This window comes from Sorangium aterium (assembly GCF_028368935.1).
GTDB classification, from domain to species: Bacteria; Myxococcota_A; Polyangia; order Polyangiales; family Polyangiaceae; genus Sorangium; species Sorangium atrum.
The window spans coordinates 2,590,532-2,821,217 of record NZ_JAQNDK010000001.1; the positions used below are offsets into that span (position 1 = coordinate 2,590,532).

The 230,686-nt window shown below is 72.4% G+C and carries 172 protein-coding genes, 1 other RNA gene and 1 riboswitch (2 of these 174 cut by a window edge); of the genes, 72 read left to right on the forward strand and 101 right to left on the reverse strand.

Going from position 1 to position 230,686, the window contains the following annotated elements; genetic code table 11:
- The 5 genes from POL72_RS09440 to glmM form a co-directional block, all read left to right on the forward strand.
- A protein-coding gene (locus POL72_RS09440) for a CoA transferase subunit B (RefSeq protein WP_272094708.1) crosses the window boundary here: on the forward strand, nucleotides 1-346 show its 3' portion. 320 nt of this gene lie to the left of the window's left edge; the window shows 346 of its 666 coding nt (coding positions 321-666); its start codon lies off the left edge, out of view; it ends in the stop codon at nucleotides 344-346.
- Between the two features lie 10 nt (nucleotides 347-356).
- Complete coding sequence (gene accD / locus POL72_RS09445; RefSeq protein ID WP_272094709.1) at nucleotides 357-1,214, forward strand: acetyl-CoA carboxylase, carboxyltransferase subunit beta; 858 nt, start codon at nucleotides 357-359, stop codon at nucleotides 1,212-1,214.
- The gene (locus POL72_RS09450) at nucleotides 1,211-2,524 is read left to right on the forward strand and encodes a bifunctional folylpolyglutamate synthase/dihydrofolate synthase (RefSeq protein ID WP_272094710.1); all 1,314 of its coding nucleotides are present in this window, start codon (nucleotides 1,211-1,213) and stop codon (nucleotides 2,522-2,524) included. The genes accD and POL72_RS09450 overlap by 4 nt, the downstream gene beginning before the upstream one ends.
- Before the next feature lie 21 nt (nucleotides 2,525-2,545).
- Nucleotides 2,546-3,661: an SDR family NAD(P)-dependent oxidoreductase gene (locus POL72_RS09455; RefSeq protein ID WP_272094711.1), complete on the forward strand. Its 1,116-nt coding sequence runs from the start codon at nucleotides 2,546-2,548 to the stop codon at nucleotides 3,659-3,661.
- Between the two features lie 334 nt (nucleotides 3,662-3,995).
- A complete protein-coding gene (glmM, locus tag POL72_RS09460; RefSeq protein ID WP_272094712.1) occupies nucleotides 3,996-5,438 on the forward strand; it encodes a phosphoglucosamine mutase in 1,443 nt (480 codons plus the stop codon).
- 207 nt (nucleotides 5,439-5,645) lie between these two features.
- On the opposite strand, the gene POL72_RS09465 is transcribed toward glmM, so the two are convergent.
- Both POL72_RS09465 and POL72_RS09470 read right to left on the reverse strand, forming a co-directional pair.
- Nucleotides 5,646-6,653, reverse strand: coding sequence for an ABC transporter ATP-binding protein (locus POL72_RS09465; protein WP_272094713.1), 1,008 nt, complete (start codon nucleotides 6,651-6,653; stop codon nucleotides 5,646-5,648).
- Complete coding sequence (locus POL72_RS09470; RefSeq protein WP_272094714.1) at nucleotides 6,650-8,077, reverse strand: sigma-54-dependent transcriptional regulator; 1,428 nt, start codon at nucleotides 8,075-8,077, stop codon at nucleotides 6,650-6,652. The genes POL72_RS09465 and POL72_RS09470 overlap by 4 nt, the downstream gene beginning before the upstream one ends.
- Nucleotides 8,078-8,419: 342 nt before the next feature.
- Between POL72_RS09470 and POL72_RS09475 the strand changes: the two genes are divergently transcribed.
- The 4 genes from POL72_RS09475 to aat all read left to right on the forward strand — a co-directional run bounded on the left by POL72_RS09475 (nucleotide 8,420) and on the right by aat (nucleotide 13,972).
- Complete coding sequence (locus POL72_RS09475) at nucleotides 8,420-11,287, forward strand: carboxypeptidase regulatory-like domain-containing protein (RefSeq protein WP_272094715.1); 2,868 nt, start codon at nucleotides 8,420-8,422, stop codon at nucleotides 11,285-11,287.
- An 86-nt stretch (nucleotides 11,288-11,373) separates the two neighbouring features.
- Entirely contained in the window at nucleotides 11,374-12,132 is a 759-nt protein-coding gene (locus tag POL72_RS09480) for a hypothetical protein (RefSeq protein WP_272094716.1), read from the forward strand.
- A gap of 54 nt (nucleotides 12,133-12,186) precedes the next feature.
- Nucleotides 12,187-13,188: a glycosyltransferase gene (locus POL72_RS09485; protein WP_272094718.1), complete on the forward strand. Its 1,002-nt coding sequence runs from the start codon at nucleotides 12,187-12,189 to the stop codon at nucleotides 13,186-13,188.
- 61 nt (nucleotides 13,189-13,249) lie between these two features.
- On the forward strand, nucleotides 13,250-13,972 hold the full coding sequence (gene aat / locus POL72_RS09490) for a leucyl/phenylalanyl-tRNA--protein transferase (RefSeq protein WP_272094720.1): 723 nt from the start codon (nucleotides 13,250-13,252) through the stop codon (nucleotides 13,970-13,972).
- 39 nt (nucleotides 13,973-14,011) lie between these two features.
- Here aat and rbfA read toward each other — a convergent pair whose 3' ends face one another.
- The 7 genes from rbfA to POL72_RS09525 all read right to left on the reverse strand — a co-directional run bounded on the left by rbfA (nucleotide 14,012) and on the right by POL72_RS09525 (nucleotide 22,974).
- A complete protein-coding gene (rbfA, locus tag POL72_RS09495; RefSeq protein WP_272094721.1) occupies nucleotides 14,012-14,383 on the reverse strand; it encodes a 30S ribosome-binding factor RbfA in 372 nt (123 codons plus the stop codon).
- On the reverse strand, nucleotides 14,380-14,775 hold the full coding sequence (locus tag POL72_RS09500) for a DUF503 domain-containing protein (protein ID WP_272094722.1): 396 nt from the start codon (nucleotides 14,773-14,775) through the stop codon (nucleotides 14,380-14,382). The genes rbfA and POL72_RS09500 overlap by 4 nt, the downstream gene beginning before the upstream one ends.
- Nucleotides 14,776-14,785: 10 nt before the next feature.
- A complete protein-coding gene (gene infB / locus POL72_RS09505; RefSeq protein ID WP_272094723.1) occupies nucleotides 14,786-17,917 on the reverse strand; it encodes a translation initiation factor IF-2 in 3,132 nt (1,043 codons plus the stop codon).
- 15 nt (nucleotides 17,918-17,932) lie between these two features.
- Nucleotides 17,933-19,075 (reverse strand): YlxR family protein, encoded by a 1,143-nt coding sequence (locus tag POL72_RS09510; RefSeq protein WP_272094724.1) that lies wholly within the window; start codon nucleotides 19,073-19,075, stop codon nucleotides 17,933-17,935.
- Between the two features lie 38 nt (nucleotides 19,076-19,113).
- Complete coding sequence (gene nusA, locus POL72_RS09515) at nucleotides 19,114-20,757, reverse strand: transcription termination factor NusA (RefSeq protein ID WP_272094725.1); 1,644 nt, start codon at nucleotides 20,755-20,757, stop codon at nucleotides 19,114-19,116.
- Between the two features lie 30 nt (nucleotides 20,758-20,787).
- On the reverse strand, nucleotides 20,788-21,426 hold the full coding sequence (rimP, locus tag POL72_RS09520) for a ribosome maturation factor RimP (protein WP_272094727.1): 639 nt from the start codon (nucleotides 21,424-21,426) through the stop codon (nucleotides 20,788-20,790).
- Nucleotides 21,427-21,789: 363 nt separating this feature from the next.
- Nucleotides 21,790-22,974, reverse strand: coding sequence for a phosphoglycerate dehydrogenase (locus POL72_RS09525; protein WP_373372165.1), 1,185 nt, complete (start codon nucleotides 22,972-22,974; stop codon nucleotides 21,790-21,792).
- Nucleotides 22,975-23,035: 61 nt separating this feature from the next.
- Here POL72_RS09525 and POL72_RS09530 point away from each other — a divergent pair, with 61 nt between their 5' ends.
- Nucleotides 23,036-24,076, forward strand: coding sequence for an FG-GAP repeat domain-containing protein (locus POL72_RS09530; RefSeq protein ID WP_272094729.1), 1,041 nt, complete (start codon nucleotides 23,036-23,038; stop codon nucleotides 24,074-24,076).
- On the opposite strand, the gene POL72_RS09535 is transcribed toward POL72_RS09530, so the two are convergent.
- The 3 genes from POL72_RS09535 to POL72_RS09545 are packed head-to-tail and all read right to left on the reverse strand — an operon-like array spanning nucleotide 24,033 to nucleotide 28,238.
- Nucleotides 24,033-25,880, reverse strand: a complete 1,848-nt coding sequence (locus tag POL72_RS09535) for a BamA/TamA family outer membrane protein (RefSeq protein WP_272094731.1) — start codon at nucleotides 25,878-25,880, stop codon at nucleotides 24,033-24,035. The two genes, POL72_RS09530 and POL72_RS09535, sit on opposite strands and share 44 nt — an antisense overlap.
- A gap of 12 nt (nucleotides 25,881-25,892) precedes the next feature.
- Entirely contained in the window at nucleotides 25,893-26,537 is a 645-nt protein-coding gene (locus tag POL72_RS09540; RefSeq protein WP_272094732.1) for a hypothetical protein, read from the reverse strand.
- Between the two features lie 15 nt (nucleotides 26,538-26,552).
- Nucleotides 26,553-28,238 (reverse strand): FHA domain-containing serine/threonine-protein kinase, encoded by a 1,686-nt coding sequence (locus tag POL72_RS09545; RefSeq protein WP_012238434.1) that lies wholly within the window; start codon nucleotides 28,236-28,238, stop codon nucleotides 26,553-26,555.
- Nucleotides 28,239-29,221: 983 nt separating this feature from the next.
- On the opposite strand from POL72_RS09545, the gene POL72_RS09550 reads away from it, so the two are divergent.
- The 6 genes from POL72_RS09550 (at nucleotide 29,222) to POL72_RS51630 (ending at nucleotide 40,818) form a co-directional block, all read left to right on the forward strand.
- On the forward strand, nucleotides 29,222-31,057 hold the full coding sequence (locus POL72_RS09550) for a serine/threonine protein kinase (protein ID WP_272094733.1): 1,836 nt from the start codon (nucleotides 29,222-29,224) through the stop codon (nucleotides 31,055-31,057).
- 236 nt (nucleotides 31,058-31,293) lie between these two features.
- Nucleotides 31,294-33,954, forward strand: coding sequence for a TonB-dependent receptor domain-containing protein (locus POL72_RS09555; protein ID WP_272094734.1), 2,661 nt, complete (start codon nucleotides 31,294-31,296; stop codon nucleotides 33,952-33,954).
- A 20-nt stretch (nucleotides 33,955-33,974) separates the two neighbouring features.
- Complete coding sequence (locus POL72_RS09560; RefSeq protein ID WP_272094735.1) at nucleotides 33,975-35,507, forward strand: hypothetical protein; 1,533 nt, start codon at nucleotides 33,975-33,977, stop codon at nucleotides 35,505-35,507.
- 132 nt (nucleotides 35,508-35,639) lie between these two features.
- A complete protein-coding gene (locus tag POL72_RS09565; RefSeq protein WP_272094736.1) occupies nucleotides 35,640-37,697 on the forward strand; it encodes a S8 family serine peptidase in 2,058 nt (685 codons plus the stop codon).
- Nucleotides 37,687-39,276: an FG-GAP-like repeat-containing protein gene (locus tag POL72_RS09570; RefSeq protein ID WP_272094738.1), complete on the forward strand. Its 1,590-nt coding sequence runs from the start codon at nucleotides 37,687-37,689 to the stop codon at nucleotides 39,274-39,276. The genes POL72_RS09565 and POL72_RS09570 overlap by 11 nt, the downstream gene beginning before the upstream one ends.
- Before the next feature lie 1,227 nt (nucleotides 39,277-40,503).
- A complete protein-coding gene (locus POL72_RS51630; protein WP_373372166.1) occupies nucleotides 40,504-40,818 on the forward strand; it encodes a DUF6968 family protein in 315 nt (104 codons plus the stop codon).
- Nucleotides 40,819-41,424: 606 nt separating this feature from the next.
- Here POL72_RS51630 and POL72_RS09575 read toward each other — a convergent pair.
- Nucleotides 41,425-41,556: a hypothetical protein gene (locus POL72_RS09575; RefSeq protein WP_272094739.1), complete on the reverse strand. Its 132-nt coding sequence runs from the start codon at nucleotides 41,554-41,556 to the stop codon at nucleotides 41,425-41,427.
- An 846-nt stretch (nucleotides 41,557-42,402) separates the two neighbouring features.
- Here POL72_RS09575 and POL72_RS09580 point away from each other — a divergent pair.
- Nucleotides 42,403-43,269, forward strand: a complete 867-nt coding sequence (locus tag POL72_RS09580) for a hypothetical protein (RefSeq protein WP_272094740.1) — start codon at nucleotides 42,403-42,405, stop codon at nucleotides 43,267-43,269.
- 234 nt (nucleotides 43,270-43,503) lie between these two features.
- Here the strand turns inward: POL72_RS09580 and POL72_RS09585 are convergent, their stop codons facing one another.
- Nucleotides 43,504-45,915, reverse strand: a complete 2,412-nt coding sequence (locus POL72_RS09585) for a protein kinase domain-containing protein (protein ID WP_272094741.1) — start codon at nucleotides 45,913-45,915, stop codon at nucleotides 43,504-43,506.
- Nucleotides 45,916-46,142: 227 nt separating this feature from the next.
- Here POL72_RS09585 and POL72_RS09590 point away from each other — a divergent pair, with 227 nt between their 5' ends.
- The 3 genes from POL72_RS09590 to POL72_RS09600 all read left to right on the forward strand — a co-directional run bounded on the left by POL72_RS09590 (nucleotide 46,143) and on the right by POL72_RS09600 (nucleotide 50,178).
- Entirely contained in the window at nucleotides 46,143-48,869 is a 2,727-nt protein-coding gene (locus POL72_RS09590) for a vWA domain-containing protein (RefSeq protein ID WP_272094742.1), read from the forward strand.
- A 154-nt stretch (nucleotides 48,870-49,023) separates the two neighbouring features.
- On the forward strand, nucleotides 49,024-49,266 hold the full coding sequence (locus POL72_RS09595; protein WP_272094743.1) for a hypothetical protein: 243 nt from the start codon (nucleotides 49,024-49,026) through the stop codon (nucleotides 49,264-49,266).
- A gap of 159 nt (nucleotides 49,267-49,425) precedes the next feature.
- Entirely contained in the window at nucleotides 49,426-50,178 is a 753-nt protein-coding gene (locus POL72_RS09600; RefSeq protein WP_272094744.1) for a sulfite exporter TauE/SafE family protein, read from the forward strand.
- A 46-nt stretch (nucleotides 50,179-50,224) separates the two neighbouring features.
- Here the strand turns inward: POL72_RS09600 and POL72_RS09605 are convergent, their stop codons facing one another.
- Genes POL72_RS09605 through POL72_RS09625 form a run of 5 tightly spaced genes read right to left on the reverse strand, consistent with a single transcriptional unit; the run spans nucleotide 50,225 to nucleotide 55,072 of the window.
- A complete protein-coding gene (locus tag POL72_RS09605; RefSeq protein ID WP_272094745.1) occupies nucleotides 50,225-50,983 on the reverse strand; it encodes a response regulator in 759 nt (252 codons plus the stop codon).
- A gap of 4 nt (nucleotides 50,984-50,987) precedes the next feature.
- Complete coding sequence (locus POL72_RS09610; RefSeq protein ID WP_272094746.1) at nucleotides 50,988-52,130, reverse strand: sensor histidine kinase; 1,143 nt, start codon at nucleotides 52,128-52,130, stop codon at nucleotides 50,988-50,990.
- Nucleotides 52,130-52,651 carry a Rab family GTPase gene (locus POL72_RS09615; protein ID WP_272094747.1) on the reverse strand — a complete coding sequence of 174 codons (522 nt, stop codon included), beginning with the start codon at nucleotides 52,649-52,651 and terminating at the stop codon, nucleotides 52,130-52,132. Before POL72_RS09615 ends, POL72_RS09610 begins: the two co-directional genes overlap by 1 nt.
- Nucleotides 52,652-52,654: 3 nt before the next feature.
- The gene (locus POL72_RS09620; protein ID WP_272094748.1) at nucleotides 52,655-54,433 is read right to left on the reverse strand and encodes an OmpA family protein; all 1,779 of its coding nucleotides are present in this window, start codon (nucleotides 54,431-54,433) and stop codon (nucleotides 52,655-52,657) included.
- Between the two features lie 54 nt (nucleotides 54,434-54,487).
- The gene (locus POL72_RS09625) at nucleotides 54,488-55,072 is read right to left on the reverse strand and encodes a hypothetical protein (protein WP_272094749.1); all 585 of its coding nucleotides are present in this window, start codon (nucleotides 55,070-55,072) and stop codon (nucleotides 54,488-54,490) included.
- A gap of 312 nt (nucleotides 55,073-55,384) precedes the next feature.
- Between POL72_RS09625 and POL72_RS09630 the strand changes: the two genes are divergently transcribed.
- Complete coding sequence (locus POL72_RS09630; RefSeq protein ID WP_272094750.1) at nucleotides 55,385-56,401, forward strand: hypothetical protein; 1,017 nt, start codon at nucleotides 55,385-55,387, stop codon at nucleotides 56,399-56,401.
- Nucleotides 56,402-56,443: 42 nt separating this feature from the next.
- Here the strand turns inward: POL72_RS09630 and POL72_RS09635 are convergent, their stop codons facing one another.
- From POL72_RS09635 to POL72_RS09645, 3 genes are read right to left on the reverse strand one after another with little or no spacing between them, the layout of a single operon-like run.
- Nucleotides 56,444-57,139, reverse strand: coding sequence for a hypothetical protein (locus POL72_RS09635; RefSeq protein ID WP_272094751.1), 696 nt, complete (start codon nucleotides 57,137-57,139; stop codon nucleotides 56,444-56,446).
- Nucleotides 57,136-58,407: a methanobactin export MATE transporter MbnM gene (locus POL72_RS09640; RefSeq protein WP_272094752.1), complete on the reverse strand. Its 1,272-nt coding sequence runs from the start codon at nucleotides 58,405-58,407 to the stop codon at nucleotides 57,136-57,138. The genes POL72_RS09635 and POL72_RS09640 overlap by 4 nt, the downstream gene beginning before the upstream one ends.
- A 5-nt stretch (nucleotides 58,408-58,412) precedes the next feature.
- A complete protein-coding gene (locus POL72_RS09645) occupies nucleotides 58,413-59,390 on the reverse strand; it encodes an MbnP family copper-binding protein (protein WP_272094754.1) in 978 nt (325 codons plus the stop codon).
- Between the two features lie 300 nt (nucleotides 59,391-59,690).
- Here POL72_RS09645 and POL72_RS09650 point away from each other — a divergent pair, with 300 nt between their 5' ends.
- From POL72_RS09650 to POL72_RS09660, 3 genes are read left to right on the forward strand one after another with little or no spacing between them, the layout of a single operon-like run.
- Entirely contained in the window at nucleotides 59,691-61,940 is a 2,250-nt protein-coding gene (locus POL72_RS09650) for a TonB-dependent receptor (protein ID WP_272094755.1), read from the forward strand.
- A gap of 8 nt (nucleotides 61,941-61,948) precedes the next feature.
- Nucleotides 61,949-62,833, forward strand: a complete 885-nt coding sequence (locus POL72_RS09655; protein ID WP_272094756.1) for a hypothetical protein — start codon at nucleotides 61,949-61,951, stop codon at nucleotides 62,831-62,833.
- Between the two features lie 2 nt (nucleotides 62,834-62,835).
- Complete coding sequence (locus tag POL72_RS09660; protein ID WP_272094757.1) at nucleotides 62,836-63,699, forward strand: hypothetical protein; 864 nt, start codon at nucleotides 62,836-62,838, stop codon at nucleotides 63,697-63,699.
- 30 nt (nucleotides 63,700-63,729) lie between these two features.
- On the opposite strand, the gene POL72_RS09665 is transcribed toward POL72_RS09660, so the two are convergent.
- From POL72_RS09665 to POL72_RS09700, 8 genes are all read right to left on the reverse strand, one after another.
- Nucleotides 63,730-65,400, reverse strand: coding sequence for a serine/threonine-protein kinase (locus POL72_RS09665; RefSeq protein ID WP_272094758.1), 1,671 nt, complete (start codon nucleotides 65,398-65,400; stop codon nucleotides 63,730-63,732).
- Nucleotides 65,401-65,497: 97 nt separating this feature from the next.
- Entirely contained in the window at nucleotides 65,498-66,748 is a 1,251-nt protein-coding gene (locus POL72_RS09670; protein WP_272094759.1) for an NAD(P)/FAD-dependent oxidoreductase, read from the reverse strand.
- 47 nt (nucleotides 66,749-66,795) lie between these two features.
- Nucleotides 66,796-67,560 (reverse strand): class I SAM-dependent methyltransferase, encoded by a 765-nt coding sequence (locus POL72_RS09675; RefSeq protein WP_272094760.1) that lies wholly within the window; start codon nucleotides 67,558-67,560, stop codon nucleotides 66,796-66,798.
- 80 nt (nucleotides 67,561-67,640) lie between these two features.
- Nucleotides 67,641-68,666 carry a dipeptidase gene (locus tag POL72_RS09680; protein WP_272094761.1) on the reverse strand — a complete coding sequence of 342 codons (1,026 nt, stop codon included), beginning with the start codon at nucleotides 68,664-68,666 and terminating at the stop codon, nucleotides 67,641-67,643.
- A 54-nt stretch (nucleotides 68,667-68,720) separates the two neighbouring features.
- Complete coding sequence (sugE, locus tag POL72_RS09685) at nucleotides 68,721-69,038, reverse strand: quaternary ammonium compound efflux SMR transporter SugE (protein WP_272094762.1); 318 nt, start codon at nucleotides 69,036-69,038, stop codon at nucleotides 68,721-68,723.
- Between the two features lie 21 nt (nucleotides 69,039-69,059).
- Nucleotides 69,060-69,125: riboswitch (guanidine-III (ykkC-III) riboswitch) on the reverse strand.
- A 160-nt stretch (nucleotides 69,126-69,285) separates the two neighbouring features.
- Nucleotides 69,286-70,629, reverse strand: a complete 1,344-nt coding sequence (locus POL72_RS09690) for a pectate lyase family protein (RefSeq protein ID WP_272094763.1) — start codon at nucleotides 70,627-70,629, stop codon at nucleotides 69,286-69,288.
- A gap of 753 nt (nucleotides 70,630-71,382) precedes the next feature.
- On the reverse strand, nucleotides 71,383-72,120 hold the full coding sequence (locus tag POL72_RS09695; RefSeq protein ID WP_272094764.1) for a pyridoxine 5'-phosphate synthase: 738 nt from the start codon (nucleotides 72,118-72,120) through the stop codon (nucleotides 71,383-71,385).
- 152 nt (nucleotides 72,121-72,272) lie between these two features.
- Entirely contained in the window at nucleotides 72,273-72,602 is a 330-nt protein-coding gene (locus POL72_RS09700) for an SPW repeat domain-containing protein (RefSeq protein WP_272094765.1), read from the reverse strand.
- Nucleotides 72,603-72,922: 320 nt separating this feature from the next.
- On the opposite strand from POL72_RS09700, the gene POL72_RS09705 reads away from it, so the two are divergent.
- A complete protein-coding gene (locus tag POL72_RS09705; protein ID WP_272094766.1) occupies nucleotides 72,923-74,032 on the forward strand; it encodes a THUMP domain-containing class I SAM-dependent RNA methyltransferase in 1,110 nt (369 codons plus the stop codon).
- A 79-nt stretch (nucleotides 74,033-74,111) separates the two neighbouring features.
- Here POL72_RS09705 and POL72_RS09710 read toward each other — a convergent pair whose 3' ends face one another.
- Nucleotides 74,112-76,178: a serine/threonine-protein kinase gene (locus POL72_RS09710; RefSeq protein ID WP_272094767.1), complete on the reverse strand. Its 2,067-nt coding sequence runs from the start codon at nucleotides 76,176-76,178 to the stop codon at nucleotides 74,112-74,114.
- Between the two features lie 531 nt (nucleotides 76,179-76,709).
- Between POL72_RS09710 and POL72_RS09715 the strand changes: the two genes are divergently transcribed.
- Nucleotides 76,710-81,704 (forward strand): zinc-dependent metalloprotease, encoded by a 4,995-nt coding sequence (locus tag POL72_RS09715; RefSeq protein ID WP_272094768.1) that lies wholly within the window; start codon nucleotides 76,710-76,712, stop codon nucleotides 81,702-81,704.
- A 144-nt stretch (nucleotides 81,705-81,848) separates the two neighbouring features.
- Here POL72_RS09715 and POL72_RS09720 read toward each other — a convergent pair whose 3' ends face one another.
- The gene (locus POL72_RS09720) at nucleotides 81,849-81,974 is read right to left on the reverse strand and encodes a hypothetical protein (RefSeq protein ID WP_272094769.1); all 126 of its coding nucleotides are present in this window, start codon (nucleotides 81,972-81,974) and stop codon (nucleotides 81,849-81,851) included.
- 141 nt (nucleotides 81,975-82,115) lie between these two features.
- On the opposite strand from POL72_RS09720, the gene POL72_RS09725 reads away from it, so the two are divergent.
- Both POL72_RS09725 and POL72_RS09730 read left to right on the forward strand, forming a co-directional pair.
- Entirely contained in the window at nucleotides 82,116-82,706 is a 591-nt protein-coding gene (locus POL72_RS09725) for a GNAT family N-acetyltransferase (RefSeq protein ID WP_272094770.1), read from the forward strand.
- Nucleotides 82,707-82,908: 202 nt separating this feature from the next.
- A complete protein-coding gene (locus POL72_RS09730; protein ID WP_272094772.1) occupies nucleotides 82,909-84,108 on the forward strand; it encodes an MFS transporter in 1,200 nt (399 codons plus the stop codon).
- Between the two features lie 10 nt (nucleotides 84,109-84,118).
- On the opposite strand, the gene POL72_RS09735 is transcribed toward POL72_RS09730, so the two are convergent.
- Nucleotides 84,119-85,369, reverse strand: coding sequence for a M14 family metallopeptidase (locus POL72_RS09735; protein ID WP_272094773.1), 1,251 nt, complete (start codon nucleotides 85,367-85,369; stop codon nucleotides 84,119-84,121).
- Nucleotides 85,370-85,459: 90 nt separating this feature from the next.
- On the opposite strand from POL72_RS09735, the gene POL72_RS09740 reads away from it, so the two are divergent.
- Nucleotides 85,460-86,029: a hypothetical protein gene (locus POL72_RS09740; RefSeq protein ID WP_272094774.1), complete on the forward strand. Its 570-nt coding sequence runs from the start codon at nucleotides 85,460-85,462 to the stop codon at nucleotides 86,027-86,029.
- Nucleotides 86,030-86,100: 71 nt separating this feature from the next.
- On the opposite strand, the gene POL72_RS09745 is transcribed toward POL72_RS09740, so the two are convergent.
- Genes POL72_RS09745 through POL72_RS09755 form a run of 3 tightly spaced genes read right to left on the reverse strand, consistent with a single transcriptional unit; the run spans nucleotide 86,101 to nucleotide 89,704 of the window.
- Complete coding sequence (locus POL72_RS09745; protein ID WP_272094776.1) at nucleotides 86,101-86,982, reverse strand: ABC transporter permease; 882 nt, start codon at nucleotides 86,980-86,982, stop codon at nucleotides 86,101-86,103.
- Nucleotides 86,979-88,061 (reverse strand): ABC transporter permease, encoded by a 1,083-nt coding sequence (locus tag POL72_RS09750; RefSeq protein ID WP_272094777.1) that lies wholly within the window; start codon nucleotides 88,059-88,061, stop codon nucleotides 86,979-86,981. Before POL72_RS09750 ends, POL72_RS09745 begins: the two co-directional genes overlap by 4 nt.
- Entirely contained in the window at nucleotides 88,058-89,704 is a 1,647-nt protein-coding gene (locus POL72_RS09755; protein WP_272094778.1) for an ABC transporter ATP-binding protein, read from the reverse strand. The genes POL72_RS09750 and POL72_RS09755 overlap by 4 nt, the downstream gene beginning before the upstream one ends.
- Before the next feature lie 247 nt (nucleotides 89,705-89,951).
- Between POL72_RS09755 and POL72_RS09760 the strand changes: the two genes are divergently transcribed.
- Nucleotides 89,952-92,369: a fused MFS/spermidine synthase gene (locus POL72_RS09760; protein ID WP_272094779.1), complete on the forward strand. Its 2,418-nt coding sequence runs from the start codon at nucleotides 89,952-89,954 to the stop codon at nucleotides 92,367-92,369.
- A gap of 74 nt (nucleotides 92,370-92,443) precedes the next feature.
- On the opposite strand, the gene POL72_RS09765 is transcribed toward POL72_RS09760, so the two are convergent.
- Complete coding sequence (locus tag POL72_RS09765) at nucleotides 92,444-93,262, reverse strand: OmpA family protein (RefSeq protein ID WP_272094780.1); 819 nt, start codon at nucleotides 93,260-93,262, stop codon at nucleotides 92,444-92,446.
- Between the two features lie 103 nt (nucleotides 93,263-93,365).
- Between POL72_RS09765 and larE the strand changes: the two genes are divergently transcribed.
- Nucleotides 93,366-94,226: an ATP-dependent sacrificial sulfur transferase LarE gene (gene larE, locus POL72_RS09770; RefSeq protein WP_272094781.1), complete on the forward strand. Its 861-nt coding sequence runs from the start codon at nucleotides 93,366-93,368 to the stop codon at nucleotides 94,224-94,226.
- Nucleotides 94,227-94,691: 465 nt separating this feature from the next.
- Here the strand turns inward: larE and POL72_RS09775 are convergent, their stop codons facing one another.
- From POL72_RS09775 to POL72_RS09785, 3 genes are all read right to left on the reverse strand, one after another.
- A complete protein-coding gene (locus POL72_RS09775; RefSeq protein ID WP_272094782.1) occupies nucleotides 94,692-95,537 on the reverse strand; it encodes a pyruvate, water dikinase regulatory protein in 846 nt (281 codons plus the stop codon).
- 101 nt (nucleotides 95,538-95,638) lie between these two features.
- Nucleotides 95,639-96,739: a molecular chaperone DnaJ gene (dnaJ, locus tag POL72_RS09780; RefSeq protein WP_272094783.1), complete on the reverse strand. Its 1,101-nt coding sequence runs from the start codon at nucleotides 96,737-96,739 to the stop codon at nucleotides 95,639-95,641.
- Nucleotides 96,740-96,791: 52 nt separating this feature from the next.
- Complete coding sequence (locus tag POL72_RS09785; RefSeq protein WP_272094784.1) at nucleotides 96,792-98,549, reverse strand: class I adenylate-forming enzyme family protein; 1,758 nt, start codon at nucleotides 98,547-98,549, stop codon at nucleotides 96,792-96,794.
- A gap of 49 nt (nucleotides 98,550-98,598) precedes the next feature.
- On the opposite strand from POL72_RS09785, the gene POL72_RS09790 reads away from it, so the two are divergent.
- The 3 genes from POL72_RS09790 to POL72_RS09800 all read left to right on the forward strand — a co-directional run bounded on the left by POL72_RS09790 (nucleotide 98,599) and on the right by POL72_RS09800 (nucleotide 102,083).
- Nucleotides 98,599-99,003, forward strand: a complete 405-nt coding sequence (locus POL72_RS09790) for a PilZ domain-containing protein (protein WP_272094785.1) — start codon at nucleotides 98,599-98,601, stop codon at nucleotides 99,001-99,003.
- Between the two features lie 64 nt (nucleotides 99,004-99,067).
- On the forward strand, nucleotides 99,068-101,311 hold the full coding sequence (locus tag POL72_RS09795) for a hypothetical protein (RefSeq protein ID WP_272094786.1): 2,244 nt from the start codon (nucleotides 99,068-99,070) through the stop codon (nucleotides 101,309-101,311).
- Between the two features lie 208 nt (nucleotides 101,312-101,519).
- Entirely contained in the window at nucleotides 101,520-102,083 is a 564-nt protein-coding gene (locus POL72_RS09800; RefSeq protein ID WP_272094787.1) for a hemerythrin domain-containing protein, read from the forward strand.
- A gap of 62 nt (nucleotides 102,084-102,145) precedes the next feature.
- On the opposite strand, the gene POL72_RS09805 is transcribed toward POL72_RS09800, so the two are convergent.
- Nucleotides 102,146-103,312: a hypothetical protein gene (locus POL72_RS09805; RefSeq protein ID WP_272094788.1), complete on the reverse strand. Its 1,167-nt coding sequence runs from the start codon at nucleotides 103,310-103,312 to the stop codon at nucleotides 102,146-102,148.
- Between the two features lie 73 nt (nucleotides 103,313-103,385).
- On the opposite strand from POL72_RS09805, the gene POL72_RS09810 reads away from it, so the two are divergent.
- Nucleotides 103,386-103,691, forward strand: coding sequence for a PilZ domain-containing protein (locus tag POL72_RS09810; RefSeq protein WP_272094789.1), 306 nt, complete (start codon nucleotides 103,386-103,388; stop codon nucleotides 103,689-103,691).
- Nucleotides 103,692-103,843: 152 nt separating this feature from the next.
- On the opposite strand, the gene POL72_RS09815 is transcribed toward POL72_RS09810, so the two are convergent.
- The 3 genes from POL72_RS09815 to POL72_RS09825 all read right to left on the reverse strand — a co-directional run bounded on the left by POL72_RS09815 (nucleotide 103,844) and on the right by POL72_RS09825 (nucleotide 106,772).
- On the reverse strand, nucleotides 103,844-105,118 hold the full coding sequence (locus POL72_RS09815; RefSeq protein WP_272094790.1) for a FecR domain-containing protein: 1,275 nt from the start codon (nucleotides 105,116-105,118) through the stop codon (nucleotides 103,844-103,846).
- Nucleotides 105,115-106,056 carry an RNA polymerase sigma factor gene (locus tag POL72_RS09820; RefSeq protein ID WP_272094791.1) on the reverse strand — a complete coding sequence of 314 codons (942 nt, stop codon included), beginning with the start codon at nucleotides 106,054-106,056 and terminating at the stop codon, nucleotides 105,115-105,117. Before POL72_RS09820 ends, POL72_RS09815 begins: the two co-directional genes overlap by 4 nt.
- 335 nt (nucleotides 106,057-106,391) lie before the next feature.
- Nucleotides 106,392-106,772: a hypothetical protein gene (locus POL72_RS09825; protein ID WP_272094792.1), complete on the reverse strand. Its 381-nt coding sequence runs from the start codon at nucleotides 106,770-106,772 to the stop codon at nucleotides 106,392-106,394.
- Nucleotides 106,773-106,944: 172 nt separating this feature from the next.
- Here POL72_RS09825 and POL72_RS09830 point away from each other — a divergent pair, with 172 nt between their 5' ends.
- Together POL72_RS09830 and POL72_RS09835 are read left to right on the forward strand one after the other, a co-directional pair.
- Complete coding sequence (locus tag POL72_RS09830; RefSeq protein ID WP_272094793.1) at nucleotides 106,945-107,739, forward strand: purine-nucleoside phosphorylase; 795 nt, start codon at nucleotides 106,945-106,947, stop codon at nucleotides 107,737-107,739.
- The gene (locus tag POL72_RS09835; protein ID WP_272094794.1) at nucleotides 107,736-108,212 is read left to right on the forward strand and encodes a cytidine deaminase; all 477 of its coding nucleotides are present in this window, start codon (nucleotides 107,736-107,738) and stop codon (nucleotides 108,210-108,212) included. The genes POL72_RS09830 and POL72_RS09835 overlap by 4 nt, the downstream gene beginning before the upstream one ends.
- A 34-nt stretch (nucleotides 108,213-108,246) precedes the next feature.
- Here POL72_RS09835 and POL72_RS09840 read toward each other — a convergent pair whose 3' ends face one another.
- Both POL72_RS09840 and POL72_RS09845 read right to left on the reverse strand, forming a co-directional pair.
- The gene (locus POL72_RS09840; RefSeq protein WP_272094795.1) at nucleotides 108,247-111,516 is read right to left on the reverse strand and encodes a response regulator; all 3,270 of its coding nucleotides are present in this window, start codon (nucleotides 111,514-111,516) and stop codon (nucleotides 108,247-108,249) included.
- 229 nt (nucleotides 111,517-111,745) lie between these two features.
- On the reverse strand, nucleotides 111,746-112,870 hold the full coding sequence (locus tag POL72_RS09845) for a 6-phosphofructokinase (RefSeq protein ID WP_272094796.1): 1,125 nt from the start codon (nucleotides 112,868-112,870) through the stop codon (nucleotides 111,746-111,748).
- 329 nt (nucleotides 112,871-113,199) lie between these two features.
- Here POL72_RS09845 and POL72_RS09850 point away from each other — a divergent pair, with 329 nt between their 5' ends.
- On the forward strand, nucleotides 113,200-114,429 hold the full coding sequence (locus tag POL72_RS09850) for a lysylphosphatidylglycerol synthase transmembrane domain-containing protein (RefSeq protein WP_272094797.1): 1,230 nt from the start codon (nucleotides 113,200-113,202) through the stop codon (nucleotides 114,427-114,429).
- A 72-nt stretch (nucleotides 114,430-114,501) separates the two neighbouring features.
- Here POL72_RS09850 and POL72_RS09855 read toward each other — a convergent pair whose 3' ends face one another.
- A complete protein-coding gene (locus POL72_RS09855) occupies nucleotides 114,502-115,995 on the reverse strand; it encodes a Do family serine endopeptidase (protein ID WP_272094798.1) in 1,494 nt (497 codons plus the stop codon).
- Between the two features lie 252 nt (nucleotides 115,996-116,247).
- On the opposite strand from POL72_RS09855, the gene proC reads away from it, so the two are divergent.
- Both proC and rnpB read left to right on the forward strand, forming a co-directional pair.
- Nucleotides 116,248-117,105 (forward strand): pyrroline-5-carboxylate reductase, encoded by an 858-nt coding sequence (gene proC / locus POL72_RS09860; RefSeq protein ID WP_272094800.1) that lies wholly within the window; start codon nucleotides 116,248-116,250, stop codon nucleotides 117,103-117,105.
- A 588-nt stretch (nucleotides 117,106-117,693) separates the two neighbouring features.
- An RNA gene (gene rnpB, locus POL72_RS09865) (RNase P RNA component class A) lies at nucleotides 117,694-118,159 on the forward strand.
- 66 nt (nucleotides 118,160-118,225) lie between these two features.
- Here the strand turns inward: rnpB and POL72_RS09870 are convergent.
- Nucleotides 118,226-119,077: a sigma-70 family RNA polymerase sigma factor gene (locus POL72_RS09870; RefSeq protein ID WP_012238497.1), complete on the reverse strand. Its 852-nt coding sequence runs from the start codon at nucleotides 119,075-119,077 to the stop codon at nucleotides 118,226-118,228.
- Between the two features lie 446 nt (nucleotides 119,078-119,523).
- The gene (gene erpA / locus POL72_RS09875; protein ID WP_272094801.1) at nucleotides 119,524-119,847 is read right to left on the reverse strand and encodes an iron-sulfur cluster insertion protein ErpA; all 324 of its coding nucleotides are present in this window, start codon (nucleotides 119,845-119,847) and stop codon (nucleotides 119,524-119,526) included.
- A gap of 591 nt (nucleotides 119,848-120,438) precedes the next feature.
- On the opposite strand from erpA, the gene metH reads away from it, so the two are divergent.
- Nucleotides 120,439-124,209 (forward strand): methionine synthase, encoded by a 3,771-nt coding sequence (metH, locus tag POL72_RS09880; protein ID WP_272094802.1) that lies wholly within the window; start codon nucleotides 120,439-120,441, stop codon nucleotides 124,207-124,209.
- Between the two features lie 128 nt (nucleotides 124,210-124,337).
- Nucleotides 124,338-125,144, forward strand: a complete 807-nt coding sequence (locus tag POL72_RS09885; RefSeq protein ID WP_272094803.1) for a class I SAM-dependent methyltransferase — start codon at nucleotides 124,338-124,340, stop codon at nucleotides 125,142-125,144.
- Nucleotides 125,145-125,354: 210 nt separating this feature from the next.
- Here POL72_RS09885 and POL72_RS09890 read toward each other — a convergent pair whose 3' ends face one another.
- Nucleotides 125,355-126,176 carry a DUF3025 domain-containing protein gene (locus tag POL72_RS09890; protein ID WP_272094804.1) on the reverse strand — a complete coding sequence of 274 codons (822 nt, stop codon included), beginning with the start codon at nucleotides 126,174-126,176 and terminating at the stop codon, nucleotides 125,355-125,357.
- 344 nt (nucleotides 126,177-126,520) lie between these two features.
- On the opposite strand from POL72_RS09890, the gene POL72_RS09895 reads away from it, so the two are divergent.
- From POL72_RS09895 to POL72_RS09905, 3 genes are all read left to right on the forward strand, one after another.
- Nucleotides 126,521-127,402 carry an MBL fold metallo-hydrolase gene (locus POL72_RS09895; RefSeq protein ID WP_272094805.1) on the forward strand — a complete coding sequence of 294 codons (882 nt, stop codon included), beginning with the start codon at nucleotides 126,521-126,523 and terminating at the stop codon, nucleotides 127,400-127,402.
- A 74-nt stretch (nucleotides 127,403-127,476) separates the two neighbouring features.
- Nucleotides 127,477-128,832, forward strand: a complete 1,356-nt coding sequence (gene allB, locus POL72_RS09900; protein WP_272094806.1) for an allantoinase AllB — start codon at nucleotides 127,477-127,479, stop codon at nucleotides 128,830-128,832.
- Nucleotides 128,811-130,364 carry an allantoicase gene (locus POL72_RS09905; protein ID WP_272094807.1) on the forward strand — a complete coding sequence of 518 codons (1,554 nt, stop codon included), beginning with the start codon at nucleotides 128,811-128,813 and terminating at the stop codon, nucleotides 130,362-130,364. The genes allB and POL72_RS09905 overlap by 22 nt, the downstream gene beginning before the upstream one ends.
- A 97-nt stretch (nucleotides 130,365-130,461) precedes the next feature.
- On the opposite strand, the gene POL72_RS09910 is transcribed toward POL72_RS09905, so the two are convergent.
- The 4 genes from POL72_RS09910 to POL72_RS09925 form a co-directional block, all read right to left on the reverse strand.
- The gene (locus POL72_RS09910; protein WP_272094808.1) at nucleotides 130,462-130,899 is read right to left on the reverse strand and encodes a CHRD domain-containing protein; all 438 of its coding nucleotides are present in this window, start codon (nucleotides 130,897-130,899) and stop codon (nucleotides 130,462-130,464) included.
- Between the two features lie 605 nt (nucleotides 130,900-131,504).
- Nucleotides 131,505-132,719, reverse strand: coding sequence for a formylglycine-generating enzyme family protein (locus tag POL72_RS09915; RefSeq protein ID WP_272095928.1), 1,215 nt, complete (start codon nucleotides 132,717-132,719; stop codon nucleotides 131,505-131,507).
- A gap of 240 nt (nucleotides 132,720-132,959) precedes the next feature.
- Nucleotides 132,960-133,301: a hydroxyisourate hydrolase gene (uraH, locus tag POL72_RS09920; RefSeq protein ID WP_272094809.1), complete on the reverse strand. Its 342-nt coding sequence runs from the start codon at nucleotides 133,299-133,301 to the stop codon at nucleotides 132,960-132,962.
- Nucleotides 133,302-133,357: 56 nt separating this feature from the next.
- Nucleotides 133,358-134,791 (reverse strand): DUF6986 family protein, encoded by a 1,434-nt coding sequence (locus POL72_RS09925; protein WP_272094810.1) that lies wholly within the window; start codon nucleotides 134,789-134,791, stop codon nucleotides 133,358-133,360.
- 236 nt (nucleotides 134,792-135,027) lie between these two features.
- Between POL72_RS09925 and POL72_RS09930 the strand changes: the two genes are divergently transcribed.
- A complete protein-coding gene (locus tag POL72_RS09930) occupies nucleotides 135,028-137,271 on the forward strand; it encodes an alkaline phosphatase D family protein (RefSeq protein WP_272094811.1) in 2,244 nt (747 codons plus the stop codon).
- 91 nt (nucleotides 137,272-137,362) lie between these two features.
- On the opposite strand, the gene POL72_RS09935 is transcribed toward POL72_RS09930, so the two are convergent.
- Entirely contained in the window at nucleotides 137,363-138,628 is a 1,266-nt protein-coding gene (locus POL72_RS09935; RefSeq protein ID WP_272094812.1) for a hypothetical protein, read from the reverse strand.
- Nucleotides 138,625-140,694 carry a zinc ribbon domain-containing protein gene (locus tag POL72_RS09940; protein WP_272094814.1) on the reverse strand — a complete coding sequence of 690 codons (2,070 nt, stop codon included), beginning with the start codon at nucleotides 140,692-140,694 and terminating at the stop codon, nucleotides 138,625-138,627. The genes POL72_RS09935 and POL72_RS09940 overlap by 4 nt, the downstream gene beginning before the upstream one ends.
- Before the next feature lie 181 nt (nucleotides 140,695-140,875).
- Here POL72_RS09940 and hisF point away from each other — a divergent pair, with 181 nt between their 5' ends.
- From hisF to POL72_RS09960, 4 genes are all read left to right on the forward strand, one after another.
- Nucleotides 140,876-141,688, forward strand: a complete 813-nt coding sequence (hisF, locus tag POL72_RS09945) for an imidazole glycerol phosphate synthase subunit HisF (protein ID WP_272094815.1) — start codon at nucleotides 140,876-140,878, stop codon at nucleotides 141,686-141,688.
- Nucleotides 141,685-144,309 (forward strand): hypothetical protein, encoded by a 2,625-nt coding sequence (locus tag POL72_RS09950; RefSeq protein WP_272094816.1) that lies wholly within the window; start codon nucleotides 141,685-141,687, stop codon nucleotides 144,307-144,309. The genes hisF and POL72_RS09950 overlap by 4 nt, the downstream gene beginning before the upstream one ends.
- Before the next feature lie 170 nt (nucleotides 144,310-144,479).
- Nucleotides 144,480-144,863, forward strand: coding sequence for a DUF533 domain-containing protein (locus POL72_RS09955; protein WP_272094818.1), 384 nt, complete (start codon nucleotides 144,480-144,482; stop codon nucleotides 144,861-144,863).
- Nucleotides 144,864-145,096: 233 nt separating this feature from the next.
- On the forward strand, nucleotides 145,097-145,300 hold the full coding sequence (locus tag POL72_RS09960; RefSeq protein WP_272094819.1) for a hypothetical protein: 204 nt from the start codon (nucleotides 145,097-145,099) through the stop codon (nucleotides 145,298-145,300).
- Here POL72_RS09960 and POL72_RS09965 read toward each other — a convergent pair whose 3' ends face one another.
- The 5 genes from POL72_RS09965 to POL72_RS09985 all read right to left on the reverse strand — a co-directional run bounded on the left by POL72_RS09965 (nucleotide 145,301) and on the right by POL72_RS09985 (nucleotide 150,702).
- Entirely contained in the window at nucleotides 145,301-146,209 is a 909-nt protein-coding gene (locus tag POL72_RS09965) for an FAD binding domain-containing protein (protein WP_272094820.1), read from the reverse strand.
- On the reverse strand, nucleotides 146,206-146,688 hold the full coding sequence (locus tag POL72_RS09970; RefSeq protein WP_272094821.1) for a (2Fe-2S)-binding protein: 483 nt from the start codon (nucleotides 146,686-146,688) through the stop codon (nucleotides 146,206-146,208). Before POL72_RS09970 ends, POL72_RS09965 begins: the two co-directional genes overlap by 4 nt.
- A complete protein-coding gene (locus POL72_RS09975) occupies nucleotides 146,685-149,015 on the reverse strand; it encodes a xanthine dehydrogenase family protein molybdopterin-binding subunit (RefSeq protein WP_272094822.1) in 2,331 nt (776 codons plus the stop codon). Before POL72_RS09975 ends, POL72_RS09970 begins: the two co-directional genes overlap by 4 nt.
- 104 nt (nucleotides 149,016-149,119) lie before the next feature.
- Entirely contained in the window at nucleotides 149,120-149,758 is a 639-nt protein-coding gene (locus POL72_RS09980) for a nucleotidyltransferase family protein (protein WP_272094823.1), read from the reverse strand.
- Complete coding sequence (locus tag POL72_RS09985; protein WP_272094824.1) at nucleotides 149,755-150,702, reverse strand: XdhC family protein; 948 nt, start codon at nucleotides 150,700-150,702, stop codon at nucleotides 149,755-149,757. Before POL72_RS09985 ends, POL72_RS09980 begins: the two co-directional genes overlap by 4 nt.
- 187 nt (nucleotides 150,703-150,889) lie before the next feature.
- Here POL72_RS09985 and POL72_RS09990 point away from each other — a divergent pair, with 187 nt between their 5' ends.
- On the forward strand, nucleotides 150,890-152,806 hold the full coding sequence (locus POL72_RS09990) for a HEAT repeat domain-containing protein (protein WP_272094826.1): 1,917 nt from the start codon (nucleotides 150,890-150,892) through the stop codon (nucleotides 152,804-152,806).
- On the opposite strand, the gene POL72_RS09995 is transcribed toward POL72_RS09990, so the two are convergent.
- The 12 genes from POL72_RS09995 to POL72_RS10050 all read right to left on the reverse strand — a co-directional run bounded on the left by POL72_RS09995 (nucleotide 152,755) and on the right by POL72_RS10050 (nucleotide 169,806).
- A complete protein-coding gene (locus POL72_RS09995) occupies nucleotides 152,755-154,338 on the reverse strand; it encodes a protein kinase family protein (protein ID WP_272094827.1) in 1,584 nt (527 codons plus the stop codon). The genes POL72_RS09990 and POL72_RS09995 overlap by 52 nt on opposite strands.
- Before the next feature lie 194 nt (nucleotides 154,339-154,532).
- Complete coding sequence (locus tag POL72_RS10000) at nucleotides 154,533-155,846, reverse strand: hemolysin family protein (protein ID WP_272094828.1); 1,314 nt, start codon at nucleotides 155,844-155,846, stop codon at nucleotides 154,533-154,535.
- Between the two features lie 63 nt (nucleotides 155,847-155,909).
- Nucleotides 155,910-157,241: a glutamate--cysteine ligase gene (locus POL72_RS10005; RefSeq protein ID WP_272094829.1), complete on the reverse strand. Its 1,332-nt coding sequence runs from the start codon at nucleotides 157,239-157,241 to the stop codon at nucleotides 155,910-155,912.
- A gap of 73 nt (nucleotides 157,242-157,314) precedes the next feature.
- Nucleotides 157,315-158,256, reverse strand: coding sequence for a homocysteine S-methyltransferase family protein (locus POL72_RS10010; protein WP_272094830.1), 942 nt, complete (start codon nucleotides 158,254-158,256; stop codon nucleotides 157,315-157,317).
- Nucleotides 158,257-158,481: 225 nt separating this feature from the next.
- The gene (locus POL72_RS10015; RefSeq protein ID WP_272094832.1) at nucleotides 158,482-161,304 is read right to left on the reverse strand and encodes a VWA domain-containing protein; all 2,823 of its coding nucleotides are present in this window, start codon (nucleotides 161,302-161,304) and stop codon (nucleotides 158,482-158,484) included.
- Nucleotides 161,301-163,208, reverse strand: a complete 1,908-nt coding sequence (locus tag POL72_RS10020) for a VWA domain-containing protein (RefSeq protein ID WP_272094833.1) — start codon at nucleotides 163,206-163,208, stop codon at nucleotides 161,301-161,303. Before POL72_RS10020 ends, POL72_RS10015 begins: the two co-directional genes overlap by 4 nt.
- A gap of 2 nt (nucleotides 163,209-163,210) precedes the next feature.
- The gene (locus tag POL72_RS10025; RefSeq protein WP_272094834.1) at nucleotides 163,211-164,164 is read right to left on the reverse strand and encodes a DUF58 domain-containing protein; all 954 of its coding nucleotides are present in this window, start codon (nucleotides 164,162-164,164) and stop codon (nucleotides 163,211-163,213) included.
- A gap of 18 nt (nucleotides 164,165-164,182) precedes the next feature.
- Nucleotides 164,183-165,187, reverse strand: a complete 1,005-nt coding sequence (locus tag POL72_RS10030) for an AAA family ATPase (protein WP_012238534.1) — start codon at nucleotides 165,185-165,187, stop codon at nucleotides 164,183-164,185.
- Nucleotides 165,188-165,259: 72 nt separating this feature from the next.
- Entirely contained in the window at nucleotides 165,260-167,200 is a 1,941-nt protein-coding gene (locus POL72_RS10035; RefSeq protein ID WP_272094835.1) for a DUF8809 domain-containing protein, read from the reverse strand.
- 361 nt (nucleotides 167,201-167,561) lie between these two features.
- Nucleotides 167,562-168,386, reverse strand: coding sequence for a response regulator transcription factor (locus POL72_RS10040; RefSeq protein WP_272094836.1), 825 nt, complete (start codon nucleotides 168,384-168,386; stop codon nucleotides 167,562-167,564).
- A 140-nt stretch (nucleotides 168,387-168,526) separates the two neighbouring features.
- Entirely contained in the window at nucleotides 168,527-169,201 is a 675-nt protein-coding gene (locus tag POL72_RS10045; protein ID WP_272094837.1) for a hypothetical protein, read from the reverse strand.
- Entirely contained in the window at nucleotides 169,201-169,806 is a 606-nt protein-coding gene (locus POL72_RS10050) for a hypothetical protein (RefSeq protein ID WP_272094838.1), read from the reverse strand. Before POL72_RS10050 ends, POL72_RS10045 begins: the two co-directional genes overlap by 1 nt.
- A 452-nt stretch (nucleotides 169,807-170,258) precedes the next feature.
- Between POL72_RS10050 and groES the strand changes: the two genes are divergently transcribed.
- The 3 genes from groES (at nucleotide 170,259) to POL72_RS10065 (ending at nucleotide 172,873) form a co-directional block, all read left to right on the forward strand.
- Entirely contained in the window at nucleotides 170,259-170,549 is a 291-nt protein-coding gene (gene groES / locus POL72_RS10055; RefSeq protein WP_012238539.1) for a co-chaperone GroES, read from the forward strand.
- A gap of 33 nt (nucleotides 170,550-170,582) precedes the next feature.
- Nucleotides 170,583-172,211 carry a chaperonin GroEL gene (gene groL / locus POL72_RS10060; RefSeq protein WP_012238540.1) on the forward strand — a complete coding sequence of 543 codons (1,629 nt, stop codon included), beginning with the start codon at nucleotides 170,583-170,585 and terminating at the stop codon, nucleotides 172,209-172,211.
- A 128-nt stretch (nucleotides 172,212-172,339) separates the two neighbouring features.
- Nucleotides 172,340-172,873, forward strand: a complete 534-nt coding sequence (locus tag POL72_RS10065; RefSeq protein ID WP_272094839.1) for a GNAT family N-acetyltransferase — start codon at nucleotides 172,340-172,342, stop codon at nucleotides 172,871-172,873.
- A gap of 40 nt (nucleotides 172,874-172,913) precedes the next feature.
- On the opposite strand, the gene POL72_RS10070 is transcribed toward POL72_RS10065, so the two are convergent.
- Nucleotides 172,914-173,441: a TrmH family RNA methyltransferase gene (locus POL72_RS10070; protein WP_272094841.1), complete on the reverse strand. Its 528-nt coding sequence runs from the start codon at nucleotides 173,439-173,441 to the stop codon at nucleotides 172,914-172,916.
- 15 nt (nucleotides 173,442-173,456) lie between these two features.
- On the reverse strand, nucleotides 173,457-174,296 hold the full coding sequence (locus POL72_RS10075) for a C2 domain-containing protein (RefSeq protein WP_272094842.1): 840 nt from the start codon (nucleotides 174,294-174,296) through the stop codon (nucleotides 173,457-173,459).
- A 64-nt stretch (nucleotides 174,297-174,360) separates the two neighbouring features.
- Here POL72_RS10075 and asnS point away from each other — a divergent pair, with 64 nt between their 5' ends.
- The 4 genes from asnS (at nucleotide 174,361) to POL72_RS10095 (ending at nucleotide 178,694) form a co-directional block, all read left to right on the forward strand.
- Complete coding sequence (gene asnS, locus POL72_RS10080; RefSeq protein ID WP_272094843.1) at nucleotides 174,361-175,701, forward strand: asparagine--tRNA ligase; 1,341 nt, start codon at nucleotides 174,361-174,363, stop codon at nucleotides 175,699-175,701.
- 572 nt (nucleotides 175,702-176,273) lie between these two features.
- Nucleotides 176,274-177,011 (forward strand): class II glutamine amidotransferase, encoded by a 738-nt coding sequence (locus POL72_RS10085; protein ID WP_272094844.1) that lies wholly within the window; start codon nucleotides 176,274-176,276, stop codon nucleotides 177,009-177,011.
- 28 nt (nucleotides 177,012-177,039) lie between these two features.
- The gene (locus POL72_RS10090; protein ID WP_272094845.1) at nucleotides 177,040-177,738 is read left to right on the forward strand and encodes a hypothetical protein; all 699 of its coding nucleotides are present in this window, start codon (nucleotides 177,040-177,042) and stop codon (nucleotides 177,736-177,738) included.
- 41 nt (nucleotides 177,739-177,779) lie between these two features.
- Nucleotides 177,780-178,694 (forward strand): patatin-like phospholipase family protein, encoded by a 915-nt coding sequence (locus tag POL72_RS10095; RefSeq protein WP_272094847.1) that lies wholly within the window; start codon nucleotides 177,780-177,782, stop codon nucleotides 178,692-178,694.
- A 175-nt stretch (nucleotides 178,695-178,869) separates the two neighbouring features.
- Here POL72_RS10095 and POL72_RS10100 read toward each other — a convergent pair whose 3' ends face one another.
- The 5 genes from POL72_RS10100 to POL72_RS10120 all read right to left on the reverse strand — a co-directional run bounded on the left by POL72_RS10100 (nucleotide 178,870) and on the right by POL72_RS10120 (nucleotide 184,921).
- Nucleotides 178,870-179,355, reverse strand: a complete 486-nt coding sequence (locus tag POL72_RS10100; RefSeq protein WP_272094848.1) for a hypothetical protein — start codon at nucleotides 179,353-179,355, stop codon at nucleotides 178,870-178,872.
- Nucleotides 179,356-179,477: 122 nt separating this feature from the next.
- A complete protein-coding gene (locus POL72_RS10105; protein WP_272094849.1) occupies nucleotides 179,478-181,388 on the reverse strand; it encodes a beta-ketoacyl synthase N-terminal-like domain-containing protein in 1,911 nt (636 codons plus the stop codon).
- A complete protein-coding gene (locus POL72_RS10110; protein ID WP_272094850.1) occupies nucleotides 181,385-182,296 on the reverse strand; it encodes a hypothetical protein in 912 nt (303 codons plus the stop codon). Before POL72_RS10110 ends, POL72_RS10105 begins: the two co-directional genes overlap by 4 nt.
- Entirely contained in the window at nucleotides 182,293-184,605 is a 2,313-nt protein-coding gene (locus POL72_RS51175) for a beta-ketoacyl-[acyl-carrier-protein] synthase family protein (RefSeq protein WP_272094851.1), read from the reverse strand. The genes POL72_RS10110 and POL72_RS51175 overlap by 4 nt, the downstream gene beginning before the upstream one ends.
- Before the next feature lie 25 nt (nucleotides 184,606-184,630).
- Nucleotides 184,631-184,921 carry a phosphopantetheine-binding protein gene (locus POL72_RS10120; protein WP_272094852.1) on the reverse strand — a complete coding sequence of 97 codons (291 nt, stop codon included), beginning with the start codon at nucleotides 184,919-184,921 and terminating at the stop codon, nucleotides 184,631-184,633.
- A gap of 60 nt (nucleotides 184,922-184,981) precedes the next feature.
- On the opposite strand from POL72_RS10120, the gene POL72_RS10125 reads away from it, so the two are divergent.
- Both POL72_RS10125 and POL72_RS10130 read left to right on the forward strand, forming a co-directional pair.
- Entirely contained in the window at nucleotides 184,982-185,773 is a 792-nt protein-coding gene (locus tag POL72_RS10125; RefSeq protein ID WP_272094854.1) for an enoyl-CoA hydratase/isomerase family protein, read from the forward strand.
- A gap of 168 nt (nucleotides 185,774-185,941) precedes the next feature.
- Nucleotides 185,942-186,790, forward strand: coding sequence for an RNA polymerase sigma factor (locus tag POL72_RS10130; protein WP_272094855.1), 849 nt, complete (start codon nucleotides 185,942-185,944; stop codon nucleotides 186,788-186,790).
- Between the two features lie 59 nt (nucleotides 186,791-186,849).
- Here the strand turns inward: POL72_RS10130 and POL72_RS10135 are convergent, their stop codons facing one another.
- Nucleotides 186,850-188,385 (reverse strand): peptidase MATCAP family protein, encoded by a 1,536-nt coding sequence (locus POL72_RS10135; RefSeq protein ID WP_272094856.1) that lies wholly within the window; start codon nucleotides 188,383-188,385, stop codon nucleotides 186,850-186,852.
- Between the two features lie 130 nt (nucleotides 188,386-188,515).
- Here POL72_RS10135 and POL72_RS10140 point away from each other — a divergent pair, with 130 nt between their 5' ends.
- Entirely contained in the window at nucleotides 188,516-189,550 is a 1,035-nt protein-coding gene (locus POL72_RS10140) for an AAA family ATPase (protein ID WP_272094857.1), read from the forward strand.
- Between the two features lie 34 nt (nucleotides 189,551-189,584).
- On the opposite strand, the gene sixA is transcribed toward POL72_RS10140, so the two are convergent.
- Both sixA and POL72_RS10150 read right to left on the reverse strand, forming a co-directional pair.
- A complete protein-coding gene (gene sixA, locus POL72_RS10145) occupies nucleotides 189,585-190,112 on the reverse strand; it encodes a phosphohistidine phosphatase SixA (protein ID WP_272094858.1) in 528 nt (175 codons plus the stop codon).
- A gap of 80 nt (nucleotides 190,113-190,192) precedes the next feature.
- Nucleotides 190,193-192,088, reverse strand: coding sequence for a MopE-related protein (locus tag POL72_RS10150; protein ID WP_272094860.1), 1,896 nt, complete (start codon nucleotides 192,086-192,088; stop codon nucleotides 190,193-190,195).
- Nucleotides 192,089-192,870: 782 nt separating this feature from the next.
- Between POL72_RS10150 and POL72_RS10155 the strand changes: the two genes are divergently transcribed.
- Both POL72_RS10155 and POL72_RS10160 read left to right on the forward strand, forming a co-directional pair.
- Nucleotides 192,871-193,431, forward strand: coding sequence for an SMI1/KNR4 family protein (locus POL72_RS10155; protein ID WP_272094861.1), 561 nt, complete (start codon nucleotides 192,871-192,873; stop codon nucleotides 193,429-193,431).
- A gap of 53 nt (nucleotides 193,432-193,484) precedes the next feature.
- Nucleotides 193,485-194,555: an RluA family pseudouridine synthase gene (locus POL72_RS10160; protein ID WP_272094862.1), complete on the forward strand. Its 1,071-nt coding sequence runs from the start codon at nucleotides 193,485-193,487 to the stop codon at nucleotides 194,553-194,555.
- On the opposite strand, the gene POL72_RS10165 is transcribed toward POL72_RS10160, so the two are convergent.
- From POL72_RS10165 to POL72_RS10175, 3 genes are all read right to left on the reverse strand, one after another.
- Nucleotides 194,536-194,799, reverse strand: coding sequence for a hypothetical protein (locus tag POL72_RS10165; RefSeq protein WP_012238561.1), 264 nt, complete (start codon nucleotides 194,797-194,799; stop codon nucleotides 194,536-194,538). The two genes, POL72_RS10160 and POL72_RS10165, sit on opposite strands and share 20 nt — an antisense overlap.
- Before the next feature lie 84 nt (nucleotides 194,800-194,883).
- Entirely contained in the window at nucleotides 194,884-196,425 is a 1,542-nt protein-coding gene (locus tag POL72_RS10170; protein WP_272094865.1) for a hypothetical protein, read from the reverse strand.
- Nucleotides 196,422-197,081, reverse strand: coding sequence for a Maf family protein (locus POL72_RS10175; protein WP_272094866.1), 660 nt, complete (start codon nucleotides 197,079-197,081; stop codon nucleotides 196,422-196,424). Before POL72_RS10175 ends, POL72_RS10170 begins: the two co-directional genes overlap by 4 nt.
- 175 nt (nucleotides 197,082-197,256) lie before the next feature.
- On the opposite strand from POL72_RS10175, the gene POL72_RS10180 reads away from it, so the two are divergent.
- Nucleotides 197,257-199,281, forward strand: a complete 2,025-nt coding sequence (locus tag POL72_RS10180; RefSeq protein ID WP_272094867.1) for an OmpA family protein — start codon at nucleotides 197,257-197,259, stop codon at nucleotides 199,279-199,281.
- The gene (locus POL72_RS10185; RefSeq protein WP_272094868.1) at nucleotides 199,278-200,180 is read left to right on the forward strand and encodes a PPC domain-containing DNA-binding protein; all 903 of its coding nucleotides are present in this window, start codon (nucleotides 199,278-199,280) and stop codon (nucleotides 200,178-200,180) included. Before POL72_RS10180 ends, POL72_RS10185 begins: the two co-directional genes overlap by 4 nt.
- Nucleotides 200,181-200,235: 55 nt before the next feature.
- Here the strand turns inward: POL72_RS10185 and POL72_RS10190 are convergent, their stop codons facing one another.
- From POL72_RS10190 to POL72_RS10235, 10 genes are all read right to left on the reverse strand, one after another.
- Nucleotides 200,236-200,751, reverse strand: a complete 516-nt coding sequence (locus POL72_RS10190) for a polysaccharide biosynthesis/export family protein (protein ID WP_272094869.1) — start codon at nucleotides 200,749-200,751, stop codon at nucleotides 200,236-200,238.
- 77 nt (nucleotides 200,752-200,828) lie between these two features.
- Entirely contained in the window at nucleotides 200,829-202,157 is a 1,329-nt protein-coding gene (locus POL72_RS10195) for a hypothetical protein (protein ID WP_272094870.1), read from the reverse strand.
- Nucleotides 202,158-202,252: 95 nt separating this feature from the next.
- Nucleotides 202,253-202,828, reverse strand: a complete 576-nt coding sequence (locus POL72_RS10200; protein ID WP_272094871.1) for a hypothetical protein — start codon at nucleotides 202,826-202,828, stop codon at nucleotides 202,253-202,255.
- 209 nt (nucleotides 202,829-203,037) lie between these two features.
- A complete protein-coding gene (locus tag POL72_RS10205) occupies nucleotides 203,038-204,486 on the reverse strand; it encodes an AgmX/PglI C-terminal domain-containing protein (protein WP_272094872.1) in 1,449 nt (482 codons plus the stop codon).
- Between the two features lie 190 nt (nucleotides 204,487-204,676).
- Nucleotides 204,677-205,297 (reverse strand): hypothetical protein, encoded by a 621-nt coding sequence (locus POL72_RS10210; protein WP_272094873.1) that lies wholly within the window; start codon nucleotides 205,295-205,297, stop codon nucleotides 204,677-204,679.
- Nucleotides 205,298-205,306: 9 nt separating this feature from the next.
- The gene (locus tag POL72_RS10215; protein WP_012238571.1) at nucleotides 205,307-205,555 is read right to left on the reverse strand and encodes a hypothetical protein; all 249 of its coding nucleotides are present in this window, start codon (nucleotides 205,553-205,555) and stop codon (nucleotides 205,307-205,309) included.
- Between the two features lie 14 nt (nucleotides 205,556-205,569).
- The gene (locus POL72_RS10220) at nucleotides 205,570-206,922 is read right to left on the reverse strand and encodes a tetratricopeptide repeat protein (RefSeq protein WP_272094874.1); all 1,353 of its coding nucleotides are present in this window, start codon (nucleotides 206,920-206,922) and stop codon (nucleotides 205,570-205,572) included.
- Nucleotides 206,919-211,343 carry a tetratricopeptide repeat protein gene (locus tag POL72_RS10225; RefSeq protein WP_272094875.1) on the reverse strand — a complete coding sequence of 1,475 codons (4,425 nt, stop codon included), beginning with the start codon at nucleotides 211,341-211,343 and terminating at the stop codon, nucleotides 206,919-206,921. The genes POL72_RS10220 and POL72_RS10225 overlap by 4 nt, the downstream gene beginning before the upstream one ends.
- A complete protein-coding gene (locus POL72_RS10230) occupies nucleotides 211,340-213,748 on the reverse strand; it encodes a tetratricopeptide repeat protein (RefSeq protein WP_272094877.1) in 2,409 nt (802 codons plus the stop codon). The genes POL72_RS10225 and POL72_RS10230 overlap by 4 nt, the downstream gene beginning before the upstream one ends.
- 26 nt (nucleotides 213,749-213,774) lie before the next feature.
- Entirely contained in the window at nucleotides 213,775-214,341 is a 567-nt protein-coding gene (locus POL72_RS10235; RefSeq protein WP_272094878.1) for a hypothetical protein, read from the reverse strand.
- 888 nt (nucleotides 214,342-215,229) lie between these two features.
- Between POL72_RS10235 and POL72_RS10240 the strand changes: the two genes are divergently transcribed.
- Both POL72_RS10240 and POL72_RS10245 read left to right on the forward strand, forming a co-directional pair.
- Nucleotides 215,230-215,850, forward strand: a complete 621-nt coding sequence (locus tag POL72_RS10240) for an RNA polymerase sigma factor (protein WP_012238576.1) — start codon at nucleotides 215,230-215,232, stop codon at nucleotides 215,848-215,850.
- 19 nt (nucleotides 215,851-215,869) lie between these two features.
- Complete coding sequence (locus tag POL72_RS10245; RefSeq protein ID WP_272094879.1) at nucleotides 215,870-216,853, forward strand: zf-HC2 domain-containing protein; 984 nt, start codon at nucleotides 215,870-215,872, stop codon at nucleotides 216,851-216,853.
- 95 nt (nucleotides 216,854-216,948) lie between these two features.
- On the opposite strand, the gene POL72_RS10250 is transcribed toward POL72_RS10245, so the two are convergent.
- Complete coding sequence (locus tag POL72_RS10250) at nucleotides 216,949-217,449, reverse strand: TIGR02266 family protein (RefSeq protein ID WP_272094881.1); 501 nt, start codon at nucleotides 217,447-217,449, stop codon at nucleotides 216,949-216,951.
- A 129-nt stretch (nucleotides 217,450-217,578) separates the two neighbouring features.
- A complete protein-coding gene (locus POL72_RS10255; protein WP_272094883.1) occupies nucleotides 217,579-220,161 on the reverse strand; it encodes a glycosyltransferase family 39 protein in 2,583 nt (860 codons plus the stop codon).
- Between the two features lie 231 nt (nucleotides 220,162-220,392).
- Here POL72_RS10255 and era point away from each other — a divergent pair, with 231 nt between their 5' ends.
- Nucleotides 220,393-221,904: a GTPase Era gene (gene era / locus POL72_RS51180; protein ID WP_272094884.1), complete on the forward strand. Its 1,512-nt coding sequence runs from the start codon at nucleotides 220,393-220,395 to the stop codon at nucleotides 221,902-221,904.
- Nucleotides 221,901-223,715, forward strand: coding sequence for a ribosome biogenesis GTPase Der (der, locus tag POL72_RS10265; protein WP_272094885.1), 1,815 nt, complete (start codon nucleotides 221,901-221,903; stop codon nucleotides 223,713-223,715). Before era ends, der begins: the two co-directional genes overlap by 4 nt.
- 81 nt (nucleotides 223,716-223,796) lie before the next feature.
- On the opposite strand, the gene POL72_RS10270 is transcribed toward der, so the two are convergent.
- Nucleotides 223,797-225,023, reverse strand: coding sequence for an ArsA family ATPase (locus POL72_RS10270; protein ID WP_272094886.1), 1,227 nt, complete (start codon nucleotides 225,021-225,023; stop codon nucleotides 223,797-223,799).
- A 148-nt stretch (nucleotides 225,024-225,171) separates the two neighbouring features.
- Nucleotides 225,172-225,714 carry a hypothetical protein gene (locus POL72_RS10275; RefSeq protein ID WP_272094887.1) on the reverse strand — a complete coding sequence of 181 codons (543 nt, stop codon included), beginning with the start codon at nucleotides 225,712-225,714 and terminating at the stop codon, nucleotides 225,172-225,174.
- A 71-nt stretch (nucleotides 225,715-225,785) separates the two neighbouring features.
- Between POL72_RS10275 and POL72_RS10280 the strand changes: the two genes are divergently transcribed.
- From POL72_RS10280 to POL72_RS10290, 3 genes are all read left to right on the forward strand, one after another.
- Nucleotides 225,786-226,520 carry a tyrosine-protein phosphatase gene (locus tag POL72_RS10280; RefSeq protein ID WP_272094888.1) on the forward strand — a complete coding sequence of 245 codons (735 nt, stop codon included), beginning with the start codon at nucleotides 225,786-225,788 and terminating at the stop codon, nucleotides 226,518-226,520.
- A gap of 73 nt (nucleotides 226,521-226,593) precedes the next feature.
- Nucleotides 226,594-227,208: a TetR/AcrR family transcriptional regulator gene (locus tag POL72_RS10285; RefSeq protein ID WP_272094889.1), complete on the forward strand. Its 615-nt coding sequence runs from the start codon at nucleotides 226,594-226,596 to the stop codon at nucleotides 227,206-227,208.
- Between the two features lie 90 nt (nucleotides 227,209-227,298).
- Nucleotides 227,299-229,419, forward strand: a complete 2,121-nt coding sequence (locus POL72_RS10290; protein WP_272094890.1) for an ATP-binding domain-containing protein — start codon at nucleotides 227,299-227,301, stop codon at nucleotides 229,417-229,419.
- On the opposite strand, the gene POL72_RS10295 is transcribed toward POL72_RS10290, so the two are convergent.
- On the reverse strand, nucleotides 229,367-230,686 hold the 3' portion of the coding sequence (locus POL72_RS10295) for a serine/threonine-protein kinase (protein ID WP_272094891.1). Its footprint extends 63 nt past the window's final position; 1,320 of the gene's 1,383 nt are visible here — the last part of the coding sequence; its start codon lies beyond the right edge, outside the window — the gene reads right to left on this strand; the stop codon is at nucleotides 229,367-229,369. The genes POL72_RS10290 and POL72_RS10295 overlap by 53 nt on opposite strands.

The following is a 230,686-nucleotide window of genomic DNA, read 5'->3' on the forward strand; positions in this document are numbered from 1 at the left end:
CTCCGAGAAGGGCGATCTCGCCAACTGGATGATCCCTGGCAAGATGGTGAAGGGGATGGGCGGGGCGATGGATCTCGTGGTGAGCGCGAAGCGCGTCGTCGTGATCATGGATCACGCGGCGAAGAACGGCGCGCCGAAGATCCTGGACGAGTGCTCGCTGCCCCTCACCGGGCGGGGCGTCGTCCACCGGATCATCACCGATCTCGCCGTGCTCGATGTGACGCCCGAGGGGCTCGTGCTGCGCGAGCTCGCGCCCGGCGTGAGCGCCCGAGAGGTGCAGGAGAAGACACAACCAACGCTCCGGGTCCCCTCCGACGTGAAGGAGATGGACCTGCGGAGCGCCTGAGGGCTCGCCGATGACCTGGCCTGAAAAGACCCTGCCGACGACCGACGCGAGCGAGAAGCGCTCGCTGGGAGCGGGCGTGTTCCGTCGCTGCGACGGCTGCTCGCACACGCACGACGCCGCCGAGCTCGCGCGCACCTTCGAGGTGTGCTCGCAGTGCGGCCACCACCACAAGCTCGACGCCGACGGCTGGCGGAGGCTGCTGCTCGACGACGGCGAGCTCGCCGCGTGGGACGAGCACCTCGTCCCGAACGACCCGCTCCGGTTCAGCGACGGCAAGAGCTACAGGGACCGCGTCGCGGCGCTCCACAAGAAGGGCCGCGCGAAGGAGGCGATCGAGATCGGCCGCGGCAGGCTGGGCGGCCGCGACATCGCCTACGGCGCGTTCGTCTTCGCCTTCATGGGCGGGAGCATGGGCTCGGTCGTCGGCGAGAAGATCACCCGCCTGTTCGAGCGCGCGACGCGCGAGGAGCTCCCCGTGGTGCTCCTCCAGGCGTCGGGCGGCGCGCGGATGCAGGAGGGCATCCTCTCGCTGATGCAGATGGCGAAGAGCGTGGCCGCGCTCGAGCGGTACCGAAAGGCGCGGCTGCCGTTCCTGTCGGTGCTGCTCCACCCGACGACGGGCGGCGTCGCGGCGAGCTTCGCCTTCCTGGGTGACGCGAACATCGCCGAGCCCAAGGCGCTCATCGGCTTCGCCGGCCCGCGGGTCATCGAGAACACGATCCGGCAGACGCTGCCGGCGGGCTTCCAGCGATCCGAGTTCCTGCTCGACCACGGGATGGTCGACGCCATCGTCCCGCGCCCCGAGATGAAGGCGTACATCGGGACGCTGCTCCAGCACCTCACGTCCAACCGCCGGGCGCGGCGATGACCTCGGCGGCGCCGCGGCTGCCCGCGCTGCTCGAGGCGCTCGGGCAGCGGGCGCCGCGGGGGATGGAGCTCGGGCTCGGCCGGGTCCGCGAGGCGCTCTCCGCGCTCGGCGATCCCCACGAAGGCCTCCCCGCGGTGCACGTCGCCGGCACGAACGGCAAGGGCAGCGTGTGCGCGATGGTCGAGTCGATCGCGCGCGCGGCCGGGCTGCGGACCGGCCTCTACACGTCGCCGCACCTGTCACGCTTCGCCGAGCGCATCCGCGTCGGGGGAGAGACGATCGGCGACGCGGCGCTCGCGCGCGCGCTCGCCGCCGCGCTCGAGCGTGTCCCCTCGCCGCTCACGTTCTTCGAGGCGCTGACGGTGGCCGCGTTCGTGGCCTTCCGCGAGGCGGACGTCGACCTCGCGATCCTCGAGGTGGGCCTCGGCGGGCGGCTCGACGCGACGAACGTGATCTCGGCGCCGCTCTGCACGGCGATCACGTCGATCGCGCTCGACCACCAGGCCGTGCTCGGCCCGACGCTGGCGGACATCGCCCGGGAGAAGGCGGGCATCCTCAAGCCGGGCGCGCCCGCGGTGCTCGGCCCGCTCGATCCGGAGGCCGACGCCGCGATCGAGGCGGCGGCGCAGGCGATCGGCGCCGGGCCTCGCCTCCGCGTCGCGCGGGCGGAGCGCGCCGGGAGCGCGGGCGAGATCGCGGTGGGGCGCGGCGGTCGCGGGGCGCGCGTCGCCGGGCCGGGGCGCCGCGAGATCGAGGTGGAGCTCGGCCTCCGCGGCGCGCACCAGGCCGAGAACGCGGGCGTGGCGTGCGGCATCGCGTGGCAGCTCGCCGGGCGGTGGCCCGAGGTCGAGCGGGCGCTCGCGGGTGGACTCGCCGCGGCCCGCTGGCCCGGTCGCCTGGAGCGGATCGACGCGGGCGGCGCCCGTGTCCTGCTCGACTGTGCGCACAACCCGCACGGCGCGCAGGCGCTCGCGGCGTGGCTCGACGAGGAGGGTCCGGGGGCAGCGCTCACCACGCTCGTGTTCGGCGCGATGGCCGACAAGGGGTGGGGCGAAATGCTACAGATGCTCGCACCACGAGCGCACCGTCGGCTCTATGTGACGCCGAAGGGCCGCGCGGCCGCCCCGCTCGATGCGCTGCGCGAGGTCGCGCCGGGCGAGGCGATCGGCGATCCGCGCGCCGCGGTAGCGCGCGCGATCGAGACCGCCGGGCCGGGCGGGCTCGTCGTCGTGGCCGGCTCGATCTACCTGGTCGGCGAGGTGCGCTCGGCGCTGCTCGGCATCGCGGCGGATCCGGTCGTCACGCTCTGAAGCGGGCTCGAGCAGCGCGATGTGCAGGCGCGTCGCTGCCGCCGGCGCGCGCAGCGTGGCACGGGCGATGCCGTCCTCCGCGGCATGGCGTTCAGGAAGCGGCGTTCTCCGGTGCTCTTCTCTGCGGCGGCCCTCGTGGCGGCCGCGCTCGCGCGGACGGCGTTCCGCGCCCTGCGGCAGCTCGATCTGCGCGGCCGGGTCGTGGTCATCACGGGCGGCTCTCGGGGCCTGGGGCTGCTGCTGGCCGAGGAGTTCGGCCGGCACGGCGCCCGGGTGGCGATCGCCGGCCGCGACGCGGAGGCGCTCTACCGGGCGGAGCAGCGGCTGCAGGCGCTCGGCGTCGAGGTGCACGCGGCGGCGTGTGATCTCGGCGACCGCTCCGCGGCCGAGGCGTTCATCGACGGCGTGGCGAGGGCGTTCGGCCGGATCGACGTGCTCGTCAACAACGCCGGCGTGATCCAGGTCGCGCCGATGCAGGACCTCCGGGTGGAGGAGCTCGACGAGGCGATGCGCTCGAACTTCTGGAGCGCGGTCCACGCGACGCTGCGCGCGCTGCCGCACCTGAGGCGGCAGGGGCGCGCGGCGCGCATCGTGAACGTGGTGTCCATCGGCGGGCGCGTCGCCGTGCCGCACCTGCTCGGGTACAACGCGTCGAAGTTCGCGATGATGGGCTTCTCGGAGAGCGTGCAGGCGGAGCTCACGCACGGCGGCGCGAGGGGCCCGCGCGTCACGACGGTGATCCCGGGGCCGATGCGCACGGGGTCGATCTACAACGCCACGTTCGGCGGCAGCCCGCAGCACGAGTTCGGCTGGTTCGGCCTGGCCTCGTCCCTGCCGATCGCGACGATCGACGCGCGGCGCGCGGCGCGGCGGGTTGTGGCGGCGGCGCGCGAGGGGCGCGCCGAGGTGAAGCTCGGGCTGTCGTCGCACCTGCTGAGCTGGGCGCACGGCATCGCGCCACAGGCGACGGTGAGGCTGATGGGCCTCATCAACGCGCTCCTTCCGCCGCCCGGCGGCGGCGAGGGCACGACGAGGGGCCGAGACCTGCGCACGCCGGCGCAGGGGTCGGTCTTGCTGCGCCTGAGCAACGAGGCCGCTCGGCGCAACAACGAGGCGCCGCCGGAAGCGGCGCGATAGCGACCGCGCTGTAACAGCGGCGCGATAGCGACCGCGCTGTAACAGCGGCGCGATAGCGACCGCGCTGTAACAGCGGCGCGATAGCGACCGCGCTGTAACAGCGGCGCGATAGCGACCGCGCTGTAACAGCAGTGCGATAGCGACCGCGCTGTAACAGCGGCGCGATAGCGACCGCCGCGCAAAAGCGGCGCAGACGCGGCACGATAGCGGCCACGCCACAAAAGACGCGCGATGGAGGCTGCGTCACCGTCGCCGCGGCGGCGATTGGCCGTAGGCTGTCTTGGCAAAGGTTGCTAAGGGTGGTCTCCTCAGCCCCACACCACAGAGAGGGACCGTGCCGAAGCACACCAAGAAGGATCCTAGGGAGGGCGCTCCGTCGGCGACGGGCGAACCGCAGAAGCAGGCCGCAGGCCGCAAGCTCTTCGGCACCGACGGGGTGCGCGGCGTGGCGAACCAGCCGCCGATGACGCCCGAGATGGCGCTGCGGCTCGGGCGCGCGATCGCGTTCGTCGCGAGCCACGGGAAGTCGCGGCAGGTGCGGGTCGTGATCGGGAAGGACACGCGCCTGTCCGGCTACATGCTCGAGACCGCGATCGCGTCCGGCGTGTGCGCCATGGGCGGGCGCGTGATGCTGAGCGGGCCGATCCCGACGCCGGCGGTCGCGCAGCTCACGCAGAGCATGCGGGCAGACGCCGGGGTCGTGATCAGCGCGAGCCATAACCCGTATCAGGACAACGGCATCAAGATCTTCGGCCCCGACGGCTACAAGCTGCCCGACACCGCGGAGGAGGAGATCGAGCGGCTCATGGAGAGCCACGAGCTCGACGAGGCCCGGGTGGTCGGGGCGGCGATCGGCAGCGCGGTGAAGCTCGACGACGCGCGCGGTCGGTACGTCGTGTTCTGCAAGAGCACGTTCCCCACGGCGCTCTCGCTCGACGGCGTGAAGGTCGTCGTCGACGCGGCGCACGGGGCGGCGTACCGCGTGGCGCCCTCGGTGTTCACCGAGCTCGGCGCGAACGTGACGGCGCTCGGCGTGAAGCCGAACGGCCGCAACATCAACCGCGAGACCGGCGCCCTGCACCCGGAGCACGTGAAGGCCGAGGTGCTGAAGCGCGGCGCGGCCATCGGCATCGCGCTCGACGGCGACGCGGACCGGGTGATCATGGTCGACGAGCGCGGCGAGGTCGTGGACGGCGACGCGATCATGGCGCTCTGCGCGCTCCGGATGCTGCGCACCGGCAAGCTGCCGCGGAACACGATCGTGACGACGGTGATGTCGAACCTCGGGCTCGAGCGGGCGCTCAAGGCCCATAGCGGGCACGTCGTCCGCACGGCGGTCGGGGATCGCTACGTCGTCGAGGCGATGCGGAACGGCGGCTACTCGTTCGGCGGCGAGCAGTCGGGGCACCTCATCTTCCTGGATCACGCGACGACGGGCGACGGCATCGTGGCGGCGCTGCAGGTGCTCGCCATCATGATGGAGGAGGACAAGCCGCTGAGCGAGCTCGCCTCGAAGGCGATGCAGCGGGTGCCTCAGGTCCTGGAGAACGCGACGTTCGCGACGCGGCTTCCGCTCGACAGCATGCAGCGGACGCGGGTCACCGTGGATCGCATCGAGAAGACGCTGGGCGACAAGGGGCGCATCCTCGTGCGCTGGAGCGGGACGGAGCCGAAGCTCCGCGTCATGGTCGAGGGCGAGGACGCTTCGACCATCGGGGCGTACGCGCTCGAGATCATCGAGGCCGCGAAGCAGGACGTCGCTGGGGCATCGGCGTAGCCAGGGGCGTGGCTGGGGCTGACCGGCCCCCGGAGAGGGTGTCCTCTGCGCGGGGTGGGGGCCCCGCCGAACTCGGCGCACGGATGGATCATCCGGCGTTGCCGGATGATCCATCCGTGCACCTCAAACATCGGCCCATCCCCCACCCCGCGCAGAGGACACCCTCTCCGGGGGCCTACGGCTGTCTGAGGGAGGCCCCGGCGCTGGTTACAGCGCGCGGCGCATGAAGAGGTCTTCCAGCGTCTCGCGGCGCGGCGCCACCTCGACGACCTGCGCGCCCGCCGCGAGCGACGCCCGCAGCACGTCGCGCACGCGCGCCTCGCCCTCCACATCGACGACCACGACGTCGCCCCGGCGCGTGGTCGCGAAGCCCTTCGCGCCGAGATCGGCCAGGAGGCCTTCGCTCGCGCCCGCCAGCGTGACCTCGGTGCGCAGCACGTCGCCCCGCAGCAGCTGGCGGATCGCGCCGCTCACCACCACCTGGCCCTCGCGCAGGATCGCCACGCGATCGCACATCGCCTCGACGTCGCTCAGGATGTGCGTCGAGAAGAAGATCGTCCGGCCCTGATCGCGCTCGGCGAAGATGAGATCGCGCACCTCCTTGCGGCCGACCGGATCGAGGCCGCTCATGGGCTCGTCCAGGATCAGCATCTCCGGATCGGCGACCAGCGCGGCCGCCAGCCCCGTGCGCTGCAGCATCCCCTTCGACAGCCGGCGCACCTGACGATCCGCGGCGTACCCGATCTTCACCTGATCGAGCACCTCCATCGCCCGCCTGCGCAGCGCCGCGCCGCGCATCCCGGAGAGGCGGCCGCAGAGCTCCACGAACTCGCGCGGGGTGAGGTAGGGGTAGACGTACGGGTTCTCCGGAAGAAAGCCGATCTTCCGGCGCGCCTCGGGCGACGGCACGCGCGCGCCGAACAGGTACGCCTCGCCGCCGGTCGGGGCGATGAGGCCCGTCAGCATCTTGATCGTCGTCGTCTTGCCGGCCCCGTTCGGCCCTAGGAAGCCGAAGATCTCGCCGCGCCGTACGCCGAAGCTCACCCCCTTGACGGCCTCGACCGCCTTCCGGCGCAGGAACCCCACCTGGAACGTCTTCAGGAGGCCGCGGACGTCGATCAGCAGCTCGCCGTCCGGCGCCCCTTCCCCGACGGAGCTGGCCGGCGCGGCACCCGGGTCGCGCGGCTCGACGATGCGCTCGGCTGCGTTGCTCATGCGCCCTCCTCCCCCTCGGGGATCTCGCCGGGCGCGCCGTCCCCCGGCCGCGCCCGGCCACGCGCGTTCGCCGCGCTGTACTCGTGCAGCTTGTACTGGATCTTGCGCGGGCTGATCCCGAGGATCGTCGCCGCCTTCGAGGTCGAGCCCTTGCACGCCTCGAGCGTGCGCAGGATCGCGTAGCGCTCCAGGTCGTAGATGGTGCTCCCGGGGACGCGCGGCATCGCGTCGACGGACTCGGTCGGCTCGGACGACATCTGCGCCGGCAGGTGCCGGAGCTCGATTCGCGCGCCGTCGCAGAGCACCGCCGCCCGCTCGATCGCGTTCTCCAGCTCGCGGACGTTGCCGGGGAACGAGTAGGACGTCAGCGCCGACAGCGCCTCGTCGGTGAAGCCCTCGATCCGCTTGCCGTTCTCCTGCGCATAGCGGCCGAGGAAGAACGTCGCGAGCTCGGGGATGTCGCTCCGGCGCTCGCGGAGCGGCGGGATCTCCAGGGTGACGACGTTGAGCCGGTAATAGAGGTCCTCGCGGAACAGACCCTCGGCGATGCGCTGGCGCAGATCGCGGTTCGACGCGGCGAGGATCCGCACGTCGACCTTGAGCGTCTCGTTGCCGCCCACCCGCTCGAGCGTCCGCTCCTGCAGGAAGCGCAGGAGCTTCACCTGCGTGGCGAGCGGGATCTCGCTCACCTCGTCCAGGAACAGGGTGCCGCCGCTCGCCTGCTCGAAGCGGCCCTCGCGGCGGCCGACGGCGCCCGTGAAGGCCCCGCGCTCGTGGCCGAACAGCTCGCTCTCGAGGAGCGACTCGCTCAGCGCGGCGCAGTTCAGCCGGACGAGCGGCGCCTTCGCCCGCGGGCTGGCGCGGTGGATCATCTCGGCGATGAGCTCCTTGCCCGTGCCCGTCTCGCCCACGATCAGCACGCTCGCGCGGCTCGGGGCCACCTGCTCGACCAGCCGGAGGACCTTCGCCATGCTCGGGTGGCTCGCGATCACGTGCCCGAACGCGTTGCGCTCGCGCAGCCGCTCGCGCAGCCGCGAGTTCTCCTGGAGCAGCCGCGCCCGCTCCACCGCGCGCTCGACCACGACCGCGAGCACCGAGAAATCGAGCGGCTTCGTCAGGTAGTTGTACGCGCCCTTCTTCACCGCCTCGACCGCGCTCGAGATGGTGCCGAACGCCGTCATCACGACGAAGGTCGCGTCCGGCAGCGCGAGCTGCGCCTTCTCCATCATCCGGATGCCGTCGAGCCCGGGCATCTTCAGATCGGTCAGGACCACGTCGGGCGCGAACTCCTCGAGCTTGCCGAGCGCCTTGAAGCCGTCGGCCGCGGTCTCGGTCGTGTACCCCTCCTCGCGGAGGATCTCGGAGAGCGCCGCGCGCGCGTTGGCCTCGTCGTCGACGATCAGGATGCGCCCCCGGGATGCCATGGTGATGGCTTTCCTAGCATGCGCGCCTGCCGGATTGGACGGCTGCTCGGCGCCGGCCGAGCGGCGGCGGGGCGCCGGGGCGCTCTGGTCGAGCACGTTTGCGACCGGGGTGCCCGCGCGGCGGCGCAGCGCCGTGACCCGCGCAGAGGAGGCCGAAAGGCGCGGCATCACCGCGCGGTGATGCCGTACTTACCGAGCCGCGCGGCGCGCCTGTCGCGGAGCTGCTGCCAGCGAAAACCGCTGTTTCACGCGCCGCCCGGAGTGATACAACGGGCCGCGCGCGAGGTCTCCACCGTCCCGATTGGCGGGCGTTTCCTTGTTCGACCTCGCGGGTGAGGCTCGATGCATACGCTTCGAAAGGTGTTTGCCGACAGGCCCCGGCGCGCTGCGCTCACGGCGCTGCCGCTCGTCGGCTCGCTCACGCTCGCGGGCGCTGCCGAGGCGCAGCAGCCGCAGCCGCCCTTCGGACCGCAGCCGATGCCGGGCCAGCCCGCGCAGCCGCCCGGCGCTTTCGGGCCCGAGCAGCCTCCCGCCCAGCCCGGTCCCTTCGGGCCGCAGCCCGCCCAGCCCGGCCCCTTCGGGCCGCAGCCCGCCCAGCCCGGCCCCTTCGGGCCACAGCCGGGCTTTCCGGGCGACGCTCCGCCGCAGTTCGGCCCGCAGCAGCCTGGCCAGCCGCCGCCGGACGCGAACTTCTCGTTCGGCGCGCAGGCGTCGGTCGGTGATCAGGGCCTCCAGGCCAGCGCGGCGGCGCCGAGGTCCACCGCGTGGGACGAGGAGGAGCGCGCGCTCTCCCTCACCGCACAGCCGAACCTGTGGGGCTCGACCGGCCTCCTCAGGACGTCGTACGCGGGCTCGGGCGCGCCGGGCACCTTCCGGGTGTCGTTCCTGCTCGACTGGTTCTCCACGAGCGGCTTCCTCTGCGATCCGGCGGAGTCGACGCTCGCCGGTTACCCGATCACGTGCGGTCCTGACGCGAAGGAGGACTCGGCGAGCCACGTCGGAGCGTTCTTCGCGCTGAACGCGACTCCCCTGCCCTTCCTCGAGGGGTACGCGTCGATCCGCACGTTCGCGAACGCGAACGATCAGGGTCGTCCGCGGCTGCTGCAGGTGCTCGGCGACACGACGTTCGGCGTGAAGGCGTTCACCCCGACGAAGATCGGCAAGCCGTTCTCCTTCGGCGGCGAGGCGCAGCTGCTCCTGCTCAACGGGACCGGCGAGGTCGGCCTCGCCGGCGGCGGCACGAGCGCGGTCTTCCGCGGGCTCGCGTCGCTCGATCTGCGCAAGCCGCAGGGCAAGGGGTTCCCGCTGCGGGTGAACGTGAACCTCGGCTACAAGCTCGACAACTCCGGCGTCCTCGTGGAGGAGGTCGAGAAGGCGCGCGCGAAGGCGTTCACGGACGGGCGCGAGCGGCAGCCGATCTCGCGGATTGAGCGGTTCGGGCTCGGCATCAACCGCGTCGACTTCTTCCAGACCCACCTCGGCGTCGAGGTGCCGCTGCCGAAGGTGCAGCCTTACCTCGAGTACACCCTCGACATCCCGGTGAACCGGCAGGGTTACGAGTGCCACACGAAGACCGTGTCGCGCGGCGACGTCTGCCTCGGGCTCGACGACTTCGCGTCTCCTGACCCGCAGAACCAGGGCGGACCGGGCTATGCCGCGGCGCCGTCGCGGCTGTCGCTCGGCGTGCGGGTGACGCCGTTCGAGAAGGCGTTCCGCGGGCTCTCCGGACACGCAGCGTTGGATCTCGGCCTGTCGGCGACCTCCGTGTTCATCGAGGAGGTCGCGCCGCAGGCGCCGTGGACGCTCTATCTCGGGATTGGCTATGCGTACGATACGAAGCAGAAGGAGCCGCCGCCGGCCCCTGCGCCGCAGATCGCCAAGGAGCCGCCGCAGCTCGTGCCGGCGCCGCAGAGCTTCGCGCGCGGCTTCGTGCACGAGCAGAACAAGCCCGACGCGGCCGTGGCAGACGCCATCGTGACGATCGAGGGCGCGGCTCAGCCGCCGTACGCGACAGGGCCGGACGGCCGCTTCCTCACGAGGCACCTCGAGCCGGGGACGTACACCTTCAACATCCGGGCGAACGGGTACAAGCCCGGCACCTGCCAGGCGACGATCCTCCCTGGCGGGGCGGCGCCGGGGCAACCCGGGGCGTTCGGTCCGCAGCCCGGCGCCTTCGGTCCGCAGCCCGGGCAGCCGGGCGCCTTCGGTCCGCAACCCGGACAGCCTGGGCCTTTCGGCCCGCAGCCCGGCGCCTTCGGCCCGCAACCTGGCCCCTTCGGTCCGCAACCCGGGCAGCCCGGCGCCTTCGGTCCGCAACCCGGTCAGCCCGGCGCCTTCGGCCCGCAACCCGGGCAGCCCGGCGCCTTCGGTCCGCAACCTGGCCCCTTCGGTCCGCAGCCGGGACAGCCCGGCGCCTTCGGTCCGCAGCCGGGGCAGCCTGGGCCTTTCGGCCCGCAGCCCGGGCAGCCGGGTCCCTTCGGTCCGCAGCCGGGAGGGCCCGGCGCTGCGCCGAGCCCGACACAGCCGCAGGGGCCGACGTTCGTGGACGTCGACTGCTCCCTCGAGGCGCTGCCCAAGACGGGCAACATCGTCGGAACGGTGAAGGACGCGGAGAGCGGGGACGCGGTCGCCGGCGCGACGATCCGGCTCGTCGACGCAGCGGGCCGCGAGCAGACGGCGACGGCCGACGGAAGCGGATCCTTCCGTTTCCCCGACCTGCCGGCCGGCGCCGTGACGCTCAAGGTCGAGGCGCAGGGCTACATGAACCACGTCAACGAGGCCGACGTCCGGACGAGCGAGGACACGCGCGCCACCCTCACGGTGAACAAGCGGCCGAAGATCTCGCTCGTGAAGGTGCTGGGCAACGAGATCAAGATCTCGCGGCAGATCCACTTCGAGACCGACTCGGCGAAGATCCTCGGCGACTCGAACTCGCTGATGGAGGAGATCGCGGACGTGCTCCAGCGGAATCCGAACATCCGCAAGGTCGAGATCCAGGGGCACACCGACAACACCGGCGGGCGTGAGCACAACCAGACGCTCAGCGAGGCCCGGGCGAACGCGGTGCGCGCCTGGCTGATCCGGGCCGGCGTGGACGGGTCGCGGCTGCTCGCGAAGGGCTATGGACAGGACCGCCCCGTCGCGCCGAACGTCACGCCCGCCAACAAGGCCAAGAACAGGCGCGTTCAGTTCATCATCGTGGAGAAGTGAGCCAGGTCCGCCGCCGGGCGGGCCCCGCATCCGGCCGCGCCTCGGCGTCGCTTGTCGGCGCCGGGGCGCTGCGATAGGGCACGCGCATGATCAAGCAGGTCGTCGCGACCGCGCTGGCGGTGGTCGTGGGTTGCGCGGCGCCCACCCCGGCGCCCGATGCCCGGCCAGCCGAGAGCGCCCGGCCCTCCTCGGTCGGCGCCGCGCCCACGGCGGCAGCAGCGACGCCAGGCGCCAGCGCGGCCGAGGCGGCGTCAGCGCCTCGGCCCGAGGACGCAGGCGCGCCGGAGCCGCCGCAGGACGGGGGCGGTCGCGCGGCCGAGGCGCCCGCGGCCGACGCGTCGCCCGGCCCAGGAGCGGAGGCGAGCGCCGGCGCCGACCCCAGCGCCGCGACATCCGCCCGCGCGGACAACAAGATCCTGCCGGCGCTCGAGAGCGAGGAGCTCACGGCGCGAGCCAGGGCGTTGTTCGACGCCATCGTGAAGAAGGAACCGGCGCTGGCCGACCCCTTCTGGTTCCCCAAGGAGCCGTTCATCCCGCTCAAGGACGTGAAGGACCCCGGCAAGTACTGGGACAACCTCCACGCCGCTTACGCGAACGACGTGAAGTCGATGCATCGGAAGCGCAAGAGCTGGGAGGGGGCGCGGTTCGTCGGCTTCGTGGTGGGGTCCAAGCCGAAGTGGGTGCCTCCTGGGGACGAGGTCAACAAGATCGGCTATTACCGGTCCTTTCACGGCAAGCTGAAGTACGAGATCGACGGGAAGCCGGCGGGCCTGGACGTCCACACGATCATCTCGTGGCAGGGCCGCTGGTACATCACGCACCTCGGCGACTTCAAGAAGCACTAGGCGTCCGCGCCCGTTCTTGTGGACGCTGCGCGGGCGCGCCGCCATGGTCTCCGCGTGGCGCCGCTCGTCTCCGTCTTGCTCCCGTACCGGCAGGCGGAAGCGACGATCGAGGAGGCGCTGGAGAGCGTGCTCGCCGAGCGCGCCGTCGACCTGGAGGTGGTCGCCGTGGACGACGGCTCGACGGACGGCGGCCCAGCGAGGGTCGCGCGCGTCGCGCAGCGCGATCGCCGCGTCCTCCAGATCGCGACGGGCGGCGTGGGGATCGCGCGGGCGCTCTCGCGCGCGGCGGAGGCGGCGCGCGGCGAGCTCCTCGCCCGCATGGACGGAGACGACATCTCGGTCGGCGAGCGGCTCGCGCGGCAAGCGGAGACGCTCCTCCGGGATCCGCGGCTCGGCGTCGTCGGGGCCCGCGTCGAGGCGTTCGCTGCCGGGCCGATCGGCGAGGGCATGCTGCGCTACGTCGACTGGCTGAACTCGATCGTCACCCCGGAGGACCACGCGCGGGAGATGTTCGTGGAGTCGCCGCTGTGCCACCCGTCGGTGACGCTCCGGCGGAGCGCGCTGGAGCAGGTGGGCGGGTTCCGGGAGGTCCCGTGGGCGGAGGACTACGATCTGTGGCTGCGCCTCGACGCGGCGGGCGCGCGGATGGCGAAGCTCCCGGAGCTCGGCCTGCGCTGGCGGCACCGCGAGGGGCGCGCAACGTTCGCCGATCCGCGGTACGCGATCGCGAGGTTCCTCGAGGCAAAGGCGCACTACCTCGCGAGGAAGCTGGGCCCGGCGCGCCCGGTGGCCGTGTGGGGCGCGGGAAAGACAGGCCGGCGGCTGGCGAGGGCGCTCGCCCGGAACGGCGTGACGCCCGCGCGGTTCGTGGACATCGACCCGCGCAAGATCGGCCGGATCGCGCAGGGCGCGCCGATCGTCGACCCGTCGCGGCTGGAGCGCGGCGCAGAGACCCTCGTCGTCGCCGTGGGCGCGCGAGGGGCGCGCGCGCTCATCCGCGGCCACCTCGCGGCGCGCGGCTTCGTCGAGGGCTCCGACTACGTGTGCGCCTCCTGAGCGAGCGCCGGGCGACCCTTTGCAACCGCGCGCTCTTTTGGGAGGATTCGATCCCACAGCGATGCGGGTCCCGGTGCTCACGAGCAAGCTCGACTTCCCTCCGCCAGAACGCGCGACCCCGGAGGGGATCGTGGCCGTGGGCGGCGAGGCCTCGCCGGAGCGGCTGCTGGCCGGCTACCGCCGGGGCATCTTCCCCTGGCCTCACGAGGGGCTGCCGCTCCTCTGGTTCTCCCCGGATCCGCGCTTCGTCCTGCCGCCGCGCGAGGCGCACGTCCCGCACTCGCTGCGCAAGCGGGTGCGCCGGGGCGAGATCGAGGTGCGGACCGATACGGCGTTCGAGCGGGTCATGCGGGCCTGCAGCGCCGCGCCGCGCCCTGGGCAGGACGGCACGTGGATCACCGAGGAGCTCGTCGCCGGCTACACGGCGCTGCACGCCGCCGGGGTCGCGCACAGCATCGAGGCGTGGTCGAGCGGCGAGCTCGTCGGCGGCCTCTACGGCGTGTCGCTGGGGCGGATGTTCTTCGGCGAGTCGATGTTCGCGCGCGCGCCCGACGCCTCGAAGATCGCGTTCGCGACGCTCCTCGGGAACCTCGTCGCCTGGGACTTCGCGCTGGTGGACTGCCAGGTGTACACGGACCACCTCGAGCGATTCGGCGCCGTCGAGTGGCCGCGCCGCGAGTTCCTCGGCGCGCTGAAGGTGGCCCTCGACGCCCCGACGAAGATGGGACCGTGGCGCTTCGACCTCGATCCCGCGCAGTCGATCGAGCGCCTCGTCTCGCGGTGATCGCGGCCGCGCTTCGGCCGCGCGCCGCTCGACCCCGCGCTAGGAGCGCTCGCCCGAGCCGTCCTTGATCTCTCGGAGCAGCTCCTCGATCCGCCGCTCGGCGTCGGGCCCCTCGTCGTAAAAGAAGCGCAGCGTCGGCACCACGCGCAGCCCCATCGTGCGGGCGACGTCCCTGCGCAGCCGGCCCGAGGCCGCCTCCAGCCCCTTGAGCAGGGCGCGGCGCGCCGCGGCGTCCTCCGCCCCGAACTCGTGGCGCACGTGGACCTTCGCGCTCTGCAGGTCGTCGGTGATCTCCACGCGCGACACGAGAACGCCGGCGATCCGCGGGTCACGCAGATCCCGGAGCAGGTTGGACAGGTCCTCACGGAGCCGCTCGGCGACCCGCGTCGCCCGCTTCACCACGCCGCTCATTCGTCGTCCTCTGCGTCCTCGAGCATGTCCGAGGGCGCTCCCAGATCTCCATCGTCACGGCCGAGCGCCTGCTCGATGCCGCCCTGCACCCCAGCGCCGCCATCGCCGAACGGCACGATCTCTGTCGCCCGATCCGTGAGGACGGCGTGCGGCAGCGACCCCGCCATCGCGGCCACGTCCGCGAGGACCTTGTCGCACATGACCGCCGAGTTCGAGACGACCGCGACGCCGAGCGTCGCCCGCCTCGGATCGTCGAGCACGCCGACCTCGGCGATCGACACGCGCATCCGGCTCTGCGCCCGCTCCTTCAAGGAGCGCACCACGCTGCGCTTGTCCTTGAGGGAGCGGGCCCCGACGATATCGAGACGGAGACGGAGGACGCCCACGAACATCGGATGAGGCTCAGAGCTTCGTCTTGACCTCTTCGATCTCGAAGCTCTCGATGATGTCGCGCTCCTTGATGTCCGAGTAGCCCTCGAGCGAGATACCGCACTCGAACCCCTCGACCACCTCTTTCACGTCATCCTTGAACCGGCGCAACCCGGACAGGCGACCCGTCCAGACCACGGCGTTGTCCCGGATGAGGCGCGCCTCGCCGGTGCGCTTGACCGAGCCGCTGATGGCCATGCAGCCGGCGACCGTGCCCGCCTTCGTGATCTTGAAGACCTGGCGGACCTCGGCGCGGCCGAGGACCTTCTCCACCTTCGTCGCGGGGAGGAGTCCCTCCATCGCGCTCCGGATGTCGTCGACGGCGTTGTAGATGATGTTGTAGAGCCGGATCTCGACGCCCTCGTTCTCGGCCAGAGCGCCCGCCTTGCCGGCCGGCCGGACGTTGAAGCCGACGATGATCGCCTTCGACGCGACCGCCAGGTTGACGTCGCCCTCGGTGATGCCGCCGACGGCGCCGTTCACGATCGTGACCTTCACCTTCTGGGTCGAGAGCTTCGCCAGCGCGTGGATGATCGCCTCGACCGAGCCCTGCACGTCGCCCTTGATGATCAGCTTGAGCTCGAGCTGATCGGCCTCCTGCAGGTTCTTCGTGATGGACTCGAGCGAGACGCGCGAGTCCTGCGGGATCAGCGTCTTCGACGCCTTCTTGCGCCGGGTCTCCGCGATCTCCTCCGCGGTCTTCCCGTCCTTGACGGCGTGGACGGGATCACCCGCGCTCGGCACCTCGTTGAGGCCAAGGACCTCGACGGGCGTCGCGGGGCCGGCCTCGGCGACGGAGCGCCCGAGCTCGTCGGTCATCGCCCGGACCTTGCCCCACGCGGCGCCGGCCAGGAGGATGTCGCCCGTGCGGAGCGTGCCGTCCTGGACCATGACGCGCGCGACCGGGCCGCGGCCACGATCGAGCAGCGCCTCGATGACGGTGCCGCTGGCGCGCTTCTTCGGGTTGGCGCGGAGGTCCTGGACCTCGGCGAGGAGCAGGACCGACTCGAGGAGCTGCTCGATGCCCTGCCCCATCTTCGCCGACACGCTGCAGAACATCGTCTCGCCGCCCCACTCCTCGGGCTGCAACCCGAGCGCGGCGAGGTCGCGCTTGATCTTGTCGGCGTCGGCGCCCGGCTTGTCGATCTTGTTCACCGCGACGATGATCGGCACCTTCGCGGCCTGTGCGTGCGAGATCGCCTCCTTGGTCTGAGGCATCACGCCGTCGTCGGCCGCGACCACCAGGATCACGATGTCGGTGAGCGAGGCGCCGCGGGCGCGCATCGCCGTGAACGCCTCGTGGCCCGGCGTGTCGAGGAACGCGATCGTTCCGCGCGGCGTCTCGACGCGGTAAGCGCCGATGTGCTGGGTGATCCCGCCGGCCTCTCCCTCGGCGACCGTGGCCTTCCTGATCCTGTCGAGGAGCGAGGTCTTGCCGTGGTCGACGTGGCCCATGACGGTGACGATGGGCGGCCGGATCTCGACCTCCTCGTCGGTTTCGGCCCCGGCCTGCATGGCCGCGGTCAACGTGTCCTGCTCGCTGACGGCCACGTCCTCTACGCTCCAGCCGAACTCGCTGGCGAGGATCTTCGCGGTCTCGGCGTCGAGCGTGCTGTTGATGTTCACGCCCGTCATGCCCATCGACAGGAGCCGCATGAGCACGTCCGTCGCCTTCAGGCTCATCTTCGCGGCGAGCTGCTGAAGCGTGACCTGCTCCTCGATCTTGATGACCTTCTTGTGCGAGGCCATCTCCTGCGTGGAGACCTGGACCGGCTTGCGCGGGAGCCCGCCTCCCGGGCGCGGCCGCCCGAACATCCCCGGGCGAGTGTTCCGACCGCCCATGGGCCGGCCGCCCGGACCGAAGCTGGGACCACCAGGGCGCGCTTGCTGGGCGTTGGCGCGCGGATCGTAGGTCGTGCGCCGCGCCGGCGGTGTGCCGGTGCGGGCAGCCGGCATCGTGACGCCGGGGCGCCCCTGCCATACCTCGATGCCGGTCTTCGGCGGCGAGGACGGGCGGCGCGGCGCCTGTCCCGGCGTGCCGGCCGGCTCTTCCGGCTTGGCCGCGGGGGTCGACACGGGCGGCGTGGTGGGCCGAGTGCCCGGGCGGGCCGCGGCCGGAGCCCCGGACCGCTGCGGCGCGGGCGGCGGCGACGTCGGCCGCGACGCCCCCTGCGCCGGAGCGGGCGCCGAGGGCGCGGCTTGCGGCCGGGCCGGCGCCTGCGCCGCGGCTGCTGCGGGAGCAGCGGCTGCTGCGGCAGGCGCGGTTGCTGCGGGCGCTGCGGCAGGCGCAGGCGCTGCGGCAGGCGCTGCTGCGGGCGCCGCTGCTGCGGGCGCTGCGGCAGGCGCAGGGGTCGGCGCGGGCGCGGCCGCCTGCGCGGGGGCGGCTGCAGGCGCCTCGGGCGCGGCCGCCACGGGGGCGGGCGCCGGTGCGGCGGCGGTGGCAGGCGGCGCCGCGACAGGCGGCGCAGGCTTCGGCTCGGGCGAGGTCACCTTCGTCTCCTCCGCGGCCGCGGACGCCGCGGCAGGCGCGGTTGCTGCGGGAGCGGGAGCCGCCGGGGGCGGCGGCGCTGGGGGCGCAGCCGCAACAGGCGGCATCGCCGGGGCAGGCGCAGTGGGCGCGGGTGCGGGAGCAGGCTCGCGCAGGCTCGCGGCGACGACCGGCTCGTGGGCCGGCGCCGAGGGCGCTGCGACGGGAACGGCGGGCGGCGGCGGAGCGGGGCGACGGGGCGGCGCTTCTTCCTGAACGGCGCGCTCGCGCGGCGGCGAAGCCGGAACGGACACAGCCGCAGGCCGAGAGGGCGCAGGCTCCGGAGCAGCGCGAACGGGCGCCTCCGACAGGTCAGGCCCGCGGCCCGGCGAGGACGGCTCGGGCTCGGCCCCAGGCCGGGCGCGGCGCTTCACGACCGTGGGGCGGATCCTCTCCTCCACCACCTCGGGCGACTTCTGCCGCTCGAGGTGTCGCTTCACCCGCTCGACGACGTCGGACTCGACGGCGCTCATGTGATTGCGCACGTCGCCTATACCCATGGACTGGAAGAGCGCGACCAGCGTCTTCTGGTCCATGTTCAGCTGCTTGGCGACCTCGTAGACCCGGACTTTGCTCATGCACCTCGCTCCACGTTAACCAATCCGCCTCACCCATCCGCGCGGGCGACGATTTGCGGCCACTCTGTCCACCGTCGAGGCGCGTCCGGTAGGACCGGACATCGCCGCCCTGCCCCCGACCGCGCCGCCTCCCCCCATGCCCGGCGCAGTAGCAAGAAGCCGACCGGACTCACTCTCCGGCCCCCGCCGCTCTTCGCGGCTGGTAAGCGCGCCCTGCGGGCTGCCGGGTATTCCCCCGACCTCCTCGGACGCCGCGAGAACCCCGACCCCGGGGCTTTCGCGCTCCACGCCCGACGTCCCCGGCTCGCGGCGACGCCGGAGGCCAGCATGGCCAGGCGGCGCCTTCCGTTGCTCGGGGCTCCCGCCTTCCTCTGATCGGGCGGCTGCATTGCGCGAAGGCCGCCCCCTGCGACCGGCGCCGCGGCGCGCATCGTCCGCGGCGTCCTCGCCTCGCTCGACGCGCGCGCACGTGTCCACGACGTGCGCTGCGTTCGCGACGGCAGCGGCGATCGGCGCCGCTGAGATCGCCATCACGGCAACGCCGCGCTCGCGCGGGCCGCCCACCAGGGCGCCGAGCCCCAGCTTGCTGCCCCACGCGACGGCGCGCCCTTCGGCGACGGCGCGCCGGACCTCCGGCAGATCCGCGCCTGCCGCCGCGTCGCACGCGACCAGGACGAGCGCGGCTTCACCCCGCACGCACGACCCCACGACCGCATCGGCGCCGATCGCCGCGCTCTGGGAGCGGACGGCGGCGCGGATGAGCCCCTGGAGCCGGCGCTCGGTCGCCTCTCGGATCGCCCGCGCCAGCGAGACGGTCGTGAGCGGCTCGACGCCCTGCGTGGCCTGATCGCCGGCGCCCTCGGCGCCTCCTCCAGCGGCCCCCACGATCGCGTGGACACGTCCCTTCGCGGCGCGGGCGAGCCCCCGGGCGACCGCCGCCGAGAGGCAGTCCTTCCGCGGGTGCACGTGTGCGCCCCGCCCAAACCCGCCGTCGCCGGGATCGACCGCGATCACGCCGCCAGGACCAAGGATGAGCCGGACGAGCGGACGAGCGCCGCGGACGTCGTCGACGCCGACGCGCTCCCCGCAGCCGACGCACGTGCGCACTCGCCCCTTCTCGAAGGGCTCGCGCTCACCCGCGTCGCTCTGTCTGCTCACCGCCGATTCCATCCTCGATCCTCTTCCTCCCCGACAGCCTATGCGTGCCTCGCCTCTACAGCGCGACGAACGTCCGCCCGCGCCGCATCGAGCACCTTCTGCTCGCTTTCAACGAAATCCCGCGCCCCCTGCTTGATGGCGCGCGCCTTCTTGATGCCGAGGCCGGTGCGGATCGCCAGCCGATCCTCGTCCTCCCGCAGCACGTCCTCGACGCTGCGGTACCCGGCCTCCTCCAGCAACACCACCGTCCGATCGCCGACGCCGCGGATGAACATCAGCCGCTCGCGGTCGGTGAGCGGCTCGGTGCGTGAGCTCGCCGAGCGGATGCGCTCCTGCCGCAGCCGCTCCATCGTCGTGTCCGCCTGCGACTTGATGCGCTCGGCGGCCTCGGCGCCGCCGAGGCCCGGGATGGCCGCGAGCTCCTCGACCGAGGCCTCGCTGACCTCCTCGAGCGCGCGGAAGCCGAGCCGATACATGGACTTGGCGATCTGCTCCGTCACCACGTCCATCTGCTGCAAGGCGGAGATCGCCTCTTCTTCCATCTGCTTGAACTTGGTCTCGCTGATGATGTCGAGCTTCCAGTTCGTGAGCTGCGCGGCGAGCCGCACGTTCTGGCCCTTGCGCCCGATCGCGAGCGACAGCTTCTCGTCCGGGACCACGAGCTCCATGCGCCCGTCGGCCTCGTCGACGATCACCTTGTGCACCTCGGCCGGCTGGATCGCGGCGATGACGTAGCGCGCCGGATCCCGATCGAACGGCACGATGTCGATCTTCTCGCCGCGGAGCTCCTGGACGACCGCCTGCACGCGCGAGCCCTTCATGCCCACGCACGCGCCCACCGGGTCGACGTCCGCGTCGCGGCTGGTCACCGCGATCTTCGAGCGGGCGCCCGGCTCGCGTGCGACCGACACGATCCGCACGATGCCCTCGTAGATCTCGGGGACCTCGGCCTCGAAGAGCTTCTCGACGAGCCGGGGATCGGAGCGAGAGAGGATGACCTGCGGGCCGCGGGCCTCGCGATCGATGTCCTTCACGTACGCCACGATGCGGTCCCCGGGCCGGTACGTCTCGCGCGGCGTCTGCTCGCGGAACGTGAGCACGCCCTCGGTGCGGCCGATGTCGACGATGATGTTGTTGCCCTTCTCGAACCGCCGCACGATGCCGCGGATGAGCTCGCCCTTGCGATCCTTGTACTCGTTGAAGATGAGATCGCGCTCGGCGTCGCGCACGCGCTGCAGCAGGACCTGCTTCGCCGTCTGCGCGGCGATGCGCCCGAAGGTCGTGCGGCCGTGCTTGAGCTTCAGGATGTCGCCGTATTCCTTGTCCTGATCGCGCGCCTTCTCCGCGTCCTCGGGCCGCCAGAAGACCTGGAAGCCGAGCTCCTCGCCCAGGGTCGCGTCCAGCTTCAGCTTGTCCACGTCAGTGATGGAGATCTCGCGCTCCGGCTCCGTCACGGCCTCGACCACGGTCATGTACTGGAAGAGGTCGATCTGCCCGGTGTCCTCGTTGAAGCGCGCCTCGAGCTCGCGGGTGGGGCCGAAGACGCTCTGCGCGGCCTTCAAGATCGCGGCCTCGATCGTCTCGACGAGGATCTTCTTGTCGATCCCCTTCTCCTTCGCGACCTGATCGAGGATGCTGCCGAGGCTCGTCTCCGAGGTCGGCATCGCTGCCATCGTTGCCATGACGTCCCTGTCTCCTGATCTTTCTTCTCTCTACTTGCGCTTCTCGGAGCCGCGCTCGCTCCGCTTTGAGCCCGACCGCGGAGCCGCCTCCGCGAGCTGCCTGATCTGCCCCGACTCCTTAGCGGGCTCCTTGCCCTGCCGCTGCCCCTTCTTGGCTTTGGGCTGTGACGGGAGCTCGAAGACGAGGCGCGCCTCCACGACATCCGCGAACGGGACCGCGATCCGCTTGCCATCGACCAGCACCGCGACCTGCCCCTCCGGAGCCTCGAGGAGCTCGCCCCGGAGCAGCCGCTGGCCGTCCGGCGCGGGGCGCGACAGCTTCACCTTCGCCGTCCTGCCGAGGAAACGAGCGAACTCGGCCGCTGTACGCAGCCGCCGATCGAGGCCAGGAGAGCTGACCTCGAGGTTGTAATGGTTGGGTATGAGATCCTCGACGTCGAGGACCGATGAGACGTCGCGCGACACGTCCGCGCAGTCCTCGAGCGTGACCCCGCCGCCCGCGTCCTCCACGCCCTCGCGTTCGATCGTGAGCCGCAGCGTCCAGCCCGCCCGCTCCCGCTCCGTGGTCCACTCCAGATCGACGAGCGTGACCCCGTGCGACGCGAGCACCGGCGCGACGGCGTCGCGGACGCGCCCGAGATCGAACACGGCTCTGGTCGAAGGCTCCATGGGTTGCTGCATGTGAGAGACGTCACCCTCGGCGGATCCGGGTCCTCCTAGCGCGATCGGCCCCGAGCGAGGGTGCCCGGTACCACTGCGCCAAAAAAAAAGAGCCGATTCCCCGAACTGGGAACCCGGCTCGCGGATCCGCCTAGTTGTCGGCGGACAACCTAGTCGAATGCGGGCCTTCATGCAAGGGGGGATACGGGCAAACCGCCCCTGCGCGGCCGGGGATCTCCCGCCGGTTCATCTTCGCGTTTTTCGCGTCTTCGCGGCGTCTTCGCGGCGGCCTGCGGCGCGTCAGCGCCGGAGCGCTCCCCCGCCGCGCGGCAGTCGCGACAGCCTCGCGTCGCGCCCGCCGGGTCCCTCGAGTTACGCCAGATTCGGCAGCGCGACGATATCCACGTGCAGGACCTCCTCGAACGCCGCGATTTCCTTCAGACAGGCCTCGCTCGGCCGGCCGGAGACGCGCATCTTCGTGCAGGTCGCGGTGGCCCCCTCGAAGACGGTGTTTGAAATCTCCTCGATGTTGATCCCGTGGCGCTTCATGACGCTGAGCGTGTTCGCGAGGACGCCGACCTTGTCCATCATCCGGACGACGACCGCGTAGCGGGCGGGCGACGTAGCGCAGATGTTGACCACGTTGGGCAGCTCCTCCTCCGTCATGAAGGCACGGATGATCCGGGCCGTCTCGAGGGCCACCGCGCGCTGGGCCTGCTCCGTCTGCGCGCCGACGTGCGGGGTGCCGTAGACGAGCCCTCGCCCGAGGAGGTGCGACTCGAACGGCGCCGAGCTCTTGTCAGGCTCGGTGGCGAACACGTCAAGGCCGACCCGCAGCCCCTTGCGCGGAATGAGCTCCTCGAGCGCGGCGTAATCCATCACCTCGGGGCGCGCGGCGTTCACGACGATGGCGCCGTCGGGGAGCGCCTCGAGGACGCTCCGGCTGACGATGCCGCGCGTCTGCGGGGTGGCCGTCAGATGGACCGTGAAGATGTCAGAGCGGGCAGCCAGATCTTCCAAGGTCCGGGCATAGCTGACGTCCAGCTTGGCAGCGCGGCCCGGCGTCAACGAGCGCGACCAAGCGTGCGGCTCGAGGCCGAACGCGCGGGCGCGCAGGAGCACCTCACGGCCGATCGCGCCGAGCCCCGCGATCCCGATCCGCCGACCGAACAGGCCCCGGGCCACCGAGTACTTCGCCTTCTCCCAGCGGCCGGCCCTGAGCTCCGACGTCGCATCGACCAGGCGGCGGTCCAGCGCGAGGATGAAGGCCATCGTCAGCTCTGCCACCGCGGTCGCGTTCTTGCCGGGACAGTTCGCCACGTAGATGCCGCGCGCGCTCGCGGCCGCGACGTCGATCGTCCCCACGCCGACCCCTGCCCTCACGATCAGGTTGAGCTGCCGCCCGGACGCGATCGCCTTCGCCGTGACCTCCGTGGAACGAACGACGAGAATGCCGATCCCGTCGAGGGCCGCCGGCAGCGAGTCTCTGGTGAGCTCCGGCCGGGACTCGATCTCGATCCCGAGCACCTTGAGCTCTTCCAGAGCCGAGAGGTCCATCTTATCGGCTACTAGCAGGCGCATGCGGACGGGAACCGTAACAGAAAAGCTCTCGCCGACGATGGGCGTTCTGCTCCTCGTCTGCGGCGTCTGCGTCAGTTGCGCCAGCTCCTGCGCCAGCGATCATCAGGTCTCTCCCTGGGGTGCAGCGGGCAGACCGACGCTCGGCGCGTTCATCGCGCCTCCGGACCTCGACGCTCGGCTGCACGCCATCGACGTGGAGGCCGCCGAGCTCGGGCTGACGCTCGAGGTCGAGCTCCGAGGCGCGCTACGGCGCGGCGGCGCGGTGGTCGTGCGCGGCTACAGCGGGACCGACGCGCTCGGGCGCCGCACCTCGGCGGTCCGCGTGGCGACGCCGCGCGGCGTGGTCCTCGCCGCGGGGCCCCTCGACGCCAGGCGCGTGGACCATAGCCAGGCGACCCAGCTGATACCGTCGCTGCTCCCGGGCTCCGAGCCGGAGGCGACGGAGCAGCTCGGGGTGTTCCGCTCCGGGACCGATCTCAACCGAGACGGCGCTCCGGACGTCGTGCTCCGAAATGAGAATGGCGAGCTGGAGATCTGGGCCGTGCAGCCGCTCGGCGCGGCCCGGTACGCCGTCGAGCTCGCGGCGCCGCCGCGGTTCGCGCTCGACGTCGATCGAGACGGCACCCTGGAGCTCGCCGGCCGGATCCCGCTGGACGAGGGGGATCCCATCGCGCCGGATCTCCTCGACGTCGCGGGGTTCGAGGGAGATCGCTACACGCACCGCGGCAGCGTCGCGCGGGCGTTCCATGCAGCGCGCGTCGAAGGCCCCGGCGCGGAGACGGCCGGCCAGGGCAAGCGGCAGGAGCCGCCAAAGGACGACGCCGCGCGCCTGCGGGGAGCGCTCGAGCGGGCCTGGCACGCGGTGCTCGCCGGCAGGCCGGCGGCCGAGGCGCTCGCGGCGCTCGACCGAGAGCCGGTGCCGCCAGCGCTCCGGGGCGCGTTCTCCGCGCACCGCGCGCGCGTTGCGGGCGCCATGGCGGCGGCCGCGAGCGGTCCACCGGCCAGGGGGGCGCCACCCGGCGAAGGCGGCGCCCCTACTCGTCCGCAGGGAGCATCGGAAACGCCTGCTCGAAGGTGACGAGGATGTCGCCGGGGAGCGCGTCAGGCTCCTTGTAGCCGCGCGTCAGCGGCACCCCCCAGTCGGCGCGCATGACGACGCGGTTGAGCTGCGGGAAGAGGGCCCGCACCCCGAAGCCAGCCGACTGCTTGAGGCGCAGATCATCGAAGCCGTCGAAGGCGTCGCCCGCGTCGAAGAAGGCCGCGCCCGCGACCTGGCACGACCAGACCTCGACGGGCCGCGTGCGGAGCTCCAGGTTCGCGGAGAGCACGTCCTCGCCGATGAACGCCGCCGTCGGGTACCCGCGGAGCCGCGTGTCGCCACCGAGCACCGACCTCCTGTTCAGGTAGTTCCTGTATCGGTCGAGCAGGCGCACGTCGAACACGAGCCGCCCGACGCCGAAGCTCGGCGTATGAACCCGCGCGCGCGCCTCGATGGAGGCGTCGAAGATCTGCGAGCCGTCGAGCTCGGTGACGCTCTCGACCACGGCGCGCGCGAGGCCGTCGCCGAGCGCGACGGTGTACGCCGCGGCGGCGGAGATCCCGAGGAAGTTCCGGCTGGAGTTGAGCGCTGTCGTGACCGGATAGATCAGGATCGCGAGCTCGTGCCCCAGCCGGTAGTCCTCCTGCAGCGCGAGCGTGTTGAAGTCGAGGACGCGCAAGAAGCGGGTCGAGTACGTCGCGTACTTAAACGTCGGCGCGACGCGGGTGTCGCTCACCGGCATCACGCGCCTCTCGAACTCGGCGATCGCGGCCGGGGCGAGGCCCTCCGGCGCGTCGAAGCGATAGACCTTGCGGCTCGCCTCGATGCCCACCGAGACGTCGTGCTTCACGGTCGAGGACCTCGCCGCGCCGCCGCCGAAGCTGCGCGTGACGGCGTAGCTGCCCACCAGGAGGTCGCTCCGGTAGCGGTACGGGACGCGATCGTCCCCCGGCGTGGCCGCCGCGTCGAAGGTGGCGAGCTTCGTGCCGACGAAGCGGCGGGTCACCTCGTCGCGCCAGGAGATCTCGGCTCCCCAGGCCCACTCCGCCTGCGTCGCGTAGAGCGGCTGCCCGTAGATGAACTCGCCGCTCGTGCCCTCGAAGTCGCCGGTCTCCCGGTCGATGATCGCGTTCGCCTGGGTCCGCAGCCGCACGTGGCTGCCCCCGATGCGCGGCATCGCGTAGGTGGCGCCGAGCGAGAGCGCGCCGGGATCGAGCGCGAGCTGCGCCGCCACGGCGTGGTGGATCCCGAGCAGGTTCTGCTCGCTGGGCTGCAGGAACAGGTACTCGAGCTGCCCGCCGGCGATGCGGTAGTCCGAGTTGAGGCGCAGGCTCCAGACGTCCTTGGTGACGACGGCGACCCGCACCCGATCCGGAGCGCCGCCCCGCACGGCGAAGACGAGGACGAGCGACAGCTGGCTCAGCTCGCGCAGGTTGCGCGCCGACTCGTCGGCGAGCGCCTGCTCGTAAGGAAGCCCGACCGCGAGCAGCACCTCGCGCCGGATGACGTACGGCCGCGAGAGCGCGTGGAACCAGTTCAGGAAGGCCGGCGCAGGATCGCGGTCCTCGATCACCTCGAGCGGGACCACGTCGATCCCCTCGACGATCTTCCCTTCGGGGGCAGGATCGAGGGGCGCCCGGAGGCGCGACAGGACGCGCTCGATGGTGGCGCTCTCGTAGCTCGAATAGCCCTCGCGCCGAGCCGGCGCGGCGAGCGCCGCCGTCCCGCCCTGCTTCGCGGCGGGCGCCGCCGTCCCGCCCTGCTGGGCCTGCGCCTCGATCGAGAGGAGCGCCCCGAGGGCCGGGATCGCGAAGCGCACCAGCACGATCGATGCGCTACGCACGAGCCGCTCGCCTCAGAAGGACTCGTTGGCAGGGTACGTCGCCATGACGTTGATCTTGTACTTCACGTACTGGTGCGGGATCGTCCCCCAGTCGGGCGTCGGCATGGCCCGCTTCACGCAGCGGAGCAGCTCCTTCGTCTTCGCGCGGCTCACCGTCGTCGACTTGCCCACGTAGAGGTTGGTCCGCTTCCGCCGGAAGTCCATCTCGAGGACGAAGCTCACCGTGACGCCCGTCTTGTCGGAAGGGGCGCACTGGACGTTGTCGCGGATCGCGCGCGACAGGCCGTCCTCGAAGAAGGTGACGTGATCGCAGCGCTCGGGCGGGGTGGTCCCCGGGCCGGGGTTCTCGCACTTGATCGTGGTGAACGGCGAGAGCGTGACGCCCTCCGCCAGCGCGGCGCCCGCGTCGGAGAGCGCGCCGGCGTCCCAGGCGTAGGCGCCGGCGTCAGCCGTCGCGGCGTCCGCGGAGGGGATCGACTCGGGCTTCGGGCGCCGCCACAGGTAGAGCGGCACCGCCACCACGATGAGGCCCGCGACGAGCGCGATGATGATCTGGAGCCGCACGGGGCGCTCGCTGCCGCCGCGACCGAGGTAGCGGTACGGCGAGGGTTGAGACGGCGGACTGGAGGTGGAAGGGAACGGAGGCCTGCTGTTCATCGGACACGCTCAGGCTCAATCGATGAGCGTCCGCGCAGGGCGCCCGGGCTCGCCCTTCACCAGCGTCGCGCCGAGCTCCAGCGTCTCGGGGAGCATCCCCTGAACCTGCGCGACCACCTGCTCGACCACGTGACGGGCCTCGTCGATGCTCGGCCCCACGATCGAGACCACGAACTTGAGCGGCCCCGTCCGGCCCGCGACGGCCGGCGTGAGGCTGAGCAGGAGCATCTCGGTCAGATCGATCACCCGCTGCGCCGCCTTCCGCAGGGCGAGCATCTCCAGGATGGTCGGGCGCTCGCTGACCTGGCGGTTCGGCCCGCGCAGCTCGTACCGCGCGACCTGCATCGGCACCTCGGCCCAGTCGGCGAACAGGCCGTCCTCGTCGATCGCCTTCATCAGGTGCTCGCGCACGAGCAGACCCGTGAGGCCGTCGCGCTTCGCGAGGTACTGCTTCGCGCGCCGGTGCTGCGGCGAGTCCGGGCCGAACGTCACGAGCTTCATCCGGCACTCGCCGACCTGCACCTCGCCGCCGTGCAGCAGCGAGACCTGCGACTTGCGCTCGTAGTTGAAGTCCGCGTAGCTGCCGTTCGTGCTGCCCTGGTCCTCGATGAACCACGAGCCCGTCTGCCACTTCAGGATCGCGTGCGCCCCCGAGACGGTCGCCTCGGGCACGCACAGGCTCTGATCGCTGCGGCGGCCGAGCGCGAGCTTCGTGTCGTGCAGCGGCAGCAGAGAGCCCACGATCTCGGGCGCGTTCGTCGCGTACGTCACGAGCAGCGACTGCGCCCCGGGGGTGAAGTTCAGCTTGAGCGCGCCGCCCGGCGGCGGGCCCGGATCGAGGCGCTCGCGCGGCAGCTGGATCGGGCTCGTCGTGAGCTGCGACGGGTTGAAGAAGCGCATGTGCCGCGCCTGCGGCCGCATCGACGGGTCCTCGTTGAGGCCGCGGAAGATCTGCCGCACCTCGTCGATCGACAGGCCCGCCGGGACGTCGAACATGATCTGCTGCTTCATCGTCTTGACCCGCGGCTTGTAGCCGGGCTCCGGGACGCGGCAGGTCCACATCTCCCAGAGGGTCAAGGCCATGGCGTACACGTCGTCCTCGGGGCTCGCGCCGCCATTGCGCAGCCGCTCGGGAGACATGTAGTTCGGCGTGCCGCCGTCGGGCGGGGCGCCTGGACGGCGCGCCGAGGCGCGCGCGCGCTCCTGGGCGAAGCCGAAGTCGAGGATCACCGCGCGGCCCTCGGAGACCATCACGTTGCCGGGCTTCAGGTCGCCGTGGACGAGGCCCTGCGCGTGGATGGCCGCGAGCCCGTTGCAGACCTCGCTCGCGATCTTGCGGAACTCGTCCGCCGAGTAGCCGCCCTGGGCCTTGCGCTTGCGGATGTGCGTGTGGAGCGTCTGCCCGGGGATCTGCTCCATCACGAGGATGGGGCCCCACGGGCTCGGCGCGAGGTCGTGCACGCGACAGACGTTCGGATGGCCCACCGAGCGCGCGAGGAGGAGCTCCTGGCGGAGCGCCTCGTCGTCGCCTGGCATGCGCGACTCTTCGCGGACCACCTTGAGGGCCACGGTCTGCTGCGTCGAGCGATCGAAGGCTAGGAAGACCTCGCCCATGCCGCCCTTACCGAGGCTCTGACGGATGTCGTAACGGTCATTGATGACCGTTCCGGCAGTGATGGGAGGAGGGGGTGTCTTGGTCACGGCCCGCGGTGGATAAAAGGAGCGCGAACCGGAGCGTGCCCGACACCGGCTGCGGCGCACAGCGTCGTCCATCTGAACGTAGAGCGCAACGGTCGTTCGGAGGGAGAGGCCGGACACCGCGCGGAGGTGGCCGCTTCCCCGCTGATTTGGGCCAAGATCGCCCTTCCGAATGTCCCGGCCGCCGGGATCCCTTGACGATGACGGCTGATTTGTTTACGCGCCTCGGCCAGTCCGGCGCGACCGCCCCGCGCACGCCGGCGAGCGCGCGCTGTACGCCGGGCCAGCGAGCCGTTGAAGCCACGTCCATCCACCGGACGGGCGAGAAGGTCGGCCTCTCCGCGATGGCCTGAGAACGGCCCAGCGGACCGATGTTCGTCCGGGACGACACAGCGGGCGCGACGCGCTCGCGCCGATCGCCGTCGCCTTGCTCGCGCCGGTCGCCGTCGCCTTCAGCGACGACGGTGCTCGCGTGCGCAACGCGTGCGCGCCGACGGCTCCCTGGCTCCGCTCATGCGCTTCGCGATCGCAGGCACGTCGCTCGCCCTCTCTCTTCGCCGACGACGCGAACCGCCGGTGGATGGGCGGCCTCGCGCTGAACGCGGCTCCCTGTCCGTGGTCGCGTCCGCCGCAGATCGACCCCCTTCCGACCTCGCGCCGCGCAGCGCTCCACGACGGAGCGATCCGCCCGCGAACCGCGCAGACCGAGGCGATGCGCAGGCCGTGCAGACGTCCCGCTGCTGCGCGCGATCCGTCTACGTTCTTCGCGCCACAGCGACCCGCCAAGGTCACCGACGTTCAGCCTCGTGCGGCCCGCCACGCATCACTGACCGTACGGACGGCAGCGCACCATTCGCCGTGCATTTCCTGCTTGTATCGTGGCACTGCAGATTGACACCTCAGAGTCGCCTCAGTCACACTGCTCCCGAGGCGGCTGCTGTGTGTCCAATCTTCACCTCCTCCCGCTGCCCGAGGAGAGGCGCGACATGCCTGATAGCGGACAGCGAGAGGTAACCGGCAGCTCGAAGGTCTCGAGGGCTGCCGCGACAGACCCGCTGCTGGGGCGTGTCATCAACGGCCGCTTCAAGATCGTCAGCGTCATCGCCCGCGGCGGCATGGGGAAGGTGTACAGGGCCGAGCAGGCGCCGCTCGGCCGCATCTGCGCGCTCAAGGTGCTGAGCCCCAAGTACGAGGGCGACCACGATCCCGAGTTCCACAGGCGCTTCTTCCTCGAAGCGTCGATCGCGGCGAAGCTCACGCACCCGAACACGGTCACCGTGTTCGACTACGGCCAGAGCGACGACGATATCTACTACATCGCGATGGAGTACATCGAGGGGAAGACCCTGCACCGCGTGCTCCGCGAGGAAGGGCCGTTCTCCGAGGCGCGCGCGGCCCACATCGCGCGCCAGATCTGCCGGTCGCTCCGCGAGGCGCACGGGCTCGGCGTCGTGCACCGCGATCTCAAGCCGGGCAACGTGCTGCTCGTCGATCACGAGGACGAGCACGACCACGTGAAGGTGCTCGATTTCGGGCTCGTCAAGGACACCCAGAGCGGCGAGGACCTGACCCAACAGGGCCTGTTCATGGGCTCGCCCAAGTACATGGCGCCCGAGCAGATCACCGGCGACGACGTCTCGGCGCGCACCGATATCTACGCGCTCGGCGTGATGATGTACGAGATGCTGTCGGGCCAGGTGCCCTTCGACAAGGGCGCGAGCGTCGGGACGCTCATGTCGCACGTCCACGACCAGCTCCCGCCGATGCAGGCCCACAACCCGCAGCTCTCCATCTCGCAGACGATGGAGGGGATCGTCTATCGCTGCCTGGAGAAGGACCCGGCGCATCGCTTCTCCTCGATGAACGAGCTCGTCACCGCGCTCAAGTTCGCCGCGGGCGGCATCTCCACGCGAGACACGGGCGAGAACCCGCCCATGCCGTCCAGCACGACGGGCTACCGCGCGTCGTTGCCCTCGTATCCGTCGGCGCCCTCGCGTCCGTCGGCCACGCCGTACCCGTCGGCGCCTTCGTATCCGTCGGCCGCTTCGTACCCGTCGACGCTCTCGCGTCCGCCGGCCACGCCGTACCCATCGGCGCCTCCGCATCCGCCGGCCACGCCGTACCCATCGGCCCCTCCTCTCTCGACGACGAGCGATTTTCCGGGCCTCTCCACGCCGAACTCGTCGCCCCCCACGAGCTCGCCCGCCACCTATACAGGCCCCCTCGCCACGGACAGCGCCCTCAAGCAGCCGGCGGCGCCCGTCTTCGTCCCCCCGTCGATCACCGACGCGATGGGATCGCGCCCAGCGCCGCCCGCGGAGGGGCTCTCCTCCACCCAGACCGGCGCGGGCCCAGGTCGAAAGGTCATCCCCTGGGCGCTCGCCGCGACCCTCGGTGTCGGCGTCGGCGTCACCGCCGTCCTGCTGGCGCGCGCGCCGGCCGCCCAGACGGGCGCGGCGGCGCGCGAGCAGGGCGCGGTGAGCCCGCCTCCACCCGCAGCGCCGGCTCCGGCAGCGCCGGCGGCGCGGGGGCTGCAGATCGAGAGCACGCCGCCCGGCGCGGCCGTCAGGGAAGGCAACAAGGAGCTCTGCGCCGAGACGCCGTGCGAGATCGTCTGGCGAGGGGCCGCGGCCGCGCTCGCGCTGGAGCACGAGCTCGTGTTCGAGAAGCCGGGCTACAAGCCCGCCACGGTGCGCGTCTCCGGCGCCGAGGAGAAGGTGCGCGCGAAGCTCGACCCGGCCGCGATCGCGGCGCCGGCGGCCCTGAGCAAGCCCAGGGCGAACATCCAGAAGCCCGAGCCGTACAAGAGCAACCCCTACTGACGAGGGCGCGGACGCGCCCCGGCCGCTCTTCTGGTAGAGTCGCGGCGCTCTCGCGGCTGCGACCCCTTACCATGGCCGCAGTGGCTTCACGTTCGCGCGAGGAGCTCACCGGACGCTCCTCGCGTCGACCCGTCATGAAGTGTTCGGTGTGATGTGGGGAGCAGCGCCGTCAGCGCTCCCGAGCTCTCGCCGGGATCGCCGTCGCTCCCCGGCCCCGCTGAGGACAGGGCGAACTCATGTCGTCTTCCGATTCCTGCTCGCACCGCCGCCGCGACGCCGTCCCGGCGCTCGACCCGACCCACGACGCCCGCGCAGCGCGGCCGCGCCGCGCGACGGCGCTCCAGCGGAAGCTCCTCGCCTGCGCCGTCGCCTTCGGCGCGATGACCGCCGCGCGCGGCGCGCTCGCCGACGCCCGCACCGAGGCGCGCCTCCACTTCCGGGCAGGCATGGATCTCATCGCCCAGAAGCAGTTCGACGAGGGCATCCGGCAGCTCCAGAAGGCCAACGAGATCCTCCCCCACCCGAACGTCACCTTCAACATCGCGCGCGCGCACGCCGAGGCCGGCCACATCGAGCAGGCGCTCGCCGCCTACCGCGAGTACATCGCCAGCGATCCCCCGGACCGTGAGCAGGTGACGCGGATCGTGGAGCAGCTGGAGCAGCGCCTCGCCGCGCAGCGCACCGCGGCGATCCCCGAGCCGAAGCAGCCGCCGACGCCCGCGCCGCAGCAGCCGGCGCCGCAGCAGCCCGCCCCCGGCGAGGCCCCCGCGCCGCCCGCCTCGCCGGCCCCCGCCGGGGAGCCGGCCGCACAGGGCGCGCCCGCGGCGGCCGCGACGAAGGCGGCAGCGCCGGCGCCAGGGCCAGGATCGAAGGCGGCCCCCGGCGACGCCGCGGGGATCGTCGGCGCGGCCCGGACCGAGGACGTCTACCAGGAGACGGTCGTCACCGCCTCGCGCGGCGCCCAGAGCCCGCTCGACTCGCCGAACTCGACGACCATCGTGACCCGGCAGGACATCCGGCTCTCCGGGATCACGCGCATCCCCGAGCTGCTACGGCGCGTCGCCGGCATGGACGTCATGCAAATCACGGGCGGCGACGAGAACGTGTCGATGCGCGGCTTCAACAGCCGCCTCGCCAACAAGATCCTCGTCCTCGTGAACGGGCGCACGGTCAAGAACGACGTGCTCGGCTCGACCTTCTGGGAGGCGCTCTCGATCGACGTGGATCAGATCGAGCGCATCGAGGTCGTGCGCGGCCCGGGCTCCGCGCTCTACGGCGCCGACGCGTTCGCCGGCATCGTCAACATCATCACGATCGAGCCCGGCGTCGGGAAGAGCGGCTTCCGCGCGGGCTACGGGGATCACCGGCAGGGCTACGCCTCGGTGTGGGCCTCCGCGCGCGAGGGCGATTTCGCGTACCGCCTCTCCGCGGGCTACACCCGCTACCCCCGGTGGTCGCGCGAGGTCGCGGACGACCGCATCGACCTCGAGACGAGCGGCCAGAGCCAGGATCTCGGCGCGCAGAACGTCCGCATCGACCTCCGGACGTCGCAGCGGCTCGGGCCGCAGCGCGAGCTCACGGTGGGCGCCGGCTACTCCCGGAGCGAGCTCGACATCTACGGCATCGGCCCGTTCAACGACTACAACCTGGAGGTCGCCAACGCCGACGTCGCGGTCGCGTACCGCAGCGAGAACGTCAACGCGCGGACGTACTACTCGAACCTCGACGGGTACTCGCTGCTCAACGCCGCGTACCTCGGGCACACCCTGTTCGCGGGGCGGCCGCAGCAGCACGTCGTGAACGCAGAGCTCGAGTTCGTGAAGACGCTCCGCGCGCCCAGCCCCGTCGTGCACGACTTCCACATCGGCCTCGGCTACCGGCTCAAGGCGACGTCGTGGAGCTACCTCGAGGACGACATGCCGCTCGAGCACCAGGGCTCGGTGTTCCTCCAGGACTCGATGAAGCTCGGCGAGCGCGTCACGGTGGTCGCGTCCGGGAGGCTCGACTACGTGCCCTACCTGGAGCGGCTCATCCCGTCGCCGCGCGGCTCCGTCATCTTCAAGCCGACCGAGCGCCAGGCGATCCGCGTCTCCGGCTCGACGGCGTTCCGCTCGCCCACGTCGCTCGAGGCCTACGTCGACCTGCCCATCCAGCTCGCGCTGCCCGGCCTCGAGCTCCTCTCGACCTCGAGGACGCCGGACAGCTCCGAGCGCCCCATCGACCCCGAGCAGATCATCACCGCCGAGGCGAGCTACCTGAACCAGCAGAGCGATTACTTCGAGTTCGAGATCACCGCGTACTACAACCGCGTGAGCGATCTCATCGTGCTCGCCGAGCCTCAGCGCACGACCCTCTCGCAGCGCGCCCACGGGTCCGGGGGGCTGAACCCGGAGACGGGGAGATACACCTCGGGCTTCGGCGGCTTCGAGAACCAGAGCGACGTCTACCACGTCTTCGGGGGCGAGCTCGGCGGCCGCGTCTACCCCATCGAGGGGCTCGACATCTTCGCCAACTACGCGCTCAACCGCTCGGTGCACCGGCGCCCTGACGGGCGCGACACGCTCGAGGACGCCCGCACCAGCCGGCACAAGGTGAACGCAGGGGTCCAGGTCCGCACGCCGATCGGCGTCGACGGCGAGGTCACGCTCCACTACCAGTCCTCGCAGGTGTGGGCCGAGCAGGTCCCGACGGGGACGGTCATCGCCACGAAGCAGTACGAGCTGCCCGCGTACACGCTGCTCAACGCGCGCGTCGGCTACCGCTTCCTGGACCGCGCCGAGATCTCCGCGACCGTGTTCAACGCGCTCGACGGGCTCGGCGACAACGCGCTGCAGATGCACCCGTTCGGCAACCGCATCGGCCGGCGCTTCATGGGATTCTTCAGCTACTCGCTCTAGTGCTCGCTCTAGCCACCGCCATGCTCCGACCCAGCCCCCGCACCGGTCTCCTCCTGCTCGGCGCACTCCTCGCGGCCCTCCCGGGCTGCGACGACGTGGAGGTCTTCGTCCCGCTGCCGGACCAGAGCGGCCCCGCCGGGGTGCTCGACGGCACGGTGACGTACGCCGGACCCAGGCCCTGCACGAAGGACGGCCACGTCGTCGGCGCGGCGATCGTGCTCGGCTTCGACGCGCGCCTGCTGCCGCCGCCCGAGGGGCTCGGCACCTCGGCCGCGAGCATCGACGTGATCCCCGGCGACGAGCTCTTCGGAGGCCTCGGCGACGAGCTCGATCGCACCGAGGACGGCGCGCTCCACTGCCCCGAGCCGGACGCGCCGCCCGTCACCGTGAGCGCTACCTGGAGGCTCTCGCCCCTGGCCGCAGGCACCTACCAGATCCGCGGATTTTACGATCACGACGGCAACTTCGACCCCACCTTCGGCATCGCCAACCTGCCGACCCGGGGCGACGTGGCGGGCGGCGCGATCGAGAACGCGACCGAGGTGCTCGCTGGCGCCGCGCCGCGGTACCGCGCGATCACCATCGCCGCCCCCATCCCCGAGACGGGCACGCGCGTCAGCGGCATCGCCGTCACCCTCGGGCTCCCGCTCCCGCTGGAGCGGCCGATCTTCCACGTCGCCGAGGTGCTCGCGCCGGCGTCCGGCGTCACGCAGAGCCCGAGCGAGGTGGTCATGGCCTCCGACTTCCAGCTGGAGACGTTCAGCCAGGCCGATCCCGCCGGCACCGAGGCGTCGCTCCTGCGCCTGCGGCTCGCCGCGGGGGTGCCGGACGGCGAGGTCGCGCGCGCGGCGAAGCCCCCGCTCTCGCTGCCGGTGGGCGGCGAGGCCGCGCCGACCCTCACCTACGCGCGGCAGGACGTGAACGGCGACGGGGCGATCGACAGCGACGACCATGTCCCCGACTCGGCCCTGATCCCGGCGCTCTTCCCGATCTCGGTGTTCGCCAAGCAGGACGACGAGGAGCCGCTGATCAGCCAGGCCGCGCCCGCGGTGCTCCTCCAGGGGCTCACGATCTACGACGATCTCGTGACCACGGCCACGCTCGGCCCGGAGCCGCTGAACGAGCCGCGAGACAGCGCGCTCATCGGCGTCCGGCCCGCGGCGCTGTGCATGCACCCGACCGAGCCGCAGCAGGGGGGCGTGCTCGTGCTCAGCCACAAGACCGACAAGGAAGGCCACGACATCATCGCGGAGCGGGACGTGGCCCAGGTCGAAGAGGCGCTGAGCCGGCAGTTCGGGCGAGAGATCAAGGTCGCGTTCGGGTGCCTGCCCGAGGGGCGCTACGCGCTCAGCCTCATCTACGGCACCGGCCAGGCCTGGACCGTGCCCAACGAGGCCGGCGTGTGCGCGCCGTCGGAGGCCGAGACCGGCGACGGCGAGATCTGCGGCGCGCGGCCGCGCCTCGCGTCGCAGCGCGTCGCGCTGGTCATCGGCCCGCCGGACGACGAGGCGTACTGCGCCGAGCACCCGACGCCGGCGGCCTGCGCGCGCTGAGCGCGGCGGCGGCGTCCGGTCCCGAGCGGCGCGGAGGCCGCCGCGATCCGCGCTCGGGCGCGGCGAAAGCGCCGGTTTCCTGCTGGAGGCGGCGGTTGCCTCGCGCGCGCGGACCGATGGTAGGGTCTCGGCATGCGCTGCACTTGCTTTCCCTCGCTTGCTCTTCTGGGGGCGCTCGGCGGCGCCGCGGCGGGCGTGCTCGTTCCATCCGACGCGTCCGGCGGCTGGCCGCCGCCCACGTCGGCCAGCGCAGAGGACATGGCTGAGCCCGAGCACTGGCCGAACGACCCCGACTACGGCACGTCGGTCACGCAGAGCGGACAGTGGAGCTTCTACTCGTTCATCCCGGCCTCGAGCGGGTACGTCCGGCAAGAGGAGTCCGCCGCCGGCATGGCGATCGATCTCGCCTGGCGCTTCACCCAGGGGGATCCGCGCGTCAGGATCGCCGTCGCCGACTCCGGGATCCTCTGGGGAGAGGGGGATCTCCTGGAGAAGGTGTCGCTCAACCAGGGCGAGCTCGCGGCCCACAAGCCGCTGCACGCGGACGGCGCGGCGTGCGGCGGCGACGGCGCGCTCGAGGGCTTCGACTGCAACGGGGATGGGGTCCTCTCCGTCGCGGACTACAGGGACACGCCGGAGCTCACGCCCGCGGCGTCGGAGGGGCGGCCGCAGGGCGATCGGAACGGGAACGGCCAGCTCGACGCCGGCGACCTCATCCTCCACTTCTCCGACGGGATCGACGACGATCAGAACGGCTACGTCGACGACATCGCGGGCTGGGACTTCTTCAAGAACGACAACGATCCGTTCGACGACGCCCGCGACGGCCACGGCACCGAGGGCGCAAAGACGTCGGCCGCGCAGACGAACAACCAGCTGGGCGGCGCGGGCGTCTGCCCGCAGTGTCGGGTCATCCCGCTGCGCGTCGGCGAGAGCCACGTCGCCGACGCGCAGGACCTCGCGAAGGCGCTCCTCTACGCGGCCGACGGCCGGGCCAACGTCGTGCAGTGCCCTGTGACCGCTGTCGACAACACCGGCTTCGTCCAGGCGGCGCTCGACTACGCCCACGCCCAGGGGACGCTCGTCGTCGCGTCGATGGGCAACGAGGGCTCGCGCCACCACGGCGTGCCCGCGACGAGCAACCACGCGCTGCCCGTGAGCGCCGTCCGCTACGACGGCCAGAGCGTCGCGACGTCGACCACGTTCGTCGACGCGTCCCCGTGCTCGAGCTTCGGCGGCAACAACGTCCTGGCCGTGTCGAGCCCCGGCTGCGCCAGCGACGCGACCGCCGAGCTCGCCGGCGTCGCGGGGCTGCTCTACTCCGTCGCCCTCGACCGCGGCGTGTCGCTGTCCCCGGGGGAGGTGCAGAGCTTGCTCATCGCGACCGCCGACGACATCGTGGTGCCGGAGTCGCAGGAGCCCGGGTCGCTGTACCGCTTCTCGCAGGCGGGGTTCGAGCAGCGGTTCGGCCACGGCCGCGTCAACGCGAACCGCGCCGTGGAGGCGCTCAGCGAGGGGCGCGTGCCGCCCGCCGTCGACATCACGTCGCCGCGGTGGTTCGAGGTCGTCTACAAGGATCAGGTCCAGGGCCCGGTGCCGATCGAGGGCACCATCTCGGCGAAGCGGGCGATGGCCTACGACTACTGGGTCGAGTGGGCTGCAGGCGCGCAGCCGCTCGAGGCGGATTTCAAGGTGATCCACAAGGAGGCGAACCTGGCGCCGACGGTCGTCGCCGGCACCGAGGGCCCGATCGCCTCCCTCGACGTGCGCACGATCGACACGTCCCACCTCCGCGACCCCGACAGCCCCCACGGCGAGGACGATCGCGCGATCACGGTGCGCGTCCGCGCGAGGGCCCACTACGCCGCCGGCAACGTGGAGAGCGAGGCGCGGCGCACGGTCCACGTCGACAGCGATCCGACGCTGGTCCAGGGCTTCCCCGTCCGCGTCGGCGACAGCGGCGAGGGCAGCCCGAAGATGGCCGACATCGACGGCGACGGCGTCCGCGAGCTCGTCTATCCGACGGCCGGCGGCGCGCTGCACGTGCTGAAGGTGACGCCCAAGGGGCCGCAGCCGCTGCCGGGGTTCCCGTTCATGACCCGCGCCACCGACGGCCTGCTCGCTCCGCCGCCGTCCCCGGCCACGCCCGATTACCTCGGCGCCCCCCGCGTACAGCAAGGTGAACGGTGAGCTCGGCCGCGAGCCGATCCTGAGCGCGCCCGCCATCGCGGACCTCGACGGCGACGGCAGGCAGGAGATCGCGATCTCCACCTGGCCGGGCACGATCTACGTCGTCGGCGCGGACGGCAGCGACCGGTACGGGTGGCCGATACGCCTCCCCGAGATCCCCTCTTGCCCCCTCGATCCCGGGGCTCCGGCGAGCGCGCCGTGCATGTCCGCGGCCGCGCGGATCGCGCGCGGGGCCTTCGCCTCGCCGGTCCTCGCGGATCTCGACGGCGACGGGCGGCTCGACGTGATCCAGGCGGCGTTCGACGGCACGGTCCACGCGTTCGACAGGGATGGCCGCGCGCTGCGCGGCTTCCCCGTCGAGGTGCACTACGCGGGTCCGCTCGCCGAGGAGCCGGCGCGGAGCCGCCTCCTCGCGACGCCCGCCGTGGCCGACTTCAACGGCGACGGGCTGCCGGATCTGCTGGTCGCGTCGAGCGAGCGGCTCGGCGAGGACGGCGAGGCCGGGGCGGTCTACGTGATCGATGGGCGGGGCACGACCGCGCCCTCCGGGCCCGTGCTCGCGGGGTGGCCCGTCACGGTGCCGTCGCTCTCGCTCGACCCGCTCGCCGCGGAGGGGATCACGGCCTCGGGCGTCGTCGGGCGGTTCGACGGCGCGCTGGCGGGCGTCGTCCAGGGCAACGGCGCGCCGCCGCTCGTCCTCCCGGCCTCGCCCGGCGAGCAGCTCGAGCTCCTGGCGACGCCGGCGGGCGCGCTGCCGCGGGCGAGCGACGGCTCACAGGCCGGGCTCGACCCGACGTTCGGGCCCCTGTCGCCCGCCGCCGGCGCCCGGACGATGATCCCGCTGCTGTCGCAGCCTGCGCTCGGCGACATCGATCAGGACGGCACCCCCGACGTCATCGCCGCGGGCGCGTCGAACGCGGCCGCGCTCGCCCTCACGGGCGCGCAGGGGGCGGCGCAGCCGGGGCCTCACCTGCTCGCCATCTGGAGCGGCAGGTCGGGCGCGATGCTGCCTCGCGCCCCGTTCGTGCTCGAGGACTACGCGATCTCGGGCAGCCAGGCGGTCGTCGATCTGAACGGCGACGGCTACCCCGAGGTGCTGAGCGGATCGAGCGGCTACTTCCTTCACGCCTTCGACGGGTGCGGCCGGGAGCCGCGCGGGTTCCCGAAGTTCACCGGCCAGTCGATCACCACGACGCCCGCCGTGGGCGACCTCGACGGCGACGGCACGCTCGAGATCGCGGTGGGCACGCGCGACGGCTGGCTCTTCGCCTGGCACACCGAGGCGACGACAGGCGCGCTCATCGCCTGGGAGAGCCTCCATCACGACAACCAGAACACGGGCAACCTCGACACGCCGCTCAAGCAAGGGAGCGCGCGGAGGGCGCCGCGACCGCTCACGGTGGACCTGTGCGAAGGCGCGCAGCAGGCGCCGCTCATCCTCCAGCTGGGCGGAGGCTGCGGGTGCGAGGCCGCGGGCGCCGAGCCGCGGCGCGGGTCCGGCGCTCGCGGCGCGGGCGCGGCGCTGGGGGCGGCGCTGGTCGGGGCGATGGCGCTGAGGGGGAGGCGGCGGAGGGCGTAACGAGATCGGTTCCCAAGCTCGCCCCCAGCAGTCCAGTCCCCAACGTGGTCGTGGCCGTGGTCGTGGTCGTGAACGTGGTCGTGGTCGTGGTCGTGGTCGTGGTCGTGGTCGTCAACGGCTCGATCGTGAACGTGAACGTCTCGCTCCGGCGTTCCGCTGCCCTCCGCGATGTTGAGCCGAACGGAACGCGCGGAACCCAACGGAGGCGGCGACGATCGCCGACCAAGGGACCGGCAGAACGTTCACGTCCACGCTCGTGTCGTCGACGACCACGACCACGACCACGACCACGACCACGACCACGGTGGGCAGCGGCGCGGCGGCGGGGTTGTTCACCGCGAGGTGACCTCGACGCCGCAGCCGCCTTACCGGCACGGGCGCCATGCACGCCGCGCAGACGCCAGCGCTAAGCGGGCCGACTTCCGGCCGCCGGCGACGGACCCGGCACACGCCTCGACGCCAGCGACGGACCCGAGCTCGCCGACGCACCTCTCGACGCCTCGGCCGCGGAACTGCTCCAGATCGGCCCACAGCTCCCTCCCGGACATTGCACGTCGTCGCCTACACAGAGGAGCAGAAAGAGGAAGGGCGGTCGGCGTGGAAAGAGGCTGGTGGGAGCCGCGGTGAGAACCAAGAGGACGGTTCCCGACGTGACCTGTTCATGCCCCAAAGCCTTTGGTTTCTAGTTCGGAAGAGGTGCGACACGCGTCAGGGAAGCACACATGAGCCCGGCACGCCGATCGCAATAGGCGCGACATGCGAACATTCAACACCATCACCGCGGCTCTCATCTGCTGCTCCGTCCCTTCGTGCACCATTGATCCGACACCAGAGTCAGAAACCGTATTGGACGAGGAGACCCTAGAGTCGGGCGAGTTGCTCACAGGAGCAGAAGAGAGGTGCCAAGACGCAGTAGACGTGGGGGTCGACATCTGGCGTCTCATGTGCGGAGCAGCGATGGATATATTCTTGACACGTTCGGAAGTAGCTCACTGTATGTCGGAGGGCAACGAAGGGCGAGTCGCGGGCTACAAGAAGTGCCGTTCCAGTTGCCCTACTGCATGCTTCGCGCTGTCGACGCGATGGGAGCTTTACTGTGAAGAGCGCGCGCCCGTGCTCCTGAAGAGCTACTGTGAACAGGCGCGACAAAATGGGCAGAGTAAGTGCCTCAGCTCCTGTTGAGCTAGGGCGCTTGACATCGCCGACGAGCGCGCTAGCTGGTGGGGCATGGCGGACGTGATCGCGCAACGTACCATCGAGCTGACACTTCCGAGCGGGACGCAAGGAAGCATCCGAGTACGAGTGTGGGCACCCGAGTACAGGCCAAGGCCATCCGCTCCGTTCTGGGAAGCTGACGTGGAAGTCGCTGGAGCGGGGAAGACCCATAAGACCAACGGCGTCGGCATCGATGCTTTCCAGGCGTTGTACTGCGCGCTTCAATTGATCCCATCGATGCTCCTCATGTATGAGGACTTGGGCCGGCTCTCGTGGCTCGATGGGGAGTGGCTCGGGTTCCCAGAGTTCAAACTCACTGCGCCGTGACTCCGGCGCGCTGACGCGCGAACGCGCGGCCGGACCAAGGGCGAGCCGCTGACCACAAACTAGCCAGTTGAACATAGACGGCGGCCTCGCGCTGGCGTCCACCTCGATGGCGGCGAGCTCGCCGGTGAGGGAAACGACGGCACGCGCGGCGCGCCCGCGCCGTCGACGCCGGCCGCTCCGCCCTCGGGGGCGAGCCCGACCATGTGAACGGTGCCCGCGCCGAGATCGCCGACGCCCACCTCGACTTCCGCGCCCGCGCTGCCGCGGAGAAGGCGCCGCCCAGCTCGCCTCGATCCCTTGCCGGCAGCGCGCGGAGCTCGGGCCAGGGGCACGCGTCGTCACCCCTGACCTGGACGCCGCACGGCACCGTCGCTAGCTGGGGGTCATGCCGGACCCGATCGCTGAACGCACCCTCACGCTGACACTACCGAACGGGAGCCAAGAAAACATCCAGGTGCGACTCTGGGCGCCCGAATACAGGCCAGCAGCCCTGTGCTGGGAAGCTGACGTTGAAGTCGCTGGGGCGGGAGACAGACATAAGTCCATGGAGCCGGCGTCGATGCATTTCAGGCGCTGTATGGCGCGCTCTACTTGCTCCCGACGATGCTATCCAAAGTTGAAGCAGTTGGCCGGCTCTCGCGGCTCGAAATGGATTGTGTCGGGTTCCCAGAGATCGATATTTCGCTGTCGTGAGCCCATCGCGTCGTCGATCTCGCCGACGCGCACCTCGACCTCCATGCCCGCTGTTCCGCGGCCGCGCTATCCGCTCGACGCCATTCAGGGCTCCTGCCGGGGGGCGCCGCGGGAGCGGCGGCTCCGCCGCGGCGGGCGATGGGCACTCGAGCAGCAGCACAAGCGCGAGGATCGGGTTGTAGAGCAGGCGTCGCATGATCTCACTCCGGGGGCTCAGGGGTGGGAATCGCCCCGCAGGTCGGGGCGTCGTCTTCGCTACCTCCATCCGGGCCGTCGGCGATGCGCGTTCTACCCTGTCCGCGCCGCGTCGCCCGGCGCCGCGCCGGCACCTCCGGCGGCTCCGCCAGCAACCCCGGGACGCGTGCCAGCACTCGCTGGTACGGCTCCTCGGACCTGCTGGTACGCTTCCTCGGACCTGCTGGTACCGCGCCCTGGAGCTGCTGGCACGCTTCTCGGAGCTGCTGGTTCACCTTCTCGGAGCTGCTGGTTCACCTTCTCGGAGCTGCTGGTTCACCTTCTCGGAGCTGCTGGTTCACCTTCTCGGAGCTGTTGGTATGGCTCCCCGGACCTGCTGGTACGCTTTCTCGGACCTGCTGGTACGCTTTCTCGGACCTGCTGGTACGCCTCCCCGGACCGGCCGACACGATTCCTGGCCGTCTCGGCGGCGCTGGCCGCACTCCTGGCCCGCTGGCCGCACTCCAGGTCTGCTGGCCGCGCTCCACGGTCTGCTGGATTCGCGCCCCGGCCTGCTGGGACGCGCCCCGGGCGCGCCGGCGCAGCCCCCCCCGGCGTCGACATCGTGCTCTCCGGACGACCCAGCCCGTCCGTGTCATGACGAGTTCTACCGCGGTGTTACGCTCGCCAGCTCGCCACCCCCACTGGAGGTAGGTTATGGGAATCGAACTCTCACAAGAACAACACGCTGTCCTGAAGGAGACCCGCGCGGTCGCGACCCCCGCGGAGTTCCAGGCCCTCCTCGATACCGCGCGGTCCGAGATGGACCGCATCGTCCGCGAGGTGATGGAGCCGAGCCAACCCGTCTCGACCACCCTCACGGAGCTCCGGGACCTCTATCTGGCCGTCGTCCAGCACGAGGCGCAGCTCGCGAGCAAGGCCTATGGCCCCGAGCGTCGCGCGCTGCTCCGCGGCGCCATCCAGCTCCTCGACACGGCGAACCTCTGGTTCGGCGAGGGCAAGCGCACCGGCGCCTATCAGGTGCGGCCCATCGACCAGGTGATCAAGGCGAGCCGGCCCTGGCGCGCGCGCCTCAAGGCGTTCGCCGACCAGGCGTTCGCGTTCGAGCCGGACGTCGCCGAGCAGTTCGCCGACGTGAACACGAGCGGCACGCTCACCGAGGAGACCAGCGATCTCGCCATGCTGCTCCGGCTCGCCCAGCAGCACCAGGCCCGCCTTGCGCCCGTCGGCCTGACCGAGGACTTCCTGCGCGAAGGCAGCGCCCTGCTCGACGAGGTGAGCGGCCGTGACCTGCTCGGCATCCTCGGGTTGCGCAACCGGGAAGAGGCGATGGTGCTCCGCAACTCCATTGTGACCTACGCCACGCTGCTCGGGAACGAGGCGCGTGCCGCCGGCGTCAACGCTTGCTGGGACATGCCCGAGGTCAAGCGCCGCTTCGGCGCCACCTCGTTCCGCAACGCCCTGCGGCGGCTCCGCCCGAAGCGCCGCGGCAGCGCCGCTGCGCCGGACGAGCCCGCGCCGCCCGAGCCCGCGCCGGTCGAGCCGACAGGCGCGCCGGTCTGAAGCCGCGCCGGATCGAGGACGCGGCGGGCCAGCGCTGCGGAGCCGCCGCAATCTCTCCGTCATTCCGGCAGGAGCGCCTGGCTCAACCGGTCGCGCTCCGCCAAGGCCGAGCTCTCCTCCGGGAAGACCAGGTTGACCTGCCGCTGACCGGAGAGCGCATTCGAGTAGGCCATCGCAGGGGCGGTGATCCCGCCTCATCCAACCTCCTCGCCGCTGCTCTTCGATCCGCGCCGCTCAGCGCCACCCGACCTGCAGCACGCACGCCCCCGAGCTGCCGGCCCCGCAGCGCAGCTCGAGGAGGCGCGCGGTGGACCCTGACGTGGACGTGGCGAGCAGCGCCCGCAGGAAGCCGCTCACGTAGCGGCACATCACCGGCGCGAGCCCGTCGGGCAACCAGAGATCGACCTTCGCGCTGTGGGTCGACGTGCGCTCGACCTGGACGCGCCCCCACGCGTGGAACCGGCGGAGCAGCGGCCCCGCCACCTCCAGCAGCGCCTCCGGCGTCCGCGCGACCTGGAGCCTGCGCAGCATCTCGGGGAGCGCCGCGCTCGCGAGCGCGCCGCCGGCAGCCTCCACGGTCCCGGGGGCCTCGTCGCCGAGCGCGCGCAGGTAGGCCACGAGGGGCGCCACCGGGTAGAGCGCGGCGTCGTCGGTCGCCGCGGCGATGGCGTCGCGATCCGCCGGATCGAGGCCGCTCCACACGCGCGCCTCGCCCCCTTCGCCGAGCCGCCGCGCCGCCTCGGCCCTGCAGAGCCGGAAGGCCAGGCCGCGGCTCAGCGGCGCACCGTCGTGCGGCGCCGGGATCGGGGCCTGCGTGCGCTCACCTGGGCCCGAGAGGAGCGGGCTCGAGAGGAGCGCGGCGGCGAGCGCGTCGGAGAAGGCGACAGGCGAAGCGATGCGCCGGGACGGCTCCGGCTCGAGCGCCCGCGCGAAGAGGGCGTCCACGCTCGGGGAGAGCCCCGGCCGTGCGCGCGAGAGGGCCGTGATCTCCCCGCGCTGCTGCATCGCGACGATGCCGTAGGTGCCCGCCGCCTCGAACGGGGCCCTGCCCGTCAGCATGGCGTAGGTGACCGCCGCGAGGGCGTACGTGTCGAGCGCCGGCTGCGGGTCGGCTGCCCCGGGGATCAGCTGCTCCGGCGCCGCGAAGCCGCGCGTCCCGCCGACGAGATGAGGCCGCTCGCTGCCCAGCCGGGCCCCGAGCCCGAAGTCGATGAGCACCGCCCGCTCGATCCGCGTGTCGAGGAGGATGTTGCCCGGCTTGACGTCCGCGTGCACGTAGCCCTCGGCGTGCATGCTCGCGAGCGCGCCCGCGATCTGGCGGACGACGCAGAGGACCTGGTGGAGGGGCATGAACCCGCCCTGCGGCGCGCGGTCGACGATGTGGCGGTGGATCGTCTCTCCCTCGACGTACTCGAGGAGGAGGTACATGCGCGCGCCGTCGAGCCGCCCCCAGCCGTACAGCTGGACGATGCTCGGGTGCCTCAGCCGCACGAGCGCCTCGGCCTCGCGGAGCAGCGCGCTGTCGTCCGGCTCCGTGACCACCTTGAGCGCGACGAGCTGGCCGAGGAGCTTCTCGCGCGCGAGGTAGACCTGCGACTGGCCGCCCTCGCCCAGGATCGCGGTGATCCAGTACTTGTCGTCCACGAGATCGCCGGGGGCGAGCCGCACGGGCAGCTCGCTCGCGTCGCCCCGGGCGGGCGGCGCGGGTGCGCCGGCGCTCTCCGGCGCAGGCTGCGACGTGGGCCGCTCGTTCGACTCGGTCACGTTCGGCGAGAGGCCGGAGCGCCGCGCGAGCTGCTCGCTCACCAGCCTGGCCGCGAGCTGGAGGGTCGCGATGCTCCCCGCGTCGAACTGCCGGGGCTCGCTGGACACCGCGCACACGCTCCCGACAGCCCCGACCCCCTCGAGGACGACGGGGAACCCGGCGTACGCGCGGACCAGGTTCATGGCCACGAGCGGGTTCTCGGACAGCACGGGGTGCGCCTGGGCGTCCTCGACGATGAGCGGGGCGTTGTCGCGCGCGACGTGCTGGCAGAACGACCACGAGCGCAGCGTCCCGCCGGCGATCGACAGGTCGCGCGGGAGGCCGGTCGCGCCGATGAAGATCTGCCTCGACGAGTCGATGATCGTGACGACGCTGGCCGACGTGCCCACGCCCCGCGCGACGAGCTCGGCGACGACGACGAGCTCGGGGTCGGGCGTCGTGCTGCGCAGGCCTCGCCGCTCGAGCTCGGCGTCGCGCGCGGGGTCGTCGAGGGGGTCGGCGGCGCCGGCCGCCGGCCCGTGGCTCAGGGTAGGACCGTCGCCCGGCGACGGGAGCAGCGCCCCGAGGAGCGCCTCCGCAGTGACCGGCTTGTGGACGACCGCCGCGATCTGCTCGTATCCGCGGATCCGCTCCAGGAAGCCGCGGAACCGCGACGTGACGATGAGCCGCGCGGGCGGCGGCGTCCGATCGGCCGCGCGGACCCAGCCCTCGACCGCGGCGCGGTCCAGATCGGCGACGATGACATCGGCGGCCGCGCAGTCCTCGGGCGTGGGCCGCGCGCTGGGAGGCGTGCAGACGGACCATCCGGCTCCCCGCAGCACCTCGGCCATGTAGTCGCGCTCCGTGGCGATGGGCTCCAGCAGCAGGACGTTGCGCGTCATCGAGCGGCGAGAGTACCTCGCCGGGGAGGGGAGGAGCACAGGCGCTGCCGCGGCGCGTGAGGTTCGAGCCCCGGAACCTCCCGGCGCCGCCGCTGTCATTCCGCAGGCACGACGGACAGCCGGCCAGCGCGGCCGAGCGCCCGCCTGAAGGACGCGGATCCGCGCGTCCTCCGCGCGGTTCCCGAGGACGTGAGCGCGCCGCTCCGCGCGGCGCACAGGGGAGATCTATGCCCAGCGCGAACACGACGGACGCCGGGGATGGCGGCGCCGCAACCGATCCGAACCTCACCGCCGCGAGGCAGCCCGACGCGGCGAGCGCCGGCGAGGCCGAAGGCCCGGTGCGCTCCGTGGAGATCGTCATCTCCTGGGGCGCGACCGTGCTCTTCGTCCGGCACCTGACGCCGCCGCGCGCGTTCGACGTCGGCGAGGGGCGCAGCGACGGGCGCCCGTGCGACTGCTTCCTCCCCGAGCGCGTGCTCGGCGCGCGCCGCGCGCCGCTCCTCGAGGTCGACGGCGCCGGGCGCGTCGGCTTCGTCCTGCCGAGCGCCGCGACGGGGACGCTCACGCTCACCCCCGGCGGCGCGCCGCTGTCCGCGGCCGCGGCGCGGGAGCTGCATGTCGGCGTGGAGCGCGCGGCGCGCGCGGCGATCCCCGGGGCCACGCTCGTGCCCCTCCCCGCGCAAGGCCGCGTGGACGTCGAGATCGCGGGCGTGCGGATCCAGATCCGCGCCGATGCCGCGGCGGGTGAGCGCGTGGGCCGCTCGCTCGTGAGCCGGAAGAGCCTCGCCCTCCACGCCGCCTCGGCGGCCCTGCACCTCGGGCTCCTCGGCGCCCTCGCGCGCTGGGCGCCGCCCCTCGTCGACCCATCCACCGGCATGAGCGCGGATCGGATCGCGCTCGTGCAGCAGTACCTCGCGTCCGCGGACGAGCGCGAGATGCTCGAGCGCGAGGGCGAGCGCGCCGCGGAGCCCTCCGCCGACGCGAAGGAGGGCGGCACAGGGACGAGGGCGAGAGGCGAGGAAGGGTCGATGGGCCACCCATCGTCGTCCACGCCGCGCGCGGGAGCGACGGGGAACAGGTGGGGGGTCCAGGGCCCGAGCGACAGCCCCGATCCGCACGTGGCGCAGCAGCAGGCGCTGCGCGACGCGGCCGAGTTCGGGATGATCGGGCTGCTCAACGCCGGGGGCGGCGGCGATCCGAGCGCGCCCACGGCGGCGTGGGGGCTCGACGGCGCCGCGTCTTCCGCAGGCGGCGCGGGCCTCCCCCTCTTCGGCTACGGAGGTCCCGCCGGCGACGGCGCGGCGCTCGGGGGCGGCTCCATCGGGACGATCGGGCACGGCGCGGGCGCCGGGACGGGCCAGGGGTTCGGGAGCGGCCACGGGCGCGCCGGCGCCTCCTCGCCGCCGGTCTCGGCGCGGAGCGCGGCCGCCTACGCGCCGGAGCCCGAGGTCGCCCTCGATCCGAACGGCCGCTTCGCCACCACGTACCGGCCCGGGGGCGGTCACCTGGCCGCGTTCGAGGCCGCCCTCGCGCGCGGCGTCGTGCCCGCGGCGGAGCGCGAGCTCGTCGGCGACGTCGCCGCCCGCTACGCCCCGGAGGTCCCGCTCGCCCCCGACAAGGCGCTCGGCCTGCGCACCGACCTGGAGCGCGCCGCGCTCGGCCCGGGCGGCGGCGCCTTCCACCTGCGCCTCGCGCTCCGCTCCGCGGCGGCGGCGGCGCCCGCGCGGCCGCACCTCTCGGTGCACCTCGTCCTCGACACGAGCGGCTCGATGGCCGGCGCGCCGATCGACAGCGCCCGCCGCGCGGCGCAGGCGCTCGTCGATCGGCTCGCGCCGACCGACGACTTCTCGCTCACCACCTTCTCGAGCGACGCCGAGGAGGTGATCGAGGACGGCCCTGTCGGCCCGCGCCGCGCGGCGATCCGCCGCGCCATCGAGGGGCTCCGCGAGGGCGGCGGCACCAACATCGGCGCGGGGCTCTCGCTGGGCTACGCGCAGGCGAGCCGGCCGGGCATCCCCGAGGACGCCGTGCGCGTGGTGCTGCTCGTCTCCGACGGCCGGGCGACGAGCGGCCTCACCCACGGCGAGCGCCTGGCGCGGCTCGCCCTCGACGCCTTCCAGCGCGGCATCCAGACGAGCGCGCTCGGGCTCGGCGACGACTTCGATGGCCAGCTCATGAGCTCGATCGCGAGCGACGGGGCCGGCGGCTACTACTACCTGCGACACCCGGAGCAGATCGCGCCCGCGCTGTCGACAGAGCTCGACAAGCGCCTCGACCCGGTCGCGACAGCGGTCGAGGTGCGCGTGCGCCTGAAGGCGGGCGTCGATCTGCTCCGCGTCTACGGCTCGCGCCGGCTGGACGAAGCCGAGGCCTCCCGCGTCCGCGCCCAGGAGATCGCGGCTGACGTCGCCGCCCTGTCGCGGGACCGGATCGCGGCCGACCGACGCGACGACGCCGAGGGCGGCATGCGCTTCTTCATGCCTGTGTTCGCCCGCGATGATCGGCACGCGCTGCTGTTCAAGCTGAGCGCCGGCCCCGGCGCGGGGAAGCGAGCCGTCGCGACCGTCGAGCTCAAGTACAAAGATCGGCTCTCCAGAAAGAACGTGATCGAGGAGATCCCCATCGAGGTGCGCTATGCGGACAGCGACGCCGCCAGCGCGGCGTCCGTCGACCCGTCGATGGCGCGCACGCTCCAGGGCTTCGCCGCGGGCGAGTCGCTCGCGGACGCCGCTGCCCGCGTGGCGCGCGGCGATCGCGCCGGCGCCGCAGCGCTCCTCTCCGAGCGCGAGGGCATCCTGCGCGAGGCTGCGACCCGGCTGAACGAGCCGCTGTTCCTGGAGGACGCGGCGCGCCTGTCGCGCCTCCGCGCGCACATGGGCGCAGAGCAAGGCCTCGGCGATCCGCTCGTGCTCGCGATGTTGCTGGAGACGGCGGGGCGATCCCGCCTGCGTTGACGCGCAATCGCAGCGCGCTCACGGGCGGAGGTGTCGCCCAGGTGGTAGGCTGAGCGCGGCCATGACAGACAGAGTCTCATCGACCGGACGCGCTGCGCTGCGAGAGTCGCTGCTCCAGTTCTCCGCTTTCGCCGACGCGCTCGAGTCCCGATCCATGCGCGAGGCCATCGATGCCTGCATCACCGTCCTGGACGCACCAGGGCCGCTCGACAAGCGCGACCTTGCCCCATGGCTCAAGGTCGTCCACGAGCGCGCGGCCGATGTCTTTCGACGGGGTATCCGTCAGACCACGGGGGTGCTGCGCCAGCAGATGATGCATGGCCTGAAGCAAGCGGAAGAAGACGCGGTCTGGATGCAGCAGGCCATCGACGCGCGCAGTCGAGACCGCGCGAACTGACATGCTGGACTGAAACAGCGCTCGTCGCCCCGTGGACTGGTGGGCGTCTCCAGACGGCCAGGAGAGCACGAGCCACGCTAGCGAGCCGGCCGGGAGACGGGAGCAGGCGGCCGTGCACGGCGTGGCACGACGCTCGCCGTCCGTGCTACGAGACGGGGCATGTTCGCCTCGGCGTTTCCGCTGCTGCTCCTCGGCTTCTCTCTGGGAATGCGCCACGCGACCGACGCGGACCATGTGATCGCGGTGGCGACCGTCGTGAGTCGGGTGCGGAGCCTCGGGACGGCGCTGATGATCGGCGCGATGTGGGGCGTCGGCCACACACTCACGCTGATGGTGATCGGCGGCGCCATCCTGCTCTTCGGGCTCGTGGTGCCGCCGCACGTCGGCCTGGCCATGGAGCTCACCGTCGCCCTGATGCTGATCGGCCTCGGGGTGTTCCACCTGGCGCGGCTCTACCGGGCGGTCCGCCGGGGCGAGCCGCCGGCCCACGACGTTGCTCCGGTGAAGCATGTCGCTCACCACGACGGCCACCGGCACGACCTCGGCTGGGCGGATCGCGTGTTCGGCGGCTCGCGCGTCTATGCGAGCCTGCGGCCGCTGCTCATCGGCGTGGTCCACGGCCTCGCGGGCTCGGCCGCGGTGGCGCTCCTCGTGCTCACCACGGTGCGCGACCCGCGGTGGGGCATCGGCTACATCGCGCTGTTCGGCGTGGGCACGATCGCCGGAATGACGCTCATCACCGGGGTGCTCGCGCTGCCGTTCGCCTATGCGCGCGCTCGCACCAGCGGGATTCACAACGCCTTCGGCGCCGCCGCCAGCCTCCTCAGCGTGGGCTTCGGCCTGTTCCTGGCCTACGACATCAGCTTCGGGTCCGGGCTGTTCACTGCCCACCCGCAGTGGACGCCAGGCTGACGGCGCCCGGGCGGGCCGCGCTCTCCGCCGGAGCGACGCCCGGCGCTCACCGGCTCGCGGTCGACCAGGCGCGCTCGGCCTCGCGCTGCGGCGCCGGCGCGAGGTGCGCGTCGATCTGGGTCATGAGCCAGTCGAGGAACTCGTCCTTCAGGATCGTTTGCGCCACGTGCAGATCGGTCCAGACGGGCGCGCGCGCGGCCGCGCGGTCGCTCGTCTGCACCACGACCGGGATCGTGCAGAACCTCGCGTCGTCGCGCATCGCGCGGATGAACTCCACCCCGTTCATGACGGGCATGTGGACGTCCACGATGGCCAGCGCCACGGGCTCGCGCGCGAGCAGCTCGAGGGCGTCGCGCCCGTTCTCGGCCTCGAGCACGCTGAAGCGCGGCTCGAGGATCAGCCGGTAACACTCCCGGATGTCCGCGTCGTCGTCCACGACGAGGATGGCGACCCCCTCGACGGCGCCGAGCACGCGCTCGACGGCGGCGCGGAGCTCCCCCGCGGTGACGGGCTTGCGCACGTAGCCGGCGACCCCTCGCAGGATCGCCTCTGCCGGCTTGTTCACGACGGAGACGAGCATCACGGGCACCCGCTCGCGCGACTGCACGAGCCGGTTGAAGGCGAAGCCATCCATCTCGGGCATCAGGAAGTCGGCCAGGATGAGGTCCGGCGTCCACGTCCGGAGCAGCTCCAGCGCCGCGCTCCCGCCACGCACGGTCCGGACGTCGTACGCCGCGCCTTGCAGCGCCTCGGCCATCCACGCGAGCGTCCCCGAGTCATCGTCGACCAGCATGAGCTTGGCCATGGCATCACTCCCCTTGCGCCCCGCCGCCGCCCGCCTCGCCCGCGGCGCCGACGCGCCGCAACCGGAGCCAGAACCTCGCCCCTCCCTCCGGCCGCGCCTCGTACCCGATCGCCCCGCCCCACCGCTCCACCGCGATCCGGGCGCCGTAGAGCCCGAGGCCGCTGCCCGCGCCGGGGTCGCCGCCGTGCGCGAACTTCTGGAACAGGCGCGGCGCGATGGCAGGCGAGACGCCAGGCCCGTCGTCCTCCACCGTCACGCGAGCCCAGCTGGCATCGTCGTGCACGGCGACCCGCACCGACGCGCGCGCGGGCGTGAAGCGGAGCGCGTTCTCGACGAGGTTGGAGACCACGCGCGCGAGCCTGCGCTCCTCACCGACGACGGCGCACGGCTGCGCGCGGCCGATCTCCGGCGGCGCGTCCAGGCGCACCCCCCGGCTGCGCGCCATGGGCAGGAGCGCCTCGACGACCCGGGCCACGGTGCCGCGCACGTCGACCACCGCGGCGAGGTCGCCGCTGGAGGCGTCGGACGCCATGCCCTCGGCGGTGAACACGTCGAGGATCTCCCGGATCAGCTCGCGCTGGCGCAGGGCGGCCTTCAACGCGACCGCGGCGAGCGCGCCGCTCTTCTCCGGGAGCGGCTGCTCTCCCAGCAGGGACAGCGCGCCGAGGAGGCTGTTCAGCGGGCCGGAGAGGTCGTGAACGATGCAGTGGACGAGGACGTCCTTGCGCTCGACCTCGCGCGACAGCGCCTCGTGGACGAGGCGAAGCTCGCGCGCCCGCTGGAGGACGCGGCGGCGCTCCTGGAACAGCGCGTCGTTCCGGGTGATCACGAGCAGCCGCGACGCGCCCACGCGGAGCGCCGTCGCCTCGAGGTGGAGCGCCTCGTCGTCGCCGATCATCTGCGTCCAGAAGTCGGACTGCACGCTCGGCGCTCCTTCCACGGACCAGGCCCGCTCCGCCTCGGCGAGGAACACCTCCAGAAAGGGCAGCGCGCGATCGATCGAGAGCGGCGAGTCGCGCCACGGCGGCGCGAACCCGAGCCGGCGGAACCACGGCGGCGGCTCGCCGCGGATGACGAAGGTCCCGTCGTGCAAACGCTCGAGGACGAGCTTGTCCAGCGCCGCGAGGAGCCACGTGTCCACGTCCATCAACCCCGCAACGAAGGCGCTTCGCTCGCCAGCATGGCGCGCGTCAGCGCGTTGAACGCGCCCTCGACCCCGGCGCCGGTCTTGGCGCTCGCCCTCGTGATCCAGAGGCCCGCCCTCCTCAGCCTGGCCTCGATGGCGTCGTCGATCTCCCACGCCGCGGTGAGATCGGCCTTGTTCAGGACGACGACGGCCGGGACCTCTCCGACGATCGTCCGCGCAGCGGTGTAGAGGCGGAGCCCGGTCTCCGCCGTGAGGCGCCGCGTGCCGTCGATGACGAGGAGCCAGCCCGCGGAGCCGCGCAGGTACGACGTCTGGACGGCCTGGAACTCGTCCTCTCCGCTCAGATCCCAGAGGATGAGGTCGAGCTCGCCTTCATCGCATTTCACGCGCCGTGCCTCGATCGTCACGCCGATGGTCGTCCGGTAAGAGTCGGAGAAGATGCTGCGCACGAAGCGGGCGACGAGGCTTGTCTTGCCGACCCCCGTCGCGCCCAGCACGCAGACCTTGCGTCTCTCCGCCATGACTCAGTCCTTGCTCTCGGCGCGCAGGTCCACAAGGAAGATCACGCTGCGCGCGCGGCGCTCGTCCGCGCCGGCGAGGCACCTGGCCCCGGCCGCGCCCCCGGAGCAGGACGGGGGCAGGAGCTCACGCCGCAGTCCACCGCCGCTCGCTCGCAGGCGATCCGCCGGGATCCCCCGCGCAGCGAGCTCGGCCGCGACGTGCTCCGCGCGGGCCTGGCTGAGCGCTCGATTCGACGCCTCCGATCCGGCGGAGTCCGCGTAGCCGATCTCGCGGATGTCGGCGGTCATGCCGGCCTCGCGCGCGCGCGCGATCAGCCGCAGAGCCGCGGCCGCGACGGCGTCGATGCGCGCGGCCTGCTCGCCGGAGAGCCGCGCGGCGCCGCGGCGGAAGAGGAGCTCCATCGCCTCGAGGGCCCGCGCCGCCGCGCGCGCGCGGTCGATCGACTCCTGGGCCGTCAGGCGCTCGCCGTCGAACCCCGAGACGCCCGGGAGCACCGCCGCCGACCAGCGCGCGCGCTCGATCCAGCGCTCGGGCGCGACCCCGCTGGCCACGACGACGCCGCCGCGCAGCGCCAGGGCGACCCCGGGCGGCGGCTCCAGCATGCGCGCCACCCTGCGCTCGACGATCTGCGGGTGGAGCGAATAGAAGGGCTCGAAGCGCAGGGCGACCCCCGGGGGCACAGGGCCGCCGCGCTCGAGCACGACCCTCGGGTCCGCGGCGAGCGGATCGCGGAGCCCCGTGAAGGCGACCTGGCCGGCGCGCCGCTCCGCCGCGGTGACCAGCAGGCCGGGCTCGCGCTGCAGCGCCTCGTCCCAGCCCTCGAAGCGGCGCTGATCCTCCTGCGAGGCGCGCACCCGGAAGACGAGCGCGGTCGCGACGACCCCGGCCAGCACCGCGGCCGCCGCGAGCAAGGCCCGAGCTCGGCGCGGGACCGGCTGGCGTTGCTGCTGGAGGCAGCGCGAGAGCAGCTCGCGGGCGCCCGAGAACGGCGTCCGATCGCCGCGGAAGCCGGCGAGCTCACCGCCGTACGCGAGGTGGACGCGCTCCAGTGTCTCGCACAGGACGAGCCCGTACGCGGGCGGCGCCACGCCGCGCACGATGGACACGAGGAGCGCCGACGGGCCGTGCTCGACCCACCCTGTCAGATCGCCGACGCGGAAGCGCTCCAGCTGCGCGTCGGTCCGGAACGCGTCGTGGGCGAACGCGTCGATGGCGGTGAGCATCGCCGTGACCTGATCGGGATCCCTGTAGGGGATCTCGTCGGCGCTGAGGTGCTCGAGGACGAGCCCCGTCCCGCGGTGGACAAGGAAGAGCTGCTCGGTCCGGTAGACCATCGAGCGGAGGAGCACCACCTCCGCGAAGGGGCGCCCCGTTCGGCGCGCCTCGACGCGCCAGCGCACGCTCCGCCAGGACAGGCCGAGGGCGGCCGCCTCGTTGAGGCGCTGGATCATCGCCCGGAGAGCGCAGCGCACGGCCTTGCGGATGGCCGGCCCCATGGCGGGGGAGATCGCGTCCGCGAACGATCCCGGGTCCCGGCGCACGCGCTCCTCGATCGCGCCGGTGAGGAGCGGCTCCAGCGCCCACGAGAGCGCCTCGCCCTTCTTGCGGCTCTCGATCACCGCCTCGGGCAGCGCCCCCGCGACCATCTCGACCATCGACTGGTCGAGCCGCTCCTCGATCCGCTGGATCCGGTGCTGCTCGGGGCCCACGAGCAGGGGGCGGAGGTCTTCGAGCGTCTGTTTCGGCGGAGGCGCCCCGCGTCGCGCTCTCGGCTCTCGCATCGTTCTTCTCCAGACCGCCGCGCTCGCTCCGCCGGCCGGAGCGGCGCGGCCGCCTCACGCGGCCTCGTCCGAGCGGCGCTCCGCCTTCTGGTACCGCTCCGATTCCGCCGCCGCCTCGCGCGGCGCCGCCGCGATCGCGTCGGCGCCGTCGGCCCACACGGCGGCCAGCTCGCGCTCGAGCATCGCGCTGAGCTCGCTCCGCGTGCGCCGCGTCTCGTCGAGGAACGATTTGGACTGATCCAGCAGCTGTTGCCGGAGCTCGCGCTGCGTGCGCGCCACGAGCTCCTCCAGCCGTTGGACCCGCTGCGCGATCAGCTCGAGCGCCTCCCGCGACTCGCGCGCGACGCTGCCGAGCGCGCCGTCGGCGGCCACGCGCTGGGCCTCGATCGACGCGTTGAGCGCCTCGACCTCGCTGCGCATGTGCGCCTCCAGCATGTCCAGACGCCGCCGCGCTTCGCTCCGCAGCTCCTCCGCCTGGGCGGCGACCTGAGCGTCGGTGTGCGAGAGCCGGCGAGCGAACTCGCGGAACTGGGCGCCGCACAGGATGTCGCGCACCTGCTCCAGGCTGTTGGTGATCGCGGACTCTGCGTGTCCTGCGGCGGCTTCGTGCTCCGCCCGCCCGCTCGTCCTCATGGTCATGATGAAGCCCCCCTCTCCCTGCGTTCCGCGCGTGTCGCGTTCTGCAAGCCGAGCTCGCTCCTCATCGCGCTCTCGCATCGCTTCGTCGCGCTCGCGACGCCTCACTGAGCGCGCTCCCCCAGGTTTTCTCTTCCGTCTGGACACGATGCCCCTCGCTCATCACGTCACGCGCTGCGCAACATGGGTCAGCACCCCGGCTGCGGGTAGCCCTTGCGAGAGCCTCCGGGCGGCCGCGACTCGGCCGGGGAGCCGCTCGGCTGCTCCGAGGCGCCGCGCCGAACAGGAGCTCTCGGAGCCCGGTAAGATGCCTCCATGCGAACTCCGCGAACCTCGCTGGTAGCCGCGGCCTTCCTCGCCGCCTGCGGCGCTCCTTCCGCGAGCGCTCCGGCCGGCGGCGCTCCTTCCGCGAGCGCGCCAGCCGGCGGCGCTCCTTCCGCGAGCGCGCCAGCCGGCGGCGCTCCTTCTGCGAGCGCCGCCGCCTCGGGTTCCAGCTCGCCCCCGGCCTCCCCGCCGCCGCCCGTCGCGCAGACCGCCGCCCCCGCGGCCGCGGCCTCCCCTGCGCCGGCGCCCTGCGGCGCGCTGGGCTGCCTCGCCTTCGATACGCCGGCCCAGGCGTTCGCCCACGTCCTCGAGAGCGGCCCGCGCGTGCTCGCGGTGGGCGAGGCGCACGCACAGCGAGGCTCGGAGGGCATCCCCTCGACGACCCGGCGCTTCACGGAGCTCTTCCTGCCGGCGCTCGCCGGCCGCGCATCCGACCTGATCGTCGAGCTCTGGGCCGTGGATCCGCGCTGCAGGAAGGAGCAGGTGGCGCGGGTCGAGGCGGAGCAGCGGGCGGTCACGCAGGGCCAGGCGGCGCAGAACCAGGACGAGTTCCTCGCGCTCGGCCACGCTGCGAAGCGGCTCGGCATCCGGCCCCACCAGCTCACGCCCTCCTGCCAGGAGGTCGACGCCATCGTGCGCGCGGGGCCGGACGCGGTGACGGCCATGCTCGAGATGATCGCGCGCCTGACGGCCGCCGAGGCGAAGGCGCTGCTCGGCCGCGAGGACGCCGCGGGAAAGATGGTGATCGCCTACGGCGGGGCGCTGCACAACGACGTCGCCCCGCGCCCTGGGCGCGAGCGCTGGAGCTTCGGACCGGAGCTCTCCGCGATCACCGGCGGCAAGTACGTGGAGCTCGATCTCATCGTCCGCGAGTTCATCAAGGAGTCGGAGTCCTGGCGAGCGCTGCCGTGGTATCCCCACTTCGACAGGGAGAAGCACCCGGACAAGGCGGTGCTCTTCAACCCCGCGCCGGGCTCGTACACGCTCATCTTCCCCCGCTCGTCCTGAGCCGGCACCGCCGCGCCGCGCGCCGAGCGCCGCGCGACGGCCTCAGGGCAGGACGGTGAAGGTGACCGGCTCGCCCATGAAGGGACCGCCGCCCTGCGCGATGCGGTTGTTCTCGAACAGCGCGCTGATCACGCTGACCGTGATCGGTACGCCGGCAGCGCGGAGCTTGTCCCAGGCCGCCGCGTCCGGCGTATAGCTCAGCTTGGTCGTGAACACCCGGAGCAGCAGCTCGCGCTCCGCCGTGGTGAAGACCAGGAAGTAAGCGCGCCCGTTGATGGGTGTCCCGTGAGCCCAGGCGGCGCGCGCCGGCCCAAGGAGCGCCCCGAGCTCCGCGGCGATCGACGCCCTCGTTGCGGCGAGCTCCCGCGCCCCCGGCGCGGCGGCCGCCGCGAGCTGCAGATCCGGCGCGGCCCGAGGCGTCGTCCGCTGCGCCGCGCCCGCCACATGGAAGGTCAGCTCCGGCGCGGCGTCGCCAGGGAGCATCGCCCCGTCCTCGGGCGCGTCGAACACCGTGCCCTGCGAGGGCTCGTCCTTCGGGTCCACCGCGAGCAGCTCCTCGAGGGCCTCGTCGGTCGCGCCGCCCTCGAAGATGACGTCATCCAGGCTCGAGTCGGACGATGTCCCGCTCGACGTGTGGTCGTGGCTGTGGCCGCACGCCCCGGTGTACATCGCGGCCGATACGAGCGCCGCCAGCGCGGGCACGAGGAGCGCCCGGCTCAGGAAGGGCCTTCGGCTCACGGCGCCTCCGTCCAGGGATCCGCGAAGCGCGGGTCCTTCAGAAACTCGTCGTCCGTCAGGGTTTGCAAGAAGGCGATCACGTCCGCTCTCTCCTCTTCTGTGAGATCGAACCCGCTGATGAGCTCGCTCTTGAACTTGTTCTCGCTGCCCACACCGGCGTTGGGGAGGCCAGCCTCGATCGTGCGCCCTCCGGCGGCGTAATGGTCGAGCACCCCCTCGAGCGTCTCGATGCTGCCGTCGTGCATGTACGGCGCCGTGAGGGCGATGTTCCGCAGCGTGGGCGCGCGGAACCGGCCCATGTCCGCCTCTTTGTGGGAGATCTCGTAGACTCCCCCGTTGCCCTCCGGGTAAGCGCCGTTGCCGTCGATGTTGTAGAGCCCCGTGTTGTGGAACATCACCTCCGTGAAGGTGGTGCCGTCGTGCTCCACCGAGTCCGACAGGTTGAAGCCGCCGTGGCAATGGAAGCACTCCAGCTTCTCGGAGAAGAAGAGATCCATCCCGCGCAGCGCCGCGTCGGACATCCCGGACGGGTCGCCGCCGTACCGGTAACGGTCGTAAGGCGCGCGGTACGAGAGCAGCGATCGCTCGAACGCCGCGATCGCCTTCGTGATGTTCGCGAGGCGGAGGGGCTCGTCGTCGCCGGGGAAGGCCTCGGGAAAGAGATCCTGGTAGACCGGCTCGCCCTGTAGCCGCTCCAGCAGCTCGTCCTCCATGCCGGCGAGCCCGAGCTCGACAGGCGTCTCGCCGAACATCGGGAGGAGCGCCTGCTCCTCGAGCGCGTCGACGAGCGGATTCGCCCAGGTCAGCGTCGTGAGGTAAGCGACGTTGGCCAGGCTCATCGAGCTGCGCGAGTGCAGCTGGCCGGTCGAACCCTTGGCGTTCGCAAGGCCGTCGGTGAACGCGAGCTCCTGGCGATGGCACGAGCTGCACGAGTACGTGTCGTTGCCGGACAGGCGCACGTCGTAGAACAGCCGCCTGCCGAGCTCGACCTTCACCGACGACATCGGGTTGTCCTCGGGGACCTTGGGCACCGGAAAGCCCGTCGGCAGCCCCCACGCGTAGGCGCTCGCGCCGCCTCCCCCATGGCCACCGCCGCCCTGGCCGCCGGCGCCCTCCCCCGTCGACCCACCGGCGCCCTCTCCTGTCGACCCGCCGACGCCTTGCGGCCGATCGCCGTCGCCGCAGGCACAGCAGAGGGCCGCGAGCGCAGCGAGGGCAGAGGAGATCGCAGAACGGCGGAGAGCGGTCATCGTAGCGAACATCGCCATGGCGCCTATTCTATCCTGAAGAACGACTGCTGGTCGGGCCGCGGCGAGCCGTCGGTGCTGTCGATGCCGAGATGGGTGAAGAGCGGTAGACACTCGGAATCCGACGGATCCGACATGCAGCCGGGGATGTCGTCGGCGCTCGCCGACAGGTCGCTGTCCGAGACGAGCGCCGCATAGTCGACGAGCACCTTCGTCGTGAGCGGGTCGATGTCCTGGAAGGCGATCTCGGCGATGTTGGGGTGATCGCACGCGGTCACCTTGCCGCCCGCGTCGGCGACGCAGCCAGTGCTCCCGATGTGCACGAGGAACGGTTTGTCGTCTGCCGTGGAGACGCTGTCGAGGCGCAGGAACTTGTACCCGTCGTTCCAGCTCCAGAACAGCCCCGTCAGGTTGAGCGGCGACGGCGCGACCGACGCGTCGCCGTGGTTCAGGTCGAACGGGACGCCCAGCTTGAACGACAGCCCGTCGTAGTCCCCGACCGGGACCGTCCCGCGCACCACGCCGTTCGTCTCCTCCGTCCCGTTGGCGCAGGTGCCCGATCGGTCCTCGAAATCAAGCAGCGCGACGTCCTGGACCTGCCACAGCCCGTCCTGATCGAGCGAGAGCGGCACCTCCTCGCCGTCCGCGCGGCGCAGGCGCACGTCGTGGATGTAGAGGCGGAAATCGTTCAGCCCCACCTCCGTCGAGGCGCTGCCGACAGCGTACGTCTCGCTGCAGGAGAACACCTCGTCGCGGACGCGGCCTTCGAACTGCAGCTCGACAGCGATCGTCTCGGCGTCGCCGCTCCCCCCGCCGCCGTCAGCCCCGCCGCTGCCACCGCCAGCCCCGCCGTCACCGCCGCTTCCCGCGCCGCCACCGACGCCCGTCGAGGTCGACGCCCCGTCGAGAGGGTTCACCACATCATCGTCGCCGCACGCCATGAGCGCGAGCACCGCCCCGACCAGCGGGAACCAGAGCCGTGATGCACGAAGACCGGATTCCATGAGCGTCCTCCCGAGGAACGATGCGCGCCACGATAGGCCACGTCGCCCCTCGCCTGAATGCGACATGTTGTCGCTATCGCGATCCGGCCGAGAGCGCGAGTCGATCCGGCGTCGGAAGAGGGCTCGCGGACGGCCCCAGAGCAACCTTCGGCAGCCAGCGGACAGCGACGCGATCGACAACCGCACGACCGCGTTCGCCGCCTGCGACGTCGGCCAAACCGCCGGCACGCCCGCCGGGCGAGCGTGCGCATCCGCACGATAACACGAACTGAGAAAATCGTGCTACTGACCGGCCCACCTGTGGTCCGTTCCCTGAGCACGGCGTTCCCGCTGCTTCTTCTCATCGCGTCCGCCGCGCCTGCGCGCGCCGGCGACAGCGCCGCGCCTGCGCGCGCAGGCGACAGCGCCGCGCCTGCGCGCGCCGGCGACAGCGCCGCGCCTGCACGCGCCGGCGCAGCGGCACCGCCCGCGGCCGAAGCGGCAACGTCGGTGGGCGGCGATGCCTCCGGCGGCGCCGGCGCAGCGGCGCCCGTCTCCGGCGCAACGGGCGGAGCGGCGCCCGTGCCCGACGCCGCGCCCATCACGGTCGTGGTGCAGGGCGCCGCGCCGCCGCGCAGCGCCTCGGAGTCGGTGCGCGGGCAGGCGGAGATCCGGGCCGCGCCCCACCGGACGGCGAGCGACGTGCTGCAGCTCGTGCCGGGCGTGTTCACCTCCCAGCACAGCGGCGAGTGCAAGGCGCACCAGATCTTCTTCCGCGGCTTCGACGCGGTCCACGGGCAGGACCTCGAGGTCTGGGTCGCGGGCGCGCCGGTCAACGAGGTCTCGAACGTCCACGGCCAGGGCTACACCGATCTCCATTTCGTGATGCCGGAGGTGATCGGCGAGCTCCGCGCGCAGCCGGGGTCGTACGACCCGCGCCAGGGCGACTTCGCGGTCGCCGGGACGATGCGCTTCGATCTCGCCTACGGCGAGCCCGGGATCACCGCCACCGCCTCCGCGGGCTCCTTCGGCGCGCGCCGGCTCTTCCTCGCCTACCACCCCGAGGACGCGGACGACGCCACGTTCGCGGCCTTCGAGGCGTACGGGACCGACGGCTTCGGGCCCGCCCGCGCCGCCGGCCGGGCGTCGCTCGTCGCGCAGGCCGTCTACCGGCCGCTCGCCGGCGTCTCCGCGCGGGTGATGGCGTCGGCGTTCGCCTCCCGCTGCGGCTCCGCCGGCGTCCTGCGCCTCTGCGACATCGAGTCGGGCAAGGTCGACCGCTTCGCCTCGTACGATCCCGATCAGGGCGGCGACTCGTCGCGGGCGCAGCTCGTCGTCGATCTGCGCGGCTCGGGCGACGGCGCCGCCCGCGGGGAGGGCCTCTCGCTCACGCCGTTCGTCGTGCTGCGCTCGCTCCGGCTGCGCTCGAACTTCACCGGGTACCTCGCGGATCCCACGAACGGCGACGCCACCCAGCAGCTCAACGAGGCGATCACGGCTGGCGCCACCGCGTCGTACCGGCTCACCTTCCCGCTGCTCTCCGACCGCGACACGTTCGAGGCGGGCGTCGTCGCGCGCACCGACTGGATCGAGCAGTCGCAGCGGCGCCTCGCGGCCGTCGACGACAGGCCGACCGCCACGCTCGTCGACGCGGAGGTCCGCGCGACCGACATCGCCGGCTACCTCGACGCGTCGATCCGGCCGGCGCGGCGGATCACGCTGCGCGGCGGGCTGCGCGCCGACGGCCTCGCGTACCAGGTCGTCGACGACATCGGCCAGGGCGCGCAGGCGCGCAGCGCGATGGGCGTCCACGTGGGCGGCAAGGGCACGGTGGACGTGGCGCTGCTCCCCGGGCTCCGCGCGCTCGCCAGCGTGGGCCAGGGGTTCCGCTCGCCCCAGGCGCGCAGCCTCGGCGACGGCGAGCGCACCCCCTTCACGCGGGTGCTCTCCGCCGAGGCCGGGCTCCGCTACGCCGACGAGCGCGTGCGGGCGTCGGCGGCGCTGTTCCACACGCGCCTCAGCGACGATCTCGTCTTCGACGAGGCGACCGCCCGCAACGAGCCCGTGCCCGCCACGGCCCGCACCGGGGTGGCCATCGACGCGGTGGCGCACCCGGCGCCGTGGCTCGTGTCGAGCGTCGGCCTGACGTACACCCGGGCGGCCTTCACCGCGTCCGGCGGGCGCTACGCCGCGGGGGATCTCCTCCCCTTCGTGCCCCAGGTCGTCGCCCGCGCCGATCTCGCGGTGACGCCGCGCCTCGGCGCCCTCTTCGGCCGGCGCCTCGAGGCCCGCGCCGGCGCCGGCGTGACGCTGCTCCACGGCCGCCCCCTGCCGTTCGGAGAGGTCGGCCACGACGCGCTCGTCACCGACGTGACGGCGCACGTCCGCTACCACCGCGTCGAGCTCGGGCTCGACGTCTACAACCTCCTCGACGCGTCGTGGTTCGACGGCGAGTTCGTCTACCCCTCGAACTTCACCCGCGGCGCGGCGCCCGACCTCCTCCCCGCGCGGCACGTGACGGTCGGCGCCCCGCGCAGCTTCCTCGCTTCGCTCTCCCTCTACATCGGCTGAGGTCCTCGATGACATCCACCACAGCACAGACCCGATCCCGCCGGCGCGCCGCCCTCGCCGCGGCGGGGCGCCTCGCCGCGGCGCTCGCGGCGGGCGCGCTCGCCGCCGGCTGCGGCGCCGGAGGCGACGGCGCGACCTCCGGCAAGCGCCTGACCCTCGCGACGCGGATCGCGCCCGACGCGGCGTCGGCCGCGCCGTTCACGAACGCGCTCGGCTGGACCATCACGCTGTCGAAGGCGCACCTGGCGATCGGGTCGCTCCACTACTTCGAGGGCGCCCCGTTCACGGCGCGGCGGCCTTCGCCGCGCGGCGGCCCCTCGCTGCTCGAGCGGCTCGCCCGGTGGGCCGTGCCCGAGGCGCACGCGCACCCGGGCCACTACCAGGCCGGCGAGGCGAGAGGCCAGATGACGCAGCCGACGTCGGTCGACCTGCTGCAGGGGACGACGGCGCTCGCGGACGCGGACGCCGTGAGCGGCGTCGCGCGATCCGCGCGCTTCACGTTCGGCGCGCCGCCCTCGGGCCCGCTCGCCGCGGCGCTCGACGGGCACGTCGTCGCCGTGGAGGGACGCGCCGAGAAGGGCGAGCTCGCGCGGGTGTTCCGCGCGCGCGCGCTGGCCGCCGACGTCCTCGACGACGCGACCGTCGAGCCGTCGGTGGAGGGGTGCGTGTTCGAGGAGGTCTTCCTCGACGGGCCCGGCGTCGTCACGCTCGTCGTGAAGCCGACGGTCTGGCTCGATCAGGTCGACTTCGAGGCCGTCGCCGCGAGCGATGACGGCGCGCCGGTCGACCTGGAGCCCGAGAGCGAGGCCCAGCGCGGCTTCACGCGCGGCCTCAAGAAGGGGACGGCCTACGCGCTCTCGTTCGCGCCCGGCTCCCCGGAGGAGAAAGAATGAGGATGAGGACCACGAGACGGATGTGGGTGGCGGCGGCGCTCGCCGCGGCGGCGCTCGCCGGCTGCGGCGAAGGCGAGCCTGGGGCCGGGAGCGTGTCTTTCTCGACGTGGGGAGAGGACTACATCGAGCAGGAGATCCCGGCCGCCGATCTCGCGGACGGCTGGAGCATCCAGTACGAGAAGTTCCTGTTCGTCGTCCGGAACGTCACCGTCGCCGATCGCGAGGGGAACGTCGGAGGGCGCATGCAGGGCTCGATCCTGTTCGACCACACGAAGGCCGGCGCGAAGCCCGTGGTGACCTTCGACGGCCTCGAGGCGAAGCCCTGGGAGGCCGTCTCCTACGAGATCGGCCCGGTGGACGCGGACACCGCGCTCGAGGGCGCGACGGCGGAGGACAAGGCGCTCATGCTCGCGGCGGGGGCGTCCGTGCACATCGAGGCGATCGCGCGGAAGAGCGGTGACGGCGGCGAGGTCGAGAAGCGCCTCGACTGGACCTTCTCGCTCGCGACGCGCTACGCCGACTGCAAGGGCGACAAGGCCGGCAAGGAGACCGAGGGCGTCCTCGTCACGAACGGCGGCACCGACGACGTGGAGCTCACCATCCACGGCGACCACTTCTTCTACGACGACCTGCAGGCCGCGACCGCCGCGCGCCGGTTCGCGCCCATCGCCGCCGCGGACGCCGACGACGACGGGGCCGTCACCCTGGAGGAGCTCGCCGCGGTGCGCCTCGTCGCGATCGAGGAGGGCACCTACGGGACGGGCAGCGCCGGAGACATCAATGATCTCGGGGCGTTCGTCGCGGCGCTCTCGCGCACGATCGGGCACTACCGCGGCGAGGGCGAGTGCGTCTCTGTCGACCCCTGACGGGGCCGGCCGCGCGCTCGCCCGCGGCGATCACTCGATCCCGACCGTCGTCGTGACGTCCTGGAGCTCGCTCCCGTCGAACGCCGGCACCCGCGCGGAGCCGAGCAGCATCTGCACGCAGCCCCCGGCCGGGGTCATCGCGACCTGCGGCTCGATCGAGATGCGCTGCACTGCGCCCGCGGGGTTGAAGAACACCCGCGCCGTCACCGCCTTCGGCCCCGCCTTGCCCTTGCAGTGGATCCGCGCGGTGTCGGCCTTCGCTTGCAGCGCCGCGTGGGCCGCGCCGCGATCGAACGGCCTCGCCGCGATCGCCGTCGCCGCCGGCGTGGTGCCGCCTTCGCGCATGGGGCGCGGAGACCTCGGCGCGGGCGCCGGCACCGGAGCGTCGCGAGAGCCCGGCGACGGCTGCCGCTCGCTCGCGTCGCCCGCCAGCGCCGGTGAGCGCGCGTCGCCGCGGCCCGGGTTGACCACCGTCGGGTGCGCCGGCACCGGCAGGCGCTGCACCAGCCGGACGTCGCTCTGCGCGCGGCCGGCGTAAAAGGCGATCACCGCCATCGCGAAGGCGCCGGCCAGGCCGCACGCGAGGAGCATCGGCCCCCGCCGCGCAGGCCTGGCAGGGGCCTCCGCCGGCCCGCTGCTCGCCAGGACGGGCGCGGGCGTCGACGGCGCGCGCCGCGCGTCCGAGGCCACCTCGGTCGGTCCGGTCATCGACAGGCGCGAGGCAGACCCCGCCGAGGTGATCGCCGCCGCGGCGCCGAGCGGCACCACCGAGATCGCGGCGCCGGCGGGCCGCGCGCTGCGCGGGTCGACGAAGAGCGCCGGGCCGAGCGCGTCGAAGGCCTCCTGCGCCGTCTGGAAGCGCTGCGACGGCTCCCGGGCGACGCAGCGCGCGAACCAGGCGTCGAACGGGTGCACGATACAGCCGGCGCGCCCGAGCGCGGTCGCGCGCACCGACGCCGGGTCGATCGGCTCGAAGAGGATCTCGCGGAGCAGCACCGGCATCGCCGTGCCCATCGGGTCGTTCGCGGCGCGCCAGTACATGCGCCCGGTGAGCAGGGCGAACGCGATCAGCCCGAGCGCCCACACGTCGGTCGCCGGCGAGATCTGCCCGCGCGCGTCGGTCTGCTCGGGCGCCATCCAGAGGGGCGTGCCGAGCGACGCGGTCGCCATCGTGCTCGCCTCCGCGGCGATCTTCGCGATGCCGAAGTCGAGGACCTTGACCGACCAGCGCGCGGTCGCGCTCTGCGTCTTCGCGAGGAACACGTTCTGCGGCTTCATGTCCCGGTGGACCACGCCCGCCCGGTGGGCGGCGCCGAGCGCGTGGCAGAGCTGCCGGAAGATCTCGTGCACGTCCTGCGCAGGGAGCAGCCCGCTGCGCCTCATGCGCTGCGAGAGGTCCTCCCCCTCGAGCAGCTCCATCGCGAGCCAGGGCACGCCGCTGGCCGCGTCCACGCCGGCGCCGATCACCTGCACGACGTGATCGCTCTCCACCAGCGCGCCGACGCGCGCCTCCTGCTCGAAGCGCTCGCGCAGCCGGGCGTCCGCGCAGAGCTGCGGGTGCATGAGCTTGAGGGCCCGCAGCTTGCCAGTGCTCGCCTGCTCGGCGATGTACACGGCCCCCATGCCCCCGGCGCTGAGGGGCCGAACGATCCGGAACTCTCCGAAGAGCATCCCGACCGCCGGCTGGAACGGCGCGACCATGGAGGGCGATGCTAGCATGGTGGCCGTCGCGGGGGTGTCGGGGCTCACGGGCGCGGCGCGCGGCGCGCACGGCCCGCCTCGCTGTCCCGCTGCCTCGTCAGGCGTGCGCGCCGTCGCCGCTGCCGGCGCTGCGCGCGCGCGGCGGGAGCGACGCGACGAGGCGCTCGATCCCGATCCGGCCCGCGACAAGCGCGCCCGTCGCCGCGGCGCGGAGCGCGTCGCGGGCCGGCTGGGCTCTGCCGGCGAAGTGCCGGACGCCGAAGCGCAGGAACGACGGCTCGCCGAGGAGGTAACGCTCGACGCGCTCCCGCGGCGCGCCGTAGAAGGCGCGCATCACCCGGCGCCGGAAGCGCAGATCGAGGCCCAGCAGCGATCGCTCGACGCGCCGGCCCCAGTCGTGGAACCCGAGATCGCGGGCCTCGAGCTTCTCGGCGAGGTACTCGCCCGCGAGGGCCCCGTACGCGATCGCCTGGGCGATCCCCTCTCCCAGCATCGGATCGATGCCCGCGGCCTCGCCGACGAGCAGGGCGGCGGGCCGCGCGATCACGGCCCGCCGGTCGAGGCCTCGCTCGGCGAAGCGCTTTCGCCGGTAGCGGTCCGGGTCGAGGCCGAGCGCCTCGAGCCTGCTCCGGAGCACGCGCTCGGCGTCGGGCGCGGGGCGCGCCATGTCGAGCGCGCCCTCGTGCAGCACGTAGGCCCCCCGGCAGACGAGCTCGCGCCCGTCGACGATCGTGGGGAAGTCCCACAGGTAGCCGGCGAACGAGCGATCCCGCATCTCGAAGTGCAGGAGGTCGCGCGCCCGGTCCCCCGCGACGGGCTCGGTGTCGACCTCGACGGCCTGCGCGCGCAGCCTGCCGAACGGCAGCCCCATCGCGCGGCGGACGACGCTGCCGACGCCGTCCGCGCCGACGACGACGCGGCCGTCGAAGACCCCGGCCGAGCTCTCGACGCGGGCGCCTCGCTCGCTCAGCGTGGCGCCCGTCACCCGCGCCCCCTCCACGATCCGGACGCCCCGCGCCCGCGCGGCGAGCGCGAGCGCGCGATCGAACTCGACGCGCCGGACGACGCGGCCGATGTTCCCCTCGCGGAGCGCGACCTCGCCGGCCTGGAAGGCCGCGCTGATGCCGTGCACCACCACCGAGGGCACGTCGATCGTCACCCCGATCGCCGACAGCGCCCTGTCCGCTCGCTCGCCGAGGCCGCCCGCGCAGGACTTGTCCCGCGGGTAGCGCTCCTTTTCGAGCACCACGATCCTGTCGGCGAGGGCCGGGCGATGGTGGGCGAGGAAGAGCGCCGTGCTCACGCCCGCCGGCCCGCCTCCGACGATCACGACTTCATGCGCCGCCATGCGGGGGCCGCTCTAGCACGGCGCCCCCGTCGGCGGGCTGCGGACGCTCAGCGCCGCTCGTACAGGGGCACCAGCGTCCGGTAGGGGAAGAGATACACGCTCTTCCCCGCGAGGTCCGGGTGGTTCGCGGCCAGCTCACGGATCTCGTTCAGGACCGCATACCGCTCCTGCAGGGGGAGCGCCGAGATGTAGCTGATCGACGCGACGCGCTCGAGCAGCCCGTCGAGGTCGAGCTCCTGCGTATGGGTGAACTCGTGCTCTCCGAGCGGCGCGAAGAGGCGAGAGTCGGAGAACGTCCGGCGCCAGGCGCCGAACCTGTGTATCGGGGCATCCCGGCCGTGGCGGTCGAGGATGTGGGAGATGCGGGCGACCCAGTCGACGCGCTCGTCGCGCAGGTTGAAGAGCAGGGAGAGGCGCCCTCTCGGCCGGAGCACGCGGTGGATCTCGGCGAGCGCGAGATCGCCGTGAAACCAGTGGAACGACTGCGCGGCGACCGCGGCGTCGACCGATGTCTCGGGCAAGGGGATGGCCTCGGCGACCCCATCGAGCGCGATGGCGGACGGGACCATCTGACCCAGCTTGCGGCGCATCCCCTCGACCGGCTCGAGCGCGAGCAGCCGCGCGCCCGTGGGCACCAGGAGGCGCGTGAGCTTGCCGGTGCCGGCGCCGAGATCGAGCACCGTGCTCGTCGCGTCGATGCGGAGCGTGTCGCGCAGGAGCTCGATCGCGCCGCGCGGGTAGTCCGGGCGCCCCTTCTCATATGCATCCGCTGCAGTCGCGTAGCCCTGTGCAGCGAGGCGATGGAGAGTCATGGCCTGCATCCGCTCCGCGTTAAGGAGGATCTCACGCAGCGCCGGAGGGACCACCCACCCCGACGGCCCGTCGAGAGAGGCTACGCAACCGGGAGCCGTGTTGGAAGCGGGTTGTCGCTCAAAATGCGCATCACGTTCTCTCGAAGCACCTTGGCGATCACACGCTCGCTCAAGCCAGCTCGCAGCAGCGCATCCGTCAAGAGCGGAAGATGGGCCGCATCACGCAGCTCACGTGTGGGAATGATGAAACCGTCCCAATCGGATCCGAGCGCGGGCGTGTCCTCGCCGGCAACGTTGATGATGTGCACGAGGTGCTTGACGACGGGCGCGAGCCCGTTTCCGCCGAGATAGAGCGGACAAAAGATGATCCCGGCGCACCCGCCGCGGTCGGCGAGGGCGCGGAGCTGGTCGTCATCGATGTTGCGCCAGTGCTCGAACGCGCCGGCGATACCCGTGTGGCTGACCATGGGTGGCCGGCGAGCGAGCGCGCATGCGTCGAGGAAGCCAGCCCGGTTGATGTGCGCGAGATCGACGATGACGCCGAGGTCCTCGGCGAGGCGCACGACATCGCGGCCGAAGGCGGTGAGGCCTTCACCATCCCTCCGGCCGCTGCCGTAGGCGGGATAACACGCTTCGTTGGCGCTGAAGTGGCAGAGCCCGAGGTAGCGCACGCCGCGCCGCGCGAAGCGAGCGAGGGTGTCGAGGTCGCCTTCGAGCGCGTGCGCCCCCTCGACGCCGAGCAGCGCCGCGACGGCGCCGCCGGCCCTCGCCGCCTCGATGTCCTCGGCCGTGAGCGCCTTCACGAGGCGGCCGGGCCGCGCGCGGACGGCCTGCTCCAGGAGATCGATCTGCTCCTCGACGACGGCGGCGAGCCCGCGCCGCTGTCCGATGGGCAGCGAGACCAGCCCGAAGAACTGCGCGCCGACGCCGCCCTCGCGGAGCCGCGGGACGTCGACGTGCCCGCCGAGGGCCGCGAGCGGCAGCGGCGGCTCGTGCCGCTCCTGCAGATCGTAACCGACCCAGCGCGCCCACATGAGGCTGTCGGCGTGGAGATCGATGGCGGGGTACTGCGCGTGCAGGGCGCGGGCTTCCGGGGTTCCGTGCATGGAGGGAAGGCTAGTCGACCCGAGGCGTCCGGTCGCGCGCCGGGTGACGAGGGCTCAGGGGCTCGCCAGCTTGAGGCCGAGGATGGACACGACGAGCAGCGCGAGGAAACCGAGCCTCGCGGCCGTTGCGGGCTCACCGAACAGGAGGATGCCCGCGATCGCCGCCCCGAACGCGCCGATGCCGACCCAGACGGCGTACGCCGTGCCGATGGGCAAGGTCCGCGAGGCGGTCTCGAGGAGCGCGATGCTCGTGATGATCGCGCCGACCGTGAGCGCCGTCGGCAACGGGCGCGTGAAGCCGTGTGTGTATTTGAGACCGATAGCCCAGCAGACCTCGAGCAGGCCTGCCAGGAGCAACGCCAGCCAGGACATGACGACTCTCCTCGTGATGCGGCTGCGTCGTCTTATCCTGACCGGGTACGGCGCGTCTCGTCCGGGACGCTCTGTCTGAACGAGCGCCGCGGGGAACCTAGCAGGGGCGACGGCCCACGCAACAGGCGGGCCGGCGCCGCGCCACGTCGCGAGGCCGCACCGCCGCCGCCGCCCCGCTTCGCTGGGCGGAGCGGCGCGGTACGCTGGACCGAGCCGTGGCCTCTCGATCGCGCTCTCTTGGAGCTCGCTATTCGATCTGCTCCTCGATTTCGCCCTCGACCGGGAGCATCGCGGAGCTGCCCGATGCCTTGTTGATCAGCGCGGCGGCGAGCTCGTTGATGTACTCCTCGATCGCTGTGTACCCGGACGGCATCACCTTGGTGTGGTCGTTCGCGTTCGACGAGCTGAGGCCGTGCGCCCGCTCCCACGCGTCCGCCATCCCGTCGCGATCGGCGTCTGCGGGGGCCGTCCCCGGGCTGAGCCCGTCCATCAGGTTGTTCACGTAGCGGGCGCCCCACGAGCCGTCGCGGCGCTCCATGTTCTTGAAGACGCCCTTCGTCACCACGTCACGCGGCAGCGCGCCCGCCTGCGCGACGACGAGCCGATACGCGTCCTGCGCGCGCTGCGTCGTCACCGGGATGTACCCCGGGACCTCCCGCGTGAAATTGAACTGCGTCGCCGAGCGGTACGACTCGGGCTTGTTGAGCTTGCTGAAGCTCGGGTGGAGGTACGGCTGCTTCCAGGGGTTCTCGACGGTGCCCGTGAACTTCCCGGGATCATCGATGTAGTTGTCGCCGAGGAAGTACTTGAGCCCCGCGCCGGCGCTGTCGTCGAAGTAGAACGGGATCAGCTGATCGCTCGGCCCCTTGATGTACGTGTTGCCCACGATGTTGAAGTGGCCGGTCGCCGGGTTGTGGTGCACGAACCCGTGCCTCACGTTGTAGGCCACGTTGTTGAGGATGTCGGCCGGGCCGTTCGCGACCGCGGGGCAACGCGCCTTGTGGTGGGCGAACAGGTTGTGGTGGAGCGTGATCCGGTGGCCATCAGGGCCGTTGATGAGACCGTAATTATGCATCCCCTCTGGATGCCCCGTGGTCGACGACGACTCGATGGTGGACCACTGGACCGTCACGTCATCTGCCTCATAGAGGTCCAGGTTCTCGTCGACGCCCCAGGAGATCGACATGTGATCGAGCATCACCTTCGAGTTCCGCGAGATCTGCACTCCGTCGAACTGCTCTCCGGCCGAGCCGTTGTACACGGGCCGGACACGCAAGAACCGTGCGACGATGTTGTTGACCGCGGTGGAGTACTTCGCGGTCAAACGACCGTGGATGGTGACGCCCGCGCCTGGCGCCGTCTGGCCCGCGATCGTCACATCGCCGTTCCGGATGAGGACATCCCCTTCGATCACGCCGCTCACGTCGAAGACGATGATGCGAGGCCCGCTCGCGTCGAGGGCCGCCTGGAGGCTCCCCGACCCGCTCGTGCGCAGGTTGGTGACCTTGATGACGCGCCCGCCGCGCCCGCCGGTCGCGACGGCGCCAAAGCCCTCTGCCCCCGGAAACGACGGGAGCGCGCTGGCTGGCATCGATATCGCAGTGAACGCAGAAAACGCAGAAACCGCGGCGATCGCGCAGCCGAAGCGGCGAATCCCCTGTGCGCCGATGGAAGAGCAAGTGGGAAGGTATGCCATGTGTCTCGTTCCCCTTTCGTACGTATCAGGCGCCGAACAAGACCGGATCGAACAAGGAAGCCCAGGGTGGGCGCGGCGCTGGGCGCGACGATGTGCCCTGATGAAGCAGGGCGACGCGGAGCAGCGACGCGATGGCCCGCCCTCGGCTGCCTGGCGCAGGAGGTCTCGACCGGCGCTCTCAACCGCAAGCCGTACTGTGATGACCCTACAGGACTCGATTCATCGATGGCAATCGCCAATTGCCAATCTGTGCGACAGGGCACATCAAAATCGACATGGAAATTCCATGTCGCCAGACGAATCGAGTTTGGTTATCCTGCACGAGCAGCGCCCGAGCGGGCTCATGACGTCCCGAAACGCCCTCACCCGCCGGGCGCCCCGAGAAGCCGAGAAGCCGAGAAGCCGAGAAGAAGAATCGATGGACGCTCGCCCTCGATGCGCCTCGGCGGCTGGTGGCGCCGTCGCCCGAGTGGACGCGGGCCGCGTAAACGCGGCTGCCGCCCGGGCCCCGCGAACGTCAGGTGGATCGGGGCGCCCTGCCGGACGCGGTGGATCTCGAGGTGGTTGTCGGGTGTGTTCACGGCGAAGAGCCGTGTACCGTCCGGGGAGAGCGCGAGCGGCCGGACCTGCCCGCTCTCGAAGAGAGCGCTACTGCGCGGGCGCGGGGCGCCCCTCGACGGCCGCGAGGTAGTCGCGCACGGACTGCTTCATCCCGACCTCGAGCGCATGCGCGACGAGGTGGTGACCGATCGACACCTCTTGAATCTGCGGCGCCTCGCGGACGAGCGGCGCGAGGTTCTCCACGGTGAGGTCGTGCCCCGCGTTGATCCCGACCCCTGCCGCCACGGCGGCCCTCACGGTCGCGACGATCTTGTCGAGCTCCGCGCGGTGATCGCCGCGATCGAACGCCTGGGCGTAAGGCCCAGTGTAGATCTCGATGCGATCAGCCCCCATCTCCGCGACCGCCGGCACCACCGCCGGATCCGCCTCGACGAAGAGGCTTGTCCGGATCCCCTCCTCCTTGAGCCGCTTCACCACCGGCTGGAGGACGAAGCGCCATTTCGCGACGTCCCAGCCGCGGTGCGAGGTGAGCTCGCCCGGCGTGACCGGGACCAGCGTGCACTGCGTCGGCCTGAGCTCGAGCGTGAGGTCCAGGAACTCCTCGCGGAGATCTCCCTCGAAGTTCGTCTCCACCGTGGTGATGTGGCGAGTCACCGCCCGCGCGTCGTCCGGCGTGATGTGCCGCCGGTCCGCCCTCGGATGGATGGTGATGCCATGGGCTCCGTAGTCCACGATCTTCCGGGCGAAGGAGAGGACATTCGGAGCATCGTGCCCCCGCGAGTTCCGCAGGAGCGCGATCTTGTTCACGTTGACGCTGAGCTTCATGGGACATCCTCTCGCCGGCTCGTGCGCGGCGCTCGCGACGCCGCTATACACGATCGACGCCGCGAGGCGAACACGCCGCGCGCCGCCAGCGCGGCCGGGAGCGCGCCGCCGGGGGAGCGCGGTTGGCGTTCCCGCCGCCGGCCCTTCGACGCCTACACGCGCGGCGCGGCCCGCGAGCCCCGCACCGCGGCCTCGGTCGCGAGGAGCGACACGACGAGGATGGCGACGGCGACGAGCGCGTTGTTCCACACCGTCGCCATCAGCAGCGCCGGGAGCGTCCAGGCGCTGACGAAGAGCCAGACCGCGAGGATCGCGGTGACGTAACGCGCCTTGGGCGCCCAGAGCGCGATCAGGGCGAAGACGACGCACAGCGCGCCCACCACCCAGGTGTTGGTGAACTCGTCCCGGCCGTGGCGCCAGGCGAACGCGGAGATGAACAACCAGATCCCGAGCGCGATGTTGATGCCACGCAAAGCCGCCATCCGATGCTCCATTGGCTTCCTCCCTCGCGGATCGCCGTGCCGGCGCCTCCGCCGCGCGACGCCCTGGCTCCCTCGCTCTGCCCGCTCGCCGCGGCCTCCGGCCAGGCGCCCTGCCCGAGCGGCCTCGGCCCGCCGAGCGCGGAGCCCGCTCACCCCATTTGCCGAGCGCCGGCGTCCCTGCGCCCGGTCCACACACCCGAGAGCTCGGCGAACGCCGTGCGAATCCAGTGCCACGCGCCTCGCCCTGGGAGCGGCCGCGCGGCCAGAGGCCGCGTTCGTGAGGGCCGCCGCGCGGCGGTTCGGCTAGAAGCCCCGTCGCCATGGACTTCTTCGCGACCGCCGCCAAAGGAACCGAGCCCGCCCTCCGCGACGAGCTCCGCGAGCACCGGTTCCGCGGCGTCCGCGCGGATCGCGGCGGCGTCCACTTCTCCGGCCCGCCGGACGAGGGCTTCCGCGCGTGCATCGAGCTCCGCACCGCCGTGCGCGTGCTCGTCGAGCTCGCCTCCTTCGACGCGCCCAGCGGGGACGCGCTCTACGAGGGCGTCTCGCGCGTCGACTGGGCCCCTTACCTGAGCCCGGTCCACACGCTGGCCGTGCGCGCCTCCTGCCGCTCGAGCGCCCTGACCCACACCCAGTTCATCGCCCAGCGGACCAAGGACGCCATCGTCGACCAGATCCGGCGCCGCGTCGGCGCTCGCCCGTCGGTCGACCTCGAGGACCCGGATCTGGCCCTCTTCCTCCACCTCGTCCGCGACAGCGCGACGCTCTACGCCGACCTCGGCGGCGCCGCGCTCCACCGCCGCGGCTACCGCACGCACATCGGCGGCGCGCCGCTCAAGGAGACGCTCGCCGCCGCGCTGCTCCGCCTCTCCGGCTGGGACCGCGCTCGCCCGCTCGTCGACCCGATGTGCGGCGCCGGCACCATCGCCCTCGAGGCGGCGCTCTGGGCGCGGGACATCGCCCCGGGCCTGCGCGCGCAGCGCTTCGGCTTCGAGCGGTGGGCCTGCCACGATCAGGCCGCCGCGCGGCGCACGACCGAGCTCCGCGACGCCGCCCGCGCGCGGATCCGGCCCGAGGGCCCCGCGATCGTCGCCGCCGACATCGACCCCGGCGCCGCCGAGATCACCCGCGGCAACGCCCGGATGGCCGGCGTGCAGATCGAGGTCCGCTGTCAGTCCATCACCGCGCTCGCCCCGACCGCGCCGCCGGGCCACGTCCTGACCAACCCGCCGTACGGCGAGCGCCTCCCGGGCACGATGGCCCTCTACCGCGACATGGCGGCGGCGCTGTCCCGGCTCGCGGGCCACCGCGTCGCCATCCTCGCCGGCACCGAGGACATCGAGCACGCCATGCGCCGGAGGCCGGAGCGGTCGCTCGTCGTGTTCAACGGCCCTATCGAGTGCCGGCTGCTGACGTACGACATCCCCTGAAGCGGCGCGCGGTGCGCGGTGCTGGAGAGGGCGCGCCGCGCGAGAGGGCGCGTGCGAGACGGGCGAGACGTGCGAGACGTCAGGAGAGCAGGCGCATCACGAGGAACATGGCCAGCGCCGTGAGGAGCATCCCGGCGACGAAGCCGATGATGAGCCCCCGCTTGCCTGCGAGCCAGCTCGGCTCCCGCGCCGGCGGAGGCGCTGGCGGCGCCTGGGGCGCGACGACGTGATCGGGCATCGTCGCGCGGCGCTCCAGCACCGTGCGCTGCTCTGCGATGGTCGCGGCGAGCTCGAACGGCACCGACGCCGCCGGGGTCGCCGGCGAGGCGCCGTCGGCCGCGGCCGGCGCCCTCTGTACGACCGCCGCCGAGGAGTCCCCGGCGGTCTCTGCGTTCGCCGCGCCGAACCCCATCGCCCCGAACCCCTGCGGGCTCGCCGCCTGGAGCTCGCCGGGTGTCACCGTGGGCATCTGGCTCTCGGCCGGGGGGTGGGAAGAGACCAGCCGGAGCGTGTTGGCGACGCGCGGCGATCTCCTGTCCCACGCCCCCGCCGCGCCCCCGTCGAGCGGGCTCTGCGGCGTCGCCGGGACAGGCACCGAATCGACGCGCACGAGGCCGACCTCGGCCCGCCTCTCGGGTGTGCCCAGCCCGAAGTCCTCGGCCGAGCGGAGCGTCGCCTTCACATCGCGGCCAGGAGGCGTGATGTCGAGCTCGTCGCCCTCGTCATAGGCCGCCGTGTGGACTCGCACCTTCGCCGGAGCGAGGAGCTCGTCGCGACGGACCATGGTGAGCGTGCTGTCGTCGTCCCCGCTCACGTCGTCGTACGCGCCCGGCTCGGCCAGGCCGTTCCCCGAGAGCAGCGCCTCGCTGGGGCCGTGGGACCAGGACGGAAGCTGCAGCGAGATCTCCGGCACCGACTCCCCTGCCCAGCGCTGCGGATCGGCGCCCGCCCCCGGCGGAACCGCCTGCGGATCGAGCGTCTGCGGGAGCTCCGAGGGAGGCGGCGCGTGGTGAAGCAGCACCGGCGGCGGAGGCGCGACCTCGGTCCCGCCCCCCCCGGACACGAGCGTCCGGGCCGATTCGATCGAGAGCTCCGACCTCGGCGCCGGGCCCGAGAGCGGCCCCGACGTCGAGCTCGGCAGCGACGTCAACGGCGGGAGCGACATCGGCCCCCGCTGCAGCGACGCGTCCCGCGAGAACAGCGAGCTCGGCTGCCTGCGCGAGATCGGCCCGAGCCCCACGGCCGTGTCAGGCAGCTCGGCCAGCAGGCAGTGCAGCGTGTACCCGAGCTCACGCGCCGTCTGATACCTGTCCGCCGGCTGCTTGGCGAGCGCCTTCACGATCAGCGCCTCGAGGCGCGGGTGGATCCCCGGCGCGCAGCTGCTCGGCGCCGGCACCGGCGCATGGATGTGGAGCGTCGCCGTGTGGAGCGGCGTCTCGCCCTCGAACGGCAGCCGCCCCGTGACGAGCTGGAACAAGAGGACCCCGCACGTGTACAGATCGGCCCGCTGATCCACCGGAAGCAGCCCGCACTGCTCCGGAGCCATGTAGGCCGGCGTGCCGACGAACGTGCCCGCGCGCGTCACGACGGACAGCGGGTCGGCGAGGAGCTCGGGCGCTTCACCGGACGAGCCGGTGTCGAGGACCTTGGCGATCCCGAAATCGAGCACCTTCACCCGCTCGCCGTGAGGGTGCGTGGGGTCGGGGACCACCATGATGTTCTCGGGCTTCAGATCGCGGTGCACGACGCCCATCTCGTGGGCGACCGCGAGCGCCTCACACACCTCCGAGAGGATGCGGACCGCTCGCGCCTGACCGATCGCGCCATGGCGCTCTAGGAGGACGTAGAGGTCGTCCCCCGAGAGCAGCTCCATCACGATGTAGCTGAGGGCGCCCTCGACCCCGTACTCGAAGATCTTGACGGAGTTCGGGTGCTTCACCCGCGCCGCGGCCTTCGCCTCGCGCTGGAAGCGCCGGATGAACGCGCGGTCCGCGGTGAACTCCGGGTTCATGATCTTGATCGCCACCCGGCGGGGCTCGGCGTCGCGCTCGGCGAGGAAGACGCTGGCCATGCCGCCCTGCCCGAGGAAGCGGGTGATCGTGAACCGCCCGGCCACCTTGCGGCCGAGGAGCGCCTCATGCCTCATGCGCCCGGCACCTGCCGGCGTCTGCCCCGCTCGCCCGCTTCCGGGCGACCGCGCCGCGTGCCCGCCCCAGGGCGGCCCTGCCCCTCGCGCACGAGAGCGCTGCGCCCATGGCTGTCCGCGCGCCCGCGCGACCCGCGCGTCCGATGCGAGGGAGAGTGCACGCGGCGACCATACCAAAGAACTCGACAGCCGACGACTTGTCGGCCCCCGGCGGCGCGCGGTTGGTGGCGCGCCGCGCGCGCCGCGCGCGCGCCACCGACGCCACCGACCGTCCCGAGCGCCGCTCCCGTCCGCCGTCACCGCCGAGACGGGCGCAGGCCGCAAGCTCGTCCGGCAACAGTTAACTCTTTAACGCCACCCCCGGTGCGCATGTGCGACAGGTGCTTAACTTATCGAAAGAGCTCGCGTTCGAACGTCGGCGAGCGTTGGCAACATTCTTGCCTGGAGGGGGCTGCCTCGCGCTGCGCTCTGTGCGCCGTGAAGGGTCAGCTTGTGCGTCGATCTCGACAGGCAGCTTCCGGAGGATCGTTGATGAATCGAATTTTTAGGCGTGCGGTGCTCCTCGGCACCGTCGCGCTGACCGTCGTGGGGGCGGGCTGCGCCGAGGAGCGGCCGTCCATCAGAAGGGTGCAGAGCGATGCGCTCGCCAAGTCCTTCTTCGTTGGAGGGAACCTGAAAGACATCGTCGATGACCCCGAGTTCTACATGCGGGGTACGGTCGTCGACGTCGGGTACGGCGCAGCCCAAGATGGCCTCTTCACGTCGACCTATGCTCAGCCCGTCTCCCGGATCAAGTGGGAGATCACCGAGCACCAGCTCAACGCTCGGCTCGCTTACGAGCGCATCGAGGGGACCGACGGCAAGGGCAACAGCTACAACGGGCTCGCCAAGAAGACGACGAACGACGGCCAGATCGTCGCGAGCTACGCGATCGAGTCGCATTTCGACATCGTCCGCGAGTACAACCCGTCGACCGGCGAGGAGTCCAACGTCATCTCCGAGAACACGAGCGACCGGCTCTGGTACGAGCGCGAGTACTTCCGCGTCGACTGGTCGCGCAACCTGGCCACCGACGCCTACAACTTCGACACCCTGTCGCAGGTCGGCCTCTACGGAGGTGTCGAGTACGAGCCGCTCGCCTATTACGTCAGCGACCCCGCGTCCGCCGACGCTCCGCGGTTCGACGGCGAGAACGGCTACTTCGACGTCACGACGAAGGCGTTCGCCACGCCTGTCCTGCTCGACCTCTCGAGCCTCGGCTGGGGCATCGACAAGTTCCCGGCCTGCATGCTCCCGGGCGACTTCGCGGGCGGCACCGACCCGTACGGCAACTGCAACCCGGTCGAGATCACGATCCGGCAGTCGTTCAAGAAGGTGGTCGACAGCGACTACGAGCCGGTCGACGTCGACGGCGTGAGGTTCCAGGCGTTCGGCATCTTCACCGCCGATTCCCGCTACGGCTACGAGCGCAACTACGGGATCGTGGACAACCAGTGGCGGCGCTTCGCGGCCCGCTACAACCTCTGGGAGCGCAGCCACTTCTACGAGAACCCCGAGGCGATGGAGGGCGCGATCGCCTGCGCGACCTCGGAGGCGGCCCAGGCCGCCGATCCGAACCTCGACGAGGACGGGGACGGCACCGCGGACGCGTGCGCCGCGGCCGGCGCGGGCTCGCAGTGCGACGTGTACAAGCAGAAGTGCACGCTGCCCTACACGGAGCGCAAGGCCGTCGTCATCCCCTGGTACGTCGGCGGCAACACGTCGGAGGACATCTTCGAGGCGACCGAGTGGGCCACCGAGGAGTGGGATCTCGCGATGAAGACCGCGATCCAGACCTCGCGCCTCGTCGAGTGCCGGAAGACGGGCGGCCAGGACTGCGAGGCGAAGTTCCCGATGTGGAAGGGCCAGCAGGACGACATCGACGAGGCCGTCGCGCTCTCGCGCGCGCTGAACGCGTGCCGCCGCGAGCAGGGCTGGGACGCGCCGGCGTGCGACAACCAGGTCAAGCAGGCCGCGGAGCAGCTCGCTCAGCGGCGCGGCGGCGACCCGGCGACGCTCGCGATCGGGAGCGTCGTCACGCAGCCTTCGGTGATCGTGCTCTGCCACAACCCCGTCGTGGAGGGCGATCACCCCGCCTGCGGCGACACGAGCGTTCCCCTCGAGGAGCGCGTCGCCCCGCGGCTCGGCGACCTCCGCTACAACAGCGTGCTCATCGTCGAGAAGCCGCAGACCCCGTCGCCCTGGGGCATCATGGTCGACGCCGACGACCCGCTCACGGGCGAGAAGGTGGCCGCCAGCATCAACATCTGGAGCCACGTCACCGACTCCGCGGCGCAGCAGCTCGTCGACATCGTCCGCTACATCAACGGCGAGATCCCGACCGCGGATATCACCGACGGCAAGTACGTCCGCGACTGGGCGCAGGCGAGCCGCATGTCCGGCGGCGGCCAGGGGCCCACGATGACGAAGCAGGAGGTCACGTCGCGGCTCGCGAGCGCCACGAAGCTCGACGCCGAGGCGTACGCGGGCCTCGTCGCGCAGGGCGTCTCCCCCCAGCTCAAGGCGCTCATCGAGCCGATGAAGGCGAAGGTCGCCGACATCGCGGTGCGGGGCGACATCCCCTCCCCGCAACAGGCGGTCGTGGGCGCCCGCATGAAGGCTGCCCGGGGCAGCCTCGCCGAGTCGGAGCTCATGAACCCGGCGATGCTGAAGCGCGCGGGCGTCCCCGCCGGCCTGCCCATCGACGGCCCGCTCGCGGACGCGGCGTCGCCGTTCGCGATGAACAACCCGAAGATGCACTCGCAGCTCCGCCGCATGCACGACAACGCGCTCGCCGAGCGCGGCGCCTGCATCCTGCACGAGGCCCCCGAGGCCTCGGCGATGACGGGCCTCGCGGAGGCGCTCCGCGAGAAGTTCCCCGTCGGCGACGGCGAGACGGCCGACGAGAGGCGGGGGCGCTACGAGAAGATGTTCAAGTACATCCAGCGCCGCTACCAGTATGCGGTCATCGCGCACGAGATGGGGCACTCCATCGGCCTCCGGCACAACTTCGTGAGCAGCTACGCCTCGCTCTTCTTCCGGCCCCAGTACTGGCAGCTCAGGACGAAGAACGGAAAGGTCAAGGCGGAGTGCAAGGGTGAGGCGGACGAGAGCCCGGAGGCGTGCGTCGGCCCCCGCTACTTCGACGCGATCACGGACGAAGAGCAGAAGAACATGATCTGGATGTTCCAGCACTCCACGGTCATGGACTACCCGGGCGACGTCTCGCAGGACCTGGTGGGCCTCGGCGTTTACGACTTCGCCGCCGCGCGCTTCTTCTACGGCGACAACGTGAGCGTCTACGACAACGGCGACAGCAAATACCTCGCCGGCGGCAGGGTCGGCGGCGGGCTCCTCGCCGCGACGGACAACTTCGGCGGGCTGGCCGGCATCAAGTACGGCACGTTCGCGAAGGGCAACGCCACGAACGCGCCCAGCGTCAACGACTTCCACTACTCCCAGCTGCAGTCGCAGTACCAGGTCATCCGCGACTGCTACGACGTGGAGACGACCCCGCCCGCGACGTGGAACGAGCAGCTCGACGGCAAGTGGCACCCGCTCCTCGACGGCGGCATCGTCACGGTCGGCGGGGAGGCGAAGCGCTGCCGCCAGCAGCCTGTCGACTACGTCGGCTGGACGCAGCTGCGCAAGCCGCAGGACAGCGAGACCGCGATCGGCGCCTTCCGCGGCGGTCCGGCGGTCGACGCCAAGAGCCGCGTCCGCGTGCCGTACGGCTTCGCGACCGACAACTGGGCCGACACCGGCAACGTCTCGGTCTTCCGCCACGACAACGGCGCCGACCCGTACGAGCAGCTGATGTTCCTGATCACCACCCAGGAGAACAGGCACATCCTCGACAACTTCCGGCGCAACCGCACGACGTTCAGCGTCCGCGCCGCCGCGGATCGCTCCTACAGCCGCTACAACGAGAAGATGCTCGGCATCGCCGGCGGCATCGGGTTCTACGGGACGATCTACCAGGATCTCGCGACGAACCAGGGCCTGTCGTTCGACACGCTGTGGCCGCTCCTCATCGAGGGCAGCCTCCAGGAGAACGTCGTGGCCGCGACGGTGGCCTTCGATCACTTCGCGAGGCAGCTCGCCCGCCCGGAGGAGGGGCCGCACTACCTGCGCAACTGGGAGGCCGAAGATCGGCCCAACCCGTGGTCCGAGTGGAACGTCCTGCGCTCGAACAACGACGGCGACGACTACGGCGCTGGCGAGGACTTCAGCGGCTTCGGCGGCACGCTCAACACGCCGGTGCTGGTGCAGATCCCGAACGGCTCGACCGGCTACCTGAAGGACGTCGGGTTCGGCGGTCACCCGCTCGAGAACAGGAACTCGGAGGACCACGGCGACTTCGACACCGACTACTCGTTCAACGCGGGCAGCTACTACGACAAGATCCACACGGCCATCCTGCTCTCCGAGTCGGAGGACCGGTTCGTGAGCCAGTCCCGCCGCGACTTCTACGACGCCCGCTTCCGCGCGGTCGGCATGGCCGACGTGCTTCCCGAGGGCTACCGCCGCGTGCTCGCCAACGCCCTCACCGGCGACCGCTCGCTCCTCGCGCCTCGCCTCGAGGCCGGCGAGGACGGCCTCCCGTTGCTCGACAAGGAGAGCAAGGATCCCGACCCGCTGGCGAAGGAGTTCCCGGCGCGCGCGATGGGCTGGGTCAGCTGGTGGCCGAACGAGGGGCCGAAGGTCTGCTTCCCGACCGACGGGAAGAACCTTTGCACGAACTACACCGGCGGCGACTTCGACCCGGCCGTCGTGGACCGGACCATCGCGGTCGATCCGCAGATCGGCTGGGAGGTGCAGAAGTTCCTGATCGCGTGGACGCTCGCGAACATCCCCGCGAACGGCAAGACGAACTGGCTCGACATGATGCGTATCTACCGGCTCGGCAGCGACTCGGACCCGGGCATCGAGCAGCGCATCGAGTGGCAGGACCCGACGTCCGGGCAGATCTACTACGCCCGCACGTACGGAATGGAGTGCCTCTTCGGGGCCGGCAAGAACAGGGCGGCCTGCGAGGACTCCGGCGGCAGGTGGGTGCAGAAGGGCATCGCGGCCCGCGTGCTCGAGTACGCCAACTTCCTCACCGCGAAGGGCTACCAGCTCGACCCGAGGCACGAGGCGCAGCCGGGCAACCCGGCGGACAGCATCCCTGCGGATCCCGCGTACGTCGGCGACTACGGCCCCGGCTTCAACAAGTACGGTCGCGCGATGATCACGTACCACCCGGACGGCACCGCGATCATCATCCCGGATCCGGCGATCAAGGACGTTCCCGCGGTCGGCGACCTCAAGGAGGTGCCGCCGTGCGATCAGAACGTCAACGCGAACTGCACCCAGCTCACCATCTACAAGAACCACTACGCGTACGAGCTGAAGGGCTACAAGTCGGTGCCTGACTACCTGCTCAAGATGATGGCCCAGTTCGGCCTCGCCGACCCGGAGCAGCTGGGCATCTTCCCCGACTGATCCGCGCCTCCCCGCGCCGGGGCCCCGCGCCGGGGCCCCGCGCTCCTCTCTTCTTCGCCTCTCCCCTCCTCTCCCCTCCTAGGCGTTAACCAAGCTTCGCGCCGCGTTCTCCCACCATCCGAACGTTTACGTGGTCGTGAACGTTTACGTGGTCGTGGTCGTGAACGTGGTCGTGGTCGTGGTCGTGGTCGTCAACGTCAGGCCGTGAACGACCACGACCACGACCACGACCACGACCACGACCACGATTACGATTACGTAAACGTTCACGTTGGTGACGCCCTGCGCGGCGCCGGACGGCCGCGAACCTCCGGCCCGAGCTCGCCTTGCCGAGCCCGCCCTGCTGCCGTTGGAGGTCGCGCGGGCGCCAGGGCGGCACTACGCTCGCCATGGCGCCGCGCGCGCCGCGGCATGATCCCTTCCCCCGCCCTCCACGCCATCGCCCCGGCCCAGCGCTCGGACGCGCGGGCCTTCGCGATCTACCTCATCGAGCATGTGGCCGAGTCCGGTCGCCGCGGAGTGCCCCATTTCGCCGTCGCGACGTCGCTCAGCCGCGACGAGGTCGAGCACAGCGCGCGCGACCGCTGGGGCAAGGCGCTCGACGAGCCGCTCTGGGGGCGGGCCTGGCTGCTCCGGTCGAGCGAGCCGCGGGCGCGCGTCATCGGGCACATCGAGCTGCGCGGCGGCCGCGTCTGGTCCGAGGGCCACCGCGCCGTCGTCGCGATGGGCATCCTCGGCCCCCACACAGGGCAGGGCCACGGCCGGCGCCTGCTCGAGACCGCGATCGCCTGGGCCCGCGACGAGGCGGGCCTCGAGTACCTCGACCTCGGCGTCTTCGCCAACAACGAGCGCGCCAGGCGGCTCTACGCGGGGATGGGGTTCGTCCCGATCGGCACCCGGGAAGACGCGTTCCGGGTCGACGGCGCCATCCTGGATGACATCCAGATGACCCTCGCGCTCCGCTCTCCCGACCCGCGCGCGGTCGCCCCGCCGGAGCGCTGAGCCGCGGCCCGGGCGGCCCCCGGGGCCCGCCCGCGGCCGGCCCGTGCCCCGCACGAGCGCTGGACGCGCGCTGGAGGGTACCCGCCGCGGCGCAGATGCGTCATGAGGACAACGCCGTCCAGGCGCCCGTCCAGAGGCCCGGCCGTCGCCGGCCCGGATCGCCGGCGGCCGTCACCGCAGTCCATCGCCACCGAAAGCCACCATGCGCCGCTCGCCGCTCTTGCCGATCTTCCTGACCGTCTTCGTCGACGTCCTCGGCCTCACGCTCGTCCTCCCTCTCCTCCCGTTCTACGCCGAGCACTTCGGCGCCAGCGAGCTCGTGGTCGGCGTGCTCGCGGCGAGCTACGCGGTCTGCCAGCTCGTCTCCGGGCCGATCCTGGGCCGGATCTCCGACCGGGTGGGCCGCAAGCCGACGCTGCTCGCGAGCCAGACCGGCACGTTCATCGGGTTCCTGGTGCTCGGCTCGGCGAGCTCGCTCTGGATGCTCTTCCTCGGGAGGATCATCGACGGGCTCACGGCCGGGAACCTGACGATCGCGCAGGCGTACATCAGCGACGTGACCCGGCCCGAGGAGCGCACCAAGGCGTTCGGCCTGATCGGCATCGCCTTCGGCTCCGGGTTCCTTCTCGGCCCGGCCATCACGGGGGAGCTCGCGAGCCGCTTCGGCTACGGCGCGCCGGCGTACGGCGCGGCCGCGCTGTCGCTCCTGTCGGTCCTCCTCACGGCCACGCTGCTCCCCGCGAAGCCGCCCTTGCCCGCGGCCCAGGAAGGGGCGGCCGCCGGGGCGGCCCGGCCGGCGTCGATGCGCCGCGGGGACGCCTTCCGCCGGTACTTCGACCGGCCGCTCCCGCGCCGCCGGCTGCTCGAGTTCTTCGCCTTCTCCCTCTCCTTCTCGACGCTCATCGGCGGCCTGGCGCTCTTCCTCGAGCGGCGCTTCGCGTTCGGCGTCAAGGAGACGGGCTACCTCTATGCCTTCTCCGGGCTCATCGGCGGCAGCATCCAGGGCGGCCTGATCGGCCGGCTGGCGAAGCGGTACGGCGAGGAGCGGCTCGCGCTGCTCGGATTCGGCGCGATGGTGGTCGGCTACGGCCTGCTCGGCGTCGCGTACACCCTGCCCGTGCTGCTCACGCTCGTGGGGATCGCCGCGTTCGGCGCGGCGGTGGTGCGGCCGGCCGTCACCACGCTCCTCACGAAGAGCGTCGGCCGCGACGAGCAGGGCGCGGCGCTCGGCGTGAGCCAGTCGCTCGCGAGCATCTCGCAGATCATCGGCCCCATCGGCGCCGGCTGGCTGATCGAGCACCGCGCGCTCGCGGCGTACGGCCTGATGGCGGCGAGCTTCGCCGCCCTAGGCGTCCTCCTAGGCCTCCAGAAGATCCCCGTCGGCGAGCCCATCGAGCTCTGAGCGGGCCGCTCTAGGCGCGCGCGCCCTTTACGAAGGGGAGCAGGGCGTCGACGAGCGGCGGCGTGGCGTCGTCGAGCCGACGGGGGTTGTGCCAGGCGAACGGCTCGATGAGGCGCGACGGCCGGAGGCCGAGCTTGCCGCGCGAGCACTCCACGAGGAGCGACAGCGCCCCGTGGCGATCGTGGAGCCAGTCGATCTCCAGGCCCGCCTTGCGGACGCCCCAGGCGAAGCGGACGTAAGACATGGCGCGGTACGGCCTGCGGTCCGCGGCGCGCGCGACGCGCAGCGCGAAGGCGCGGTGCTCGGCGGCGTCGGCCACGGGCCAGAGGCTGTGCGCCGGCGGGTACAGCACGGCGCCGCCGGCGCTGTGCAGCGACAGGGCGCGGTCGATCCGGCGCGAAGACAGCGCGTGCGCGATGGCCTCCACCTCCGGCTCGCTGGCGGGGCGGCTGCCGGGCGAGAAGAGGAGCCCGATGAAGCGCTGGATGAGGCCGCGCTCGTACCATCCGGCGTCGAAGTTCCGGTTCAGGTCGACGCCCCGGGCATTGCCCCGCACGTAGCGGTGTCGCCCGGCGCGGAGGTTCATCTCGACGCGGAGGAGCCCGTCCGGGTTCACGATCGGGACGGCGAGGATCGACCGGCCGCCGAGGTCCTGGGTCGCGAGGCGATCGAGCAGCGCGAGGTGGGCCTCGATGCCGATCCACTCGAGGGGGTGGATCCCGGACAGGATCACCGTCGTCCGCACGCGCTCGCGCGACCCGGCTCCCGTCGAGGGGCGCAGGCTGGCGCGCTCAGCGCGCTCGGCCAGCGAAGCGATGGCGGCGTCGCTCGACGCCGGATCGTCCGCGCCGCCCGGCGCGCGGCTGCCATCGGCATCCGCATCGGCAGCCGGCGTACCACTGAGATGGAGATCGGGATCGAGCGGGCGGAGCGAGACGCCGTTCGCGACGCTCCCTCCTCCGTGGCCGCTCGGCGCCAGGCGGCCCGCGGCTTGCTTCTCGGCGCGCGCAGCGGGCAGGCTGGCTGCGCCGAGATGAACGGCGAGCAGCGGCTCGCCCCGGATCGAGCGCCCGATCAGCGTGACCTGCGCTCCGCGGTCGGCGAGCCGGTCGATCGCTTCCAGGAGCTCGCCGTACCCGCGGTAGGGACCGAGCCCTCGGCGAGCGAGCAGACGGGAGAGCGGCGCGCGTCGGTGTACAAAGAGGGCCGCCCTCAGGGCAGCCAGGCCTTGCTCTTCCGACGCCTGATCGGACTTCGGCATGCAGGGCTCACCTTTACCCTAGATGGCACGAACTATAGACCACCGGCCGCGCATTCGTGCGATCCGGACCAGGTCAAACCAGGGATTACCGTGGCAGCGGGCGCGCATATGGAATTCGACGGCAGCGGGTGGGCGGAAGGACGTATCGAGCTGCTCCCTCCGAGCGAGGGATGGTCGCTGCTGTCACCGGAGCCCGAGGCGAGGATCGACGAGCACCGCTGGGCGCATCAGGCGCGCGTCTTCTTCGGAGCGGAGCTCACGCTCGTGCAGAAGAAGGCGTACCCGTCGGGGACCACGCCGATGACCGACGCCGTCGAGGTGGACATCGGGCGCACCTCCTCTTCTTCGTCTTCCACGCCGCGCGCGGCGAGCCGCGTGCTCGTCATGACGGTGCCGCTGGATCGTGCGCCGCTCGTGCGCGCGGCGGCCGCGGCGGGGGTGCGGGCGATCGGCGGGCGCGGGTTCGACGCGCTGCTCGCGCGGGCGCGGCGGGTCTGGCAGGTGCGAGAGCCGCCGATCGCCGGCGACGACGCGCGAGCGCCGCTGGTCGTCACCGCGGTGCTCGCGGCGGTGCTGCTCGCGCCCGTGGTGCCGCCCGGCGAAGCGACGATCTTCGGGGTGAAGGGGGCCAGGGAGCGGCTGCAGCGGCTCGGCTGGTGACGGGGCGGCGCGGCGCTCGTTCGACCGGGCGGGCCCCTGCGATGCGGCGAGGCGATCACGGCTCCGCGCGCTCACCGCGCGGCGCGGCGGGCCGCGAGCCCGAGCGCGACGAGCGTCGCGACGTACGGCAGGAGCTGCACCAGATCGCCCGCGCGCGACGCCCCCCGCGCCGCGGACTGGAGCGCGATCTGCAGCGCCTCCAGCGCGCCGAACAGGAGGCACGCGAGCGCCGCGCGGCCGGCGCGGAGGCCGCTCACGACGACGGCCGCGAGCGCGATGAAGCCGCGGCCGTTCGACATGCCGGAGTCGAAGCGGCGCTGGTCGTACGCGAGGTGCGCGCCGCCGATCGCGCAGATCGCGCCGGACAGCGCGAGCGCGGCGCAGCGGACGCGGGTCACGGGGACGCCCGCGGCCGCGGCCGCGGCCGGGTTCTCGCCCGCGGCGCGCACCCGGAGCCCGAAGCGGGTGCGGGCGATCCAGAGCGGCGTCGCCGCGATCGCGAGCGCCGCCGCGATCGAGACCGGATCGAGGAGCACGCGCGCGAGCAGCGCCGCGCCGCTCTTCCCGGTCGGGCCGGCGCGGAAGCCCTCGATCGAGGGGGAGCTCGAGGCGCTGTCGTACAGCCCGCGCAGGAGGAGGCGCGTCCCGGCGTAGGCGAGCAGGTTCATCGCGATGCCGCTGACGACGGGGTCCACGCGGGCGCGCTCGACGAGCAGGGCGTGGCCGAGCGAGAGGGCGGCGCCCGCGGCGATCGCGGCAGCGAGGCCCGTGGCCGCGCTTCCAGTCGCGTGGGCGACCGCCACCGAGGTGAACGCGGCGGCGAGCAGCACCCCCTCCAGGCCGATCTGGACGATGCCCGAGCGCTCCGCCCAGATGCCGCCGATCGCCGCGCAGGCGTACGGCGCGGCGATCCGCAGCGTCTCGGCGAACATCACCAGGGCGGAGGCGCTCACGGAGGCGCCTCCCCGGAGCGGCCCCCGCGCGCCGTGGCGGAGGCGACGAGGACGATGGCCAGCGCCTCCAGCACGTCCATCGCCTCCTTCGGCACGCGCGCGTTGATGGCGAGGCCGGCCTGATTGAGGGTGCCGAAGAGCACGGCGGCAAGGACGAGCCCGAGCGGCGTCCCGCGGCCGAGCAGCGCGACCGGGATGCCGGCGTAGCCCGCGCCCGCGCCGAGGCCGACCTCGTAGTACCCCTTGTAGCCGAGCGTCGTCGCGGTCATGGCGGCGCCCGCCACGGCGCCGGCGGCGAGCATCGCCTCGAGGCGCCGGCGCGGCACGTCGATGCCCTCCGCGCGCGCGACCTCGGCGCCCTGCCCCACGAAGCGCGCCTCGCGGCCCGCGCGGCTCCGCGACAGCGCGCGGTGCGCCGCGAACGCGAGCGCCACCGCGAGGAGGAAGGCGACGCTCACGGCGCTGCCGTGCAGCGCGGGGACGAGGCGCTCGAGCCGGGGCAGCCTCGCCGCGGGGATCGCGTCCGCGGTGCGCATCGCGGCCCTGCTGAAGACCGACGCGAGCAGCCACGGCGCGAGCACGTCGGCGATGCGGTTCATCATGATCCCGCTGATGATCTCGTGGGCCCCGAGGCGCGCGCGCAGGACCGCCGGGACGAGCGCGACGGCGGCGCCCGTGGCCACGGCGCACGCGATCGACGCCGGGACGGCGACGAGCCACGGCGTGCGCGCAGGGAGCTCGGCCGCGACCACGGCGCCCGCGAGGCTCGCCATCGTCACCTGCCCCTCGGCGCCGATGTTGAAGAGGCCCGCGCGGAGCGCGATCGAGAAGGAGAGCCCGGTGAAGAGCAGCGGGGTCGCCTTGAAGAGCACCTGGCCGACGCCGTACGGGGTGCCCCACGTGCCCTCGAAGGCGCGGCGCAGCGTCGACACGGGCGCCTCGCCGAAGCCGAACGAGATGAGGTTCAGGGCGAGGAGGATGCCCCCGAGCACGAGCGCCGCGGGGAGGGCGGCCCCCTGGAGGTCGCGCAGGCGGCGCCGCCAGCGCGCGGGGCCGGGCCGCTCGCCGGCCGGGCTCACGCCGCCTCCACGCCGAGCATCGCGCGCCCGATCTGCTCGTCGGAGCACGCGGGCGGGAGCGTCGCGACGATCCTGCCCTTGCGCATCACGAAGATCCGGTGGCAGAGCCGCCGGAGCTCGCCGAGATCCGCGCTGATCACGAGGACCGCGAGCCCCGCCCTGGCGGCCTCGGCGATGGCACCATGGATCACGGCGGCGGCGCCGACGTCGACGCCCCGGGTCGGCTGGGCGAGGATCGCGGCCGCGCGGCGCGGCGCCCGGGTGGCCTCGCCCGGCCCGGGCGCGGCCTCGCCCGGGCCGGGCGCCGCCGGCGCGACGCGATCGAGCGCCCGCGCGACGACGATCTTCTGCTGGTTGCCGCCGGAGAGCTCGCCCGCGAGGCGGGACGGATCGGGCGGCACGACGCCGAAGCGGGCGATGCGGCGCGCGATGAGGGCCGCCTCGGCGTCGCGCCCCCGGGCGCCGCGCGGCAGCGCGGCGAGGTCGCCGAGGACGAGGTTGTCGCCGACCGACGCGTCGAGGAGCAGCCCCTCGGCGTGGCGATCCTCGTGGACCACGCCGAGGCAGGCCCGGCGCGCGGCGATGCCCCACGAGGAGAGCTCGACCCCGAAGGCGGTGACGCGGCCGGCCGCGCGCGGCTCCATCCCGGCGAGGGCGCGCACGAGCTCGCGCTGGCCGTTGCCCTCGACGCCCGCCACGCCGGCGATCTCCCCTGCGCGCACCGTGAGGGTCACGCCGTCGAGCAGGCGCTGGCCGCCGGCGCCGGCCACGGTCAGCCCCGCGATCTCGAGCGCCGCGGGCGCGTCTTCTGGCAGCGGCGGCCGCTCGACCCGAGGCGGCGGCTCGCCGCCCATGATCGCGCGGGTGAGCTCTCCCTCGGCATCCGTGGACCAGCCGATCGTGGGCCGCGAGAGCACCACCTGCCCGCGGCGCATCACGGTGACGTGGTCCGCGAACCGGATCACCTCGTCGAGCCGGTGGGTCACGACCGCGACCGTGTGGCCCTCGCGCACGAGGCGCCGGAGGGTCGCATACAGCGCGTCGGCCTCCAGCGGGGAGAGCACGGCCGTCGGCTCGTCGAGCAGGATCGCCCGGGCGCCGCGGTAGAGCACCCGCAGGATCTCGAGCTTCTGCCGTTCGCCCACGGTGAGCGACGAGGTGATGGCGTCGAGCGGGATCTCGAGCCCCGCGGCCTGCATGAGCGCGCCGGCGCGGGCGCGGGCGCCAGCGAGGTCGATCCGCCCGCCTCGGAGCACGGGCTCGCAGCCGAGCACGACGTTCTCGAGGGCAAGGAAGCTCCCGACGAGCATGAAGTGCTGGTGGACCATGCCCACGCCGCGGCGGGCGGCCTCGGCGGGCGTCGCCGGCCGGAGCGCGGCGCCGTCGACGCGGACGATGCCGGCGTCGGGCGCGAGCACGCCGGCCGAGAGCTTGAGGAGCGTGGACTTGCCGGCGCCGTTCTCGCCGATGATCGCGTGGAGCGCGCCGGGCGCGAGGTGGAGCGAGGCGGCGCGCACCGCGATCTGCGCGCCGAAGCTGCGGCTCACGCGGTCGAGCTCGATCGCCGCGCCGCCGTGGGCGAGCGGCGAGGGCATTGCAGGAACGGGCGGCGCGGGCATCCCGGGGGCCGGCGGCGCCGTCATGAAGCGGGGCTCCGCGGCGAGGGCGGTCGAGCGAGGGCGGGGCGGCGCTGGGCGACCACGCCGGGGATCAAGCGGCCCGACCTGTCGTGGCGCCAGTCGCGCCGGCGCTCCTTGGGCGTCCGGGCTCGCCGGAGGGGCGCCGCCGAGGACGGCGCGGCGCGCCCGCCCTCGGCCGCCTGGCGAGGGAGATCTCGCGCGGCGCTCTGAGGTGCCTGCTCGTCGGGCGCCTGTACTAGCGTGCGCGCCCGTGCGCTCCCGCTTCCCGCTCGTGGCCGCCCTGTTCTTCGTCTCCGGCGCGACCGGCCTCCTCTACGAGGTCGCCTTCTCCAAGCTGCTCGCCTACGTCTTCGGCGCCACCGCGTATGCCGTGAGCACGGTCCTCGCCGCCTTCATGGGCGGCCTCGCCCTCGGCGCGCACCTCGGCGGCCGCCACGCCGCGTCCGCGCGCCGCCCGCTCGTCGTCTACGGCGCGCTCGAGGCGATCGTCGGCGCGATCTGCGCCGTCTCGCCGTTCCTGTTCGAGGCGCTGACCTCGGCCTACGTCGCCGTCGCCCGCGCCGCGCCCGACTCGCTCGCGCTGCTCACCGCGGCGCGCGCCGCGCTGACCGCGCTCGTGGTCGTCGTCCCCACGGTCGCGATGGGCGCCACGCTCCCGGTGCTCTCGCGCATCCTCCGCGCCGGCGCCGCGGCGGACGGCGGCGCGCCCCCCGCCGAGCACGACGCCGCGCGCCGCCTGGCTTCGCTCTACGCCATCAACACGGCGGGCGGCGCGGCCGGCGCGCTCTCCGGCGCCTACGTGGTCCTCCCGCACCTCGGCATCCGGGGCGCGCTCTGGTCCGCGGCGATCGCCAACGTCGCCCTCGGCGTCGTCGCGATCTCCGCCGGGCTGCGCGGCCCGGCGCCCGCTGCCGCCCCCGAGGCGCGCTTCCCGGAGGCGCGCTCCCCCGAGGCCCCCGAGGCCCGCTCCGCGGACGCCCCGCTCGCCGCCTCCACCGACCGGGCCGAACCGCCGTTCCTGCTCCTGCTCGCGTTCGCGTCGGGCTTCCTGGTCTTCGCCGCCGAGGTGGTCCAGACGCACCTGCTCGCGCTGCTCATCGGCAACAGCGCCTACGCCTTCGGGCTGATGCTCGCCGTCTTTCTCGTCTGCCTCGCGGCCGGCGCCGCGCGCTCGCCTGCCCTCGCGCGCCGCCACGGCGAGGGCGCGCTCTCCCGGGGGCTCGCCGCCGCCGCGCTCTCGCTCGCCGCCACCGTCCCGCTCTGGGACCAGCTCCCGCGGCTCTTCGCCTTCGCCGGCAAGCACGTCGACGGGTGGGCCGGCCGCGAGGCGTGCCGCGCGCTCGCCGCCCTCGCCATCCTCGCGCTGCCCACGCTCTGCATGGGCACCACCTTCCCCCTGCTCCTCGCGCGCGCCGCCGCGCACGCCGACGTCGCCGCGCGCGTCGGCAGGCTGACCTCCGCGAACACCCTGGGCACGATCGCCGGCTCCATCGTCACCGGCTACCTCATCCTGCCCGCGCTCGGCTCCGAGCGCGCGCTCCTGGCGATCGCGCTCGCCTTCGCCCTCACGGCCGTCCTCGCCGCCGCGCGCGCCGGCGCGGAGCTCCCCCGCGCCCTCGCGCTGGCCGCCGCGGCGGGGGCGCTCGCCGTGCTCGCGCCCCGCTGGGACATGGCCCGCCTCACGAGCGGCGCGAACGTCTACTTCGCCATGGGGCCGCGCCCCGAGCGCATCGACTTCGTGCGCGAGGACGTGCACGGCGGCGTCACCACGGTCGCGCGCCTCGCCGGCGTCACGACCATGTACACGAGCGGCAAGTTCCAGGGCGACGACGGCCCCGAGATGACGGCGCAGCGGCGGTTCGCGCACTTCCCCTCGCTCTTCCTCCGCGACACGCGCGCCGCGCTCGTCATCGGCCTGGGCACCGGCACGACGACCGGCACCATCGCGGCCTACCCCTTCGAGCGCATCGACGTCGCCGAGATCTCGCCCGCGATCGTCGAGGCGTCGCGGCGCTTCTTCGCCGGCCCGAGCCTCCGCGCGCTCGACGATCCCCGCGTCCGCCTCTCGCTCAACGACGGCAGGAACGAGCTGCTCGTCGCCGCCCCGGGCCGCTACGATCTCATCGCCATCGAGCTCACCAGCGTCTGGTTCGCGGGCGCCGCGAGCCTGTACAGCCACGAGTTCTACGAGCTCGCCCGGTCCCGGCTCACCGAGGGCGGCGTCCTGCAGCAATGGGTGCAGCTCCACCACATCCGGCGGCGCGAGCTCGCCGTCGTCGTGCGGACGATGCGCAGCGCGTTCCCGCACGTCGCGCTGTTCGTGGGCGGCGCGCAGGGCATCCTCGTCGCGAGCGGCGCGCCGCTCGTCGCCTCGGGGGCGCGCCTCGCCGGGCTCGACGCGCGCCCGTCGCTCCAGGCGACGCTCGCCGGCGCGCGGCTCGAGGACCTCCTCGACGCCCTCGTGGCCTCGGACGACGATCTCGACCGCCTCGTCGCCGAAGCGGCCGAGGACGGCGGGCCGATCGTGTCCACGGACGACAACCTCTACCTCGAGTACGCCACGCCGAAGGGAAACGTGCTCCCGTACGGCGCGTCGCTCGACGCGACGCTCGCGCTCCTCGAGCGTTACCGGACGCGGTCGCCGCGCGCGCGGCACCTCGCACCCTGAGGTCGCTCAGCCCCCCGCGGGCGCCTCGTCCGGAGGTCGCTCAGCCCCCCGCGGGCGCCTCGCCCGGAGGTCGCTCAGCCCCCGCCCGCGGGCGCCGCGCCGCCCTTCGCGGGCGCGCTCTCCTTGGCCGGCGCGCTCGGGGCCGGGGGCTCGCCCTCCTGCGCTTCCGACGTGGCCCGCGGCTTGACCGGCACCGGCTTGATCTCGTCGCCCGTCGCCACGAAGCCCTTGCGGGGCGGAGGCGCCTTGAGCTGCGCGGCCTGCGCCGCGCGCTGCTTGCGCTGCTCGAGGCTCAGCACCTCCAGCGCGAGGCCGCCCCTGTACGGGTCCTGCCCCAGGAAGGGGCGCCCGTTCACCTCGGCCACGTGGAACTCGACCCGCCGGTTCTCGCTGCGGCCTGCCGCGATCTCGTTCGGCCCGAGCGGGCGCGACTCGCCGAAGCCCACCGCGATCAGCCGGTCGCTCTCGACCTCGTGATCGACCAGCCAGTCGGCGACCGCGAGGGCGCGCCGCGCGCTGAGCGACTGGTTGTGCTCCTCGCTCGACTGCGCGTCCGTGTGCCCCTCGATCCGCAGCCGCGTCACCTCGGGGTGCTCCTTGATGAACTGGAGCAGCGTCTCCAGCGTCTTCTCGCTGCCCGGCCGGAGGGTCGCCTTGTTCGTGTCGAAGACGATCTTGCCCTCGATGTAGACCTGGCTCTCCCCGCCCTGCTCCGACCAGGGCTTCTCCGGGTACCATCGCGGGAGCGCGCGCTGGTCCTCGGCGCGCGGCAGCTCCCGCGGCGGCAGCCGGTTGTCGCTGCACCCCTGGCCAGCGAACGCGGCGGCCGCGAGCGCCGCCGCGAGCGCGAACGGCAGGGAGGTGCGGGCGACCTGCTTCCTCTTCGGGTCCATCTCGCCCTGCAGCGTGTCAGAACCGGCGCTCGGACCGCAAGTAACCTGGCGGACGCCGGGCCGGCCGGCGCGGAACGCGGCTTGTGGTAAAGGGAGGATCGCCATGTCCGCGCTGTCGTCCACGCCCGAGGGCTCGCCGATCGATCCCAAGCTCGCCGGGCTGCGCGCCCGGCTCCGGGAGCTCGGCTCGGTCCTCGTCTGCTACTCCGGCGGGGTCGACAGCGCCTTCGTCCTCGCGGTCGCGCACCAGGAGCTCGGCCCGAGGGCCGTCGGGATGACCGCTGTCTCTCCGAGCCTCGCGCCGGCCGAGAAGGAAGAGGCCACCTCGATCGCCCGGCTAATCGGCGCCGACCACCGGCTCGTCGAGTCGTCCGAGATCGACGATCCACGCTACGTCGCGAACAACCCGGATCGCTGCTTCCACTGCAAGAGCGAGCTCTACCGGATCGCCGCGCGAAAGCGATCCGAGTGGGCGATCGCGGCGATCGTGAACGGCACCAACACCGACGACCTCGGCGACTACCGCCCCGGGCTGGAGGCGGCGCGGGAGGCGGGCGTGCTGAGCCCCCTCGTCGAGCTCGGCTTCAGCAAGGCCGACGTGCGCGCCGGTGCGGCGCGCGTCGGCCTGCCGATCTGGGACAAGCCGGCCGCGGCCTGCCTCTCCAGCCGGATCCCTTACGGGACCAGCGTCACGCGCGAGCGTCTCGCGCAGATCGGCGGCTTCGAGGCAGCGCTGCGCGGCCTCGGCTTCCGCCAGGTTCGCGTCCGCTACCACGACGACCTCGCGCGCATCGAGCTCGACGCGGGCGAGCTCGCGCGCGCCGCCGAGCCGCCCGTGCGCGCCGAGATCGTGGCCGCCGGCAAGCGGCACGGCTTCCGTTACGTGACGCTCGACCTCGGCGGGTACCGGATCGGCAGCCACAACGAGGTCCTCGTCGGCCGCGCCCTCAAGATCGTGAGCTGACCCCCGTGGCGACGCGAAGCGCGGGGCTCGCGGCCGAGGATCACCTGCGACCGCTCGGCGGGGTCGTGTTCCGCGCCCCGGTCAGCGAGAAGGATCTCCTGCGGACGGCGGCATAGGCTCGGCTACGCTGCCGTTCCCGACGCTGCCCGGACCGCCCTCGACGACACACAGCTCGTCCGGCCATCGGTCGAGGGTGCTCCCCCAGGCGTGTGCAACGTTCGTTTCGAGCTCGAGATCCACGGCGAAGGAAAGCCAGGACACGCTGCCCGCCCATCAGGACACGCTGCCCGCCCATCAGGACACGCTGCCCGCCCATCAGGACACGCTGCCCGCCCATCAGGACACGCTGCCCGCCCATCAGGACACGCCACACGCTCATCAGGACACGCCGCCCCCCATCAGGACGCCCCTGCCCCGCCTTCGCGCCGAGTCGCGCTGCCCGGCGCGCCGCTCGGCCGCGCGGCCTCACACGAGCGACGAGCGCGCGACCTTGGCGCGCTCGTCGCGCTCCTTCAGGTGCTCCAGGATGATCACCGCCGTCTCCTCGATGGCGCGCCGGGTGACGTCGACCACCGGCCACTCCGGGTGCGCGGCGAAGAGACGGTTCGCGTAGTCCAGCTCCTGCCGGACGTGCTCGCGCATCGCGTAGTTGGTCTCGGAGGGCATCCCGAGCTGGCGCAGCCGCGCCTGCCGGATCTCGCAGAGCTGATCGATCCCGATGGTCAGGCCGATGACCCGATCCTGCGGAGCCTCCATCAGCTCGAGCGGCGGCGGGACGCCGAGCACCAGGGGGAGGTTCGCGACCTTGAGGCCGCGCTGCGCGAGCAGCGTCGACAGCGGCGTCTTCGATGTGCGCGAGACGCCGACGAGCACGATGTCGGCCCGCCTGAAGTTCCGCGGCTCCTTGCCGTCGTCGCTCTTCACCGCGAACTCCACCGCCTCGATGCGCCGGAAGTACTCCTCGCTCAGCGGGAGCATCGCGCTCGGCAGGTTGATCGGCTCCCGGTCGAGGAAGGTGCCGAGCCGGACGATGAGCGAGCCGATCAGATCGATCGCCTCGATGTTCAGCTCGGCGGTGGACGCGTGCACGAACTCGCGCAGCTCGGGGCTGACCACGGTGAACACGACGAGCGCGCCCTCCCGGGCCGCGCGCTCGAGCACCGGCCGCGCGACCTCCGGCGTGCGCACCCGGGTGTGGAGGCGGATCTGCACCCCCGCGTCCGGGTACTGGAGGAGCGCGGCGCGCACGGCCTTCTCCGCCGTCTCTCCGGTGGAGTCGCTCAGGACGTCGATGAACTTCGCCTTGTCCATGTCCCATCCCTCCGTCGCCATGTCGGCTCAGGCGCTCGAGGCAGGGCCCGTGCCTCGGCGTTCAGCAGAGCGCGGAGGATCGCGCGCGGCCGCGCGCCAGGTCAACCAAACAGCCCCTTCAGCTTCTCCATGAAGGTGGCCTGCTGAGGCTGCACGTTCTCGCCGAGCTCCTTCGCCAGCTGCGCGATGAGCTCCCGCTGCGGCGCGGTGAGCTGCGTCGGCACCTCGACGCTCACCTCGACGAGCTGGTCGCCGCGCCCGCCCACGACGCGGCGCGGTATGCCCTTGCCCTTGATCCGGAGCACCGCGCCTGGCTGCGTGCCCGGGGGGATGCGGAGCCGGCCCTTCCCCTCCAGCGTCGGGATCTCCAGCTCGCCGCCGAGCGCCGCGCGCGCGAACGAGATCGGCACGGAGCACACAACGTCGTCGCCGACGCGGCGGAAGAGCTCGTGCGGCGAGACGCGGATGGTGAGCTCCAGATCGCCCGGCCCCCGGTCGGAGCGGACGGCGTTGCCGCCGCGCTCCACGAGCCGCGTCGCGCCGTTCTCCACGCCCGGAGGGATCGTCACCTCGATGGTCTTCTGCTTCGCCGCGAGGCCGGCGCCGCGGCACGTCCTGCACGGGTCGGTCACGATCCGCCCCGTGCCGCGGCACCGCCCGCAGGGGCGCTCGATCGCGATGGGGAACATCCCCTGCTGCATCCGGACGCGGCCGCGGCCCGAGCACGCCGAGCAGCGCTCGGTCGACGCGCCCGGCGCGGAGCCCGAGCCGGCGCAGTCGCCGCACGGCTCGACGCGATCGTAGGTGATCTCCTTCGCGCAGCCGAACGCCGCCTCCTCGAAGGTGATCCGCACCTCCTTCTGCAGCGTCCCGCGGTCGCCGACCCGGATGCCCAGGGCGCCGAGGAGATCGCCGAAGATGGCGTCCAGGTTGAGGTCCTGCATGTCGAAGGGCACGCCCGGGACCCCCGAGCCGGCGGAGGCGCCGACGGCGGCGGGCCCGAACCGATCGAACGCCGCGCGCTTCTGCGGATCGCTCAGGATCTGGTAGGCCGCGTTCAGCTCCTTGAAGCGGACGTGCGCGCCCTGATCCCCCGGGTTCTTGTCGGGATGGTGCTGGCCGGCGAGCCGCCGGAAGGCGCTCTTGATTTCATCCTGCGTCGAGGAACGCTCGACGCCCAATACTTCGTACGGATCCCGCACGACGTGCGAAATAGCATCGATCGCCCTCCCGGGACAGCGGCTACCGGGCCGCCTAATCCGCTGATTTCCCTTCAGGCCCGGCGAGTTCGCGCTTCATCACCTTGCCCGTCGGGTTGCGCGGCAGCGCGCCGACGAAGACGACCTCGCGCGGGACCTTCGGGCCCGCGAGCCGCGCGCGGCAGTGCGCCCGGATGTCGCCCTCGCTCGCGGCCGCGCCGGGGCGCAGGGCGACGACCGCGCGCACGCGCTCCCCGAAGTCGCGATCCGGGACGCCCACCACGGCCGCCTCGGCGACCGCCGGGTGCTCGTGGAGGACCGACTCCACCTCGGCGGGGTACACATTCACGCCCCCCGAGATGATGAGCTCCCGCTTGCGGCCCTCGAGGTGGTAGCAGCCGCGCGCGTCGCGGCGGGCGAGGTCGCCGACAGAGAAGTGGCCGTCGCGCGTCGACTCGCGCGTGGCGCCGGGATCCCTGTGGTATCCGGAGACCAGCAACGAACTCCTCACGTAAAGCTCGCCCACCTCGCCGTCCCGGCACGGCGTCCCGTCCTCGCGCAGGAGCAGCAGCTCGCTGCCGGCGACGGGGCGCCCGATGGTGCCCGGCGAGGCGCGCAGATCCTCGGGGCCCGCGATCGTCACGATGCCCGTCTCGGTCGCGCCGTAGAAGTTGAAGAGCCGGTCGCCGAACGCCGCCATCACCTCCGCCGCGAGCGTCGGCGAGAGCGGCGCGCCCCCCACGAAGATCGCGGTGAGCGACGACGTGTCGTAGGCGCGGAGCCGCGCCTCGCCGAGCTCGAGGACGCGGTGGAGCATCGTCGGGACGACCGCGGTGGTGGTCACGCGGTACCGCTGGATCGCCTCGAGGAAGAGCTCGGGCTGGAACTCCGGGAGGATCACGATCGTCGCGCCGACGATGAGCGACAGGTTGACGAAGCCGAGCGCCGTGAGGTGGTAGAGCGGGCACACGGCGAGGTGCACGTCCCCCGCGCGCATCGGGGTCGCGCCGATGGCCCCGAGCGCCGGCAGGACGATGCCGCCGCCGAAGCCGCGCACCGCGCCCTTCGGCTTGCCGGTGGTGCCGGACGTGTACATCACCACCGCGGCGCGCTCGCTCCGATCCGGCGAGGCGCCCCGCTCGGCGGCGAGATCGTCGAACGCGGCGAGGACGTCGTCGAGGTGCGAGAAGCCCGGGACGCGCTCGCCGATCGCGATCATCTCCTCGGGCGGGATCCCCTCGAGCCGCGGCGCGGCCTCGCGGATCACGCCGGCGATGTCCGAGTCGAACAGGAGCAGGCGCGCCCCGGCGTGGCCGGCGAGGTAGGCGAGCTCCGCGGGGGCCGATCGCCACGAGGCCGTCACCACGGACGCGCCGACGCGGGCCAGCGCGACCTGGCACATCAGGAACTCGGGGCGGTTCTTGAGCGCGAGCAGCGCGGTGACGCCCGGGCCGACGCCGCGCCGGTCGAGCGCGCAGCCCAGCCGATCGATGGCCTCGTTCAGCGCGAAGAACGAGTAGACCCGATCCTCGGCCGGCGGCCCCGCGCCTCGCTCCTCCGCGCGGGACGCCAGGCTTGCGAGGCTCCGCGGCTCGATCACGGCGATCCGGTGCGGGCTGTTCTCGGCGTGGAAGCGGAACAGGAGCGACGGGTTCGCCTTGCCCCTCGCGAGCTCGCGCGCGAGCACCCTGAGCCCCGGCCAACGCAGCGCGGCGAGGAGCCCTGCCTGCGTCACCGCCCGGCCGGCGGCGAGCGTCGCCTCGATCGTGTTTCGCCCGGCCGCCAGCGCGGCCCTGACCCCACCGAGTTCCATGACCGGCGACTTTACTCTGGCCCGCATGCGCCGTGGTAGGGTGGGTCCCGTGACGGATGCTGACCGCCGCTCAGCCCAGCGCGCCGCGATCGAGCTGAGCGTAGAGTACAAACGGCTCAACACGTTCTTCGCCGACTACACGCGCAACATCTCGAAAGGCGGGACGTTCATCCGGACGGATCGCCCGCTCGCGATCGGCACCGAGTTCGTGTTCGCCCTCTCGATCCGGAACCTGGCCGAGCCGCTCCGCCTTCGCGGGCGGGTGAAGTGGATCGTCACGTCCGCCGAGGCGACAGAGTCGGCTCCGGCGGGGATGGGGATCGAGTTCCAGTACGCGAGCGACGCGGAGCGCGGCGCCACCGAGGCGGTGGTCGAGCAGCTGATGATGAGCGAGCTCGGCGAGACGCTCGCCTCCAAGCTGCTCGGCCGCAAGCTCGGCGACGGCTCGCGGTAGCGCCGGAGACGGAGCGGCCCCCGAGGGGATGCGCTCACGCTTCCCCCGTGTACACTGGCTCGCAATGTCGCTGCCGCCCCTGTTCCCTCGGCGCCGTCTCGCTCGGGGTCTCGCCGCGCTCGCCCTCGCGCTCTCTCCCGTCGCCTGCGCGGCCTCTGGCTCGCCGGGGGCGAAGGGGCCGCCAGGCGCCGAGGGCCGCGTCGCTGCCGTCGAGGTCCGCGACGCCGATTTCTCCGCCAGCCTGTACACGATCGTGCGCGACGGCAAGCAGAGCCCGCAGCGCACCGGCCTGCTCATCGGCGTGGTCCGCAGGCAGCTCGCGCACGCCGCGGGGCGCTTCAACGCGGGGCAGCCCGACCGGGCCGTCGACAGCGTCCTCGGTGCGCTCTCCCTCGTCCGTCCAGGCGAGGGGCGCGCCGAGATGATCGACGCCGTGGGCGAGCGCGCCATCGCCGGCGCGATCGATCGGCTGAGCCCGCGCGGCGACGAGGGGCGGGTGCGGGCCCTCATGGAGCTCCGCTCCGCCGCGCTGCCGAGCGGGAGCCGGGCCCGCGCCGAGAGCGACGAGCACCTCGCCGCGCTCGAGCAATGGATGAAGGAGACGCGCACCGGCGGGCCGCTCGAGCAGCTCGGCGCGGATCAGCGCGCGGCCGTCTCGCGCGCCCTCGTCGACGGCCGCGCGGAGTCCATCCAGCGCGCGGCCGCCGCCACCGTGGCGTGGATCGATCGGGCGATCGAGTTCAACATCGAGTACCGGCAAGGCGGCGCGAGGCCGGAGCGCGAGGAGGCGGTCGAGGCGGCGCGCGCGCTGGAGTCGGGCGGCGCGAGCCTGGCGGCGCTGTTCCTCCGCTTCGGGGACGCGAAGGGCGCGATCGACCAGATCGACCGCACGAGCGTGCGCCGGGTGATCCCGCCGGGCCTCTACCAGCGGCTCAAGGCCGCCGCCACCGACGACGACGCGGTCTCGTGGCAGGCGCTCGCCGCCGCCTTCGCGCAGCACGAGGCGCAGGAGCGCGACGCGGAGACCGGGATGCGGCAGGATCTGCTCGACGGGGCGATCTGGGGCGCGGCCCTCGAGGCCTACCGGCGCGACCCGCTGAACTACGACAGCGCCACGCTCCTCTCCCAGGTGATGATCCGCCTCGGCATGTCCGAGGCGACGCCGCTCGTGATCGCCGGCGCGCTCGGCGATCGGCCGAGCCCCGGCGCGCTCGGCGCCGCGCTCGGGCTCGTGCTGAGCGCGCTCTCGGAGGAGGCGTCGAACGACGATTTCGAGGCGGCCCGGCGCACCTACAACGCGGCGGGGCCGCTGCTCGTGCTCGCCGATCAGGCGGCGCGCGGCGGCGGCGCGCTCGATCCGTCGGGCGCGCGCGTCCGCTCCCTCATGGCGTCGGTCGAGCTGCGCGCTGGCAACCTCGTGGCCGCGCTGCCGCTGCTCCGCGCGGCGACGGCGGCCGAGCCGACGGTCAACGGGCTCACGCTGCTCGCGATGGCCGAGCGGCAGTCCGGCGAGCCCCAGGCCGCGCTCGAGGACGTGCGGCGGGCGCTGGGCGCGCCGGACGCGCGCAGCGCGCCGCTCGAGATCATCCAGGCGCACCTGCTCGCGTTCGAGCTCCACCGCGACGCTGGCACGCAGGACCGGGCGAAGGAGTCGCTCGACGCGGCGCTCGCCGCCGCGCTCGACACCCGGCAGCGCGCCCGGGATCCCGGCGCGAAGGCGCGGACGGAGCGGCTGCTCGGGCGCATCCTCGACGGCTATGGCGACGAGAAGGGCGCGACCCGGGCGTACGACCGGGCGTTCGCCCTGGTCGCGGCCGAGCCGCCGCAGCTCGGCGCCACGATGCTCGACGCCGTGGGGCGCGCGCTCGTGGAGCGCGATCTCCCCGCCGCGCGGCGCGCGCTGAAGCGCGGCCTCGAGGCGAACGTGGACGAGGAGGATCTCGTCTACGGCGGGCTCTGGGTCCTGCTGCTGGAGCGCGCCCTCGGCGTCGCGACCGACGGCACCGCGGGCCGCGCGCTGGACAGCGCGACGAGCCGCGCGTCCTGGACGGGGAAGCTCGCGGCCTGGGCGAACGGTGGGCTCAACGACGCGGATCTCGGCAGGCTCGCCCGGAGCGCGGCGCAGCGGGTGGAGGCGCAATTTTACACGGCGATGGCCAGGAAGGCGGCGGGGGATGCCGGCGCGGACGAGCGTCTCCGCGCGGTGTCGAAGAGCCCCGTGATCGACCTGCTCGAGGTGCACCTCGCGCGCGAGATGCTTGCGCCCGTGCTGCACCTCGATCTGCCCCGCAACGCGGGCCTTCCGTAGAGCGCGCCAGCGATCCCGCGCGGGATGGCCGGCGCCGGATGTGCGATGGGGTCTCCGCTGGTCAGGTGGCGAGTTGGTCGGATGACCAGCGCGGAGCGCGCGACGCGGAGCGCTACTGGCGCGCGGAGCGCGCGACGCTGCGCGCCAACAGCGCGTGGAAGGAATAAAGGGCTTCCACGCGTGCGCCTTGTCGTTCGATCATCGATGAATGTCCGATGACCGGAACGATCCGCTCGAGAAGCTCACCGCCGCTCACCGGAGCCTGGAAGAGAACCTGAACGATCTCGCGCGCGCCGCGCGGGCGCTCAGCGAGCCGCGCGGGCGCGCCGCCGCGCTCGAGGGTCTCTCCAGCGTGGTGTCCTACTTCGAGCGGTCGATGAGCCGGCATCGCGAGGACGAGGAGCGCTCGCTGTACCCGCGGCTCGCGGTGCTCGAGGCGATCGCGCCGACCCTCGAGCGTCTCCGGCAGGAGCACAAGGCGCAACAGCGCGCGATCGACGCGCTGCGCGCCGCGATCGACAGAGACGGCGGCCCCGAGGCCGTGGAGACGATCCCCCAGCTCATCGAGGACCTGCGCGTCGCGCACCATCGCCACGTCGAGTGCGAGGAGCAGGAGGTATTTCCGGCCGCTCGCCGGTTCCTGCAGGCCTCGGCCAAGCAGGGGATCTGGAACGAGATGGAGACGCGCCGAGGGCGCGGCGGGCAAGGCAACCCGGCCAAGGGCATCAGCGGGCGACCCTACCGCCCGGGCGGGATGCGCAGGGGCCCGTAGCACCCGCCCCGGGGGATGCGTCGCGGCCGCGATCGCTCGGCGCGGTCGACTGGAGACCGTTCCTAGAACTGCTCCTCGCGCGCGCGCTCGAGCGCGGCGCGCAGGTAGTTCTGCGCTCGAAGCGTGTGCGCCCCGTCGGGGTGCTGGTCCAGGTGGCTGCGGAACGCCTCCGCCGATTGCATGAAGCTCCCCAGTCGATAGAGGGTGACGCCGCGGGCGAGGTGCCTGGGATAGGAGGGGTCGAGCGCAGCGATCTCGTCGATCTTCTTCAGGCGATACTGCTCCTCGGCGCGCCGCGCCTCCGCTGCGCGGATCGCCGCCGCGGGCGCGCGCGGCCCCGAGCCGCCCGCCTGCTCAAGACGCGCCGCCGTCTCCTCGTCGGGAGGAGCAGGAAGGGCCTGCGCGCTCCTCGCGGCGACGGTCGGGTGCGCGAGCAAGAACTTGAACAGCGCGCGCTCCTCGTCGAGCGCCGGGGCGAGCGGATCTCGCTGGACGCCGACGATGGCGCTCCAGCGCTTCTTGAAGAGCACGCCGAGCACGACGCCATCCATGGCGACGCGGCGGGCCCCCTCCCCGCCGCCGCGCTGCGCCTCCCCCTGCTCCAGCCAGGCGTTTCGGCGGAGCAGCCCGACGAAGTCGCCGCCGAGCTCGCGCAGCTCGTCGGACTCCTCGCCTGTCGCCTCGAAGCGGCGCACCTCGCGCACGAACGCTCTCAGCTGGTAGGCGCGCAGCCGGAGCACCGCCTCGTCCCCCTGGGCGAGGGCGGGACCCACGGCGCCGCTCACGCGCGCGCGCGCGGCCAGGAGCTCGGCCTCGGTATGATCCGCGTCGGCGTCCACGAGCCCGAACGCGCGGACGGCGGAGCCGAGCTCGCGCACCTCGGTGTCGAGCCCGAGCTCCTCGGCCTCGCGAGCGCGGGTGATGTCCGCGTCTCGCACGCGCGCGAGGGCTCGCGCGTCCGCGAGCGGCAGCGGCAGCTCGGCCGGCTCGACCGACCGCGGCACGGCGAGGACCGCGGCCGAGCCCGCGATGAACACGGCCACGAGCCCCGGCTCCCAGCCCTCGAGGTGCCGCTTCCAGCCGCGGCGCGCCCCCGCGTCGGCCCTCGTGGACGACGCGACCGCGGGGGTGCTGCTGCTGCCGCTTTTGCTCGAGCGACTCGAGCGACTCGAAGAAGAACTCGAGTGCGGCTCCCGGCGCTTGACAGCGACGCTCTCGGCTCGCGACATTGATCGTCTCCTCTGCGCTCCAGAATACCCCACGCGGCGCGCCTCAGCGCCGCGCAGCTAGCCAGCGAGGAACGTGCGAGATCACCGGAAGCACCCGCGCAAGCAAATCGAGCTCTCGATCGCGTTCCGGATCGGTGACGGCCCGCGCGTCGACGCGATATGCCGCGACCTAAGCCTCGGCGGGATGTTCATCGAGACGAGCTCGCCGGCTCCCTTCGGCGCGACCGTCGAGGTGCTGCTGTCCCTGCAAGGACTGAAGCAGGCCGCCGTGATCCCGTCGGTTGTACGATGGACCACCCCCGAGGGGATGGGGGTGCAGTTCGGCGTGATGGGCGCGAGAGAAACCTACGCGCTCACGCAGCTCCTAGGCTCGCTCTAGAGCGGCAGTCTAGAGCTAGGCTCGCTCTAGAGCGGCGGTCACCCGCACAGGAGACGGGTCCAGATCGGCGTTTTCGGCGCGCAGGCGCACTCGAGTGCGCCGAGCACCGAAAACGTCGAGATGGGCCCGTCTCCGAAGCGGGTGGCCGCCGCTCAGTCGTCGATGGTCAGGGGGATGTCGAGCTGCCTCGAGCCTCCGGCGAAGCGACCTCGGTAGAGGCCCTCGGCGCAGGACTGCAGCGCCGGGCGGAGCGGCGGGTTGAAGCGCAGGGCGGCGACGCTGCCGTCGGGGCGCACGGAGACGTGCAGCGTCGAGACGATCGAGCGGCGGACCGAGGACCTGCTGCCCGCGCTCTCTCGCGCAAAGCAGCTCGAGAGCAGCGACTGCACGGAGGCCGGCGTGAGCGCCGGCGGGCTAGGTGCTTCCTGCGCCTCCGGGACCGGCGGCGCGAGGGCAGGCGGGGGCTCGGTCGTCAGCGGCGACAGCGGCGCATTCGGCTCGGCGACCGACGGAGCGACGGGCTCCTCCGCGCGAGCCACGACCGCCGGGGCCAGAGCGGCTCCGCCCGGCGGACGCGCGCCGATGGCCGGCTGGGGCGGAGCAGGTGCAGGCGCCGGCTCCGGCGGCGCGACCTCGGCGGCGCCGCCCTGCGGCGCGGGGCGATCGAGGAGGCGCGCCTCGCGGCCGCCGTCGAGCGAGAAGGTGCCGCGCGACGGGCCGACGAGGAGGTGCGCGGTGGTGGCGCCGCGGTACGCCGCGGGGCCGACCGCGACGGTGCCGTGCTCCACGTCGACCTCCACGCGGCCCTCCAGCCGGGTCACGGTGAAGAGCGTGCCGTGCACCGCGACGCGGGTGCCGTCCACCTCGACGGCGAACGCCTCGACGAGCCCCTCCTCGGGCGCGCGCGTGACGACGTCGGCGCGCACCGAGCCCCGCTCGAGCGAGATCACGTGGCCGACCCCCGCCGCGCCCACGGCGCGCACGACGGCGCGGCTGTCCGGCAGGAGCGTCCAGCGCACCGAGCCGACGTCGACGAAGGAGACCGCGTGGTCAGCGGTCTCGATGGAGTCGCCAGGCCGGAGGGCGCGGAAGTCCAGGTCGCCGGACGCCTGGTCGCCGCCGGCTGCCGCGGGGACCTCGGCGAGATCGCGGGCGCGCGGCGGCGTCGACGTCGCCGTGACGGGCGGGGCGGACCGCCCGGCCGCGAGGACCGCGAACGCGATGGCCGCCGCCGCCGCCGCGAACCCGAGCGCGCGCCCGAGCGGCGAGCGCTGCGGCGGCGCGGCGCGGTGGACAGGAGCGGCCCGCTCGATCCGCGCGAACAGCTCGCGCTCGATCGTCTCCCAGCGCGGCTCGGGCGGCTCCTCGGCGCGGAGCAACCGCTCCATGTGCTCGCGTGCCCGATCGTAGTGCTTTGCGCCGCTCATGCGTCCTCCGCGTCGACAGCCGATGGATCCGCCGCGGGATATCCCACGGCGGCGCCCCCCACGGAAACGCGCGCGCGCGCCGCTGCCGGACCGGCGCCGTCCGGCTTGTCCGCGCCGCCCTCGGCCAGCTCGGCGGCGAGCTGGGCGAGCGCGGGCTCGGCGCGCATCATCGCCTCGATCTCGCGGCGCGCATAGAACAGGCGCGTCCGCACCGTCAGGACCGGCGCGCCGACGATCTCGGCGATCTCGGTCGGCGGGATCCCCTCGAGCTCGTGCAGGACGTAGACGACCCGCTTCTTCTCGGGCAGGCGCTCCAGCACCCGCCGAAAGGCGTCGATCCTGCGAGCGCGAGCGGCGTCCTCGTCCGGGAGCATGCCGCGGTCCACCTCGATATCGACGCCGAGCTCGCCCACGAACACCGGCCGGCAGCGGGCAGCGCGCCGCGCCATCAGCACGGCATTGACCGTCACCCGGTGGAGCCACGTCGTGAACTTCGATTGCCCCCGGAAGTCGCCCAGGCTCCGGTGCACCTGGATGAACACCTCCTGGATGACGTCCTCGACGTCGGCGGTCGGCCCGAGCATCCTGAAGACGAGCCGCGCGACGTCGCGGCGGTAGCGGCGGAAGATCTCTGCGAACGCCGTCGGGTCACCGCTCTGGAAGCGGCGTATCCACTCGCCCCCGTCGTCGGGCTCGGTCACCTGCGGAAGCCTACCCGCCCCCTCGGCGCTCATGGAGCTCGACGGAGAGACGACGAGCGCCGGACGACGAGCGCGGTCACCGCCCGCAAACGCGACGTCGAGCGCCGCGTGGGCGTCTCTGGCAGCGCACTCGGGCAGGTCGTCGCCACGGCCGTCCGGCGCAGCCGTGTCACCAGGGAAGAACGACCGCGAGAGGTGCACCCACAGCGCCCCCGTCTCGACCGCCACGGTATGCACGGAGGGCTCTGATGCGCCGAGCCGCCGGATCATTCATGGCGCCGCACGGCCGCCCCCACCCGGGCGGCGGTTACGCCGAACGCAGAAAAGTTGTTCCTTGAGCCACATTGGCGCGACCTTCCGGCGCATGATCTTCATCGCCGTATCGCTGACCGTGGCCCTCGTCGCCGCCGACCTGCTCGATCTCGGCTCCCGCCGCCGCGATCGCGTGTAGCGAGCGCCTTCAGCCCCTGACAAAAAAGCCCGGCTGGAGCCCGCGCCGGCCTCAGGCCAACGAGCGCTCCAGCCGGGTGAGTCGAGAGATCACGGCGCCGTCCGGGTCGTCCCCGTCGGCTTCAGCCCGCGGCCTCGGCCCCCGCCGCGCCGCCCTTCTTCGGCAGGTCGAAGAGCGCCGACAGCTCGACCTTCTCCTGCTTCTTCTGCTCGAGGAGCCGGTTGACCGCGCGAAGCACGCGCGTCTTCGCGGGGCCGCTGATCGGCTTGCCCTGCAGCGCGGCGCTCAGCGTGCGGTCGGTCACGGGACGACCGCTGCGCGGCTTCTTGGTCCCGGCCGCCTCCTTCTTCTTGGCGGCGTCCTCGCTGCCACGCGCCAGCCGCTTGGTCAGGCGGATCGCCCGATCCTCCGGCTGCAGCCGCTCGATCTTCACCGACGCCGCGATGATGCGGCGGGGGTCGATCTTCTTTTCCTTCAAGAAATCTTCGATCTTGGTACCCATCGTCGTCACTTGCCCCGAAAGGGCGGCGACCCTATCACGCGCGGCGCCGTCGTGCATCTGCGACGTTTACGCTGCGACGTTTACCCTTTGCGCGGCCCTGGGGTAGCTTGTCGCGGTGACCCTCCTGCCTGAGCTCGACGAAGCCGCGCGCGTCATTCGTGAACGAATTCCAGTGCCTCCGCGCGTCGGTGTGGTGCTGGGATCAGGGCTCGGCGGCTGGGGCGACGAGCTCGCCGAGCTCGTGAAGGTGCCCTACGCGGACCTCCCCGGCATGCCCCGGCCGGCCGTCGCCGGGCACCCCGGCTTCCTCTGCGCCGGCCGCGTCGGGGACGTGCCGGTCGCCTGCCTGCAGGGGCGCGCGCACCTCTACGAGGGGCACCCGCTGGCGAAGGTGGTGTTCGGCGTGCGGGTGCTCGCCCGGCTCGGCTGTCGCGCCGTGCTGCTGACGAACGCGGCCGGCGGCATCAACCTGGGGTTCGCCGCCGGCGACCTGATGCTGCTCACCGATCATCTGAACCTGATGGGAGCGAACCCGCTGGTCGGGCCGAACGACGAGGCGCTCGGCAAGCGCTTCCCCGACATGACCTACGCGCACGATCCGCGGCTGATCGAGCTCGCCAGGGCGGCGGCGGACGACGCGGGCGTCGCCCTGCGCGAGGGGGTCTACGCCGCGCTGCTCGGGCCGACGTACGAGACGCCCGCCGAGATCCGCATGCTGCGCACGCTCGGGGCCGATGCGGTCGGGATGAGCACGGTCCCGGAGATCATCGCGCTCAGGCACATGGGCGTGCCGGCCGCGGCCATCTCGTGCGTCACGAACCTCGCCGCGGGGCTGACCAAGCGCGAGCTCGACCACAAGGAGGTCGAGGAGACGGCCCGAGAGGCGCGCGCCCGGTTCACGGCGCTGCTCTCGGCGTGGGTCCGCCGCGTAGGCGCCGACGTCGCGGCCGGGAGCTCGGCGTCGTGAGCCGCGCTCCGCACGACGCCTGCCACGACGCCGGCGACGCGCCCGCCTCCCCCGAGGCGGCGCAGGCGATCGACTGGGACGCGCTCGACCGGGCCGCCCTCGCCGTCCGGACGAGGGCGCACGCGCCGTACTCCAGTTACCGGGTGGGCGCGGCGATCGTCGTGCGATCCGGCCGCGTGTTCACCGGCTGCAACGTCGAGAACGCCTCGTACGGGCTCACCATCTGCGCGGAGCGCTCCGCCATCGTGCAGATGGTCGCGGCCGGCGAGCGCGATCCGATCGCGCTCACCGTCGCCACCAGCGGGCCCGTGCTCGGGAGCCCGTGCGGCATGTGCCGGCAGACCCTCGCGGAGTTCGCCGTGGAACTCCCGATCCGCCTCATCGCCGCCGAGGCCGACGGCGTGCCGCCGCGGACCACCTCGCTGTCGGCGCTGCTCCCCGAGGCGTTCGGGGCGGCCGCGCTCTCGCGCTGATCGCCCCGAGCGCCCTCCAGGGAGCGCCGAGGGCTCACTCGATCGAGAGCGCCTCGGCTTGATCGATCTGCGACAGCGCCGCGGCGAGCGCCTCCCGCGCGCGCTCGAGCGAGACGCGGTCCTCGCCCCACTTCGAGCGTGCCTTCTGCAGGCGGGCGCGCTCGACGGCGAGATGCTCGGTGAGCTGCTCGCCGTGCGCCCGCAGGGTGTCGCGCTCCTCGGTCCGCTGCGAGAGCTGAGCGCCGAGCTCGCTCCCGCGCCGGTCGGCCTCGGCGAGCCGGCCCTGGAGCGCCTCGATGGATTGCGCCCGCTCGGCGAGCTCGCCCAGCAAGCGCTCGCGCTCCGCGGCGGCCGCGGAGAGCTCGCCTGCGCGCTGCTCCAGCTGCTGATCGAGCTCCTGCGTCCGGGCCTCGAGGTTCGCGATCTGGCTGCGCGCCTGCCCGAGCTCGGTGGAGAGGCCGCGGGCGACCTCGTCCAGCTCGCGCCGCTGCGCCGCCCAGGCGGCCTCCCGCTCGGCGGTCTCGGCCTGGTGCGCCGCGCGCGTGTCGGCGAGCGTCTGCGCGTGCGCGGCCTCGAGCTGCGCCTGCCGCTCGGCGGCGCGCTCCTCGAGCTCGGCCACCCGCTTCGCGTGGGCCTGCTCGGCGTCGCGGACGGCCTGCTCGCGCTCCTCGATGAGCTCGCGCTCCCGCGCCGCGAGCTGCGCTGCGAAGCTCTCTCGCGCGGCCGCGAGCGCCCGCGCGTGCTCCTCCGTTTGCTGAGCGACCGCCCGCGCGTGCTCCTCGGCCTGCCCCTCGAGGGCGCGCGCGTGCTCGGTCTGGAGGCGTTGCAGCGCGCTCGCGTGCTCGCGATCCCGCCGTCCGATCTCGTCCGCGTGCTCGCTCCGGAGCGCCTCGACGGCGCTCGCGTGTTCGCCCCGCAGCGACTCCAGCGCGGACGCGTGCTCGCCCCGCAGCGCCTCCAGCGCGGACGCGTGTTCGCCCCGCAGCGACTCCAGCTCGGACGCGTGCCCAGCCTGCTGCTTCTCGAGCGCGGCGGCGTGCTCGGCGCGAGTCCCCTGGAGCGCGGCGGCGTGCTCCGCCTGCGCGCGCTCCAGAGCGGCGGCGTGCTCGCTGCGCGCCGTGTCCAGCGCAGCGGCGTGCTCGCTGCGCGCCGTGTCCAGCGCGGCGGCGTGCTCGCTGCGCGCCGTGTCCAGCACAGCGGCGTGCTCCCGGTCGCGCCGCTCCGTCGCGGCTTCGTGCTCGCGCCGCAGCGCCTCGACGGCGGCCTCGTGCTCGCGCCTCGCCGCGTCGAGCGCCCCGGCGTGCTCGGACCGCAGGCCCTCCATGGCAGCGGCGTGCTCGGTCTTCGCCCCCTCCGCCGCCGCCGCATGCTCGGCCCGGAGGCGGTCCAGCGCCGCGGCGTGCTCGCCGGTCAGCTTCTCGGTGGCGGCGCGATGCTCGGCAGCCTGCTGCTCGCGCCGGGCGGCGTGCTCGGCGTTGAGCCGCTCGATCTCCGCCCGGTGCCCCGCGGCCGCCTGCTCGAAGCGCTCGCGCTCCGCCTGCGCGCTCTCCTCGAGCTCGCGCTGCGCCGAGGCCTCGACGGCGGCGATCGCTTGTGTCTTCTCGTCCGCCGCCGCGCGCAGCGCCTCGGTGTGCGCCGCCTCCGCGTCCATCAGCGCCTGCCGGGCCGCCGAGAGATCCGCGTCGCGGGCGGCGATCTGCCCCTGCAGCTTCTCCGCGCGCGCCTTGAAGTCGTCGGCGCGCTTCGCGGCGAGCTCCTTGTCCGCGCGGAGCGACGCGACCTGCCCGTCGAGGTCCTCGCTCGCGCGCTCGAGCTCCAGGATCCTGTCGACCTGATCGGCCTTCTCCCGCTCGAGCGACAGCGACTGATCCCGGAGCTCCAGCAGCTCCTTGTCCTTGCGCGACATCTGGTCGCGGAGCGCGAGGATCTCCTTGTCCTTCTTGTTCAGCGCCTCGCGCAGATCCAGGAACTCGCGGCTCGACACGCCGCCGGGCCTGGAGCCGGCGCCGCCGCCGGCCGCGAGCTTCACCTTGAGCTCGTCGAGCTCGCGCCGCAGGCGGGCCGCCTCCTGGCTGCCGTCGTTCGCCGAGGAGAGCTCGCCCTCGAGGCGGAGCGAGGTCGCGCGCGCGGCCGCGACTTCCTTGGTGAGGCGGACGATCTCGCCCTTGGATCTGTCCAGCTCGCCACGCAGGCGCTCGATCTCGGCCGGATCGGCGTCGGAGCGAGGCGGCGCGGGCGGCGCAGGGGTCAGCCGCCCGCGCTCGGAGATCGGCGCCCGGTACGCGGCTCCGCGCTCGGAGATCGGAGCCCGGTACGCGGCCCCGCGCTCGGAGACCGGCGCCCGGTACGCGGCCACCGGCGACGAGCTCACGGGCGGCGGCGCCGAGGCTGGTACGGGCGTCTTCGTGGGCGCCAGCGTCCGCGTCGACGGCGCGACCGAGGGCCTGACGTCGGTCCGCTCCTCCTCCTCGTCGCGGATCAGCCGGGTGAACGCGCCGCCGATGAACTCCTCGATGTCCTCGTCCGACTTGCGGACGTCGGACCGCGGCGCGGCGCCCTGCGGGGGCCTCGGCGGAGCTGACGCCCGGGCGCGCTCCTGCGCGGCGGCGACAGGGGGCGCCGACGGTATGGCGGCAGGCGGCGGCGCCGCGGACAGCGGTCTCGGCGCCGCGGACGGCGGCCTCGGCGCGGCGGACGGCGGCACCACGGACGGGGCAGCGGCGGCGGGCGGCGGGGGCGCGGCGGACGGCGGCCTCGGCACCGGCGGCGGGACCGACGGCGCAGCAGCGGGCGGAGGCGCGACGCTCGCGGGCGTGCCGTTCGAGGACACGGCGGCCGTGATGATCGTGGGATCGCCCGAGTCCTCGTCGATGTCGGCCTCGAGCACCTCGGCCTCGTCGATCATGATCGGATCGGCCTCCGCATCGTCCCCGTCGATCGGGACATAGTTGCGGATGTGCTCGAGGAGCTCGCCGAACGCGATCGGCTTGTGAATGTAGTCCTCCGCGCGCGTCCTGAGCTTCCGGTGCTGCTCGAACGTCTCTTCGCTCGACTCGCTCGACATGATGACGAGCGGGACGTCCTTGAGCTGCACGTCCTTCTTGAGCTTGTTGCAGACCGAGAAGCCGTTCATGCGCGGCAGCTCGATCGACAGCAGGATGAGGTCAGGGCGCTCGGCCGCAGCCGCCTGCAGGCCGACGTTGCCGTCGTCGACCACCTGAACGGTGCAGCCGAGGCGGCCCAATTCCGTGCGGAGCTCCCCGGCAAACGCCGGATCGCTCTCAAATACGAGGACTTTCGTCATGTTCCGGGGTGTGCGCGGGTTCGGAGGGGAAACCAAGATATCGGCCCCCTTCGACGAGTGTCAAACACGAGGCTGGCGGCGCAGCTCAGGTCGCGCGGTCGCCGTCCGCCTGCCAATCCTGTCGACGGCGCGCCGAGCGGAAATCGCCCGGCCGGGCGCGATACCGCACAATCCTACATGGCCCTTGCCGGGAAGGGGGAAGACCGCGGAGGAGCCGCGCGCTCGCCGATCAGGGCGCGACGAAGTGGCCGGGCGCCTCGTCTCCGAAGCACAGGCCCATCTCACGGGCCGTGACGACCGTGTCCGAGTCGAGCGGCACCGTCTTCGTCTTGCCGGCGACCTCCTCGAGGGGGACGAGCTCGATCCGGTTCGCTCGCAGCGCCACCATCCCGCTGCCGCAGTCCTCGACGAGGCAGCGCGCCGCGGCCGCGCCGAAGCGGAGGGCGAGCAAGCGATCCGCCGTCGTGGGTCCGCCGCCTCGCTGGAGGTGGCCGAGCACCATCGAGCGCGCTTCCTTGCCGGTGCGGGCCGCGAGCTCCTTCGCCACGCGCTCGGCCACGCCCCCGAGCACGGCGGTGCGGCGGAAGGCGTCGCCCGCGTCCTTGATGATCAGCTCGCCCCCTTGCGCGTGCGCCCCCTCGGCCGCCACGACGATGGAGAAGCGCCGCCCGCGCGACTCCCGCAGGCGGATCTTCTCGGCGATCGCCTCGAACCGGAACGGGATCTCCGGCATCAGGATGGCGTCGGCTCCGCCGGCGATCCCGGCGTTGAGCGCGATCCAGCCCGCGTGCCGCCCCATCACCTCCACGACCATGATCCGCTCGTGCGCCTCGGTCGTGGTGTGGAGCCGGTCGAGCGCCTCGGTCGCGATGGAGACCGCCGTGTCGAAGCCGAACGTGAGGTCCGTGCAGCAGACGTCGTTGTCGATCGTCTTCGGTACGCCGATGACGAGGGGCAGCCCGCGCTGGAGCAGCTGGTGCGCGATCCGCATGGAGCCGTCGCCGCCCACCGAGATGAGCGCGTCGAACCCCTCCGCGCGGAACCGCCGCACGAGATCCTCGGACCGATCCCGGGGCACGAGCCCGTGCTCGCCTGGCGTCGGGTAGTGGAACGGATCGCCGCGGTTCGCGGTGCCCAGGATGGTGCCCCCGAGGTGCGCGATGCCCCGGACCCGCTCGCGATCCAGGCGGATGAGCCCGTCCGGAGCGTCGTCGAGCAGCCCGCGGTACCCCTGCCGGATCCCCCAGACCTCCCAGCCACGCTCGAGCGCGCCGAGCGTGGCCGCGCGGATCACAGCGTTGAGCCCCGGCGCGTCGCCTCCGCCGGTACTGATAGCGATCTTTCGTCCCGCCATGACGCTCGCAGCATCGCGAGCCGCCCCCGGAGACGCAATAGACATCTCCTCGGCCTGGCCTCGAAAGGCTCGGATGCGCGCAACGATGCGGCGGCGCGACGACGGGGGACGGCGGCGAACGCGGCGCGCTGGAGGAGCCCAGGGAGCGCGGCGAGGGAGGGCGTGCCTGCGCGAAGCGGCCTTCGCACCCGGCGCGCGCGTGCGTCGTGTGGTCGGGTCCGCCGCGGGGAGGGTGTCGATCTGGAGGAGCGCAGGCATGACGGTCGCGAGCGCCGGCGACAGGGTATAGGGGGCGTGCGCATGCGATCACCCCGGCTGCGTGCCCCTGTATGAACCGCGCCACCCTGATCCGAGGCATCCAGCTCATCGTCACGCTGACGCTCGCGTCGTTCGCTTACGTCCTCTACAGCGAGATCCACGACAAGCAGGCGAGCCTCACCGCCGCGTTCGCGCACGTGCGCCCGGGCTGGCTGCTCGTCGGCGCCGTGCTGGCGCTGCAAGAGGGCGTGTTCGGAGGCCTCAGGATCTGGAGCCTCGGGCGCGTCCTCTGGCCCGAGCTCCGCCTCCGCACCGCGGTGACCTCGGAGTTCGTGCTGATGTTCTGCGCCGGGGTGACCCCCGGGCAGGCCGGCGCGGCGCCGTCGCAGGCCGCCGTGCTCGTGCACGGCGGCATGCGGCTCGTCGACGTGGCCACGGCCGAGCTCCTCACCGCCTCGTGCACGATCACCTTCTTCCTCCTGTCCGCCCTCGTCATCTTCGCGCTCCAGCAGGGCGGGATGCTGGTCGTGCAGGCGGGCCCGCAGATCGAGTGGCTGCTCATCTTCACCGTCGCGATGTTCGGCTCGGCCCTCGTCGCGCTGATCGCCGCGGCGGCGTACCCGCCCCTCCTCAAGGGGATCGTCCGCGCGCTGTCGGTGCCGCTCGGGAAGCTGCTGCGCGCCGCCCTGCTGGGCGCCCGGCGCGTGCCCCGGCTGCGAGCCCGCGCCGAGGCCGCGCTCGCCGCCCCCGGCGCCACGACCGCGCGCCTGCTGCTGAGCGTGGACGAGTTCCACCAGGGCTTCCGCATCTACATGCGCCGCGGCAAGCGCGCCTACGCCGCCGCCCTGCTGCTCACGTTCGGCTTCTTCTGCTCGCGGTTCGCCGTCGCCTACTTCATCCTGCTCGGGCTCGGCATTCCGACCTCGCCCTCGACGTTCGTCGCGGTAGGCCCGCCGATCGTGCAGGTCGTCCTGATCCAGACGCTGCTCAACTTCGCGCTCTACATGACCCCCACACCAGGCGCGAGCGGCGTCGCCGAGCTCGGCTCGAACGCGCTCATGTCGCCCTGGGTCCACGGCGCGTTCGTGGTGCCGTACGTCGTCCTCTGGCGGGTGCTCACCCTGTTCCTCTGCATGTTCGTCGGGGGGGTCTACGTCTTCCGCTACCTCGGCACCGACGTGCTCGAGGAGCGCGTGAAGCAGACGGAGGCAGAGAAGCGCGCGCTCGCGGAGGCGGCGCGCGCCGGGAGGGCGCCGCTGGATGGGGAGGACGCCGCCGACCGGCAGCGAGGCGTGGGGTGACGCGGGAACGGGGTTGGCCTGGCTGGCGCAGGCCGGCTCACGCCAGCCGCGCCAGCCCCGCCCGGCGCAGGATCAGCGCGCGGGGATCGGCACGGCCGCGAACTGGACGAGCTTCCCGCGCCGCACCTTGAGGAGGGCGACCGACCCGTCCTTGAGCTTGCCGATGGCCGCGCGGAGGCCGGCGACATCCTTCACGGGGGCGCCGTTCACCTCGAGGATCACGTCGCCCACCTCGATCTCCTGGACCTTGCTGCCCGAGGCGAACCCGTCGACCCGCACCCCGCCGCCCGGGGCCTCGGAGACCTGGATGCCGAGCTTCTCGGCGCTCAGCTGGCGCTCGGGCCGGGCGCCCTGGCTCGGCCGCTCACGGCCCGCCGCGTCGCCCTCCTCGTCTTGCAGCGCGTCCAGCTTGGCCGTGACCTGTTGCTGCTTCTGGGCGCGCACCAGCGTCACCGCGATCTCGGCGCCGGGCGCGTTGCGCGCCACGTTGCGCCGCAGCTCCTCGGCGTGGTTGATGGGGACGCCGTTCACGTTCACGATCACGTCGCCCGGCTTGATGCCGGCGCGCGCGGCCGCGCCGCCCGGCTCGACCTCGGCGACGAGCGCGCCCCGAGGCCCGTCCAGGTGGAGCGCGCTGGCGAGATCGCGCGTGACGGGCTGGAACAGGAGGCCGAGCTTGCCGCGCTCGACGAAGCCCTTCTCACGGAGCTGCGGGAGCACGTCCTTCAGCGCGTCGATCGGGATCGCGAAGCCGATGCCGTTCGCGCCCGCCCGGATCGCGGTGTTGATGCCCACGACCTCGCCCCGCCAGTTGAACAGCGGGCCGCCGCTGTTGCCCGGGTTGATCGACGCGTCGGTCTGGATGAAGTCGTCGTACGGCCCAGCGCCGATCGCGCGCGCCTTCGCGCTGACGATGCCGAGCGTGACCGTGTGGCCGAGCCCGAAGGGGTTGCCGACCGCGAGCACGTGCTCGCCGACCCGCAGCTGCTCGCTCGCCCCGAGCGGCGCCACAGGCAGGCCGCTCGCGCCCTTCAGGCGGAGGAGCGCGAGATCGAGCTTGGGATCGCGGCCGACGACCTCGGCATCGAACTCCCGCTCGTCGGCGAGCCGCACGCGGACGCCGGACGCGTCGTGGATGACGTGCTCGTTCGTCACGACGTAGCCGCTCGGGTCGATGATGAAGCCGGTACCGAGCGCCGTCTGGGTCGGCTGCTGGCCCCGCGGGTTGAGCCGGCCGCCGCCTTGCGGGCCTTGCGGACCGAAGAAGAACTGGAAGGGGTCGAGCCCTTCGGGGCCCTGGACCTCATGCGTCGTCGTGATGTTGACGACCATCGGCTTGACCCGCTCTGACAGGGCGGCGACATCGAAGGTGGCCGGCACCGGCGCCGTCGCCGGCGGGAGCGTCACGGTCGCCACCGGCGGCGCCGCGGCCTGCGGCGAGGCAGCGGCCTGGGTGGAAGGCGGCGCGGCGTGGGCCTGTTGACCGCAGCCGCCAAGGGCCAGCCCCGCTGCCATGAGCAAGGCGAGGGCCGAAGCGCGCGAACGATAGGAAACCGCTTGAATCATGAAATCTCCGTCAGGCAGTCGAAAGGTCCCGTCCTGCCATCGACGAACATGGGAGCGACAGCGTTCATTCCGCCGCACCAATAACGCCGCAGCCTCGGCTGACAAGGGCGCTCGCCTCGGTGCTGGCGAGCGGGCCCCGCGCCTGCCTGCCCGTCCACGGCGGCACGCAGCCGGACGGCGGTGTCCGTCGAGATTTGAGCCGCGCGCTCGGCAAGGCTGCTAGGGTGCGCCCTCCTGGAGGAGAGGCGAGCGATGGCGAGCGATGAGGGTCTGCTGCGAGGGCGCAAGATCGGGTTTCTTGGCGGCGGAAACATGGCGGAGGCGCTCATCCGCGGCCTCGTCCAGGGGGGCGCCGTGGGCGCGGAGCAGATCCGCGCGAGCGATCTCAAGGGCGAGCGGCTCTCGTTTCTCCGCGGGCGCTATGGCATCGAGACCACCGAGGACAACGAGGCGCTCTGCCAGTGGGCCGACGTCCTCGTCATCGCCGTCAAGCCGCAGATCGTCGATCGCATCCTCGCCCCCATCTCGTCGGGGCTCGGCCGCTCGGACGTCGTGATCTCGGTGGCGGCCGGCGTGCCGATCGACGCCATCGAGGCGCGCCTGCCCGAGGGCGCGCGCGTCATCCGCAGCATGCCGAACACAGCGGCGATCGCGCTCGCCGGCGCCACGGCGATCGCCGCCGGGAGCCACGCCACGAGCGAGGACGTCGAGATCGCGCGGACCCTGTTCCAGGCGGTCGGCCGCGTCGTCGTGCTCGACGAGTCGCTGCTCGACGCCGTGACCGGCCTGTCGGGCAGCGGCCCGGCCTATGTCATGGTGATGATCGAGGCGCTCGCGGACGGCGGCGTGAAGGTCGGCCTCGGCCGGGACGCGGCGCTGCTGCTCGCGGCGCAGACGGTGTACGGCGCCGCCAAGCTCCAGCTCGAGACCGGCGAGCACCCGGGCCGCCTGAAGGACATGGTGACGAGCCCCGGCGGCACGGCCATCGCGGGGCTCCACACGCTGGAGGCAGGCGGCCTCCGCCGCACCTTGATCGACGCGGTCGAGGCGGCGTCCAACCGCTCGGCCGAGCTGGGCGCCCAGATGGCGCAGAAGCTCCGCCGCACCTGAACCTGACAGGGAGCGCGCCTGTCCCTGATCGCTGGATACGAGCATGGGGGCAACCCCAGGCGGAGCGTTTGCCACCTCCGCCGAAGTGCGGTGTGTCCACGAGGCACGCTGAGCAAGCACGCCACACAAAGAGCGTTTCACCCGGGATCTCTACAGCGCTCCCGCTCCCGCCCCTCCAGAGAGTTCGACCACGCGGAGCCGGCGTTCGCCGGGCATCCTCAGGATCGATCGATGTGGGCTCGCGTCGAGATATCGCTCTCTCGTTCAGCCGTACTTCCACTCCCCGTCGACCGCACCACGCGCGGTGTCACCGCCGGAGCTTGGCCTCGAAACTACAAGACGAGACACTCCACGGCATGCAGACAACACGACTTCTCCTTGCAGGGGTGGTTTGACGGGTCCCAGCGGCGGCGATGTCTGTCGTACCGCGTACCGCGTACCGCGATCGAGACGCTCTGCGAGGTCGCGCCCGTGACGTGCCCCGAGGTCCACGACGCGCGCTGCGCGCTCCACCCCCTGGCTCGCGCCGCCCGTTCTCCGACCTCAGGTGTTGGCGTTCGGCCGGCTCTTGACTATGTTCGCCGCGTCGCAGCGGGACAGGCGATCGCCGGCGGGCGGGGAAACCCGGCCGCGGGAGGAAAGTCCGAGCTCCGCAGGGCAGGGTGCCGGGTAACGCCCGGTGAGAGCGATCTCGAGGAAAGTGCAACAGAGAATAGACCGCCGCGCCGCGCGCTTCGCGAGGGCAAGGAGCCTCCTGCCCGGATGGGCTGGGCTCCGGAGCCTCCGCTGGCTCGCCGCGCGGCAAGGGTGAAACGGCGGGGTAAGAGCCCACCGCGCCCTTGGCAACAAGGGCGGCACGGCAAACCCCACCTGGAGCAAGGCCGCGTAGGGAGGCGTCCGCGACGGCGACAGCCGCCGCGGCGAGGGTTGCCCGCCCCAGGCCTCCGGGTTGGCTGCTTGAGGCGCGCGGCGACGCGCGTCCTAGAGGAATGATCGCCAGCGCGAGGGGGGCGACTCCCCGCGCAACAGAACTCGGCTTACGTCTCCTGCGACCACGAAGCTCCGCCCCGGCGGGGCTTCGTGCTTTTGTGCTCGCCCGCCGCTCACCTGTGGCAAATCGCTACGCTGCCAGCGGCTGGAGGCGGTCGCGCAGCTTTTTCTTGGCGCGCGCCTCGAGCTGCCGAGCCCGCTCGCGCGACACGCCCAGGCGACGCCCGATCTCGGCGAGCGACAGCTCCTCCTCGGGATCCGCCATCATCCGGGTCTCGACGATGTACCGCTCCCGCGGGTCCAGGTTCTCGACCGCCTGCGTCAGCCGCTCCCGGAGCAGGGCCCCCTCCTCTGCGCGCGAGAAGCGCTCCTCCTGGTCCTGATCGTCCGCGGGCAGCGTGTCGACAAGCGACCGGGCGCCGTCCTCGAACACCTTCGTGTCGAGCGAGACGTCCCGGGCCTCCAGCCGGTGAGCCATCTCCAGCACCTTCTCCGCGGGCGCGCCGAACTTCTCGGCCAGCAGCCGATCCCCCTCCTCCCCCTCGCCCACGAGGCCCGCGATGCGCGCCCGCTCCCGCCGCAACCGGAAGAACATCTTCGAGCGGAGCGGGCCCGAGCCCACGCCGACCAGGCTCCAGGAGTGGATGACGTGGTTCAGGATGTACGCCCGGATCCAGTAGGCCGCGTAGGTCACGAAGCGGTTTCCGCGGTCCGGGTCGTACTTGCGGATCGCGTGGACGATCCCGAAGTTCCCCTCGGCGATGAGATCGGCGAGCGGGATCCCGTAACGCCGGTAGCTGATGGCTATCGAGACAACATGCCTCAGGTTTGCGAGCGCGAGCGCGGCTGCGGCCTGCTCGTCGCCGTGGTCCCGCCACCGTCGAGCGAGCTCGACTTCTTCCTCGCGCGACAGCTCCGGGATCTGCCGAACATGCGTGATGTAGCGCGAAACCGCGCTGGCCTGATCTCGGGACGTTTGCACAGGGTTTCCTTCGAGGTCCGAAGACCCCGGTTCGGTTGATGAGGCCGGCCGATGCCGGACCCCGGCTCCTGCTGTCGAGGTCGGCCGGGGCCGGACCTCGATCGCGTTGATCGCCTCGCCGGCACTTGCCGCCGAAGTGGTTGGTTCGAGATTCCGAAGAGAGCAGCCCACCCAGGCTGCGATGCAGCTGGCATGCCGCCCCGGGCGGGCAGCTTGTACACCATGGCTGCGAAGCGCTGGCGCATGCGCCTCAGGCTCGCCCGCGCGAGGGACGAGCCAAACCGGAGGCGCTAGAGAGCCAGGAAGTCCGCGATGCTCCGGGCAGACGCGCTCTCGCGGCCCGTGTGCATCTCGCGTCGGCCGCTCCAGGGACGAGCGGCGCGAGCCAGGACGGAAGCGACGCCCGCGAAGAGGGCGGGCGCCTGCTCAGACGGAATCTGACGGAATCAGACGGAGAACGAGGAGCCGCAGCCGCAGGTGCTCTTCACCGACGGGTTGCTGAACTTGAAGCCCGAGCCGTGGAGGCCTTCCACGTAGTCGATCTCCGTGCCGTCCAGGTACTGGAAGCTCAACGGGTCGATGTAGAGCTTGACTCCTCTGTCCTCGAACTCCTCGTCGAACTCCGTGGGCTTGTCCTCGAAGTACAGGTCGTACGAGAAGCCGGCGCACCCACCGCCCACGACGCGCAGGCGCAACCCCTGCCCCAGCAGCTCCTCCGCTGTCGCGATCTCCATCACCTTCTCGGCTGCCTTCTGCGTGATCGTGATCATCCTGGAATCTCCTCTGCGTGCTTTGTCGGCGGGGGACAGCAGGTCCTGTCTCTGACGGGGCGCTCGCCCCGCCGGAAGGCGAACCGTGCGGTGAACCCGGCCGGCCGTGCCCTGGGTGGGGTGCTCAGGGCTCGCCAAAGATACGCACCTTCAGCGATGTCCGCCAGTGCCTCAGCCGGAGCGGCGTCGGGCGGCACCCTGGTCGCCCGTTCGTCCAGGGATACCACCAGCCCGCCGTTCGCCCCGCCCGTGCGCCCAGACGCGACCCCCGACCGCTCATCCAGCATCGTCGCAGCCTCATCCAGCAGCATCGCAGCGTCGACGGATGAGCCCGCGGCCAGGACCGCCGCCGCCCGCTCGCAGCCGACGCTTGACGCCGGCCGACAGACCCGGCAGCGTTCAATCTGTTAATCCGGATTGAGAGATAAACATCTCGGTCCGGAGCCGTCGCCTGGGGCCGGCCTCGACCGCTCCCCATCCGGACCGCAAGCCGGACGGCGGCGGGCCCCGGGCCGCCCTGCCCTCGCAGCAGAACGGCTGCCCTGCGGCCGCAACCCCCACGGGAAAGAAGCGCAGGAGATGAGCAGAGTCATGAACGGAAGCGAACGCCCCGCGCGCATCGAAGAGATCCTCGAACACAGGATCCTGTGCCTCGACGGCGCGATGGGCACGATGATCCAGCGCTACCGCCTGGGCGAGGCCGACTACCGCGGCGAGCGCTTCCGCGATCACGCGATCGACCTCAAGGGCAACAGCGATCTCCTCGTGCTGACGCGGCCGGACGTCATCTCCGAGATCCACGGCGCGTACCTCGACGCCGGCGCCGATATCATCGAGACGAACACCTTCACGGGCACCTCGATCGCCCAGGCCGACTACCGGCTCGAGTCGCTCGCCTACGAGATCAACCTGACAGGGGCCCAGATCGCCCGGCAGGCGGCCGACGCGTGGACTGCGCGCACGCCCGGCAAGCCGCGCTTCGTCGCGGGCTCGATGGGGCCGACGCCGAAGACGCTGTCGATCTCGCCGAGCGTGAGCGACCCGTCGTTCCGCGCCGTCGGCTTCGACGAGCTGCGGCGGGCGTTCGCGGAGCAGGTGCGCGGGCTCGTCGACGGGGGGGTCGACGTGATCCTCGCGGAGACGTTCCTCGATACGCTGAACATGAAGGCGTGCCTCGTCGCGATGGAAGAGGTCTTCGCGGAGAAGGGGCGGCGCCTGCCGATCCTGCTCAGCGTGACGATCACCGACAGGAGCGGCAGGACGCTCTCCGGCCAGACGATCGACGCCTTCTGGACGAGCGTGGAGCACGCGAGCCCGCTCAGCGTCGGCCTCAACTGCGCCCTCGGCGCGAGCGACATGCGGCCGTACCTCGTGGATCTCGCGAAGCTCGCCCGGGCGCGGGTGAGCTGCTACCCGAACGCGGGCCTCCCCAACGCGTTCGGCGAGTACGACGAGCTCCCGGAGACGACGTCGCGGCTGCTCGCGGAGTTCGCGGAGAGCGGGCTCGTGAACATCGTCGGCGGCTGCTGCGGGACGACGCCGGATCACATCCGCGCGATCGCCCGGGCGACGGCGGAGCTCCGGCCGCGGCCCGTGCCCGCGGAGCGCGACGGCTTCGGGCGCTTCGCCGGCCTGGAGACGCTCGTCATCCGGCCCGACACGAACTTCCTGATGATCGGCGAGCGGACCAACGTGACCGGATCGGCGCGGTTCATGGAGCTCATCAAGAAGGGCGACTTCACGACCGCGCTGGAGGTGGCGCTCGATCAGGTGCGCGGCGGGGCGAACATCCTCGACGTGAACATGGACGAGGGCATGCTCGACTCCGAGCAGGCGATGACGACCTTCCTGAACCTCGTCGCCACCGAGCCCGAGATCGCCCGCATCCCGATCATGGTCGACAGCTCGAAGTGGTCGGTCATCGAGGCGGGGCTCAAGTGCATCCAGGGCAAGGGGATCGTCAACTCGATAAGCCTCAAGGAGGGGCCCGAGGACTTCCTCGAGAAGGCGCGCGCCGTGCGGCGCTACGGGGCGGGGGTCGTGGTGATGGCCTTCGACGAGATCGGCCAGGCCGAGACGGTGGAGCGCAAGGTCGCGATCTGCCAACGCGCGTACAGGCTGCTCACCGAGGAAGCGGGCTTCGATCCGCAGGACATCGTCTTCGACCCGAACATCCTCGCCGTCGCGACCGGCATCGAGGAGCACAGCGACTTCGCGAAGAGCTTCATCGAGGCGACGCGGATCATCAAGGCGACCTGCCCGGGGGCCCGCGTGAGCGGCGGCGTGTCGAACCTGTCGTTCTCGTTCCGCGGGAACAACGTCGTCCGCGAGGCGATGCACTCGGCCTTCCTGTTCCACGCGATCCGGGCCGGAATGGACATGGGCATCGTGAACGCGGGGCAGCTCGCCGTCTACGAGGACATCCCGAGGGACCTGCTCGAGCGGGTGGAGGACGTCCTCTTCAACCGGCGCCCGGACGCGACCGAGCGGCTCGTCGAGTTCGCCGAGCAGGTGAAGGGCAAGGGCAAGAAGAAAGAGCTCGACCTCGCCTGGCGCGACGGCCCGGTCGAGGAGCGGCTGTCGCACGCGCTCGTGAAGGGGCTCGTCGACTTCATCGAGGCGGACGTGGAGGAGGCGCGGAGGAAGTACGACAAGCCGCTCTCCATCATCGAGGGGCCGCTGATGGACGGGATGAAGATCGTCGGCGAGCTGTTCGGCGCCGGGAAGATGTTCCTGCCGCAGGTGGTGAAGAGCGCCCGCGTGATGAAGCGCGCCGTCGCGCACCTCCTGCCGTTCATGGAGGCCGAGAAGGCCGCCGCGGGTGGCTCGTCGTCGCAGGGGAAGATCGTGATGGCGACCGTGAAGGGCGACGTCCACGACATCGGCAAGAACATCGTGGGCGTGGTGCTCGGGTGCAACAACTACGAGGTGATCGACCTCGGCGTGATGGTGCACCAGGACAGGATCCTGGAGGCGGCGCTGCGCGAGGAGGCCGACATGATCGGGCTGAGCGGCCTCATCACGCCGTCGCTCGACGAGATGGTCAGCGTGGCGCGCGAGATGGAGCGCCGGGGAATCCGGCTGCCGCTGCTCATCGGCGGGGCGACGACGAGCCGGCAGCACACGGCGGTGAAGATCGCGCCGGAGTTCAGCGGGACGGTGGTGCACGTGCTCGACGCGTCGCGGGCCGTGGGCGTTGTGTCGAGCCTGCTCGATCGGGCGAACCGGCCTGCCTTCGACGCGCAGAACCGGGAGGAGCAGGCCCGGCTGCGCGAGCTCTTCGCGAGGAAGCGGGCGAAGCCGCTCGTGACGCTCGCCGCGGCGGACGAAGGGCGGCTCGAGCTCGCGTGGCGGCCGGAGGACATCGCGAGGCCGTCGTTCACGGGGCGCCGCGCTGTGGAGGTGCCGCTCTCGGAGGTCGCGAGGTACATCGACTGGACGTTCTTCTTCACCGCGTGGGAGCTCAGGGGGCCGTTCCCGCAGATCCTGGAGCACCCGCAGTACGGCGAGGCGGCGCGCGAGCTGTTCGATCACGCGCAGAAGGTGCTGCAGCGGATCATCGATGGCCGGTTGCTCACGGCGCGGGGCGTCTACGGCTTCTGGCCGGCGAGCGGCGAGCAGCGGGACATCGTGCTCTACGCTGACGAGGCGAGGGCGCGGGAGCTGCTCCGGTTCAACATGCTGCGCCAGCAGCAGGTGAAGGGGCAGGGCGGCGCCGAGGAGGACGGAGACGGCGGCGACAAGGCCGCGGGCGGGGTGAGGCCGCACCTGTCGCTCGCCGACTTCGTGGCGCCGCGGGAGCGCGGGCTCGCCGATCACGTCGGCGCGTTCGCGGTGACGGCCGGGCTCGGGCTCGACGAGATCGTGCACGCGTACGAGAAGGACAAGGACGACTACAGCGCGATCGTCGCGAAGGCGCTGGCGGACCGGCTCGCGGAGGCGTTCGCCGAGCTGCTCCACGAGCGCGCGCGCGAGGACTGGGGGTACGGCGCGGGAGAGGCGTTGACCAGCGAGGAGCTCATCGAGGAGAAGTACCGGGGGATCCGGCCGGCGTTCGGGTACCCGGCGTGCCCGGATCACACCGAGAAGCGCAAGCTGTTCGCGCTGCTCGACGCGCCGTCGGTCGGCATCGAGCTGACGGAGAGCTGCGCGATGACGCCGGCCGCGAGCGTCAGCGGCATCTACCTCGCGCACCCGAAGGCGCGGTATTTCATGGTGGGCCGCCTCGGCAGGGATCAGGTCGCGGACTACGCGAAGCGCAAGGGGATGACGGTCGAGGAGGTGGAACGGTGGCTGTCGCCGAACCTGGGGTATGACCCGAAGGCGGCTGTCGAGGAGGTGAGCGCCGTCGTGGCGGCGTGACGACGGGCGGAAGCGGCGATGAGCCCAGGGGCGCCCGTTCCAGCGCAAGGTCATCGCAGGGGCAGCGTCCGAGCGCGGCAGCAATCCGACGCAGACCGCGCGACGAACGTTGTGATAACAACATCCCCATGTCCGAAGCCGACTGGTTTGCGCTGAACCGCGCCGCCTGGAACGCGCGCACCCGCGTGCACCTGGCGTCCAAATTCTACGATCTGGCCTCGTTCCGGGCCGGAGCGAGCTCTCTCAAGCCGATCGAGCTCGAGCAGGTCGGCGATGTGCGCGGAAAGTCGCTGCTCCACCTGCAATGCCATTTCGGGCAGGACACGCTCTCCTGGGCGCGGCAGGGCGCCCGTGTCACCGGGCTGGACCTCTCCGACGAGGCCATCACGGCGGCGCGCGCGCTGGCGAAGGAGCTCTCTGTGGACGCGCGTTTCGTCGAGGCCAACGTCTACGACGCTCCCGAGGCCCTGGGCGGCGAGACGTTCGATATCGTCTTCACCTCGTACGGCGTCCTCGGGTGGCTCCCGGACATGACGCGCTGGGCGCGCGCGGCCGCGGCGTGCCTGAAGCCCGGGGGCGCCCTGCACCTCGTCGAATTCCACCCTCTCGTGTGGATCTTCGACGACGCGTTCGAGCAGATCGCCTACGCATACGACGGACACGGGGAGCCGATCGTCACCGAACAAACAGGCACGTACGCCGACAGGAGCGCGCCCGTGACGCTGAAGGAGATCGGCTTCAACCACGGGATCGGGACGGTGGTGTCAGCGCTCCTCGACGCGGGCCTCACGCTGGAGCGCCTGCGCGAGCTCGACTGGTCGCCCTACGACATCTTTCCGGACATGGTGGAGGGACCGCCAGGGCAGTTCCGCATGAAGAAGTTCGAGCGCCGGCTGCCGCTCGTCTATGCGCTCACGGCGCGACGGCGCCCCTGAGAGCCGCTATGCGCTCACGGCGCGACGGCGCCCCTGAGAGCCGCGTTCAGGCGGCGATCGCGTTCAGCGGGCTCGTCCGGCCGAGATCGCCGTAGAGGTCCTGGACGCGGCCGAGCCACCCGCTCCCCCGCCGTCTCCTTGTTTCATCGGGTCTTGCGGGGCGCGACATGAGCGCTCCCGTCACTCGCCGTCACTCGCCGTCACTCGCCGTCACTTGCACAGGACGCGCTCGTCCAGGGGGAGGCGCGGGCTGCGCTCCGGGCGCGCGAAGCTGTCGGGCGACCGGAGCACGTCGCGGAGGCGCGCGTCGGCCAGCGCCACGAGCGCGGCCGGCGCGGCGGGCAGCGGTCCGTCGCACGGGATGGGCTGCACCATCGCGTGGACCATCGGACCGCGCTGGAGGAGGCTCTCGTACAGCGCATGGCCGAAGACGAGCGCCGCGGCCTCGCCCCGCTGCACGGCGTCCCGCACCTCGCCGGCGCAGCGCTCCAGATCGGAGGCGTCGCCGAGGAGGGGCGCCGCGCGCGCGTCGGCGAGCAGCAGGAGCCCCCCCTCGTCGAGGAGCGCGAGTCCGTCCAGCTCGCGCGTGCGCGCCGGAGGGAGCGCCTCCGCGCCTGGATGGAGGCGCGCGGCGATCGCCCGGTGCTGGCGCGCGTGGAGCTCGGCCTTCGCGCGCGGGAAGGCGGCCCACACCAGCATGTTGAGGAAGTCGTGCCAGTTCCTCGGACGCGTGGGCACGCAGCCCTCGACGTGGATGCGCGCGTCGTAGAGCGCCAAGGGGTCGACGGGCCCGCGCCGCCCGCGCCGACGAGGCCGCGGCTTTTGCTCCGCAAAGCGCACGGGGAACCCCTCGCCGAGCGCCCGGTTGTAGTCCTCGACAGGCGGCCAGCCGGCGCACCCCGCGAACGCCTCGGCCAGGGGGCGGATGGGCCAGTAGAGCCGGCTCTTCTCGTAGAAGAGCGGCTCCCAGGGAGCGGGGGTGCTCCCTGGCGCGCCGCTCGAGTGCGGCGCAGCTCGGTCGGCGGCACTCACGCGACGCAGGGTAGGAGCAGCGCGGCGAGAGCTCAAGCCGCGCGCGAGGCGGCGCCGGGGCGCGCTGAGCGCGAGGCGGCGGCCACGCGCCGAGAGCTGGGCCGCTGGTCGCCCGGGTGGCCCGCGGTGGACCGAGCGCACGCAGCGGGACAGAGGGCGCCGGTATCCCCGAGACTCCCTGTTTCAGCTCACCCGGTTTCCCACGACATCCATTCTCGCCCTCACACAACCATCACGGAACGAGAACTCGCGCCAAGCCTGGAGTGATGGCCGTTCACCGTGGACGTGGTCGCGACGGATCTGCCCCCACGCCCGCCGCCCGCGTGTCATCCTGAGATAACGAGATGGCTCGCCTCGAGGACCGCCTGCCAGCGAACGCACCCGGCGATTACTTCGTCGACCGGTCGTGCATCGACTGCGACGTCTGCCGCCAGCTCGCCCCCTCGGTGTTCGCGCGCGCGCCGGCCTTCGAACAGAGCATCGTGGCTCGCCAGCCCGCGACGCCGGACGAGCACCTCCGCGCGGCCATGGCGCTCGTGTCGTGTCCGACCGCCTCCATCGGCACCACCGCGCCGGCGGCTGGAATGGCGGCCGCCACCTTCGCCTTCCCCGAGCCGATCGACGAGGATGTCTATTATTGCGGCTATTCCTCGTCGTCCTCGTTTGGGGCGGCGAGCTACCTCATCCGGCGACCCGAGGGCAACGTGCTCGTCGACTCGCCCCGCGCCGCCAGGCCGCTCATGAAGCGCATCCGCGAGCTCGGCGGCGTCCGGACCCTGGTGCTCACCCACCGCGACGACGTCGCCGATCACCGGATCTTCCGCGACACATTCGGGTGTGATCGCGTGATCCACGAGAGCGACGTCGACGACGGAACAGCGCTCGCCGAGGTGAAGATCGGGGGGCTCGACCCCGTGGCCCTCGCGCCCGATCTCACCTTGATCCCCGTCCCGGGCCACACGCGAGGCAGCGTCGCGCTCCTCCTCAGGGACCGATACCTCTTCACCGGGGATCATCTCTTCTTCTCCGGCGAGCTCGGGCGACTCGACGCGTCGCGCGACGTCTGCTGGTATTCCTGGGCGGAGCAGATCCGCTCGATGGAGCGCCTCCTCCAGCACCGGTTCACGTGGGTCCTGCCCGGCCACCTCCGCCGGTACCGCGCTCCCTCCGAGGACGCCATGCGCGCCGAGCTCGCCGAGCTCATCGATCGCATGAAGATGGCGTGACGCGCGGACAGGCGCGCGCTTCGGCGAGCGGCCCGCCTCGGTCCGCCGGGCGCCGTGGTACGATCGCGTCCCTGATGACGCCGGACCTCATCGTTCGCGGGTTGCGGGTGGTCACCGGGGGCGCCGTGCGGCCGGCCTCGGTGCACATCCAGGGCGGCACCATCGTCTCCGTCGCCGGCTACGACGAGCTGCCGGAGGGCTGCCCCGTCGTCGACGCTCAGGGCGCGGCGGTGATGCCCGGGCTGGTCGATGCGCACGTGCACATCAACGAGCCCGGGCGGACCGAGTGGGAGGGCTTCGAGACGGCGACGCGCGCGGCGGCCGCGGGCGGCGTCACGTCGCTCGTCGACATGCCCCTCAACAGCATCCCGCCGACGACCACGGTCGCGCACCTCGAGAAGAAGGCGCGCGCGGCGCAGGGCCGATGCCTCGTCGACGTGGGCTTCTGGGGAGGCGCCGTCCCGGGCAACGCGGGAGAGCTGGTCCCGCTGCTCGAGGCCGGTGCGCTCGGCTTCAAGTGCTTCATGGTCGACTCGGGCGTGGCGGAGTTCGGCCACGTCGCCGAGGCGGACCTCAGGGCGGCGCTCGAGGTGCTCGCGGGCACGGGGGCGCCGCTGCTCGTCCACGCCGAGCTCCCCGGCCCCATCGACGCGGCGCGCGCGGCGATCGCCGGCCTGGATCCGCGCACGTACGCCGCCTACCTGCGCTCGCGCCCGCGAGAGGCGGAGGACCAGGCGATCGCCCTGCTCGCGTCGCTCTGCCAGGCGACGGGCGCGGCGGCGCACGTGGTCCACCTCTCGTCGGCCACGGCGCTCGACATCCTGCGGCGGGCGCGCGACGGCGGCGCCGCGCTGTCCGCCGAGACGACGCCGCACTACCTGCACTTCGCCGCCGAGGAGATCCCGGACGGCGCGACGCCCTTCAAGTGCGCTCCGCCGATCCGGGAGCGGCAGAACCGCGAGGAGCTCTGGGCCGCGCTCGCGGGCGGCCTCATCGATTTCGTCGTCTCCGATCACTCCCCGTGCACCCCCGAGCTCAAGCGGCTCGAAGCCGGCGACTTCGACGCCGCCTGGGGCGGGATCTCGAGCCTGCAGCTCGGCCTGTCGATCGTCTGGACCGACGCCCGCCGCCGGGGCATCCCGCTAGAACGGCTCGCGGACTGGCTGTGTCGCGGGCCCGCGAGGCTCGCCGGATTGCGCCGCAAGGGGGAGATCGCGAGAGGGTTCGACGCCGATCTGGTGATCTGGGATCCCGACGCGAGCTTCCGGGTGGAGCCGCCGATCCTCCAGCACCGGCACAAGGTGACGCCCTACGCCGGCGAGGAGCTCCACGGCGTCGTCCAGACCACCTACCTTCGCGGCGAGAAGGTCTATGAGCGCGGGAGCTTCCCCGCGGAGGCGAGAGGGCGATGGCTGAAGCGAGAGGGGTGACGGGGCCGGCGTTCACCGAGGCGCTCGATCTGGCCTCGGAGCGCCTGGGTGGGGCGGTGCTCGCGGCGAACGACGAGTTCTTCGCGCCGAAGGAGAACCTGCTCAAGGCAGGAAAAGCGGTGTTCCTGGAGCACGAGTACACAGATCGCGGGAAATGGATGGACGGCTGGGAGACGCGCAGGCGCAGGACTCCCGGGTTCGACTGGTGCCTCGTCCGGCTGGGGCTGCCAGGGATCATCCGCGGGGTCATCGTCGATACGGCGTTCTTCCGGGGCAATTACCCCGAGCACTGCTCCATCGAGGCGTGCGCGGCGCGGCCCGACGCGCGGGTCGAGGACTTGCTCGATCCACGGACGCACTGGGTCGAGATCCTTCCGCGCTCCCCGCTGGCCGGCGACTCGCAGAACGCGTTCGAGCTGAGCTGCGCTTCGCGGTTCACGCACCTCCGCCTGAACATCTACCCGGATGGCGGGGTGGCGCGGCTCCGGGTGCATGGCGACGCCCTCTCCGACGTTCGCCGGCTCGATCGCCCGGGCGCGGAGATCGACCTCGCGGCCGCGGAGAACGGCGGGCGCGTGCTCTCGTGCAGCGACATGTTCTTCGGGGTGCGCCACAACCTCATCATGCCCGGCCGGGCGGCGAACATGGGAGAGGGCTGGGAGACGCGGCGCCGGAGGGGGCCCGGGTACGACTGGGCGCTCCTGGCGCTCGCGGCTCAGGGCGAGATCGCGCGGATCGAGGTCGACACGAACCACTTCAAGGGCAATTACCCCGACAGCTGCATGATCGAGGGGATCGACGCGGCGGGGCGCTCCGCGGCGGAGCTCGCCGGCGCGGGCGAGTGGCGGGAGATCGTGCCGCGGACGAAGCTCCAGGCGCACACGCGTCATCTCTTCGAGGAAGAGCTCCGCGCGGCGGGGCCGTTCACGCACGTGCGCCTGAACATCTATCCTGACGGCGGCGTGAGCCGGCTCCGCATCTTCGGCAAGGCGACCCGGAGCGGGGCGGCCGAGCAGCGGCTCCGCTGGCTCAACGCGCTCACGGAGCCGGAGGCCGAGGCGGAGCTCCGGGTGACGTGCGGCTCGCCGGCGTGGGCATCGCAGATGGCGGCGGCGCGGCCGTTCCGCGACGAGGAGCACCTCTCCGCGGCGGCGGGGCAGGCCTTTGCGCGGCTCGCGCCGGAGGACTGGCTCGAGGCGTTCCGCGCGCACCCCCGCATCGGAGAGACCAGGCCGCAGGCGGAGGCCGCGGAGGCGAGCGCGACGACGAGGCGCTTCTCCAGCCAGGAACAGGCGGGGATGAGCGTCGCAGCGCAGGAGACGCGGGAGGCGCTCGCGCGCTTGAACCGCGTCTATGACGAGAAGTTCGGGTTCATCTACATCGTCTGCGCCACCGGGAAGAGCGCGGACGAGATGCTGGAGGCGCTGCGCGCGCGGCTCGAGCACACGCCGGAGCAGGAGCTGCCCATCGCCGCGGACGAGCAGCAGAAGATCACGGCGATCCGGCTGAAGAAGCTCTTGTGGGGCGGATAGAGCCCCGGGGCGCGGCCCCCGAGGAGGGAGCGCGTCGGGCGATGGGAGCGCTGGCGCATCGGGTGTCCGGGCGATCCGGTGTCCGAGCGTGGGGCGCTCAGCGCGAGAGCTGGCCTCGCAGCGCGCCGTCGGGGAAATCGGCGGTGCGCACGGCGACGTAATACCTCTCCGGATCATCGAGCAACGCGCTCAGCTCGTCGCGGGTCGCGCTCACGCAGCCGTTGGAGCTGCCGCCGGTCGGCGGCATCAGCGTGATGATCCCGCGGCCCGCGCGGCCGACGGGGCCCTCGTGGATGCGCGCCGCGGTCGCCGGCGCGATGCCGGCCACCGCGAGGTCGAAGCAGACCTCGCCGCGGTCGAGATCGAGCGTGACGCGGGCCGTGCCGCTCCCCTTCGGATCGCCGGGGCCGGGCACTTCGTCTTGCCCCGTGAGCGCCGCCGTGAGCGAGGGGACCGGGCGCTCAGGCAACGCCGCGCGCGCCAGCGCCGTCGCGAGCAGGACGGCGCCCAGCGCGAGCATCTTGAGGTGCTGCATGTCTCCCTCCTGCACATCGCGGGGATGTGCGGTTCGAGGGCGCCACGAAGAGCAAAGACGACGCCGCCCGCGCGCCGCGAGCCGCCCCGTACGTCGGCCAATCGCGGCAGCGGCGAGGAGGCCGCGACGGACACGGCGACTCGCGCCGATCGCCGAAGCGCGCAGGAGAGAGATTGCGGCGGACAGCGGACCCGGATCAGCACACGACGCGGGGAGCCGGCGTCGCCTGCCGGAGGTGGCAAGACGGCCGCTGCTCCACGCGGGCGGACAGGCTACGGGCGTGGCCAGAGCAGCGGCGGAGGCATCCGCATGAGCACGCCCGGTCCGTCGCGGGCGGGGGGGGTCAGGGTTGACGACGAGTCCGCCTTCTGCCAGGAGACGGACGCGCGCGAGGCGCGCGAGGCGCGCGGAGAGCACGGCGGAGGCACACGATGAGCACAGAGATCTCGAAGACCGACAACGACGACTGGACCATGCCCAAGCTCATCACGCTCGCGTTCACGACGCTCGTCGTGGCCTTCTCGGTCATCTACCTCATCTCTCCCTGAACGGCGGCCGTTCGCCCGTTCCCCGGCGCGCGCCAACCCCGCGAAGGGCGGCCTGCGCTACAGCTTCCTGGCGCAGCGCACGCCGAGCGCGTCCGTCACATCGGTCGGGTCCCAGCCGGTCCGCAAGCGAGAGGAGAGGTCCTCCGCTTCAGGCTGCCACCAGCTGCCGCCGCGGATCACCCGCGCGGAGCCGCGCTCGACGTTCGCGCAATCACGGCACGGCTCGGGGTACGTCCCCTCGAAGTCCAGGGTCCACTCCCACACGTTCCCCGCGAGGTCGGCCTGCCCCCACCGGCCATCACCCCGCGGCGATCTCGATCCGACGACGGCGCTGCCCGCGACGTCGAACACCGCGTAGGTCGCGTTCGGAAACGCGTTGCCCCACGGATACGCCCGCTGCTCGCTCCCGCCAGCCGACGCGTAGTTCCACTCCGCCTCTGTCGGGAGCCGCCCGCCGTCCCAGGCGCAGAAGGCGAACGCGACGAACCAGCTCACGCAGCTAATCGGCTTGAGCTCGTTCCCACCCACGTCGTCAGTCCACGAGTGCAATCCCGGGTTGCACTTCAAGTCCTCCTTCAGCGCGGCCTGGCTCGCGGGCAGACGGGAGTCCCACGCCGCGTCCCAGCCGCTCCGCACGATGGCCGGGTGAGCTCCAGCGCCGGCTGCGGGTCGGCTCGCGGGATACGCCTCGACGAACTTGCGGAACCGTCCGACGGTGACCTCGTAGCGATCGAGGCGCAGATCGCTCACCTCCGCCGGATACGCCGCGTCGTTGCTCCGGTCGTACCGGCCGGCCGGAACGCGCAGGCTCGCGCAGCAGGGCTGGCTCCGATCCGGCCCGCAGGTCTCGCCCGCCCCGGTCTCGCCCAGGCGGCAGCTCGGCGGCAGGATGCACCGCCCCGCGCCGCACCAGCCGGCGCAAGCGGCGAGAGCCCACCGCCCGTCGCTGCCGCACACCTCGATGAGATCACCGGCGCACCGCGCCTCGTCGGGAGAACACTCGAGAGGGGTCCCCCCGCCCCCGCCTGCGTCACCGCCTCCACCGGCCTCGCCGCCGCCAGCCGCTGCGCCGCCGGCCTCGCCGCCACCCGCCGCGCCCCCACCCGTCGCGCCGCCGCCGGTCGCACCGCCACCCGTCGCGCTGCTGCCAGCCCCGCCGCCGCCGACCGCCGTGCCCGACCCACCTGCTCCACCGCCGGCGGCGCCAGCGCCTCCGTCGCCATCGACGAAGCTCCGCACCTTCTGCTCGCACCCCGGCCCGAGCGCGGCCATCACGACGGCCAGCCAGCCAGCACCGCGCCGGCGATCCCGAGCTTCACCCGAACGAGTTCGTAGAGCGCCCACCGTTCACCCTCACAGTCGCCCACCGCCGGGCACCCCCACCGTATCATGTGGGACACCGCCTTCGCTCCGCCGGACCGTCGCCCTCGCGGCGCCTCCGGGCGCACCACGGACGGCAGGCGCACGCGTCGCGCTCGCCGCGCGGGACGGCGCTCTCGCGCGCACGCGCGCTCAGCTGCCGCGGTACGTGGTGTAGCCGTGTGGGCTGAGCAGCAGCGGGACGTGATGGTGCTGCGCCGGGTCCCGGATCTCGAAGAGGATCGACACCGTAGGATAGAAGCTCTCGCATCCGAGCGCCGCGTAATAGGCGCCTGTGTGGAAGGTGAGACGGTAGCAGCCCTGGAGGGGCCTTTCGCCCGGCGACAGCAGCCCCTTCTGCCGGCCGTCGCCGTCGGTCGTGCCGCGTCCGACCTCCCGGTAGCCGCCGCCGTCACCGACCTCCAGCACCACCAGCACGCCGCTCGCCGGGCAGCCCCGTGACGTGTCCAGCACGTGCGTCGTGATCGCGCTCATCGGTCCTCCTCGCCGCTCGGGCCCTCCGCGGTGCGGTCCATTCCGGTGCTCTCGTATCACGCGCTCCGGCGCGCCACGATGGCTTGAAAGGATCGGCCCCTGAGCTCGTCCGGCGTGAGGCCGGTCCTCTCCGCCGCCTCGCCCTCCGTCATCGCCCCCGCGCCGATCGCGCGCAGGAAGAAGCCCAGGAGCCCCTGCCCCGTCGCGGCGTCGTCGAACACCGTCCCGGCGACTGTCGCCTGGGCGGCCCGCTCGACGAAGCTCCGCAGCCGCGCGGCGGCCGCATCGACGCCCTCCAGGAAGAACGCGTACGTGGCGGCGTAGCGGACCGGCAGCTCCGCGGGGTGGAGGTCCCAGCCCTGGTAGTAGCCGCTCTCGAGCGCGCGGCGGACCTGCCCGTATTTCAGCCGCCACGCGCCCACGACCGCGCGGCGGTTCTCCTCGCTCTGCTGCGGCGTGAGCGGCGCGCCGCCGGGGCGCGCGCGGTGCGGGCCGACGGGCAGGAGGTTGCTCGCGCCGTCGGAGAGCCAGAGCCCCGAGCCGGCCAGAGCGACCTGCATCACGTGCCGCGCGAAATCGCACGCCGGGTGGGCGAGGTGCTGATGGGCGGCCGTGATCTCGCAGCTCGCCGTGTAGTCGTAGGCGCCGAAGTGCGCCGCCACGCACCGCCCGCGGGCCGCATCGACCAGCCCGGGCAGCGCGACTTCCCCGCGCGGGCCGAGGATCGACGCCGGCGTCTCGACCATCAGCTCGATCCGGATCGAGCCGGCCGGCAGCTGCAGCGCGCCCTCGAGCGCGTCGAGGGCGTCGGCCAGGGCGGAGACCTGCTCGGGCGCGACCACCTTCGGCAGCGTCACCGCGAAGGCGGGCGGGAGCGCGCCGCCCGAGGCGGCGACGAGCGCGGAGAGGAAGACGTCGAGCGTCCTCAGGCTCCGCTCGGCGCACCCGTCGCCGAGCGGCTTGATCCTGATCCCGAGGAACGGAGGCAGGCTGCGCGCGGCCATGCCGAGGGCGACCTCGCGCGCCGCGGCCGCGGCGTGCGCGTCCTCCTCGTGCCCGGGGCGCACGCCGTAACCGTCCTCGAAATCGATGCGCAGGTCCTCCACGGGCTCACGGCGGAGCTTGTCGAGCACGCGCGCGTGCACCGCGTGCGCGAGCCGCGCAGCCCCGGAGGCGCTCTCGGCCGCGCCTCCGCCCGCCTCGATCGCGGCCGCGAGCGCGAGGGCGTCGGCGCGCCCCTCCGGGAGCCCCTCGGCCCCCGGAAGGCCGATCGCCCGCGCGAAGGCCGCGAAGTCGGGCGCGTGCTCCTCGACGGCGCGGAGCGCCACCGCCCCGAGCTTCCGGGCCGTGTCGGCCTTGAACAGGTGGGCGCCGCCGTAGACGGTGTGGACCGGCTGGCGCGCGCCGGTGTGGTCGAAGACAGAGCGCCCGCTGGGGAGGCGCGAGAGCGCGCCGCGCAGCGCTTCGGAGGAGAGGCTCGTCTGGAACATGGTGTGCTTTCAGCAGGGTGGGTGCACACGAGATGCCGCCTGACTCGGCACGTCAAGCGGCGCTCGCGCTCCTCGCGACGAGGCGCCATGCTGCGACCCGCGCCGCTCGAGCGAGCGCGAGGAGCGCCGCGCGCGGCGGCGCCGGCGCTGGCCAGGGCGGCGGCGCTGGCGAGGGCGGCGGCCGCCGTTGCGCGCGCAGCGCTCGGGGTGTATCCGTCGTTGGAGGACTTGAATCGATGATGAGACGCCGAGACTTTCTTCGCGCGACCCTGGTGACCGCTGGTTCGGTGGTCGTGCCGACGGCCTGCTCCGATGATGGGGACCCGATCGGCATCTGCGACGTGCACGAGGATGACCGGTTCTTCCCGCAGTCGGTGGCCTCCGGCGATCCGAGGCACGATAGCGTCGTGCTGTGGACCCGGCTCGTCGATCGCAAGCAGCCGCAGTCGGATCTCACCCTGGCGCTCGTGGTCGCGCTCGACGAGGAGTTCACGCAGCTCGTGGTGCTCAACCCGAGCTCCGACAACGTGGCCTCGGTGGGGTCGGGCAGCACGCAGCTCCGCGTGACCGCCCGGGCGGAGTTCGATCACTGCGTCAAGATCAAGGTGAACGGCCTGAGCCCCGGCACCACGTACTATTACCGCTTCTACTACATGACAGGAGACGGCTGCGTCAGCTCGCGCGTCGGGCGGACGCGCACGGCGCCCGCGCTCGACGCGGACGTGCCGGTGCGCTTCGCGTTCGTTTCCGGCCAGGACTACGTCGGTCGCTACTACAACGCTTATGTGGCCCTGGCGAAAGAGGAGCTCGACTTCGTCGTCCACCTCGGGGGCTACATCTATGAGACGACCGGGAACCCGAGCCTCCAGGCCGCCCCGGGACAGCGCAGCATCTCGTTCTCCGACGTGGACGGCGCCATCGCCTTCCAGCCGGCGGAGGGCGCGGCGTACCACGCAGCCAAGTCGCTGAGCAATTACCGGGAGCTCTACAAGACGTACCGGTCCGACCGGGCGCTGCAGCGGGTGCACGAGCTCTTTCCCATGATCGCTGTCTGGGGCGATCACGAGTTCTCCGACGATTGCCACGGCGCGACGGCGGCCTATCTGGACGGCCGAGAGCCGGAGACGGACGAGGACCGGCGCAAGGCGGCGAACCAGGCCTGGTTCGAGTACATGCCGGCCGAATACCCGAATGATCCGAAGGGCGACGAGTTCCGCTACGACAGCGCGGTCGAGTACCCGGACGATATCACCATCTACCGGGACTTCTCGTTCGGGAAGCACGTCCACCTCGTGATGACGGATCTCCGCTCCTACCGGGCGGATCACCTGATCCCGGAGGACGCCTTTCCAGGAAAGGTCGTCGTTCAGGAGGAGCAAATCGTGGACAGCTTGACCAGCTTGCTGCCCTATACGAGCCGCTACATCCTGGACATCAACGAGGACAACTGGGTGATGACCTACAAGAGGGCGCTGGACGAGGCCGCTGTCCTGTTCGGATTCGACCCGAGCCTCGGTTTCGCCCAGGGCGAGCCCCGCCCCGTCAGCGCCAAGGTCGTCGACGAGATCGTGGCGAAGCTGAACGAGCACAAGGCCGAGCAAGGGGAGGAGCCGATTCCCCCCATCCCGCCGAGTGAGCTCGCCTTCATGCAGAGCGGGTTCGCCTACGCCGATCTCGGAAAGACGGACTATTACAGCGCGTTCGGGTCGCGCTACTTCGTGATCAAGGACGCCTTCGATCCCTACTCGACGCTCACCGCCAAGGCCGAGGTCATGGGCGAAGCGCAGAGGGCCTGGTTCCAGAAGACGATGGAGGACTCGAAGAGCACCTGGAAGGTATGGGGGAACGAATACCGCCTTTCACAGCTCACCGTCGCCCACACCACGGAGCCCGCGGAGCCCGATCAGGAGTCGCTCACCCGGCACTTCTACCTGAACTGCGATGGCTGGGACGGCTTCCGCGAGGAGCGGAACGAGCTCATCGAGATGCTCGCCGGGGTCGAGGGCAACGTGGTGTCGATCACCGGCGATCTCGGCGCCTTCCTCGCCGGAACGCCGGCTGTGGAGGGCGCCACGTCCACGGCCAAGATCGTGGAGTTCGGCGGCTCCGCGATCTCGTCGGCCACGTACCGCTCGGTGCTGACGAAGCAGCTGGCGAGCCATCCGACGCTGAAAGACGTCCTGAAGGCGGAGGCGGAGGACATCGACGGCAGCATGAAGACGGCCAATCCGCACCTCGCCTTCAGCAACTCCACGAGCAACGGGTTCTGTATCGTCGAGGCGAATGCCGACGAGTTCGTCGTGAGCATGCACATGATCCCCGAAGACGCGCTCGCCGCGCCCCTGTACGAGGAGGCTCAAGCGGCAGCGCTCGACGAGCAGATCACGATCACGCGGTACAAGACGGTGGCGGCCGAGTCCGAGCTGTACTGGGACGACAAGGGCACCTGGAAGCAGTGGATCCCGGCCACCGCAAGCTAGGACGCAGGAGCCACCGGCCAGGCTCGCCGGCAGATGCTGCCGGCCATCTCGGCCGGCGGCGCTGAGCCCTGGCCACGAGCGACGGCTGGCGCTAGCGCGCCAGCATCACCACGGTGCCGTCACGGCAGGCGATCGCCATCCGCTCCTCGCCGGCAGGAACGACGGCGACCGGGGCGGAGCAGACGCGCTCGGCTGCGATGGAGACGTTGCCGTCCGCCTCGACGACGCCGGCGCGCCCGCCCGCGCGCACGAAGCCGACGCGGCCGGTGCGATCGAGGAGGATCGGCGGGCTGGGCTTCGCGTCCCCCGCGCCGAAGAGGCCGGAGAGCCCGCCGTCGGCGGGCTGGGCGCCCGGAGGCCTGTCGATCGCGACCCGGAACGCCAGGTCGCCCGACGCGTTGATCCCGAGGAGCAGGCCGGTCGTCGACAGGACCACGGCCACGCCCCCGGCGCCGATGGCGGGCGGCCCGTCGAGCGCGCTGAAGGCCGCGCCGGCGCGGACCCCGGCGGTCCCGGTCGGCAGATCCAGCGCGACCAGGCGGCGGGCATCGACCACCGCGAGCAGCGTGCGGGCGTCGGCGAGGGCCGCGCCGCGGCGAGGCACGCCGCCGAGAGAGCCGAGCCGCCGCGGCGCGCCGGGCGGACGCCAGGTCAGCACCGCGCCCGACTCGGTGGTCACGAGCGTGCCTTCAGGGCCCGCGAGCAAGGCGCCCGTCGCGCGATCCGCGATCTCGGCGCGGGCGCGCACGGTCCCGTCCGCGGCGAGCTCGACAAGGGAGCGCCCCAGGGCCGCCACGAGCCCGCCGTCGTCGAGCGCGAGCGGCGCCACGTCGGCGTCGCGCCCGCGGAGACCGAGGGGGACGGCGAAGCGCACGCTCCCCGCAGGCGTGAGCCCGACGGCGACGCCGGACGAGGTGATCAGCGCGAGGGTGCCGTCGCTCGTGAGCACGGCAGGCGCGAGCGGCGCGCTGTCGCCGATGCGCACGCGCCAGCGCTCCCGGCCGTCCGCGCCGAGCTTGACGACCTCCGGGACCGTCAGCGTGAGGAGGAGATCGCCCGCGGCGTCCACGAGCGGCGCGGCGTCGATGCCGCCACGGAGCTGCCTTCGCCACGCCTCGCGCGCGGGGAAGGGCAGCCGCGCGGCGGAGCGGCCCGTGCGGCGCGCGTCGAGCCGCTCGCTGGGCGCGAAGCCGCGGGGCGCGCCGACCACGATCGTGTGCGGCCGGCTCGTGTCGACGGCGTCGGCGAAGGCGAGCGGCGCCGCAGCGGAGAGCAGGAGCGCGGCCGCGGCGAGGCCCGCGGTCCGGGCGCGACGCGGCCTTCGCGGGCCGGGCGCCGTGGTGCGCGCGGCGCTCATCGGCCGCCCTTCACGGTGAACTCGACCTGCACCTCGGGGATCTCGGCGCCGCCCGGCGCGACGAACGGCGGCGAGATGCTGCCGTAGGCGGTGAGGATGTCCCCGCGCTGAGCGGGGTTGTCGGCGCCGTGGACGAGGCGGACCTTGCACGCCTCCGGAGCGCGCGGCGCGGCGCTCGCGCTCGCGGCGGCCGCGCCGCTCTCCTTCCCGCCCGCGCAGCCGGACGCGGGCGGGATGGAGAGCAGGATCAGCGTCGAGTATCCCTGCCGGCGCACCTCGACGACCTCGCCGGTCAGCGCGATCGGCTTGCCGACGTGGTCCTTCCCGCCGGCGGCGAGCTCGGCGTACCCGATCGGGCCGCGGCCGGCGAACTCCTTCGCGGCGGTGTCGAGCCGATCGACGCGGCGCACGGCGAGCTTCGCGATGCGCGGCGCCATCCCCTGCATCTTCGCGCGCACCTCGAACTGGGTCGCGCCCACGGACGAGACGTTCATCACGTGCGCGAAGGTGCCGTCGGGGCGAACCGCGATCGGGTGCGCGCCGGCGAAGATCTGCGCGCCGCGGGCCGTGCGCCCGGCGAGCACGAAGCTCTCCTTGTCGATGACCACGCTCGGGCCGGGCGCCTCGATGGTGAGCGGGACGATGCCGACCGCGACGCTCACCATGCCCTGCTCGCGCGGGCCGTCGGGCGGCGTGACCGTGTACGGCACCTGCCGGCTCAGCGTCTTCGTCTCGTCCGAGGGGCCCTCGACTGCGTCGGTGACGTCGATCGACTCGATGGCCCGGCCGCTCGTGAGCGCGACCTCCTTGCCGTCGAGGATCACCTGCGTGCCCTTGCTCGCCTCGACCACGACCTGGATCGAGGGGCGCTCCCCTTGCAGCGTGCCGAGGTCGGGCCGGATCCGGTAGGCGACGTGGATGGAGACGCCGACCGTCTCGTCGCGCCCGCTGCCGGGGCGGTCGATGGCGACCTTCATCCGGTTCTCGCCGACGGAGAGCGGGCTCGCGAGCGGGATCTGCGCGACGCGGCCGGCCGTGGTCGCGCGCCCCTCGCCGATGGAGACCGCCGTGCCGTCAGGACAGCTGTCGCACCGGAGCTCGATCACCTCGCGGCCCCCGGCGTCGGCGCGGGCGCGCGCGGTCACCGGGGGCGCGCTCGGCCAGAGGAGCGCGAACAGGACCGCGCCGAGCGCGAGCACGCCGCCCGCGACGACGACGGCGACGGCCCGGCGCGACGTGCGCGGGCGCCGCTCGCCCTTCGGCGGCGGGAGCCGATGCTTCAGGCGATGAGGGCGCATGAGCGCCGGGTTCTGCAGCGGGGGGGCGCGGAAGCGCGCCGGCGCGATCGTGGCGCCGAGCTCTCCGGCCGGCTGGTAGCGCGAGTCGAGCTCGGGATCGGGCTCGGGATCGGCCGGGGCGCCGGGCGCGAGCGGCGCGATGCCGGGCCGGGCGACGCCGACCAGCGTCCGGGACACGGCGGGCAGCGGCACCGGACCGCGCGCCGCCGCGAGGCCCGGGGCGATCGGGACGGTGTGGTCGAGGCGCAGATCGCCCGGCGCCGCGTAGAGCGGCGCGGCCGGCGCTGCGTGGAGCGGTGAGGCCGGCGCTGCGTGGAGCGGTGAGGCCGGCGCTGCGTGGAGCGGTAAGGCCGCCGCTGCATGGAGCGGCGCGGCCGGCGCTGCGGGCACGTCGAGGCGCGCTCCCGGGGCCACTGCCGCCGGGGTCCCGACGACGAGCGTGCCCCCGGACAGGCGCGGATCGGCCTGCGCCGGCGCAGGCGCCGACGCCGCGCCGAAGATCGCGGCGGGCATGCCGACGATCGTGCGCGAGGCGGCGGCCGGCGCGCCAGCCATCGGCGGCAACGCGGCCTGGCCGGGGCCTGCGCCGCCCGGAGCGGACGGCGTCTGCCGGAGCAGGTCGGGGAGCGTGACGCCGACCATGGTGCGGGCCGCGGGCTTCATGCCGTAATAGCCGGCCGCTCCGCCCGGCGGCGCGAGCGCGGCGCCGCAGTGCGGGCACGCGATCGAGCCCTCGGGTACGGGTCTCCCGCAGTGCGGGCAGTGCATGGCGCCATGGTAGCGAGGAACCGCGGCGCGGTCAGGCTCCGGGCGCAACGGCGGGCGTGCGGCGCCTCGCCGGCGGCCAGAAATGCCGTCAAAAAGCGCGCGAGCACGCCCCGCGCGGCGCCGGAGCGGGCGCACAGCGCAACAGTTGGCCCTGACGCGGCAGGTGGGCTAACGCGGACGTATGCTCGCGAAGCGCATCATCCCGTGCCTCGACGTCAAGGACGGCCGCGTCGTGAAGGGCGTCCGCTTTGTCGGGCTGCGGGACGCCGGCGATCCCGTCGAGGCCGCCCGCCGTTACGACGCGGAGGGAGCGGACGAGATCACGTTCCTCGACATCACCGCGTCGCACGAGAAGCGCGGCATCATCCTCGACGTCGTGGCGCGCACGGCGGAGGTGCTGTTCACGCCGCTGACGGTCGGAGGCGGCGTCAAGTCCGAGCAGGACATCGAGGCGCTCCTCGACGCGGGGGCGGACAAGGTCGCGATCAACACGGCCGCCGTCAACGATCCCGACCTCGTGCGGCGCGCCGCGGACCGCTGGGGTGCGCAGGCGATCGTCGTGGCGATCGACGCGCGCCGGATCGCGGATCCCTCGCGCGTGGCCTGGACGGTGGTGACCCACGGCGGCCGGCGGGACACGGGGCGCGACGCGGTCGCGTGGGCCGAGGAGATCGCGCGGGCGGGCGCGGGCGAGCTGCTCGTCACGAGCATGGACCGCGACGGGACGCGGGACGGCTACGACCTCCTGCTCACCGCCGCCATCGCGCGGGCCGTGCCGGTCCCGGTGATCGCGTCGGGCGGCGTCGGGACGCTGGATCACCTGCGCGCCGGCCTCGTCGAGGGCGGCGCCGACGCCGCGCTCGCCGCGTCGATCTTCCACGACGCCGAGTACACGATCGGCGAAGCGAAGGCGTACCTCGAGGCGGCGGGGGTGCCGGTCAGGCCGGCGCGCGCGGGCGGGCCGGGCGACGCGGCGGGCCGGGGGCGCTCGTGAGCGCTTGCGTCACGCTGGAGGAGGTCGTCGCGGCGGCGCAGGCGCGGAGCGCCTCGCTGGTGCCGGAGACCTCGGGTTACCTCGCGCTCGCCGTGAGCGACGCGACCTCGCGCCTGCCCCTCAGGCTCGACGATCGCGCGGTGCTGCTCACGACCGAGGGCACCGTCACGGTGCGCACGCGCGGCGAGGCGGTGGCGCCGGCCGAGGCGGCGAGGCTGCTGCGCGACCTGCTCGCCAGGCTCCTCGCCGCGTCCGCCGGCAGCATGCCCAACCTCACGGCGACGGCGCGCCCGCGCCCCGCGCACGAGCAGGACCCGGAGGCGGTCGCGCGGGAGCTCGAGGCCGCGCTGATCCCGGTGAACCGCAACGCCGCCCGGCGGGCGCTGGCGCGGCTCGCCCGTGAGACGCTGCGCGCCAAGGAGGCCGGCCGGCTGAGGCGCCCGCGCCCGGAGGTCCAGGCGAAGCCTGCCGCGCCGGAAGCGGAGGAGATGCAGCCGCCGCCGCAAGCGGAGCACGCGCGGCGCGACGCGACCGCTGCTGCCCCGCGCAGCGACGCCCCCGCTGCCCCGCGCAGCGGCGCCCCCGCTGCGCCGCTGCAGCATCCCATCGTGGAGCTCACCCTCAGCCCCGGACCGATCGCGCCCGTCATCGTGGAGCTCACCCTCAGCCCCGGGCTGGTCGCGTGCGCGACCTCCGGGGCAGCGCTCCCGGCGCCTGCGAGCGCAGGCGATGGTGCCGCGGCGGTGGCAGTCGAGCCGTGTCCCGACGTCGCGACGGCGCCTGCGCGCGCCAGCCAGCAGGCCGAGGCGCCCGAGCGCGCATCGCACGCCAGCGAGCACGTCGAGGCGCTGCCGGAGCCGACCCCGACCATCGTGCAGGCGGTGGTGGAGCTCGATGTCGCCCCAGCGCCGGCCGAGATCCCGATCATCCCGGAGCTCGTCGAGCCAGCTCGGTCGATCGCGCCCGTGGCGCCGATCGCGCGCGCGGCCGTGGAGATCGCGCCTGAAGGAGCGCGGCCCGTGCCAGCGCCATCGCTCGTCGCCTGCGGTCCCTCCGCTTGCAGCGAAGCGCTCACGAGCCCCGAGGGGCTCGAGGTGCTCCTCGTCGACTTCTCCCCTGGCCCTGCTGCCGTCGCGCTGTCTTCCCGGGAACCGACGCCGACCGCGTCGATCCTCGTCGAGTTCTCCCCCGAGCCTGCCGACGTCGTCCCGCTTTCGCAGGAGCCGACTCCGACCGTGGCCACGGCCGTCTGGGAGGAGAGGGAGGCGGCCGGCGAGGCCGTGCTCTCCCGCGTGGCGGAGGCGCCGGCCGGCGCGACCGACGTCCCGGAGCCCATCGAGACGTCGCGCGCGCCCGCGATCCATTTCATGGCGCCGGACGCGGCGCTCCAGGTCACGCCGGCCTATGGCGCCTGGCCGCTCGTCCGCCGGGCGGACCTCGCCGTGCCTGCGGGTCCTCGAGCGGCCGTCGCGCCGTTCGAGGAGACGCCCGCAGCGCGGCACACGCTGCCCTGGCCCGTTCCGGCGCGTTGCGACGACGACGCTCCGGCTGCGCCGATCCCGACGGCTCTGGCCGCGCCGGTCGAAGCCTTGCTGACGACGGACGCCGACGGTCCGGAAACCGCGCACGCCGGCACGCCAGCCGAGGACGAAGCACCCGAGCAGCCGCCCGCCGTTCTGGCTCCCGAGGAACTGCCCGCCGACGCAGCAGCACCCGAGGAACCGCCCGCCGTTCTGGCTCCCGAGGAACTGCCCGCCGACGCAACAGCATCCGAGGAACCACCCGCCGTTCTGGCGCCCGAGGAACTGTCCGCGGACGCAGCACCCGAGGAATCCCCTGCTGCTCTGGCTCCAGAGCAGCCCCCGACGGACACGGCGCCCGCGGACGCAGCATCCGAAGAGACGCCTGCGGATGCAGCATCCGAAGAGCCGCCCGCTGCCCTGGCTCCAGAGAAAACGCTCGCGGACGCAGCACCCGAAGAGACGCCTGCGGATGCAGCATCCGAAGAGCCGCCCGCTGCGCTGGCTTCAGAGCAAACGCCCGCGGACGCGGCGCCCGCCGACACAGCACCCGAAGAGCCGCCCGCAGACCCAGCACCGACGGAGACGCCGTGCCCGGCGGAGCTCGGCCCCATCGATGCGATCGTGTGGAACGCCTCGCGGCGATCCCGGAGCGCGCGCCCTCCCGTGGAGGGCGTCGACGCAGGCGCCTCGCGGGTCTACGAGCTCGTCGCGCGCTTCGTTGCGCAGTCCGAACAGAGCACGCAGCGCCGCGCGGCGCGCAGCATGAAGGTGCTCGCCGGCCTCGACCTCACCCGGACGCCGCCCCCGGTCGCTGCTGTCTCCGCGACGTCAGCGCTCGCGGTCGCCGGCGCGCGCCCGCCGCTCGCCGGGGCGCAGCGCCCCGTCGCACCCGAGCTCGCCCCCCCCGAATCTGCTCATGTCGTCCCAACGGACGCCGGCAGCAGGCCGCCTGTCCCGCTGGTGGCCCCGCGCCGAAGGGGTCTCTCCTTGTGGCTTGCGCTCCTCGCGCTCGCCCTGCTCTGCGCCGGGCTCGCAGGAACGCTACGGCCGGACGTCTTCGCCTCGCTGACGGAGCCGCTCGCGCGCGGAGCGCTCTAGAGCGGCGGTCTCCCGCACAGGAGACGGGCCCAGATCGGCGTTTTCGGCGCGCAAGCGCACTCCGGTGCGCTGAGCACCGAAAACGCCGAGGTGGGCCCGTATCCGAAGCGGGTGACCGTCGCTCCCCTCGCGATTGACGTTGCCCCGGGGGAGCGACGACACTCGTCGCCATGCAAGAGCAGAGCATGGCGATCGTGAAGTCGCTCGTGAGCGTTGCGTGGGCGGACGGCGAGTTCCACGAGGCCGAGCGCGAGATGGTGGAGGGGCTGATCGCGGCGTTCGAGGCGAACGAGGACCAGGCGAAGGAAATCCGCGCCTATGCCTCCCAGCGAAGGACCCTGGACGACGTGCCGGTCGGCCAGCTCGGCGGCGACGACCGCCGCGCGCTGCTGCAGCACGCCGTGCTGCTCACGTTCGTCGACGGCGAGCAGCACGACGCGGAGAAGCAGTACATCGCCGCGCTGACCAAGAAGCTCGAGCTCCCCGATCCGGAGTCCGCGGAGATCATCCAGGCGGCCGAGGTCCGCGCCCGACGCCTCCTGACCTTGCTCTGACGCAGCCTGAGCGGCGCGCGCTGCGGGCCTCGCCGTTACCGATCCGCCGTTCCCGGAACAGGCCGGCCGCCAGGCCGAGGGCGCTTCTCCGCTCGTTCTGGAAAGCCCCGGAGCCTGGCATCCACACTCCCCCTTCCACGCAATGTTGCCGCGCCGTCGCCCACACGTCGCCCCATCAGCGCATCTTCCCGCCGCTCGGACCGCCCCGGAACGTTCGTCGTCGAGGAGTGCTCATGAATTACGACATCGGCATGATCTGCCCAGCCTGCGGCTGCGTCACCATCTTCCAGGCCGGCACCACCACCCCGCGGCGATGCGCGCGCTGCCACGACATGGACGTGGAGACGCCGCTCCCGCCGCCGTCGTACGAACGCCCGACACACCCCGCCGGGCGCAGCCGAAGGCCCGACGTCGCGCAGCTCGACTGGATGGAATGATCAGACCTGCGCGCCGAGCTGCCGAAGGAGCTCCCGCACGACCCCGCGAGCGCAGTGCTCCCGGTAGCCCCTCGTCGAGCGCACGTCGTCGATGGGCGAGATGTCCTGCGCCACCGCGGCGTCGACCTCCGCCCCGGTGAGCTCGGCGAGCGGACGGGACACGCAGAGCGCGCGCACGCTCGGCAGGAGCGCCGTCGTCGGCGCGACCGACGCCATCCCCAGCCCGAGCCGCGCGGCGCGCCCGGACCGCACCTCGGCCACGCCCGCGAGCGCGACCTTCGAGATCGCCTGCGCCCGTCGCGCGCCGATCTTCCGCCAGTACCAGGGCGACCCAGGCGCCGGCAGCGCGATCTCCACGGCGACGATCACCTCGTCCGGCGCGCGCGACGTGCGCTTGTAGCCCGTCTGCAGGGCGCTCATCGGGATGCGCCGCTCCCCGCGGACGCTCTGCACCACGACGGTCGCGTCGTAGGCGGCGAGCGCGGCGACGCCATCGGCGGCCGGCGAGGCCGTGGCCAGGTTGCCGCCGAGCGTGCCGCGCGCCTGGATCTGCACCGCACCCACGTCGCGGCTCATCCGCGCGAGGAGCGGCGCCCGCGCGGCGATCGCGTCGCTCCGGAGCATCTCCAGGTAGGTCGTCGCGGCCCCCACCCGGAGCGTGTCGCCGGAGAGCGAGATGCCTCGCAGATCCGAGAGCCGGGACACGTCGACGACGAGCGGCGGCGCCGCCGGGCCTCCTGCTGCGACCTCGAGCGGAGGCCTGAGCTCCTGCTCGACGACCCAGTCGGTGCCGCCGGCCAGGAGCGTGACCGGCGCGCCGAGCGCGGCCCGCTCCGCCATGATCTCGCACAGCGGACCGAGCCCGGCGACGTGCCGCATCTCGAACAGGCGTAGATCCGCGAGGCTCACGGCGCCGCCCCTCCCCCGCCGCGGCGCAGCGCGGCGGCGGCGCGGACGCTCTCGACGATCCGCTGGTACCCGGTGCAGCGGCACAGGTTGCCGGCGAGCGCCTCGCGCACCTCGAGCTCCGACGGATCCGGGCTCCGCGCGAGCAGCGCCTCCGCCGAGAGGAGCATGCCCGGCGTGCAGATCCCGCACTGCGCGCCCCCCTCCTCGACGAAGCAGCGCTGCAGCGGCGACAGGTGTCCGGCGCAGGCGAGGCCCTCGACCGTCGTCACGCGCCGCCCCTCGCACTGCCCGATCGCGACGAGGCACGCGTTTACGGGGTCGCCGTCGAGCAGCACCGTGCACGCGCCGCACTCGCCCTCCGCGCACCCCTCCTTCGTGCCCGTGAGCCCGAGCGGCCCCCTGAGCGCGTCGAGCAGCCGCGAGAGCGGCGGCAGATCGACCTCGCGCGGCGAGCCGTTGACGACGAGCGATACCTTCATAGACGCTCCCCTCTCCCCGCCGACCACGCCGCCTCGAGCAGGCGCTCCGGCGTGAGTGGCAACGCGCGCGCGGCGATCCCCGTCGCGTGCTCGATCGCCGCGGCCACCGCGGGTGCGCCGCCATCCATCGGCATCTCGCCGATGCCCTTGGCCCCGCCGCCCGGACCGAACGGGAACGGCTCCTCGACCAGCACGACATGGAACGGCGGCGCGTCGAGCGACGTCGGGATGATGTAGTTGGTCATCCGCGGGTTCTTGATCCTGCCGCCCTGCCAGACGATCTCCTCGGAGAGCGCCCAGCCGATCGCCTGCAGGCTGCCTCCCTCGATCTGTCCCTTGCACATCACCGGGTGGATCGCCTTGCCCACGTCGGTGGCCGACCAGAAGTCGACCACCGTCACCTCGAAGGTGTCGAGGTCCACCTCGACCTCGACAACGTCGCACGCCCAGCCGAAGCACGGGTACGCGTCTCCCTTGTACGCCTCGTCGTCCCAGCGCACGTAATCCGGCGGCTCGTACTGCTTGAGCGACGTCACCTGGCCCTCGCGGGCCAGCAGCCGGTCGGCCGCCTCCTCGAAGCTCAGCGCCGGCGGCCCCGCCGCGGCGCCCCCGTCGCCCTCTCCGGCGCCCGGCTCCTGCCCCGCCTGCTCCGCGCGCACGCGGCTCGCCAGCTCCCGCGCTGCGGCCTCGACGATCGAGCCGACGACCATCACCGTGCGCGACGCCACGGTGGGGCCCGAGTCGGGCACCGTCGTCGTGCACGGCACCGCGAACTCGACCCGATCGAGCGGCAGCCCCGCCGCGTCCGCGGCGATCTGCCGGAACACCGTCTCCGTCCCCTGGCCGATGTCCGTCGACGCCGTGCGGATGCGGAGCCGCCCGCCGGGCGCGAGATCCAGCGCGACCTTTCCCTTGTAGTAGCGCTCTCCCGACCCGGTGAAGCCCGCGCCGTGCATGAACACCGAGAGCCCGATCCCGCGCGCAACGCGCCCGCGGACGACCGGCCCGGCCGCGCGCTTCTGCCGGTAACCGCTCGCCGCGATCGCCCGCGTGATGCACTCCTCGCCCGCGACGCTCACGCGGAGCACCTGCCCCGTCGCGGTCGAGTCGCCGGGGCGCAGCACGTTCTTCGCCTTCAGATCGAGCGGATCGCAGCCGAGCTCCCGCGCGACGCGGTCGAGGTGCCGCTCGATCGCCCAGATCGTCTGCGGCGCGCCGAAGCCGCGGAAGGCGCCGTTCGGGGGCGTGTTCGTGGCCACGGCGGCCGCCTCGATCCACACGTCGTCCCAGCGGTAGGCGCCCGCGGCGTGGAGGGCGCCGCGCGACAGGACCACCTGCGTCAGCGTCGCGTACGCCCCGCCATCCATGAGGATCCGGATCTTCAGCGCGCGCAGCGCGCCGTCGCGATCGCAGCCGCTCGTGATCTCGCAGGACGCCGGGTGGCGCTTCGTCGTCGCCTCGATGTCCTCCGTCCGGTCGTAGATCATGCGCACCGGGCGGCCGCTCTTCCTCGCGAGCAGCGCCGCGTGGAGCGCGATGATCGACGGGTACTCCTCCTTGCCCCCGAATCCGCCCCCCGTCACCGACTGGGTGATGTGGATCCGATCGGGAGGGAGTCCGAACGCCTTCAGGAACGCCTTGTGGACGTAGAACGGGCACTGGATCGAGCCCGTCGCGTGCGCGCCTGCCTCGTCCCACCAGGCGATGACCCCCTGCGGCTCGATGTAGAGCTGCTCCTGGTGGTGCGAGGCGTACGTGCCGGTGACGACCACCTCGCAGCGCGCGAGCGCCGCGTCGATCGCGGCCTCGCTCGCCTCGCCGCGCTCCCGCGCGGCGTCGGCGCACCCGTGCGTGATGAGGTACCGCTTGATGACGTTGTCGGCGCCCCAGATGATCTCCCCGCCATCGAGCGCGGCGCGCGCGTCGAGCACCGGCGGCAGCGGATCGATGTCGAGCGCGACGGCCTGGACCGCCCGCGCGAGCTTCAGCCGGTCCGCGCAGCCGAGCAGGACGATCGGCTCGTAGGCGTGGTTCACCTTTCCGGTCGCGAGGATCGGCTGATCGTCCAGGATCAGCGCGACCACGTTGACCGGGACATCCTCGGCGAGCACGACGGTCACGTCGCTCCAGTCGAACGCGGGGTCGAGCCGCACCCCGCGCAGGATCCCGCGGGGCACGGGGCTCCGCACGGTGCGCCCGAAGATCTCCCCCGGCATCGCCGGGATGTCGTCGACGTAGCGCGACGCCCCCGTGACCTTGGGAGGGCCGTCCGTTCGGGGCACGCTGCGCCCCACGGTGCTCGCTGACGCTGGAGGGCTCGTCGCCATTCGTATGCTCCTCCTCACCGACGATAGCCCGGTCCCCCGGGAGGCGTCGACCCGAGCGCGCCGCGCGCGTGCGACCCGCGCAGGTGGACGATCGCCGGCCGCCTTCAGGCGAGAAAACGTGGCGGGCCTCCGAGCACGCGGATCACGTCGACCGGCACATTCAGGTCGTGCAGCACCCCTGGATCGTCCACCTCCTCGTCGACGCACCTGTCGCCGAGCGCCCTCAGGTGATCCCGGAGCGGCGGTGGATCGGCCTCCAGGTAACGCTGGAGCGCCTCGGTGCGCAGCACGACCGGGTGCCCGCCGCGGCCGAGGTGCCGCGGCCGCACCGCGAGCGGCGGCGTCGTCGAGGAGGCGCCCGCCTCGAGACGGGCGAGCAGCCGCGCCACCGTCGCGGCGCGCGCGGGGGGCACGTCGACCGGCGTCACGATGACGGCGTCGGCGTCGCCGATGCGCGGCGCGGCGACGGCCAGCGAGCCGGCCGGCCCGAGATCGTCCGGCGCGGACCACGAGACGAGGTCGATGCCCGGCTGCACATGGGCCAGCAGCGCGTGAAAGACCGAGCTGCGCACCACCACGAGCACCTGCGCGCTCTCGGCCGAGAGGCGAGCCTCCGCATGCGCGATCGCCAGCGGCCGCTCGGCCCCCCCCTTCGTCGATGACGGCCAGGCCAGGAGCGCCTTCGGCCCCCCGAGCCGCTTGCCCGCTCCCGCGGCGAGCACGATCGTGGTCACACGGTTCATCGAGCCTGCTCCTCTCCGGCGGGCGTGGGTCCGCCCGGTGACCATCGAGCGCGCTGCCGCCCCGCGCGCCACGCGACGAGCTCCGCGGCCACGGCGACGCCGATCTCGGCCGGCGTGCGCGCCCCGATATCGAGGCCGACCGGCATCCTGACCCGCGCGACGTCGCCCTCCGGCACCCCCTTCGCCTCGAGCCGCGCGCGGGTGCGCGCGGCCTTCGCGCGGCTCCCGACGCCGCCCACGTACCCGAAGCCGCGGGCGAGCGCCCACGCGAGCGCCTCCTGATCGAGGGCGTGGTCGTGCGTCATCACGAGCGCCGCCGCTTCGCCGAGCTCCCTCGGCAGGCCCGTCAACACCTCCGGGTCGTCGTGCTCGGCGAGGACGAGCCGCACCTGCTCCGCGAGCGCGGCGGGCAGGGGCCCCTGCCGCGCGCCGTCGTGCAAGAGCGGCACGCCGGCGAGCGGAGCGGCCGGCAACACGCGGGCGGGGTCGACCGCGGCGACGCGCGCGTCGCAGAGGGTGACCCGGAAGCCCAGCGACGCGAGGAGCGGCGCGGCGAACGCGCCCACGTGCCCGGCGCCGATCACGAGGACGTGCATCGAGGGCAGCATCGGCTCGATGAGGACCTCGACCGAGCCGCCGCAGCACATGCCGAGGCTCGGGCCCAGGCGGAAGGTCTCGAGCTTCGGGGTGCTGGCGAGCTCGTCGAGCGCGCGCGCCATGATGCCGAGCGCCGCCCGCTCGATCGCGCCGCCGCCGATCGTGCCGAGCGCGGTGAGATCCTCGAACAGGCAGAGCTTCTGCCCCGGCGTCGACGGCGCCGAGCCGTGCCGCGCCACCACCGAGGCGAGCACCACCCGCCGCCCCGCCTCGAGCGCGCCGACGGCCGCCCGGAGCACATCGTGCGGGAGTGCCGTCCTCGGGATGACCTGGCTCGGATCCGGCATGATGAAACTCTAGCGACCCGGCGACCGAAAACGAGAGGGCCGGAGCCCCCGCGCCGAAAGAGCTTGCTGGGACGCCGCGCTTGTCGCGAAAGTCGGGCGCGCTCGGAGAGCGGCGCAGGCGTCCCCCGAGATCCCGGCCTGCCGTGACCGCCAGGATCCAGATAAAAACGCGGAGTTACAAGCCACGATGACCCCCCTCGCCACGCTCGACCCCGACCTCCAGCGCGCCCTCTCCGATCCGGGCTTCACGCCGGGCCGCCGCCACTTCGCCGCCCTGATGGGCCTGCTCGAGACGTCCGGTGAGCCCGCCGAGCTGGCGGAGCGGGCGCTGCGGCGCGCCGGCGCTGCGGCGCTGCCCGCCGCGATCGAGCGCGCCGCCGGCGCGGCGCCGGCGCTGCGCGCGCCGCTCACCCGGCTCGTCGGCAAGCTGATGGCCTCGGGGCCGATCGATCCCGAGGTCTCGGAGCGGGCGCGCGACTACCTGCTCGCCTGCCTCAACGACGACGATCGTCGCACGCGCCGCATGGCGGCGGTGGCGCTCGGCAAGCCGTACGCGGCGGACGCCGGGCGATCGCTCGTCGAGCAGGCGCTCGCCGAGGCGGCGCGCAGCGAGCGCTCGCCCGACGTCCGCCGCGCGCTGATTGAGGCGCTCGGCAAGGTCGGCGGCGGCGCCGCGCTCGACGCGCTGGCCGAGCTCGACGGCGACGACATCGCCGGCGTGCGCGCGCGCGCCGAGCTCCTGGCCAGGAGGACCCTGACGCGCGGCGAGCCGTCCGAGATCGCCGGCGATCGCGCGCCGGAGCGCCCCCTCCGGGTGGCGGTGCGCTGCCGGCGCGGGCTCGAGGCGATCCTCGCCGAGGAGCTCACGGCGCTCGACGCGGGCTCTCCCGGCGGGGCGCTCGTCCCCGAGCTCCGGAGCGATCCATGCGGCGGCACGCGGGTCGAGGTCGTGCTGAGCGGCCGCCTCGACGTCCTGTTCGGGGCGCGCACGATGCTGTCGTTCGCGCTCCCGCTGCCGCTGCGGAAGCTCGACCAGGGCGCCGACCTCGCCGCGGCGGTCGCGGAGCGGCTGCTCTCGCGGGAGGCGCGCGAGATCCTGCGCCGCTTCACCCAGGGCGCGATCCGCTACCGCATCGACTGGGCCGGCGGCGGCAAGCGCCGGGCAGCGGTGTTCCGCGCCGCGGCGGCCGTGGAGGCGGAGGCCCCGGAGCTCGTGAACGATCCGACCCAGAGCACGTGGGACGTGGTCGTCTACGAGGGCGCGGGCCGGGCGCGGGTCGAGCTCGCGCCGCGCCTGCCCGACCCGCGGTTCGCGTACCGCCGGGGCGACGTGCCCGCGGCGTCGCACCCGACGATCGCGGCCGCGCTCGCGCGCATCGCGGGGGCGCGCGGCGACGACGTCGTCTGGGATCCATTCGTCGGCTCGGGCCTGGAGCTCTGCGAGCGCGCCCTGCTCGGACCGTACCGGCGGCTCGTGGGCTCGGATCGCGATCCGCGAGCCCTGCAGATCGCGCGCGAGAACCTCGACGCCGCGGGCGCGCGGGGCGCGGAGCTCCTCCAGCGCGACGCGCTCGGCGCGCCGCCCCCGGGCGAGGCGCCCACGCTGATCCTGACGAACCCGCCCCTCGGCCGGCGCGTCGAGCGCACGGGAGATCTCGACGCCATGCTCGACCGCTTCGTCGAGGGCGCCGCGCACGCGCTCGCGCCGGGCGGCAGGATGGTGTGGATCTCGCCGTTCCCCGAGCGGACCGAGGCGATCGCGCGCCGCTCAGGCCTCCGGCCCGAGGCGCTCCTGCGCGTGGACATGGGCGGCTTCGACGCGCAGATCCAGAGCTTCCACAAGGAGGCGCTCCGGCCGCAAGCGGGCAACGATCGACGCGACGGCCGACGCGGGGACCGGCTCGACCGCCCCCCGGCCGGGCGCGGTGGGCGCGGCCCCCAGCAGGCCGAGCTGCGCGGCGAACAGCATCGCCCCCACCGCCAGGAGCAGCGCCACCACCACCGCGATGATGATCCCGAGCCGCCCCGAGCGGTCAGGCGGCACGTCGGTGATCAGGCCGAAACCGTCGGCCGCGCCGAGGGGCGACGGGGCCGGCGCGGCTGAGCCCTGCGCCGCGCTCTGAGCGGGCGCCGCGCTCTGCTGCGCGGCGACGGCGCTGCGCGGGGCCGGCGAGGCCTGCTGCGATGGGCTGAGCGCGCCGGCGCGGCGGAGCTCGGCCCGAGGAGCGCGCCGCTCCCCGCGTCGGCCCTCGTGGACGACGCGGCCGCGGGCGCCCCGGCGGCTCGTTCGAGCGGCGCCGCGGCGGAGCGACCTGTCGCCGCCGCGTCGGCGAGCGCCAGGGGAGCGCCGAGCGTCGGCGTCGCGTCGACCGGGTGCGGCGCGACCGGCGTCGGTGCCTCCCGCGTCCGCGTGGGGACGTCGTCGTCGTCCTCATCATCGACGCGGTCGTCGACGACCGTGGGCGCATCGAGCGTGGGCTCGTCGAGCATGTCCCCGTCGAGATCGCCGAGGAAAGGCAGCTCGCCGCTCCGTGGCTGAGGTCTCGCGACAGCCTCGGGCTCTGCGTCCGGGCGCTCGCGCCCCGGGAGCGCCGGCGCTGGCGCCCCGACCGCGGGCGCCTCTCGAGGCCTTCCAGCCGGCGGCGCCGCGCCCGGAGCGGGCCGCCCCGCGTCGGGCGCGCGGTACGCGGCGGGCGCCGCTCCTCCGGAGCGCGCGGGCGCTGCGGCCGCTGGCCCAGCAGGCCCGCGGAGGTTCAGGGGCGTCGCCTCCCGCGCGGCCATCCTCGGCTCCGAGCCCTCACGGGCGTCGCCGGACGTCTGGGTCACCGGGACCGCCCCCACGCCCGGGACGCGCGCTCGCGCGACCGGGGCGCGCCCTTGCGTGGCCGGAGCCGGGGCAGGCGCCCTGGGGATCGGGGCGGCGCCCGGCCTGGGAGCCGGCGCGCCGGGCTGCGCCGCCGGGGGCCGCGCGCGCTCGGCCGGGAGGGGCGGCGCCGGTTGACCCGCGGCCGCCGCCGCCGCGCGCTGCGCGATGACCTCGTCGAGCTGGCTCGAGCTGAACGGCGAGACGCGCATCAGCGTGCGCACCTCGTCGTCGTCCTCGTCGTTCGTCGCGTCCTCGTCGTCGAGCGGGAGCAGCGCGCGCACCGCGGGATCGGGGTGCCACTCCTCGAGAGCGCGCCGGAACGCGGCGGCGTTCGTCGTCCGCGCGGAGCGATCGCGCTGGAACGCATCGTCGAGGACCCGCTGGAGATCGTCGTCGCCCACGTCGAAGACGGCGAGCGGTGCCGGCGAGGAGCTCGCGATCCGTTGCCGCGTCTCGGCGTCGCTCCCGCCGCCGAAGGCGCTCGCCCCCGTCAGCACCTCGTAGAGCGTCGCCGCGATGGCCCACACGTCGTCGCCGGCCGAGAGCGTCCCGCCTCCGACGCGCTCGGGCGACTGGTAGGCGATGCGGCTCGGCGTCTGGCGCAGATCGGCCAGGATCGCCTTCGAGGTGCGATCGACCGCGGTCGTGAGCACGCACTCCGGGGAGATGGCGCCGTGCGCGACGCCGAGGGCGTGAAGCGCCTCGATCCGCTTCGCAAGACGAATGGCCCAGCCGACGGCATCGAGCTCGTTCAGCGGGCCATCGCGCAAGATCCGAGTTGCAAGCGTTTCCACTTACGAAGCCAGGGTAGTACCGGTCCGCCGAAGTTTGTACCTGGATCCGCGCGCCGCTCGTCCCCGGGGCGACCGATTCCAGGGTGCGCGCCTCGCCGCGTACGTTCGGGGGCGGCGCCCCTGACGGACGGCGCTGGCGCGCGGATCCCCGGTGCGGGGAGCCGCGCTCGTCATGACCGCTCGCCCCCGGCCGCGTCGGTCGGGACGATGCGGACGCGCCGCACCCGCCGACCGGCGACATCCATCGCGACGAGCGTGTAGCCCTCGCACTCGACGCGCTCGCCCGCCTCGGGTGGGTGCTCGAGCCGGCCGAGCATGTAGCCGCCGACCGTCTCGACGGTCTTCACCTCGGGCAGCAGCACGATGTGCGCGTCGCGCTCCAGGTCCGTCAGCAGGACGCGGCCGTCGACGTCGACGATGCCGCCGCCGCGGCGGTGGATGGGCGGCACCTCCTCGTCGTTCTCGTCGCGGATCTCGCCGACGATCTCCTCGATGAGGTCCTCCATCGTCACGAGCCCCATGAACTCGCCCGAGGCCGACGTGATGATCGCCACGGGCACCTGGCGCGCCTGCATCTCGAGGCGGAGGCGCTCGACCGAGGTGTTCTCGCGCGCGAAGATCGGCTTTCGGAGCAGCTCGGCGACGCGCGCCGCGCGGCGGCGGTGGCTCAGGACGTCGAACAGGTCGCGCAGGTGCAGGTAGCCGAGCACGTTCTTGCCCTGCTCGTCGAGCACCGGGTACCGGGAGTACCCGGCGTCGGCCACGATCCGCACCGCCTCGTCGATCGTCATGTTCGCGCGCAGGGTCGCCGCGTCGGAGCGGAGCGACATCACGTGCCTCGCCGTGCGCCGGCGCAGGTCGAAGATGCGCACGAGCATGCTGCGCAGCGCGGGATCGAGCCCCGCAGGGCTCTTGGTCAAGAGCAGCCGGAGCTCCTCCGACGTGTGCGCGATCTCCTCCTCGCCCACCGGCCGGAGCCCGAAGAGCCGGACGAACCCGTTCGCCATCGAGTTGAGCACCCAGATGACCGGCCACATCAGGACGAAGAACCCGTGCAGCGGCCGCGCCGCCCAGAGCGTAACCTTCTCCGTCCGCTGGATCGCGAGCGACTTGGGCGCGAGCTCCCCGATCACGGTGTGGAGCGACGTGATCAGGATGAACGCGATGCCGACGGAGATGGCGTGCGCGCCGACCCCCGACCAGGCGTCGAGCGGGGCGAGCAACGGCTCGATGAGCTGGGCGATGGCCGGCTCGCCGATCCAGCCGAGCCCGAGGGACGCGAGCGTGATGCCCAGCTGGTTGGCGGACAGGTACGCGTCGAGCCGCTGCGACATCTGGAGCGCGAGCCGGGCCCGCGCGTCCCCCTCGCGCACGAGCTGCTCCAGCCGCGTCGGCCGCATCTTGACGATGGCGAACTCGGACGCGACGAAGAACGCGTTGAGGAGCACCAGGAGCGCGGTGCCCAGGAGATAGACGAACGTCATGCCGATCGACGTCCTCCCCCGGGCGCGCCCGCCGCCCCGCGCCTCCTCGGCGACGAGCCGCGGCTAGATCCTCGCACGTTCGAGGATCTTGCTTCGCAGGTCCGGGTCGTCGTTCCTGAGTCCATCGACGAGAGCATCGGCCGGGGAGTTCCCCTTGGCGATGAGCGCGCTGAGCCGATCGAGGTGGACGCGCTCGTCCTTGCCGTTCTTGTTCAGGCGCGCGCGCCGCTCGAGGCCGCCCGAGGCGATCGAGACGAGCCGCTCGGCCAGCGCCGCGAGCGGCTTGCCGCGGAACGTGGCGCGGAGCGCGCGCTCGGCGATCTGCGGGCGCACGGCCTCGAGCTCGTCGAACCTGAAGCTCTCGGACAGGGCGTCGGCCTCGTCGAGCGCGCGCGCGTCGTAGAGGATGCCTGCCCAGAGCGCCGGGAGCGCACAGACGAGGTTGGCCGGCAGCGAGTCTGCGCCGCGGACCTCGATGGTCCGCTTCAGCCTGACCTCCGGGAAGAGGGTGTTGAGGTGCATCTCCCAGTCGCCGCGGGTGGCCCGGTGCCCCTCGAAGCCGTGCTCCAGGAAGTCGCGGAAGGTCTGCCCCGTGTTCTCGATCACCGCGCTGTCGCGCTTGATGAGGAACATCGGCGCATCGACCGCCCACGCGACGTAGTCCGAGAAGCGGCGCCCGCGCTCGAGCACGTTGCGGATCAGCCCCTGCCGCGCGGCGTCGACGTCGAGCCAGACCTTGGCGCGGTAGCTCCGCCCGCCGAACAGCGCCCCCTCGTAGAACGGGGAGTTCGCGAAGATCGCCGTCACGAGCGGGGAGAGCCGGAGCGACACGCGGAGCGCGCGCATCGCCGCCTCCTCGCTGGCGTAGTCGAAGTTCGCCTGCACGGTGGCGGTGCGGCGCATCATGTCGAGGCCGTGCGCGCCGCGCGTCGGCAGGTAGCGCCGCATGATCGCGTAGCGCGCCTTGGGCACCCAGGAGAGCTCGGCTTGCGACGCGAAGGGGTGGAACCCGATGCCGAGCCAGGCCAGCTTGAGCTCGGCGGAGATGTCCCGCAGCTCCGCGAGGTGCCCGCTCATCTCCATGCAGATCTGGTGGATGTTCTCGAGGGGCGCTCCGGACAGCTCGAGCTGCCCGCCTGGCTCGAGGGTCACCGAGGCGCCAGCCCGGGCGAGCGCGATCAGCGGACCGCCGGGGACCTCGTTCTCGGGCGCCCAGCCGTGCCGCTCGACGAGCGCCTGGAGCACGGTGAGGATGCTCCGCTCGCCCTCGTACGGAAGGGCAGCGCCCGTCCTGGCGTCGACCCCGAACTTCTCCGCCTCGGCGCCGATCCGGTGAAGGGCTTCGGGCTTCGTGGCTTCGTGGAAGGGAAACAGCAGATCGTCAAACGTCTCCAACGGTTGAGACTTCGACTCACTCCCGTGGCTTGCATCGGCCATCATCACGTTTCCGGTTGGGTTTCGTTCTCGCTTAGAGCGCGCGCCTGAGCAGGGGCGCGCGCTGCGCTGTACGGAGCATCTTCGCGAGCGCGCCGAGGTGCGCCAGCGTTGTCCCCGTTCCTCCCCCGAGCATTCGCGCGCCCGCCTCGATGAGCCGCGCCGCTGACGCCGCCCACGCATCGCAGATCTCGGCGGGCGCGATGCGATCGGCCCCGTCCGCCTGCGCAGGTTCGGCGCCGAGCAGCACGCCGACCTGAACCTCGTGCGCGACGCCCTCGAGGCGCCGGAGCACGTTGAGCCCGAGCTCGACCGACGCCACCTCGAAGAGCAGCGCGTCCGCGCCGCTGTCGAGGGCCGACCGGGCGACCTCCTCGAACCCCTCGCCATCGGCGGTGCGCCCTGCGCCGTCGAGCTCCACGAGCGCCCACGTCGCCAGCTGCGTCGTGTTGGCGCTGACGACCGCCGCGCGGCGCGCGAGCCGCGCGACCGTGGGGCCCACGCACGCTGCCTGGGCTGGATCGAAGCCGCACGCGACGAGGATCTCACAGCCTGCCGCCGCCAGCCTGGCCGCATGGACGGCGTAATCCTCCGCGATCCGGTCGGCCATGGGTGCGGCGGCAGTGTGGCCCAGGATACCGGCCACCGCCACGCGGCGCGCGGCCGCGCCCGCCGCCTCCGTCGCGAGCTCGACCGCGGTTCCGGTCAGCGCGGCGGCGCGGAACGCCATGCCGATCGGCGCCAGAGCGCGCGTCGTCGTGGCGGACGTGAGCGCCCGGACGACGTCGATCCCCAGCGCGATCTCCTGCTCGTGCAGCTCAGCGATCGCTCGAGGCGACTCGCGGAGCAGCCGGCCGAGGGCGGTGGTGGAGGAGACCGCTGTGCCTCGTCCACGGAGCGACGCGAGCGGATCGCCGCCGATGATGAGCGGACGACCCACGGGAGGCCGAGAGGTGGAGGCCTCGAGCGCATTCACGTCCTTCGCTGCTTTCCAGGGCTCCTCTACCACCGGTCTATAAGGGGAAACTAGCCCAAGACGGCCCTTCCGCGTCGCGAAATGGTGCAGGCCAGCGGGCTGGAGCACAGCGTTCCACGCAGCGCAGTCGGGGGCAACCTGACGGACGCGCACCGGCGCTGGGCGCGGCGCCGGGGAGGAACGGGGGATCGGCCGTCATGAGGGGCTCCGCGTTGCCAAGGGTCCTCATGTGGCCGGGAGGCTCCGGCCCCCTACCCCTCGGCCCCGGCGCGCGACGAACTTCCGGTCGAAGAGCCGCACCCGGCGGACGAACAGATCGAGCAGGAAGACGACCATCGCGGCGTAGATGAACTGCTGCCAGAGCTCCTCGTGGAACGTCACCTTTTCCCCTGCCGGGTCGAAGATGGCCGCCACGCCGTTCGGATCGACCGCCCCGCCGGTCGACGTCGCGGCCTTCTCGAGGATGGCGAGCTCGGGCTCGAAGCTCGCGTACTCGCGGGGGTACGGGTTCGAGACGTGGCCGTAGCTGACGGCGACGGGCCGGAGCGAGCCGTCCTCGGCCTCGCGCAGGTGCTCCGCCCGCAAGAGGAACGAGCCGTACCGATCCAGCGCAAGCGCCGTCTCGTAGCGCCCCGGCGCGGTCTGACGCATGTCGACGACCCGCGTCGCGCCGCCCGGCTCGGGCCCGATGAGGGTGAGCCGGGAGGTCAGGTTGTTCTCGAACCGATCGTCGGCCCCGAACGCGTCGACGGACGCGCGCAGCTCTCCGTCGACGATCTCGGCCTTCATGTCGAGCTCGCGCCGGTGCTTCTGGCGCATGTGCTCGTGGACGAGCTGCCCCCAGAACTTCTCGAAGCCTGGCCACCTCAGCCACTCGACGGCCCAGCGCGCCTTGACGTCGCTCGTCCAGGCCAGCGTCCACCCGAGGCCGACGCGCCAGCGCGCGAGGATCGGCTCCTCGCTGTCGCTCGTGAGCAGCTCCTGGGCCGGCGGCGGCTTCAGCTTGGTCGAGACGTAGCCGTGCAGGTTGGGCGCCGTGCGGACGTCGACGCCCCGGAGGAACGCCGCGTCGCCGACCTGGGTCACCGGGAACCACTCCTCGACGGCGGCGGCGCGCGCGACCATCTCGGTCTCCTTGGTGAAGATCCGCGGCAGGTTGTTCGGATCAGGGACCGCGTGGAAGCGCCCCCCGCCCACGTCGGCGATCATCTTGAGCAGCTGCTCGTCGAGGTCGTTCCCGAGCCCCACGGTGGTCACGGTGATCGACTCGGCGATCATGGCGGACACGAGGTCCCGGATGCCGCCCGTCGACGCCTTGCCGTCCGTGAGGAGGATGACGTGCTTCTTGCGCGCCTGCGTGACGGTCATGTCCTGGTAGGCGGCGTCGAGCGCGGAGAAGATCTCGGTCCCGCCGCCCGGTTGGATGCGCGCGATCTCGCCCGCGATCCGCGAGCGGTTGCGCGCGGGCTGCATCTTCACGTAGCGGGTCGGCGCCGAGTCGAACGCGATCACCTCGATCAGATCGTCCGACGACAGGACCCCGGCGGTCGCCTTCGCCGCGGCCTTGGCCATCTCGAGGGGCAGCCCGGTCATCGATCCCGAGCGATCCATGACGAGCGCCATCGCGACGCTCGGCATGTCCTTCTTTCGCTCGTTGTCCATCCGGACCGGCAGGATCCGCTCGATGGTGGTGCGGTACCAGCCGCCGAGGCCGTACCCCGACTCGCCGCCGGCGAAGAGGAACCCCCCGCCGAGATCCCGCACGTAGCTCTCGATGATCTCCTGCCCCTGCAGGCTGAGCGCTTCCTTCGGGGTATCGGACACGATCAGGAAGTCGTAGCGCTCCATCTCCTTGAGGGAGCCGGGGAAGCCAGCCGGCGGCCTGACGTCGACGTCGAGCTGCTGCGCGGTGAGCGCGCTCGAGAGCGGGCCGGCGTGCTGCGGCGTCCCCTCGACGTAGAGCACCGACGGGCGCCCAGGCACGTCGATGGTGGTCGCGTACCGGTTGTTCTCCTTGAACTTGTCGTCCGCGATCTGGTCGAGCTCGAGCGCGTAGGTCACCTGCCCCGCGATGCGCACGACGCTCTTGAACACGACGTCGTTCGGCCCCGCCTTGAGCTCGAGATCCCGGATGCCCTCGAGGCCGTTCAGCGCCTCCCCCTGGAAGAGCCGCGCGCGCGCCTTGGTGGCGCGGCTTGCGTAGATGTCGGCGTGGATCTCGAACGTCTCCCCGACCTTGACCCGGTCGGGCATCCTCAGCTCCCGCACCGCGACCTCGGGCGGCGCGGGCCGCCGGTACGGGATGGAGAACAGCCGCACCCCGACGTCGCGCGCCCGGTTGGCCTCGGCGAGCACGTCGCCGTCCGTCTGCACGCCGTCCGACATCAGCACGGCGCGCTTGAGGTAGCCGGGCGGATACAGCCCGTAGGCGAGCTGTAGCGCGGCCTGGAGGTTCGAGCCTGCGCCGAGATCGCCGCGCTGTCCGTTCGCGTCGAGGTGGCGGCCGATGAGCGGCGCGCGCCGCTCCGCCTCGCGACCGGCCGCCTCGCCGGCCGCGCGCTCGACGAGCCGCGGCCGCCGCGCGAAGGTGATCACCTTGATGACGCCGTCCTCGGGCTTCTCGGCGAACGCCTTGTCGAGCGTCGCGCGCGCGTCGTCGAGCGCCTCGTCGGTGACCGACTCGGAGACGTCGATGAGGTAGATGGTGGCGACCTTCTCCGTGGTCGCGGACCTCGCGAGCCGCGACAGCCCGAGCGCGATCAGCGCGACGAACGCGACCCGCAGCAGCACCGAGAGCACGCGCTGCGGCAGGGGGAGGTCGGCGAGGGATCCCGCGAGGACACCGACGAACCAGGGCGCGAGCAGGATCGCGCCGAGCATCTTCGGGTTGAGGAGCTCGTACTTCACCCCCTCGCGCACCCACGTCAGCGTCGGATCCGGGTGCAGGAGGACATACCTCCGGTACGCCCAGAACAGGATCCCGCCGAGCGCGACGCATGTGATGGCCCACGCGACGATGCGCAGCCTGCGACCACGGAACGCGCTCACACCGTCACCCTCCTGTGGTACGTGAACCACTCGATCGCGGTCACGACGAGCACCGCCGCGAGCAGGTAGACCCAGAGCTCACGGCGAACGCCGATCTTGAACTCGCTCACCGCGCCGGCGCCGCGGCCGTCGACCTTGAGCTCGACGGCCGGGGCGATCGCGCTCTCCTCCGGCGCCGAGAGGTTCGCGGCGAACATGCTCTCCTCCTGCGCGCCCGCCGCGCCGACGCGCAGCGTGTAGAAGCCGGCGTGCTGCCCGAGGAACACGGCGCGCCCTTCCTGGATGGGGACCGTGCGCGTCGTCCCGTCGGGCTGCTCCAGGCTGGCCACCTCCGCGGACGAGGACGCCGGGATGTGCCAGACGGAGCCCGTGCGGAACGAGGAGATGTAGCTCGTGTCCTCCTCGACGAAGTTGTTGATCGCGTTGAGCAGGAAGAGCGGCCAGGCGATGCGGAGGGGGAAATCGCTCTCGCGAACGTCGAAGCCGAGCGCCACGAATTTCACGCCGCTGCGCCGCCCCTCGATCAGCAGCGGGCCCTTGTAGCTCCGGCCGACGACCCTGTCTTCCTTGTTGCCCTTGAGCACGTGGGCGCGCGCGACGTTCACGTCGCTGAGCGCCGTGTAGCGCAGGAGCGGGTGCTTCGCGTCGAGCTCGTCGAAGCCCAGGCGGTAGTTCGGGTCGTCGTCGAGGACCTCCTTGCCCACCTCGAACGGGACGCTGGTCCCGGTCGGGTTGAGGTAGAGCAGGCTCCCGCTCCCCGGCGCGACGCTCGGCGCCACGCCATCGAAGATGGTCACGTCGAACGAGGCGGCCGCCGGGTACCGCTGCGGATCGACGAAGGTCACGTCGAGGTACTCGTCGAGGAGCAGCGCCGCCTCGAGGAACATGTTCCCCGCGGAGACGACCTGGACGCGCGCGCGGCGCCGCTCGGGGAGCAGCGCGTAGGCGCGGTTGTCCGCGGGGAGGTCGTCCGAGCCGCCGTCGGCCAGCGAAAGCTTCGCCTCGAGCGTCTTCGAGGCGCCGGAGAGGTTCGGGTAGAAGCGGGGCAGCTTCTCCTTGGGCTTGAGCCGGATGCGCGTCAGATCCGTGAGCTGGCCGTCGCCGAGCAGCGACAGCTCGAGATCGAGGGGCTCGTCGCTCGTGTTGGTGACCTCGAGCATCACCTCGTAGCGGCTCTTGTCGAGCGGGTAACGCCGCACCGAGAACTCGGTGATGGCGGCGTTCCTCGATCCCTTGCCGATCGGCAGGTACGAGAGCTTGATGTCGCCGAGGCGCACCTGTCCGCCGGCGTCGGTCGGCTCGCCGAGCGCGCCGTCGCTCACGACGATGACCTCCGGCGACGGGAGCCCGCTCAGGGTGTCGCTCGCGAAGCGGAGCGCGCGCGCGAAGTCGGCGGTGGCGTCGGTCGGCCTCACCGCCGCGACGGCCGCCTCGAGCTCCGCGATCTCTCCGGTGAGCGTCGACAGGGGCGTGATGGCCGCGTCCATCTGGGCCAGCAGCATGCGGTCGCTGCCGGAGAGGCCGCGGACCATCTTCTTGACCTCTTCCTTCGCGAGCTCGAGGCGCGAGGGCGCGACGTCGATGGCCTGCATGCTCGCGCTCGCGTCGATGAGGACGACGATGTTGCGCCCCTCGACGAGGTTCGCCTGCGGGCGCGGATCCCCCAGCGCGAGCAGGAGCAGCGCGAGGAGCGCGAGCTGCAGCAGCAGCGACAGGAGCCGCTTCAGCTGCGAGAACAGGCTCGTCGCCTCCTTGTCCCGGAGGATGCGCTCCCAGATCCTCGAGAAGGGGACCGCGACCGGCCGCCGGCGCAGCTTGAGGATGTAGAAGACGACGACCACGGCCCCGGCGAGGGCGCCGATCTGGAGCAGTGTCTGCAGCGGAACGCCGGTGAAGTGCAGCATCGCTACCGGAGGAAGCCGCCTCGGCGAAACACGCGAAGGATCAGCTCATCGAAGGGGACGGACACGTCCGCGCGGAAGTAGCTCACCTGCCGCGACGTGCAGAAGCGGCGGATCTCGTCGAGGTACTGCTCGTAGGCCTCGGCGTAGCGCTCGAGCACCTTGGGGGTCACCGTGACCTCGCGCTCGTCGCCGGTCTCGCAGTCGTAGACGCGCACGTCCCCGCGCAGCGCAGGCCGGGCCTCGCGCGCGTCGACGACGTGGAGCACGAACGGCTCGAACCGGTTGTACCGGAGGACGTTGATGCCGCGCTCGAAGCCCGCCGGATCATAGAGATCGCTGAGGATCACAGCGAGGCCGCGCCGCTTGTGCTGCGCCACGAAGGTCTTCATCGCCTCGCCGAGGTCGGTCGGGCCCTCGGCGCGCGCCTGCCCGAGGAAGCGGAAGATCCTGAAGATGCGCGCCTTGCCCCGGGTCGACTGCATGCGCCCGCTGATCTCGTCGGTCGCGGTGACGATCGCGATGCGGTCGAGGTTGGCGAGCCCCACGTACGCCAGCGCCGCGGCGAGGCGCTTTGCGTGCCGCAGCTTCTCGCCGTCGCCGAACGCCATCGACGCCGAGGTGTCGACGATGAAGTAGATCGAGAGGTCTTCCTCCTCCTCGTAGAGCCGGATGAGGAGCCGGTCGAAGCGCTGGTACGCGGCCCAGTCGAGGTACCGGAAATCGTCGCCGGGCGCGTAGTCGCGGTGGTCGGCGAACTCGACCCCTGAGCCGGTCTTCTTGGTTCGCCGCTCCGCGCGCATCGCCCCCGAGAAGACGCGGCGGCTCACCATCGCGAGGTAGTCGAGCTTGCGCTGGAACTCGTCGTCGAAGAGCTCCTCGTCGGGGGCGCCCGCGGAGAGCGCGGAGAAGCGGCGCAGCGGCGCGGCGGCCCTCTTGAACGCGTCGAAGAGCCCCATGCTACCTTCGACGGCGCCTCATTTGCTCTCCGGAAGGTGCTTGAGGATCGCCTGCAGCACCTCGTCGGTCTTCACGCCCTCGGCCTCGCCCTCGAAGTTGAGCAGCACGCGGTGCCGGAGGGCGGGCAGCGCGCACGCGCGCACGTCGTCGACCGACGCAGCGAACCGCCCCTCGAAGAGCGCGCGGATCTTCGCGGCGAGCAGCAGCGCCTGCGCCCCGCGCGGCGATCCGCCGAACTTCACGAACCGCTTCACTTCGTCGAGGCTGCCTCCCTCGGCGGGGTGGGTGGCCTGGAGCAGCCGCACCGCATAGTCCTGGACGTGCTTCGCCACCGGCACCTCGCGGACGAGCCGCTGCATGGCGATGATCCGCTCCTTGTTCAGGACCGGCCGCACCTCGATCGCGTCGGTGCCGGTCGTCCGCTCGAGGATCGAGTTCAGCTCGTCGCGGCTGGGGAACGGCACGTGCAGCTTGAAGAAGAACCGATCGAGCTGCGCCTCCGGCAGCGGGTACGTCCCCTCGCTCTCGAGGGGGTTCTGCGTCGCCAGGACGAAGAACGGCTCTTCCAGCGTGTAGCTCTGCCGCGAGACCGTGACGCGGTGCTCCTGCATGGCCTCGAGGAGCGCGCTCTGCGTCTTCGGCGTGGCCCGGTTGATCTCGTCGGCGAGCACGATGTTCGCGAAGATCGGCCCCTTGCGGAACGAGAACGACCGCTGCCCGCCCGCGTTCTCATCGATGACCGTGGTGCCGATGATGTCCGCGGGCATCATGTCGGGCGTGAACTGGATGCGCGAGAACTGGAGCTCGAGCGCCTCGGCCATGGTGCGGACGAGCATCGTCTTGCCGAGCCCCGGCACGCCCTCGAGCAGCGCGTGCGAGCCCGCGAGCATGCACGTGAGCACGCCGTCGACCACCTCGCGGTTGCCGACGATGACCTTCCCCACCTCCTCGCGCAGCTCTCCGATGCTCGCGCGGAACTCGTCCACCTCGGCCCGCGCTGCTTCCTTCGTCTTCTCGGCCATGACTTCCTGCTTCGCGCCCGCTGTCGCGGGGCGCCTGGTGAGGCGCGGTCGCGTTCGAGCCGCCGGCTCGACTCACTCGCGCGGCCTGATGAGCTGGAAATACCGGTTCACGTAGAACCGGTATCCATCAGGGATCTGATCCTTGTTGATCTGCTGCTCTGCGACCGTGTGATAGTCGGTGAAGACCTTCTTGTAGCCGGTCCCCTTGAAGCCCCGCTCGGCGGCGCTGAGGATCACCTCGCTGTTCGAGGGCCCTTGCTGCGTGTCGAGCCCCTGCGCCTGGACGTCCTGGGTCCCCATCTTCGGGTCGGTGCGCTTGCCCGCGATCTCGCCGCCACGGCCGGAGCCGACGCCGTCGCCCCCGGGCTGGTTGCCGCCGTTGCTGTTGCCCTGGCCGCTCCCGGCCCCCTCCTGCCCCTGCCCCTGCCCGCCGCCGGGCATCAGGATCTTCTTGCCGCCTGGCCCGATCACCAGCTCCTGCCCCTGGCCTTGCCCGCCCTTGCCCTGACCGCCCTGGCCTTGCTGGCCCTGCTGCCCTTCCTGCTCGCCGTCGCCCTGCCCCTGTTGGCCCTGCCCCTGCTGCTCGTCGCCGCTGCCCTGGCTGCCGCGCGCGCGCTTTCCGAAGCGGAGCATCCTGGCCATCCGCTGCTTGCCCCCCTGCCCTTGCTGGCGCACGAGCTCCCGGAGCTCCTCGAGCCGCTGGCGCAGCTCTTCCTTCTCCTGCTCGGACATCTCCTCCTGCTGCATCCGGTTGATGTCCTCGGCCGCCTGCTCGAGATCGTCCGCTGACATCCCGAGGTCGCGCATCAGATCTTCCGCGGCCTTGGCGAGCTCGCGGTCGAGCCGGTCGAGCTGGCGCCCGGTCCGCTCCTTCTGCTCGGCCTCGCGGTCGAGCCGCTCCAGCTCGCGCTCCTTCTTCTTGAGCAGCCTCTCCTGCTCGGATCGCTCCTGCTCGTTCGCGGGGGCCTTCTGCTTCTGCTTGAGGAGCTGCTCGCGCGCCTCTGCGCGCTTCTCGTTGATCGCGGCGAGGGCCTCCTTGCGGCGCGACGCCGCCTCGGAGAGCGCCTTGCGCAGCCGCTCGATCTCGGCCTTGTCGAACTTCTGCTTCTTGTCGCGGAGCTTCTCGGCGAGCTCCTTCAGGTCCTTCTTCGCCTTCTCGAGGTCCTTCTTCTCGAGGGACTCCCCAACGCCCTTCGCCAGGTCGCTCTTCTTGAGGTCGACCCCCGTCTCCTTCAGCGCCTCATCGAGCGCCTTCAGGTCGGCCTCGGCGCCCTTGAGGAGCTCGCGCTCGAGCGCCTCCATGCGGCGGAACGCCTCGGTGCGATCGAGGCGCTTGTTCGCGATGTCCTCGATGAGCTGGTTGAACCGCTCGACCGCGGACTTCATCTCCGGGCTCTGGTCCTGCCGATCGAGCGCCTTCGCCGCGTCCTTGAAGAGCTCGAGGTCGTCGGGCGACATGGTCAGCGCGTCGATGGTCGCCGCGACGGGCGCCTGCTTCCGCGGGGTGCGCACCTCCAGCAGCGCCACCGCGAGCACGCCGAGGCCCACCGCGGCGGAGGTCCAGAGCTCGCGAGGGACGGCGAGCGGCGCGGCGCCGGCGGGGCGCAGCCCTGCGGCGTGCTCGCAGGCGTCGTCGATCGCCGCCTCCATCAGGGGGGTGCGCTGCGCTGCGGGCAGCGCCTCGAAGGCGAGGGCGATCGTCAGCCGGTCGTGGAGGCCGTGGTGCCGATCGAGGGCGATGGTGCCGGCGCGCGGAGGCAAGCGTCGCAGCATCGCCACGACGAGGGTGGCCAGCACGAGCAGCCCCGCGCCGAGGAGGAGCTGGCGGGCGCGCGGCTCGCCGAGGTACGCCGGGAGCGCCTTGTGCACCGCGAGCGTCCCGGCAGCGAGCGCGAGCGCGAGGGTCAGCGCGCTCGGCAGCGCACGCAGCGCGCGCCCGAACCGGAGCCTCAGCTCAACCACGAGCGCGGCGCTGCGAATGCGGTCCAGTTGCTTCGTGCGAGAGTCGCTCACGGTGCTCAGCGCTCCGGGCGCCCCCCGCGGGGGCCCTCGAAGGGGAAACGTCGCAGCATTGTACCTGCTGACGGGTCAGGCGCCCGAAAGTTCCTGGGAGGCTCCTCGCGACGTGCGACGTACGTAGAGGCTGCGCGCGACGTACGAGGCAATGACGCGCGGCGAGCCCTGATGATTCCCGTGCAGGGCAGCTGCGCTCAGCGTGCTGCCGGCATGGATGCGTGCTGCCGGCGGTGGGTGGGGGTCCTCCCTCCGAGCGCCGATCGGACGGTTCCTCTGCACCCGGCTCGGCGGCGGCATGCGTACGTTGCGTGGGAACGAGGGGTCGGGCCGCTGCGCACGGCGCCCGCCTCGGATTGGATCACTTCATCGACTTCTTCTTGGGCGCTGCCTTGGCGGCAGGCTTCTTCGCCGCAGCAGGCTTCTTCGCCGCGGCCGGCGTAGCAGCCGGCTTCTTCGCCGCCTTGGCTGCCGGCTTCTTCGTCGCGGTCGGCTTCTTCGCCGCCTTGGCTGCCGGCTTCTTCGTCGCGGTCGGTTTCTTCGCCGCCTTGGCTGCCGGCTTCTTCGCCGCCTTGGCTGCCGGTTTCTTCGTCGCGGCCGGCTTCTTCGCCGCCTTGGCGGCCGGCTTCTTCGTCGCGGCCGACCGCTTCGCAGCAGCCCTGCTCGCCACGGCACTGTTTGCCGCCGACTTCTTCGCCCCCGTCGCCCGTTCTCTGGAGGACGGCTGCGCAGCGGCCTCACGCTCCTCGCCGACCGCGCTCGCCTGGGCCTTGGCGCCGTTCGCATCAGGCACCTGCTTCGCATAACGGGCGAGCGTCTCGCGCACCCGCGCGTCCAGATCCGAGAAATCGAACGGCTTGTTCAACCACGCGTCTGCGGCGAAGAGCGGCGAGGTCATCTCGTTCAGGTTCTCGCCGATCCCGGTGAGCATGATGACGCCGGTGCTCGCGAACGGCCGTCCGTCGGACGTGTCGCTCTTCAGCCGCTTGCAGATCTCCCAGCCGCTCATGCCGGGCATCATCACGTCCAGGATCACCAGATCCGGCCGGTGCTCACGCGCGAGCTCCCAGGCAGCATCCCCCTCGGAGGCCTCGATCACAGAGAAACCCAGGTTCCTCAGGTGACGCGCAACGAGGCTCAACATCGCCGGTTCGTCTTCGGCCACCAGCACACGGGGCGGCATCATGCTCGCGGAAGGCATCGTGGATGCGGATGAGAGTACGTGCGCGCGAACCGGTCAAGAGAGAACGAGACCGCGCTGCCGCAGCCAGCGCTCTTCGCCGTTCGCCGTCCTCCCGAGCGACCCGAGCGCCAGGGAGGATGCGCTCACGCGGCGCGCGCGAGCGCGATCTTTTCCGTCTGCCCCGCCGCATAGAAGCGTCGCAGCGCGGCGAGTAGCTCGGCATGACGCCCATGGCGGGCAAACTCGGCCTCGAGTCGGCCCGCGAACCGCGCGGCCAGATCGTTCGCGATCCGGTAGCGATCGCCGGTCTCCGTGCCCGGTGGATCCATGAAGGTGACCCGCTCGAAGAGATGGGCGCGGATCCGCGCGGCGCGCTCGGGCTCGAAGCGCCCCGCCCCCGATGGGGCCGCCTCGTGGCGGCGCCGGAGCGGCGGGCCTGGCGGCTCGACCTCGTCCGCCAGATCGCCGTGGACAAGCAGCACGTATTTGTCGACCTCGGCCTGGAGCTCGAGCTCGAGCTGGGTCGCCGGCAGCTCCCTGCGGGCTCGCTCGGCCACGTAGAGGAAGTGGCTCACGCCCTCGACGATCTGGCAGATCTCGTCCAGCGTCCCCTCTCGCCCCCGCGTGATCGCCCGGCGGGGCAGGTGCAGCGCGACCTCGATATCCCCGCCATCTTCGCCGGCGTGCCGGATCAGCAGCGCTTCGCGGGCGCTGCCGTCCGTCAGCCGGATGAAATCGTCGACCACGGGCGCGTCATCGAGCGCATAGGTGCGCGCCAGGTGCTGCTGGATCCGGGCCGGGAACGTCGCCCCCCGCATCAGTTGAGCCCGCCCGCACCACGGCCCGGCACGAGCCCTCGTGCCCCGAGCTCATCCGCGAGTCGGCTCGAGCCCGTACGAACCCAGCGCTCGTACAGCCGGAGCACCGAGCGCTCGTCCCGAGCCCCCGACGCGAGCGTACCGTCGGCCACATCGTTCAGGACGCTCACGAACCGCTCGAATTTCTCGGCCATCTCCGAAAGAACATCCGGCCCCTGGCCGACGCGCGCATTGAGGCGAAGCATAGCGGCCGCATGGTGGTAAGCGGTCGACCCGACCCCGACCACGTAGCCGCGATCGACCCCCTTGACCTCGATGTGGCCGCCGAAGAAGCCGACCACATAGAGGACGCTGTCTCCGAGGTTACGCAGCCGCTGGAAACGCTCGGCTCCGGAGGCTTCCAGCGCATCGCGCAGAAGAAAGGTCAGGGGCTGGTTGAAGGCAGACTCGGCATGCTCGTCCGGGTGAGCAAAGGCACAGAGCAGACCGACGAGGTAACTCGACGCCGCCTCGGTAGCAGCGACGTTCCGAACTCGGAGCGCCTCGTCCACAACCTCCTGGAAATAGCGGGTCATGCTCGGGGAGAGAGAGATCGCTTGGCTCACAGCGGCACCTCACTTGTGCGGGTGCCCTGGATACCGACGTAACCCGGGCCACCGCGCGCTCAGGTCAACCAGACACGTCCCGGCGGCCTCCCTCGGGTTGGAGACCGTGAGGGCATCGCGTCACTGTGCTGCCGCAGCTTTGCCCTCATAAGCGCATTTTAGCCGAGGGGCTCCGCCGAGCCCAGCCTTGCGCCACGCACCTTCCCCTGCGATCTCCAGGACTTACAGCCACCTCTGCGCCTGGCTGCCAACGCGCAAAGTGCCGGCCTGGGGCCACTCTTGACACCCTCCAGGGGGTGGCTATCTTCGGCGCGCTCGCTAGCACTCGCCATAGGTGAGTGCTAGCAAAGTGCCCAGACTGCAATCGTATGGGACCTTGCGGCTGCTCAGGCGGGCCGGCTGGGTCTTGCCGTTCGTGGGACGCGGCGCTCGTCCCCGGAGGATTTGCAAAGATGAAGATTCGACCGCTCCAGGACCGCGTGATCGTTCAGCGCGTGAAGGAAGAAGAGAAGACCAAGGGAGGTCTCTACATTCCGGACACCGCGAAAGAGAAGCCGATCGAGGGGACCGTCGTCGCCGTCGGCAACGGCAAGGTCGCCGAGGACGGTACCGTGCGGAAGCTCGACGTCAAGGAGGGCGACCGCGTCCTCTTCGGCAAGTACTCGGGCACCGAGGTCAAGATCGACGGCGAAGAGCACCTCATCCTCCGCGAGGACGACATCCTCGGCGTGATCGAGAAGTGACGCGGGCGACAGAAGGAACTTAGGAGAGACACCATGGCAGCCAAGGAAATCATCTACAACGAGTCCGCCCGCAGCATGATCCTCGCGGGGGTCAACGCCCTCGCCGACGCGGTCAAGGTCACGCTCGGCCCGAAGGGGCGCAACGTCGTCATCGAGAAGAGCTTCGGCTCGCCGACGGTCACCAAGGACGGCGTGACGGTCGCCAAGGAGATCGAGCTCGAGAACCGCTTCGAGAACATGGGCGCCCAGATGGTCCGCGAGGTCGCCTCGAAGACGAGCGACATCGCCGGCGACGGGACGACCACCGCGACGGTGCTCGCCCAGGCGATCTACCGCGAGGGCTCCAAGCTCGTCGCGGCCGGGCACAACCCGATGGAGATCAAGCGCGGCATCGACAAGGCGGTCGAGGCGATCGTCGAGCACCTCCGCGGCTCCGCCAAGCAGACGAAGGACGCGAAGGAGATCGCGCAGGTCGGCACGATCAGCGCGAACGGCGACGAGACGATCGGCAAGCTCCTCGCCGACGCGATGGAGAAGGTCGGCAAGGAGGGCGTGATCACGGTCGAGGAGGCCAAGAGCGCCGACACGACCCTCGACGTGGTCGAGGGCATGCAGTTCGACCGCGGCTACCTCTCGCCGTACTTCGTGACCGATCCCGAGGCCATGAAGGCGAACCTCGAGGACTGCTACATCCTCATCTCGGAGAAGAAGATCTCCAACATGAAGGACCTGCTCCCGGTGCTCGAGGCGATCGCCAAGAGCCAGAAGCAGCTCCTCATCATCGCCGAGGACGTCGAGGGCGAGGCGCTCGCGACCCTCGTCGTGAACAAGCTCCGCGGCACGCTGCACTGCGCGGCCGTCAAGGCGCCGGGCTTCGGTGATCGCCGCAAGGAGATGCTGAAGGACATCGCCACCCTGACGGACGGCCAGGTGATCGCGGAGGAGCTCGGCCTCAAGCTCGAGAACGTCACGATCAGCGATCTCGGCCGCGCCAAGACCGTCATCATCGACAAGGACAACACCACGATCGTCGGCGGCCAGGGCAAGAAGGACAAGATCAAGGCCCGGCAGCAGGAGATCCGCGCCCAGATCGAGAACACGACGAGCGACTACGACCGCGAGAAGCTCCAGGAGCGGCTCGCGAAGCTCGTGGGCGGCGTCGCGGTCGTCAAGGTCGGCGCCGCGACCGAGACCGAGATGAAGGAGAAGAAGGCCCGCGTCGAGGACGCGCTCCACGCGACCCGCGCGGCCGTCGAGGAGGGCATCGTCCCGGGCGGCGGCGTGGCGCTCATCCGCGCGCAGAGCTCGCTCGAGAAGCTCAAGGTCAACGACGAGCAGCGGTTCGGCGTGAACATCATCCGCCGCGCCATCGAGGAGCCCCTCCGCCAGATCTCGGCCAACGCCGGGGAAGAGGGCTCGATCGTCGTGCAGAAGGTGCGCGACGGCAAGGACTCGTACGGCTACAACGCGGCGTCGGGCGACTACGGCAACCTGCTCGAGATGGGCGTCATCGATCCGGTCAAGGTCGTCCGGTCGGCGCTCCAGAACGCGGCCAGCGTCGCCAGCCTGATGCTCACCACCGAGGCGCTCATCGCCGAGCGGCCGAAGGAGGAGAAGCCGGCGGCCGGTGGCGCCCACGCGGGCCACGGCCACGACTTCTGATCGCGACGCGCCGCGCTGACCGTTAAGCCCGGCGGGCGAGGGCCGACTTCCTTCTCGGGAAGTCGGCCCTTCGCCATTTCGACTTCCGGCGGGCCGCGGCGCATGATCTGATCCGGCGCAGGTTCGCGATGAGCACCCTGACTACCGAGCGCCTGGCGCTCACCCCGGTCTCGCTGCCCCTGCTCGAGGCGGTCATCCGCGGAGATCGCGCCGAGGCCGAGGCCCTCTCCGGCGCGCGCTTCCCCGGCGCCTGGCCTGGGCGCGCGCTCGTCGAGCGCGCCTTCAGCTCGCCGCTCGACCGGCTGCGGGACGATCCAGAGGCGTTCCTGTGGGGCACGCGGCTGATGGTGACGTGCGGGCAAGAGGAGCGCGTCGTCGTCGGCAGCGTGGTGCTGAACGGCCGGCCCGACGCGACCGGCACCGTGGAGATCGGCTACGGCGTCGAGGGCAAGTCCCAGGGCCAGGGCTACGCCACGGAGGGGTCGCGCGCCGTCCTGCACTGGACGCTGCAGCAGCCGGGCGTGAAGCGCGTGATCGCGACCACGCCGGCCTGGCACCGCGCGTCGCTCCGGGTGATCGAGAAGCTCGGGATGCGCCCTGCTGGAACGCTCGAGCACGACCTCCTGGGCGAGCTCCTCGTCTTCGAGCGCTACCCCGAGTAGCGCCCCGCCGTCCATGGGCGGGGGCCCGCCGCGGCGTCGCTCACCCGCCTGCGCGGCTCACGCCGCCGCGCGGGTCGCGCCGCCGAGCCCACTCGCACAGGGTCATGCCCGCCGCGATCGCCACGGGGTACGAGTGGTTGATCCCGTACATGGGGATCGCGATCACGTCCTCGCACGCATCGAGCAGCGCCTGCGGCAGCCCGTCATCCTCGCTGCCGAAGAGGAACACGAGCCCGCGGGGGAAGGGCGCCTCCCAGAGGGTCCGCCGCGCGTGATCGCGCTCCACGCCGATGAGCGGGCGGCCGCGCGCCGCTTCGAGGAAGCTCGCCTCGTCGGGGCACTCGACGATGGTCTCGTACTTCTGCATGCCCATCGAAGCACGCTCGTAATAGGGTTCGGTCCCGATCAGGAAGATCTCCCGGACTAGGAACGAGTGCGCGACGCGGATGATGGCGCCGATGTTGAACGGGTTCTTCGCGCGGCAGACGGCGATGGAGAAGTCGCTCCGCAAGGGGGCGAGCTCGTCGCGGATCTCCCGGGTGGTGAGCCCGAAGGGCGGGATCTTCACGGCGCGCTGGCTCCCCTACTCGGCGGCGAAGCGATCGAACAGCGGATAGATGGGCCCCTCGTGGACCCTGATCCGCTCGGTCGTGCCCGTGGCGTGCTTGACCAGGAGCACGAGCCCGGCGCGCGGCACGGCGTCGAGCGCGCCCCGGATCGCCGCGACGGACATGCGCCGCAGCGGCTGCCCGGCGATCTCCAGCACCTCGTCGTCCTTGCGGAGCCCGGCGCGCTCCGCGGGCCCGCCCTCCATGGTGCGCGAGATGAATGCGGAACCGGAATGCAGCTGGTACCAAAGGCCGAGGCCGAACCTGGCGTGCGCCGGCTGGAACGCGAGCGTGAGCGAGCCGCCCGCATCGAGCTCGACCTCGATCTCGCCTGCGGCTCGCTGCGTGTCGCTCGGGCGGCCGATGTCGCGCACCCCGATCGGCTTGTCGACGAGCGGGTCCGCTTCCCAGACCTCCACCCGGAGCCGGTCCTCGGGCAAGATCTGGAAGTTCCCGCTGGGTCCTTCGGGCCAGGTCGGCTCCAGCGTGTTCGTTTGCTCCGCCGTCCGAAAGATCTCCGCGCCGTTGACGAAGACGCGGACATAGGGGTCCGGGAGGTCGCCAGCGCCGGAATCCCAGGCTCGGCCGTCCCGAGTGCGCTCCGGGATTCTCGCACGGACGACCCGAAGCCATCGGACGTCCTCGGGCGGCGGAGGATGCAGCTCCTGGTCTGGAGGAGGCTCGCGCAGGCGGGTCGAGAGCTCGGGATAGAGCGCCGAGCAGCCGCCCGCGGCGAGCGGCGTGCCACCTGCAGCGAGCAGCAGGATGAACGCGGGCAAGCAGAGCGAGAGCGCGCGATGCCGTCGGAGGACCAAGATGGCGCCATTTTTGGCCGGAGCCGGCGTCAGCCGCAACTAAACCGTGCTATTTCGGGCGCCCATGCACGATCAGCCCGTCATTGCTACCAGCGACCTCAGCGCGCACGTCGGCAGCACTGTCGTGCTCCGCGGATGGCTCTACAACAAGCGATCGAGCGGCAAGCTCCACTTCCTCGAGCTGCGCGACGGCTTCGGCACCGTCCAGTGCGTGATGGCGAAGAGCGACGTCGGCGACGAGGTCTTCGCGGCCGCCGACAAGGTCACCCAGGAGAGCGTGATCGATGTCGTCGGCGAGGTGAAGGCGCACCCGAAGCGCGCCGGGGTCTACGAGATCGCCGCGTCCGCCTTCCGCGTGCTCGCCTCCACCACCGGCGAGTACCCCATCTCCCCGAAGGAGCACGGGACCGACTTCCTCATGGATCACCGCCACCTCTGGCTGCGATCGAGGCGGCAGCACGCGATCTTGCGCGTTCGTCACACCATCATCCAGGCCGTCCGCGACTTCTTCGACGGGCGCGGGTTCACGCTCGTCGATGCGCCGGTCTTCACGCCGAACGCGTGCGAGGGGACGAGCACGCTGTTCCAGACCGACTACCACGGCGAGAAGGCGTACCTCACCCAGTCGGGGCAGCTGTACATGGAGGCGGCAGCGGCCGCGTTCGGGAAGGCGTACTGCTTCGGCCCCACGTTCCGCGCGGAAAAGTCGAAGACCCGCCGCCACCTGGCCGAGTTCTGGATGGTCGAGCCCGAGGTGGCGTTCATGGACCTCGCGGGCGACATGGACCTCGCGGAAGACTTCCTCTGCTTCATCGTCGAGCGGGTCCTCGAGCGCCGCCGCCCCGAGCTCGCGGTGCTCGAGCGCGACGTCGGGAAGCTCGAGGCCGTCAAGAAGCCGTTCCCGCGCATCCGCTACGACGAGGCCGTCGCCATCCTGAACGAGGCGCGCGCGGAGAAACGCAAAATGGCCGGAGAGTCTGAAATTCCGGATTTTCCCTGGGGCGAGGATTTCGGCGGCGAGGACGAGACGATCATCTCCGGCCGGTACGATCGTCCCGTCATGATCCACCGCTATCCGGCTCAGGTGAAAGCCTTCTACATGAAGCGCGATCCGACGGACGACCGGCTCGCGCTCTGCGTCGATGTCCTGGCGCCGGAGGGTTATGGAGAGGTGATCGGCGGCGGGCAGCGCGAGGATGATCTCGCCACCCTCGAGCGGGCAATCGAGGCGCATCGGCTGCCCCCCGAGGCGTTCGGCTGGTACCTGGATCTGCGCCGGTATGGCACCTTCCCGCATGCGGGCTTCGGGCTGGGCATCGAGCGGAGCGTCGCCTGGATCTGCGGTCTGCCCCACGTGCGCGAGACGATCCCGTTCCCGCGCATGCTGAATCGGCTCTCGCCGTAGTGCCGCGCGTCAGAGATCCTGCCGGGAAATCTGGGGACCGCTTGGCAGCGCCTCATTCACGGCGCGATGCGCCACGGCGCCGACGCGGCGGGCCGAACGCGTGCGAGCGTGGAAGCGTGGAAGCGTGGAAGCAGACGAGGCTAGCCGCTCCCCGCGCGCACCCACGCGTCGGAATCGTAACGCTGTGCGAGGAGCGTGAGTAAGAGGTAACGCGATCGGCAAGCCCGCGCGACGCGCGACAACGGCGGCCAGTGTGGTCAGGCCGTGCCCGCGCCGCAGCTCGCCGCTGGGGATCCGTTTTTGCTCCGCTTGCAGGGCGACTCTGTCGTATCAAGAAAGCATAGGGCGCAACCCGCGACCCACGCTCACTCGGCCGACCGACGGAGCCACCCCTGCTTGCAGATGAGGGAGCGCTCTACCGGCGAGCCGGACCCTGCCCCCGCCTCCCCGACCCAACTCGCGAGGACAAAGCTATGGCTCGTCTCGTCGGCTTTATCGGTAACCGTCCGGATCTCGGCGCGCGTGCGATCGAGCTCGAAGAACGTGCCCTCACGGTTCGCCGAAGGGAGGGCGTGATCCCTGGCTGGGGGGTCGGCTTCTACCAGGGAGGAGAGATTCTCCTCAAGCGCCGGCCGATCGACGATCGACCCGAGATCAGCCTGGTCGACATGACCAAGGACGTGCGCGCCGACATCCTCGTGGCGCATGTCCGGGCTGCGACCGTCGGCAGCTTGCGCACCGAGAACACGCACCCGTTCCGCTATCGGCAGTGGCTGTTCGCCCACACGGGCACGGTCGAAGGGTTCGCCCGCCTGCGGAACCAGCTGAGCGACTCGCTACCGCAGTTTCTCCAGCGCGACGTTCGCGGCGAGACGGACAGCGAGATCCTCTTCCACCTGTTCCTGTCCTTCCTCCACGACAGCGGCCAGCTCGATCGGCCCAACGTGGACGCGGCGAGCGCGCGGACGGCCCTGCGGTCTTCCATCGCGCTCGTCGACCGGCTCTGCGCGGAGGAAGGGGCGGGGCCGAGCGCGATGAACATCGTGGTCACCAACCCCGAGTACCTGCTCGCCGCCCACGGCGGCACGTCGATGGCGTACCGCATTTACCAGGGCAGCGAGGACATGGAGCGGCTCCTCAGCGACGGCGGGTTGGGCCGAATGCGCATGCCCGACTATGCCGCGAGCCGGCTGACGCTCGTCGCGTCGGACTTCGATGACGACCAGGCCCCCGCAGGGTGGACCCACGTTGGCGAGCGTGCGATCGTGACGTTCACCCGCGCCGATGCTCCCGCGATCGAGCCGATCTGAACGCCCGAAGGTCCCGCAGGAGGCCAGGGTGCATGCACCGCCGGCCGGCTCTCCGGACAGCTCTCGGCCGTCGCCGGCGTGTCCTTCGCTGCTCGTCGCCGTGATCGCGGGCTGGTCGCTCCTGGGGTGCGGCCGAGGAGAACCGGCTTCCTTTCCCACCGCCGCCGAGCTCTCTGACGAGCGCCGCCGCCCTGACGGCGTGGCGCTCGATCCGGCGAGCACCCCGCCGCCACCGACGAACCAGGCAGACGTCGAGGACAGCGTCGTGACCCTCCGGACGCCTCTCGGCATCGGCGCCGCGCTGGATGTCGTGGACGAGTTCTTCCGCCGGGTGGTCGCCGAGGACAGCGAAGCCCTGAGCGAGCTGCTGACGCGCGATGCCCTCGCGATCCACACCGGCTCGGGCGGATCGGGGCAGCCGCCGAGCGCCGGGCTCTGGTGGGAGCAGCGGTTCCGGCGACTCGAGTACGGAAAGCTCGCTGGAGAGCCGGTCTATCGGGAGTCGGAGCTCCAGATCTTCCGGGCCGAGGACGTGCTCGCGACGCCGCAACACCCCGCGATCCAGCCGGAGACGCTCGATGACCAGGACGTCGTGATCCGCGTGCCGATCGCGACAGCGCGGGTCGCGGCGGATCGCCTGCTCGGCGACGAGATCGTCGTCTGGCTGCGCCGCGACGGCCCGCGATTCAGGATCTACCGGCTGCTCGAGGACTTCCAGTTACAGTAGGCTTTGCGCTTGTGCCATATCTCCGACAAGATCGGGGCTCGATGAGCCGCCTCAAGATCGCGTTCGTGGGCTCCGGGGGAGCGGCGCGAGGCCTTGCGCACCTCGGCGTGCTGAAGGCTTGCGAGGAGCTGGGCATCCATCCGGAGATCTACGTGGGCGCGGGGGCGGGCGCGCTGGTCAGCGCGACGTACGGGCAAGACATCCCGCTCGATGTGCTGCTCGACGCCTACCGCCTCCCCTGGAGACGGCGTCACCGCGGGCCTCGCCTCCACGTGTCGAGCTTCTTTGGAGCTCCCGCGCTGCGCGATCTGCTCGATCCGGGATACCTCTGCTCCGGGGTGTTCTCGATCGACAGGCTCGAGCGCTACGTGCGCCGGACGCTGCCGATCAACGACTTCCGGCAGCTGCCCCACGCGGTCTTCGTGACGGCGGTCGACGTGGACAGCGCCAAGCGGGTCGTGTTCGGCCCGGGCTACGACGAGGCCACGCCGATCAGCCAGGCCGTGGCCGCCAGCTGCTGCGTGCCCGGCCTGTTCCGGCCCTACCGCATCAACGGCCGCTATCACCTCAGCGGCGAGGTGATCCGGACGCTCTCCGCCGATGTGGCCGTGAATGCCGGCGCGAACATCGTGATCATCTCGAACATCTACCGTCCCGAGGAGCGCGACGAGTCGCAGCGCTCGATCGCGAGGAGCGGCGCGCCCAGCGTCGTCCGGCAGTCGCTCAGCATTCTTCTCGCCGAGAAGGAGCGCCGCGGCGTCGAGCTCCTCTCCAAGCTCTACCCGAACGTCACCTTCCTGGACGTGGCGCCCGCGATCGGCCGGTACAGCTACATGAACAGGTTCGCCGCCAAGCCGCTCGTCCTGCGCGGCTACCGCACTGCGCTCCGCATACTCGCGGCCGCGAAGGAGAAGGGCGTGTTCGATGCCCCCTCCTCGAAGAGCGCACTGAACTAGAGCGGGGAGCAAGTTCGAGCGCTACGGGCCCATCCGCGTCGTTCGGCTCGCTGCGACGTACTTTCGTGCGCCTCACCCGCCTGCCTAGCGGCTGAGCCCGTAGCGCACGAACCTGCACCCCGCTCGCCGCTCGCCCCCGCGTCCGTCGACGGCGCCGTCGCGCAGCGACCGGCCGCTACATCCCCGCGACGATGCGGTACTCGTCCTGGTACTCCACCAGCTCCAGGCGGTTGTCGTCGACCTTGCGGCGCCACTCTTCGCCCTTGCCGCCCGGGATGCGATAGCTCGCGCTGAAGGTGTAGTCGACGTAGATGACGTCATCGTCCTTGAGGACGCGCCGGTAGCGGATCTCGTAGCGGATGGCGCGCGCGTCCTGGAACTTGCCGGTGAGGTACGTGCGCAGGCCGGCGTAATCGAGGTCGTCCGCCGCATCGATGTTGCCGCCGTCCTCGTAGTACTTGGGCGACGCGAGCTTGAGCAGCTCGCTCACGTTCTTGCTCTCCACCGCGTTGCGATACTTCTCGCAGAACGAGATGATCTTGCGGTTGTCGTCGTTGTCCTCCACGTCCGTGTTCGGGATGTAGTGGGTCGCGCACCCGGCGAGGACGGCCGAAGCAACGACGAGGAGCGAAGCGACAGCTTTTGTTTGGCGGCAGAACATACGCGGGCAGGACAACGCTCGGGGGAAGCAGCTGATTCCAGCCGGGAACCTTGCCAGATCGAGGCGCGGATCGGCAAGCGAAGCGATCACGATCACCGGGGATGACGCGGACGGGCGCGCCGCTACGCGTGCTCCTCGAGCCAGCGGAGGAGGGCGAGGTGGCCGACCGGCCCGTCGTGGTCGACAGAAAGGTCGGGATCGACCTTGCGCAGGCGCTCGTCGTCGCCGGGATCCGCCTGCAGGAGGAGCGCGACGGCGCCGCTGGCGAGCGCGCGGTGCCGGGCGCCGGTGAGGCTGAGCAGCTCTCGTGCGACCGGCCCGGCGTCGTCGGCCGCGAGGACGACCATGCGGTCGGCGTCCGAGGACGCGACGAGATCGGCCGCGGCGCGGAGCGCCTCCAGCGCGCCGCCGAGCCCGGCGCCTACCGCGAAGCTCGGCCCGGTGAGCTGGTACGCGATGGCGCACTCGCCCGCGATCGCGTTCGGCGACGTCGCAGGGAAGAGGCGCGGCTCGACGAAGCGGGCTCCGCGCGCGCGCCGGCGGGCGTCGTAGGTATCGTTGGTGTCGATCGTGGCGAGCGCGTGGCCCGCGACGATGCCGGCGCCCCGCAAGCGATCGGCGCCGACGATGGCGGCGAGCGCTGCCACCGCCGTCAGCCCGAGCCGGCAGAGCGCGTCGAGGCGCGCGAGGCGATCGCGCGCGATGCCGGTCGCCTCGGCGAGGCGCCCGAGATCGGAGCCCGTCACGCGCGCGTGCGCGCGGAGAACCACGGCGCGGGGGCGCCGCGGCCGGCGCCCGCTCGCGGAGGACGTGAGCAAGAGGGCGGCGTTGGCGCCGCCGAACGCCGCCGAGAGCTTGAGCGCCGAGGAGAGCGGGCGGGGCTCGGCGCGCTCGAGCAGGTGAGCCGGAGCGTCGGGGTCGAGCTCGCCTTCGGAGGCCGCCGGCGGAGCGATGGACGCCTCGAGGGCGGCCGCGGCGGCGAGCGTCTCGAGCGCGCCCGCGGCCCCGAGCGTGTGCCCGATCTGAGCCTTGAACGGGTGGACCACCGGCGGAAGCGCATCCGCGCCCGGCAGCGTGCCCGAGCCGCCCTGCACGGCGCCACGCGAGAGCAGCGCGGCGATCGCGCGCGACTCCATCGCGTCGTTGTAAGGCGTCGCCGTGGCGTGGGCGCTGATGAGACCGACGCGCGATGCAGGCCACCCGGCGTCGGCGAGCGCCGCGGCGCCGGCGCGCGCGAGCCCCGATCCGGTTCGATCCGGGGCGGTGATGTGCACCGCGTCCGTGGACGCGCCGAAGCCGGCGACGCGGACGATCACCGGGGCGCCGCGGAGACGGTCCTCGCGGACGAGGGCGACGACGGCGGCGCCCTCGCCGAGCGCCATGCCGTCACGGCCGATCCGAAACGGGCGCGACCTGGACGCCGTGGTCGCGCGGAGCGCCTCGAAGCCGGCGGCGACGAAGGTGCTGAGGGCGTCGTAGCCGCCGGCGAGCACGAGATCGCAGGCGTCGCGATCGAGCCAGCGGAGACCGAGGCCGATCGCCAGGGTGCTCGCCGCACAGGCCGCGAGCAGGTGCGTGCGCAGCGGGGTCCGCTCGAGCCCGAACGCGGCGAGCGCATCATTGAACGGCGCGAAATAGGTCGCGCCCGAGGCCAGCGCGGCGAGCGAGCCGGCGTCGGCCCCCTCGGCGCGCGCGGCGAAGAACCGCTCCGCGGTGAGCATGCCGCCGCTGGAGGTGCCGAGGGCGACGCCGATGCGCTCGCCACGAAAGCCCGGGCGCGCGCCCTCCAGCGCCGCGAGGGTCTGCGAGAGCGCCGCCTTCAGCAGGTCCGTGGCGCGATCGGCGCCCGGAGCGACGCCGAGGTCCGCGGGCGCGCGCGCGGCGAAGGGCCGCAGCAGGCCGGCGCGCGCCAGCTCCTCGTCGCGCGTGATCGCGACAGGCGCAGGCTCGCCAGCCCGAGGGACGCGGTACGCGAGAGGGCCGAGGCCGAGCGCCGAGACGGCGCCCGAGGCGATGACGCAGGCGTCGCTCATGAGCCGCCCCCCGGCCGGAGCGCGTCGGGATCGACGAACGCGCGTGGATCCGGCGCGCGCTCCCGCTCCTCGGCCTCGCAGATCACCGTGATGAGCAGCCCGGTCGAGGCCTGCGCGTAACGGACGTTGGCGCAGCCCATGCCCTCGGCGATCACGACCTCCTCGTCGAGCCGGCGCCGGCGGGCGCCCTCCGCCGTCGACCACGTGGTGCGGCGCGCGCCGATCACGCCCCGATCGTTGACCCGCAGATCGATCATGGCGTCGCCGTCGCGCAGGACGAAGGAATCCGTGCTCGCAGCGCGCGAGTACCAGAGCAGCGTCCCCGCCGCCGGATGGAGCATCCACCAGCGCAGGAAATCTACCGGCAGACCGCGGAGTGAAGCCCGAGGCGTCGAGGCGTCGCCGCGCCTCAGCAGGTCGAGCGCGGGCACGGCGAAACGGAAGCGATCGCCGCGCGCCCACAGGTCGAGCGCGGTGGTGCCGCCCGGGCCGAGGAGGATCATCCGCAGCGCGCCCTCCGGCTCGGGAGTGTCGCTCCCCGCCGCGCGTGCGCGCCCTTCGATCGCCGGCGGGGCGACCGCGATCGCGCCGCGCGCCTCGAGCACGTGACCCGTGCGCGGCTCCCGCAGCGCCATGCGGACGCGGAGCGTGCGCGGGCCGGCCCCCTCGACCTCGCGCCGGAGACCTGCGAGGCGCTCGCGCCCCTCGCGCCACGCGGAGGGGTCGAGCCGCGCGGCGGCCGTGCCCGCCGATGGGCCCGGCAGGAGGCGCGCTAGCTCGGCGTCGAGCGCGCCGCGCCGCGGAGCGCTCGCGGCGCAGGCGGGGACGCACGCGAGCAAGAGCAGGACGCGCCCAGCGCTGACGAGGCGCCGCGCACGACGGCGGGGAGCAGGCAGCGATGTCGTCACGCGTCGCCGGGAGCGACCAGCAGGATGGCGTATCCCCGGTCGGGTGCGCCGCCCAGGACGAGCACGCTCGCGAGGTCGCGGCAGGCGAGCGCCGCGACCGCCGCAGCGGCGGCGAACCCGCCGGCGCCCTCGTGATCGCCTGAGCGCGGCGCGAGCAGGGTGCGCGGCACCTCGGCCCACGGTGAGCCATGCAGGCAGGCGGCGAGGCGCTCCTCCTCCCGTCCGACGAACACGGCGGCCGGCGACGGGACGGTGGCCTGCGCTCGCAGAGCGCTCTCTCCCGGAGCGCCGAGGCGCGCCGGCGCTGGCGCTCCCACGAGCATCCCCACGCCGTCACCCCGCCAGGAGTTCCACCAGGACACCGTCGCCACCGGGCGTGCCCCTCGCTCACGCGCCCGCGCGGCGCTCTCGAAGAGCAGCACGGCAGCGCCCTCGCTGCGGACACCGCTGCTGACGACCTGCGAGCAGATCGGACCGAGGCACCGCTCGATCATCGGGCTCGTCTCCTCGACGCTGCCGGCGGCGAGCACCTCCCCCTCCCCGGCCGTGATGAGCTCGATGGCCGTGACCATGGCCGCTTCCGCGGTCGCTCCGAGATCGGCCATCGCGAACACCGGGCCACGTAGGCCCAGGTAGATGGAGGCATGCCCGACCGGCGACGAGGGGACCAGGTTCGGAAAATCGGCGGGGCTCGCGTACTTCGCGCCCTTGTCGTAGATGCGTCGCATGTAGGCGGTCGAGGCGTCGACGCTGCCAAAGGACGCGCCGACGATGGCGCCGGGAAGGGTGCGGCTCGGCGCGACGTCGGCCGCCGGATCGCCCGCGCCGGCATCGGCCTGCACCGCGCCACCGAGCCCGGCATCCGAGAGGGCCGTGAGGATCGCGGCCGTCGTCAGCCGGCCAGCTCGGTCGAGCCGCCTCGCCCGCGCGAGATCGAGGTGCGCGGCCGTGTTGAAGGGGATGGCCCCTTCCGCTGGCGGAGGGCCAGGCTCGAGATACGCGGCGCCGCCACGGGACGCGAGGACGCCCAGCGGGCCGATCGTCGCGGCCGCGGTCACGACGACCGAGCGCCGCCGGGGCGCGCTGCCGGCGTCGAGCGGCGGCGGGAAACGGCCGGGCTGCGCGAGCACGAGCACGCTGTCCGTGCCGCCGAAGCCGAAGGAGTTCGACATCGCCGACCGGATCGGCGCCTCGCGCGCCTCCTTGAGGTGCACGAGCTGGCACTCCGGATCGACCTCTTCGAGGCCGCCGGTCGGGGGCATCACGCCACGCGCGACGGCGAGGGCGGTGATCGCCGCCTCGATCGCGCCCGCTGCGCCGAGCGTGTGCCCGATCTGCCCCTTCGAGGAGGAGACCGCGATGCGGCTCACCTCTGGGCCGAGGCAGGCGCGCAGGGCGGCGCTCTCCATGACGTCGTTCAACGGCGTCGCGGTGCCGTGCGCGTTGACGTAATCCAGATCCGAGGGCGTGAGCGCCGCGCACCGGAGAGCGTCGCGCATGACGCGCGCGGCGGTGCGCCCCTCGCGCTCGGGGTTGGTGATGTGATGAGCCTCGGCGCCGGTCGCCCATCCGCGGAGCTCGACGATCGGCTCCGCGCCGCGCGCGCGCGCGGCGTCCTCGGACTCGAGGAGCAGGAACGCCGCGGCTTCGCCGAGGTTCAGGCCGGCGCGCCGCCGATCGAACGGGCGGCACGGCTCCGGATCGACGGCCGCGAGCGCGCCGAAGCCGGTGTAGGTCAGCCGGCACAGGCCGTCGGCGCCCCCCGCGAGCACGCGGGTGGAGAGGCCGGCGCGGAGCCAGGCCGCCCCCAGCAAGATGGCGTTCGCGCCGCTCGAGCAGGCGCTGCAGACGCTCCTCACCCGCCGGAACGGACCGACGGCGGCGCGGACATGGTCGGCCGTCGAGGAGAGCGGATGCGAGAGCATCCGCTTCAGGGGGGCGATCGCGCTGGGGTCGTGCGACAGCCAGGCGAGCAAATCCTCCGTCTCGAACATCCCGGCGGTCGTCCCGCCGACCACCAGGTCGACCGGAACGGCCCTCGGATCGATGCCCGCGTGCGCGAGCGCCTCGCGGGCCGAGAGCACGGCCATCGCGTCGGTCCGAGACCACCCTTCCGCCTCGCCGGGCGGAGCGACCTCCTCGGGGGAGAGGTCGCGGACCTCCGCGGCGATGCGCCCGCGCGTCCCGGGGATCTCGAACAAGGAGAGCGGCGCGAAGGCCCGCTCTCCTGCGATGAGCCGGTCCATCGTCTCGCTCGCCCCGCGCGCCAGGGGCGAGACGACCCCGATGCCCGTCACCCAGATGCGCACGCCCGAACGGCTCTCTGCGGCGCGTTCACGCCGCCGCGGTCGACTTGACGATGTGGGCCACGAGCGCGTCCACCGATGCGAAGATCGGCCTCGCTTCGTCGCCCTCCGGGATGCGGACGCCGAAGCGCTCCTCCACGCTCATGGCGAGCTGGAGCGCGTCCAGCGAATCGAGGCCCAGCCCTGCGCCGAACAGCGGCGCGGCGTCGTCGATGTCGGCCGGCGTCTTCCCCTCGAGGTTCAACTCCTCGACCATGAGTTCTTTTAACTTCTGCCGCACGTCCTGCGCGTTCATGAGCACGTCCCTGCGGGGTAGCACAATTCCGCGCCTTTCCACCAGGGGGCAGCGCTTTTTCTGACGGTTTGGTAAAGAGCGCCCATGGCCCTCGTCGACTACGCCACCTCTGCAGGCGTCGCGCTGCTTACCCTCAATGATCCGCCGGTCAACGGCTACACCCACGAGATGATGAAGGACCTCGACGCGGCCATCCTCGAGGCCCGCTTCGACAACGATGTCCATGTCATCGTCATCACCGGGCACGGCGAAAAGTTCTTCTGCGCAGGAGCGAACATCAACATGCTCCGCGAGTCGGACCCGACGTTCAAATACTACTTCTGTCTCCACGCGAACGAGACGTTGAGCCGCCTCGAGCACACGCCGAAGCTCTGCATCGCCGCGCTGAACGGCCACACCGTGGGCGGTGGTCTCGAGATCGCGATGGCCTGTGATCTCCGCATCGCCCGCAAAGGCGCAGGCAAGGTCGGGCTCCCCGAGGTCACGCTGGGCGTCCTGCCAGGCACAGGAGGCACCCAGCGCCTCGCCAGGCTCATCGGTAAATCGCGGGCGATCCAGCTGATGTGCGAGGGGCAGACGTTCGATTTCGAGACAGCGCTCGCGGTTGGCCTGGTCAATGATGTCTGGGAGACGGCCTCCCATGACGAGTTCATGGACCGGATCCTCGCGTACAGCCACACGTTCACGCTCCCGGATCGCGCGGCGCTGGCGGTCGGGCGCATCAAGCGCGCCGTTCAGACAGGCTTCGAGGTAGGGCTCGAACAGGGGCTCGCCCTCGAACGAGAGCTCCAGGCCGAGCTGTTCGCGTCGGAGGACGCCCGCGAGGGGCTCGCCGCCTACATGGAGAAGCGGAAGCCGGTGTTCCAAGGCAAGTGAGCGCACGCCACACGTCGAGCCATGCGCTGCCTCGCCGTTCTTCTCCATGGGGTAGCCGGCACCGCGGTTGAGACCCCATGAATGTAATAATTATTACATTTTAAAGGACGACATCGGAGGGTTGGACGATTTTCAAATCAGCGGGGGCCGCTGCACGTAAGTTCAGGCATGCAACAGCTTGTTGAGCATGGGCCCTTGCTGGAGCGGCCCAGCTTCGAGACCGTGTACACTGTCGGGCTGTCGTTCCTCCGACAAGCGCTCCGCTGGCTCGGGGTGGCAGAGCGCGACATCGACGACGTCCTGCAAGACGTCATGCTCGCTGCGTATCACGCGCTGGATCGCTTCGATCCGAGGCGCTGCCCCGACGAGGCGCGCGCGGGACATCACCCCTGCGGGCACGCCCCAAGCTTGGAGCGCGGGGCGCCACAAACCGCGAGCCCGCTCGGCGAGCCCCTCAGGCGCTGGCTGTTCGGCATCGCCTGGCGACAGGTCGGCCATTATCGCGAGCGCGCCTACCGCCGCCGAGAGATCGCGGTCGGCGCCGGGGCGAGCTGGCCGTTCGAGCTCGCCGACCCCGGCTTGACCTCGGAACAGCTGCTCGCGCGCGAGCAAAGCGGCCAGCTCGTCGGCAGGCTGCTCGGCGCGATCGACACCGAGCGACGCGTGGTCTTGATCATGCACGATCTGCTCGATGTGACGACCGCCGACATCGCGCGCGACCTGGACGTGAACGAGAACACGGTGCGCAACCGCCTCCGGCTGGCCCGCGAAGACTTCCGCGTGGCGGTGAAGCGCATGAACGCCGAGGACCGACGCGCGCTCCACCATCCGTTGAGCCTCCCGGTCGCCGAGCGCTCCCGCGCGGCCGACGAAGAGTCGCTCATGAGCACGGCCAGGCTCATCCCCGAGGTGCCGGACGCACTCCGGCGCAGGATCTGGCTCGCGGTCATGCGCGCGATCGCCGAGGCGCACGCCGCCGGTCCGAGCGCACAGGCCTGCGCCGCGCCGGCCCCGTAGGCGACCACCGCACGCACAGAGAGGAGGCCGCCGCTACCGGGGCCCCGGGTCGGCCGCTCTCAGTGCTCCAGCATCCTGCCGTAGTGCTCGGCAAGCGCCGTCCCTCCCAGGCGGGAGAAGAAGGAGGAGTAGCATATCCAGATCGCCAGCCCGTTCATGTCGTCGAAGATCGGCGGGAGATACGGGGGCGGGCGGATGATCCCGTCCGTCACGTGCGCATGGAGGACAGGGACGTCCTCGTGCGCGACCTTCCCGACGAACAAGAATGGAATCAGCATCGCCCGATCGTGCTGAATGGCCGCGCGCATGAAGGCGTAGTTGAGGACGATCCCCTTGCAGTAGCAGGCGTCCTTGGTGAACGGCGCCCCTCCCGCGAGCACACCGCCGCGGAAGACGCGCCTGGCATTCTGGAAGCACTCGTCTTCTTCGTAACCTTCGGTGCGGTACCACTCGAACACGTCGAGGAACGAGGCCCCGTCCTCCGCCTTGTCCACCGCGAGGATGCGGTCGTTCAGCTTCTTCGCCCGACGCGGGGTGCTCCTGAAGGTGAGGATCTCCACCAGAACGGCGAGCCCTTCCTGAACCGCCGTGGTGCGCGGAGGCCCCTTCGCGAGCCAGCGCGCCACCGGTTGAGCTTGCCCGTTCAAGCTGGTCGCGACGTGCACCCACCCCTCGTGCGCCTCGAGGATGTCGACATCGCTCTTGGAGAACATCGCGCCGCTCCGGATCTTCACGTAGTCGCTGCCCGCAGCGGCGTCCGCGAGGAGCGAGTCGTCCACCTGGACGCGGATCGACGCGCCGCCGAAGAACCGGTCGAAGCGGGCGTTCAGCTCGAGCGCCGCCATCTCCGCCGTGATCTCGCGCTGCTGCGACGGGCCGAGCCGCTCTCCGCCGATGGCCGTCAGGAGGTCGTAGAGCACGAAGCCCATGTCCCGCACGCTCGTCTTTCCGTCCGGCAGCTTGTCCTTCGGGGACCCGTAGAGCTCGCGGGACAGCGCGTAGAACGCCTTCGTTCCCCGTCCGATGAGCATGCTCACGACCTTCCGGTACTCGTCCGCCGTCGCGCGGAGGATCTGCCCGAGCCGATCGCGCTTGCCGAGCTCCCGCTCGGCGTCGCGGAGGATCTCCTCGAGCTCGCGCTGCTTGGCCTCCGGGTCGAACCCCAGGTCGTCCGAGTAGGTGACCACCGGCAGCTCGCGCTGCTTCGAGCGGAGAAATTGCTCTTCGACGTCCGCCTCCCAGCGGAGCGCCTGGAGGATGCGGATCGGTCGCTGCGCGTCGAGCACGCGCTGGGCCAGCGTCGCGAGGATCTCCTTGTAGGAGCGCCACGGCCCCGCGACCGGCGGGAGCGGCGCGTGCGGGATCGGCCCGTCGTGCAAGCTCAGGGACTCGAGCGGCGCCGACGGCGCTTCACCGCTCGCCCCGCCGCCGTCCCCAGGGCCGCCCGGACCGCCGGTCGCGGCCGCTCCCGCGCCGTCCTCCGCCGCGCCAGCGCTGCTGCTGCGCGGCTCGTCCGCTGGCTCGCTCACCGTGAGCTCGCGCTGCGCCTCCACGTCCGCCCCTCTCCTCTCCCGGGCCTCAGAGCTCTGCGCCATTGCGATCGATTGCTAACACCGGCTCACCTGTCCGAGCAAACCTCCACGGGCCAGGACCCACGCCGCAGGGAGAGCCGGCTTCGCCGGGTCCTTGTCGGCATCGCGGCCTCGGGGTACGAGCCCTGCCCGTATGAGCGATCCCGAGCACAGGAATGACGCCGAGACGACCGCCGACGAGGAATCGACCGCCCTCTCGGATGCCGCGCTCCTCGAGCGCACGGCAGAGGGGGCCAGGCGGCTCCGCTCGGCGATCGCGGCGGCGGTGGTAGGGCAGGACGAGGTCGTCGAGGCCATGCTGATCACGCTCGCCGCGCGCGGGCATGCGCTGCTCGTCGGCGTCCCGGGGCTCGCCAAGACCCTGCTCGTGTCGTCGCTCGCGAGGGCGCTCGACCTGAGCTTCGGGCGCGTCCAGTTCACGCCCGACCTGCTGCCCGCCGACATCACGGGGACCGACGTGCTGCACGAGCAGCACGGGTCGAGGAGCCTGCGCTTCCAGCCCGGTCCCATCTTCCACAACCTCGTCCTCGCGGACGAGGTGAACCGGACCCCGCCGAAGACGCAGGCCGCCCTGCTCGAGGCGATGCAGGAGCGCAAGGTGACCGTCGGGACCACCACGCACGCCCTCCCCGACCCGTTCCAGGTGTTCGCGACGCGAAACCCGATCGAGCAGGAAGGAACCTACCCTCTACCGGAGGCGCAGCTCGACCGCTTCTTGCTGGAGATTCACGTCACCTACCCGAGCGAGGCCGAGGAGCGCGAGGTGGCGCGACGGACGACCTCGGGGAAGCCGCCGGCGATCGCGGCGGTGCTCAAGGCGCGAGAGGTGCTGGCGATCGGGCGCCTCGTCCCGAGGATCCCGGTGACCGACGAGGCCGTGGACCTCGCGGTGCGCCTCGCCAGGGCGACGCGGCCGGGGGCGGAGCGCGCAGCGCAGGAGGTCCGGGACTACGTGCGCTACGGCGCGGGGCCGCGGGGGAGCCAGGCGCTGGTGATCGCGGCCAAGGCGCGCGCCGCGCTCCGCGGCGAAGCAGCCGCAGACGTGGACGACGTGAGGGCGCTGCTGATCCCGGCGCTGCGGCACCGGATCGTGCTGTCGTACCGCGCCGAGGCGGACGGCGTCCGCGACGTCGACGTGCTGAGCGCCGTGGAGAGATCGGTGCGCTGAGCGGCGCCGTGGCGCGGACGCCCGTCGACGCCCATCACCGCGCGCGAGGCGCCTGTTGCTGCGCTTCCTTCACCGGCGTGACCGCCTTCATGGCCTTCAGATCCAACGCGAAGCGCAGCGTCCCCGGCCCGCGCCCGTCCCAGCTCACCGCGACGACGCCGCTCTTCTTCAGGCTCAGGCCAGCCCAGCCGCCATCGCCGAGCAGCGACGTCACCAGCGCCGACAACGAAGGCTCGTGCCCCACCAGCGCCAGCGGCTGATCCCCCTGGTGCTGCGAGAGCAGGCGAAGGATCTCGGCCGTGTCGCGTGAGGGAGAGAGCTCGGCGACCACCGACACCTCGTCGGTCAGCCCGGCGGCATCGGCGATGATCTCCGCGGTCTGCACCGCGCGCACGAGGGGGCTCGTCCAGATCGCCGCAGGACAACGGTCCTTCTGCTTCGCGAGCCATTTGGCGACACGCCGGGTCAGCTTGCGCCCCTTGCCCGTCAACCAGCGACCTGCGTCGCCGAGGTCCGGCGCGTCATCCACGGCATGGCCATGGCGAATGATCAGGATCTCCATGACCTGACCTTAGCCCGGACGAGCGTCAGCCGGGGAGCGCCGTGCGCGCGAAAGAGGCAGCGGCGCCGCCTCGACGCCTGTCAGAACTCGCACTGATGGGTCGCATCGTTGCAGTGCGACCCCGGCGCCACGAAGGGACAGATGCTCCCGCGGAAGCTCTCGCACGGGAAACCGCACGTGAACGTCGTGTGCGTGTAACAGAGCTGCCCCCCGTCGCAATCGGCGTCGGAGGCGCACCGGCAGTTGAAATCGTCAGGAAACCCGTTCCCGTTTTCATCAAGGCCGTTGCAGCACTCCGTCACGTAAACGTCGCTTGCGCTGCAGTCCTCGTCGGCGCAGTCCAGCGCGCCGTCGCAGTCGTTGTCGATCCCGTCGGTGCACGCGGCGGTCCCGAACTCGGGGCCAGGCGCGGCGCCCTTCGCGCAGCTCCGGCACGGGCCGAAGGTGGCGCAGCCGGGATCGGCGCAGTCGACGTAGTGATCGCCGTCGTTGTCGAGGTCGTCGTCACAGATCTCGCGCGGGTTCGGGGCGATCTCGACGTTGAGCACGAAGGGGCCCTCGTTCGGTCCGCTCGCGGGATCGATCGTGAAGCCGTCGAGGAAGACGAAGTAGGTGCCCGGGTACAGGATGCTGAAATCGAGCAGGGAGGCCTGCGCCCCGCCGCTGTCGTCGTCGCAGCCGATCTCCCGGCCGGAGTTGCAGACGCCTGTGCGGACGTAGAGCGCCGTGTCGAAGCCCGAGCCGCGCGAGTCGAGGTGCACGCGCGACGGCGCGGTGAGCACGAAGAAGAAGACCGCCTCGCCGGCGTCGCCGCCGCACTCACCCCGGGTCTCGCTCACGTGCCCGGTGGTGTCCCCCGTGTAGGTGCCAGTCCCAGGGATGCGCTTCGGCGACAGGCAGTTGGCCTGCTCGATCACGCACACCGGGCTGCTGGCGCAGTCCGGGTCCTGGCAGTCGACCAGGGCGTCGCCGTCGTCGTCGACGCGGTTGTTGCACCGCTCCGGCGTCGGCTCGCAGTTCGGCGCGAAGGCGCAGGCGCTGTCCGCGCAGTCCACGCGCTCGTCGCAGTTGTTGTCGACGCCGTCGTCGCAGACCTCCGGCACGCAGCGCTTGCAGGCCGGCGCGGAGATGCACTGCGGGTCCGCGCAGTCGACGCGCCCGTCGCAGTCGTTGTCGACGCCGTCCTCGCACCGCTCCGGCGAGCCGGGCGGCTCGCACGCGCAAGGGAAGATGCCGCGGCAGTCCGGATCGCCGCAGTCGACCAGGAGATCGCAGTCGTCATCCTCGCGGTTGTCGCAGCGCTCGCGCTGGGAGCTGCAGGCGCAAAGCGGCTCGGAGGCGCAGTCGGCGTCGTCGCAGTCGAAGGCGAGATCGCAGTCGTCATCGACGCCGTTGCCGCACTTCCCGGCCTCCGAGGTGGAGCAGCCGCAGGCCGGCGTTCCCGAGCAGTCCGCGTCGAAGCAGTCGACGATCGTGTCGCAGTCGTCGTCGACGCCGTTCTGACAGCGCTCGCCGGCAGGACTCGGGGTGCAGCCGCAGATCTCCCCCGTTGCGCACGCGGGATCGAAGCAGTCGCTCACGCCGTTGCAGTCGTTGTCCGCCGCGTCCGTGCAGATCTCCGGCGCGCCCGGGAAGACGGACGGGTTGAGGTCGTTGCAGTCGCTCCCGCCGCAGGACGTCGGGCCGACGCCGTCCCGATCGTCGTCGCGGGGACGATGGTCGCAGCGCCCGTCTGTGCAGTCGTCGCTCGTGCAGTCGTCGCCATCGTCACAGTCCGTGGGGGCGCCGCATGCGTCGAAGCCTCCGACGCCCCCGCCTCCGCTCGATGAGGTCGACATGCTGCCGCTCGTCGCGCCGCCGAAGCCGCCCCCACCAGCGCTGGCGCCCGAGAGGTCGGGGAGGCTCGTCCGGCCGCACGCTCCCGCCAGGACGCCGAGCGCCGCCCATGCGCCGAGCGCGAGGAGGTACCGTCGCATCCGGGAAGGCCGCGGAGGCGCCCCCTCGAACCACGCTGAAGAGCCCGGCTTCATCTCTCACCCTCTCGCACCGGCCGCACGGTGCCCGCGCTTCGGTCCACTTTACAAGCCCGAGTTTCCATGAAAGCAAGTTTTGATCCGTTGGTGCTGGCCGGTCGGTGGGGGCGTCGATCTCGAGGCACTTCCTCGCTCTGCGCGGCCTGGCCGAGCAGCTGCCAGGGCTGCTCACGAGCTGGCCTGCACGCCGAGCCGGCCGGATCGCGCCGCGGATCAGTTGCGGGTCGGAGCATCCGCGTGTAACGAGGGCCGGTGGGCGTGCAGCTCCAGATCGAGTACGAGCGGCCGCCTCCTGGCCTTCAGCGCGGGCGTTACCCTGCGCCACAATGGGTCATCCTGGGGATCGGCGCCGCGGTGGTGCTCATCGCAGCCGCCGTCCTGATCTGGCGAGCGCGGCGCGCCTTCAACGCGCGTGGGAGAGGCGGACCGCGCTCCTCGAGGCGAGGGTGACGGGAAACCAGGCGAGCACTTCAGGGGGAGGAGGAATGATCGACCGCAGTGCGATCGCTGGTTGACACCGAGCGGACCGGACCGGTAGGCACCATAGAGGGACGCGCACCCGGTCGGCCGATGTAGACCGCCGGCCGAGCGCGCGACGAGCCTGCAACAGTCGGGGCCCAGAGACGCGGCCCCAGTGAGGCCCTTTGGGTCCTGAAGAACACCGCGTAACCGCGGCGCGTGGATACATGGCACCGATCGAACGTGGCGTTGAGCTCGTGCATCGCGTGATCGCTCAACTGAAGAAGCGCCCTTCCAGCCATACCGCCGTGGGAGCGAGCCAGGCGGCTCTCGATGCGCTCGAGTCGAGGCTGATGGTCGAGCTGCCGCCCACGCTGCGGGCGTTCCTCGAGTTCGATTTCGCGCTCGATAGCCTGGGCCCGCGGTTCAAGGGGCGGCATCGCTTCGGCCAGGACCCGTCGGCGCCTCGACCGAAGCTCACCTCGGTCCGCAAGCTGGCCGAGGCGAAGACCGACCTCGGCTGGACCGAATCGCGGCTCCGGGCCAAGGTCGTGAGGCTGCCCAACCTCCCCGGTCAGCCATGGAACGCGCTCTACCTCGGGGAGGCCAGGCGGGACGGCGAGCTCGTCATCCTCGGCCTCGACAACGAGGACACGAACGTCCGGGTCTTCCCGCGCTACACGGCGTTCGACCTGTATCTCGCCGAGCAGTGCGGCCTCATCAAGCTGCGCGAATCGCAGCGGCTCGAGGACCTCGAGTCGCACGTGGCGCTCAACCCCGAGCTCGGGACCGCCGAAGAGGACGACGAGGGCGACACGGAGTATTGATCGCGCGGCCGCGACGCCCTCGCCCTGGCGCCGCTCGGCCGTGAACGACGTCCGTGACGAACGCGATGGCTGCCGGTGCAGGAGCGCTCCACTTCCGGTTCCAGGTGGACGACGGCGACCCTCGTGACCGGCTCGACAAGCTCGTCGTCCACCTGCTCGACCGCGCCGGCCATGCGGCCTCTCGCGCGGCGGTGCAGCGGTGGATCGCCGCCGGTCGGGTGCTCGTCGACGGGGTGCCGGCGCGCGCGTCGGTGGCGGTGCGCGCAGGCGCGCTCGTCGAGGTCCGCCCCGAAGAGCCGTCGCCCTCGCCCACGGCGGCCGAGCCCGACGTGGCCATCCCGGTGGTGTACGAGGACGAGCACCTGCTCGTCATCGACAAACCTGCAGGGCTCGTCGTGCACCCGGCCCGCGGCCACGAGTCCGGCACGCTGGTCAACGGGCTGCTCGCCCTGCCCGGTTTCGCCCTGGCGCCTGCCGATCCGCGCGATCCCATGGGCCACGTCCGCCCGGGGATCGTGCACAGGCTCGACCGAGGGACGAGCGGCCTGCTCGTCGTGGCGAAGGACGAGCCCACCCGCGAGGCGCTGAAAGATCGGTTCGCAAGGCACGCGATCGAGCGCGAGTACGCCGCGATCGTCGCCGGCGAGGCGCGAGACGCCACCTACGACACGCTCCACGGCCGGCACCCGACCGACAGGCTCCGGTTCACGTCGTGGATCCGCGGCGGCGCAGGCGCGCCCGGCTCCGGAGCCGGCGCGCCCGGCTCACGCGTCGCCGCGCCGCGCCGCGCCGTGACGCACGTCCGCGTGCTCGAGAGGCTCGGCGACGCGGCGACCGTCGTCGCGTGCTCGCTCGAGACGGGCCGCACCCACCAGATCCGGGTGCACCTCGCCGAGCGCGGCAGGACGCCGGTCCTCGGAGACCCCCTCTACGGCAAGCCGCCGAAGAAGCCGGCGATACGGGCGATCGCGGAGGAGCTGGGGCGGCAAGCCCTCCACGCGCGCGTGCTCGGGTTCATCCACCCCGCCACGCAGAAGCCCGTGCGCTGGGAGAGCGCGCTGCCAGCGGACATGCGCAAGGCGCTCGACCAGCTGCGGGCGCTCGCTACCAGATCTTCGATTTGATGTGGCCCTTGGACTTGATCAGGATGTCGACGAGGGCGCGGTCGTAGAAGTTCTTCTGGTAGAGGTCCGGCGAGACGCGGCTCTTGTAGAGGGCGCGCCCTTCCTCGATCTCTTCGGACAAGACCGTGAAGAGGTCATCCTGCTGGATGCCCTGCACGATCTTCTCCTCGTTGTAGAGCGAGAGATCGCTCGCGATGGCGCGCGCGAGGCGGCGCGCCGCCTCTTCCGTTTCAATCAAGGGCATCCGTCTCTCCTCCAGGTTCACCAGCCGGGGGCACGCGCTCCCGAGCCGACGGGGGCCTAGGATGCAGCAGCCCAGGCGGCGCTGTCAAAGTAGCTCGTCGTCCGACGACCCGCCCCCGGACCCGCGCGGCTGCGCGAGGGGCGCGGCGGGCATGTGGGTGGTCGCTCCGGGCGCGCCGGCGGCAGGCCGATCCGCTTCCTGGCGCGCCGCGGCGAGGGCGGCGAGCCCCGAGAGGAGAGGGAACGCGACCAGCGCGTAACGCCCGGCACCGAAGAACACGGCGTGCGTCGCCGCGGTCGCAGCGAGGACGGCGAGCGCTGCGCCCACGAGAACCGGCGCCCGGAGGAGCGCGCGGCCCTTGAGCAGCGCGAGGCCGAGGAGCGCGATGTAGCCCACCCATGCATGGATGTGCAGCGCGGCGACGACCCCCAGCGCGAACAGCGCGAGCCGAGCGATGTCCAGCGCGCGCTGCGCGAGCGAGGGGCGGCGAGCTGCGCCGGGCGCCTGCGCGGGCCTGCGCGCTGCCCACACGAGCGCGGCGAGGAGGACGACGCGCTCGAAGACGGTCTCGACGGCGCCGAGCGCGACCTTGTGGGCCTCGCTGAACGCCGACGGGTTCGAAGCGTGGAGGTACCACCCGGCCGCGCCGCAGTAGTCGAGCGTCGCCGCGAGCTTCCTGGGCACGAGCCCGAGCCATTCGCCCGGGTGCTCCGCGATGTACCGGCGCGCCTCGCGGCCGAAGCAGGCGTCCTTGCCGGCTTCATCGAAGACCTCGCGGCACGCCTCGGGTACCTGGACCGGCGCCCAGGCGCCGGTGGACGCCGGGTCCGCTCCGATGAGGAGATTCCATCCGCCGTTCACGCTGACCAGAGCGCACTGGTTCATCCGCAAGCAGTTGCGCGCGGTCCACGGCGCGCACACGAGGAGCGCCGCGATGACGGTCAGCAGGACGGGCGCCGCGCGCGCGACAAACGGCGAGAGGAGCCGGGGACCGCCCGCAGGCGGAGAGCCCGAGAGGGCGAGGCCGGCAAACAGAGGCGCGAGCAGGAGCGCCTGCGGGCGGACGAGGGTGGCGGCGCCAAGGAGCAGCCCGATGACGGCGAACGGGGCCAGCGCGGGGCGGCGCTCCCGCGCCCTCGCGGACGCCCACGCCGCGCAGGCGACCAGCGAACCGGTGACGCCCTCGGTCATGAGCGCCGGGGTATATGCGACGAGCCCGGGGTGGAGGGCGACGAGCCCACCGGAGAGCGCCGGCACGGCGCGCGAGCGCGGCGCAGCGCGGGCCGCCAGGCGATGGACGGCGAGCGCCGCGAGCGCGCCGAGCACGGCGTTCAGCAGCATCGCGACCGCGGGGTGTGTGCCGAGCAGCGCGTACAGCGCGCCGACCGCGCCCGGATAGCCCACCGGGTAGTGCGCGGCGTACGTGACGACGCCGTCCGGCCATAGCCACGTGTAGCCGAGCCCCGCCGCGATCCGCTCGGCGATGCGCTGGTAGTACGTCCCGTCGGCGGTGGGCGGGAAGCGCTCGGCCGCCCAGAGGACGACGGCGAGCCGCGCGGCGAGGGCGAGCGCGAAGATCGTGCCCGCGTCGCGCCGACGCGCGACGACCGAGGCGCCGCCGCTCATGACGAGCGCGCGAGCGGCAGCGGGAAGCGCGCGAGCAAGCCGGTGGCCCGCAGCGCAGCGACGACCTCGCACGCGGGCAGACCGACGACGTTCGAATAGGAGCCGTCGATGCGCGCGACGGCGAACGCGCCGATGCCCTGAATCGCGTAGGCGCCGGCCTTGTCGAGCCCCTCGCCGGTCGCCGCGTACGACGCCACCTCGTCGTCGTCGAGCCCGCGGAAGCGCACCCGCGTGACGACCGTCTCGGCGTGGAGCGCCTCGGCGGGGCCCGCGACGGATGCCGTCGCGACGTCGGCCCGATCGCCGTCGGCGATCGCGAACCGCGTCCAGACCTGGTGCTCGCGGCCCGAGAGGGCGCGGAGCATGGCGCGCGCGTCGCCCTCGTCCCGCGGCTTGCCGAGGATGGAATCGCCGAGGATGACCGACGTGTCGGCGACGAGGATCGCGCCGGCCCCGGCCGCCTGGCGCAGGCGCCGCGCGGCCGCGAGCTTCGCCAGGGTGACGCGCTCCAGGTAGGCAGCGGCGTCCTCGCCGGCGCGCCCCGCCTCGTCGACCTCGGCTGCCGCGACGCGGAGAGGCAGGCCGAGCGTAGTCAGGATCTCTCGCCGGCGCGGCGAGCCGGAGCCGAGCAGGAGCGGGTGCGAGTCATCGATCATGATCGTGCGGACGCCGGCGGCGCCGGCCCCGGCCGGGCGTGGTCCTAGCACGGCGCGAACGCGACCGCGGAGCACGACGCAATCCGACGCAAACCGAGCCCCGGACGCCAGCGGATCGCGACGCGTCGATTGCTCTTTTGACTCTCCCCCCGGCAGTAGTAGAGGGTCGGGCGCGATGCGCGCCAACCGGAGGGTGCCTGCACGATCGAGCCTCCCGCTGCTGGTGGTGTCCGGGGTCTTCACGGCAGCCCTCCTTCTTCCGGCGCCGGCGCGCGCGGACGAGTGCGCGCCGGCCAGCGGGCTGTCGGGCTGTATCGACGCCGACAACCTCTGGCCTCACGCAGGCGGCGGCCCCTTCTTCGCCGTGGGGAGCACAGGGACGGCTCCGGACGCGAAGGCCTCGTTCGGCCTCGTGGCGAGCTACCTGTCGCGGCCAGTGGGCCTGCGCACCGACTCGCCCGACCCCGAGGGGACGGTCATCCATGCGCTGGACAACATGGTCGACGCGACCTTCCTGGCGTCGTTCGGGCTCACCGATCGCCTGGAGGTGACGGTCGCCGCCCCCGTCACCCTGTACCAGGACGGTGCAGGCTTCTCCGACGTCCTCGGCACCGACACGGAGCTCCAGCGCAGCGTGATGCGCGACGCGCGCCTGGGCGCCGCGTTCGCGATCTTGCCGCCGGCCCAGCGTGGTCCGCTCGACGGCTTCTCGCTGGCAGCGCGCCTCGATCTGGGTCTGCCCACCGGCGACGGGTCGGTGTTCGCCAGCGCCGGGACCGTCACGCTCGCGCCGAGCGTCACCGCGGCGTACCGGCTCGGCAAGCTCCTGCTCGCGGCCGAGGTCGGGGCCCGGCTCCGTGGATCGAGCACGCTGATCGATACCGAGGTCGGCCCACAGCTCCTCGGCGCCCTCGGCGCCTCGGTCGATGTGCTCCCGGACCGCTGGCTCGCGGCGTCCGCGGAGGCGTTCGCCCTCTACACGCTCGCCGAGCAGCCCGCCGGAGCCCCGCCGCTGGTGCCGGCGGAGTGGATCCTCTCGGCCACGAGCGCCCCGCTGCTCGCAGGCGACGTCTCGCTGTCCGTGGGCGGCGGCAGCGCCATCCCGTTCGCCTCCGACGGCGCGCTCACCGCGCCGCGCTTCCGGTTCAACCTGGGGCTCCGCTATGCGCCGACGGGGCGCGATGCAGACGCCGACGGCGTCCTGGATCGCGACGACGAGTGCCCGCTCGCCGCGGAGGATCGCGACGGCTTTCGGGACGGCGACGGCTGCCCCGATCCAGACAACGACGGCGATCGGATCCCCGACGGTCGCGACAGGTGCCGGGACGAGCCCGAGACGATCGACGGCTTCCAGGACAGCGATGGCTGCCCTGATGCGGACGACGACAGCGACGGCGTCCCGGACGACGCTGACGCCTGCCGGAACGCCGCCGAGGACCGCGACGGCTTCCAGGACAGCGACGGCTGCCCCGATCCCGACAACGATGGCGACGGGATCCTGGATGCGAGCGACACGTGCCCCATGGGCGCGGAAGACGTCGACGGCTTCAAGGACGACGACGGCTGCCCGGATCCCGACAACGACATCGACCAGGTCCCTGACGCCAGCGACCAGTGCCCGAACAGCGCCGAGGATCGCGACGGCTTCCAGGACGACGACGGCTGCCCCGAGCGCGACAACGACGAGGACGGCGTGGCCGACGCGGCCGACGCATGCCCCGTGACCGCCGAGACGATCGACGGCACGAACGACGCCGACGGCTGCCCTGAGCCGGGCGGCAGGTCCTTGCCGCGGTGGTCCGGCGATCAGGTCGTCCTCGACGGCCTGGTCCGCTTCCCGGCGGCGAGCGCCCGCGTGCCGCCAGCCCTCGCGGCGCAGCTCGGCATGATCGCGCAGCTCATGCGCGGGCGCATGCCCCTCGACATCGTCATCGTGGAGGCCTACGCCGATCGTCAGGGCGATCAGTCCGCGCGCGCCATCGAGCTCGCGGGCGCGCGCGCGAGCGCCGTCAAGGATCTCCTTGCAAACGCGGGCTTGCCGGCGGACCGGATCACGGCCGCCGCCGGCGACCCATCAGCCAAGCGCGCGCCTGGCGCGCCCCAGATCGAGGTGACGGCGACCCGTGCTCGGCGCTCTGAAAGAGCCCCGGGTGCTCCGGGCGCCGCCCCCTCGACGACCGGAGAAAAGAAACAGCGATGAATGTCCTCGAGGCACGCCGTGCCCGCCATTTGATCATCCGCCTCGACCGGGGCGAGGAGCTCCCCGCAGCGCTGGTGCGCGCCCTCGATGAGGCTGAGGCGCGCGCCGGCTGGATCGAGGGGGTAGGCTCGCTCGAGAAGGCCGAAGTGGCGCTGTTCGATCAAGCTTCCCGCACCTACGCGAAGACGCGCGTACTCGACGGCCCGTGCGACGTGGTGGCGCTCTCTGGGAACATCGCGCTCCAGCAGGGCGAGACCTCGCTTCGGCTGTCGGCCACGCTCGCCCGCGAGTCGGGCGTCGGCCTCCAGCTCGCCGCCGGCGAGCTCGTCTGGGCGCGCGTCTACGGGCTCGAGCTCCGCGTCACGGCGTTCGACGATCTGCCCCTGGTGCGGGTGTTCGACGATCGAACGGGCACGATGCAGCTAGCAACCCAGTCGTCGGCCCTCCCCGCGCTCGCGGGCGAGCCACCCCGCCTGGCGCCTCCGGTGCACGCCGCGGAGCTGCCGCGCGCGACGCCTCCGGCGCCCGCCGCGGAGCCGCCGCGCGCGACGCCTCCGGCGCCCGCCGCGGAGCCGCCGCGCGCGACGCCCCCGGCGCCCGCCGCGGAGCCGCCGCGCGCGGCCTCATCGGGCTCCGCGGAGCTCGCCGCCGCCCCGCTACCGCAGCGCCCGACCCGTCCTCGCCAGGAGGACGAGCCCTATCCGGAAGTGGGCGACAACGTGACCCACTTTCACTTCGGCGACTGTATTGTGATCAGCTCGGATGGCGAGCGGATCCGCCTCCGCCAGGAGCGCGACGGCCGCGTGCGCGAGGTCTCGCTGACGATGCTCCGCATCGAGCCTCCCACCGTCGACGCGGCGACAGGCAAGAAGCAGTTCCGCCTCGCACGGAAGAACTGAGAGCGACAGCGCCCGCGCCACCTCGGTCGGGAGGTGGCAGACGGCGCCTCGGCGCTCAGAAGACGCGCTGGGCGATGTGGATCGAGTCCCCTGCCTGGAGCGGCACATCGGGGATCTTGTTGTCGATGATGTCCTCGACCGAGACGGTGGCAAACACCGTCTTGCCCTGAGACTTCCTGCGGATCGTGACCCGATCCTTGTCCGCGATGCTGTTGAACCCTCCCGCCATCGAGATGGCGCGGAGCAGCGTCATGCCGGGCTGGAGCGGCAGGGATCCGGGTTTCTGCACCTCGCCGAGCACCTCGACCCGCTTCGAGTTGTACTCTTTGATGCTCACGCTCACGCTGGGATCGGTGAGGATCTGCCCCTCCATGAGCTTCGCCCGCACGAGCTCCGCGACTTCCTGAGGCTCGAGGCCCGACACCTTGAGCCGCTTCACATAGGGGAAGTCGACGGTGCCATCCGGCGCGACGGTGAACGTCGAGGGGAGCTTGTCTTCTCCGACGATGCGGAGGTCGAACACGTCGCCGACCCCGATGGTCGTCGCCTCCACCGGCGGAGGCAGGTTCACTGGCTGGGGCTTTCGCGCTGAGCACGCAGCGAGGGCCAGCGCGAGCACGGCGGCGGTCCACCGACCAGGACGCCGCATCACATGAACCAGCGCACGCCCAGGTAGGCTTCGAACTGCTGCCATCCGAGGTAGTTCGGCGTCGCCTCGCCGGGAGGCAGCAGAGATGTGCTGCTGATGTTGTTGCCGTAACGCAGCGTCGAGTTGATCCCCAGCGAGTCCCCTATCCGGTACTCGCCGAAGAGAGACGCGTCGACGCGGACGTCTGTCCAGGCATCCGCAGACGTGGAGTTTGCCCCGTTCCCCGGAATCGCGGGATACACATGGGCCGCCACGCCGCCGTCGGCGATCAGCAGAAAGCGCCCGCCGAAGAAGTAGGTCAGCTTGAGGTAACCGCGATCGCGCTCGTAGTAGCTCGCGAGATAGCTGTCGTGGAAATCGCGCGTGAAGCCGGCCGACAGCGACGACAGCGCGAGCGTCGCCGCCTCGGGATCGGCCGACGGGTTCGGCGTCAGGTACCACTTCAGCTCGAGCTGACCGATGACGCTGTCGAAGTCGTGCACCTCGGCCTGCCTGTCTGACGTGTAGAAGCTCGCGCCCCAGCCCGCCATCGCGAGGAGGCCAAATGACGACGTCACGAGGCCGTTGATGCCGAGCTGCGCGCGCAGGGGATGAGACGAGAGCTGCGCAGCCGGATTCGGGTAGTTCACGAACCCGAGCGACGCGTCGTAGATGAGCGCGGTGCGGGGCAAGAAGCGCCAGCGACCCCGCGTCCGGATCGTGTGGTGCAAGTTCGTCAGGCTGTCGAACTCATCGACCTCGAAGAACGTGCCCAGGAAGCGATAGCCGAGCCGCCAGTCGAGCAGCCCGCCGCCCGGCGTCCACACCAGCTCCGCCCCCGCGTCGGCGTGGAGGCGCCGAAAGCTCTGGTTGGAAATCCCGAGATCCGAAGAGGCGATGGTCCGGCCGAGCGACGCGTCGAGGATCCCGGACCAGGGGCGTCGGGGCAAGATCGTCAGCTTGGCGTCGAGCAGGCCGCCGATGTTCCGCTGATCGCTCAGCCGCTCCCGTCCTACCTCGTTGCCGGATACCGGGAAGAACTCTTCATAGGTCGCGGCGATGCCGGCGCGAAACTCGACGTCTGGCGGCGACGCGTCGGGCGTCACCTCCTGGCGCTGCTGGCTCAGCGTCGAGAGCGAAAACGACGGTGTGATCCGGAGCCGCAACGAGCCGACAGGCCCGATATCACCCCGGCTGGCGTCGTCTTTCTCGTCTCGGCGGAAGAAGTTGGAGTCATAGCCGAACTCCGCAGCCACCCCGGGATGCAGCTCGAGATCTCCGGTGCGTATCCCGATGCCCTCGGTGTAGCGCCGATCCTTGAGCCACGGCTGATCCTGCGCCAGGGCCAACGCCGGGGACAGAGTGAGTGTGACTGCAGCAGCGGCTATGGTTTCACGAAGTTTCATCGCCTATTGGGCAGTGGCAATCCGAGAGAGGCGGTCGCCTACCGAAAACAGCTACTGCACGCAGGCGGCTCGATGATGATCTGGCTGACGGGATACTCGGAAGGATCGTCCTTGGGGAGGTTCGGATCGATCGTGGCCGTCACGGCGCTATCGCCGATAAAGCCTGCTTCCTGTCCGATGCACTGGTTGGCCTCAGCCGTCAGTTGCTCGGTCCGCTGTCGCAGCACCGTCAGGATCGTGAACTCATGGTTGGAGAGATCGACGTCACGCCGATTCACGGCGAGCTCCAGGCCCTGCCGCCGCTCGCGCGCGGAGCGGATGGCGACGTCGATCTGATTCAGCTTGTCGTCAAGACAGAGCGTCTTCACGACGTCGCGCTGCGACCGGGCCGTCTCCAGCTGGCGACGAACCGACGTGCGGGCGCCGTCCATCCGGGCGAGGTAGGTCTCGCTCTGCGCGAGCTGCTCCGCAGGCGAGAGCGTCACCTGCCGCGCGAGGCCGGCGGAGGCGTCCGGCGGAGGCGCCGTCTGCGCCTGCGCAGCGGCGATCCCGTGGCCGATCACGACCGAGATCAGCGCCACTGCGGCGAAGCCAGGGATCTGTTCACGCTTCATCGAAGCCTCCGGAAGTCAGACCCGCGCAGTATAGGTGCGGGCAGACGTAATTGTCAAAACGCAATGAACATGCCGAGCAGCAGCGCGCGTCCGTCGGGAGCACCCGTACGGCGCTCTTCCCGTTTCGATGCGCGACATCACCACGCCATTCACGTTCAAGCGAGGAGAGAGGATTGCGTCTTGTCCACGGATCCGGGAAGCATCGGGGGCTATTGGCTCACGAAAGTGACAGGAATCACAACCGTCGCGCCGCCGCCCTCGGGCGGCGCAAACTGCGCGCTCTGGACGCGCGCGACGACGCACGAGACCACCGTGCCGGACAGCCCGCCGCCGCCGGAGGGGGTCGCCGAGAGCACCTCGCCGTTGGGGCCGATCTTCGCGGTGATCCGGACCGAGCCCTTCATGCTCGGGTCCTCTTGAAGACCTTTGTTGTAGCAACGACGGAAGCCGGCGGTCATCCCGGCCACGACGGAGGGCGCGTTCGAGACGCTCCCGCCGGAGACCGCGGCGCCGCCCACCTGGGCGTTGCCGACCGGCCCCTTGACCGTCTGTGCCGAGCCGGCCGTCGCAGGGCCGCTGGTCCCGGTGTTGCCAATCGTGGCGAGGCCACCACCGCCGGCCGCGCCAGGTCGCACAGTGCCACCCCCGGCGCCGCCCATGTTCAATCCCGCCACACCGCCCTTGCCGACGCCGGCCCCTGAGGCGGCCGCATTCTCGAGCAAGCCGGTGGGCACGTCGCCCGAGCTCAGGACGCTGGCGGTCGCGTTCCCGCTCGAGTTGAGCGCGCCCAGCATCTGCATGTCGAGCTGCGCGAGCTCGTTGGTGAGCGCCGACGCGCGGGCGTCGTTCATCCCGCCAGAGCCCTTCCCCGGGCTGGCAGCCGCCGCGCCCTTGTTCCCTCCGCCGGCGGCCTTCGGCGCTTCGGCAGCAGGCGCCGCCGTCGCGGCCGGCGTCTCGGCGTCCTCCTTCGGCGGCAGCTCCACCGGCGGCGGGGGCAGCTGCTTCACGGACTCGAGCAGCTGCGCGACGTCGAGCTCATCGTCGACCACCGGGTCCATCCAGTCCGAGTAGATCGACCCCACGGCGCCGAAGTGGAACAGGAACGAGAACGCGGCGATGATCGTGGTCGTCCAGTCGATGTCGTTCGCGATCCCCGACCTCACCGAGACGGGCAGCTGCGGCTTGGGCTGTACCGGCGGCGGCGCGACGAACTGGAAGAGGAACGTCGTCTCCCCCACGACGAGCTTGCCGCGCGCCTCCTCGGTGAGCTGGACCTGGTAGGCCTGGACATTGCCGACCGCCACACGCTTGGCGGATGACTTGAGCGCGGAGAGCTCGGAGACGCCGGCCTTGAAGGCGACCCGACCGGTCATCCCGTCCAGGAAGTTGAGGAAGTACTCGCCCCCCACGAGCTCGAACACCCGGAAATTCGGCGGGATGTTCTTGCTCGGGATGACGAACATGCTCTTTTCGCTGGGGCCGATGGTGACGTGGGTGCGCTGCTTGATGACGCGCTCCTCGATCACCTTTCCCCCCTGAACCAGGCCGATCCTGAGGACCTTCGGGCCGGTCACCGGTGCGACCGCCCGCATGACCGCGGTCATCTGCCCGGGCTGCCCGGGGCGCGACGGGGTGGGTTGCGGGTGCTGCTGGGTCATTCCAAAGGGCTCCGGGAGAGGGGGGACGAAGCGGGCGCCGATCGCGATCGCGCGCCGCTGGCGGGGCCGCGCCCCGGGGCCCGGCAGGCCCCGGGCCCGGATCCGCGAGCGACGCGCCGCGCAGCGGAGGGCACCATAATTTGCGAGGGTACACGGACATCTCGGGGCGGTCCAGGAGAGCGCGCCGCGCTCACCTGGGCGCCCGTCGAGAGCGTCGAGGTGTTCCGGAAGGGGCCCCTGGGCCCCCGACGCCATCGGCGTCATCGGCGCTATCGGCGCCATCGAGTGGTTCCAGGGCGATCCGTACGAGCGCGTCGATCGCCTCGCGCCCTCGCGCGGCGGCGGCGCGGCCGGCCCGCCCAGCGGCCGCGGACGCGATCGCGCCGGCGCCCCCCGCGCCCAAAACGAGCGCGAGGACCGAGGGCCCGGCCTGCGCGAGGTACGAGAGCGTGGCCAGGAGCAGCGCGGCGAGCGCCGACAGGCGCGCCGCCGCGCGCGGCCACCCCGCGCCGACGTCGAGCCGCTGCTCGACCTCGGCGAGGAGCTCGTTCGCCGCCGCGATCTTCGCGCGCGGGTCGGCGGCGGCCATGACCTCGATCGCGAGGCGGCGCTCCCAGCTCTCCGGCGGCGACCGCCTCGCGAGCTCCGCCAGCCGCGCCTCGCCGGGCAGCGCGCGGAGCGAGCGCGCGAGCGACATCAGGTCGCCGCCGGTCACGCGCGCGACCTGCGCAGGGTGCTTCCACGAGATCGCGGCGCAGGCGGCGCTCGACGCGATCGACAGCGCGCTCAAGAGCAGGGCGACGGCGGACACGCCCCCCGCCTAGAACGGCTCCTTGAAGATCGCCTGCTCGATGCGGTCCAGGAACGGCTGACGCAGCTCGGCGAGCGTGAGCTTCGGCTGGATCCGGCTGACGTCGACGGCCGCGATCGGCTTCTGGATGCGGCCCGTGATCGTCACCTCCGCGAGCGTGATGACCCCGCGCTGCTTGCCCTTCTCCTGCGCGCTCGCCGGCGCGCCGTGGCCGAGGATCGCGAGCAGGACCGAACCCAGCGCAAGTGCCTTGTACATGCTCATGGTCTCCCTCACGTGTCGGTCGCGGCGTCGGCGACGCCTCCATCCGGCGCGGCGGCAGGAGGAGGAGCCGCGGGCTGAGCCGCGGCGGCAGCCGCGTTGAGCTCCCCTTCCTTGAGCTTGGCGCGGTTCAGGAGCTCCTCCGAGTCGTCGCGCTGGCCCTTGTTGCGCAGCTCCTGGAACCTCGTCAGCGATTTGATCGCCTCCGCCACCTGCTGCTTCGGCGTCATGCCGGGGACGGCGGGGGCGAACAGGTAGAGCAGGCCGAGGTCGTAGTGGACCTGAGCCAGGTTCGGGTCGCGGGCGAGCACCCAGTCGAACTCGCGCTTCGCGTCGGCGTAGCGCTCGAGCAGGCGGTAAGCGTCCCCGAGGTTGAGGTGCGCGGCGACGTGCTCGGAATCGAAGCGAACGGCGCCCTCGAGGAGCGGCAGCGCCTCCTGGGCGTTGCCCGCCTCGAGCAGGTAGGTCGCGAGCTGCACCCGCGCCTCGACGAGATCGGGGCGGCGCGTCACCGCCTTGCGGAACTCCTCCAGCGCCGCGGCGCGCTGCCCCTGCTCCCGGTAAATCAGGCCGCGGAGCAGCAGCGCCTCGGCGTTGTCCCTGTCGCGCGGCGGGTTCTCGCTGACCGGCTCGAACCCGTCCAGGATCGCCTGGAGCGCGTACAGCGCGAGATCGAGGCGCCGGTTCCTGTAGTGATCGCGGGCGATGATCACCATCGCCGGCCGGTAGTCGGGGTTGATCTTCAGCGCCTCCTGCGCGATCCGCTGGGCAGAGCCGGTATCCCGCTGGAGCGACTTGATCTCCGCGAGCGTCGCCGCGACGGCCGCCGACTTCGGCATCTGGCCGCGCTTCTCGTTCAGGAGCCGCTCGGCCTCGCCGAGCTGGCTCTTCCTGGCGAGGAGCATCGCGTACGCGACGATGGCGGGCTCGTAGTCCGGCACGAGCGTGAAGGCCTGGCGGTAGCTCGCGCCGGCGCCCGCGTCGCGGAGCCGCTCCTGCACCACGCCGAGCGAATAGTAGGCCTGGTGCGCGCGCGGATCGGCCTGCGTCGCCTGCCCGAACTGGGCCCTCGCGTTGACGAGATCGCCGGTCGCGAACGCCTGCAGGCCGCTTTGATAGAACGCCGCCGCCCGGGCGTTCATGGCCGGCGCAGCCGTCTGGGCGGGCAGATCGTAGGGGCGCGCCGAGCTCGGCGTGTCGTTCATGCCGTACGGCGTCTGGACGGGCGCGGTCGCGGCGGGCCCCGCTGGAACCGTGGGCGCCTTCGGCGGCGGCGTCGCCTCCTCGCCGCAGGACGCGAGGGCGAACGGCGAGGTGACCGCGAGCAGGCTGGCGAAGAGGGTGACAGGGAGGCGGCGCTTCATGGGACGACCGGCAGGGGCAGGGGGAGGCCGTCGGGCGCGAGCGGCGGAGTCATGCCGGGCCGCGTCCGGAGGAAGAGGCCATCCTTGTACTCGAACGGGCGCTTCGTCTCGGGATCGATGACCCCCTGGCTCCACTCGCGGAGCTTGGCGTCGCCGAGGATGTCCGTGAAGAACGCGAGCCGCTGGATCGCGAGGTCGACCGCCGGATTCCGGACCTTCCACGCCTTCGCCCAGACGACGGACTCGACGTAGAACTTGACCATGGCCTTGTCGGCGTCGTTGAGGAGCCGCTCGCGCGCGGCGCGCCACTGCTCGCGCCGGTTCTGCCGGAGCGCGTCGGCCGTCTCCTGGAGATCCTCGCGATCGCTCGTCTCGGCGAGCTTGAGCAGCTTCTCTTCCTTGTCCGTGTAGAGCCTCAGCCCCGGCGGGCGAGCGTTGTAGAGGCCGGTGCGGCAGGAGTCGTAGAGCGAGCCCTGACGCGCCCGCGCGGCCACCGACCACGGCCGCGACTCATAGGCAGTGATGACCTCCTGGAGCTCCTTCCAGTACCTGTCGTTGGCCTTCGTGATGTCCGCCTCGAAGGCCCGCTTCACCTGGTCGATGACGCCCTCGTAGCGGTGGTGGCCGGTGTCGTAGTCGAACTCGGCCTTGATGCGATCGTCGATGGCCTTGTAGGCGCACTCCGCCGCCATATCGGCCTGCACCGAACCGAGGGCCTTCACCTTGTCGCCGGTCGCTGAATTCCGGAAGGACGTGAACGCCGTCATGGTGTTCTTGCACCAGTCCCGGGCCTTCGGATCGCCGCCGGCGGCGCGCATCTTGGACGCGTGGTACGCTGCCTGGACGACATACCCGCTCGCGGCCGGGTTGTTCTTGTTGGCCGCGTAATACGCCTCCATCGACTGCGTGGCCTTGGTCCGCGCGGCGCGGTTCGGCCCCTCGTCGGCCCCCCGCTCGTCCCAGGCCTTCAGGTCCGCCGAGGCGACGAGGAAGTCGATGTCGGCCTTCTGCTCGGGGGGCGGGTTCAGGCTCATGAACGTGGCGCGCGAGGCGGTCATCTTGTCGCGCTCCCCGATGTTCGCGTAGAGCAGCACCGAGTTCCTGGCGGCGTCCCGGCGCGCCGCCTGCTCGAACCGACCGTTGCGAGCGATGGTGTCGTAGGTCTCGGCTGCGCTGCGGTAGTTGAAGAAGAGGACGTACGCGGCGGAGAGCGCGTCGTAGGCCTGCTTCAGGTACTTCACCCGCTCGGCGTAGCGCTTCGGATCGGGGTTCTTCGGAGGGTTCGCGCCCGGATCGCCCTTCTCGAGCTTCGAGAGGTTCTCCTCGCTGCCGTACTCCTTGATGAACAGGGAGTACATCTCGATGGCCTGGTCGTAGTCGCCCACCTGCTTGTAGCAGTAAGCGCCGTTCATGGCGGCCTCCGGCGCCTCGTCGCGGGCCGGCGCCTTCTCGAGCGCGACCTTGTAGAGCGCCGCGGCCTCGCGCCAGGCGGCGACGCGCGCGGGGCCGTCCGGCATCTTCTCGGCCTTCTCGAAGGCCCGGGCCGCGTCGATGTAATAGCCGCGAGAGATCGTCGGCCGGGCGATGTCGCCCTCCTTCAGCTTCTGCTCCTCGCTGACGGCGCAGCTCCGCGTGAGCGCCGCCTCGGCGAGCTTGCGGCTCTGCTCGACGTTGTTCTCGAGGTTCGACATCGTCGTGAGCCGCTCCCACGCCTTGTAGCCGAACTCGGTCTTGCCGCACTGCGCTTCGTAGATGGGCTCCATCCGCTTGCGCGCCTCGGCGAACTGGCCGTAGAGGAAGTAGTAGTCGGCCGCCTGGAACGCGTAGAGGTCGAGGTTCTTCGGGGCGTCGAGCGCGGGAGGGACGCGCTGGATGTACTCGTCCCGCGCGGTGACAGCCGCCTGGACCTGGGGGGGCAGCGGCTCGGCGACCACGCGCTGCTGATCGCCCTCGCCGACGATCTTGACCTTCTCGCGCGGCTCGATCCCCTCGGCGCCGCTCGTCCGCTGGAAGAGCTTGTGTCGATCCAGGAGCGCCTGGTGGGCGGTGTCGACGACCATGTACGCAGCGGGCTGCAGGTACTTGTCGTCCTCGTTGGAGTCCCGCACGCCGACCGCCGAGCTCCTCGCCTGCTCGATCTCGTGCGTCGCGGGCGAGCGATCCATCGCCACCGTGATGACCACGACCATGTGGTGCGCGTCGGCGAGCCAGTACCGGCTCTCGTACGCGTCCGGGGCGTTCTCGTCCTGGGCCAGGTAGCCGGCCCAGCCCTGCGCGGCGAGGCGGTACTCGCCGAGCGCCCGCTCGAAGATCGGGTCGCGCGTCTCCTTGTCGCCGACCGTCAGCGCCTGCTGCACGAGCGCGCTGCCGGCGTTGGTGTGATCGGCGGCGGCCCGGCGCAGCCCGCCGCGCACGAGCCGCTCGGCGGTCTGGATCGCCTCGGGATCGTCCTTGTTCGCCTCGACCCACGGGGTCGTCCCGACGTACTGGGCGAGCTTCGTGCGCGCCTCGAGCGCCTTCGCCGAGTTCATCGCCCGCTCCGCCGTCCCCTCGCGCGACTGCGAGGTGAGCGTGTCGTAGATGTCCGCGATCTGGTTCTGGACGACGGGCGCGTCGCGGTGCATCGGCCACTTCTTGAGGAGGATCTCGCTCACCTCGATCGTGTTCCGATACTGATTGAGCTCCTTGAACTCCAGCGCGAGCGCCTTGTAGATCTCGACCGTCCACTTCTGATCCTGCGGGATCAGCTTGGGATCCTGGACGCGATCGATGGCGATCCGCATCTTCTGCTCGGCCATGCGCGGGTCGGTCTCGACGTCGAGGACGTCGTTCCGCGGGACGTAGGGCTCGTCCGGTCCGGGGCCGACGAAGTCGAGGTACGTGAGCGAGCCGGCGATGTAGGTGTACGCCTCGGCGCGGAAATCCGCGCCAGGATCGCCCGTCAGCTTCTCCTGTTCGTCGGTGTAGCGGAGCAGCTCGATGAACTGGCGTACCGAGGTCTCGTATCGCTGCTGCTTGAAGTACGTCCAGGCGAGCTTGTACATCGCGACGCCGTGGACGGGGGGCTTCTTGTACTTGATGGACTGCCGGTACGCCGACTCCGCCCTGTTGTAGTTGAACGGGCCGCCGGCGCGGTCGATCTCGTTGAAATGGTAGTCGCCGATCTGCCACCAGACCTCGGCGACGTAGCGGGGCTCCGCGCCGAGCGCCGTCTTCTGCGGGATCGGCTGGCAATCGTCCGTATACGGATCGACGTACGCCGTCTCGTCCTCGGTGACGGGCGCCCGCCCCCGCGCGCCCTTGCGCGCCTGGAGCGCCCGGCCGCCCGGCGTGGACCCGATGGGCGTCGGGTGGCGCGCCTCCCAGCCGGTCCAGTAATCGTTGTCGTGGTCCTGCGGGAGCTTGCCGACGATGTCGCGCGTCGGATCCTTCGGGTCGGTCTCGACGGGATAGGGATACTTGTTGTGGCACACGAGCGAGCGCCACACCTGCTGCGCCTCGGGGAACCGGACCGAATCGTTCAGCGCATGGCCGAGGTAGTAATAGATCCCGGCGAGCTCACGGTACTGGGGGAACTCGCGGATGACGCGCTTGTAGAGCGCGATGGCCGGGAGCAGCGCGACGCTGAGATCCTCGCTCGCGTCGTTGTCGGTGCGCGCGCGCTCCTCGTAGAGCGCGGCCAGGCGGAACATCGCGTCGGGCGTGTTCTCGGGGTGGGCGTTGGGGCCGCTGTAGCGCTCGACGAACACCTCGAGCCGGCGGATCGCCTCTTCCCGGGCGTCGCGGAGCCCCTTCCTCTCGATCTCGATCTCGCGGTCGAGCGACGAGAGGATGCGGCGGCGCCTGTCCTCGTAGTGGTGCTGCACGATGCGCGTGATGGCGCTCCGGTAGTCGCGCGCCGCCTTCTCGTAGGCGGACGCCTCCTTCTCGAGCGCGGCGAGCGCCGCCAGCTGGGCCGGCGTCGGAGGAGGAGGCGGCGGCGCCTGCTTGCGCCCGACCGACATCGGCGGCGCGAAGGGTTGCACCGCTGGCGCAGCCGGCGCCGTGACGCCAGGCGCAGCCGTCGTCGGCGCAGCCGTGGCGCTGGGCGCGGCCGTCGTCGGTGCAGCCGTGGCGCCGGGCGCAGCCGTCGTCGGCGCAGCCGTGGCGCTGGGCGCAGACGTTGTCGGCGCGGCCGCGGGAACGGCAGACGCCGCCGGCGCTGGCTGGCCGCCCGGCTGGGAGAGCGCGAGCGGCGCGACCGCCAGCACCAGCGCAAGGCTGGCAAACCCGAGCGCGCCGCGCGGGCGACGGCGCCCCGGTCGCACGACGCCGCCGAGCGGCCCGCGCGCGCCCGCCGGTCCGAGGATCTGCGCCCCTGCTCCTCCTCGCGACGCGCCAGAGATCTGCGGCGCGCTCGCGCCGCCACGCTCCTTGCTCACTTCTCGTCCTCCGGATCGCCGCTGTCGTCGAGGACCTCGTTGAGCTCCTCCTTGAGGACCCGATCCTCACGGGCGCGCTCGACCTGCAGGCTGCGAACGCGCGTCATCTGCTCCTCGCGGACCTCCCACGCCTCCTCGGTGATGCCGACGTCGGCGCGCAGGATGATGTTCTTCAGCCGGTCGCGGACGAGGCCGAAGTTTCGCATCGCGACCTCGCCGACGACGAGGCGCGCCTCCCTGTCGAGCGCGTCGAGCTGCACCGAGTAGTGAACGACGTTCGCCGTCTCCCGGCCGACGATCTGCCGGAGCCCCGAGGACTTCTGGGCGACCTCTCCCTCGATGTCGCGGAGCGCCGCCTCGACCTTCGCGTCCGCCGCGTCGCCGGCGCGGAGCACCGGCAGGATCCGCTGCGCGTACGCCGCGAGATCCGCGCCGCCGGCGCCCGCCGCGGCCAGCTCCGCCTCGCGGGTCAAGGCGTCGCGGTGGGCCTTGCGCGTCTGCGCGTCCTCGATGAAGCGCTGGTCGCCGAAGCCGACCTGGACCCGGCCCGCGCTGACCTGCTTGCGGAGCACGTCGGTCTGCTGGCGGTAGAGCGCGAGGTCGCGCTCGTTCTGCGCGAGCTCGATCTCGAACCGGGCGATGCTCGCGGGATCCCGGACGACCCCGGCGTGCGGCCCCTCGCGGAGCAGCCGCCTGAGCCCGTTGATCGTCGCCTGCAGCGAGTCGGTCTGCAGCGTGAGCTGCTGCAGGCGCTGCGACTGGGTGTTCCACTGCTTGAGCGCCTGCGCCTCGCGATCCTGGAAGTCGGCGTCCGTGACGGGCACCCGCGCGAGGCGCTTCTCCAGCGCCCTACGCCTCGCGCGCGCGCTGCCGATCTCGCCCGAGAGCGAGTCGTCCTCCACGTCGTCCATACCCTGGCCGAGCGCGAGGCGCGCCAGCGCGACCCGGTTGAGCAGCGCGAGCGCCTTCTCCTCGCCGGCCTTGAGCTCCGGGAAGGCGCGCACCCGGTTGGGCGAGCTGAGCACGGCGTTCAGCTTCTCGATGAGCTCGTTCGACTGCTTGATCAGCTCGCGGCAGTGGTTGATGTCGTCGATCACCGCGAACGCGGCCGGGCCGTCCTCGGCCTCGCGCGCCCACTGCACCGCTAGCGGCGGGAGCGAGGTGGTCGTGTCGAGCGCCTCGAGCTGCTCCTGGCTCAGCTTGTCGTAGTAGACCGCGGGATCGCTCGTCGAGCCGAGGAAGGCGTCCACGCGCGCGCGCATCGGGTCGTACGTGGCGCGGACCCCCTCGTACACCTTCAGCGCCTTCTCGAAGCGGCCCGCGCGCAGCATCAGGTCGCCGCGGAGCAGCGAGCCGTCCGCGATGTTCTGGCTGTCCGGCTCGGCGATCGCGAGGATCTCGAGCGATCGCTGGGCGCGATCCACGTCGCCCAGGCGGACATACACCCACGCGAGCTCGTAGAGCATCGTCCCGAACTCGGGCGAGACGCGGTCGATGTGGCCGTAGGCCTGCACGGCCTGGGACCACTGGTCGGCCTCGTAGAAGAGCCGCCCGATCGCGAGCCACGCGAGGTCGATGACGCGCCGGTGCTCCGCGGTGTCGGCCGGGAGCTGCGTCACCTTCTGGAACAGATCGATCGCGGCGACGTAGCGGGTCTTGGGCACCGCCGGGGGCGCATCGCCCTCCTTGAGCGGCTCGGGCGGGGGCGTCGCCTCCTTCACCGCGATCAGGCCGAGCAGGTACCTCGCCTGGTGGAAGTACTCGCTCTGCGGGTCGACCGCGCCGAGCGAGGCCTTCGCGCCGCCGAAGTCCTTCTTCACGTAGAGGCCCTTGCCGCGCGCGTACGCGAGGGCGCTCCCCGCCGTGGAGGCCGGGACGCTGTTCATCGACGCGAAGACGGCGTCGAGCGCGTCGTAGTCCTTGATCCGGAGGCAGATGTCCACGAGCCGGCCGAGCGCCTTCGCCTGGTAGGCGGCGAAGCGCGGCTCGGCGCTGCTCGCGACGATCCGCAGAAAGACCCGGCGGGCCGAGAGGTACTGCTTCGAGCGGAAGTACGTCTCCCCGAGCAGCGTGAGCGCGTCCGGGAACGCCGTCGGATGGTCGGGGTACTTCTCGACCACCTGGTTCAGCACGTTCGCCGCCCGCTCGTAATCCCTGGAGCCCATCAGGAGCTGGGCGTCAGCGATGCGCTGGGCCGGCGTGCGCTGCTCGCCGCGGGACTTGTGGATCGCCGCCTGGATGGCGCCCAGCCCGGACGTGACGCTGCCGATCTGCTGAGAGGCGCTCGTGTAGGCGCGCTCGGAGTCCAGGGCCCACGCTCCGGCGGGGGCCGCGGTCGTGGCCGCGCCGAGCACGAGCAGGCCAAGCAAGGCAGGGAGTCCCCGCGATCCGGTGTCCCAGGTCATGGTGGCTTGTCCTAACGAGCTCGAACCTACTTCCCACCCGCGGCAGCGGACGGCTGCCCGGGAGCATCCGAGAGGCCGCTCACGATCTTCTCGACGAAGCGGACGGCTGGCCGCTCTTCGAGCGGGGTGGTGACGCCGCCCTTCTCGAACGCGACCGCCTGGAGGTTGATGGTCTTGCCCTCGACCGCCGTAAAGGAATGGCTGGAGCGCACCTCGAAGCGGTAGCCCCGGAGGTAGGAGAACACCCCGTAGCCGTTGCCCTGCAGGTTCACGAGCACCTGGAGCGTGTGATCTCCCGGCGGAACGGAGCCGTTGAAGATCGGGATCTCGGTCTGCTCGGCGAGGGCGCCCGACTGATCGGTCTTGTTGTACTGGACCGCGCCATCCAGGACGATCAGCACGCGCGTGACGCGGAACGCGGACGACAGCTCGTTGTTGAATCGGATCGAGGCGCGCGAGCCGGCGCCGCCGCCGGAGAGGATCGTGTCGCTGAGGAGCGAGAGCCGCGTGTGGCTGCGTCGGATCTGCTCCTTGAGTTCGTCGATGCGTTGCTCCAGATCGCGCAGCCGCACCGCATAGGTCGGACCGTCCATCGCCGGAGCGGCGGCCGCGCCTGCAGCCGGTGCGCTCGTTGAGGCAGGAGGCGCCGCCGGGGCGGCCGTCGCGCCGGGCGCCGCCGCTCCCGCAGCGGGGGCGACCGTCGCGGCAGGCGCCGCCGCGCCCGCAGCCGGCGCGACCGTCGCGGAAGCAGGCGCAGGAGCCGCTTGCGCTCCGTTGACAGGCGCGGGCGCTGCGGGGACAGCCGGTGCTGCGGAGGCCCCCGGCGCCACAGAGGCGGCGGGAGCAGCGGCCTTGCCCGCCGCGCCGCCCGGGGCCTGCGCGAAGGCGGGCATCGACATCAAGAACGAGGCTCCCACCCCCACAGCCAGCATCCTGATAAGTCGCATCGAAAGGTAACCTCGTGGTTGAACCCTCGTCAGCAGAGGGAGGGGCGACCTCTCGCCCGGTGCCGGGGAGTCTAGTGGCGGCGGGCTTCCGAGCGCAACGACCTGGACACCTGCCTCCTCCCCCGGCGCAGGCTCCCGTCGCTCACGGCGCAATGACAGCGCGGCGCGGCCGAAATCGTGTGAGGCCCCTCCCGTAGCCGGCGCCGCGGCGTCCTCAGCCGGTCCGCAGGGCGCTGCCCCGAGAACGTCACGCGACCGCGACCGGCTCTCCCCGCCGGCGGCGCGCGGCGCGCGCAGAGATCTGCGCACGCCCGTCCCCCTGCCCTTCCCCGGCCTCGGGCGCTGCGGGCGAAGGGGGCTCGCTCGCTCGGGGGCGGATCCGCTAAGGTGCGCTTGTGTCAGGGGAAGGAGTGCTTCTCAGATCTTCGAGCCGCGCTGCGCGTCCGATCCGACGCCGCGGTCGCCGCCGCGAACACTCCGCCGCCCGGGCCGCCGAAGGAGCGCCGCAGAGGCTCGGCCGCTCCGGGAGCTAGGATGGTCCCGATTTCTCGAGAGGAGGTCACGGACGAAGCGCTGATGATGCGCTTCCAGGGCGGCGACCGCGCGGCGTTCGCCGGGCTCGTCCGGCGGCACAAAACGTCCATCTACAACTTCATCCTGCGACAGGTCCGCGGGCCTGCGATCGCCGAGGATCTGGTGCAGGATGTGTTCGTGAAGATCGTGCAGAGCGCCTCCGACTTCAAGCACGAGGCCAGGTTCACCACCTGGGCGTTCGCCATCGCGCGCAACGTCTGCATCGATCACCTGCGCAAGATGTCGCTCCGGCGCCACCCGTCGCTCGACCAGGGCTCCGGGGAGGGCGGCGACGGCCCGACGCTCGGCGAGCGGACCGCGGACCCGGCGCCCCAGGCCGCGGTGGACCGCGTCGCGATCGGGACCGAGATGGGGCAGCGCATCGTCCGCGCGGTCGAGGGCCTCCCGCACGAGCAGCGGGAGGTCTTCCTGCTCCGGGAGATCGGGCACGTGCCCTTCAAGGACATCGCCCACATCGTGGGGGTGCCCGAGAACACGGTGAAGAGCCGGATGCGCTACGCCCTGGAGCGGCTCCAGGAGGCCCTCTCGGAGTACGAGGATTACGCGAGGGCGCTGCGCTAGCGCTCCGGAAGAGCTGTCTATGGACTGCGAGAAGTTCGACCAGCACGTGATGGACGCGCTCTACGACGAGCTCGACGAGCTGACGTATGCGGCCATGAAACGGCACATGGACGGCTGCGCCCGGTGCGCGTCGGCGTTCGCCGGGCTGCGCGCGGCCCGCGACGTCGGCGCCTTGCCGTTCGAGGAGCCGAGCGAGGAGCTCGAGGCGCGGATCCTCGACGCCGTCGAGGTCGCGCAGAAGAAGACGCCGTTCCGGCGCAAGGCGCTCCGCGCGCTGGCCTGGGCCGGCAGCCACGCGATGCGGCCGCAGCTGGCGATGGCGGCGCTGTTCGTGCTCGTCATCGGATCGAGCCTGCTCCTGCTGCGGCCGAAGACGGGCGTGGCGCCGGTGCGGGTCACCGAGTGGGGCCAGCCCGCGTCGGATCAGCACGAGGCGCCCCGCAGCGTCGCGCCTGCCCCCGCGACCGCCGCGATGGAGGAAGGCGACGGCCGGCGCTCGGCCGAGGCCAAGGCGAACGACGCGCCCAAGGCGGAGGCCGCGAAGGAGAAGAGCGCGCGTGCGTCCGCGTCCCCGGACGACGGCGCGAGCGCCGCGTTGCACGAGGCGCAAGCGCTGCAACGCAAGTCAGGCTGCGCGGCCGCCGTCGGCAAGCTCGACCAGGTCGGCGCGCAGTACCCGGGCACGCCGTCCGCGCACGCCGCGATGTGGGAGGCGGCCCGGTGCTACCAGGCCTCGGGGGACACGGAGAAGGCGCGCGAGCTGCTGCTCGCGCTGCGCTCCGCGAAGGGTTACGGCGACCGCGCCGAGCAGCAGCTCGCGGGCCTCGAGGCGAACGCCGCCGGCGCGCAGGCGCAGAACTCGGCGCCGGCGGCCGCCGCCGCGGCGGCGCGGCGCGCTGTGCCCAAGGCGGCGATGCCCGCGGCGCCGCCGCGCGACGCCGAGGAGCCAGGGGCCGCGGGCTCCTCGCGGGCGGCGCCCGCCGATGCCACGATGTCGCGCTGACACGGGTCGCGGGCGCCGACACGGCCCGCGCCTCCGCCGTCCCCGGCGCCGCGCATCGACCTCACCGCGCGCGCCGCGCTGCGGTGGCGCCAGCGTCAGTTCGATCTCACCGGCGCCTCGCGGATGTAGGCGATCGTCCTGATCGTGCCGACGATGCGCTCGCGATCGTCCGGCGTGAGATCGACGAAGCGGATCCCCATGCCCGGGTTCGGGTTGTCGTGGAGGGGGCGCACCTCGTTGATCCACTGCACCGTCCCCTCGAGCACGTACGATCCGTCGGCCCCCGGCGGCGAGAAGCGGAGCGTCAGCCGCGTGCCGATCGAGAGGGGCTGCGTCGTGCGGACGAAGATGCCCATCTCCGAGATGTTCGTGATGGACGCGTAGAGGAACGTGTCATCGGTCTCGCAGTCCACGAGCCAGGTGACGTCGAGGCGCTCGGACGAGCGTCGGTCGAGCGAATCCGGGGCGGGGATCTCGTGCTCGGCGTCCTCGCCGGAGCCTTGCGTGTCGCCGTAGGCGCCGGCCTGCGCGCACGAGGGCGACGTACCGCCAGGCGTGTCGGGCGGATGGTTCGAGTCACCACGGCCCCCGGTCATGAGTCTGCGACTAGCCGCTTTCCGCACGCGCGTCGAGGGCGCTCGACGAGGAGAAGCACGCGTGCGTCGCCAGGCCGCGCAACAGGAGCCGCGCGGCGCGGCATGCGTCGGGAGCCCCACGATGGCAGCTCACCGCACGCGGATGACACCGCCGCGGACGCGGTCCTCGTGTTCCGGCCCACGCGTCACCTGAAAGCGCGTCTCACCAGCGAAGAGGCCAAAGTAGAGCGTGTAGTCGCCCGGGGTGAAGTTGGGCTCGAGCTGGAGCTCGTGGTCGTCCACGACGACGTCGCCCGGCTGCCACAGGCTGAGCGGGTAACGCCCCTCGATCACGGGATGGTCGCCGTTGTACCGGCGCTGGAACCCGTCGATGTGAACGAACATCTTCCAGTTGCCGGTGACCGGCCGGTGGACCCGGAAGTACGTCCGCAGGTGGTAGCTCTTCTGAGGGACGACGCTCGATACCTTCTGGCCGTCGTCGTCGGTCAACTCCCAGCCGAGCACCTCCAGCTGATCCTCGAACATCGCGTCGAGCGGGTTCTCGGGAGCGGCGGGCTCATCGAGGACGACACGGCCGAGCCAGCTCTCGTTCGGCCTGCCTCCGAGCTCGTTCGACGCAAGGAGGATCTGGCTGGAGCGGCCGTCGAGGACGGGCAGGTTGCGCTGGTAGCGCTTGCGAAAGAGGCTGTTCAACCGGGGCAGATCGTCGGACTTCACGACGAGCCAGCGGCGAGCGGCGGGAGCGTCCGGAACGGCGGTGCCGTCCACGGAGCTCCCCGCGGCGGTGAGCCAGTCGAACGCCTGCAGGACATCGGTGAACGAGGTGACCTCGCCGCCCTGGTAATAAGCCGCCGTGCGGCTCCGGACGCCGAGCGTCGCGAGCGGCTCGCCGGGCTTGCGAAGGGACTCGTAGGACGCGAAGACCTCCTTCGGCGAGAGCTGTGCCGCGAGCGCCGGGTAGTACCAGAAGCTCAGCGCGAAGCCGGCGACGAGGCCGGCGAGCGGCGTGCCGATGGCGCGTGGGACGGAAGCGCGCGCGACGGCGTGGCGGAACGCGTCGCGCGCCACGAGCAGCAGCACGGGGCTCGCCGCGAGCAGCAGGGGCAGCGCCCACCAGGCGTTCATCCCGTACGCGGCGAGGTGGTTCGGCATCCTCGCCACGGTTCCCCACCCGATGCGCTTGCCGACGAAGAGCATCGCGCCGACACCGACGAGCGCGGCCTCGATGACGATCAGCAGGAAGAGCAGGTTGCCGTTCCAGATGCGGGCGAGCTCCGCGGCGCCGGCGTGCACCTCGTCGAGCAGGCGCCGCGCCCACGCGCCGAAGCTGCGATCGAGGTCGCGGGGCTGCTCTTCGAACCAGGTGAGCGAGACGAGGCCGGCGAACGCGAGCAGGACGAAGCGCATCGCCGATGCCGCTTCGCCCTCGAAGCTCTTCGGGAAGACGGGCTTGTCGACCGAGAAGACGCTGAGCGCCCTGTCCGGTGAGGTGACGAGATCGCGGTAGAGGACGAAGGCGAGCACGGCGCAGCCGACGGCGAGCGCTCGCGAGGAGGGAGCGCCGCGCTCGAGATCGCGGATGGCGAGCGCGGCGATGGCGGCGAGGAGCGCGGGGCCGCTGAACGGGAGCGCCCCGGCGTGCGGCGCGAGGAGCGCAAACGCGCCGTAGGCGAGCGCAGACGTGACGATCAGGGCGATCCGGACGCCGGCCTCGCGATCGAGGCGAGGGGCGACGCCCTCGCCCGCCCGGTCCGCGGCGGGGGCCCGGAAGAGCCGGCCGACGGCGAACGGCAGGAAGGCGCTCCACGGGAAGAGGGCATGGCCGAGCTGGCGCAGCGTGAGATCGAACGTGGACTCGACAGGCGGCTTCTTGAGGAGCGCCACGCCGAGGGCGCGGGGGAGCGGCTCGCCGGCGCTCGAGCTCGCGAGCACGAGGGCGCCCTGCGCCGTCGCCGCGACGCCGAGCACCAGCGCGGCGGCGCCCACGAGGTCGCCCAGCGTGGGCCCCCGGCCTTCCGGCTCGGGCCAGGCGCCGGACGTCCGGAGCAGGACCCAGGTCAGGCCGGCGCCGAGCGCGGGGACGGCGACCCCGATCAGCAGGCCGCGGCTGAGGTATCCGGCGACGACGCCGAGGATCCCCACGGCGAACCACGCGGCCGACGCGAGCCGGGCGCCGCGCTGCGCCCCTCGCCCGCCCTCGAGCAGCGCGCCGATCAGCCCGCAGAACGCCATCGTGAGCGCGGCCATCGTGACGATGTCGCCGAGCAGGGTGCGCGCCTGCATGACGTAGAGCGGCATCGTCACGAGCACCGCGACGCCGTACAGGCCGGCCCTTCGATCGACGAGGCGGGCGAGGAACTCGTAGAGCACGAGCGCGCCGGCGAGCCCCCACAGCGCGAGCGGGAGGCGCCCGGCCCAGTCGTGCAGACCGAACACGCGGAAGCCGAGCGCCATCGAGGTGAACCCGAGCTCGCCCATGCCGAGATCGGTCAGGGTCGGCAGCTGCCCGGAAGCGTCCGCGAGATCCAGGCCGCGCGCGCCGAAGACGTGGATGGCGATGCGGCGGGCCAGGTCGGCCCGGTCGAGCTCGTAGGGGTCCCAGATGCCGCTCTTGCCGACGAGGGGCAGCAGCGCGAGGGCCGCGAGCGCGAGGGCCGCGAGCCTCGCGAGGCCGGCGCGCCCGCTCCCGGCGGCCATGCGGTCGCGATCCATGGCCGGCGCGTCACCGATCTCAGCCGAGCGCGCCTCGAGAGGGGGTACCTCGGCGCGGGGCGGGGCTCCGCTCGCGTGCGGGTCGGGGGCGGCGGGCGGGGCTCCGCTCTGTGGGTCCCCTCGGTGGACGCTCGACATGCAGGGCATCCCCTTACCGCCTTCGCGCGCGCGTGACCACGGATCGTGGGGAAGCGTTTGTAGCCCCCTTGGGCGTCTGCTATCGCGCGCGGCGTGGTGAAAGCCCGTCCCCAGAGCGCGCCCCAGGGCGCGAAAGCGCGCCCGCAGGCGCCGAAGCCCGCCTCGGCTTCCCGCGGCCCCCGTCCTGCCGAGAAAGACAGCCGAGGCAGCCGTCGAGGAGCGCAATCCAGCGAAGCCCCCCGGGCGAGCGACGCGGCGATCCCGCGAGGTCGCCCCCCCCGGCGCGAAAATCAGGCTCACGCCGACGACAAGTCGCGACGTGCGAGCGAGCAGGGCGGCGCGACGCGCGCTGCCGAGCCGGGCAAGGAGCGGCGGGCCGGCGCGACGCACGCTGCCGAGCCGGGCAAGGAGCGGAAGGCCGGCGCGACGCGCGCTGCCGAGCGGGGCGAGGGGGAGAAGACGGCCAAGCAGAGGGGCTCCGCGGCGCGCTCCTCCGGCGCGGCCCGCGGCCGGGCAGGGCGTGGGCCCCGCGCGGGCGGTGGCGCGGAGGGTCGACCGCTCCCGGACGGGAGGGCCGCCGGCCGAGGCGCCACGCAGCACCGGCGCAAGAAGGCCGCCGAGCCGAGGCGGACGGAGGAGGCCGACGCCGCGCTGCCGAAGCGATCCGGGCGCGTGGCCCTGGTCGGGCGCCCCAACGTCGGCAAATCGACGCTGCTGAACGCGGCGCTCGGCCATCCGCTCGCGATCGTCTCGCCGACGCCTCAGACGACGCGCGACGCGATCCTCGGGGTCGTGCACCACGGCCCGGCGGAGATCGCGCTGCTCGACACGCCCGGCCTTCACCGGCCGCGCACGGAGCTCGGGCGCGTGATGAACCAGGCGGCGCGCGAGGCGGCGCGGGGCGCCGACGTGATCGTGTTCGTGACCGAAGCGCCGGATCCCGCGCGCCTGCCGAGGCGCGTGAAGGAGGACGAGGACGGCCCGCCGCTCGCGCCGCACCCGGGCGATCTGACGTTGCTCGCGGACCTGGGGAGCGAAGCGCCGGTGGTGTTCGTGCTCAACAAGGTCGACAGGATGCGGGACAAGGCGCTGCTCTTGCCGCTCCTCGACGCGTTCGCCAAGCTCCGGGATTTCGCGGCGATCGTCCCCGTCTCGGCGCTGCGCGAGGACGGCGTCCAGCGCGTGCTCGACGAGGTGGCGAAGCTCTGCCCCGAGCGGGACTGGGGCTTCGCGCCCGATGAGCTCACCGACAGGCCGACGCGCTTCTTCGCCGCCGAGTACGTGCGCGAGCAGATCCTGCGCGCGACGAAGGCCGAGGTGCCCCACGCGAGCGCCGTGCAGATCGAGCGCTACGTCGAGCCGACAGGCGAGGGCGCGCTGCACATCGACGCGACCATCCACGTGGAGCGGCCCGGGCAGAAGAAGATCCTGATCGGCGCGGGCGCGGAGCAGCTGAAGCGCATCGGCACGGAGGCTCGGCTCCGGATAGAGGAGCTCGTCGGCCGGCAGGTGAACCTCAAGCTCTGGGTTCGGGTGACGCCGGAGTGGCGTGAGTCGCGGGAGCGGCTGGACGAGCTCGGTTACAACAAGGGAGAGACCTCGTGAGCGCGGCAAAGCCAGCCCTTTCCAGATCGAACAAGCGCAGCCAGGGAGCTGCCGGACGCGGGCGGACAGCGAAGAAGGGCGACGCCCCCGAGAAGAGGGGCGGCGTCGCTCCCAGGAAGGGCGCGGCCGCCTCCGGCAAGGGCGCTGCCGCTCCCGGAAAGCGCGCTGCGGCGCCCGGCAAGGGCGCTGCCGCTCCCGGAAAGCGCGCTGCGGCGCCCGGCAAGGGCGCTGCTGCTCGCGGAAAGAGCGCAGCGGCGCCCGGCAAGGGCGCTGCCGCTCGCGGAAAGAGCGAAGCGGCGCCCGGCAAGAGCGCCGCCGGAACGAAGAAGGGCAGCAAATCCGCCCCGGGCAAGGGCCGCGCTCTCTCCGAGCCGATCAGCCACGAGGCGGCGGAGGAGAGGGAGGAGTTCGCGGCGGAGCTCGCCGAGGAGGTCATCGCGGCCGCCGAGGACGCCGCGGCCGATGCGCCTGCGCTGCCCCCGTCGGCCGGGATCGTGGCGCTGGTCGGGCGGCCCAACACCGGCAAGAGCACGCTGTTCAACCGGCTGATCGGCAAGCGCATCGCGATCGTGCACGACGAGCCCGGGGTGACCCGCGATCGCCACTACGGCGACGTCACCTCGCGGGGACGGCGCTTCACGCTCGTCGACACGGGCGGGTTCGACCCCGAGAGCGATGATCCCATGCGGCAGGGGATCAAGCGGCAGATCGACCTCGCCATCGCCGAGGCCGACGTCATCGTGTGCGTGCTCGACGCCGTGACGCCGGTCACGCCGTCCGAGCACGCCGAGCTCGGCCTGCTGCGCCGCGCGGGAAAGCCCGTGATCTACGTCGCCAACAAGGCGGACTCGCCGAAGGCCGAGGTGGAGGCGGCGGAGCTGTACCGCCTCGGGATGGAGCGGCTCATCCCGATCAGCGCCCTCCATGGCCGCGGCATCTCGGATCTGGAGATGGCCATCGAGGCGGCGCTCCCCGCGAAGCCCGCGGCGCCCGAGGAGTCGGCCGAGGGGGCGCTCCGCATCGCCATCATCGGGCGGCCCAACGCGGGGAAGTCGTCCCTCGTCAACCGCATCGCGGGCGAGGAGCGCATGCTGGTCGACGCGACGCCCGGCACGACGCGCGATCCGATCGACACGCTGGCCGAGCGCGACGGGAAGCGGTTCTTGCTCATCGACACGGCCGGCATCCGGCGCAAGTCGAAGGTGGCGAAGGAGGACAGCGCCGTCGAGGCGGTCAGCGTGATCCACGCGATCCGCGCCATGGAGCGGGCGGAGGTCGTGCTCCTGCTCTGCGACGCGGCCGAGGGCGTGGCCGAGCAGGACGCCAAGATCCTCGGCCTCGCGGTCGATCGCGGGTGCGGCGTCGTGATCGGCCTCAACAAGATCGATCTCCTCGACCGCAAGACGCTCGCCAAGGCGGAGCAGGACGCCCGCGACAAGCTCTCGTTCGTGCCGTGGGCGCCGATCGCGCACGTGAGCGCGCGCAGCGGGCGCGGCGTGGCGAAGCTCATCGAGACCGCGGCCCAGGTGGCCGACGCCTACCGCAAGCGCGTGCCCACCGGGGAGCTCAACCGCTTCTTCGAGCAGATCCTGCTCACGCACCCGCCGCCCACGCACGGCGGGCGCGCGCCCCGCCTGTTCTTCGTCACGCAAGCCGAGACGTCGCCGCCGCTGTTCGTCGTCGTCGCGAGCGATCCCGACAAGCTCCACTTCAGCTACAGGCGCTACGTGGCGAACCAGCTCCGGCAGGCGTTCGGGCTGGAGGGCGTGCCGGTCCGTGTGAAGTACAAGGAGCGCAGGCGGCGAGGGTAGGCCGGGGGCAGCCCAGCTGCCTCCTCCAGACCGTTTCCGAGTACCGCAGGGCAGCCAGAAGAACGGCCGAGCTGCCCGTGGCTACCCCGCCGCCCCGGGCAGCGGCGCCAGCACGTCGGCGATCCTCGCGAGGCCGGCCACGTCGTGGATGTCGTACGGGAACGCCGGGACGTCGACGCGGACGCTGCCGCCGCTCTGCTCGTCCTCGAGCGCCGTCTCGAGGGCGATCAGGTTCAGCTGATCGAGCTTGCCCATGCGGCTCTCATCCTTCGCGGCCTGAAGCAGGCGCGCCGCGGCGCCGGACGCGAGCGCAAGGCTGCTCCCGTCGAGCGCGGCGGCGATCTCGCCGACGCCCGGGAGCGCGCCGTACACCGGGTGGACGCGGTTCACGACGAACGCGTCGCGACGCATCTGCTGCTCGCGCAGACGATCGGCGAAGTACAGCACCTCGCGCACGCAGAGCGGATCGGGCGTCGTGACGAGCACGTAGGCCACGTCGGGGCCGCGGAGCGCCGACGCCACCGCGTCCGCCCGCTGCTTCCAGCCGCCGAAGACCGCGTTCATCTCGCTGATGAACGCCGCGATCTGCTCGAGGAAGCCGCTGCCGGTCAGCTTGCCGATGCCCCGCAGCACCGCGGCGGTCGAGCGCGCCAGCAGGTTGAGCGAGAGCTTGCCGGAGCTCTGGAAGGCCTGCACGAACCACCGCGTCGCCGCGCCGTCGATGGCGCCGACGAGGCGCTCCGGCGCGTCGAGGAAATCCAGCGCGTTCGCCGTGGGCGGCGTGTCGAGCAGGACGAGGTCGTAGCTCGGGTCGCTCCTGACGGCGTAGAGCTTCTCCATCGCCATGTACTCCTGCGTGCCCGCGAGCGACGTGGAGATGTACTTGTAGAGGACGTTGCCGAGGATCCGGTCGCGCTGCTCGGGCGTGGGGGCGAGCGACGCGACGAGGCCATCGAAGGTCGACTTCGTGTCGAGCATCATGACCGTCATCGAGCCGGGCACGTCGACCCCCGCCCTGGCGAAGCGGGCGGGCTCGATCGTCTGCGCCTCGGTCGTCATCTCCTCGAGCCCGAGGCTCTGGGACAGCCGGCGCGCCGGATCGATCGTCAGGCAAAGGACGCGCTTGCCGCGGCGGGCGGCGGCGAGGCCGAGCGCTGCAGTCGTGGTCGTCTTGCCGACGCCGCCGCAGCCGACGCAGAGGATCACCCTGCGGGAGGCGAGCAGCGGGGCCAGACCGGCGTGGTCTGCCTGGAGGGACGCGTCGGCGGCGGGCGGGCTGTTCCGAGGGGGTGCGAGCGAGCCGGGCATTGCGCGCGACCTGAGGCCGCGGCCCCTTGTAGCACGAACCGGAGGGGGGCGAGCGCCCAGCCTGCGGCGTCGTGACCGTTCGGCCTGCGGCGAAGCGACTGCTCAGCTTGCGGCGCAGCGACCGCTCAGCCTGCGGCGTCGCGATCGCTCAGGCGGCGGCGCGAAGAATGCGCAAGCACCCCGCAGCGGCCCGGGCAATGGAGACGCCACGCTCCGACGTGCCGCCACGGCCGCAGAGCAGCACCTCGCCGCCTTCCACCGAGAGGCTCTGGACCTCGACCTCGGCGGTGAGCGTGGCGATGCGCGAGCCGACCGCCGCGCTCTGCACGGCGTCCGGGTTGGCGAGGAGCGGGGCGTAGGCGGCGAGCTCCTCGCACGCCGGCCACGCGCCCGCCCCGGCGACGAGGCAGCCGCTGTCGTCCACGAGGACCACGACGTCCAGGTTCGCCTCGGCGCGGGTCGTCGAGAGCTGATAGTGCAGCGCGGTGACCGGATCGTCGCTGCGGCGGCGCCGGCGCTCGGAGGTGGGGATCCCCTCATCCAGGGCCGACGTGCCCTGCTCGATCGAGGGCGCGCCGGGATCGACCGGGCGCTCTGCGCGCCCTCCCGGCCTGCCGCCGCGCTGGGCGCCAGCGCAGCCGTCCGACACGGGCTGAGGCACAAGCTGCTGGTTCGATAACGAGAGCGACACGAACACCTCCTCGACGCGAAGGATGGTCGCAGCGCACGAGGGCGGCCAACTTTGCTAAGTTCGGATCGACGATGCGCGGCTTCATCGATCTGCACTCCCACTGGGTCGCGGGCGTCGACGACGGCGCCCGCTCCGTCGAGGAGAGCCTCGCCCTCCTCACCGCGCTCCGCGGCGCCGGGTTCGACACCGTCGTGGCGACGCCGCACATGCGCCCCGGGATGTTCGACAACACCCGGCAGGGCCTCCAGGCCGCCTACGACGCGACCTGCGCCGCGCTGCGGGCCGCCGCCGGCGCGCGCGACCTGCCCGCGCTCGAGCTCTCGTCGGAGCACTTCTTCGACGACATCGTCTTCCAGCGCCTCCTCGACGGCAGCGCCCTCCCCTTCCCGGGCGGCCGCGCTGCGCTCGTCGAGTTCCCGACCCGGAGCTTCCCCGCCCGGGCCGCGGAGCGGATCTTCGACCTCAGCCGCCGCAAGCTCCGCCCCGTCATCGCCCACCCGGAGCGCTACGAGCCCGTCTTCGACGACATCTCCTCGCTCGATCCGCTGCTCGACGCGGGCGCGGTGCTCCTCCTCGACGTCGCGGCGCTCACCGGCAAATACGGGCGCACCCCCCGCCGGGCCGCCGAGCAGCTGCTCGAGGCCGGCTACTACTACGCCGCGTGCAGCGACGCCCACGCCGCAAAGGACGTCCCCGACGTCCGCGACGGCATCAAGGCCCTCTTCGCCAGGGTCGGCGAGGAGGAGGCGACCTTCATGCTCCTCGACGGCCCGCGCGCGATCCTCGAAGGCACCGTCGACCCCTGAGGCCGTGATCCGCCCGCTCGCTTGACGGGCCGGCGCCCATCGCTATAAGCGAACGACACGTTCACTATTCACCATGGCGCAGTACCTCAAGGACGACGTCCAGGAGAGCATCACCTCCGCCGCGCTGACGATCTTCGCGCGGAAGGGGTACGAGAGCGCGACGATGGCCGAGATCGCCCGTGCGGCCGGCGTCTCGACGGGCAACATCTACCGGTACTTCGCGAACAAGGACGCGCTCTTCTACGGGATCGTCGACGACGGCTTCGCCCGCGCCTTCACGATCCTGCTCCGCCGCCGCGTGAAGGCGCTCGACGGCGTGGAGGACGCCCGGGCGCTCCCGCCGACGGCCGCCTACCACCTGATCTCCGAGGAGTTCCTCCGCTTCTGCATCGAGAACAGGCTGCGCGTCGTGATCCTCCTGGGCCGGGCCGGCGGCTCCAGGTACGAGCGGTTCTCCGAGGACACCGCCGAACGCCTCATCGCGCTGGCGATCGAGCACTTCCGCAACCTCGACCCATGCCTCTCGGTGACCGACGCGATGCGGTTCAACCTGGACCAGATCTACCAGGGCTTCATCAGGACGATGGTGAACGCGCTCGCCCGCTTCGAGGACGAGACCGCCATCCGAGAAGCGGTCCACGGTTACTCGAAATACCACCTTGCCGGACTCAGGAGCTTCTTCGTGTAAGCTTCGCTTCGCCTCGCCTCAAAAGTGAACGAACCATTCACCCATCGAGCTCGACCCCTCGCGGAGGCGAGGGGCGCAAGGAGGCCCATCATGCTGGAGAGCACGCTTGATCTGCCCGTCGAGGCGCGCGCCGTCCTCGAAGAAGAGGCCGCGCTCCTCGAGCGCGTGCGCGCCGCGCTGGACCGGGCGCAGGAGCGCGCCGCGCGCGCCTTCGGGCGCGCGCCGCGCGAGCTCAGGTCCGTCGCGGCGCTCCGGGAGCTCCGCGACGAGGCCGCCGCGGCCTCCGTCGACGATCTGCCGGCGGTGCTCCTCGAGATGAGCGTGCGGCAGCGCCTCATCGAGCAGGAGCCCAGGGAGGCGCTGCCCGACCCGCTCTGCCCGTACCTCGCCCACCTCCGGGTCGACGAGGGCAAAGGGGCGAAGGACTACCTGCTCGGCCACGCGACGTTCCTGGATCCGTCGGCCGACGTGCGCATCCTCGACTGGCGCGTCGCACCGGTGGCGCAGATCTTCTACCGGTACCGCGAGGGCGACGAGTACGAGGAGACCTTCCCGGGGCGCGTGGCCGAGGGCGTGGTGAAGGCGCGCCGCATCGTCGTCGTGGAGCGCGGCGCCCTCACCCGGATCGTCGGCGACGGCCTCGTCCTGACGCGGCGGGGCGACGGGCGATGGATCCTCGCGGAGCGCGCGGCGCTCGCCATGCAGCCGGGCGGCGCGGGCACGGCCGCCCGCCCCGGGAGCCTCGGCGTCGGCGCCGGCGCCACGGACCAGGCGAAGGCCGCGGAGGTCACCGCCCTGCTCGACGCCGACCAGTACGCCGCCGTGTGCGCGCCCCCCGAGCAGCCGCTCCTCGTGCTCGGCAGCGCCGGGAGCGGCAAGACGACCGTCGCGCTGCACCGCCTCGCCAGGATCGCCGCGCTGGATCCAGCGCGCAGCCCGCTCTCGGCCATGAACGTCGTCGTCCCCGAGGAGGGCCTCGCGCGGCTGTCGCGCCGCCTGCTCTCGCCGCTCGGCGCGGGGGAGGCCCAGGTGAAGACGCTCGACGCCTGGTCGTCGGCGACCGCGCGCGAGGTCTTCGGCAAGCCGATCGCCCTGTGCGACGATCCCCCGGCGCTCGTCTCCAGCCTCAAGCGCCACCCGGCGCTCTACCGCGCGCTGCGCGAGCGGTTCGCCAGGCTCGCCCCGGCGAGCACGACGCTCCCGCGGCTGCGCCGCCGCCTCGCCGACGTCTTCACCGATCGAGGGTTCCTCGAGGGTGTCGTCGCCGCCTCGGGCGGGGACCTCCCCCGGAGCGCGATCGAAGAGACCGTCCGGCACACCCTGCTGCAGATCGCCGAGCCGCTCGACCGGCAGCTCGCCTCGATCACCGTGGCCTCGATGAAGCGGGCGCTCGACGGCCGCGCCGTCGCGGAAGGGACGCCGGACGAGCTCGCGGGGACGCTCGACGTCGACGATCTGCCGATCCTGCTCTTCCTTCGCGCCGCTCGCCGCGGCCTGGACGGGGCGGGGTGGTCGCACCTCGTCCTCGACGAGGCCGAGGACTTCTCGCTGTTCGAGCTGTTCGTCCTGGGGAAGCTCCTTGGCGAGACGCGCAGCGTCACGCTCGCCGGCGACGAGGCGCAGCAGACCTCCTCGAGCTTCGCCGGGTGGGACGCGGCGCGAGCGGCGCTCGGCGTGGGCGACGCGGCGACCTGCCGCCTCGCGGTGTCGTACCGTTGCCCGCGGCCGGTGGCGGAGCTCGCGCGGCGGCTCCTCGGCGAGCTCGCGCCCGAGGCGCCCGCGCGCGCGGCCCGGGACGGCGCGCCGGTCGGGCTCTTCCGCTTCCCGAGCGAGGCGCAGGCCCACCTGTTCCTCGCCGGCGCGCTCCGCGACCTCGTCGGGCGGGAGCCCCGCGCCTCGGTGGCCGTCATCGCGCGGGACGCGGGCGCCGCGCGGGAGCTCCACGCGCTGATCGCGGAGCTGCCGGAGGCGAGGCTCGTGCTGGAGGGGGCGTTCTCGTTCGAGCCGGGCATCGACGTCACCGACGTGGACAGCGCGAAGGGGCTCGAGTTCGACTACGTCGTCGTGCCCGACGCGACCGCGGCGGCGTACCCGATGAACCACGAGGCCCGCCGGCGGCTCCACGTCGCGGTGACGCGGACGTCGCACCAGCTCTGGCTCATCTCCGGAGCGGCGTGGTCGCCGCTCCTCGGCGACGTGGCGGTGAGCTGACGCTCGCAGCGGCGCCCTGCGGGCGCGGCCCGGCCGGCGCGGAGACGGCGGCGGGAGGGAGCGGGCTGTCCCTCACCGCCGCGGTCCCGGCGAGCGCGACCCCGAGGACGGCGGCCCCGAACACCAGCAGCGCCTGCAGCCAGCGCCGTGGGGCGCGCGGAGGCTCCACCTCGTCGTCGGCCGAGCGGTCCCCGGGATCGAGCGACTCGAGCGCGGCGCGCAGCTGCTGCGTGCGGAGGTGGGACGCATCGCCCAGGATCTGTCCGAGCCAGCTCGCGACGAGCGCGTCGTTGCCCGGGTTCGCGGCGCCCGGGATCGCCTCCTCGAGCGCGCGCATGAGCTGCGCGGCCGTCGCCGTGCGCGCGGTGGGCGACTTGGCGAGCGCCTCGGAGACGAGGCGATCGAGCGCAGGCGGGATCGGCTCGGGCGGCGGCGGCGCGCTCAGGCGCTCCGCGAACCCGCGCCGGGACGGGACCGCGCGCGACGACAGCGGCGCGGCAGGCCGCTCGCTCGCGATGTGGGTCATCGTGCTCTCGCTGTCGTCGGCCTGGAAGGGATGAGCGCCCGACAGCAGCTCGTAGAGGAGCACTCCGACCCCGAAGAGATCGGACCGCCGATCGCACGGCTGCCCCCGGATGTGCTCCGGCGCCATGTACGGCGCGCTGCTCCGGAACAGGAACGCGCCCCCCTCGCCGCCCGCCGCGCCCGCCGCGCCCACCGCCAAAGCGCGGCCGCCGTCGCCGCGCAGCGCCGAAGGCCGTCGCTCGGACATCCGCCCTTCCTCGAGCCTCGCGATCCCGAAATCGACCATGCGGACGAGCCCCTCGGACGTGATGAGGACGTTGTCCGGCGAGACGTCGTAGTGCAGGAGCTCCCGGGGGTTTCCGCCCTCGTCCCGCAGCTCGTGCGCGGCGTCGAGGGCCGCGCAGATCTGGTAGGCGAGCCTCGCGGCGACGAGCACGGGCGCCGGGCGCCCGCGCGCGGCGCGCAGCACCGACGAGAGCGGCTCCCCGCTCACCCACTCCATGGCGTAGAAGAACGTGCCGTCCGTCTCGCCCAGATCCACGACGGGCACCACGTTCGGGTGCCTGATGCGCGCGGCCAGCGCGGCTTCGTCGAGAAATGTCCGAACGGCGTCGGGATCGGGCGAGAGCTCCGGGCGAAGCACCTTGATCGCGAAGAGCCGCTGAAACCCGTGCTCCCGCCTGAGCCGCGCAGCCCAGACCTCGCCCACGTCGCCTGCGGCCACCCGCAGGACGAGCTCGTA

Excerpts from the sequence above, each read along its gene's own strand:
- sixA (WP_272094858.1), bottom strand. The coding sequence starts at position 190,112 with ATGGAGATCCTGATCATTCGCCATGGCCATGCCGTGGATGACGCGCCG.
- POL72_RS10025 (WP_272094834.1), bottom strand. The coding sequence starts at position 164,164 with ATGGGGCTCTTCGACGCGTTCAAGAGGGCCGCCGCGCCGCTGCGCCGC.
- POL72_RS09725 (WP_272094770.1), top strand. The coding sequence starts at position 82,116 with ATGATCCCTTCCCCCGCCCTCCACGCCATCGCCCCGGCCCAGCGCTCG.
- POL72_RS10200 (WP_272094871.1), bottom strand. The coding sequence starts at position 202,828 with ATGAAGCGTGAACAGATCCCTGGCTTCGCCGCAGTGGCGCTGATCTCG.
- POL72_RS09640 (WP_272094752.1), bottom strand. The coding sequence starts at position 58,407 with ATGGCGATGTTCGCTACGATGACCGCTCTCCGCCGTTCTGCGATCTCC.
- proC (WP_272094800.1), top strand. The coding sequence starts at position 116,248 with ATGGCGAGCGATGAGGGTCTGCTGCGAGGGCGCAAGATCGGGTTTCTT.
- POL72_RS09465 (WP_272094713.1), bottom strand. The coding sequence starts at position 6,653 with ATGAGCAACGCAGCCGAGCGCATCGTCGAGCCGCGCGACCCGGGTGCC.
- POL72_RS09850 (WP_272094797.1), top strand. The coding sequence starts at position 113,200 with ATGAACCGCGCCACCCTGATCCGAGGCATCCAGCTCATCGTCACGCTG.
- POL72_RS09815 (WP_272094790.1), bottom strand. The coding sequence starts at position 105,118 with ATGAGCGGCGCAAAGCACTACGATCGGGCACGCGAGCACATGGAGCGG.
- POL72_RS10170 (WP_272094865.1), bottom strand. The coding sequence starts at position 196,425 with ATGAGCGGCGGCGCCTCGGTCGTCGCGCGTCGGCGCGACGCGGGCACG.
- infB (WP_272094723.1), bottom strand. The coding sequence starts at position 17,917 with ATGAGCAAAGTCCGGGTCTACGAGGTCGCCAAGCAGCTGAACATGGAC.
- POL72_RS10030 (WP_012238534.1), bottom strand. The coding sequence starts at position 165,187 with ATGGCCGAGAAGACGAAGGAAGCAGCGCGGGCCGAGGTGGACGAGTTC.
- POL72_RS10065 (WP_272094839.1), top strand. The coding sequence starts at position 172,340 with ATGAGCACCCTGACTACCGAGCGCCTGGCGCTCACCCCGGTCTCGCTG.
- POL72_RS10270 (WP_272094886.1), bottom strand. The coding sequence starts at position 225,023 with ATGCCCGGCTCGCTCGCACCCCCTCGGAACAGCCCGCCCGCCGCCGAC.
- uraH (WP_272094809.1), bottom strand. The coding sequence starts at position 133,301 with ATGAGCGCGATCACGACGCACGTGCTGGACACGTCACGGGGCTGCCCG.
- POL72_RS09560 (WP_272094735.1), top strand. The coding sequence starts at position 33,975 with ATGCTCCGACCCAGCCCCCGCACCGGTCTCCTCCTGCTCGGCGCACTC.
- POL72_RS09575 (WP_272094739.1), bottom strand. The coding sequence starts at position 41,556 with ATGGAGGTCGAGGTGCGCGTCGGCGAGATCGACGACGCGATGGGCTCA.
- POL72_RS09625 (WP_272094749.1), bottom strand. The coding sequence starts at position 55,072 with ATGACCATGAGGACGAGCGGGCGGGCGGAGCACGAAGCCGCCGCAGGA.
- POL72_RS09955 (WP_272094818.1), top strand. The coding sequence starts at position 144,480 with ATGCAAGAGCAGAGCATGGCGATCGTGAAGTCGCTCGTGAGCGTTGCG.
- POL72_RS09805 (WP_272094788.1), bottom strand. The coding sequence starts at position 103,312 with ATGTCGCGAGCCGAGAGCGTCGCTGTCAAGCGCCGGGAGCCGCACTCG.
- POL72_RS09970 (WP_272094821.1), bottom strand. The coding sequence starts at position 146,688 with ATGAAGGTATCGCTCGTCGTCAACGGCTCGCCGCGCGAGGTCGATCTG.
- POL72_RS09715 (WP_272094768.1), top strand. The coding sequence starts at position 76,710 with ATGAATCGAATTTTTAGGCGTGCGGTGCTCCTCGGCACCGTCGCGCTG.
- POL72_RS09585 (WP_272094741.1), bottom strand. The coding sequence starts at position 45,915 with ATGACGCGCAACGTCCTGCTGCTGGAGCCCATCGCCACGGAGCGCGAC.
- POL72_RS09930 (WP_272094811.1), top strand. The coding sequence starts at position 135,028 with ATGATGAGACGCCGAGACTTTCTTCGCGCGACCCTGGTGACCGCTGGT.
- POL72_RS10285 (WP_272094889.1), top strand. The coding sequence starts at position 226,594 with ATGGCGCAGTACCTCAAGGACGACGTCCAGGAGAGCATCACCTCCGCC.
- POL72_RS09700 (WP_272094765.1), bottom strand. The coding sequence starts at position 72,602 with ATGGCGGCTTTGCGTGGCATCAACATCGCGCTCGGGATCTGGTTGTTC.
- POL72_RS09940 (WP_272094814.1), bottom strand. The coding sequence starts at position 140,694 with ATGCACTGCCCGCACTGCGGGAGACCCGTACCCGAGGGCTCGATCGCG.
- POL72_RS09660 (WP_272094757.1), top strand. The coding sequence starts at position 62,836 with ATGAGGACCACGAGACGGATGTGGGTGGCGGCGGCGCTCGCCGCGGCG.
- POL72_RS09600 (WP_272094744.1), top strand. The coding sequence starts at position 49,426 with ATGTTCGCCTCGGCGTTTCCGCTGCTGCTCCTCGGCTTCTCTCTGGGA.
- POL72_RS10290 (WP_272094890.1), top strand. The coding sequence starts at position 227,299 with ATGCTGGAGAGCACGCTTGATCTGCCCGTCGAGGCGCGCGCCGTCCTC.
- POL72_RS10175 (WP_272094866.1), bottom strand. The coding sequence starts at position 197,081 with ATGATCGATGACTCGCACCCGCTCCTGCTCGGCTCCGGCTCGCCGCGC.
- accD (WP_272094709.1), top strand. The coding sequence starts at position 357 with ATGACCTGGCCTGAAAAGACCCTGCCGACGACCGACGCGAGCGAGAAG.
- POL72_RS09630 (WP_272094750.1), top strand. The coding sequence starts at position 55,385 with ATGCGAACTCCGCGAACCTCGCTGGTAGCCGCGGCCTTCCTCGCCGCC.
- POL72_RS09825 (WP_272094792.1), bottom strand. The coding sequence starts at position 106,772 with ATGGGTACCAAGATCGAAGATTTCTTGAAGGAAAAGAAGATCGACCCC.
- POL72_RS10000 (WP_272094828.1), bottom strand. The coding sequence starts at position 155,846 with ATGACGTTCGTCTATCTCCTGGGCACCGCGCTCCTGGTGCTCCTCAAC.
- larE (WP_272094781.1), top strand. The coding sequence starts at position 93,366 with ATGTCCGCGCTGTCGTCCACGCCCGAGGGCTCGCCGATCGATCCCAAG.
- POL72_RS09980 (WP_272094823.1), bottom strand. The coding sequence starts at position 149,758 with ATGAACCGTGTGACCACGATCGTGCTCGCCGCGGGAGCGGGCAAGCGG.
- POL72_RS09705 (WP_272094766.1), top strand. The coding sequence starts at position 72,923 with ATGGACTTCTTCGCGACCGCCGCCAAAGGAACCGAGCCCGCCCTCCGC.
- POL72_RS09845 (WP_272094796.1), bottom strand. The coding sequence starts at position 112,870 with ATGGCGGGACGAAAGATCGCTATCAGTACCGGCGGAGGCGACGCGCCG.
- POL72_RS10100 (WP_272094848.1), bottom strand. The coding sequence starts at position 179,355 with ATGTTCTGCCGCCAAACAAAAGCTGTCGCTTCGCTCCTCGTCGTTGCT.
- POL72_RS10105 (WP_272094849.1), bottom strand. The coding sequence starts at position 181,388 with ATGAGCGACGCCTGCGTCATCGCCTCGGGCGCCGTCTCGGCGCTCGGC.
- POL72_RS10165 (WP_012238561.1), bottom strand. The coding sequence starts at position 194,799 with ATGCCCTTGATTGAAACGGAAGAGGCGGCGCGCCGCCTCGCGCGCGCC.
- POL72_RS09610 (WP_272094746.1), bottom strand. The coding sequence starts at position 52,130 with ATGGACGTGGACACGTGGCTCCTCGCGGCGCTGGACAAGCTCGTCCTC.
- POL72_RS09620 (WP_272094748.1), bottom strand. The coding sequence starts at position 54,433 with ATGCGAGAGCCGAGAGCGCGACGCGGGGCGCCTCCGCCGAAACAGACG.
- POL72_RS09480 (WP_272094716.1), top strand. The coding sequence starts at position 11,374 with ATGATCAAGCAGGTCGTCGCGACCGCGCTGGCGGTGGTCGTGGGTTGC.
- POL72_RS10130 (WP_272094855.1), top strand. The coding sequence starts at position 185,942 with ATGCAACAGCTTGTTGAGCATGGGCCCTTGCTGGAGCGGCCCAGCTTC.
- POL72_RS09915 (WP_272095928.1), bottom strand. The coding sequence starts at position 132,719 with ATGGCCGCGCTCGGGCCGGGGTGCGAGCAGAAGGTGCGGAGCTTCGTC.
- POL72_RS09990 (WP_272094826.1), top strand. The coding sequence starts at position 150,890 with ATGACCCCCCTCGCCACGCTCGACCCCGACCTCCAGCGCGCCCTCTCC.
- POL72_RS09800 (WP_272094787.1), top strand. The coding sequence starts at position 101,520 with ATGTCCGATGACCGGAACGATCCGCTCGAGAAGCTCACCGCCGCTCAC.
- POL72_RS10135 (WP_272094856.1), bottom strand. The coding sequence starts at position 188,385 with ATGGCGCAGAGCTCTGAGGCCCGGGAGAGGAGAGGGGCGGACGTGGAG.
- POL72_RS10280 (WP_272094888.1), top strand. The coding sequence starts at position 225,786 with ATGCGCGGCTTCATCGATCTGCACTCCCACTGGGTCGCGGGCGTCGAC.
- POL72_RS10205 (WP_272094872.1), bottom strand. The coding sequence starts at position 204,486 with ATGACCCAGCAGCACCCGCAACCCACCCCGTCGCGCCCCGGGCAGCCC.
- POL72_RS09785 (WP_272094784.1), bottom strand. The coding sequence starts at position 98,549 with ATGGAACTCGGTGGGGTCAGGGCCGCGCTGGCGGCCGGGCGAAACACG.
- POL72_RS09840 (WP_272094795.1), bottom strand. The coding sequence starts at position 111,516 with ATGACGAAAGTCCTCGTATTTGAGAGCGATCCGGCGTTTGCCGGGGAG.
- erpA (WP_272094801.1), bottom strand. The coding sequence starts at position 119,847 with ATGATCACGATCACGCAGAAGGCAGCCGAGAAGGTGATGGAGATCGCG.
- POL72_RS09895 (WP_272094805.1), top strand. The coding sequence starts at position 126,521 with ATGGCTCGCCTCGAGGACCGCCTGCCAGCGAACGCACCCGGCGATTAC.
- POL72_RS09605 (WP_272094745.1), bottom strand. The coding sequence starts at position 50,983 with ATGGCCAAGCTCATGCTGGTCGACGATGACTCGGGGACGCTCGCGTGG.
- allB (WP_272094806.1), top strand. The coding sequence starts at position 127,477 with ATGACGCCGGACCTCATCGTTCGCGGGTTGCGGGTGGTCACCGGGGGC.
- sugE (WP_272094762.1), bottom strand. The coding sequence starts at position 69,038 with ATGTCCTGGCTGGCGTTGCTCCTGGCAGGCCTGCTCGAGGTCTGCTGG.
- POL72_RS09755 (WP_272094778.1), bottom strand. The coding sequence starts at position 89,704 with ATGACGGCGCCGCCGGCCCCCGGGATGCCCGCGCCGCCCGTTCCTGCA.
- POL72_RS09655 (WP_272094756.1), top strand. The coding sequence starts at position 61,949 with ATGACATCCACCACAGCACAGACCCGATCCCGCCGGCGCGCCGCCCTC.
- POL72_RS09665 (WP_272094758.1), bottom strand. The coding sequence starts at position 65,400 with ATGGTCGCGCCGTTCCAGCCGGCGGTCGGGATGCTCTTCGGAGAGTTC.
- POL72_RS09555 (WP_272094734.1), top strand. The coding sequence starts at position 31,294 with ATGTCGTCTTCCGATTCCTGCTCGCACCGCCGCCGCGACGCCGTCCCG.
- POL72_RS09615 (WP_272094747.1), bottom strand. The coding sequence starts at position 52,651 with ATGGCGGAGAGACGCAAGGTCTGCGTGCTGGGCGCGACGGGGGTCGGC.
- metH (WP_272094802.1), top strand. The coding sequence starts at position 120,439 with ATGAACGGAAGCGAACGCCCCGCGCGCATCGAAGAGATCCTCGAACAC.
- POL72_RS10220 (WP_272094874.1), bottom strand. The coding sequence starts at position 206,922 with ATGAAGCGCCGCCTCCCTGTCACCCTCTTCGCCAGCCTGCTCGCGGTC.
- POL72_RS10045 (WP_272094837.1), bottom strand. The coding sequence starts at position 169,201 with ATGCGGGGGGCGACGTTCCCGGCCCGGATCCAGCAGCACCTGGCGCGC.
- POL72_RS09590 (WP_272094742.1), top strand. The coding sequence starts at position 46,143 with ATGCCCAGCGCGAACACGACGGACGCCGGGGATGGCGGCGCCGCAACC.
- POL72_RS09935 (WP_272094812.1), bottom strand. The coding sequence starts at position 138,628 with ATGAGCGCCGCGCGCACCACGGCGCCCGGCCCGCGAAGGCCGCGTCGC.
- POL72_RS09645 (WP_272094754.1), bottom strand. The coding sequence starts at position 59,390 with ATGGAATCCGGTCTTCGTGCATCACGGCTCTGGTTCCCGCTGGTCGGG.
- POL72_RS09450 (WP_272094710.1), top strand. The coding sequence starts at position 1,211 with ATGACCTCGGCGGCGCCGCGGCTGCCCGCGCTGCTCGAGGCGCTCGGG.
- POL72_RS09500 (WP_272094722.1), bottom strand. The coding sequence starts at position 14,775 with ATGTTCGTGGGCGTCCTCCGTCTCCGTCTCGATATCGTCGGGGCCCGC.
- POL72_RS10245 (WP_272094879.1), top strand. The coding sequence starts at position 215,870 with ATGGACTGCGAGAAGTTCGACCAGCACGTGATGGACGCGCTCTACGAC.
- POL72_RS09905 (WP_272094807.1), top strand. The coding sequence starts at position 128,811 with ATGGCTGAAGCGAGAGGGGTGACGGGGCCGGCGTTCACCGAGGCGCTC.
- POL72_RS10095 (WP_272094847.1), top strand. The coding sequence starts at position 177,780 with ATGAGCCGCCTCAAGATCGCGTTCGTGGGCTCCGGGGGAGCGGCGCGA.
- POL72_RS10250 (WP_272094881.1), bottom strand. The coding sequence starts at position 217,449 with ATGACCGGGGGCCGTGGTGACTCGAACCATCCGCCCGACACGCCTGGC.
- POL72_RS10240 (WP_012238576.1), top strand. The coding sequence starts at position 215,230 with ATGGTCCCGATTTCTCGAGAGGAGGTCACGGACGAAGCGCTGATGATG.
- POL72_RS10185 (WP_272094868.1), top strand. The coding sequence starts at position 199,278 with ATGAATGTCCTCGAGGCACGCCGTGCCCGCCATTTGATCATCCGCCTC.
- POL72_RS09960 (WP_272094819.1), top strand. The coding sequence starts at position 145,097 with ATGAATTACGACATCGGCATGATCTGCCCAGCCTGCGGCTGCGTCACC.
- POL72_RS10255 (WP_272094883.1), bottom strand. The coding sequence starts at position 220,161 with ATGGATCGCGACCGCATGGCCGCCGGGAGCGGGCGCGCCGGCCTCGCG.
- POL72_RS09910 (WP_272094808.1), bottom strand. The coding sequence starts at position 130,899 with ATGCAGCACCTCAAGATGCTCGCGCTGGGCGCCGTCCTGCTCGCGACG.
- POL72_RS09530 (WP_272094729.1), top strand. The coding sequence starts at position 23,036 with ATGGGCGTTCTGCTCCTCGTCTGCGGCGTCTGCGTCAGTTGCGCCAGC.
- asnS (WP_272094843.1), top strand. The coding sequence starts at position 174,361 with ATGCACGATCAGCCCGTCATTGCTACCAGCGACCTCAGCGCGCACGTC.
- POL72_RS10125 (WP_272094854.1), top strand. The coding sequence starts at position 184,982 with ATGGCCCTCGTCGACTACGCCACCTCTGCAGGCGTCGCGCTGCTTACC.
- POL72_RS09580 (WP_272094740.1), top strand. The coding sequence starts at position 42,403 with ATGGGAATCGAACTCTCACAAGAACAACACGCTGTCCTGAAGGAGACC.
- hisF (WP_272094815.1), top strand. The coding sequence starts at position 140,876 with ATGCTCGCGAAGCGCATCATCCCGTGCCTCGACGTCAAGGACGGCCGC.
- POL72_RS10150 (WP_272094860.1), bottom strand. The coding sequence starts at position 192,088 with ATGCGACGGTACCTCCTCGCGCTCGGCGCATGGGCGGCGCTCGGCGTC.
- POL72_RS10040 (WP_272094836.1), bottom strand. The coding sequence starts at position 168,386 with ATGATGCCGCCCCGTGTGCTGGTGGCCGAAGACGAACCGGCGATGTTG.
- POL72_RS09855 (WP_272094798.1), bottom strand. The coding sequence starts at position 115,995 with ATGATTCAAGCGGTTTCCTATCGTTCGCGCGCTTCGGCCCTCGCCTTG.
- groL (WP_012238540.1), top strand. The coding sequence starts at position 170,583 with ATGGCAGCCAAGGAAATCATCTACAACGAGTCCGCCCGCAGCATGATC.
- POL72_RS09795 (WP_272094786.1), top strand. The coding sequence starts at position 99,068 with ATGTCGCTGCCGCCCCTGTTCCCTCGGCGCCGTCTCGCTCGGGGTCTC.
- POL72_RS09710 (WP_272094767.1), bottom strand. The coding sequence starts at position 76,178 with ATGAGGCATGAGGCGCTCCTCGGCCGCAAGGTGGCCGGGCGGTTCACG.
- rimP (WP_272094727.1), bottom strand. The coding sequence starts at position 21,426 with ATGGAGCCTTCGACCAGAGCCGTGTTCGATCTCGGGCGCGTCCGCGAC.
- POL72_RS10020 (WP_272094833.1), bottom strand. The coding sequence starts at position 163,208 with ATGCTGCACTTCACCGGCGTTCCGCTGCAGACACTGCTCCAGATCGGC.
- POL72_RS10140 (WP_272094857.1), top strand. The coding sequence starts at position 188,516 with ATGAGCGATCCCGAGCACAGGAATGACGCCGAGACGACCGCCGACGAG.
- nusA (WP_272094725.1), bottom strand. The coding sequence starts at position 20,757 with ATGGCAACGATGGCAGCGATGCCGACCTCGGAGACGAGCCTCGGCAGC.
- rbfA (WP_272094721.1), bottom strand. The coding sequence starts at position 14,383 with ATGAGCGGCGTGGTGAAGCGGGCGACGCGGGTCGCCGAGCGGCTCCGT.
- POL72_RS09525 (WP_373372165.1), bottom strand. The coding sequence starts at position 22,974 with ATGGACCTCTCGGCTCTGGAAGAGCTCAAGGTGCTCGGGATCGAGATC.
- POL72_RS09765 (WP_272094780.1), bottom strand. The coding sequence starts at position 93,262 with ATGGACCCGAAGAGGAAGCAGGTCGCCCGCACCTCCCTGCCGTTCGCG.
- POL72_RS09975 (WP_272094822.1), bottom strand. The coding sequence starts at position 149,015 with ATGGCGACGAGCCCTCCAGCGTCAGCGAGCACCGTGGGGCGCAGCGTG.
- aat (WP_272094720.1), top strand. The coding sequence starts at position 13,250 with ATGCGGGTCCCGGTGCTCACGAGCAAGCTCGACTTCCCTCCGCCAGAA.
- POL72_RS09475 (WP_272094715.1), top strand. The coding sequence starts at position 8,420 with ATGCATACGCTTCGAAAGGTGTTTGCCGACAGGCCCCGGCGCGCTGCG.
- POL72_RS09675 (WP_272094760.1), bottom strand. The coding sequence starts at position 67,560 with ATGACTCTCCATCGCCTCGCTGCACAGGGCTACGCGACTGCAGCGGAT.
- groES (WP_012238539.1), top strand. The coding sequence starts at position 170,259 with ATGAAGATTCGACCGCTCCAGGACCGCGTGATCGTTCAGCGCGTGAAG.
- POL72_RS09735 (WP_272094773.1), bottom strand. The coding sequence starts at position 85,369 with ATGCCGAAGTCCGATCAGGCGTCGGAAGAGCAAGGCCTGGCTGCCCTG.
- POL72_RS10215 (WP_012238571.1), bottom strand. The coding sequence starts at position 205,555 with ATGTACAAGGCACTTGCGCTGGGTTCGGTCCTGCTCGCGATCCTCGGC.
- POL72_RS09695 (WP_272094764.1), bottom strand. The coding sequence starts at position 72,120 with ATGAAGCTCAGCGTCAACGTGAACAAGATCGCGCTCCTGCGGAACTCG.
- POL72_RS09985 (WP_272094824.1), bottom strand. The coding sequence starts at position 150,702 with ATGCCGGATCCGAGCCAGGTCATCCCGAGGACGGCACTCCCGCACGAT.
- POL72_RS09690 (WP_272094763.1), bottom strand. The coding sequence starts at position 70,629 with ATGCCAGCCAGCGCGCTCCCGTCGTTTCCGGGGGCAGAGGGCTTTGGC.
- POL72_RS51630 (WP_373372166.1), top strand. The coding sequence starts at position 40,504 with ATGGCGGACGTGATCGCGCAACGTACCATCGAGCTGACACTTCCGAGC.
- POL72_RS09670 (WP_272094759.1), bottom strand. The coding sequence starts at position 66,748 with ATGGCGGCGCATGAAGTCGTGATCGTCGGAGGCGGGCCGGCGGGCGTG.
- POL72_RS09540 (WP_272094732.1), bottom strand. The coding sequence starts at position 26,537 with ATGAACAGCAGGCCTCCGTTCCCTTCCACCTCCAGTCCGCCGTCTCAA.
- POL72_RS10230 (WP_272094877.1), bottom strand. The coding sequence starts at position 213,748 with ATGACCTGGGACACCGGATCGCGGGGACTCCCTGCCTTGCTTGGCCTG.
- POL72_RS09775 (WP_272094782.1), bottom strand. The coding sequence starts at position 95,537 with ATGGACAAGGCGAAGTTCATCGACGTCCTGAGCGACTCCACCGGAGAG.
- POL72_RS09730 (WP_272094772.1), top strand. The coding sequence starts at position 82,909 with ATGCGCCGCTCGCCGCTCTTGCCGATCTTCCTGACCGTCTTCGTCGAC.
- POL72_RS10235 (WP_272094878.1), bottom strand. The coding sequence starts at position 214,341 with ATGGACGGTCCGACCTATGCGGTGCGGCTGCGCGATCTGGAGCAACGC.
- POL72_RS09680 (WP_272094761.1), bottom strand. The coding sequence starts at position 68,666 with ATGCACGGAACCCCGGAAGCCCGCGCCCTGCACGCGCAGTACCCCGCC.
- POL72_RS10180 (WP_272094867.1), top strand. The coding sequence starts at position 197,257 with ATGCGCGCCAACCGGAGGGTGCCTGCACGATCGAGCCTCCCGCTGCTG.
- POL72_RS09470 (WP_272094714.1), bottom strand. The coding sequence starts at position 8,077 with ATGGCATCCCGGGGGCGCATCCTGATCGTCGACGACGAGGCCAACGCG.
- POL72_RS09885 (WP_272094803.1), top strand. The coding sequence starts at position 124,338 with ATGTCCGAAGCCGACTGGTTTGCGCTGAACCGCGCCGCCTGGAACGCG.
- POL72_RS09550 (WP_272094733.1), top strand. The coding sequence starts at position 29,222 with ATGCCTGATAGCGGACAGCGAGAGGTAACCGGCAGCTCGAAGGTCTCG.
- POL72_RS09925 (WP_272094810.1), bottom strand. The coding sequence starts at position 134,791 with ATGTTCCAGACGAGCCTCTCCTCCGAAGCGCTGCGCGGCGCGCTCTCG.
- POL72_RS09595 (WP_272094743.1), top strand. The coding sequence starts at position 49,024 with ATGCGCGAGGCCATCGATGCCTGCATCACCGTCCTGGACGCACCAGGG.
- POL72_RS09565 (WP_272094736.1), top strand. The coding sequence starts at position 35,640 with ATGCGCTGCACTTGCTTTCCCTCGCTTGCTCTTCTGGGGGCGCTCGGC.